The sequence below is a fragment of the Psychromonas sp. psych-6C06 genome, assembly GCF_002835465.1.
In the GTDB taxonomy this organism is placed as follows: Bacteria; Pseudomonadota; Gammaproteobacteria; order Enterobacterales; family Psychromonadaceae; genus Psychromonas.
Map to the genome: position 1 here is coordinate 650,755 of NZ_PIZM01000002.1, position 184,500 is coordinate 835,254.

Consider the following 184,500-nt stretch of genomic DNA (forward strand, 5'->3'; position numbering starts at 1 on the left):
GACGCCATTTTATGGCGATTCCCTTGGTATAAATTGTATCGTTGCTGAATACCATAACGCGGGCTTAAAATTATTTTTTCCTCACCATTCAACGCACCAAGAATTTGATCCGTTTTGGTTAACTTAATGCCAGCTTGCTGCATACGTTTAAAAGTGGGTCGAGTGTAAACTTCGGTGGAAAAAACAGCATCACTGACAACAAATACGTCAAACCCCATTTTTTTCAAACCTAATACTGTTTGCAAGACGCACACATCGGTTTCAGCACCAGCAACGATTATTTGCGTAATACCATTGTCTAATAATTGTTGCATTGCGTTATTAATTGGCGCTTCTTGGGTCGAATTAAAATAAGCCTTATAGAAACGTTGTGTTGTCTCTGATAACTCACTTTCTATTTGCGTAATAAACGGCGAGTGCATTTCAGGAAAACCTTCATAGGTAATGCTCGTTTTCAATCCAGCCTCTTTTGCACCTTGAGCAAGTGTAGCGATGCGAGTAATTTTATTTAAAATATCATGGTCAATATTTTGTGGTGGAACAGGGTATTGTGGATAATAAAGCGTTGGCCAAAAATCTGCAGTGCCAGGTACATAAGCTTGTTGCGCATCAATAATTAATAGCGCGCTATTATCCTTATTAAATAAAACCTGTTTCTCAACTTCGATATGTTGATGCTGCGCATGCACTAACGCATGACTTCCCCACTGCAGATTTTTCTCTTTTTGCCAATGACCGCTACTTGCAGAATGCGATACAAAAGCACCTGCGATCAACAAACCACAAGCTAATTTTTGAGTGTTTTTAATCATTATTTTTCCTTATTTTATTGTTTAGTAAAATCCATTTAATTCACAGCACGTTTTGCGAATTAAAAAATATATTCCAATAAAACAAGGTGTTATTCGTACAACATTATAAAGCTGAACCTTTGTAAACACTATTATTTAAGCTAGCTCACACTTTATTGCCAAGCCTTGCTTTCTAAACTGCGAAGGGGTAAATCCAGTATGTTTTTTAAATGCGCTATTAAAGGTCGATTTACTATTAAAGCCATTTTCTAATGCTATTTCCAAAATGGTGAGGTGTCCGTATTGTTCATCTTTTAACTGTTTTTTAACCGACTTCAAACGATGACCATTCACATAGTCGAAAAAGTTACATTGATAAAACTGATTAATCACCTGACTTACATAATGACTGGGCACATCAATTTTTTCAGAAACTTGAGCCAGTGTTAAACGAGATTGAGAAAAAATTCCCTGGGCCATAATTTGCTCTAATTGCTCTGCAATCTCTGCTAATTGAGGTGAAGCTAATTTTGTCTGAGCATATTTTTCTGGTTTTGCTACGTCCACCGTTTTGTGCATAAAAGGAAGATAACAGAGACTTAGATAGGTCATGAGATTGATCCAAACAACAGTAGGAAGGTAGCTCAACATATACAAAAGGGCAGCAGGTAATGGGATAAAAGCTAAGCCAAATATGACCACAAACCACATGATAATATGCACAATCAGCATCGATAATAGCCAGCTTGAGTGGCTTAATTGAGCACTAGCGGTACACTTTTGTTGCTTATATTTGCTGTGCAGAATTACCGCTAAGGCGCTGATTGAATAAAACAGGGGATGCCATAATGTGAGTGACTGAATAAGCATCACAGGCTCACTAAAAATAGCCCACTGCCCACCTTCTAAATAAGCATTAATAGCAGTTAAGCGCATCTCTGTAGTCAGCATAAATACTTCAGGAATAATCATCATAAAATACAATAAGGCAGGTAAAAAATGCATTAGATGCCAATAACTGAGCTTTTTGTCTGTAAGTAACTGCAAAACCCACAATAACAACAATGGGCCATAAACTATGTCAAATGAGAACCAAAAACCAAACCACTGGCTAATCGGCAGTGCGATTTTAAAATAAAGCAGTAGCTTACTTATAATTTCAAATGAAAAAAGTGCTAGCCATCCAGAAAGCAGGAACTGCTTTTTACGATACATCAAGGTAGAAAAAATAAGAGATTGAAATACCCCAACCGATAACAGGGTATAGACAATCACGTTTAAACTGAGAAATTCATCCATAAATAACATCAGGTAAAAAAATGGTGGCACTATTATTCAGGCAATTAAGCATCGACTCAATGTAATACGATTAAATTTTTGTATAACATTGATTTAAAACAGAAGAGATAGCTTTCAATTGATTATCGACTTTAACCTCATAAATATACGATCTCATTATGCACTTACAATAGCTCGCGATAATGAAGGTGAAACGCATACTAATCACGCACTATAAAGCATAAAAATTTAATACCATAAGTACCTTTTAAACGATTCCACCTCAACCCTATATTGTTATATTATAACATTATAGGTAACATGATCATAAAGTGGTAATGCACAAAAAAGATCGTATCGTTTCTAAGTCATTTCATGACTTTAGATTGTAAAAAAAGATAAAGGTATCACTGTGATAAAAATTAATAATTTATGTTTTTCGTGGGCGAATAAACCCATCATCGATATTCCTGAGCTTCTGATTAATCATGGTGAACACCTGTTTATTGAAGGGCCAAGTGGTTCTGGTAAAAGTACACTATTAAACTTATTGGCCGGTGTATTAATACCACAAGAAGGTGAAATAACTGTTTTAGATCAGCCTCTTAATAAGTTATCAGGCAGTGAAAAAGATAGCTTTAGAGCTAATCATATTGGCTTTATTTTTCAACAGTTTAATTTAATACCTTACCTCAGTGTTATTGATAACATCACCCTGCCCTGCTCATTTTCAAAATCTAGAAAAAACAAAGCGATCACCCGCAGTGGCAATTTAAAAAATGAAGCAATCCGTCTATTAAATGCATTAGGATTGGATGATAAGGAGCTGTTTCAACGTTCAGTCACTGAGTTAAGTGTCGGCCAGCAACAACGAGTGGCAGCAGCAAGAGCCATGTTAGGGTCACCTGATATTATTATTGCTGATGAGCCTACTTCTGCGTTGGACAATGAACATCGACAAGCATTCATTAAAACACTGTTTATTGAATGTGAAAAAGAAAATATTACCCTCATTTTTGTTAGTCATGATAAAAGCCTAAAACAACATTTCAAGCACACGATTAACTTACCTGAAATAAATGCAATCATGATGGAGAACTTGTAATGGCTATTTTATCATTAGCGTTCAAGAGCTTATGGAACCGTAAACTCACATTTTTTATCACGCTTTTCTCGATAGCGATCAGTGTGACATTATTACTCGGCGTTCAGACATTAAAAGATGAAACAAAAACGAGTTTCATGAAAAGTATCTCTGGTACGGATCTCATTATTGGTGCGCGTGGTGCATCATCACAGTTATTATTAAGCTCTGTTTTTCATATAGGTAATACGACCAACACTCTAAAATATAGCTCTTATGAACAGATAGCAAAATTACCTACTGTCGAGTGGGCAGTGCCAATCTCGCTCGGAGACTCGCACAAAGGTTATACAGTAATGGCTACTGATTTAAGCTTTTTTGAACATTATAGTTATGCCAATAAACAAAAGATTGCAATTCAAAAAGGAAAAATATCAACAGATATGTTTGCGGTTGCGATTGGTGCAGATGTTGCGAAAAAGCTCAACTATAAAATTGGTGATAGCATTATCATGACCCATGGAGGAGGTGAAATTCATGGACATGATCATGATGATATCCCCTATTTTATTAGCGCCATTTTAAAGCCAACCTTTACCGCTATTGATCAAACACTGATCATCTCATTAGAAGCAATGGAAGCAATGCATGCCGATGACCATGGGCATATAGGCGCGTTATCGCATGAGACACACGCAAACCATGACGAGCACGAACATCATGAGTCACACGCAAACCATGACGATCATGAACACGAGCACCATGAATCACATGCAAGTCATGACGAACACGAGCATCATGAATCACATGCAAGTCATGACGAACACGAACACGAGCATCATGAATCACACGCAAGTCATGACGAACACGAACACGCGCATCATGAATCACACGCAAGTCATGACGAGCATGAACACGAGCATGAACACGAGCATCATGAATCACACGCAAACCATGACGAGAACGAACATCATGAGTCACACGCAAACCATGACGAGCATGAACATGAGCACCATGAATCACACGCAAGTCATGACGAACACGAACACGAGCATAATGAATCACACGCAAGTCATGACGAGCATGAACACGAGCATCATGAATCACACACAAGCCATGACGAGCACGAACACCATGAAACACATGCAAACCATGACGAGCACAAGCACCATCAAGACACACCAGAACAAAAGATTGCACGTTTACTAAAGTTAAAACCAGACAATATCAATGCGATTTTTGTCGGGCTTACCTCACGCCAATCAGTACTTGGCATGCAACGATATGTAAACACTTTTCAAGCAGAGCCACTATCGGCGATCATGCCAGCAGTTGCACTTCAAGAGTTATGGCAATTCTTTAGCATTGCAGAAACGGCTTTAGATATCGTGACTATTTTTGTTGTTTTAGTTGGATTGCTAGGCATGCTGAGTATTATTTTGATGAGCCTAAATGAACGAAGAAGAGAGATGGCAATTTTACGCTCCGTAGGTGCTCGCCCAGCACATATATTTGCACTAATTATCGGTGAAGCAGGCTTTGTTTGTTTTGCTGGTATTATGCTTGGTATCGCGTTAATGTATTTCTTGCTATTAACGTTGCAAGCACCTTTAGCAACCTATTATGGCTTTTATCTTGATATCAATATGCTGACATCAAGCGATCTCTTTATTTTATTCATTATTCAGGCTAGTGCATTACTCATCGCATTAATTCCTGGTTTATTAATTTACAGGTACTCTTTGTCTGACGGCATGAGTATTAAATTTTAGGAAGTAATATGAAGCCCCTCTTCTTGCTATGCTTGTCACTCTGTTTTGCTTCAACGCTCCAAGCAGCTGAACCGATAAAAATAAGCTGGCAAGATTTGAGGGGGAAAATTGCTCCCTACGAAGATCCTTTTATAGATCTCAGTAACGATCAACTTTATCACCTATCGATTTCAGCACGCATCACTGAGCTACAAAAAAAAGCCCCCGAAAAAGTGACCCCTGAAATGCTTGATGCAGCTGAAAGTGCAAAAGCAGCACTGATCGCAGAAAAGCTAGATATTGATTACCTACTTGCACAACGGCTTATTTTAATGGAAAAACGCCAGCAAGCGGCGGTAGCTACCAATCCGACACTAGCCGATAAACAGATAGAAATGCCCGGTTATATGCTCGCCATTGAATTTGATGGTGAGCTTGTTTCAGAATTTCTTTTAGTGCCCGTTGTTGGCGCTTGCTCACACAAGCCCGTTCCTCCAGCCAATCAAATCGTCTTCGTTAAAACTAAAACTCCCGTTAAAGCTGGCTCACCTTATATGCCAATTGTTGTTACCGGACAATTACGACTTAAGCCACAAGCAAAGGATCTATATTTAGTTGATGGCAGTAAACGCATCGAGATGGCATATAGTATCGAAGATGCAACTATAGAGCCTTTTTAGTCGCGAATAGACTGTCATTGTCTGCACAACATTAAAAATACTCTATTTGCAGCAATTGACTACATCAAGAGCAGAGAATACAAAATCAACAGCCCCTTCTATTGCGCATAAAAATTTACACTATCAAGGTGTAAGTTTTGAAGTTAGTTGTTCTCCCTTAAAAACTCACAACACCGGTAGCGTAAATTTTAACAAGTAAGACGGATCACCTTTTTCATTCTTTTAGTATTATGATTATTCCGCAGTGTAAAACTTATTTTTTATGCCATATTTACTAAGGAAAATAAATTTACTCCCACTGCAGAATTTGTCACCGACAGTAAGGTTGCCTATGGAAGATACTATTCGAAAGATAATTAAAGGGGTTTCAAATACCTTTGGCCATGACTTTCTTGATCAAATCTCATTAATTATGGCGGAGATAGTTGAAGCAGATTATCTTTTTGTTGCACGTCTTGACGAAAAAAATAAAGTATCTCACACCCTCTCTTTAGTTCATCAAGGTGAACACTTACCCAATATTAGCTATGACTTAGCGGGCACGCCTTGCGCAAAAGTTATTGAAGATACAATATGTTGCTATCCACGCGATGTTAGTCAGGTTTTCCCAGATGATCAATTACTCATCGATATGAACATTAAAGCCTACATCGGCACTCCACTCAAAAATGCACAGGGTGGTGTATTTGGGTTGATTGTTGCCCTCTATGAATCACCGATTGATAACCAAAGTGAAACCACCACATTATTTGAGCTGTTTTCTGGGCGTATTGCCGCAGAGGTCGTTAGAATGGAGTTTGAGCACCAACTGCGTAGCCTAAATGAACGACTTGAGCTTAAAGTCAAAAAGCGCACCAAATCACTCGAAGATACCTTAAGTCGATTGGAGCATGCCAAAACCAAATTAGTTGAATCTGAAAAAATGGCAGCCTTAGGAAACTTAGTTGCCGGTGTTGCTCATGAGGTTAATACCCCACTAGGCATTGCCATCACATCACATTCGATCATAGAAGATCAACATAAGAAGCTCAGTAAAAAAATAGAACAAAACAGCCTTACTGTTTCTGATATGCAATCTTATTTAAAAGATGTTCATAGTTCGCTTGATTTACAATTTCATAATCTTGAACGCGCACGACACCTACTCGATAACTTTAAACGTACCGCCACCGATCAACACATTGTCGAGTGTGAACAGATCAACCTTAAACAATATTATCAACGAGTGGTTGATACCTTACACTCTGTATTAAAAACTAAAAACGTAGATGTTGCTTTAACGATACCTGACGCGCTCACTGTCAATACATTACCGGGGATCCATGCTCAAATTATTACTAACCTAATTAACAACAGCCTAATGCATGGATTTAGTAATAAGAACAACAATAAAATAACGCTGATTATTAGCCAAAAGGAAAATGATCTTTATGAGGTTAACTATCAGGATAATGGGCTAGGAGTGAGTAAAGAAAAACATAAAAAGATATTCGAGCCTTTCTACACTACAGCAAGAAAGTCGGGAGGAAGTGGCCTAGGACTATCGATTGTTTATAACCTTATTACGCATAAACTAAACGGTAATATAAACGTCATTGATTGCGAAAAAGGATTTCATCTCCATTGGACTTTTAGACCTCAAAAAGGACTTTGACCCTCCTTTCATGATGAATACTCAAAGATACGCTTATTTTTGAATCGCGTTATCACAGCCATCACGCGATTTATTCTCTTCATTCATTAACAATATCGTCAGATATATTTTGGTTGGTAGCGAAAATATAATTCCACCAGCCACACAAGCAGCACTGATAATAATACCTGTTACCCCTAACTCTTTGATTGAATCACTATAATTGTGCAGATAAAAGCCCAGTGCAAATAGTAACAACCCTAATATAATGGAGCATTTGAGTAATCTGATTTGTGTTGCTGGACGCATAACCACTCCATATAAAAAATTAACGTATTTAATACCAAATCCACTAAATAACTGATCAATCTGACTGGTTAAAAGAAGCTATTTCAGCGTTAAAAATTTCGTAAAGGGAACAACCATTTGCATCAATTTTCGCCTTGAACTAACTCCTTTTTCCTGCGTAAAATTTGATCACTATATTAGCGGAATTGGTATAAGTATAGAATGACTTTCACAGCTTAATGTAAATAAGAAAACGCTCAGGCACTGTTGTTCTTTGCACTTTAAGTTGTCTTCAAAATAGTGCAAAATAAAATAAAGATCTCTTCCATTTTATTGGTCAACACCGCTTATCTCAAAGTTAACACTTTCGTAAAAGACACCTTATCTTCAGAAGCTAGAGTTAGGCAGTGCAAGAAAAGTTATCTCTTCTTGCGTTGATTGACGACCTAATATTTTATTTCGATGCGGATAACGACCAAACCTATCGATAATCGCTTTATGTTTATGCTCAAAGTCTAGGTTATTTTCATTACCAACATCCTCAAACAACTTAACCGCTTCACGATGAATAAGCTCAGATTCACTGTGCATAAACGGCATATAGATAAAAATACGTTGTTTAGCAGGCAATGCTTTATCAAAACCTTTTGCAATCGCAAACTGAGCCAAGGCTAACGCCATCGGGTCGCAGGAAAATGAATCGGCCTGATCACGATAAATATTACGCGAGAACTGATCTAATATAATGATCTCTGCCAAACTACCTAACGCCGTTGTACGCCAATCAGAAAGCTCCCCCGCCTTAGCTTTCTGATGTAGTTTTCCAAAACGTGTTTTGATCATAGCGTCAAGTAGCTCATCCTTTTGCCACCATTGCATAGGTTTAAGTTCAATAAACCAAAAGTCGATAATTTCTTCGTACATATTTATTTCCCTAGGCGTAGCTATCTACATTAACTATTTTTGTTCCAATTATATTCCATCTGCTTAGCTGTTTGTTCAGCGAGAGCCATCGAGCTCAAATCAGATAACAAATGTAAACTCATGTCGATACCTGCCGATATTCCGCCCGAAGTAATATATTTCCCATCACACACCCAGCGTTTATTTTCACGTACTTTTAGCTGAGGATAACCTGATCTTAAATCAGCGATATCTTCCCAATGTGTAGTAACAGAAACACCATCAAGCAACCCTGCTTCGGCCAATAAAAATGCACCGGTACATACCGAGACGGTTTTTGTCGTTGTTGCACTGCAATTAGCAATCCATTTAATGACATTGGCCTTTTTAACTTCTTCCGTATGCACACCACCAACAACAATTAATAGATCTAACAAAGGATGATTATCAAAACAATAATCGGGTGTCACCCAAAAGCCACCACGTGCTTTAACGGGCTGATCAGACTCAGCAATTAAAGCAATGCTCCAATCATTACTAGCTAACCGCTTGGCAGTACTTAGCACTTCAAAAGGACCTGAAAAATCAAGCACCTCGGCATTTTCATAAATATAGATACCAATATTCATTGTAGCTCCCCCGTTATTTATCTTTTTTCTGATGGCGTTAGCCTAAAAAAGCAAAACCTAACCCAACCGCGGCCATCGCTAAACCTAACTGCACACCAACACTAATAGTCGCCAGTACAAACCCAGTTACCGTATTGGTTTTAAATAAAACAGAAAAGAAAAACCCTGTTATTAGCAAAGCGACAACACTTGGGAAAAAACCTTCTCCAATAAATGCAGTTGCTAAGACATTGGCAACGATTGATAACAACACTCCAATAAAACAAACGCCTAATGTTGCTCCCTCTATCTTTAATATATTTGCCCCAACTTTAACTGGCACGACGGTGAACAGAAACAGCAAGCTAATAGCGATTAACACTTCCATATAATTACCCTATAAAGTTATATTTATTTACAGCGCTAAGGAGAGCTTTAAATAAGGCACTTCTGACTTATAAAAACGCTCACTACATTGTTGCATACCAAAGCGCGCATAGAACCCTAAAGCAGACTCTCTCGCATCACACCAGAAAGTGCTTGTATCGGTAGTTTTTAAAAAATCGATAATAAATGCCAATATTTTCGATCCGATCCCTTGATGCTGAAAATGGGGATCAGTTGCAAATTTTCTTAATCGCGCACACTTATCATGCAAATAAACCGAGGCAACACAGATCAATTTATCATCGATAAAAGCACCAAAATGAAGGCCTAATTCATCATCGTCTATTTTACAAAACTCAAGAGGTTTATTCGGCCATAACACTTGATGGCGAAGTGGCATCGTCTCTTGCCAAGTAATTGTTTTAATATCCATAATCCAATAATACCTCCTCCTTGAAGGCTAATAATTACAGTAGAAATACTTAATCGCATTATGTCCACTTTTATTACTGTAAAAGCCTTTTAAATAACAAATCATAAATAATGGGTGAAAAAACAGCTAAAGCAAAAACAATAATCACACCATAACTCAATAGCCCATTAGCCAACGAACTCTCTTTAGATAATGTTTTTTCTTTCGCTAGCGTGAAGTCAAAGTCAGAAAGTATCAGTGGTGTCCCTTGATGCACTAAACAATCGCGGGCCCCAGCACCAAGCGCCAACTCTTCAAACGCCCTTTGTTCAACCTGAGTGATTCCCCCCTCTAATTTTTCCATTGGGTGGATAATGATTAATGGTGATGCCGTTGCAAATCTCCCTTTAGTAGATTTATCAATGGCATATTTTAAGAGTTGTTCTGCCACAGGAAAGTCAGCGATCAATATTCGAGGGTGCTCAAAAGGCCTCAACAATTTAATGTTCTGGGCTGAGGTAAGGCGATTAACCTGCCCCCCGATACAAGCAATTACCTCATGCCCTTTTACATTAGTCCTGTATGCGATTAAAGCAGGCTCATCAAATATTGTACCGCGCGATTGATGCGTTATTATTATGCGTTTCTGCCATATTTGAACATACAGAACATTTTCCTTGAATAGCTTATTGAACACCCTTCTCACCTTTTATTACGCGATTTTTTTACTACTATTATCCAATGAATCACAGTTTACTAATGAGCTAATAACATTCATCGCCCACTCATTTTTATCCTGTGAATTAGGCAAGTCTTTAATATCACCATCCCAGACAGGACACATTGCGAAACATCGTTCAGCTAAGGTGATATTGATATAATTAACCAGGCTACTCTTATTTACCGCTTCAAAACTAAATTCATTCACATTACAACGCACCTCCCCCTGCAGGGTGCCTAATACCAACTCATCTTTTTCTCTGTATAAACCGCCGAGATTTTCTGATACAAACTTAAATTTCTCAGCCGTTTCAGGGCTTTCAACTTCAGCATACAAGACCATCGAGTTAATTACTTTAGATCCAGAAAATTGTGTCCATTTATAAGCACAAGCCACATTCAGATCACCAAATTGCCAAAAAAGAAATACACCAACAGTTGCGATGCCTAAGCCAATTTTCCAATCCCAAAAAGCAACAATCAACGCCAAAGGTAACATCAGCATGCCACTCATCTGACCTAGTGCAACGAGCATCATTAGTATGCGTCGATCTTTTTTATAATATTCTGAAATTTTACTACTATTCATTCAATCTCCTTATTCCAATATAGTTTTTGATGTGATTTAAATTTGGATTTGGAAGATGACTTTATGCAGCGTAAATACTGTCATTATCCAACCCAGGATTCCCCTTAAAAAATCAAATACTTAATCATTTTTAGACAAAGCGATTAACTCTCATATTTGGTGCTTTAAAAACAAAAAGTATCCCATTCGCAATCAATACATTACTCGAAACTATCTAAATCAATTTTATGCTCCCGAAGCACCTCACTGGCTTGCAGTTTTTTCTGTCCTGCAGCAACCGCCATCACTTTGGCAATCACTTCTGATATCTCACCTTTACTAATCCCCACTTTCTTCGCTTGACGTAAATAATAATGAGTACAAGGTTTGCAGTTCATCGCAATGGCAGCAGCTAACCCCACCAGCACCTCTGTTTTAGCATTCAGAAACTCATTCTCATGCGTTGAGGTATAGAACGCGTCATATTTCTCTTGTTGCTTTGAAGTAAGCATTACTCTTTCCTTGTTATTAATCGCTAATGTCTGCATTGATAAAGGCCCATGCGCATTAAGTCTTAAATAACAGAGCAATAAAAGCACGGCAACCATTTAATCAAAAATAAAGCCACAATACATCAAACCACTTACAATCGAAAGATTAGCTTAATTAACGAGAGGTAATTAAATGGATAATTTAAGGGGCTAGAGTCTGTTGATATTTCGAGTTTATTTTTACAACAATTTTGGGGCTATTTGCAGCGATTGACGGCATCAATAGCAAGCAATACAAAATAAAGAGCCATTTTGCTGTTTAAATAAGGCAGAGCCTATGCAGTGCGGCTACTCCACATAAATAGGCGAAAACCGAGTAAAAATAGTCAACGAATGTTGCCCTGCGGGTTCAATACAACACTCTTTTTCCTTGCTCTATTTGACTATATCAAACAGTACGCAATACAAAACGAAAAGACGTTTTGCTATCCATTAGACGAAACTCGCTTAGAATGAGTAAGCTACATTCCGTCTACCTTGCTCAAAATACGTTGTGTTGAACAAAGTTTAAACGGCAAAGTTCCCCCCCTAGGGAGGTTACAATAAACAACATCGGAAAACGGTGAATTTCATACAGCTAATTATTTGTTTAAAAAATAACAGCCAAGCTCTAACAAAATTTAAAAGAGAGGTAAGTCTTAACATTTATCGCAAACAAGCAATATAAATAGTCTATTTTTTAGGCTATACATTTAATTTGATAGGTCACATAATGAAGCTAATTTGGACTTTAACTCTTTTTATTTTTTCGTCGGTTATTTTCGCAAAAGATATTGTATTAAGTACCCATAATCTTTATCCCTATGGAAGTTATCCAGATGATCAGCCTATTAAAAAATCTGCATCTAAGAACTTTACAGGTATTGCAGTCGATCGCGTACGCTGTGCGTTTTCACACATGAATGAATCCCTACACATTTTAGTCGTTCCATGGACTCGGGCACAATATTTAGCAGAAGGTGATGCTGTAGACGGTTTTTTTGCCGGTTCTCAAAATAGTTATCGTGATGCTTACGCTAAAAAAAGCGATATTATTGCAGAGCAAAAGTGGAAATGGTATTGGCTTAAAAACAATCCGCAAAACCCTCAGGATATGTCTCAACTGGCACGAATAGGTAGCTTTAGAGGCTCTAATATGTCGAAATGGTTAGAAGCCAACAAGTACCCTATTTATAGTCGCCCGAAAACCACTGAACAACTTCTTTTACAGTTAAAAAGTCAACGTATCGATCTCTTTATTGCCAATAACCTCGTCGCCGAGAAATTACTAAAAAAATATAATATGTCCGAGCAAGTAGACTCTGCGATTATTAAGGATAAACCCTTACATTTATATATTACAAACCGCTCATTAATTGATAACCCGACCTTACTTAAACGCTTTAATAAGGGTTTAGCATTGTGTTATCAAGAGCAAGGGTAGTTACTTATAGTGCTGGCGTGCAAGAAAATGCACGGGTTAAATGGGCTGATGGCACTAATACCCTTAGATTCATCGAAGAAAGACAAAGCCCAATGTAAAAAACAGGACATGAACCATAAGTGCATATAAAGGTATCGTTGAGTACCAAACGAAAAGAATAATGAGGGATTTTTAGGCGTAGATAAGGCTTGAGGTAATACGCTAACTGCTTGATTAATTTATATAACTCCTAATACAACAAAGCCCCGAATCTATTATTACAAGACATCGATGCTTTATCATTTGTATGGTACCGCTGGACGGACTTGAACCGTCACTTCTTTCGAAATCGGATTTTGATTCCTGATATGTACTAGCTCAGACTTGATCTATCACTCCCCAAATTGTATGTTCACACATCGCTTTGGGGCACAAACCTAGCTAGGAATTATTGTTGTTTTCTCTGAATCAGTAGTAAAATTACTTTGTCATAACACAATTACAAATCATGTTTTAAATATCCCCCCCCTCTTAACTATCACTTAATTGGGGGGGGGGGATAATTTTTAACGAAGGTAATAAATAGGAACTCTTTCGTTTTTAGATTAATTTATTTCAAATAACTTATAAATTCTCTTCTGCAAATGAAGCTAAGCGACTTCTTACAACACCATTAAGGTAAACATTTGCACTGCCTTCAAAAGCCTTAAAACGCTCGACAATATAAGTTAAACCTGAGGTGACAGGAGTTAAGTAATTACTGTCTATTTGCGCTAAATTGCCAGAACATACAATTTTAGTTCCCTCCCCACATCGAGTAATGATCGTTTTTAGCTGTGATGCTGTTAAATTCTGGCACTCATCTAACAATACAAATGAGTTTTGGATGCTACGTCCACGCATAAAATTAACCGATTTAAATTGAATGTTGGCTTTTTCCATAATGTAATCCAATGATCCATTCGGACACTCATCATTTTTATGCAAGACTTCCAATGTATCGGTAATCGCCGCCAACCAAGGCATCATCTTATCTTCTTCAGTGCCTGGTAAAAAACCAATTGATTCAGCGATTTCAGGCGTATTTCTAGTAACAATCACTTTGTCATAAATACCCTGTTCAATCACTAACTCAAGCGCAGTCGCCATGGCCAATAACGTTTTCCCACATCCAGCAGGCCCGGTCAGAATAACTAATTCAATGTCGGGATCAAGCAGTGCATCAATTGCCATCGCTTGGTAAATGTTCTTAGGTTGTACTCCCCAAGCACTGCAAGACATTAATTTATCTCGCCCTAAATCCTGTAACCGAAGTACTCCGGCTTGTTCTGAGATGACTTTAGCCGCAAACTGCTTAGTCTCATCCAAGATATATTCATTACAATAAGTCCCTTCAATTAAGTTTGCATCCAAGTGATGAAAGGTATCTCGACCTTGAGTATCACTTTCACAATCTTCTACTTGGTCCCAAAAACTCCCATTTAAACAGCGAAAACCTTTCGACAATAGTTGAATGTCGTCGATAAGCTGGTCTTTGCGGTAATCTTCGACATAATGCAGACCAGCCCCTTTAGCTTTCAAACGCATATTGATGTCTTTTGTCACCAGTATTACTTGTGTGCGCTCTTTAACTTGTTGTAAATATAAAGCCGAATTAATAATGCGATTATCCGGCTCGTCTTCGGTAAAAAACTCTTGGCTTATCGGCTGATGATGATCAGTAAAAATAGCAATTCGGCCAGACTTCTCAGTATTATCTGTATATAAAGGAACTCCTTGCGAAATAGCCTCTGGAGAAGCATCTTTGAAAATATCTTCTAGAGAACGAATCACAATTCGAGCATCTCGACTGACTTCTTTTTGCCTGTCTTTGATACGGTCTAACTCTTCTAAAACTGTCATTGGAATAACCACGTTATGCTCTTTAAAGGCGTAAATGGCGAGAGGATCATGTAGCAATATATTTGTATCTAGAATAAAAAACTTACGATCTTCATTTCCCATCAGGAGACTCCTTATCCGCTATTTGTACAAGTGATCCAACTTATTCAGTTGAATTGATTAACTTCTACAGTAGCGATCCAGCAATGACAGTTTTATGACAAAAGTAAAAACAATACGCTTAATCAACAAAATAGAGAGAGGCCCCATAGTTACTTTAAATAAACTACCGTCAAATGTTTATTCCATCGGAAAAATTTAGGACCAATAATTTAGGTGAACTTTTAATTATTGGGTTGATAATTAATAATTGTTTGGTGCTTTCTTCTGTATAAAAAGAAATAAGGTTATCTGTTAATTTTTGATATGGTTTTACAATACTCCCCTCTTTACCACTTTTGGTTTTGATGGTTTGCATATTATATAAATCTACATCGCGCATTAACGATTCCATTGAATACCCTATCTGTTAAGTTTGCTTTATTCTCAGTGCAAAGGTGACTATACCTTTGTGTCATTGTTATCGACTTATGCCCTAATACTTCTGCTATTTCAAGCAAGCTAGCGCAGGTATGGCGTAAGTCATGAAACCTGAAATCACGAATGATTGCTTCATTTAAAGCCCCACTGCCAGTGAATATCAAAATTCTTAAAATATCTTTTCTGGTCATTGGGATGTGGAAAAACGAAGCCACCAATTTTCGTATATTTAATTAATTCAGTAACAACATCACTGGTAAGAGTTAATATACGTTGCTCACCATTCTTGGTTTTAGGGAGATATGCAGTTTTTGTTTTAAAATTAATATCCCCCCATGTAAGTGAAGTTATTTCAGTACGCCTTGCACCTGTAGTCACAACCATCAAAACTAATAAATACAATTGTTCCCAATTGGATTTCTTTACTGCTTGAAATAAACGATGTAACTCCTCACTGCTCAAAAAACGAGTGTGAGCATTATTTTCTGTATATTGCTTGATGCCTTTGACAGGATTGTAATCAACGTCGAATTCATGAAGTAAGAAGCTATATAGGGAGCCAATTGATGATTTATAGCGGTTTAAGGTCGCAGGGGCTTTATCCAACGATAACAACTTCAGTTCAGCTTTAATTTGCTGACGAGTTACTTTGCCGACGGGTTTATCTGCAAAGACAGACACCCAATGTAACAATCGCTGTTGCTTACTTGGATCTTTACCAACACCTTGATCTAAAAACTGCTTTGCAGCATCAGAAAAAGCTAAGGAAGTTAACGTATGATTAGTTAAAGAATGCGCAAAATCATTATCCACCAGCAGTAAAGCTCGGAATTTTTCAGCTTCTTTTTTTATTTTGAAAGATTTAGATATTCGATTGCCATCGCGCATGAATTCAACACGATAAGTAGTAGTTTTTTGCCCTTTCGTACTTGTAGAGTTTCCATTTTATTTCCTTTACGCCAAATTACGCCAAATTACGCCAAAAACGTAACCGAGTATCAGGAAAACAAAACCAGACTGACTTTTTCTTTCTCTTAACTAGTTGACTAAACTATATAAAATATTTGGTACCGCTGGACAAACTTGAACCATCACTTCTTTCGGATATTTTGAGGTATAGAGATTTTGAGCGGTGTTAGAAAGACAAAAGGCCTAAGTCATTCCTGACTTAGCCCTATCAAATTTGGTACCGCTGGACGGACTTGAACCGTCACTTCTTTCGCATATTTTGAGGTATAGAGATTTTGAGTGGTGTTAGAAAGCAAAAAGGCCTAAGTCATTTCTGACTTAGGCCTTTTAAATTTGGTACCGCTGGACAGACTTGAACCGTCACTTCTTTCGCATATTTTGAGGTATAGAGATTTTGAGCGGTGTTAGAAAGACAAAAGGGCTAAGTCATTCCTGACTTAGCCCTATCAAATTTGGTACCGCTGGACGGACTTGAACCGTCACTTCTTTCGCATATTTTGAGGTATAGCGATTTTGAGCGGTGTTAGAAAGACAAAAGGGCTAAGTCATTCCTGACTTAGCCCTATCAAATTTGGTACCGCTGGACGGACTTGAACCGTCACTTCTTTCGCATATTTTGAGGTATAGAGATTTTGAGTGGTGTTAGAAAGCAAAAAGGCCTAAGTCATTTCTGACTTAGGCCTTTTAAATTTGGTACCGCTGGACGGACTTGAACCGTCACTTCTTTCGAAATCGGATTTTGAATCCGACGTGTCTACCAATTCCACCACAGCGGCATTAGATAGGCTAAAGTAACTAGCTTCTCATTAAGTGGCGTTGATTATACTCATCAAAGAATTACAAACAAGTATTTTTAAGCTCACCATCACTAAATGCTCAAAAAGTCAGCGCTAGGCCTAGTTATAATTTTGCTACAAAATGCTACACTGCGATCTTCTATTTTCAAAGGAACCATCATGGCTAAGCGTAATCAGAAAAAAGTATCAAAACTTACTATTCAAGAGCAATATCAAAGTTGTCCTCGTGCGAACCTATTTAAACGATTAGGTGCCTATATCTATGATTTATTTGCATTAGCAGCGGTACTGATGTTCTCTGTTATTTTTGCACTATTAGTGGTAATTATATTTAATAATATGGGCTTAATTAATCTTGATGCCTATAAAGATATTGCAGACTATTTATCACAGAGTTCCGCATTTGCAGTGTATTTAGCAATGGTGATTATTGGTTTTTATGCATATTTTTGGACCAAAGGTGGACAAACTATTGGTATGAAAGCATGGCGTTTACGAGTTCAAAATAGTGATGGTAGTAACATCAGTTTTACGCAAGCGTTAATTCGACTAGCGACTTCCGCTTTTGGATTAGGGAATATTATGGCTCTTTTAAAAAACCGCAATGCATTTCAAGATTTATGGGCCGAGTGCGAAGTGATTGTGCTAACCAAAGAGCTAAGCTCATGGAAAGGGTTTAAAGGTATGGGATTTATGGACGAAGATAAGAAATAATTAAGGGTTATGAAGGCAGGAAAGCTTGAAAGTAAGAATGAATGCCTGAGGCTGAAGGCTGAAGGCTGAATCTCATTCAAGCGTTCCAGCCTTATGGCTTCAAGCTTTTTTATTAGCTTTGTTTTTTCAGCAGATACATAGCAACCAACAGCACCAGTAGACTCGGTAACAGAGCACCTAATGCAGGTGGCAACCCAAAGACTAGGCTCGCTGGGCCAAACAGTTCACCTGAAACGTGGAAAGTAAAGCCACTGGCTATACCAAATATTAAACGCGTCCCCATGGTCACCGTACGTAACCCGCCAAAAATAAATGACACCGATAGCAGCATCATCACTACGATCGTGAAAGGTAGTACCGCTTTACGCCAAAAAGTAAGCCAGTAACGGTTGGCATCTTGCTCATTAGTCTCAAGGTAGGTGATATAATTATATACATCACGCATCGACATTTTATCTGGGTCGCTAAGCACCACTTCAAGTTTTTTAGGCGTTAACTCCGTTTTCCAGATGTATTCATTTTGTACAGAAACAGACGTTTTTTCTTCACTAAACTCGGTACTACTAATATTGGTTAGTAACCATGAGTTTTCTTGATAAACCGCTTTTCTTGCTAATAGCGCTCGCTCAAGTTGCATCTGCTTATCAAAGAAGTACAACTGCACATCAAACAGCTGCGCCTGACTATTCATCCGTCCGATACTGACAAAAGCATCACCATCTTTAACCCAAACACCGTATTTATTGCTGACTTTTTGCTGACCACTTCTTGCTTGGTCACGCATCGAGTAGGCTTCTTTATCAGTCACTGGGGCTACAAACTCTCCTAAGACCATTACTGCTAGCACCATCGGAATTGCGGTTTTTAATACCGCACCAGCAATACGCAATTTAGATAAACCAGCGGCCTGCATTACCACTAACTCACTACTGCTCGCTAAACTTCCTAAACCAATAAGTGCACCAATAAGCGCTGCCATCGGAAAAAAGACAGCAATTTCAACGGGCATTTTAAGTAACACAAAATATCCTGCGCTCCATACATCATAGGTTCCCTGTCCGACATTCTTCATCTGCTCTACAAATTTAATAATGCTACTTAAGCCGATCAACACAAACAGGCTTAAAAATGTAGATGCAAAAATTGTTTTACCAATATAACGATCGATAATTCCCATCATATTATGCGCTAACCTTTAACTTATTCTTGATTTTTTTTGCCCCAGAAAATTTACCCAGCGCCTGCATATGAAGCACTATACCCGCGCCTAAGAAGATAAATAACACCCCCCAAATCGACGTTGCAGGCAATGAGCCATCTTCTATTAAACTTCGCGAGGTACTCAACAATAAAAAGAAGGTTAAATATAACGCCAGTGCCGGTAACAACTTAGCATAACGACCTTGTCGTGGGTTTACTTTTGCCATTGGGACCGCCATAAAGGTAATCATTAATATTGATATCGGAATTGCAAAGCGCCAATGAAGCTCAGCTTGATAATTCGGGTTATCCACTGCAAAAAGTTGTTCTGTCGATAATGCTTCAACGCCACGCTTTTTTTCTGTTACTTCACGATTAGCAATATGCACCTCAAAACGATCAAATTCACTATTGTCGAAGTTTGGTTGGCCGATAATACCAGCATAGCGTTGTCCATCCATTAGAGTTAACCAAGTACCGTCCTGTTTATTTTCTACGACCCCTTGTAAAGAGGTCAATACAGAAGGGGCTCTTCCCTCCTCTTTAGGCCAATGTGCGGCAAACACCCGCTCTAATTTTTGCCCTTGCATAAATTTTTCAACGTATACCACGCCCCCTTTGTCTGATGTTGTATGAAAGCGCCCTTCAATTAAAGTTGCGGCGCCAGCATCAGATTCCGCCTCTTCAATAACGCTAACCATTTTATCTTCCGCCATCGGCGCAAGATATAAACTATTAAAAGCAGCAAAAGCAAAAGTAAAAAGAGATAACAACAGTGTCGCTTTTAAAACATTATTCGGACTGTAGCCACACGAGGTCATTGCGACCATTTCACTCTCGCCATGTAATCGACCATGCGCGAAAAGGACCGCCAAGTAGAAACTGATTGGCAACATTAACGTGCCTAACGTTGGTAAATTAAGGTACAGCAGTGTTAAAACAAGATCAGGGGGAATAACACCGTTAATCGCTTTGGCGAGAATGGCAATAAATTTTTGGCTTACAAAAATAAGCAACAGAACAAATAGAATACCCACTTGGCTTTTAAATGTTTCTAGCATGAGGTAACGAAGAAGTATCACCCTGTTCTCCTGTCTGAAATTAGCGTTATTAAGGATTGTCTTCAAAACTACTTGCGATTTTGCTTTAAAATAGCCAGTCATTTAAGGCTTTTTGGAAACAATTTATCGCAAGTTATTTTGTAACGATTCCTAAAAGGGTGGATTAAGCAAGTAATTACGGTAAAATTGCTGTTTTGAGAGTTTTGAATCCACAAACATCTATAATAACTGCATTTTTGTAAAAAGAGCATTGTTAATATAAATAAAATCACTGCATTAAGGGTATATATGGAATTTCTTGTAAAAAGTGGTAGTCCTGAAAAACAGCGCAGTGCGTGTATCGTAGTTGGCGTTTTTGAGCCACGTCGCTTATCAAATTCAGCGGAAGTACTAGATGAAATCAGTGAAGGTTATTTAACCGCACTGCTCCGCCGTGGTGACATAGAAGGTAAAGTTGGTCAGGTGTTGTTTTTACATCATGTGCCTAACGTGCCAAGCGAACGCGTTTTATTAGTCGGTTGCGGTAAAGAGCGTGATTTAACAGAAACTCAATACAAGCAAATTATTGCTAAAACCATCGCGACATTAAACGATACAGGTTCACTAGAGGCGATTTGCTTCTTGTCTGAATTGCATATCAAAGGCCGCGACAGTTACTGGGCAGTTCGCCAAGCAGTTGAAGCCGCGCAGGATTCTTTATATAGCTTTAATCAATTCAAAACAACTAAAGACAATGCACGTCGTCCGCTACGTAAACTCACCTTTAATGTGCCAAGCCGTAAAGAGCTACCGCGTGCAGAGCTTGCACTGCAACATGGTATCGCTATCGCATCGGGCGCAAAAATATGTAAAGACTTAGCCAATATGCCACCGAATATCTGTACGCCACTGTATTTAGCAGAGCAAGCACAGGCGCTAGCAGAGCAGTTCGACAAAGTTGAAACTGAAATCGTTGATACTGCGCAGATGACCGAGCTTAACATGGACAGCTACCTCGCTGTTGCGCGTGGCTCTGATAACCCTGCTTATATGTCTATCATGCGTTATAACGGCGCAGAAACAGATCAAAAACCGATTGTATTAATTGGTAAAGGTCTCACCTTTGACTCAGGTGGTATCTCATTAAAACCAGGTGCAGGCATGGATGAGATGAAATACGACATGGGCGGGGCAGCATCTGTTTATGGCACCATGAAGGCACTGGCAAAATTAGATCTGCCGATTAATGTTATCGGTATTTTAGCGGGTGCAGAAAATATGCCAGCAGCCAACGCTTATCGCCCTGGTGATATTTTAACGACCATGTCAGGGCAAACAGTAGAAGTGTTAAACACCGATGCTGAAGGGCGCCTAGTGTTATGTGATGTCCTCACTTACGCAGAGCGCTTTGAACCAGAATGTGTGATTGATGTGGCGACGCTAACTGGCGCTTGCATCATGGCATTAGGTCATAATATCAGTGCGATGTTAAGCCCGCACAAAGGACTTGCACACGAACTATTAAACGCAGCATCACAATCAAATGATAAAGCGTGGCAACTGCCAATGGATGACGAGTTCCAAAAACAACTCGATAGTCCCTTTGCCGATATGGCAAATATTGGTGGGCGCCCAGCAGGCACGATCACAGCAGCTTGTTTCCTTTCTCGTTTTACCAAAAAGTATAACTGGGCACATTTAGATGTGGCAGGAACAGCATGGCGACCAGCCGGTGCTAACAAAGGTGCAACAGGGCGTCCTGTACCGCTACTAACGCAATTTTTAATTAATCGTAGCGATAACGAACATAACGAAGCATGAGCCAAGTTACCTTTTATATTCTCAATGAAACCAGCAATGAGCCAGTCCCTGCACAAATTTCGCAGGCTTGCTCTTTGGCGGCATTTTATTATCAGCAGAATAGAAAAGTGTTTATCTATACCGATAATCAACAAGATGCATTCATGGTAGATGAGTACCTATGGCAATTTGATGGCGACAGTTTCGTGCCACATAACTTACTCGGCGAAGGCCCTAAATTTGGTACTCCCGTCGAGATAAGCTGGATGCCTCCCACACATCCGCGCCCGATACTCATTAATTTAAGTTTACAGTTACCTGATTTTTCTAGTAATTTTCAACAAATTATTGATTTTGTCCCCCATGATGAACAATTAAAAACAGCAGCCCGTTTACGCTATAGCGCCTATAAAAAATTAGGCCATACGCTTTCGACAGAGACGCTTTTAAGCGACACGACTGAAAATTCAAATTCAAACAACCAAACAGAAGATAAGTAATGGAAAAGACATATAACCCAAGTGCCATCGAGCAAAAAAACTACCAAACGTGGGAAGAGAAAGGTTACTTCAAGCCTCACGGTGATACGGATAAAGAAAGCTACTGCATCATGATCCCACCGCCAAACGTCACGGGTAGCTTGCACATGGGTCATGCTTTCCAAGATACCATCATGGATACGTTAATTCGTTACCAACGTATGCAGGGCAAAAATACGCTATGGCAAATGGGTACTGACCACGCAGGTATCGCAACACAGATGGTGGTTGAACGTAAACTGTTTGCTGAAACGGGGCAAACACGTAAAGAATTAGGCCGTGAAACTTTCATTGACAAAATTTGGGATTGGAAAGCAGAATCAGGCGGTAACATCTCTAAACAGATGCGTCGTTTAGGTACATCTGTTGACTGGGAGCGTGAGCGCTTCACCATGGATGATGGGCTATCGGAAGCGGTTAAGAAAGTATTCGTTGATTTATACAACGATGATCTTATCTATCGTGGTAAACGTCTGGTTAACTGGGATCCAAAACTACACACTGCGATTTCAGATTTAGAAGTTGAAAACAAAGATGTTAAAGGTTTCATGTGGCATTTCCGCTACCCACTCGCTGATGGTGCGTTAACCGCAGATGGCAAAGATCACTTAGTGGTTGCAACAACTCGTCCTGAAACAATGTTAGGTGATACCGCGGTTGCAGTTAATCCAGAAGATCCACGTTACAAAGACCTGATCGGCAAAAAGATCCTGTTACCTTTTGTTGGCCGTGAAATTCCAATTGTGGGTGATGAACATGCCGATATGGAAAAAGGCACTGGTTGTGTAAAAATCACACCTGCCCATGACTTTAACGATTACGAAGTCGGTAAACGTAATAACCTACCAATGATCAATGTATTAACTTTTGATGCGTGTATCCGCACAGAGTCTGAAGTGTTTAATAGCAACGGTGAAAAGAGTGACGATTACGCAACTGATTTACCCGAGATGTTCCAAGGTTTAACACGTGAAGATGCGCGTAAACTGGTGGTTGCTGAGCTTGAAAAATTAGACTTATTAGATGAAATTAAACCCCACGACTTAACCGTACCTTACGGCGACCGTGGTGGCGTTGTTATCGAACCAATGCTAACTGACCAATGGTATGTACGTGTTGCACCATTAGCTAAAACAGCAACAGAAGCGGTGGCGAATGGCGATATTAAATTTGTGCCACAGCAGTACGAAAACATGTACAACTCGTGGATGAACGATGTACAGGACTGGTGTATTTCACGTCAACTTTGGTGGGGTCACCGTATTCCAGCTTGGTACGATGAATCGGGCAAAGTTTACGTTGGTCACGATGAAGCATTAGTACGTAAAGAAAATAACCTTGATGACTCGGTGGTATTAACGCAGGACGATGACGTATTAGATACTTGGTTTTCGTCAGGTTTATGGACATTCTCTACATTAGGTTGGCCACAACAGACATTAGATCTTAAAACTTTCCACTCTACAGATGTGTTGGTAACCGGTTTTGATATTATCTTCTTCTGGGTTGCACGTATGATCATGATGACCATGCACTTCATGAAAGATGAAAATGGCAAACCACAGGTTCCCTTTAAAACCGTGTATGTGACCGGCCTAATCCGCGATGAAAATGGCGATAAGATGTCCAAGTCTAAGGGTAACGTATTAGATCCGTTAGATATGATCGACGGTATCGACTTAGAAAGCCTTGTGACAAAACGTTGTGGCAATATGATGCAACCACAACTTGCTAAGAAGATTGAAAAACAAACGCGTAAAGCCTTTGAAGGTGGCATTGAAGCACATGGTACTGATGCGCTACGTTTCACACTGGCTGCGATGGCCTCAACAGGTCGTGATATCAACTGGGATATGAACCGTTTAGAGGGTTACCGTAACTTCTGTAACAAGATTTGGAACGCTAGCCGTTACGTATTAATGAGCTGTGAAGAAAACCCATCTGGTTTTGGCGCAGATGCTGGTAACGACATGCAACTTAGCCTTGCAGATCGTTGGATCCAAGGTCAATTACAAAATACCATTGCTGAGTATACGCATGCGCTAGATACTTTCCGTTTCGATTTAGCGGCTAACATTTTGTACGAGTTCACATGGAGTCAATTCTGTGGTTGGTACTTAGAGTTAACTAAGCCGGTATTATTTAAAGGCAGTGAAGCAGAACAACGTGGCACTCGTAATACACTGGTAACAGTACTTGAAACACTGTTACGTTTAGCGCATCCAATTATGCCATTCATGACCGAAGAGATCTGGCAACGTGTTAAAGTGGTAACCGGACTCGGTGGTGAAAGCATCATGCTTGAGTCATTCCCAATAGTGAATGAAGCGCTTAACGATCAACAAGCCGTACAAGATCTTGAGTGGGTTAAGCAGGTGATCGTTGCGATTCGTAACATCCGTGGTGAGATGGATATTAGCCCTAAAACTCCGCTTAACCTATTAGCTAAAAACGCATCTGCAGAGGATCAACGTCGTTTCTCTGAAAACGAAGGTTTCTTAGCCGCACTGGCTAAATTAGACTCAGTTACAATTGTTGCAACGGGTGAAGAAACACCGGTTTCTGCCACCGCATTTGTGGGTGAACTTGAGCTGTTGATTCCGATGGCAGGCTTAATTGATGTTGAAGCTGAGTTAGCACGTTTAGCAAAACAACTAGAAAAAGCGGATAAAGAGCTAGGTAAAATATCTGGTAAATTAAGTAACGAACGTTTTGTTAGTAATGCACCTGAAGCGGTCATCGCTAAAGAGCGTGCCAAGCAAGATGAGTTGCAAACAACCTGTGACAAACTAAATGAACAAATAGCGACGATTAAAGCACTTTAATCCCACTACTATTCATTAAAAAGGGATAATCGCTTTGCGGTTATCCCTTTTTTTCAGGTTGAATAATACCAAATCCACTAAATAACTGATCAATCTTACTGGTTAAAAGAAGCTATTTCAGCGTTAAAAATTTCGCAAATAGAACAACTATTTACATCAATTTTCGCCTTGAACTAACTCCTTTTTCCTGCGTAATATTTGATCACTATATTAGCGGAATAGTATAAGGTTAAAAAGTATTAGGCGAGCTTAAAATAGTTTCAAAAAACGCACGTTCAAATTGATATTTTGAAGCATTTTCATCGCGAGGCAAGGCTGACTTGAGATGCTCTAAAGGCTTATTGTAACCATTAAGAATGAGTACAAATAAGCGATCTCCAAATGGTGTTTTTACCACGCCTAATAAATTAGCAACCCCCTTCACGGATCCTGTTTTAGCAAACACTTTGCCTTTAAACTGTTTACCTCGTAAAGCACGGTGATATTGTAATGTGCCATCAACACCTGCAATAGAAAAACTCGATAATAAATTTAGCTGAGCATCATTTTTATAGACAAACTGCAACACGGCCATAAACAGCTCAGCACTCATCAGATTATGCCGAGACAGCCCAGATCCATCTGCTAAGTAAGCATTTTCCAAATCAACTCCTTGCTCAAGCAGAATCGCTTTTAGCGCTTTACCACCGTTCCTAAAGTTACCCGGACGCTGAAAGTAACTTGCACCTAAAGTTTTAAACAAACTGTCTGCAATCAGGTTATCAGACTCTTTCATCATTATGCTCAATAGCTCATCCAAATTGGGCGATTCATAACGCGCTAATACTTTTTTATCCTTGCCTTGATAAGCGTGGCTTTCCAAACGCACATCCCCGGTTAATTTAATATCGAGATCATCCAACTCTTCAAGAATGATTTGTGAGGAATACGCGAAAGGATCATTAACCGCAAAGGCGAGGCCAAAGGCCCGTTTACGTGGCACCATACATCCCAAAAGGTGGTATCTATTTTGACTATTTCGAGTGACTTCGAGATCACAAAACTGTGTTTCACGTTGCTCTTTTGTCACAACGTTCACATCAGCGGTGATAGAAACAGGCTCATATTTAGGAATATACAGTGTCGCTTTTTTTGCTTTATTACTACTTAAGCTAAGGTTACCCAACACACAATTTTTATTTACAACAATAGCGTGTGAAGGTGCGGTATAACATACACCTAAATCGTTCCAAGGTTGGCCATTACTCCATTGGTAACCATTGAAGTGGGCATCATTAAGAATAAAATCGCCCTGGATCTGCTTCACCCCTTTTTTCTTGAGAGCGCGCAACATTTGTCGAATATCATCACGTGTTAATGTTGGGTCACCAACAAAACTCAAACGTAGATCTCCTTTATAACGCTTATGTTGTATTTTTTTATCATCCCCCGTTAGTTCAGTCTGGTAGCGAAATTCACTACCAAGATGTAATTTAGCCGCCGTCGCGGTTAACAGTTTTTGCATACTCGCAGGCGTTCGTAAAGTTTCTTGCTCATAAGTCGCTAAACGCGTTTGCTTATTTGCATCAACCACCAAATATGAAAGCTGTGTTCCTTTGGGTAACAGTGAATGTAAAGCCCCCCACTCATTGGCCATCACAGCATAAGAAGAACATAAGGTTACAAAAAGAATGAGATAACGGCACAACATTAGCGAGCTTCCAAAAGTCAAAGAAGATTTATGATAACTTAATTTATGCTTATCAAGATAGTTTGTTAGTCGCTAATTTGAAAGAGAATAATATACTTACCTGACGCCTAAGTAAGGCAATTATAAAAGATCAATCTACCTCAAAATACAATCGTATAGCCATACGATTTAGTGCTCTGGCCTTTGCATCTTTTAGCTTCATCGGTATATAATTCACCACCTTCACAGGCTAACTATGAGTCTAAAAAAATGAATAACCCGCTATATCAACAGAATATTATCTCTATCGCCGATTTAACCCGTAGCGACCTAGAGCTTATCTTAGAAACCGCACACTCTTTAAAACAAAATCCACAACCCGAATTACTAAAAAACAAGGTCGTTGCCAGTTGTTTTTTTGAAGCATCAACACGTACCCGTCTCTCCTTTGAGACTGCAGTACAGCGTTTAGGTGGTAGTGTGATTGGGTTTGATAGTGGCGGCAATACCTCATTAGCTCAAAAAGGGGAAACGCTTGCTGACTCGGTGAAGGTTATTAGTTCTTATGCTGATGCTTTTTTTATGCGTCACCCACAGGAAGGCGCAGCCCGACTAGCCTCTGAGTTTACCGAAATCCCTGTCATTAATGGTGGTGATGGTGCAAATCAACACCCGACGCAAACACTATTAGATCTGTTTACTATTTATGAAACACAGGGCACTTTAGATAACCTTAATATCGCCTTTGTTGGCGACCTTAAATATGGGCGCACTGTGCATTCATTAGCGCAGGCGCTTTCGTTATTTAACTGTAAACTGTTTTTTATCGCACCAGATGCATTGGCGATGCCCGATTATATTCTTGAAGAGTTAAACGATAAAAGCATCGGTTACTCAGTACACGGAAGTATTGAAGAGGTACTCGACTGTTTAGATATTTTATACATGACACGAGTTCAAAAAGAGCGCTTCGATGAAAATGAATATCAACATTTAAAATCCGCATTTCTCTTAGACGCCTCCATGTTAGACAGTGTGCGCGACAACTTGAAAGTGTTACATCCACTACCACGAGTTGATGAAATTGCTAAAGATGTCGATGACACACCTTATGCTTATTATTTCGAGCAAGCACAAAATGGTGTTTATGCTCGCCAAGCACTATTAGCACTGTTATTAACTAACCATTTTCAAGCGAAGGTATAGATAATGAGCAACGAAAAGTTACAGGTTGAAGCGATCCAAGAAGGCTCAGTGATAGATCATATTCCTGCGCACCAAGGGATAAAAATATTAAAGTTCTTTAAACTGGCACAGGCCAACGAAAAGATCACCGTCGGTTTAAATTTACACAAAAAAAATGGCCAACGAAAAGATCTGATTAAAGTGGAAAACACTTTCATCACTGATGAGCAAGCGAATCAACTTGCACTGTTTGCCCCCGATGCCACGATTAACCAGATTAAAGCGTTTAAAGTGGTTAATAAGTTTAAAGTGCAGCTACCCGAAGCATTTGTTGGTGTTTTAGCCTGCCCAAACAGTAATTGCATCAGCCATAACGAGCCAGTAAAAACACAATTTTATGTCAATAAACGCAGCGAACTAAAATTGAAGTGCCATTATTGTGAGAAAGCTTTCGATCGTTCGTTTTTTAATGAGTTATATTAGCTTTTCATTGAAATTGAATTGTAAATGAATGTGTTACGTTTATACTCAAGTCATTACTCAAAAATACAGGTGGGCTACTCATGAATTATAATACCTCTTTACTTTGCGACATTTACGCTGAAACAATCGATGTAGTTGAGCCTCTATTAACTAACTTTGGTGGGCGTAGCTCTTTCGCTGGCGAAGTTGTCACAATAAAATGCTTCGAATCTGTTGGTCTAATTTACAAAACTCTTGAAGAAAATGGTGCAGGCAAGGTTTTGCTGATTGATGGTGGTGGCTCTTTGCGTCGCGCATTAATCAATGCCAACATTGCAGAGTTTGCAGTAGAAAATAGCTGGGAAGGGATTGTTGTCAACGGTTGCGTACGTGAAGTAGATGCCCTTGAAGAGTTGGATATTGGTATTCAAGCAATCACAGCTATTCCTGTTGGCGCTGAAGATAACGAGATTGGTGAAGTAAATGTTCCCGTTAATTTTGCCGGCGTTAGCTTTTTACCAGAAGATATTCTATATGCTGATAGCACAGGTATTATTATCTCACCTGAGCCACTCGAGTTAGATGACTTAGAAGACGATCTTGAAGATGATTTAGATTAATACTTTAATAAAGTTTTAAAATAATCTCGTACATTAAAAAGGGCCAATAAATGGATTGTTTATTGGCCCTTTTGCTATTAATACCAAACGAAGTAAGTAAATAGCGGAACTATTTTACTGGTAAAAAATGATCTCTTAGTTGAAAGTTTCGTAAATAGAACAAACAATTACGTCAAGTTTCGCCTTGAGCTAAGTGACCTTTCCTGGAAAAATTTAGCTCACCTACCTAATTCAATGGATATAACGAGATACGGTTCTTTTAAAGTGTCTCTTCCGCTTCTTCTATTTTTCCTACCAATGCGCTTAAACGAGACTGCCATTGCTGATGCTCTTCAGTTAGCTTGCTATTTGCTGATTGTAACGCTTCTGCTTTCTCTGCTAACGCTACCTTATCTGTTTTTAGCTCTTCAACTTCCATCTGTAACAACGAGATTGTGTCTACCGCATTTTGAATTTTACTTTCTAATTTTTCTAATAAGTCTAATGTCATGAATTTCCCCTGAAGAATTTGCTATCAATCCAGTGAGAATAAGCATTCCGAAGCGCTTATTCAACCATTGTTTTTTGATTTAGGAAAATAAAAGGCAATATGCTACGCTGAATGTTTATAATTTTTTGAAATGGAACGATTACAGTGATTAAACTCGGCAAATACCAACACTACAAAGGTAGTTTTTATCAGGTTGAAGGCATGGCGACTCATAGCGAGACTGAAGAGAAACTCGTCGTTTATCGTCCCTTATACGGTGAGCAAGCATTATGGGTAAGGCCACTTGATATGTTTATTGAAACAATTGACGTAGACGGAGTCCTTAAACCCCGTTTCGTATGGGTAGAGTAACCCCTTAAATACATTGCTCCATTGATAGAGAAGGCATATCGCAAGAAGGCCTTCCTACTACTTTAGCAGGAACACCTGCAACGGTTGTGTGTGCTGGTACTGACTCTAGTACTACACTACCGGCACCAATTTTGGCACCACAGCCTATTTCGATGTTCCCTAGCACTTTAGCACCGGCGCCTATCATAACCCCTTGCCTAATTTTAGGGTGGCGATCACCACAGTCCTTACCCGTTCCACCCAGCGTCACTCCTTGCAGTAACGAAACGTTGTCTTCAATAACAGCGGTCTCTCCTACGACAACTCCAGTGGCATGATCAAACATTATGCCTTTTCCGATTTTAGCTGCCGGATGCACATCAACACCAAACAATTCTGAGCTACGATTTTGTAAATACAACGCTAACGGCACACGTTTTTGATTCCATAACCAATGCGCAACGCGATATATTTGAATGGCATGAAAGCCTTTTAAATATAATAAAGGGATAGAGAAATCCTCAACAGCGGGGTCTCTATCTTGCACAGCAATAATATCAACCATGGCGGCATTAAGGATTTCTGGCGACTTAATAAATGCTTCTTCAATCACTTCACGAACTAGAATAGCAGGCATCGTATGATTATCTAAACGATTGGCAAGTTGATAACTAAGTGCTGATTTAAAATCTTGATGATTTAAAATAGTGGAGTGAAAAAAGCTTGCTAATATAGGTTCATTGGCCGAACTGGACCATGCTTCTTCACGAATTTTTTTCCATAGTTGTTGTTGCTCAATTTGCATGACTAGTCATCCTTTGCACTATTCTCTGGCTTATTGTCAAAAGTAAATCGTTGTTGGTCAACATTGACCACTGAAAGTGGATCCAAGTGAATTAAAATATCCGCATGCGGAAAATGTTTCTCTAATTCAGCTTCTAAAGTGTCAGCTTTTTCATGTGCTTCAAATAAGCTTTGGTCGTCATCCAGCTCTAAATGTAACTGGATAAATTTAGTATTACCAGACTGACGCGTACGCAGATCATGAACACCTCGTACATCTTTGATTTTGTAGGCCGCTTTTATAATCAACTCTTGATCTGATTTTGGTAGCTGCTTATCCATTAACGCATCAATCGATTGCGCCCCAATTTCCCAAGCACCATGTAAGATATAAAAACTCACCATTATTGCAAATAAGCCATCGGCCCAATGCCAACCTAATCCAGCAAGAATAAGCGCCAGTAATACAGCACCATTCATGAAAATATCGGTACGATAATGTAATGAATCGGCTTTAATTGCCATACTACCGGTTCGTTTTACGATATAAGTTTGAAAACTAACAAGTGCAATCGTAACTAATACTGAGAATAGCATCACACCAATACCGATATTTGATGCACTGATTTGGTTACCATTGAGCAATGAAGAAACACCGTTTAACATCAGTAAGATAGACGACCCAGAAATAAAGGCTGCTTGTGCTAACCCGGCTAAACTCTCCGCTTTACCATGCCCAAAACGGTGTTCTTCGTCAGCGGGCTGGAGTGCAATTTTAATGGCAAAGAGATTGATAATAGAGGTTGTAACATCCATTAAGGAGTCTGTAAGGGCGGCCAAGATACTTGATGAACCGGTAGCGAACCAAGCCAACAACTTTACGATAATTAATAACGAAGCAGCAACAATAGCGGCACGCCCAGCAAGATTTACTAAGCGAGCGTACTCTTCTTTACTTATAGGTTTTTGCAAGAAAACACCTTCAAAATATTATGTTACGAAGGTGTTATTATACACAACCGTTAGTCATTATCCTGTTATTCGCTATCTTTATTATTTTTATCCAACTTGCTCTGTTTAGGGGCTTTTTTCTGTTGTACGTTTTTTCTACTTTTACTCTGGTGGTGTTGCTCAAACAACTTATCCATTTCATCCTGTTGAGAAGGCGTTAATGCCTGATAGATTTGATGCTCCATCTGCAACATTGTTAATTTTCTTTCACGTTGTTGAGACTGCTTCCTATCGATCAACGCTTGCGCTTGGTTTGTATCAAACTTTTCTGTTTTAAGTATTGCCATTTTACCATGGTGGTATGCCCCCCTATCGCCTTTATTTTTCTTTTCAGAACGATATGACTTCATAATCACTTTTATTTCGGATTTCTGCTCCGTACTTAAATCGATCTGTTTTAAAACCTGTTTAAAATAATTTTTATGGTGATTATTGCCTCTATCTTCTTTTGCATAAGCGATTGAAAACGATAACGGTAATGCCACGGCTACAATAATAATCTGTCTGAATAAACACTTCATTTTTGACTCCTGGTTATTCACGTTTTATCAAGGTTAAAGACCCTGAATTATCTTGATTATAGATAGCGTTATGTAAATAAGTGTAAATCTGGTTACAATAACCATAAAAAAAGTGTTTAATATACACATCAACTAAAGATACATAACACCTCTTTAACTACGAATGGATTTGGATTAGAGATGAATTTAATTTTATTTTAACCTCTCCTAAGTACCTTATTACTTATGCAGAGGCATGACAAATAAGGCCAAACCATGAAAAATCTTCTATTAATTGATGACGATAAAGAGCTAGTGTCACTACTTGCTGAATTTTTATCACTTGAAAACTATACTATTGATACGGCATTCGATGGAGAAAGTGGCTTACAAAAAGCTTTAACCGGTAATTATGACCTGTTACTACTAGATGTAATGATGCCACGCTTAAATGGCTTTGAGGTGCTTAAGTTATTACGCCAAAAAAACGATATGCCCGTACTTATGTTAACCGCGAAAGGTGATGAAATTGACAAAGTGCTTGGTCTAGAGATGGGCGCTGATGATTACCTCGCTAAACCTTTTAGTGAACGCGAACTACTCGCACGTATCCGTGCTATTTTACGTCGCACTCAACATAAAAACGCAGATACCCCTTCTAAATTATCACATTTAGATATCGAACTTTTTCCCGCACAGCAACAAGCGATATGCCAAGACTTTACGATTGAGTTAACAGGCACCGAATTATTGCTATTAGAAAAATTTCTTGCACACCCAGGAGAGCTATTTTCAAAAGCAGAGCTTAGCGAAGAAGTATTAGGTAAAAAACTGCAACCCTTCGACCGAAGCATTGATATGCACCTGAGTAATATCCGCCGTAAATTACCAACACGTATTGATGGTCAAACACGCGTTAAAAACTTCAGAGGTCGTGGTTATATGTGGGTAGATGGTGAAAGAACGCAATCAGAAGCGAGCTAAACTTTCTCTATGGCACTATGATCGATACTTATAAAACTTCAAGGCCACAGGGACTTGAGGTAGTATCCATATAAGTATCGACATTCTATAGGGAGAATTATGTGCAGTGGAAATCAGCAAACTCTATCTTTGTAAAAATATTCACTGCATTTTGGTTGTTAATCGCCTTACTTATCTCTGCGCTTATCCTTCTACCTAAGCTTGATGGAAGACAACTACAACCGATAAAAAGCAGTGATGCTAGAGTTATCGAACAGCAAAAAGCCCTTTTAATTGAGCTAATCGACAAAAACCCGCTACTTTCACCTCGCTCCATTTTGCACTTACTGCCTAAAAATAGCGAAAAAAGAATCTATTTAACTGAGCCCTCAGGCCGTTTAATCAATGCCAGCGCACCGCGTAAAATGCTTCAATTTATGCTCGACAGTGATTCGCCAAATAAAACGTCAAAAAAGATAAACACTTACCGCACCTATTTTGGCCCAAGCTTAATACAGCATAATCAACATGAATTTTTTATTTATGTTTCGATCCCTAATCAAAAAAAATCGCTTGAATTAATTGAGTGGTTGCTTGATAACCCTTTATTACTTTTATTGACGGCACTTCTTGTAAGCACACCTATTTGCGCTTTTTTTGCCTGGCACCTAACCATTCCATTACGTCAGCTAAGGGACTTATCAACCAAAGTTGCACAGGGTGACTTAGAGACTCCTTTTCCTATCATAAAAAATAGTGATGAAATTGCGATGTTAGGTAAGTCTATACAACTGATGGTGCGTTCATTGAAAAACATGCTCAATAATCAACAACGTTTGTTAAGCGATATTTCTCATGAATTGAGATCTCCTTTAACACGACTGAGTTTAGCCGCCTCGATCACCAAAAAGCATAGCGGTGAGACTAAAGAGTTACAGCGTATTAATTTAGAAGTTGAGCGTATGGAAAAAATGATTGCTGAAATGCTTAACCTTTCACAAATACAATTGCATCAAGCTAAAAAGGAGCAATTGGCATTACATGAGTTTTTGGAAGATCTGTTTTTAGATGCGCAATTTGAAGCCAGCCAATATAACAAATCATTCACTTACCCCACGCTAAGTCAGGTTAACATTAATATTTATCCGGAACTGGCTTATCGTGCGATTGAGAACATCATCCGTAATGCAATTAAATATGCACATAAATACATTTCGGTTACTATCAATATCGAAGCAGATAACATCATCCTCACAATCAGTAACGATGGCCCACTCATTCCAAGTAATGAGCTATACAACATATTTAGCCCTTTTTATCGCTTAAATTTATCACGAGATCGTGAAACAGGAGGAGCGGGCCTTGGATTAAGTATTGCTGAAAATGCGATGTTAAAGCATGGTGGTAAAGTTTGGGCAGATAACCTTGGCAATCAGGTATCGATGCATTTACAATTCCCTCGATTTAATTAATTTATAAGCAGAGAAACCATGATTGAAATAGCATTGTATGAACCTGAAATCCCTCAAAACACAGGCGCTATCATTCGTCTATGCGCTAATACGGGCTGTGCATTGCACTTAATAGAACCATTAGGGTTTGATTTTAATGAAAAAAGAGTAAGACGTGCAGGTTTGGATTACCACGAGATTGCAAATATCCAACACCACAAAAACTATCAAGCTTTCCTAGAAGCCGTCAAAGGAAAACGTATTTTTGCCTGTACAACTAAAACAACTACTTTCCATAGCAATGCGAACTTTGAAGGCGACGATGTTTTATTGTTTGGCCCAGAAACTCGAGGCTTACCTGCTGAAATACTTGACGCTCTTCCTGTACAACAAAAATTACGTATACCAATGCAGCCAGAAAGTCGCTCTATGAATCTTTCTAATGCTGTTTCTGTCTTTGTTTATGAAGCATGGCGTCAACTTGATTACTCGGGTGCTATCTAATTGTGAAAAATAAGCGATGGAGCTATTTTACAGATTAAATTACTTAGCTCCTCGTAACAATTTCCGCAAATAAAATAATACCAATTCCGCTAATATAGTGATCAAATATTAAGCAGGAAAAAGGAGTTAGTTCAAGGCGAAAATTGATGCAAATGGTTGTTTCCTTTTACGAAACTCTTAACGCTGAAATAGCTTCTTTTAACCAGTAAGATTGATCAGTTATTTAGTGGATTTGGTATAATCAACACAAAATTAAAGCATTATTCTTCGGCAATTACTTTGTTTCTTCCTGATGATTTAGCACGATACATTGCGCTGTCAGCACGCACCAAACAATCTTCAGCAGTTTCTGCATGTTTGTACTCTGCGACCCCAAAACTTGCTGTTTTCTTCCCTACACTTAAAAAAATGGTGTTGTCAACTTCGTATCTTAATTTCTGCGCTAACACCACAGCCTCCTGCAGACTGGTGTTCGGGCAGACAATCAAAAACTCTTCACCTCCCCAACGACCTAAGAGATCACTTTCCCTAATATTTTCTTGTAGTAATAGCGCAAATTGTTGTAACAATTTATCGCCAACAAGGTGGCCATGTTTGTCATTGACCTGTTTAAAAAGATCAATGTCGATCATGATCAAACTAAAAGTGCTCTTATAGCGCTGACTTTGCATCACTTTTTGTAAAATTATTTTATCTAATGAGAGACGGTTATGGGTATCGGTTAATTTATCTGTCTGAGAAAGCGCAGTTAACGCCATTGCTTGTTTCTTAAGAATACGATTACGATAAATAAAAAAGATGACCATAAAAATAACAATAAGACCAAATAAGCGCACATTTTCAGGTGAATAACGATCAATATATTTATGTTTTATCCATTTTGATAATATTTCATGTCGCTCTTGTTGAGTTTCATGGAGCTTAACCTTATTAATGATCTCCCACAAAATTGGCTTATCTCGATTAACAAACAGCGTTAGCTCCATATCTAAATCGGTCACACCAACGACCCTTAGCTCATATAAACCTAACTCTGCCATTTGATAACTCGCAACGGCCATGCTCATCAAAACGATGTCGAACTGCTCTTCGACGACCCCTATTAAGCCATCATCGATTTGATTTACTTCTATAAACTTTATATTGGGATAGGCTTGCTTAAGGCGGTCGCTGTAACCTGAATCACTTAATATGGCAACATTCATACCTTCTGTCGTTTCAAGATCTGGGATATAATGCATACTCTTGCTGGCAATCATTACAATTGGGTTTTTAATAGTACTGAAAGTAGGACGGTAGTTTTTTTCTAGCATAGGGTTAGATGCACTCGCTGATATAATATCAACCTGTTTATCTTTTGAATATTGTATTGTGTGATGCCAAGAAAGAGTTTCCGTTACATTAAAAGTTAAGCCAGACTTTTCTGAAATTAAGTTTAATACCTCGGCCACAATACCCACATACTGTTTTTCTTTATTAAAGCCTTCAAAGGGAAACCAATCACTGTCTCCAATCACACTGACCACTTTATTTTCTTTTATCCACACCTGCTCTTGTGCAGTGAGCACTAGTTTATTTTTTTCACTATTGGCAATATTATTCTCTTGATACACTACCTGTTGTGCCTGCACGGATGAAATCAACAATAGTAGTATTGTTACTTTCACCTTTAAAAAATAATGCATTATGACTCCTTGTCTTGCACCTTTAATAACTCAACTAACAATTGGACAGTTCTATTTCCACGAAACTCATTAACATCTAAACGATAGACACAGAACACTTTTTTTACCATTGGGTTTGGCCACGCTTTCAGATCAACATTAAAAGCAATCGCATCTACTGACTTACCCTCTGATGACAATACCATTTTCAGGTGTTTTTCTCCCACGAGGCGTTGCTGAAGCACAGTAAACTCGCCATCAAATAATGGTGCAGGAAAAGCTTGCCCCCAAGGGCCAGCCTCTCTTAACTCCTGTGCCTGCTCAATATTAATTTGTTGGGCACTCAGTTGGCCATCAGACAGTAACACATTCGTTAAAATAGCTTCATCAATTTGCTCTGCAAGTATCGTAATCAAGTTTTCACGAAACAAATTAAAGTCAGACGCTTTAATAGATAGGCCAGCAGCCATTGCATGGCCACCGAACTTTAAGATCACATTAGGGATCCTTTTATCAACGAGGTCAAGTATATCGCGAATATGGATACCGGGAATTGAACGTGCGGAAGCTTTAATCTCCCCCTCATTACCTTTAGCAAAAACAAAGGTTGGACGGTAATAACGCTCTTTTATGCGCGATGCTACTAGCCCAATCACACCTTGATGCCATTGTGGGTCAAATAAACAGATAGCGTGGGGAATGTTGCTTTCATCTAGCTCAAGCCCTGCTAATGTCGCTAACGCTTCCTGTTGCATACCTTGCTCTATCTCTCGACGAGATTGATTCAGTGCATCGAGTTCATTGGCCATTATATTGGCCTGCATGGGGTCATCACACAATAAAAGTTCAACACCATAACTCATCTCATCTAATCGTCCGGCAGCATTAAGGCGAGGCCCTAACGAAAATCCTAAATCACTGGCAACGAGTTGTGCTTGGTTGCGCTTAGCGACACTGATTAAAGCACTAATACCCGGGCGACATATGCCTGCACGGATACGCGCCAAGCCTTGTTGTACGAGGGTTCTATTATTGGCATCTAATTGCACCACATCAGCAACAGTACCAAGCGCGACAATATCTAACAAACAGGCAAGGTTAGGCGCACCTTGCTGTGTAAAATAACCTTTTTCAGAAAGATAAGCACGTAGCGCCAACATCAGATAAAAAGCAACGCCAACTCCGGCTAAGTGTTTACTCGGGAAATCACAGCCTACTTGGTTAGGATTAACAATTGCATCTGCATCAGGAAGAGTTTCGCCAGGAAGGTGATGATCAGTGACTAATACTTGCATACCGAGTTGTTTAGCATGTGCGACACCACTGTTGCTAGAAATCCCGTTATCAACGGTCATTATAATTTCAGCACCTTTAGCACGAGCTAAATCAACTGTTTCGGGGGTTAACCCATAACCATAATCAAAGCGATTAGGAACGATATAATCAACAGCAATGAATCCAAGTGCTTTAAATGCGAGCATGCTGAGCGCAGTACTTGTTGCGCCATCGGCATCAAAGTCACCGACCACAACTATTTTTTTATGCGAGAGAAGTGCATCATAGAGTAGTGCACAAGCAGCATCTATCCCTTTTAATTGTTTAGCAGATAAAAGCGTCTTGGTGCTGTTATCTAATTCATGATCGCTGCAAATGCCACGATTAGCATACAACTGTTTCAGAAGAGGAGAACAAGGGAAATTTAAAAAGCTCGCATCAACATGCGTTCTCTTTTTTACTGCAATAGAAGACATAAAAAAACTGTACTCATAATTAGGAATGAGTACAGTTTATAGGAAAAAGGCAGATATTTCTTTAGCCTTTATTTTGCTCAAGAACTTTAATAAGACGTTGTGCAGGTAAGTAACCAGGTTGTAATGAACCGTCTTCAAGTACAAGTGCAGGTGTACCTGTTACACCAAAGAACTGACCAAGGTCATATTGTTCTTTCACTGTGTTAACACAGTTTTTTGAAGGTACTGATTTACGGGCTTTAGCATCATCCATCGCTAGTTTAGGATCATCAGCACACCAGATAGAAACCATAGTGCTGTACGTTGCAGAACTTAACCCACCACGCGGAAACGCTAAATAACGAATAGTAATACCCGCATTATTGTAATCTTCCATCTCTGCATGCAGTTTTTGGCAGTATCCACAGCTTGTATCAGTAAACACCGTAATGACGTGTTTCTCATCTTTAGCTTTGTAGACCAACATGTCTTTTTCAAATGCTTTCAGTTTACCCTGGCGTACTGCTGTTAAACTTTTCTCAGTGATATTTTCCATCTGATTATCTAGGTCATAGATACTACCGTGTACTAAAAACTTAGCATCATCGCTTACATAATAAACACCACGATCGGTTAATACTTCATATAAACCTGGAACAGCAGAAGGACTAATAGAATTGATAAATAGCTCTAATTTAGTCAGCTTACTGGTGATTTCGGCTACTGCCACTTTATCCACAGCAGCCATCGAGAAAGAACTGAAAGCGACTAGGGCTAATGCACCAATAAAACGTTTTTTTAAAAAAGAAAATTGCATAATCAAACCTATTTCAAGTAGTAAAGTGACTTGATTATGCCTTAATTTGTCATAGATACAAAATTTAGCAGAAATGTAATTTTATTTTTGTGGCAGACAAGCCCCTTCTGACTAGACAAATAAATAAAATTGAACTACTCGAAAAAGTTTAGCGACACATTAACATTAATTTATTTATGGTTATTAGTAATAAATGCAAACTCATCGTTACGTTGCTTTTACTTCTGCTTTTGCATTACCAATGCCAAAATGCTCGAGCACATTAAGCATGATCACAATATACGCAATAGCCATCGAAATGAGTATAATTCGGTTAAAAAGGATATCGTTAAAACTTGCCCCCGCAGCCATACTACTATTAAACACCACCAACATTGCGATAAGTGCAGAGCTGTAATACTTAGCAGTACTTTTTGTCGAGAAAATATTACGCGCAAAAAATAAGGTAGTGGCGAGTAACAATAAAAGAAAAAAATGATACTGTGGAACAGCAACCATCAACCAATAAAAGACAGCAGCATAAGCTCCACCAAGCAAAGTTGATATCATTGAATTTTTACCAGCCCCTAGGCCTGCACTTAGTTCAGGCTTGAGAATGAACATTGCAGAAAAAACCATTACCAATAAATAATCAATCAATCCAAAGGTAATGAAAATCGTTGCAACGGGCAAAGTGACTAAAGCACTTTTTAATGCGGCTTGGGCGGCGTTTGGGACATATTTTTTTTGAAATCCAGGAGGGGTTGGAAAAGCGGTAAATTTAGGATCTGGAAACACAAAATGTACCAACCAAATAATTGCAATAGTAAGCCAACTTGAATAAATAAACCCAGCTGCAAAACCAAATGCAAGCCCTGTGTTAGCTTGTGCGATCATAGGGAGAATTAAGACAGCAATTAAGCTCATTAACGTTAACCAAAAAGAGCCACCTCGGTTAAGGTAATAATAGATATGAAATAACACCAGCCCTAGGGCTAAAATATAAGCACTCGGATATTGTAAAAAGAAAATAGAAAAAAGAAGACCTAACGCAAATGCTTTTAGCGTATTGAGCATATTTTGTAAGCTTGCCTTTACACTCGGCTTAGGCAAAGGCAACGCTAACAGTACACAGGAAAAAATAGGCAATAAAAATGAAAGAGGCCAATCAACCCCATAAGCAAGGGCACAGGAAAATGTCACCCCAAATGCAAAGCGCATTTGACGCATACGCGTTACATCTTCTTTGAGACTATTCCAAAAACCTCCCCTAGCTAACTTAGTAGACATAAGATAACCAGCTAAGTACCCTGATCCAGATTTTCCCCATTGTGTTTACAAACCAGCCATCTCCAGTATAAATTTGTACATCCGCCTGCGCACCGGCTCTTAAACTGCCTTTTGGTAAGCTATTAATATCATCAAAAGAAACCATTACAGGAAAACGTTGCGCATCGCGCAACCAACCCGTTGAGCCATCAACTGTACTTAATCCGCCAATCGCATCTGGGGTAGATGCATTAACAGCAAAACCAATACTACTTATTTTACCATTAAAAATAGTACCAGGTTGCACATCAAGTGAAATCTCAACAGGATTACCTATTTGTAAATTAGCTAAGTTATTTTCACGGAGGTTAACCTGTATCCAAATATTGCCAAATTCAACGAAGGTCATAATTGGTTGTCCGGCGTTAGCGTAAAAGCCTTCATCAACCTGCAAGTTAGTTATACCGCCAAATGAAGGAGCGAAAACAGTAGTACGACTTAAATCTAACTGTGCCTGTTTGAGTTTTGCCATCGCACTACGAATACGCGGATTACTGTCCCCTTCTGCACCTAATGCTTGTTTGGCTTTATCTAAATTTGCTACAGCACTTCGAACCTGTGCTTTGCCTTGTTTAATCGCAGCTCGGGCTTTATCCCCTTCAGATTTTGAAAAGACTTGCTTTCTTTCCAATTCAAACACACGTGCACTTTGTGCCTGAATATGTTCAAGGTTTGTTTCAGCAACAACGAGTTGAGCCTGCGCTGTCACCACAGTTGCCACACCAGCCCCGATCTCTTGTCCAGCGAGCTCCAGTGATGACTCAGCAGTTTCGACGGCTAATTCATAATCACTTGAATCAATGCGAAACAAAACATCCCCACCATTAACGATCTGATCTTTTTCAACATTGACATTAACAATGCGGCCGGATACTTGCGGAACAACGGGGATCACATAACTCTGAATACGAGCCTGATCTGACCAAGGAGCATGTCTATCAGCGATGACATACCACACAAAAACAAAAGCCACTACAAGCAATACAATAACGGTAATGCGACGTACCGGATCTTGGGGTGATACAATAACGTCTTCTACAGGCGCTTTATCTGCTACTTTTTTGGCATCTTCAGACATCTTTTTTCTCTTCAATAGCTAATGTTTCTTCATTTATGTTTAACCATTTCATAAATAACTCATACCCTAAAGCAAGAATGATCGCACCGACAAATAACCCGATAATACCAGACATCATCATGCCACCAATTGCGCCAAGAAGAATCACGATCATTGGTGTTTCCATACCACGACCTAAAAATAACGGCTTCAAAAAACCATCACTTGCACTAACAATCAGAGAGTAAATCATAAAGATAACTGCTGGTGTTGTTTCTGCGACAGAAAATACATAAGAGATCACAAACCCAAGTACCAAAATAGGTGGTAACTGAGCGATTGCAAACACAAGAATCACTATGGACCATAATCCCCAAGCAGGTACATCCATCACATACATCCCGAGAGCGGCTAAGGTTGCTTGAATTAACGCGACACCTAATACTCCCTGAGCGACACTGCGAATCGTATCACGTGCTAATTCGATATATTCTTTGCCTGTGACAGGATTGGTTAAGCGAGCAAATATTTTGACTAACACCCCTTGAATACTTTCGGCACTGGCAACAAAAACAGCAGAAATAATAATAGATAGCACAAATTGCAATACCGTCCCACCGATACCGGCGAGAGCAGACACGGCACCGCCAAGGAAGCTTTTTAGCAACTCTAAGTGTTTATTTAATGTGTCCTCTAAATTCTTAGAAGCGCCACTCCAGAATGCATAAGCTTTTTCACCAATCACAGGCCATTCGGCAACATTTTTGTTCGGCTCAGGAATATTGAGCGCCCCGCTTTGATATTGCTCATTAAGGGTGACCGATGTATTAATTAATGAATTTGAAATCATAACAGTAGGCGTAATTAATGCGGAGATAGCGACGATTGCATAAAGCGTAGCTGCGATTTTAGTCCTGCCTCCGAGCATATTCTTAAAACGCGTAAACAACGGATAGATAGCGACAGCAATAATGGCGCCCCATAAAGAAGCCAAAGCAAAAGGGGCTAATATTTTGGCACAAAAGTAGATAACGACGGCAACTAAGCTGACTCGAATAGCAGCTTCGATTGTATTCTTGGTAAAATGGTTACTTTCCATTGTAATGTCCATATAGTGTTTAATAGATGTTATTCTAACGATTGATTTACTGAATTGTCATGGACATTCTCATGTTCAATTAAAAAAGTGGGCTTGATAATGCTTTTTAAATGATTTTATAAAGTTATCAGCTTTATAAATGAGAATTAATCACTTAAAAAGGTTACTGAAATAGATTAAAACAGTAAAATAATACCTCATAGCGCTAATCAGGATAAAAAATGCACCTTCTACAACATCGTAAACATGTTACTGAAAAAGACAATTTTTCTTATCTTCTTTTCAGCTTATTTTTTCTCTTACTTTCCAGTGCAATGGTTGACCAATTTTTTTCATCCTCTCTCATTGGGCAATCTTTAGTGATGGCTTTTACTGTCATCAGTATGTCGATTGGGGTATGGAGCTTACGCTCTAGTCGCTATGCATTTAATACTGCATTAGGGTTAGTTGCCGCAACCGCTTTAATTAGCGTCGTAGTCATTGGGCTAGACCGAGCTGACTTAGCCTTTATTCACCTACTGATCATGCTTTACTTTTTTATAATGACACTGCGACTGGCAGCCCAACAAGCGTTGTTTTCAGGCCAAGTAACCATCAACAGCATCGTGGGCTCTATCTGTATATTCTTATTATTAGGTTTAATTTGGGTAATGCTATACCTGTTGCTGATTGAGTTTACGACTCCCTCATTTGTTGGACTTGAGACTGGACCTTGGCAACAAAACTTTCCCGACCTTATCTACTTTAGTTTTGTAACATTAACCACTCTCGGTTTTGGTGATCTACTTCCTGTTGGCCCGCTTGCTCGATTTTTAGTTTATGTCGAAGCTATTGTCGGCGTCTTTTATATGGCAATTGTCGTTTCAAGTTTAGTGAGCGCAGGGATGAATAATAAGCAGGAAAAACACCATTAATCATGTTTTATGAAGGCAGTGAAAAACGTTTAGAGATCACCACAACATTAAACCTCCTTAATTTTGAACCTAGCTTTTGGCATTCATTAGTTGAGCAAGCGGGAGCCTATATTATTTCCGAAATTAAAAATGAGCAGTTAACTGCCTTTTTACTTTCAGAGTCGAGTTTATTCGTGTGGAAGCATAAACTGTTGTTGATCACCTGTGGCGAAACACATTTACTACAAGCAGCTCTTTTTTTTCAAAAAAAGGTCGCACGTAAAGATATTACTTCGTTACTTTTCCAACGACATCAAGGCACCTACCCGGAACGCCAGAAAAGCAGTTTTCAACAAGATAGTTTAAAGTTACAACAACACCTTAATGGTGACAGTCGCCATTGGCGAGAAAACTATTGTGGCGATATTTTCCTATTTGGTAACAATCAGCATCATATAGCAACTAAAAATATACTCATGTTGCATCAGCTTACAGGGGATTTTTTTGAGCAATTACGGAGTGGGAAAATTACAAAAGAAAAAATTATTGAACAGCTAAAGCTTAATGAATATTTTAGTGAGTTTAATGTTGATCATTACTGCTTTGAACCCAAAGGCTATTCACTAAATGCGATATCAGGAGAAGATTATTTTACGTTGCATATCACACCAGAAAAGCTCAGCAGTTATATCAGCTTTGAATCGAGTTTAAGCACTGCAAAAACAAGTGCTTTTCATCGATTACTGCTATCACTATGTCAACCTAAACGCAGTTATTTAATGACCTTCACTCCTACAAAGGAGTCGCTTTCTATCCAAACGCATGCGCTCAATAGTAAAGCAACCCAAACAATAACAAGCTCTTAATGGCTAAGGCTTTAATATAAATACGGTACTAACGCGATCATTCAAAGTAATGTTTTTAGGCTTCACCGAAATGGCATCACTTTCTATTGCAAGAGAGCGCATATAAACAGGTTGAACATCGTTACTCTGATAGTTAATAGAATAGACTTTACCCAAGTCAGCCTCATAAAGTTGCGCCATATCTTCGGCTTTTTGCTTGCTGTCCAATACCGCCATTTGGCGCACTTTTTGTTGCCATTGCGACGGATTTTGTAGGCCATACTGCAACGGTGAAATAGACTCTACCTGTGCAGTCAGTAACACATCTAAAAATTGGTTAACTTTACTAATATCAGTTAAACGATAACTTAACTCATGCGTGACTCGGACACCTAGCAAGTTTCGTTTCTTATTAGTGTAATCATATTCAGGGCGACTTGCTTGACTAACACTTTTAATCAAATCACTACTAAATCCCGCATTTTTTAAACGACTTATTACTGTCGCTACTTGTGCATCGACCTGTTTCTTGGCTACTTCTCCTTGATGGTTCAAGGCATTTGGTTGAAAGTTAATAATCACTTGATCAGCATCGACAGCTAATGAAGCCGAACCAGTGACTGAAATATAGGGTTCATCTGGAAATGAGTCCGCCAAGCTGGCAAATGAAAGACACGATAACAACAGTAATAATGAATAACGCATAGATGCTCCTTTAAAAATTATAATCAGATTAATCCAGCTAATACGAGGTTCAAATATTACCGAGAAAAAGGAGTGAGTTCGAGGCGAAAAATGGTGTAAATAATTATTTTTTTACGACACTTTCAACGCGGAAAACGCTTCTTTGGACAAATAATATTGATCAGTGATTTAATGGATTAGGTATCAATTTATATGAATAGGTATTGCTAATGCTAGGACAACATTTATTAGCTTGAGTTCATAAGCTCAGTTCTGGATAAGCAGAGAGACAATATCGCTAATTTCGCTTTTTCAATCCCAATAGGCGACTATTGCTTAATCAAAGGTTATACCATTCCGCTGAACTATCTTGCTGGTTAAAACCATTTAACTCAAGGCAAAAAAAAGCCAGCAATTAAGCTGGCTTTATAAATACTATAAACTTAACCCAAGGTTAAATTATAGTACGTCGATTGCGTTAAGGTCAGCAAATGCTTTTTCTAAACGTGCAACCATTGATTCTTGACCTGCGCGTAACCAAACACGTGGATCGTAGTATTTCTTGTTTGGTGCATCTTCACCCGTTGGGTTACCGATTTGACCTTGTAAGAAATCACGGTTAGCAGCTTCATAGCCACGGATACCGTCCCAACAAGCCCACTGTGTATCTGTATCGATGTTCATTTTGATAACACCGTAACCGATAGACTCTTGGATTTCTGCTTCAGTTGAACCAGAACCACCGTGGAATACAAAGCTTAGTTCGTCAGCTGCAACATTGTGCTTTTCAGCAACGTATGCTTGAGAATCACGTAGAATAGTTGGCGTTAGTTTAACGTTACCTGGCTTGTATACACCGTGTACGTTACCAAAAGAAGCAGCAATAGTGAAACGTGGGCTGATTTTAGAAAGCTCAACGTATGCGTAATCAACTTCAGATGGTTGAGTGTAAAGTAAAGACTCATCCATATCAGAGTTATCAACACCGTCTTCTTCACCACCAGTACAACCTAGTTCGATTTCAAGCGTCATGCCCATTTTAGACATACGCGCTAGGTATTTAGCACAAGTTTCGATGTTTTCTTCTAGTGGCTCTTCAGAAAGATCAATCATGTGAGAAGAGAATAATGGTGCGCCAGTTTCTGCAAAGTGTGCTTCAGAAGCGTCTAGTAGTCCGTCGATCCATGGAAGTAGTTTCTTAGCAGCGTGGTCAGTATGAAGAATAACTGGAACACCGTAAGCGGCTGCCATTGCATGAACGTGTTTTGCACCTGAAACTGCACCAAGAATAGCTGCTTCTTGACCTTCAAGTTTAAGACCTTTACCTGCGTTGAATGCTGCACCGCCGTTAGAAAACTGAATAACAACAGGCGCTTTAACTTTAGCTGCTGCTTCAAGTACTGCGTTGATTGAATCAGAACCAACAACGTTTACCGCTGGTAGTGCAAATTTGTGCTCTTTTGCAATTGCAAATACTTTTTGAACATCATCACCAGTGATAACACCAGGTTTTACAACGTCTAAAATCTTAGTCATGAGATATATCCTATCTATTTTAGTTAAATTAAATCTGTTTAATTTCGCGCCGTATTCTACACAACAATGTGCGAAAGATCACGCGAAAAATAGTTAAAAAAAAGCGAGATATTATCTCGCTTTAATGGTTTTACTAATCGTTTGCACGGGCTTCTAACATTGCCACTGCAGGTAATTTTTTACCTTCAACAAATTCTAAGAAAGCACCACCACCTGTTGAGATATAAGAAACATCTGCTTCAATATCAAATTTAGCGATTGCAGCTAATGTATCGCCACCACCTGCAACAGAGAAGCCTTCAGAGTCTGCAATTGCTTTAGAGATACCAGCAGTACCTGCTTCGAAGTTTTTGAATTCAAATACGCCAACAGGGCCATTCCAAAGGATTGTTTTTGCATCTTTTAAGATTGCGGCTAACTGAGCTGTTGAATCAGGACCTAAATCGAAGATCATGTCGTCATCTTGAACATCAGCAACATTTTTGATTTCAGCTTCTGCGTTTTCATCAAATGCTTTTGCACATGCAACATCAGTTGCTACTGGAATTGCACACTCTTCCATTAGTTTCTTAGCCGTATCAACTAAGTCAGCTTCGTATAGAGATTTACCAACGTTATGGCCTTGTGCAGCGATGAACGTATTAGCAATACCACCACCAACAACAAGTTGATCAGCAACTTTAGAAAGAGACTCTAAAACCGTTAGCTTAGTCGATACTTTAGAACCACCAACAATTGCAACTAATGGGCGAGCAGGGTTATCCATCGCTTTGCCTAATGCTTCAAGTTCAGCAGCAAGTAGCGGGCCAGCACATGCAACAGGCGCATAAACACCCGCGCCGTTTGTAGAAGATTGTGCACGGTGAGCCGTACCAAATGCATCCATTACGTAAACGTCACATAAAGCAGCTAGTTGCTTAGATAGTGTCTCGTCATTTTTCTTTTCGCCTTTATTAAAACGAACGTTCTCAAGCACAACAACTTCACCTTCAGCTACTTCAAGGCCGTTTAAGTAATCAGTTGCTAAACGTACAGGCACGTCTAATGCTTCATTTAAGTAATCAACAACAGGTTGTAGAGAGAATGCTGCATTTTCTTCAGCAGAAGCACCTTCAGTTGGACGACCTAGGTGAGAAGTGATCATTAACTTAGCACCTTTTTCTAATGCTAATTTAATCGTTGGAATAGAAGCACGGATACGCGCATCAGAAGTTACTTTACCATCTTTAATTGGCACGTTTAAATCTTGACGGATAAATACGCGTTTGCCGGCTAAGTCTAAATCAACCATTTTCTTTACTGACATGATGTGTCCTTATTTAAATTTAAAACTAAAATTCTGATTTACGCCCGCTTCAATGCTGGGCTTTATATGAACGCTGTAATTGCAACATTTCCGCGTTGCATTTTTGTTTCAGCGTGCATTATAGACGAAAGTTTTTGTTACATCGATCACAATGGGTGCTAATTTACCTTTTTAATAGGGGGGAGGGGTTTGATTTATATCATTTTCTGTAACTTTTTTTCAAAATGAGTAAATTTACGACATATTTTGTTGATCTAAAATCAACAAAAATAAACCCTTTTTATATTTAATAGTACTTTTTTTAAACAGTTTGACGATAAAGTAATAAACCTGACTATTTTTAAATCAAAAAGAGAGAAATATAGCCTAAATGTGAATGTTAACGCATTATTATACTGACCTTTTTTGACAACTATTCTACGCTTATTAGACATTTAGGTTACGGTTTGAAATATCTACAGATTATATGACGCTATCGCATAAAAAAACTTCTCTATTTTTCTATATTATCGCTTTAGGTGGTTTTCTTATTCTGCTTATATCTGGCTACCTAAAGTTCACTGAATTAGAGTACAAATTACAAGCTGAGCAACGTTACGTTACCAAACTATTTGAATCTCATGTCTCATCAGCACTGTTTCAATTTGAATCAATGCTCGACCTTATTAGTTATGAATCAACGCTACAGCATAATTTGAATGTCGAAGTGATTGATAACATTCTATCAAGAACGCCGTTATTAATTGGCTTTGCACTTTTTAATCCTGATGGTGAAGTACGGTCAATTAGTAGTAGCTTGCAAAACGTTCGCTTACCTAACCTGCTCACAGATGAAAAAACAAAAAAATGGTTTAAACATGCACTAACACAAGATCAGATGACTATTGGCAACCCTTATATTTTGCAACCGCTTAATAAATGGGTGGTCCCAATTAGAAAACGTGTCGTGGATAAACAAGGGAATGTCGTTGCGGTTATTACATCAGGCTTAGACCTACAAACGTTATCACAACAATGGAATGATGGAAGCGATGGGCGACGAGTGTTTCAGGCGACGCTTGATAATGACTATTATCGAATATTACGCACCAATGTGGCACTAAATAAATATGAATCAACCTATTCAAGCCCAATTTCTTCTGACGTGATCCGTTTAATTGAAGAGCAACTTGCAGAGCAGAAAATATCTTTGCAGTCACTTCGAGATTCAGGTCAATCGGTACAACTAAAGCCCTCCTCTCAACAAAGTGAATATTTTACGATACTTTATAATCCTAAACATCAAATCTGGATAAACGCATCAGAATCAAGCTTTTCTTTGCAAAAGAAATTGATACCTCCCTTGCTCGCTTATAGCACTTTTTATCTACTTTTTTTAGTGGCTTCTTTCTTTATTTTCCGTTGGGTTGCACGTCTGGAAAAAAGTAAACTTGCAGAGCTGACTTATCGTGCTGAACGCGATCTGTTAACCGGCCTATATAACCGCACCATTTTAAAAAGCAAAAAGCTAAAGTTTCATCGGAGTAATATCCCTTTTTCTTTGCTCTATATTGATCTCGATAACTTCAAGACTATCAATGATAGCTACGGTTATAGCTACGGTGATGGTATTTTAATTGAAGTAAGCAAACGCCTAACAAGCTCACTAGAGCGAGTAGAAGGGACGGCAATCCGCTTAAGCGCTGATGAGTTTATTGTACTTATTGCGAGCATAGATAAAGATATCGTTGAAGAGTTTTGTCGTGAGTTATTAAGCTGCATAAATACCCCTTATATCGTTAACAATAATGACTTCAAAATAAGTGCATCAATCGGCATTGCGCAAAGCCCGAACAATGCAACCGAGATTGAGACATTAATCAGTTATGCCAATAACAGCATGCTAATCGCTAAAAAGTCGAAAAATAATTTCATCTTTTTCTCTGAGCAGATTCACCGACAACTGATTAAAAATATTGAGATCGAGCAAGCATTAAAATCTGCCGTAGATAAGAATGAAATAAGCCTCGTTTATCAGCCACAAATGAACAATAAAGGTGAATTATGTGGCGTTGAAGCCTTAGTACGTTGGAACAATGAGGGGTTAGGCTTCATTCCTCCCGATCAGTTCATTCCGATCGCAGAGGAGACAGGCATAATGCCAGCTTTAGGCGCTTATATCATGAATCAAGCGATGTTAGAAATCTCAGCCTTACAATACAAAAAAAGAAAATCATTTCAGCTATCAATCAACGTATCTGCTCGACAGTTTGTACAGCTTAACTTTTTTGAAAGTTTAATTAATTGCTTGGCACTCCATAAATCGCCGTACATGAAAATCACCATTGAGATTACGGAAAGCTTGTTCATCGAAAATATTGAACGTTTATTGCCTATTTTCAAAAAAATGAAAGAGGAAAATATCTCTCTTTCTTTAGATGACTTTGGCACAGGCTACTCTTCATTAAGTATGCTACGGAATGTCCCTATCGATGAACTTAAAATAGACAAAAGTTTTGTCGATGACATTGCTCATGATAAAAATGATAGGGCGATGGTGGCAAGTATCATTACCATGGGAAAAAATTTAGGCATGTCAGTCTTAGCTGAAGGTGTTGAAAATAAGCAACAATTGGCTATTTTACAAACTGCAGGGTGTGACATCTACCAAGGATATTATTTCTCTAAACCGTTAAACTTAATCGACTTGGAAAGTTTGATTGATACTCTTTAAATGGATTTAAGGTTATTACCCTGTACTCATGCGCACCCTAAATAAAAATATTTGGGCTCTTTTTTATCTCATACTTATTATAGCCACCGTGCTATTGTGTACGGCTGTTTATAATAAACATAATGAGATATTAAATGAGACTAAAGGCGATCAGCTTTACCTCAGCAATGTGTTCTATAACCACCTAGATTCTCTGTTTACACAACAGGAAGTAATTCAAAACTTAATCGCGAGTAAATACGTCAAATTGAGTAATTTTGATAGTCATATTCTTGATGTTGCTCTGGAACAGAATATCTACTCTGCAGGAATATGGATTTTCTCTAAACAGGGAGATCTACTTGTCACCAGTTCTAATTTATCCGAACACCCCATAACCAACCTGCTTAGCCACAGCAACACTACCTCTTGGTTCACAGAAACACTCAACAGCTCTCAAATGGTCCTCGGTCGCCCCTATTTTTTAGCGAGTTTACAACGTTGGATCTTACCGTTACGTAAAAAAATAGTCGACAATAAAGGCAACACCATTGCGGTTATCTCTACGGGCCTAGATTTGGCCGTCTTACAAAGTGAATGGCGAGAAAAAAATCCACACAATATTGAGGCAACATTAAGTAACGGCAATTATCGAATATTACGTAACAATTTATCAGTTAATCAATTTGAACAGTTTTATAATAACAGTGCCCCGCAAAATAACCTGATAAAAAAACATTACCTCAGTCAACCAAGCCAAACACTTTTTCAACAAAATGCGAGTAAGAAGACACCACAAAAACAGTTATATACCTTAGCCTATAACAAAAATTATCGTTTTTGGGTTTATGCTTCAATCCCTTATCAACAGGTTACTGCTCGCCTTTACTCACACTCTTTTTTCTATACTATTTTTTATCTCTTGCTAATCAGCAGTGGTTTTATGCTGTTTAGATGGATAGTAAAGGTAGAAAATTCAAAAATTGATGAGCTTACCTATAAAACAGAGCATGATGCATTAACCGGACTTCCAAACCGCACCATTTTAAAGCGTCACTTTAAAACTTTACAAACACCTAATGAAACTCCTTTTGCATTGCTGTACATCGATCTGGATAACTTTAAGCATATCAATGACACTTTTGGTCATAGTTATGGCGACACTATTTTAATTGAGGCAAGTAAGCGAATAACAAAAAGCCTTGCGCTTCATAGTGGCATGGTTGCACGCTACAGTAGTGATGAGTTCGTGGTTTTTTTAGAAACAGCTAATCGAGAGGTGATAAGTAACTATGCCAAGCATTTATTAAAAAGTATCTCCCTGCCTTACTTAATCGGTCAAAATGCTTTTCGCATTAGCTCTTCGATTGGTATTGCACGCTTTCCGGAGGATGCTTCACATATTGAAACGCTATTAAGCTATGCCGATAACAGTATGACCGTTGCCAAAAAGAAGCGGAATCAGTATCTATTTTTCTCTAAACAAGTGCATCATCAGCTAATGCGTAATATTGAAATAGAACAAGCACTCCATCATGCTATTGAGAACGATGAAATAAGCTTGGTATATCAGCCACAAATCGATCGCAATGATAAGCTTTTTGGCGTAGAAGCATTGGTTCGTTGGCACAGTGCTAAACTCGGTGTTATTCCGCCAGACCAATTTATCCCCATTGCTGAAGATACAGGTTTAATGCCTAAACTCGGTTTATATATCATGCATAAAGCGATGCTTGAGATAAACAATTTGCAGCGACAAAACAACCTTAACTTTAAATTAGCTATCAATGTTTCGGTGCGTCAGTTTATTCAGATAGATTTTATCGAAAAACTGATGGATGCCTGTAAAAGCTTTACCAGTGGACAATTAGATATCACTATTGAGATAACAGAAAGCTTGTTTATTGAAAGTATTGACAGTTTATTGCCACTATTTTACAAGATGAAAGGGAATCATATTAGCCTCTCTTTAGATGATTTTGGGACAGGCTACTCTTCTTTAAGTCTGTTGCGCAAAATCCCCATTGATGAACTAAAAATAGATAAAAGCTTTGTCGATAATATTGCCTTTGACAAACATGATCGTGCGATGGTCAATAGCATTATTAGCATGGGTAAAAACTTAGGTATGCAAGTACTGGCAGAGGGTGTTGAGAGCAAGCAACAGGCGGATATTTTATCGCAAGCAGGTTGCGATATTTATCAAGGATATTACTTCTCTCAGCCCCTCACGCTCACCGATCTGATCAGCTTTGCTAAACAGCACTGACCGCCTTTCCAAGGTCAATAAAGTCTTTAATATAAAGCACCTCTTGATCCTGCTTTTTAACCGTCACATACAATGTTTTAAACAACCCAGCCTTGCCCAATCGTAATTTACTAACCTGATACTGGGTTGCATAGCTGTCCGCAAGCCACTCAGGAAGGACAGACACTCCACGTTGATGGGCAACCATCTGCAACATAATTGCCACAGACTCTATCTGTTTATGCATTTTCGGCTCTATTTTTTCGGGTAGTAAAAACTGCTCAAAAATATCCAGGCGCTGCTTTTCAATTGGAAAAGTAAAAAGCGTTTGATCTGCTAACTGTTTAGCAGACACATTTTTTTGTGAAGCGAGTGGATGGTCATTCGCCACCAGCAACACTTGCTCATATTCAAATAACGCCACATTTAATAACGAGTCATGCTCAGTAATATCAGGAGTGATGAGCAGATCAACATGGTGGTGCAAAACCCCCTCTAAACCAGAGAATTGAAATTGACGAATAATATCAACATCAATATTTGGCTGTGATGTTAAAAATTTAGCGACCACTGAGGTTAACCACTCATGACAAGGAAAACATTCCACACCAATACGCAATAACCCCTGTTGTCCCTCCCCCATCGCTTTCAAAGATTGCTCTGTTTGTAACAGAGTCGGCATCACCTGCAGTGCGGTTTTTAATAATAACTCTCCCGCGGGCGTTAAGCGCAAGCGACGCCCACAGCGTTGCCAAAGCTTAACATTGAGTTTTTTTTCAAGATGACGAATCTGATGTGACAAGGCAGACTGCGTTAAAAAAAGCGCGTCAGCAGCTTGAGTTAATGTCCCCTTTTCATTCAGGGCAATCATTATTTTAAGGTGTAATGGCTCTATCACCATGAGAATCCTTCATGAATTTACGGAGAAACATCATTATTCCTCATAATGAATTGTAAATATAATCATCGCTCACTTCAACTAACAGATGAGATATTAGCAATGGCAAAATTACATCACCTTGGATTCCCCCGCATTGGCAATAAACGTCAACTGAAGTTTGCATTAGAGAAATTTTGGGCAGGCGACATTACCGAACAAGCACTACAACAAACAGCAACGCAGTTGCGCGCAGATAACTGGCACTCTCAGCAAAAACTGGGGTTTGACTTTCATACAGTGGGTGATTTTTCTTTTTATGATCAAGTTTTAGATACCAGCTTACTATTGGGCAATTTGCCACAGCGAGCACTGCAGACTGACAACCAACTAGATAACTATTTTCGTGTCGCACGTGGCCGTTCTCAAAAACAGCCTTGCTGCTCTGCAACACACACAAACAATGGTGAAACCGAAGCCGGCGAAATGACTAAGTGGTTTAATACCAACTATCACTACATCGTGCCAGAGTTTGATAGGCAAACCCGCTTTACCCTTAACCCTGATAACCTATTAACACAAATTAAAGAGTTACAACGCATCAACAGCCAAGTAAAACCCGTGATCATAGGTCCAGTTACCTACCTTTGGTTAGGCAAAGAAAAAGACAACAGCGATAAACTGTCATTACTGCCAGAGCTATTAAAAACATACCAACAACTACTGCAATTATTAGCAGAAAATAACATCGAATGGGTGCAAATAGACGAACCTATTTTGGCGCTTGAGATCGATATAAATTGGCAAAATGCGCTTCAAACTACATACCAAACATTAAGTGATTCACCTATTAAATTGCTCCTAATAACTTACTTTGGCGAGTTAAAAGATAACCTTGATCTCGCCTGTAATTTACCGGTTGCAGGGTTACATATTGATGCGGTTAATGGTCTTCATGAAGTAGCGCAAGTTGCTCAACAACTTAGTACAGATAAAGTATTATCATTGGGTGTTATTAATGGTTGCAATATTTGGAAAACAGATTTAAATAAAACACTATCATGGTTACAGCCACTGCATACAAAACGCCAAGATAACCTATGGTTAGCACCAAGCTCATCATTACTGCATGTACCTGTTGACTTAAATAGTGAGCATAAATTAGACCATGAAGTAAAAAATTGGCTTGCTTTTGCCACACAAAAACTAGAAGAGTTAAGCCTTTTAGGCAGAGCGCTAAACGACAGTGTCGAGTCTGTATTCGAACAATTTACAGAAAACAAACTAGCTATAGAATCACGTAGTCGCAGTAATCGAATTCACAACCCTTCAGTACAACAAGCGGTCACAAATATCAGTGCCGATTTAGGTAACCGTAAACAAGGGTTTGATGCACGTAAAGTGGTACAAAATAACTACCTCAAGCTACCAAGTTATCCAACCACGACCATCGGCTCATTTCCACAGACCAATGAGATCCGCGCTACGCGCAAAGCAAAACGTCTTGGTCAAATTGGTGAGCAGGAATACCAACAAGAGATGCGTAAATCGATTCAATTTTGTATCGAGCAACAACAGAAAATTGGCCTTGATGTATTAGTGCATGGTGAAGCTGAACGTAATGACATGGTTGAATACTTTGGCGAGTTATTAGAAGGTTTTGTATTTACTCAATTTGCTTGGGTACAATCATACGGCTCTCGCTGTGTAAAACCTCCGGTATTATTTGGTGATGTTTCTCGCTCAAAAGCGATGACCGTGGAATGGGCACAATACGCTCAATCATTAACAGATAAAAAGGTAAAAGGGATGCTGACTGGTCCAGTAACCATTTTAAACTGGTCTTTTGTGCGTGATGATCAACCACTTAAAACAACTTGCCAGCAAATAGCGCTAGCTATCCGTGAAGAAGTATTAGACCTTGAAAAAGCTGGTATCGATATTATTCAAATTGATGAAGCAGCCCTACGTGAAAAGCTACCATTACACCGCTCTAAATGGTCTGAATATTTAGCATGGGCAATTGAAGCATTTCGCATTACCGCTAACGGGGTGGAGGATCAAACACAGATCCATACACACATGTGTTACTCAGAGTTTAACGATATTATTGAATCGATTGCCTCAATGGATGCCGATGTTATCACCATTGAAACCTCACGTTCAGATATGCAACTATTAGATGTATTTGAAGCATTTAATTACCCAAATGCAATTGGGCCAGGTGTTTATGATATTCATTCACCAAATACACCAAATATCGATCAGATGGTTGCGCTGATGCACAAAGCATCAACACGTATTCCAAGTGAGCATCTATGGGTTAATCCTGATTGTGGATTGAAAACAAGAAAATGGAATGAAGTTGAGCCTGCACTTATCAATATGGTAAAAGCGGCACAACAACTACGTAGCCAATAATCGTAGTTACGATTATTATCATGCACTCAATGAGTAACCGATAGCCATCGATTGCTTATATTGGCCATCAGCTTTGGGTGCATAATAGCTAACTGGCTTTTGAGAAATTAGAGCAACCCCAACAGACTGCTGATCAGCAATGTATAAGGAGTTGCCTTTTCGCTTTTTGGCCATCGACTTCGCATGGCTAGCAAGAATAGAGACATCATGATAAGACTTGCAAGCAGGGGGAGGTAATGGCACACAGCCAATAGATAAACTTAGCATGGGATAAAACTGTTTTTTCCCGAAACGATCTGCGGCAGAGATTCCTCCCATCATTTGATCTTCTGGTAAATATCGATGCCTAACCCATTCACTAAACTCACTTAATATCTTCCGGCATTGTTTTTCCCAATCTCGGTTTTCAGTTATAACAATGAAATCATCACCGCCAATATGACCAATGAAATCCTGATTATCATTTATCACATCGCGCAAAATATCAGCTAATCCAGTAATAATTTGATCGCCTTTTTCATAACCATAATAATCGTTATAAGGCTTGAAGTTATCTAAATCTATATAAGCCACAACAAAAGGAGATTGTTGATTGATAAACTGCTCTAGTTTTTTATTGATAGGGACATTACCCGGCAAAAGCGTCAATGGATTCGCATGACGCGCATTACTTATTTGCATATTCGAGATCACTTTTATCAGCGCCATAATTGATCCAATGCCAGCATAGTAACCTTCTTCGGTAATGATAAACTCTAATGCCTTTTGCGCCTCTGACTGAGCATTAATCGCATCTGTCACCAGCTCAATAGGCAGCTCGCTTTCTAACATAAGTACGTTTTTATCCACGAGAGAGTGAATACTTTTTTTACCAGAAAGTTCACGCCCAAATTTAGAAAAAAGTAATTGTGTTAGACAGTTTCGCCTGATTAATCCCACTGGCTTTTGCTTTCCTGACGCGCTTAACTCAATAACAGGAATGCTTTCCCAATCTGGATTTTCATTAAATAAGGTTGCACAGTACTCAACCGTGGTTAACTCGCTAATCGCAGGTATATGGTGTAATAACTCAGCGATGATAGGCGATTGAGTATCTAAAGTTTGTGTGATCGGCTTTTTAAGAGGCAATGAAAATAATGCTTGCGATACTTTTCTTAAAGGTAATGGCGAAGGCTTAGCGATGTAAAAGCCTTGGCAAAAAGGTAACGCTATTTTTTCAATAAAGCGAAATTCTTCTGCTGTCTCGACCCCTTCTGCAACGACTTTGCAACCTAACTCTGCAGCGATATTTTTGATCGAAATAACAAACTGTTGCTTTACCTTATCGCTACCAATTCCATCCATAAAATGACGGTCAATTTTTACATAATCGGGGCGAAGTTCATTCCACATTCGAAGTCCTGAATATCCAGATCCAAGATCATCCATCGCAATTTCAAACCCCATCTCTTTATAATGCTGTAGCGCTTCACGAACCATCTGATAATTTTCAAGGGGACTATGTTCCGTTAATTCAATTACGACACGATCGGCAGATAACCCTGCTTTTTCAAGCATTTTAAGGGTTTGTCCGGCACGAAAATCGGGCTGAAAAAGCGTATCTGGACTGGCATTTAAAAACAGCTTTCCTGCTAACTTTAATCGTTGAAACTGCTGAATAGAAAGCGCACGACAGAGTAGCTCTAGTTCCACTAAACGCCCTTGTTTAGAGGCTTCATTAAAAAGATGAATTGGGGAATGAAAGTAACTGTTAATCGGGCCTCTAATTAATGCTTCATAGGCAAAAATTTCGCCACTTGCATTAGCTACAATAGGCTGAAAGTAAACAGTTAAATTTTTTTCTTGGATAATTGAATCAAGGGTAATTGAGGCGATAGTAGCGGTCATTTTTATTTCTTATTGTTAATTATTATTCCCCAACAATAAGAAAATTAGATGACCGTTTTATGACAGGAACAACGATTAACCGCGACTCTTTTTTACATCCACATGGACCAATAACTTTTGCCCCGGTTTAATATATTTGTGTTTTTGTAAGCGGTTCCAACGTACTAAATCAGCCGTTTTAACATTGAACTTTTGCGCAATCAGGCCTAAGGAATCTCCTGAGCGTACTTTGTAAGTAACACTTCGTGTTTGAGTAAGGCGCGACTGGCTTTTAGGCGCTTTCCAAATCGTCAGTTGTTGACCCAAGCGGAGTGTTTTCTTAGTACTCATCTGGTTCCACTTTGCGATATCTTTAGCGGTAACTTTATATAACCGACTGATATCCCAAAGCGTGTCTCCTTCAACGATGGTATGCGTTACTTTACGTTTACCTTTACTATTTTCGGATTCAAAGCGCTTAGCCTGAGCATATAAGCTATCTTGTTGTGATGCGCTTGCAACAGGAATGAGCAATGGTTGACCAATCTTAATAAAAGAACCGTTAATATCATTAATTTGCCTTAAAACCGCTGTAGTGGTTCCATTTTTCTGTGCAATAACACTAAGGCTATCTCCGGCACGCACTTTATAACGCGCCCAACGCACGCGTTCATTATTTTCAGTGGCTGCTAATTTGTCATTAAACTGCTCAGCAATTAACGTCGGAATTAATAATTTATGTGGGCCATCTGGCGAAGTCGCCCAATGGTTAAAAGCAGGGTTAAGTAATTGAATCTCAGCAACGGTTAGTTCCGCTAACTCAGCAGCATAGGCTAAGTCTAACTGTGATTTAGTATCAACATAAGTTAATACTTGTTGATTTTCGATATGCGGTAATTCAACACCATACTTTTTATGGTTACGAAGTATATCCACCAGCGCCAATAATTTAGGCACGTATTCTTGTGTTTCACGAGGCAGCGGCAAGCTCCAGTAATCAACAGGCTTATTTGCTTTTTTATTGCGTTGTACAGCACGTTTTACACGCCCTTCTCCTGAGTTATAGGCTGCAAACGCGTATAACCAGTCATCCCCTAAATAGCGGTGTAATATCTCCATATATTTAAGAGCCGCTTGTGTAGAGGCATAAACATCTCGACGCCCGTCGTACCACCAATCTTGTTGCAAGCCGAAGCGCTCCCCAGTCACCGGCATAAACTGCCATAAACCTGATGCGCTAGCAGGAGAGTAAGCAAAGGGATCAAAGGTGCTTTCCACAACAGGCAGCAATGCAAGCTCTAAAGGTAAGTTTTTTTCTTCTATCTGTTCAACGATGAGAAACAGAAACGGTTCGGCACGTTTCGAGACCTTTTTAAGATAAGTAGGGTGACGAAGATAATAATCTCGCTGTTTTGCAATGCGACTATTTTCAGGAACTTCAAACTCAAACCCCTCTGCTAATTTTAACCAAATATTCTCATATTGCTTTTCAGTTTCGACTTCAGGCTTATCAACAACTGGTGGCTTCGCTTTAACTAGATTAGCAAGCCCTTCTTCATCTTCATCAACATCTACCTCTGTAATTGGTATAGGGGTACTTTCTTCTTCCACAGGTTCAATAGGTGGTGTTGTTTGACAAGCACTGAGCAAAAATAGCAATAAAAATGAGAATAATAGCTTCATAAAATACACTCTAAAAAATAGGGTGCAAATTCTAACAAAAATTAATAATAATTTCTGTTTTAAAAGTTATCTTTGTGGGTTCGCAGCGCAGTAAATGTATCTAACCCAGATTGTAATGGTTTAGCTAATTGATTTTGAAGATGATTAATTAATTCATCTTGATCACAACGAAAGAAAGGGTTGATCTGTTTTTCAACACCGATACTAGTCGGAATGGAAGCTAAACCTTGTTGACGTTTTTTCGCAACCGCTTTCATATAGGTAATTAACGCATTGTTTTTAGGCTCGATTGCGAGAGCAAAGGTTAAATTACTGATAGTGTATTCGTGTGCACAGTAAACCTTTGTATCATTATCAAGCTCACGTAAACGACAAAGCGCGTCAAACATTTGTGTATGTGTTCCTTCAAAAACCCGGCCACAGCCACCTGAAAACAAAGTATCGCCACAAAACAACAATTCATTATTATAAAAGGCAATATGATCAAGTGTATGTCCAGGCACTTCCATCACCTGAAGTACAAAACGATCTTCAAAACAGTGGATACTTTGCCCTTCAACGACTTGAGTCGATTCAGGAAAAAGCTTGTTTTTACTAAAAACATTAATATCTTCGCCTAGGGCTGACAGCAATTGAGCAACCCCATCAATATGATCATAATGCTTATGTGTAATTAAAATAGCATCTAAAATTAGGTTTTGAGATTCTATCATCTCTAATACAGGAGTCGCATCACCGGGATCGACCACAATACAATGCTGGCTTTGACTATCTTTAATAAGCCAAATATAGTTATCACTAAATGATGGGATCGTTAATACATTAACCATAATAATTCTCTGAGTAAGTGAACATACTTATGATACTTAAAATGCAACATAGGTATAAATATGAAGATAGCTAAAACGTCACGAATTTTAACGCCTATCGAATCATGGGCGCAACTGCCACATGGGCAATGCTTGTTAAAAGAGACACAATGTCGGCTTGATCATACCATCACTCGATGTTTTGGTTACCATCTATTGAAGCTAGGCCAATTAAGTAGTCAATTAAGCACAGCTAAATCGCCCATCATTCATCAGATTAATTGCGCGCCAAGTGGCGAGGATATCGGCCTGATTGCAGACTTACATCTATTACCAGTGCAAGACTCCTCAATTGACCTTTGTATTCTAGCCCATGAGCTCGATTTTTCGAGCGACCCACACCAGCTTTTACGGGAAATAGACCGTGTGCTAACGCTGGACGGAACACTGATAATCAGTGGTTACAACCCTATTAGTCTATTTGGTTTACGATCATTAATGAACCCTAAAAATCCACAGACAGCACGTTTATTTTTACCTAACCGCGTATTAGACTGGTTACACTTACTGGGCTTTGAGATACAGCAGAAACAACACTTTGATTTTCTGTCCTGCAAACTTCACAGCAAGTTTTCAAATTGCGTTGAAAGCATTGGCGAACGCTACCTACCTTATTTCTGTAGTACCTATTTCATTGTTGCTAAAAAACAAAGCATTCCAATGACCCCCATTAAATCGCCCTTTAAATTCAGCAAACCTATTGTCAATCAACAACCGATTGCTACGCGACATCATAAGCAATAAAGTTAACCATCGTAACCGACATCTTCCTGTGTCGGTTTTGACTCTGCTGCTTCACGCGCCAAATCATCACAACGTTCATTTTCAGGGTGCCCTGAGTGTCCTTTTACCCAGTGCCAAGTAACAACATGCTTTTCTTGAGCCGCATCTAACGCTTTCCAAAGGTCAACGTTTTTAACTGGTGCTTTCGCTGCTGTTTTCCAACCGCGCTTTTTCCAATTATGAATCCATTGTGTGATTCCTTGACGTACATATTGGCTATCGGTGGTCAAATCAACTGCACAGGGCTCAGTTAATTGTTCTAACCCTTTAATACAGGCAAGCATCTCCATACGATTATTTGTCGTGCGTTTATATCCCTCAGCTAACTCTTTACGATGTTTATTAAAAATCAGTACAGCACCGTAACCACCGGGTCCAGGGTTACCTAAGCATGATCCATCGGTATAAATTTCTATTTTTTTCATTGTTGCCTCATAACCTTGTTCACATTTTGCTAAACTGAATTTTTATAGACTATAAATAGAGACAATGATGAACACAAGCAAAGAGATAAGACAGGTCGTTTTAGATACAGAAACAACGGGGATGAATAAAGATGGCACCGTTTATCTGGGCCACCGTATTATTGAAATTGGCTGTGTCGAAGTCATCAACCGTCGCTTAACAGGTCGCCATTACCATGTTTATATCAATCCTGGGCAATTAGTTGACCCAGAAGCAATGGCTGTTCATGGTATTACCGATGAATTTTTGCAAGATAAACCTACCTTTGAACAAGTAGCTGATGAGTTTATTGAGTTTATCCGGGGCGCAGATTTAGTTATCCATAACGCCCCCTTTGATGTCGGCTTTATGGATCAAGAGTTCCGTTTTTTAAATAAAAAGACTCAGCCCACTGAAGAAATCTCTACAGTGACCGATACATTAGAGATGGCAAAAAAGATGTTTCCCGGTAAAAGAAACAATCTTGATGCATTATCGGATCGTTTTGGCATCAATACACAACATCGAGTTTTACATGGCGCATTACTTGATGCTGAAATTTTAGCCGATGTTTACCTGTTAATGAGTGGCGGGCAAGCTAAACTTAATTTGACAAATAATGAAACGGGAGAAGTCCCAACCGGAAAACAGGCACGAACGTCATCAACACCATTAACGATTATCCGCGCGTCAGAGGCGGAACAAATTGCACATACAGAGCGCTTAAAACTAATCAAGGATAACCTGTGGCAATCTTCATAAAACATTTAACCATTTTACTTTGCTTACTTTTTTCATTTTCGAGTATTGCGCATACTATTTATGCCCCAAACGATATCCCTTTACTCGATAACCGTTTTCGAATTGACCCTGAAGCAGAGCAAGTTACTTTTATTTTTAATCATCGCAAGGGTTATCAACGTGTTGTATTAGTGCAACCAGATGGCAGTAAGTTATATCAACAACGCCACCCTGAAAGTGTGGCATGGGTTAGTAGCCCTACGCAAGACATAGTAACGGTGCAAAAGCCGATGGCAGGCCCCTGGCAAGCAATCGCAGAGCTAGACGGTGATAATCGCATTAAAATAATTAGTAAAGTAACACTGAATATTAACCGTTTACCATTAAAGCTTTATGCAAAAGAATATATTACCACCCACGCCACGTTATATAGCGATGGCGAGATCATGACCAACCCCTCCTATATAGAGGACACCAAATTATCAGTTTCATTATTAGGTGGTGCTAATAAAAAAATGGCACTGTATCAAGATGATGGCAAACATTATGATGAACTTTCCTTTGATGGAAAGCTAACCGCGCGCCTTTATGTTGACCTGCTGCCTGGTCGATACTTATTGCAAATAAGTACAAAAAATGACGTTTTCATCCGCAATGTAAATAAAGATGCTGTTGTTTTTATCTCTCCTATTGATGCAGAGGTTAAAGCCATCGAGACAGGCAGTGATGAAGCTCGGATCACGATTAATATTGACAGTGAAGAATTAGATCCCAGTTCGGTTAGCATTGACGGTGTCTTTAAGGATTCCGAGGATAAAGTCGTTTCACAGGTTATAATGCACAACCTTGATAATGAAGATACCACTCAGCCAATGTCTGCTGTTTATAAACTTTCACATAATATATACACCTTTTCCGGAAAAGCTTATGCAACAACACGCGACGGCAGAGAGATAGAGTTACAGCTAGCTGATCGAATATTCGAGCTAATTCCTCCATTTGTTGTTCCAGAGCTCGAAATTAGCGAAGCCATAAGTACTGCGCTGAATACAGACGAGAGCATAACTGATGAAACAGAAGATGGGTCCGTAATGGACAGCCTATGGCTATGGCTAACGATTGGCATAACACTATTATTAATTATTGTAATCGCCGTTATTTTTGCGATAAAACGTAAAAAGAAAAACCAACAAAATGAAGATGCGTTAGCTGAAGAACTAAAATTAGATGAATTACAACCAATGCCCATTGATATTAAGGATGGTAAATAAGCAGGAGTTGAGCGCAAAATAAGCACTTACTAAAGTTAAGCAATAATAATGCTGTTTTTTTGTTTTTCAGTGTTGACTACGCAAGGGCAACTACGTATTATCAGCGCCTCAACAGAGACACGCTAAAACGTGTTGTTGATTTAACTGAACACAGTTAATTTAAGCCTAGGCTTAAGATAATTGGAGTGGTAGTTCAGTTGGTTAGAATACCGGCCTGTCACGCCGGGGGTCGCGGGTTCGAGTCCCGTCCACTCCGCCACTATCTTTGATAGTTGTCGAGTAGATTCTGTTAAATCAAGTGTTGAATGTTTATATACAGCTGGAGTGGTAGTTCAGTTGGTTAGAATACCGGCCTGTCACGCCGGGGGTCGCGGGTTCGAGTCCCGTCCACTCCGCCAACATATAAACGAATGGTTCTTCAAACCAACATTATTAATGTAAATTGAAAGTTCTGAATACAGTACTCGTAATGGAGTGGTAGTTCAGTTGGTTAGAATACCGGCCTGTCACGCCGGGGGTCGCGGGTTCGAGTCCCGTCCACTCCGCCAACGTACTGTACAAAGACAAACTGTTACACACTCCGTGGAGTGGTAGTTCAGTTGGTTAGAATACCGGCCTGTCACGCCGGGGGTCGCGGGTTCGAGTCCCGTCCACTCCGCCAACAGTGTGAAATAGTAAAGAAAATAACCACTTAATTGTGGTTTTTCTATTTTTAAAGCCTAGTAAAACCCTCCTTTATTCAAAATAACTCAATAACACTTTTAGCAGTTCAGTTGGTTGACTCTTGTTTAAAATAAAGCGCCCAGTCACACCAAGTATCACAGATTCAAGTCTAGCCCACTCCGCCAACAGTGTGAAATAGTAAAGAAAACAACCACTTAATTGTGGTTTTTCTGTTTTTAAAGCCTAGTAAAATCCTCCTTTATTCAAAATAACTCAATAACACTTATAGCAGTTCAGTTGGTTAACTCTTGTTTAAAATAAAGCGCCCAGTCACACCAAGTATCACAGATTCGAGCCTCACAACTCCGCTAACAGTGTGAAATAGTAAAGAAAACAACCGCTTAATTGTGGTTTTTCTGTTTTTAAAGCCCAAGAAGCCTCCACCTTAAAAAGCTATTAATCTTTCATTATCTTTAATCTTCTCTGTGTAGTGCGAAGCACCTCTATGAATTCTGTGGTGAACGAACTTTTGAATTTTTCCCTCTGTAGTTACGAAGCACTTCTGTGAATTCTGTCGTAAAATAATTTTTGAATCTTTCTCGGAGTAGTATTGAGGTCAAGCAAGGAAGGCATTACAGCGATTGACGATTGAAAAACTGACAGTTACAAACTGCCAGTAACTTATATTAACAATCTAAGAAAAGTCTAAATCATCAAAGCTTACTTTAGGCTCTAAGGTTAAACCTCCGCCCTCTTTTTTGGCACTTTGTTCTGCTTGCTCTGCAATCCCCCCCTTATCCAATTTAAATTTCAATGCAAGATTGGTTGGTGAGTCAGAGTTTTTAGTTGCTTCTTCTTCCGAAATTCTCCCCTCTTTTACTAAATCAAAAAGAGCACAATCAAAGGTTTGCATACCGAGTGACTTCGACTTTTCCATGACATCCTTAAGCAAACCAAACTCGCCTTTTTTAATCATATCGCGAATGGTGAGGGTTCCCATCATTACCTCAATTGCAGCGCAACGTTTACCATCGATAGTAGGAATTAAACGTTGTGAAATAAACGATTTAAGGTTATTTCCTAGGTCATTAAGTAATTGCGGACGACGCTCTTCAGGGAAAAAGTTAATAATACGATCTAAAGCCTGATTAGCATTGTTTGCATGCAGTGTTGAAATAGCTAAATGCCCTGTTTCTGCAAATGCTAAAGCGTGCTCCATCGTTTCACGATCGCGTATTTCACCGATTAGGATAACATCTGGCGCTTGTCTAAGTGTATTTTTCAATGCCGCATGGAAACTTCGAGTATCAACCCCGACCTCACGTTGATTAATAATACTCTTCTTGTGTTTATGTACAAATTCAACCGGATCTTCAATGGTGATAATGTGCCCAGATGAGTTTTCATTACGATGGTCAATTAAAGCCGCAAGTGAGGTTGATTTACCAGAGCCCGTCGCTCCAATGAACAAGACTAAACCGCGTTTTGTCATGATCACTTCTTTCAAAATCTCAGGCAAACGTAAATCTGCAAACTTAGGAATTTCTACTTTGATATTACGTGCAACTATCGAAACTTCGTTGCGTTGCTTAAAAATATTTACCCTAAAACGCCCCACGTTTGAAATAGAGATAGCAAGGTTCATCTCTAACTCTTGTTCAAATGCTACTTTTTGTTCGCTATCCATAATGGCATCAGCAATAGCGGCGACTTCGCCAGGCTTAAATAATTCACTGTTTAATGTTTTTAAGCTACCTTGAAATTTGGCTGAAGGTGGAGCTCCCGTTGCTAAATAAAGATCTGAGCCATCTTTGCTAGACAATATGTTTAGCATTTGTTCGAATTCCATTAATACCTCCTCAAGTTTAAATTAACCTCAGTATGACACTAACATAGGAAGCTAACCCAGTGATTTTAATTACTTTAGTGAAGTGATGTAGAAATTTAATATCATCACCTTGAATTATTTTATTCACTCGTGATCACTCGCTACTTTACGTATTAACTGATCATAATAGTCTTTACCTTCTTGCATCTGTTTTCGTGTCGGTTCACTCAATAGCGGGTTTTCAAGCTCAATAATAATTCTATTGTCCATATTTAAATACTGTAAGGTTTCGCCAAATTTAGCGCTAAACATCGCCTCGTACTCACCATTTTTCTGCAAAATATCTAACCCTTTGGCAAGCCGTTCAGCAAGTTTAGGCTTAGCTAAATTAACAAAATAATATAAGGGTAATGGGTAATAAATAATAAGATGATTTTCAATTACTAATCCTTTATAGCCGTGTGTATAAAATTCTTGTACGACTTCATTTGCACCACGTGAAAAACAATCAAACCTTTTTGATGCTAAGAGATCAAATAGCAGGCTATATTTATTTGCTTTCCATAATGTAAGGCCATTAGCTTCCATAATTTTTGTGTCTGGCCAATTTTGGTGTTGTCCTATTATGACATTATGAGTAATGAGGGATTCTAAACTATTTAACTTCTCAAACTGAGCCTGCTTTTCTGGCTGAATAAGACAGATTCGATAGCTCAGCAGTGATCCAGTGACTGGAATACGGATAGGGATGGCAATTTTTTCACGCTTTTCATTAGGGGCGAAAACAGCAATATCAACACGATTAATTTGCATCTGTTTTATTACTCTTCCCTGCTCCATCGCTTCTGATGGAAGAATATGATACTTCCCATATTCATCTTCAGTAACCTCTAATGCTCGCTTTAATAGCTCTGGCACCATTGAATTAGGGTGGGTTAACAATTGATCCCAAACAACGATTGATTGAGATAGGGCAAAGCGTGAAAAGAGGATCAGAAGTAACATAAAAATATTTCTTATTGTACACATTTTACACTCCAATTATTCCACATTTATACATTATGGACCCGCACTGAGTTTTCTACATAATGAGCAGTTTATTTAACAAAAAATAAATAACTCAAAGTTAACCCCATCACAAAAACAATATAGAGATGAATTTTCACAACATTCATCACAAAAAATCATCACAAAAACATGACAGAAGCCTCGTTAACTGACTAACAATTAAACGAAATTAACATAGTATTAACATCGTCTTTTCAGATATGGACAAAATATAAGTAAAAACTGATACATAACTGATTAAAAAGGAAACAAGATGAGTTTTGAAAATGTAGATAAAGCAAAGGAATATTGGAACGAGAATTTAAAACTCGTTATATCCCTATTAAGTATTTGGGCATTAGTTTCGTTCGGATGTGGCATCTTATTTGTTGATGCCTTAAACGAAATTCACTTTATGGGTTTTAAACTAGGTTTCTGGTTTGCTCAACAAGGTTCAATGTATGTATTTCTAGCGCTTATTTTTGTGTACGTAAAAAAATCAAACAAACTTGATGAAAAATACGGCGTTGAAGAATAATAGGGAGTAATAAAAATGGATGTTCAATTGTTAACTTATTTGGTTGTCGGAATGACCTTTGCTTTATATATAGGTATTGCAATCAAGACTCGTGCAGGATCAACGAAGGAGTTTTACGTCGCCGGTGGTGGTGTTCCTCCTGTATTAAATGGGATGGCAACCGCCGCTGATTGGATGTCAGCAGCCTCCTTTATATCACTCGCTGGGATCGTTTCCTTTGTCGGTTATGATGGTAGTGTATATCTAATGGGCTGGACTGGTGGATATGTACTACTTGCCCTCTTAATGGTTCCATACCTACGTAAATTTGGTAAGTTTACCGTACCAGACTTCATAGGTGATCGTTACTATTCACAAGCTGCGCGAACCGTAGCCGTTATTTGTGCCATCTTTATCAGCTTTACTTATATTGCAGGCCAAATGCGTGGCGTAGGAGTTGTATTCTCTCGCTTCCTAGAAGTAGAAATTAATACCGGCGTTTACATTGGTATGTGTGTGGTATTTTTCTATGCTGTTTTAGGAGGCATGAAAGGGATCACATATACTCAAGTCGCACAATACTGTGTCATGATTTTTGCATTCATGGTGCCAGCAATTTTCCTTTCTGTGATGATGACAGGGCATATATTCCCGCAAATGGGTTTTGGTGCTGAAGTGCTAGACGCGACAGGAAATAGCTCCGGTGTATATCTATTAGATAAACTCGATGGCCTTTCTACTGAACTCGGTTTTGCTCAATATACAGAAGGCTCTAAGAGCATGATTGATGTGTTCTTTATCTGTGGGGCGTTAATGTTTGGTACCGCAGGTCTACCCCACGTTATTGTTCGCTTTTTTACTGTACCACGCGTAAAAGATGCACGTAGCTCTGCAGGTTGGACATTACTATTTATTGCCATCATGTACACCACAATTCCAGCACTTGCCGCTTTCTCTCGTGTAAATATGATTGAAACTGTTAATGGTACTGACGGTAAAGGTGTTCCCCACGAACAAGCTCCTAACTGGGTACAAAACTGGGAAAAAACGGGCCTAGTTAAATGGGAAGATAAAAACAATGACGGTAAAATGATGTACGCTAAGGGTGCTGAAAATGAGATGAAAATTGACCGAGATATCATTGTATTAGCAACACCTGAAATGGCAAATTTACCTGCATGGGTGATCGCGCTTATGGCGGCAGGTGGCTTAGCAGCCGCTTTATCAACATCAGCAGGTTTATTATTAGTTATATCCACTTCAGTATCACACGACCTCTTGAAGAAGAATCTTATGCCCAATATCTCTGACAAAAAAGAGTTAATGTATGCGCGTATTGCTTCTGGTGCAGGGGTATTGATGGCTGGTTACTTTGGTATTAACCCCCCAGGATTTGTCGCCGCCGTGGTCGCCATTGCCTTTGGTTTAGCTGCCTCTTCATTATTCCCAGCTATTACAATGGGTATTTTCTCTAGAAAAATGAATAAAGAAGGTGCAATAGCCGGCATGCTTGCAGGTTTGTTATTTACAACAGTTTATATTGTTTATTTCAAATTTATAAACCCTGCTGGCAATATTCCTGAAAACTGGTTATTTGGTATTTCTCCAGAAGGTATTGGTTTAATGGGAATGGTAGTTAACTTTATTGTTGCAATCATTGTTTGTAAGGTTACTGCGACCATACCACAATCGGTTGTTGATATGGTTGAGTCCATCCGCTTCCCTAAAGGAGCTGGTGGAGCACAAGATCATTAATAACTATTAACTGTCATAGTGAGTTTCCTCTATTTTACGAGGAAACTCACTTTACGCTTAACCTTAGAGGCCACTCTTTAATGGATAGCACTGAACTAAAACCCATCAGCAACTTCATCAAAACACTTCCTCCCTTTGACCAGCTCTCTGATCAGCTTATTGAGCAATGCTGTCAATCCCTTACTGTTATCTACTATGGTAAAAATGAATTACTGGTTCACGTAGATACCAATGAGCCACAGCTTTATATCGTGCGTAGTGGCGCATTTGAAGTAACAACAGAAAAGGGAGATCTTATCGACAGGATTAGTGATGGGCAATATTTTGGTTTTAGTGGCATGCTATCGGGTGAAAAAGTAGTCAACAAGGTACATATTTTAGAAGATGGATTAATATACCAACTGCCCTTAAATAGCTTTAATAAACTACGTGCAGCGAGTCAAAGTTTCGACCGATTTTTCAATCAAGCCTTTGCAAAACGTTTACGTAGCCAAGGAGAATTAAAAAGTAATAAAATCAACACAAGCCGTATCAGCTCACTAATTTCAGAAAATATGATCAGCCTAAACAGCAATGCGACTATTCGCCAAGCGGCCGAGTTAATGTCAGAAAAACGCGTTTCATCCCTCATTATTATAGATAATCAACAACTTGTAGGTATATTAACCGATCGTGATCTACGTAATCGTGTACTTGCTAAGGGACTAACAGGCGAGATACAGATTAAAGAGATCATGACCGCTTCACCAATTACCGCCAATAAAAACGCACTTATTTTTGAAGCGATGTTACTAATGAGTGAAAAAAATATTCACCATCTTCCCATTGTTGAACATGATCAGCCCATCGCAATGTTGACTAGTACCGATATTATGCGTAGTCAAAGCTCACAACCATTGTTATTAATTGGGCAAATAGATCGACAAAATAGTATTGAAAATTTAGTCGCTGTTAGTAAACAACTGCCTTTATTATTGCAAAACCTAATAAGTAGTGATGCAAAAGCACAAGAGATTGGACGCATTCTAACTTTAGCCACCGATGCACTTACTAGACGCTTACTTTTACTCGCAGAGCAACAACTCGGTAAAGCACCAATGAAATTTTGTTGGTTAGCTTTTGGCTCTCAAGCAAGGCAAGATCAAGCAGCAGGTGCAGACCAAGACAACGCCTTATTGCTTGAAAAAGAAACCGATGTAGATAGTGAACAATATTTCCAGAAGCTGGCAAATATCGTCTGCCATGGGCTTGATCAATGTGGCTTTCCCTATTGCCCTGGCGATATTATGGCTAAAAACCCTAAGTGGCAATGCTCGCTAACACAGTGGCAGAAACAGTTTAATGAATGGATCAATACCCCTCAACCACGTGCACTTCTCAATGCGACAATATTTTTTGATATGCGCTGTATTTATGGTGATGATTTTTTATTCAATACACTACAAAGTAGCGTGTTAGCTCAGACAAAGAATAATGATATTTTTCTTGCTGCATTAACCCATAATGCAACGCAGCAACTCCCCCCTCTTGGCTTTTTTAAAAACTTTGTTATTGAACGTGATGGGAGCGAAGTTAAAGGCATAGATTTAAAACATAAAGGGTTGGCGCTAATTAACGATATTGCCAGAGTTCATGCTTTAGCCAACGGAATAAAAGCGGTGAATACAAGAGAGCGCTTAAATCAACTACTTCGTTTAAGGGGAATTAATCCGCAAGATATTTATAACTTATTAGATGCAGCAGAGTTTATTGCCCATAAGAGATTAGTAAATCAAGGTCAGCAATATGAACAAGGTACTCCTCTTTCAAACTATCTTCTCCCAAACACCCTAACATCATTAGCTCGACATCATTTAAAAGATGCTTTTAAAGTTGTTCACGATAGTCAAACAGGCATCAAACTGAAATTTTTAAGGCAATATTAATGTTGCGAAATTGGTTCATTAAAGCTTACCTACATTACAAAACTCGTGCTTGTGAAGATGCGCAAATTCGCACTTATCATAAAGCCCTCCTTCCCCTGCTTAATTTAAATCTAAAAACAGCACCACTGCTGGCATTAGATTTAGAGATGACAGGCATTAATCCTAAAGTAGATCAAATCATCAGTATTGGCCTTATCCCCATAATAAATGGTCAAATTACGCTTAATCAAGGCAAACATAAACTTATAAAGATAGAAGGAAGCGTAGGTCAAAGTGCCACGATACATGGCTTAGTCGATGCCGATTTAAAACAAGCTATCACGATAGAAGAGGCAATGAAGTGGTTGCTTAAAGAGATTACAGGTTATGTGTTAGTTGCTCATCACGCACCGTTAGATATGCGCTTTATTGAACAAGCATTGCTTAAACAAAGTGAACCATCAAACAAAAAAAAATGCCGACTATATGCAATCGACACATTACATATAGAACACCGCCGATTATTGCGTAAACAAACGACAATCAAAGAGGGCGAACTAAGACTAGCAAACTGCCGAAGTCGTTACAATTTACCCAATTATGATGCTCATAACGCACTCGTCGATGCCCTTTCCTGTGCGGAGCTGTTAATGGCACAAACGAATCGAATGGGAGGGGCCGAGACGATAAAAGTCTCTGAGTTGATACGTTAGTGGCTTAGGTTCTCTTCTGCAAACCACACAACAAAAAAATTAATCAGAACCAAACAGATCGCGCGTATAAACTTTATCTGCGACATCGAGTAACTCAGGAGCCATTCGATTTGAAACAATCACATCAGCTTCCGCTTTGAAGGCCTCTAAATCCTTAATCACACGCGAATGGAAAAATTCATCTTCATTAAAGACCGGCTCAAAAATAATCACTTCAATACCTTTCGCCTTAATACGCTTCATAATACCTTGAATACTCGAAGCCCTAAAGTTATCGGATCCAGATTTCATAATTAAACGGTAGATACCTACTTTTTTAGGATTACGCTTCAAGATTGAATCGGCAATAAAATCTTTACGTGTACTGTTCGCATCAACAATCGCACCAATAATACTATTAGGTACATCTTGGTAATTAGCACGAAGTTGTTTGGTATCTTTAGGTAAACAATATCCACCGTAACCAAATGAGGGGTTGTTATAATGATTGCCAATACGCGGATCTAATCCCACCCCTTCAATGATCTGTTTAGCATCTAAACCGTGGGATTCAGCATAAGAATCTAACTCATTAAAATAAGCAACGCGCATTGCGAGGTAGGTATTAGAAAAAAGCTTTACCGCTTCAGCTTCGGTAGAATTAGTGAATAAAATATCGATACTTTCTTTCAAGGCACCTTCAGCTAATAAGTTAGCAAAGACAGTCGCACGTTCACTTTGTTCGCCAACAATTATACGAGAGGGATGTAAATTATCGTATAAAGCACGCCCTTCACGCAAAAACTCAGGAGAGAAAATAATTTTTTCGCAAGCAAATTTTTCACAAGCCATTTTTGTATAACCAACCGGTACCGTAGACTTTATTACCATCACTGCATTAGGATTGAGCGCAATTACATCTTGAATTACAGCCTCAACAGAATCGGTATTAAAATAGTTAGTGTTTACATCATAATCAGTAGGTGTAGCGATAATTACATAATCTGCACCTTCATAAGCTAAACTTTTATCCATTGTTGCAAAAAGATTTAATGTTTTATTCGCTAAAAAGTCTTCGATTTCACTATCAACAATAGGGGATTTTTTATTATTTATTAAATCGACCTTCTCTGGAATTAGATCAATGGCGACTACTTGATTGTTTTGTGCAAGTAATACCGCATTTGAAAGGCCTACATAGCCGGTTCCTGCAATCGCTATTTTCATAAAATTTTATCACTCTTATATTTAATATTATTCTTTGCTTTCCATACCAGATCACCAATCTCATCTGTTGGATTAAAACCAGCTGGCACAGAGAGTAAGATCTCACGAATCTTTTCATGATCAAAACAGTCACAAGCTACATCTAAACGATCTAAAATCAACTTATATTCAGAATAGGGTAAGAAACTCTCATTAGCGCACATAATACGCTCATGCTCGCTTCCCATGACATTGTCACCGATGAGCAATTCTTCAAAGAGTTTTTCTCCAGGCCTTAAGCCAGTATATTTTATCTCGATATCACCATAGGGGTTTTCTGCTGATTTTACCTCTAGCCCCGAGAGTTTAATCAAATTAACCGCTAAATCTACAATACGTACCGGCTCGCCCATGTCCAACACAAATACATCACCACCTTTACCCATTGCACCAGCTTGGATAACGAGACCAGCAGCTTCAGGAATGGTCATAAAGTAACGAATAATATCAGGGTGAGTGATCGTCACATGATCACCTTCTGAAATTTGACGCTTAAACAGGGGAATAACAGATCCAGAAGAGCCTAATACATTACCAAAACGCACCATACAAAAACGTGTATTGTGATCTTCAGCGGCAAGCGACTGCAGTGATAGCTCAGCCATGCGCTTAGTCGTTCCCATTACATTTGTAGGGCGAACAGCTTTATCTGTTGAAATAAGCACAAATGATTCCACTTGTGCTTCGATGGCAGCCAATGCTGTAAAATAAGTACCAAAAACATTATTACGCACCCCTTCAACAACGTTATATTCCACTAACGGAACATGTTTGTAGGCAGCTGCATGGTAAAGCGTCTGAACCTTAAAGCTTTTTAAGATAGCAGAAAGACGATTTTGTCTCTGCACAGAGCCTAATAATGGCACTATCTCTACATCGAGTTGTTGTAAGCTATCAATGCCACTAAGCTCTTTTTCTATTTGATAAAGTGCGTATTCTGATAATTCAAATAAAATAAGTGTTTTTGGCTGCTGCAAAAGAATCTGCCTACATAACTCTGAGCCAATAGATCCACCAGCACCAGTCACCATAACAACTTTATTTTTTATATTAGCGCCCAACAATTCAGGTTTAGCAGGTATAGCATCTCGCCCTAATAAATCTTCAATAGGTACATCACGAAGTTGATCTATCGTTGCAGTACCGTTTAATAACTCCTCAAAACGGGGAATCGATAATACTTCAACGGGTAATTCAACTAAAGAGTCAATAATACTTTTGCGTGCTCCTCTTTGGACACTTGGCATAGCTAATAATATCTTTCCCACCCTTTTATGCTTAATTAATGATTCAAGGTCATTATTAGCATAAACGGTTAAACCATTAACCACTGTTTTAAGCAGTTTCTTCTCGTCATCGACAAATGCAACAGGATGCAATTCATCACCTTGTCGCAACAAGTTAAGTAATTGACGCCCTGAATCTCCAGCACCATAAATAACAACTCTTTCTTTCTTACGGCTTTTTTGTTTAGAAACTGAAACTCTAACTAATAAGCGCGCTCCTCCACTTAATAGCAGCAAGAAAGTACAATAAATAATAGGAATAGAGCGTGGAATAAACAGATCAGTGAAATATCCCAGCATCACTAGAAAAACTGAAGAAGCTAAGCAACTTAATACAATGGTAAATAGAGCGTGAACACTTAGGTAGCGCAATACCGCACGATAAAGTCCTACGCGAGCAAAAAGAAACAGTGTGCTTAAAGCAAGGAGCAACAATGCATGGGTATATTCTGGCTCTTTTAAAAGGGTTAAATCGCCTAAACGTGTATAAAATGCCCCAATAAAAGCGAGCGAAATAAATAAAAAATCGGCAGTAATACTGATTAAACGTTTGTATAAGCGTGAAATAGAAAAAAAGTAATTCATTTAAAATTTAATCCAGAAAATTTAAAAAGCCTTGCTAATTTGCAAGGCCTTTAGAATATCATAAAAGTCATTCAGAAAGTTGTTTAACCAACACGATCACCAGATCCACTGCCCGTTGCAGTTTGTACAATATAAGTAAAATAGTTTTTTAAGGTCAACGTTTCGATCATTTTCTGGTCGGTTTCCGCTAACAACTTTGGCGTGGACATATCAATGGTATTCACTTGAGCAAGCCCAGTAATACCTGGCAACACATCATAAACACATCGACTGTCACGCTCGTTAATTAACTCTTCTTGGTTAAATAAATTTGGGCGAGGCCCTACAAAACTCATTTCACCTTTTAACACGTTGATTAACTGTGGTAATTCATCAATTTTAGTTTTACGTAAAATCCCACCTAGTTTAGTAATAGAAGCAGTACTTGCTAAATGACTCGCGACTGATTTTGTATCAACCGACATGGTGCGAAATTTAATAAGATTAAATGGCTTCTTATTTTTGCCAACTCTTTGTTGAATAAAAACGGGAGAGCCAGTATCAAAGTAACCAAAAATAGTCACGATTAATAAGATTGGAAAGGTAACGATAAGGCCGAAAAAGGCCATTAAAAAATCTAAAACTCTAATTATAAAGTGGTTCATAAATATCTTACTGCTTATTTGTTGTTAAACAACTAAATGTATCTGCCATAGTAAATGGTGGTTTCCAGCCTAAAAGCTCTCTAGCTTTACTGGAATCGACCTGCAGGTCTCCAGTTAATTGTTCAATCTGCTCTTTTTTGCCTGAAACTTTGCCCAATAAAGAAAAAACAAAACTCGGAACAGGAAGCTGAATCAAAGGTTTTTCTAAACCTTTAGCAATACCATTAGTAAACTCTTTGATAGAAACATCCACACCATCTGAAATACAGAATATCTCATTTTTAGCTTTCGGGTGTTCAATACACACTGAAATAAAGTCTGCTAAATTATCGACCGAGATAAAACTACGCTTATTATCACACAAAGCAAAAGGTAACATTGGCACTTTGTTAACTAAGTTAACTAATTTACGAAAATTCCCTGGCGCGTTTTTTCCATAGACAAGGACAGGCCGAATCACAACAACTTCCATGTTACTTTTAGATGCTATATCTAACAGTCTTTGCTCTGCAATATATTTTGATTTGGCATAACTAGACTGAGGAGCCGGTATAGAATCTTCAGAAAAAACTTCATTTCCTATAGTTTTATTACCAATAACACCTATTGAACTAACAAATATGAAACGTTTTACTCCCCCTCTCTCTGCCTCACTTGCCAAATGAATAGTTCCATTCGTATTTACATCGGCATACTTACTATCTGTATAAGAGTTAGAGTGAGCTAAGCCAGCTAAATGAATGACAACATCCACATCGTTAAATGCCCCAGACCAGTCTGTATTATCATTAACTGAATTAATATGGAAAGTATCTAATGAATTACGTCCATTCATTGCTCTTAGAACCTTCCTAAATTTTTTATCAGGATACCTGTTTAATAGAGCTGTTCCTATAAAACCCGAGGCACCTGTAATTAATATTTTCATTTATATTTATACCAAACTACATTAACAAAATATTTAATACTAAGGCACAGACTTTTAAACACGCCAATACCTTCTTCATTTCGGTAAATGTTCCAAAAGAAAGAGACTAACTTACTTTTATTAGAAGAGACAGAACCATCTAGCCTTCTATAAGAACAAAGCTTTTCATCCAGAGCATATATATACTGGCATTTTTTAATTAATTTTAGCCAAAGTGCAAAATCTTCATGACCACAAATAGGAAATTTTTGCTGACCTAATAACTCCTTTGTTACCATAGCAGTTAAGCATCCAACAGAGTTATTAGTTAGCAACTGACTGTAGTTTACAATTGCTGGAGGAGAGTATGAGGAAACTATAACCCCGTCATCATTAATAATATTATATGCAGTACACGAAAACATAATATCATTATCACTCATAAATTTGACTTGCTTGCTTAACTTATCCTTTTCCCACAGATCATCGGCATCTAAGAATGCTATATACTCCCCATTGGCTAAACTTAGAGCTACATTCCTCGGAAGTGCGGGGCTACCGGAGTTTGTATCTAAAGTTATACAGCTAATCCTTGGGTCATTAAACGTTTGAATAGTTTCAACGGTGTTATCAGTTGAGTGATCATCTACAATTATTAACTCCCAACTTGGATAACTTTGAATTAGAACGGATCTAATTGAATCAGATATACTCAAACTAGCATTGTAAGAAGGCATGATAATAGAAATTAGCTTCATAAAATATCCAATAAATTGCGAAATAAATGCTTCATACTACCAATATAACTTGGCTAGGCCATATAAACAGCACTAGTTTTACCGGCAAAATAGCTGTTCGACGAGCAATAACAGTAACCTAAAAAGTTACCACCTAAACACTCATTAACGACACGTACATTGGCCAATTAGCGACTATAAAAAAATCAATATTAACGAATCAACAACCTTAATGCATATTCAATTTGTTTAGAAAAAGGCAACTTATATATAATACCTTTCAGCACAGTCGTGAATATTAATAAGCGGTTATATTTATTAAAATACTCTAGCTGAATAGACTTTAGTTCTGTTATCCACACTGCTTGCCCATCTTTATTATTACTTATTCCCCCTTGCATAAAGTTTGATATATCTATATCAAAGCATTGAATACTTTCCTTTTTAACATATAAGTTACAGAAAAAATCGTAGTCTGCCAAAATCTTATATTTTTTAGAGTATAAGTTTCTTTTATGGTAACTTGTAGAAATAAAAGTAGATTGATGAGGGTAAGCTGGCCTATTTGCAATCTCTGACGTATGTGTAAGTTTTCTAACTCTTACCTTATTTGAGTTTATATCAGAAGATAGCAATGAGAATACGTTTGCCACAGCAGATAATTGAATTCTCGACAAGTCAGTCCCGGCGGAGTCTAAAAAAACATCACTTGAGTTCAAAAATAAAATATAATCTGAGCTTACGGAGGTCAAATTGATCCCTTTATTCATTGCATCGTATATTCCTTCATCAGATTCGCTAATACAGGTTATTGATGGCATTTCCAAGTTTTCAACAATACCTTCTAAAAACTGTTTTGTACCATCCGTTGAGCCACCATCGACAATAATATACTCAAGTTTACCAGTGTACTTTTTTGAAAAGTTAACAACGCTTTGGTATGTTTTTTTTATACCAATAAGATCATTGTAGGCAACGGTTATAATAGATAAGTACATTTTAATATTCCATTAATAATGGCAACCAAACGGAAGCACCAGGGCAACCATGATAGACAGTTTTAGTTCAATTTGAATATGATTTTAAAATTTTTTTTCTGTATATCTATTGAAATAAAATTTAAAAGAAAAAACAACATCAGCATATAATACTGAAAAGTAAATATGTAAGGCTGAAAAGCTGAAAAATAAAGAGCGAAGACATATAACTTAATAACCAACAATGTATTTTTTTTTAAAATAATCAGCAGTAATCCAATATGCAGAAAAACTGAAAAGAGAAATGTCACTGTTCCGAACGGTACGCCTAACGCAGGGAAAAAAAAGCTTAAGGACGTACCAAAAGCATTAAATGGGCCTGCTCCATTAAGGTATATTTCATTATTTCTTAAATACTCCGCAACCATTGTCTCGGGAGAACCATTCCCTAACACATTATATATCAAGCTCTCTACACCAGTAAACGGCCCCAAAGCGACGGGAAAATCTAAGTAGTGTGATATTAATGGAATTTGAATAACATGATAATTCAGTACCTGTTCCCACAAATAAACTATCGAATCAAGTAGCTCGACACCAAGCCTATTCGCGATAAGAAAGAATGAAAAAAACAGCAACAACATTATAACTAATATATTTTTATTTAATATTTTATTAGCTATAATATTATTTAGGATTAAGATAACAACAAATTGATAGATAGCAAACCGCCCACCAACAAGCACATTTGATATTAAAAATGCACATAACAATATTTTTTGCTGTTTCTCCTCTTTAGTTGTAATAATCATTAATACTAGCGATAGAGGAACAATAACCTTAGAAAAAAACGCTCCCAAATATGAAAAGCCAAAATAAACTGTGTTTACACCCTCAGCACTAAAATATTGAGCCCTAACTTTACCTAATTGAAAATCATACTTATAAGCAAGGATAAACTTCCCAACTATTACTACTAAGTAACATAAAATAACAAACCAATAAGTAGATTTCCCATACAAATTACCATAACCTGTATTTTCTACTTTACTGCTATGTGGGACAAAAACAAAAAAAAGAAAGAGTGATACAGCTATGGTAAAAAAGCTAATAACAAGCTCGCTATCTGCACCATGTAATACCCCGCCATAACTTATGAAAAACCATGGGAAAGATACTAATAATGACAGAAGAACACTACCGCTAAGCTTTATATTATTACATCGATATATCTTCATATGCTTTCGTATAAGTTAATGTATTTTCTTGCCACTACAGAACTATCAAATGATTTTAAAACCTTATTCCGAGCATTAATGCAAAGTTCATCATACTCATCATGTTCAAGCACCCACTCTATTCCTTTTGCTAAATCTGCGCTATCAAAAGGCTGAGCCAAATAGCCATTATTCTTATGTTCAATTAAATCTGCATTGCCACCAATATCAAAGGCAACAACAGGGGTTGAACAAGCTAGACTTTCCATTATTGCATTTGATAAATTCTCTTGTAGTGAGGGCACGACCATGACATCAACAGCACTGTACAAAGTAACCAAACTTACATCATCATGCAAATGCCCTAAGTAGTGTGTTTTAAATCCAAAATTTTGAGATTTTTTAGGTTCGCTACTGCCAAAAACAACAAGCTCGATATTTTGATTCGTTAACTTGTTTAAAGCCTCACTTAATTCTTTAAAACCTTTGTTTATATCGCCTGTAGCATTATTCGCGCCAAATAAAACTAAATATCCATTCGCTGGTAAAGACCAAAGCTCTCTTGCTTTATTTTTATCAAAAGGTTTAAAAGTCTCGGTGTTAATCGGGTTTGGTAAATTAATATGCTTGTAGTCTTTCAAAAGAGAGCTATTTTTCGAGCACTCGTTTAACCAACTGCTTAAACCTACAATAGTCATATTTGATATATTTGAAAAAGCTCTTTTTTTCCTATTCCAAACTTTTCGACTTAAATCATTTTCTTTATTACTTTTGAGAATCGGGCAATTACCACAATTGGTCTTATATCTTTTACAATTCCACATTATATGACAGCCACCAGTAAATGCCCAGTTGTCATGTAAAGACCAAATAATTGGAGCTTTTATTTTGGCTAAATCTTCAACTCTAATCATCCCCCCGGCAATCCAATGGAGATGAACAACATCAGGGTTCATATTATTTATTTCATCAACAATCCCACTAAAACCAAGCGCAGATGGGCTGAAGAGGGTCTTTACCCTATTTTTATAAAAAAGAACTGGTATTCCATCTATTGTTGGACGGATTTTAGCAATACCTTTATTAATTTTTCCGGGCTTAGCAACTACAGTCCAATCATCACTACTTTTATCTTGTACCAGCATTTGACTATCTACATTTTCAGATAATAGCGATTGATGTAAGCGATAGGCGGCTCGAGCAGCACCGCCTTGGATATCAGATGTATTCACAATTAAAACTTTCATGCTATCAAATTCCGACTTAAAACTACACGACTTAATTTGTTTATCACGCGGATAATAAATGGCTTTTTCAGCCCCCGATAAAAACTCTTGATTAGAGTAACTGCCAATTCATTTTCTTCAATTTCAACTGGAAAATGAAAATCATTTGTTTTATTAAGAGGCAAACTATACGACTCGCTCTTACCGCAATGCACACCACTACCATCCAACCCGATATTATCAACAAATGTCTGTGTAGGATTCAAGCAAAAGCCATTATTTTTAAAAATAGTTGCATACCAATAAATCGCCCATGTATCAATTTTCTTATTTTTATTAGCCACGACTTGTGCCCAAAAATTTTCTGCACCATCAAGGTTAAATGACCTTCTGTCGGTTCGACTAAAATCACTGATAGCTTGCTCTGTATTCTTTTCAAAGCTACTCCAGCGATCAGACCAAGTAGCCCATCCCCAGCAATTCATGGTTCTCCATAAAAAAACATCTGCTAAACCTTTTTTTTCTATTGGATAATTCCATCCGCTAATATGCCAAACATCTTTTTGGTCAGAATAGAAATCTAATGCTGAATTCATAAACTTCAAGAAATAAGGACTGGTAACTAGATCATCTTCAAGAACAATTATTTTTCCATATACAGCTATTATTTCTGATACACCACCAATTATCGAGTTTGCTAAACCAATGTTTTTCTCTTTTTTTATAATTGTTACTTTTTTAAACCCTGAAACATTGGATATTAATTCATGAACCATATTAACTTGAGCATATGCGCTTTCATTTTTAGGGGCATCTGCATAGATAAATAATTCACTATCAGGCGCGAGGCTATTTTTCTGTAAAGCTTGTAATGTTTTTTGTGTATGTTCAGGGCGGTTGTAAACAAATAAAACTATGGGTGCCAAGTTATTCAAAATTTGAATCCTATATTTCTAAAAGGGAGTAACAGTGCATTACTTTGCAGTATGAATGTCACGCGTGATTTTTTATTTACAATGTTAAATAAGTATGAGGCAACAAGTTGCGCAACTAAAGTTGCCATCGCAGCGCCGTATATACCGTATTCTGGAATTAAAAGGATATTCAGTAACACATTCAGAGCGGCACCAGCTAAAGTTCGGTAGAATGAATATATTTGTAGCCCTTCAGCAATAAACCACTTGCTACTTGATACACCTAAAAAAACAAAAACTGCAGACCAAATATGGATCATCAATACACCGCCCGCTTCAATAAATTCTATTCCATAAAGTAGACGAATAATCCAATCGCTTAAAAATGTCATTGGGATTGCTATAAAAACAGCTATCCATGCCATTAAATCATAAAGTTTTTGCATGCGAGAATAATATAACTCCTTTGATACTTTTTTAGCATTAAGAATCGCTGGAAATAATGATGAGGATATAATCATTGGAATAAAATACCAAACTTCACTTAATCTAACTGCAGCAGCATATTGACCAACATCTGCACTACCCAGCATATTCTTGATCATTATTTGATCTACCTTCATATACATGGAAATAACTAATCCACTTAAAATCAGAGGCCAGCTATCTTTCAGTAAAGATTTCGCACAGTTTTTATCAATAGACCATGTGAAGATAGATAATTTATTTTGTAAGTAAAAATAGAGAAAACCACTTGCCAGAACGAAGCTATCGAAAATAATTACGTAAGCGAATGCAATTAACGGAGCGTTATTTACAATTAATATAACTTTAAATAATGAGGACAATAAAAGAGAAAAAACATTGCTATATACAACGTATTTACTTTGCACTACACTTTGAAAATAAAAATCAATAACGTTAAAACTTTGGAATACAGTGGCTGATGCTATTATAAAAATTAGTAAGTTAGTTTGGTACTCATCTGACTGAAAAAAAATAGAAAAAGCTAACAACGAGAGAACTAAAATAGCACCTACCAACTTAAGTATAAATGCAGTTCCTAAAAGTTTGTCTCTCTGACTTTTATCTTTCACCAACTCCCTTATAACAATACCATCAAGCCCTAACGTCGCGAATGCAGTAAAAAGAGCAACAAAACTTTGCGCATAACTGAATAGCCCAAATTGCTCAGGGCCTAAATATCGAGCAACCCAAATACCAACGAAAAGCCCGAGGGTCATCCTTAATATTTTCTCACCAAGTAGCCATGAAGTATTTTTTAAATACTTCATTACGCCTTGGTTACTTTTTAGATTGATTAGTTTTTTTACAACATTCACTTGAACAGAATCAACCTCGGAACTTATCTTGGTTATCAACAAACCATTGATAAGACATACCTAAACCATCTTCTAACGAAACAGAATATTTCCATCCAAGCGATTCCACTCTATTAACATTCATCAATTTACGAGGAGCACCATCAGGTTTAGATTCATCAAATTTAATTTCCCCTTCAAAGCCAACTACTTTCGCAACTGTTTCGACTAACTCTTTAATAGTGCAATCTACGCCTGTACCTACATTGATATGACTTAACATCGGTTGAGTATTTGCCTCATAAGTCGATTGTTCTAAATTCATTACATGGATAGAAGCAGCAGCCATATCATCGACATATAAAAACTCACGCTTAGGTTTACCGCTCCCCCATGCCATCACTTCTTTGTCGTTATTTAATTTAGCTTCGTGGAAACGACGCAACAATGCAGGTATAACATGGCTATTTTCAGGATGAAAATTATCATGAGCACCATAAAGGTTGGTTGGCATAACACTTCGATAATCTCGACTGTACTGACGGTTATAACTTTCACACAATTTAATGCCCGCTATTTTAGCAATGGCATAAGGCTCATTAGTTTCTTCTAGAGTACCCGTTAATAGTGCCGATTCCATCATTGGTTGACTAGCTAATTTCGGATAGATACATGAAGAGCCCAAAAATAATAGTTGTTGAACATCTGCTAAGTGTGCACTGTGAATAATATTGCACTGAATCATCAGATTTTCATAAATAAAATCAGCAGGGTAAGTATTGTTTGCCACTATCCCGCCAACCTTAGCAGCAGCTAAATAAACTTGCTCAATTCCTTCGCTCTCAAAAAAATCACACACAGCTTTTTGATTGGTTAAATCTAACTCGCAACGCTTACGTGTAATGATATTAGTATAACCATTGGCTTTAAGTTGGCGAACAATTGCAGCCCCCACCATGCCACGATGCCCTGCCACAAAAACCTTTGCATTTAACGCAGACATTTTATTATCCTTGATTTTCAATTGAGATTGCAACATCATGTCCGTGTGCTTTAAGTAATGCATGTTGCTTAGCTTTACTTAAATCATTTTTAACCATTTCTGAACACATCTCTTCAACGGTTATCTGTGGAACCCAGCCTAACTTTTCTTTTGCTTTTGTAGGGTCTCCAAGCAATGTCTCAACTTCAGCAGGTCGGAAATATCTAGGATCAACCTTAACAATCACATCTCCAACTTTAATTGCAGGAGCATTATCACCAATAACTGCAGTAACAGTAGCAATTTCGTTAATGCCCTCGCCAGAGAATACTAACTCAATGCCAGCTTCTTTAGCAGAAAGTGTTACAAACTCACGAACACTAATTTGCTTGCCAGTTGCAATTACAAAGTCATCTGCTTTGTCTTGTTGTAACATCATCCACTGCATACGAACATAGTCTTTTGCATGACCCCAGTCGCGTAATGCATCCATATTACCCAGGTATAAACACTTTTCTAACCCTTGAGAGATATTAGCAATAGCGCGTGTGATTTTACGGGTCACAAAGGTTTCACCACGGCGTGGTGATTCATGGTTAAATAAGATTCCGTTACAAGCGTACATGCCGTAAGATTCTCGGTAGTTAACTACAATCCAGTAGGCATACATTTTAGCGACAGCATAAGGTGAACGCGGGTGAAATGGTGTTGTTTCTTTTTGCGGGATCTCTTGCACTTCACCGTAAAGCTCAGAAGTAGAAGCTTGGTAGAATTTTGTTTTCTTTTCTAAACCTAAAAAGCGGATTGCCTCTAACAGACGTAACGTGCCCATTGCATCTACATCTGCTGTATATTCAGGGCATTCAAAAGAAACCGCTACGTGAGATTGCGCACCTAGGTTGTAAACTTCATCTGGTTGCACATCTTTAATAATGCGCGTTAAATTAGATGAATCGGTTAAGTCACCGTAGTGTAAGAAAAAATTTTGATTTTTTTCGTGGTTATCTTGATAGATATGGTCAACACGTTCAGTGTTTAAAGAAGATGCGCGGCGCTTGATACCATGAACTTCATAACCTTTTTCTAGTAGTAATTCAGCAAGGTATGAGCCATCTTGACCTGTAACACCTGTTATTAACGCAACTTTTTTATTTGACATGAGCTTTCCTAATAAATTTATTTTATTGAAACTTTCTCTTAACGAATTATATTAATACAACTAATATTTAGAGCTGAACCTGAAAGTCCAATTAGTTAATTGGTTAATTGGTTAATTAAATTTTTGTATATTTTGCAGTGCTTTCAAAACAATCTCATATGCTTGAGCATAGGTACAAGCTTCAGCATAACAACGTAACTCTGGCGCATTGCCAGATGGCCGAAGGTGAATAACGCTATTATCTGCTAATGTAACTCTTAAACCATCAGTTTGATCAACATTTTTAATCTCTAAATTTTCAAAGCCTAATTGTAACATTAATTTTGCAGGTTCCTGCTGTCCTTGAGCAATAATTGCTTGGCTTTTTTCTGTTGCAAAATTTTGGATACGGTCACTATGCGTAAAGCGCTGTGGTAAAGTATTTACTAACCTTGAAATAACGCCATCACCTGCGGCAACCAGTAACATAATAGCAGGAAGAATAGCATCGCGAGTCGGCAACCTTTTTAATGACTTACCACCCAAGTGCACATCACTACCGAGTATGAAGCCACCATTTGCCTCAAAGCCAGCTACTGAACTAAATTTTTTAGCTAAAGTAGCAAATTCAGCAATGACATAAGGTGAGCCAATTTTTGTTCTTTCAACATGCTTGAATTTCTGGCTTAATTCTACTGCTGTATTAGTACTAACAGGTACTGTTAATGCTTCTATATTTAATGCTTCGGCAGCTAACAAACCGAGAATATCTCCTCGCAACCAGTTTCCATTTTCATCCGATACTAATGGGCGGTCACCATCCCCATCTGTTGAGAATACTAAATCTAGGTTATGTTCTTTAGACCAATTTATTGCTTTTAGAGTATCTTCTTTTGAAACCGCTTCTGTATCAATAGGCACGAATTTATCGCTACGCTCTAGCGCAATTACTTCAGCACCTAGCGCTTCAAAGATTCGGCAATATAGATCGCGACCTGCACTAGAGTGTTCGTAAATACCGATACGTTTACCAGTTAACCAAGGCGAGTCAAACAGAGACGTGTAACGGTTAATATATTCTTCTGCGGCATAATTATTCGTAATTAGCTCAGGCAATTTATCTAATGCTATAAATTCAACCAGTGCATTAATAATCACTTGCTCATCAGCTTTGCTAATTTCACCATCTGGGCGGTAAAATTTAAGACCATTTCGATCAAAAGGAATATGACTGCCAGTTACCATGATGGCTGGCATAGCATATTCTTGAGCAACGTATGCCAAGGCAGGTGTTGGAACTACGCCGTAGTATACTGTTTCGATATCCAATTGTTTTAGTGCTTCAACACATGCTTGTGCCATGGCATAACTACTAGGACGGTTATCAATAGCGATAGCTACAGTTTCAAAATTGAAATTGTTTTTCATGCCAGCAATAAAAGCAACAGCAAACGCGGCACATACATCGGGACTGAACTCAGTGACTAAACCACGAGCACCACTTGTGCCAAATGCAACACCGCTTTCAGCAATGACTTTTGAACTTATTAAAGTTGAATTATTTAGCATTTTATTACCTTAGGCTCGTCCATAACGGTCTTCAAATCGAACTATATCGTCTTCACCTAGGTAACTACCTGTTTGAATTTCGATCATTTCCAGCGGAATCTTGCCTGGGTTTTCTAAGGCATGTATTGTTCCAAGAGGGATATAGGTTGATTCATTTTCTGTAACTAAAATAGTTTTGTCACCGTTAAGTACACTTGCGGTGCCAGAAACAACAATCCAATGCTCTGAGCGATGGTGATGTTTTTGAATTGATAGCTTTTCACCCGGTTTTACGGTAATGCGTTTAACTTGATCACGTTTACCCGTGTCAATTGAGTCGTATTTACCCCATGGTCGATAAACTTCGCGATGTAATTTCGCTTCAGTTCGCTCAGATGCATTTAAATGATTAACAACTCTTTTTACATCTTGAACCTTATCTTTATGCGCGACTAAAATGGCATCTTTAGTCTCGATAATGACTAGGTTATCAACACCGACCGTTGATACTAATTTGTTTTCTGCATAAATATAATTATTCGTAGAATCAACAGTGATCACATCACCATTAATTGCGTTTTTATTTTCATCTTTTACTGATACATCCCACAATGCAGAGAATGAACCAACATCACTCCAACCTGCATCCATCGGCACAACGACAACATCATCGCTTTTCTCCATTACCGCATAGTCAACAGAGTCATTTGGACAAGTTTCAAAGATAGCTTTATCGACACGTACAAACTCTTGGTCTTTTGATGGCGCTGCAATCGCGCGTTTACAGACATCTAACATCTCTGGTGCGAATTTTTCTAATTCTTCAAGGTAACGACTTGCTTTCAACAGGAACATACCACTGTTCCAATAGTACCCCCCCTCAGCTATGTAAGTTTCTGCTGTCATTAAATTTGGTTTTTCTACAAACTCGCTCACCGAGTAAGCATTACCATTTTGTTCACCAGATTTAATATATCCATAACCTGTTTCTGGTGCTGTAGGTACGATGCCAAATGTTACCAGCTGCCCACTTTGTGCAAATGGCAATGCATTTTGAACTGATTCTTGAAATGCACTTGTATTCTCAATAATATGATCAGCAGCAAGCACTAATAATATAGGATCTTCGCCCTCGGATACATTGTTAACTACTTGAAGCGCAGCAAGTGCGATAGCAGGTGCGGTATTTCTGCCAACCGGTTCAAGAATGATCCCCCCATGTTCATATCCGGCCAAACGCATTTGTTCAGCAGCAATAAAACGATGTTCTTCATTACAGATTAAAACCGGCGCAGTATGCTCAATATCAGCTAAACGAGCAACGGTTTGTTGCAACATTGATTGCTCACCGGTGACTGTTAAAAATTGCTTTGGATAAAGCTCACGTGAAAGTGGCCATAATCGACTACCGGTGCCGCCTGCCATAATAACGGGTAAAATCATATTGAATCCCTAATCTATTTTAAAAATTTACGACGAAGAACTGTCTGTTTAGCATACGGCTCAAAATACCAACGCGTATGCTTATGTACTTGCGGATGTTCAAGTAGTTGCTCTACACCAAACCAGTTGTAGTCATTATGTTGCTTCGTTGGTAATGCTAATAATTCGTCATCAATCGTCAAACGATAGCCAAGCGCTACGTAGTGTGTGCTGAAATCTTCACCTGTTAGATTATTTGTATAAAAATGGTCAAATGGACCGATTAGTTGCGCATCTAATATTGTAAACTCAGTGCCTAACTCATTTAAGGTTAAGCGTTTAAAAGCCTCAGCCATCGATTCATCTTTAAGAATGCGCCCACCAGGTACAAACCAATAACCTTGTGCAGGACGATTGTTGCGTTTACCTAGAAGTACCTCCCCCTTTTGGTTATAAACAACTAGATCTATCGATACGAGAGGGGTATTTTTTATGATAGATTTAAAGGTATCTAGTGGTAACATTGGGTGCACTCTCTTAAACGTTATATTAAATAAAAATGTGTGGTTATTCGTTTTTCTAGTTAGCTCAGCAAAGTCAGCAACACATATTTATTTTATTTTGAGACAACAGTTTTATCATCATTGTAAAGCCTAAGTATTAACTCACTTATTTAAAGCCCCTAAAAATATTTTAAATTCAACCACGCTACCGCCACTTGGTTTTATAAAAGCCAGTATCTAATTTCATAATTTTGAGCGCGTAATTTATCGTACTTTGACTAAAATTACCATGCTGACAGACTCTCTTTATATTTTATTTGCTTAAGATGAGTGGCGAGACTTTATTAACGATATCAGTAATAGTAATCACCATTAACCAAGTCCCAATACAATAACCCTTATATTTATCTGAATTTATAGAAACAACTAGTGAGTTTTTGGACTATCCCGTAACATATTGCATTGAAAATATATAGCTAGCAGACGATTAATGAGCAAACAATAGTTTATTGTGTATTATAAAAGTCGGGAAGAGGAACGTGCTTTTCAGCATTTACACAATCAGGGGATCACCTCTTTTTCCCAAAAATCAAAAAAAGAAGCTATTACGAGGAAAGAAAGTATTAGCTACAGAGGCTTTATTTCCTAGTTATCTATTTGTTCACCTTGAGCAAGATAATTGTAATTTTAATAGCTTACGCTCTACGCGTGGCGTGAATAGTTTTATCCGTTTTGGAGGGCAGATGGCAAAGCATCCGATGCGCTTGTTTCTGAATTATAGCAGATTTGCCATCGTCTGAATGAATTTGAGGCTGATACTAAATCGTTATTTGAAAAAGGCGATCAAGTCGAGATAACAGAAGGTGCATTTCAAGGCGCAAAAGGAATATTCACTTGCGAAAATGGATTATAGAGCTCAATGCTGTTACTCAACATACTTAACCAAGAGAAAAAATATCTTTTACTAATAAAACAATTAAAAAAATTAGAGGTCACCATGGTACTTCATCAATTCCAAAACCTACGTATTGCGCAAGCTTTCTCGGACTATTTATCACAGTTGCAAATATCTAATAGTATCGAACATGATAGTTTTCACTACCACGTAGTGTTAAATGACCTTACTCAAGTTGAGAGAGCGCAAGCCGAATTAGCGCTTTTTTTAGAAAACCCTAATCAAGAAAAATACTTGTCTGCTAGCTGGGAAACGGGAAATACTGACACTCCTCGCTCTGAACTTGCTTACGCAAACTCACACTTAGTGAGAAACTTTATTGACCATGCTGGTTGGCTAACGCTGTCTGTTTTTCTGTTTTGTGTGGTTATTTATGCGCTAAATACGCTTGGTATGTTCCAGCCGATGCAATCGGGATTGGCATTTTTTACTTATCAACCCTTTGATTATTCAGAAAGTTGGCGCTTTATTACCCCTGCTTTTTTACATTTTAGCGCACTACATATCGTCTTTAATTTACTTTGGTGGTGGCAACTTGCTGGTGTGGTTGAGAAGCAACAAGGTAAACAGCGCCTATTATTGCTTTTCCTGTTTAGCGCTATCGCCTCAAATCTTGCGCAATATTTTTTAGTCGGCCCCTATTTTGGTGGGCTAAGTGGTGTTGTTTATGGTTTGGTGGGTTACTGCTGGTTATTTGGCATGCTTAATAAAAACAGTATTGTAAATCTTCCCAACTCATATTTCGCATTTTTACTGGGCTGGTTAGCATTAGGATTTATCGATGTTTTACCAATGAATGTGGCCAACTATGCCCACTTAGTTGGATTGTTAGCAGGTTTATTGTTGGCTTTTGTGGTTTCTAAATTAAAATTATAATCTATTTATATACGGCCAAATTCCAGGCCGTATATAAACCCTAAAAGAGAAAATTACTGATATAAGTACTTGGTAAAGAGCACATCTTCTAATGGTTTTTTGCCAGTCTCGGTGTACAGCAATTGATTAACCTCTTCTAAGCAACGAGCACGTATCCCTTCTCGTTCGGTAATCGACTTTACCATTGCCTCATTTTGTTGGCCAAAAATAGCAATAATCTTATCTCTGATGAGAGGCTCATGCTCATCAATTAATGCGTAATTACTTTTTGATTTAACCATTAGCTCTACTGTTACTCGAACAAAACCGATACGTTTACCCGGTTTTATATAGTTGGTGATAATGTCTGGTTCGAGTGAGAAGTATTGATAATCATTTTGTACCGCCTCCCCCTCACCTGTAGCTTCTTCATCAGCTAATACAAATGATGAGTTGAACAACAAACAAAGCACACATAACAGCGCTCTTTTCCACATGGTCTTTTCCTTTAACTAATGTAATGGTGATACAATAGCAAACAATTACTTTTTTTTCCTGTTTGTAAAGGTTTTCATGCGTAATAACATTCTTCCCTTAGGTGCGTTAACACATTGGTTTTCCGAAACTAAACCGCCACACTGTGCAGATAATATTGCAACTTGGCTCTATGATCACAACTCACTGACCCAAAAACTAGAAACCCATTTTAAGAGCTTTTCAGTAGAGATAAAGCAACAGCTAAATGTAACACCAAATAAGTACTTATCTCCTCTTTTTAAACAGGAGGAAAAAATATTAGTACGCGAGGTTTTTTTACATTGTAATAATAAGCCCGTGGTACTCGCGCAGACAGAGATCCCTTTTTCTACACTCACCGAGCAACAGTTGGCATTAGCCGAGATTGGAGAGCAGTCACTGGGAACAATATTGTTTCAAGATCCAAGTATGCTTCGAGGACAAATTGAGGTTACAGAATTTGAAAAAGGCTCTTTTTTCCATCAATTAGTTAGCGATTTAGGTCAACCTGCAAATCATTCTTTATGGGCAAGGCGATCACTTTTCTATCTGCAAAATAAACCGCTATTAGTGAGTGAGCTTTTTTTACCGGCCTCTGGTATTTACAATGAATAAAAATAAATTAGTCGCCTATGCACAGTTAATGCGTATCGATAAACCTATTGGTACCTTATTACTTTTATGGCCAACTTTATGGGCATTATGGGTAGCAGCCAAAGGTATGCCCGATTTAAGTGTGCTAATTGTATTTATTGCCGGGGTTTTTATCATGCGAAGTGCCGGCTGTGTGATCAACGATTTTGCAGATAGGAAGGTAGATGGGTCTGTGACGCGCACTCAACACCGACCATTGCCTTCAGGCCGAGCAACCAGTCGCGAGGCTATCATCTTATTTGTTCTATTAGGGCTCAGCGCTTTGCTACTGGTATTAACGCAAAATTGGCTAACTATACAGCTCTCTGCAGTAGGGTTATTACTGGCCTTTTCATACCCGTTTATGAAACGTTTTACCCATTTACCGCAACTCGTTTTAGGAATGGCTTTTAGCTGGGCTATCCCAATGGCCTATGCAGCTCAATCTGGAGAGTTAGCACTAATTGTATGGTTACTGTTTATTATCAACCTACTTTGGACTGTTGCCTATGACACCATGTATGCAATGGTTGATCGTGATGATGATTTAAAAATAGGCATTAAATCGACCGCAATTTTATTTGGTAAAAATGACAAGTTGATCATTGGTTTATTGCAAATAACAACATTGCTATTACTGCTCTGGCTAGGGTTATCTGAGCAACTTGGGGTTTTCTATTATATTGGTTTATTGATCACCTTAGTGCTGTTTATTAAACAACAGATAGCGATTAAAGATCGTGACAAGCAAGCCTGTTTCAAGGCTTTTTTAGATAATAACCATGTTGGTTTTGTTATCTTTATGTCGTTATTTTTAAGTTATTTGTGAAGTAAAAAAATCACTCATGTAGTCGCTTTGAGTAATAACTGCGCGTAAACACCGTCATCCTCGAAGTGGGTGAGGATCTGCTTAGCTAATAGCTACGCACTGGGATTCCCGATAAAACAATTCGGGAATGACGTTTTATGTCAGGGTAATAGCCACACGCAAATATCGTCATCCTCGAAGTGGGTTATCGAGGATCTGTTTAGCAAATAGCTACGTACAAAGATTCCCGATAAAACAATTCGGGAATGACGTTTTATGTCAGGGTAATAGCCACACGCAAATATCGTCATCCTCGAAGTGGGTTATCGAGGATCTAATTACGCAAATAGCTACGCACTGGGATTCCCGATAAAACAATTCGGGAATGACGTTTTATGTCAGGGTAATAGCCACACGCAAATATCGTCATCCTCGAAGTGGGTTATCGAGGATCTAATTAGGCAAATAGCTACGCACTGGGATTCCCGATAAAACAATTCGGGAATGACAGTTATGAATAGGATAATTACTATACGCAAATATCGTCATCCTCGAAGTGGGTTATCGAGGATCTAATTACGCAAATAGCTACGCACTGGGATTCCCGATAAAACAATTCGGGAATGACAGTTATGAATAGGGGTAATAGCCACACGCAAATACCGTCATCCTCGAAGTAGGTTATCGAGGATCTGTTTAGCAAATAGCTACGTACAAAGATTCCCGATAAAACAACTCGGGAATGACGGCTATGAATAGGGGTAATAGCCACAAGCAAATATCGTCATCCTCGAAGTGAGTTATCGAGGATCTACTTGGGCTAATAGCTACGCACTGAGATTCCCGATAAAACAGCTCAGGAATGACTTTTTATGAGATAACAGCACCTCGAAATTATCGATAAAGCAATTGGGGATGACGGAATGACGTATAAAGGCTCTTTCGCAATTCAATAAATTATAGAGGATAGATCTTTCCATTCTGGATTTTGTTTATTTATTAAGTTTATTTTCCAAGCCCTATTCCAATGTTTTAACTGCTTTTCTCTGGTGATCGCATCGTACATAGTTTCGTGCATCTCGAAATAGATTAGATTTTTTAAGTAATATTTTTCGCTAAAACCTTTAGTAGTTCCAGCTTTATGTTGCGCAATACGTTGTCTTAAGTTGCTTGTCACACCAATGTACAACACTCCCTCTTTTTTGTTTGATAACATATATGTACATGGTTGTTTTTCTACCATCTACATCTCCTAGGCGCCATAAGTTCAGTTGATTAAGTTTAGCTGGTAAAACACTTTTAGCTTGAAGTAGTTTGTTAGCACACAGATTCCCGATAAAACAATTCGGGAATGACGTTATGATGTGGGGGGGAATAGTAGCACTTAAACACCGTCATCCTCGAAGTGGGTTATCGAGGATCTACTTGGGCTAATAGCTACGTACAAAGATTCCCGATAAAACAATTCGGGAATGACGTTATGATATGGGGGGGAATAGCAGCACGTAAATATCGTCATCCTCGAAGTGGGTTATCGAGGATCTACTTGGGCTAATAGCTATGCACAAAGATTCCCGATAAAAAAACTCGGGAATCAGGCTCTGTGCGCTAGCGACACACAGAGATTCCTAACCAAACAACTCGGAAATGACGCTCTGCTAGGGGGTAAATAACGACCCTAACAACCTGGGCCACACTCCATACATTGATTTATCATAGCTGTACCTAATTTCAGTTTGGCATTCAGATCGCGCAATGCAGTGCGGACACCTTCTTCGATAACAGGATGATAAAACGGCATATCGAGCATTTGTGAAATGGTCATACGGTTTTGGTGTGCCCAAGCTAATAAGTGCGCTAAATGCTCAGCTTGTGGCCCTATCATTTCAGCGCCTAATAACCGCCCAGTACCATGTTCAGCATAAATATGTAGTAACCCTTTATTTTTCAACATAACGCGGCTACGTCCTTGATCTTCAAAGGAAACAGTGCCCGTTTCGAAACAACCGCACTCCCCTAGTTTTTCAATGACCTGTTTACGACTCAAACCAACCATTGCTAGTTGTGGGTCAGTAAATACGGCAGCAATTGAGCTACGGCGTAGACCTGCACGAATATTGGGGTATACACCTGCATTGCTTCCCGCTATTTTTCCTTGGTCTGCAGCTTCATGTAAGAGAGGAATTTGATTGCTCGCATCACCTGCTATAAATATATTTTCGACTGATGTCTGCATAGTAAATGGGTCTGCAATAGGAACACCGCGATCATCAGTTTCAAGGTTGATAGCATCTAAACCTAAGTTATCAACATTCGGACGACGCCCTGTCGCCGCTAATACATATTCAACGCATTTAATTTGCTCAACACCTTGCTTGTCGATATATGTTATTTGTACTTGCCCGTCTTTTTGAATCATCTCTTTTACGTTGGCGTCAGCATCTAAATAGAATTCATCAGAGAAGGCTTTTTGAGCATAGGCCATCACGTCAGGATCAGTAAATGGACCAACCTGTCCTCCCATCCCGAACATTAAGACTTCGACACCTAAACGATGTAATGACTGCCCTAACTCTAATCCAATAACACCGGGACCAAATACTGCAATAGACTTCGGAAGATCAGTCCAATTAAAAACATCATCATTAATAATTAAGTTATCGCCAAGGTCATTCCAAACGGCTGGGTAACTAGGTCTCGACCCCGTTGCAATAACAATTCGTTTTGCATTCACTAAGGTATGATCATCTATTTGTAATTGAGTTTGAGTAACAAAAGTAGCTTTACCGATAAGCTTATCTTTTTCGTTAATACCGTCTACAGCCTCAACAACAAAGCCTACAAAACGATCGCGTTCATCGCGAATTCGTTGCATTACTTTTTTGCCGTCAATACGTACATCGCCATCAACAAACACACCGAAGGGTGCTGTATGTTGTGCACTATGAGCACTTTCTGCGGCAGCAATTAGTAACTTACTTGGCATACACCCAACACGCGCACAAGTCGTACCAAATACCCCACCTTCAATAAGTACAACCGATTCAGTATGCTCTTTGGCAGCACGATATGACGCTAAACCCGCAGTACCACCACCGATAACAGCTACATCAACATTTATTTCTTTCATTACTTTTCCTTACAAATCATCAGCTCTGATTAAAAAACTTAAAAATAAAGTGTAATTAATTAGATTTTGGCTATAAAAAAGCGCGTCTTTCAAGAAAGACACGCTTAAGCATGAATACGAGAGAAATTAACCTTTTACATATGCGATAACTGCGTCACTATCGCCGATATGTTTACCATCAACGAACAATTGTGGCACAGTCGTTTGTCCTGAAATTGCACGTAAACTTACTGATGTTGCATCTGTACCCAATACAATTTCTTCAAACGCAATATCATTTTCTTTAAGCGCTTGTTTAGCTTTTGCACAGAAAGGGCATCCCGGCTTAGTAAATAAAGAAACCGCTGCAGGCGCTTTTGCCGTTGGATTAATATAGTTAAGCATTGTATCAGCATCTGACACTTCAAACGGGTCGCCCGGCTGGTTTGGCTCTATAAACATTTTTTCAATCACGCCATCTTTAACTAGCATGCTGTAACGCCATGTACGCTTGCCAAAGCCAAGATCAGCTTTGTCTACTAACATTCCCATGCCTTCTGTGAACTCACCATTACCGTCTGGTACTACAGTGATTTTTTCAGCTTCTTGGTCAGCAAGCCATGCATTCATAACAAATGTGTCATTAACCGACAAACAAACAATCTCATCAACGCCATTCTTTTTCAATACACCAGCTAATTCATTGTAACGTGGTAAATGAGTTGAAGAGCAAGTTGGTGTAAACGCACCTGGTAATGCAAATACAACCACTGTTTTCCCTTTAAATAGTTCATCTGTTGTTACATTAACCCATTCATCTCCTTGACGAGTTGGAAAAGTAACTGTTGGGATGTTTTGACCTTCGATATTATTTAGCATGTTGTACTCCAATATTAAGATTAAAGTTAATAAGTGTAGATATTTTTTTAAAACAATCTCTGTTTCGATAGAAAGATTATCAAACAAAAAGTTAAATAGGTAAAGACGTTTAAATTTATCAACTCAATAGCTAAAAGCTATTGCAATACTGATTTTATTTCTAGTCATCACTCTTCAGCCAAAACTACCACAAAATAGGTAGTTTTAATTTGATCATAGATAAAAGTTAAATGCTCTTTTGTAGATACCTTTTAATCAAACAATGCTTTTAAGCTAGCTACCCCTTTGTCCGCCAATGCTTTTTTCTGTTCAACAGTTTTTTTACGCGCGCCACTATCCCATTCCAAATCATCTTGCGGTAATTCAAGCAAAAAGCGGCTTGGTGTAGGATTAATCGTTTCACCATATTGATTACGCTCCTTCGCTAAAATAAAAGTAAGCTCCTTTTGTGCGCGCGTAATGCCAACATAAGCCAATCTCCGTTCCTCTTCAACATTATCTTCATCAATACTGACTTGATGCGGTAAAATTCCCTCTTCCATCCCCACTAAATATACATAGGGGAACTCCAACCCTTTTGAAGCATGTAAAGTCATTAACTGCACCTGATCTAACTCTTCATCTTCTTCGTTCCGCGATAACATATCGCGCAGTGTTAATCGCGCGACGACCTGCTCTAATGTCATCGGCTCATCAAGTGAGTCTCCCTTAAGCATTTCTGTTACCCATTTAAATAACATCGACACATTTTTCATCTGCATTTCAGCGGCTTTAGGGCTAGGGCTACTTTCATACAGCCAATCTTCATAACCAATATCGCGGATCATATCGCGAACCACATCCACAGGCTCTTCACGCTTTAAGCGATCATTTAACTCGACAAGCCAACGCGTAAAGGATTGTACTGACTGCAACCCCTTACCATTTAGTGTCTGCTCTAAACCCAGTTCAAAGCTGGCTGCAAACATGCTGATATGACGCAGGTTTGCATAACTGCCCAGTTTTTCTCGGCTAACAGCACCAATGCCACGAGGAGGCTTATTAACAACGCGAATAAAGGCATTTTCATCATCATGATTCACCAATAGCTTTAGGTAAGCCATGATATCTTTGACCTCTGCACGGGCGAAAAAGGAGGTACCACCGCTAATTTTATAGGGGATGCGATTTTCCATCATCACTTTTTCTAATAGGCGACTTTGATGATTACCACGATATAACACTGCATAATCTTTAAAAGCACAACCATTCATGAACTTATGCCCAGAAATCTCCATGACCACACGTTCCGCTTCCTGTTGTTCATTCTTTGCCGTTAAAACTTTTAAAGGTTCGCCATAGGCAAGCTCGCTAAATAGACGCTTATCGAACTCATGCGGATTATTGGCAATCAATACGTTTGCTGATTTTAAAATTCGTTGGCTAGAGCGGTAGTTTTGCTCTAACTTAATCACTTTTAGTTGCGGGAAATCGTGTTGTAACATACTGAGGTTTTCTGGGCGTGCACCACGCCAAGAGTAGATTGACTGATCATCATCCCCTACGACAGTAAAGCGAGCGCGTTCGCCAACTAACGCTTTGATCAACTCATATTGGCTGGTATTGGTATCTTGGTATTCATCTACCAATAAGTAACGAATTTTATTTTGCCACCGTAATCTCACTTCCTCTTTATGGGAAAGCAATAAAGTCGGTAGCACAATCAAATCATCAAAATCCAAGGCGTTATAAGCCTTTAGCTGTCGTTGGTATAAATCGTAACTATGGGCGAAAATAATATCTCGCTCGCCCTTGGCTTGCTTGATCGCCTGTGGAGGGAGAATTAAAGCATTTTTCCAATTGGAAATTTGCGTCATTAACGCTTTAAGTAGGTCGGTATCTTCTTTTAATTGTTTTTCTGTTAGCTCTTTTAATAACGCGAGACTGTCTTGATCATCAAATAGTGTAAACCCTGCTTTCATTCCTAAGGTCTTCACTTCCCGTTTGATAATATCCAAACCTAATGAGTGGAATGTCGAGACCATTAATCCACGCGCTTCTTTTCTTCCTAGTGTTTGACTGACTCGCTCCTTCATCTCCCTAGCCGCTTTATTGGTAAAGGTTACCGCAGCAATGTTTTTTGCTAAGTAATCACAGTTTTGCACAAGGTGCGCAATTTTATTAGTGATAACACGCGTTTTACCACTGCCAGCTCCTGCTAATACTAAACAGGGACCAGAGATCATATTTACAGCAGCATCTTGCCCAGGATTGAGTTTCATTGTATTTCCAAAAAAGGGAGTGTGAACAGAGAATATTAAAACAAAAATGCTTAGGGCAGAAGCGCTAACTTCAAAACAAGTTCACTACAGAGATACAGTAAAAACAGAGTGAACCCAGTGCAAAACAGTTCACCGATAAAAAGCGAAAAACAGCTCACCACAGAGTCACAGAGAAAAAGAGAGAAAAACCTAGTTCAAAACAATCCGCAACGAAGAGGCTGGGAAAAAGGAAAGAGAGGAAATCTAGTTCAAAGCAATCTACAACGAAGAGATAGGGGCAAGGAAAGAGAGGAAGCCTAGTTCAAAACAATCTACAGCGAAGAGACAGGGGAAAGGGAAGGTAAGTGATAAATAGTATTTTCAAGGGGGGGATATCTGCAACAAAAACGCGAGATGGACAAAAGCCCTATCTCGCGTTTCAAATTAAATGTGCAGGCAAACATGCAGCACTTTTTATCTATTTAGTGAGTAAACAGATCGGCATTCCACCATAGGTGAGCCAAAATACTTGCAGCATAGCCTAATGCTATAACTGGCATCCACTTAAGGTGCGCACCAAAGGTATAAATACCACGTGCTTGGCCCATTAAAGCGACACCAGCAGCTGAGCCGATAGACAGCATACTACCACCGACACCAGCCGTTAATGTTACCAATAACCACTGACCTTCACTCATTGCAGGCTCCATGCTTAATACCGCGAACATAACCGGAATGTTATCCACGATAGCAGATAAAATACCTACCAGTACGTTTGCCCAAGTAATAAATGCGGGATCAGCATACATGGCATGTGACACCATACCTAGGTAACCAATGAAACCAAGACCACCGACACAAACTACAACGCCGTAGAAGAATAACAGTGTATCCCACTCTGCTTTCGCTACTTTACCGAAAATATCGAAGGGAGCGCCATTACCTAAATTACGTAAACGTTCATGTTCTTTAACATCTTTAGTTCTAGCGATCGCTTTATCATAACGTTTTTTATGCGTTTTACGCAGGTAGAATGCAAAGAACTGTAATAAACCAAGACCTGTCATCATACCTAATACTGGAGGCATTCCTAAGAAAGAGTGTCCCATTACAGCAAAGAAAATAGTCACTAAAAATAGGCCAACAATGCGTAAAGCACCCGGCTTCATGATCACAACTTCACCATCGCCCTTAGCAACTTCACTCGAGATAAAGAAATTCATAATAATGGCTGGCACTAAATAGTTTACCGCAGATGGAACGATTAGCTGGAAGAAATCAGCAAAAGGCACCATTCCTTTTTGCCAAACCATTAACGTTGTAATATCACCGAATGGACTAAATGCACCACCTGCATTGGCAGCAACAACAATGTTGATACAAGCAATCGCTATGAATTTATGATTGCTTCCGCCTACTTTCATGACGATTGCACACATTAGTAGTGCCGTTGTTAAGTTATCAGCGATAGGTGAGATAAAGAAGGCTAATATACCCGTTAGCCAAAAAATGTTACGCAACGTAAAGCCTTTATTTACCATCCAAGCACGCAAAGAATCAAATAACTGTCGCTCTTCCATTGCATTAATATATGTCATTGCTACTAATAGGAAGAAAAATAGCTCCGCATACTCTAATAAATTATGGCGGAAGGCAACCTCTGCTTCATGGCTCATACCATTCTGAGTGTAATAGAAACCTATCATTGCCCAGATAATACCGGCAGCCACCAAGACTGGCTTAGATTTACGTAAATGAATCACGTCTTCTAGCATTACTAAACAATATGCGATACCAAAAACAAGCAAAGCGGCATAGCCAATACCATGAGAAGTCAAATCCATTGCCCCTCCGTTACTTGCAAGTAACGTTGGCGAGAAAAAAACAGCAATAAGTGTTAAGAGCACACCTAAGGGTTTATAATTTTGTAACATTTTGTTCTTCCTTAAAGAAAATGAGTAATGTGAGTAAAATAGGTTAATAAATTTTGCGCGATTTTAGCATACAGGTATAACGAAAAACAGCAGGAAAAGAGGGGGAATAGATAAACTTAAAGGAGACTTGATTAAGGGCAGAAAATACAGCAACTTTATAATATAAAAATATTAGAGTTTATAAAGTTGCATTAATTTTTGGGGTTACTTCAGCAATAGAAAGAACAAAAGAAAACCACTTTAATTAGTGAAAAGCGCATTTAAATATCGCCCAGGAATCATCGTTTCTAATGTGGGTTTGTCATCATTACTTGATTGTAAAAGAAAAAGCACACCATCTTGCTGACCATTGATCAATAAGTCCGTTGCAATAGGAAAAGATAGGCTTTGTTTCATTAGGCAACTATCTTCAGCACAACTTTTACTGGAAGATACAGTATTCACTTCTATTAAAGTATCGTTAATGGTGACTAAATCGTAATGGCTCAGTGACTGTTGTGCATCAGTTTTAGGGGCATTATATTCAATTTCAAAATTCACTGTTGATGCTACCGAGCTATCATTGCCGACATTTGCAACGACATCTAGAGCAGACACACTTAGCGCTAGATTATTCTCTAACAGATCAATAGGGACGATCTGTTTACCAACAATCTGTGTATTCATATCAGAGCTATTTTTTTGTATAACAACGTCATCAACATAATTAGTTGAAACGTAATTTGATGAACAGCCAGCTAACAAAACAACTGAGCCTAACATTGAGAGAGCTTTAAACATGATAATTCCATTTAGAAAGTAAAAGATAACTAAGAGATTAGCTATAAATAAATGATAAAGCCATTTCAATACAGAGAAATGGCTTATAGTATGAAGTAATTAACGCTATGACAAAGAGTTAATAGATTCGTAAATGGGAGGGTTTACTGCGCCAATATCCAAGTTAATAATTCAGCTTTCTGATCTGTGCTCGCCTTCTCATACCAATATTCAAGCATTGGAAGAATTTTGCCTTCACCATTTAACTCAGAAGTGATCATTTTTCTGTTTTTAAACGCCCAATTAGTAAATTGTTCTTTTTCTGCAACCGATGCTTTAGCAAATAGATCTTGGCTCATTTTAACTGGCGAAACAGCCACTTTAGCTACGTCTTGTTTTGTTGTTGTAGTGGCAACAGCTGCAACAGCTATTTCTGCACCATTACTTAATTCATTTTGTGCTTTTAATTCTGCTGCGTAATCTCGCGTAATACCGACTCCACGCTCTAAAATTGACTGCTCGATTTGAAATTGTTCGCCATCTTTTGTAGCAACTAGCACAGGGTTTTTATCGAAACCTTTTATCTCTTCACGGCGAATGAAAGTTCTTGTTGGTGAAAGAACTAAATCTGCATCATTTGCATTAAAAGTAACGATGACAGGTTCTGATTTAAATTTTTCTTTTTCACCCTGCTTAATAATCAGTTTAGAAACACGAACTACAATCTGCTGTTGCCCATTTTCAAGGGTGAATTCGTTATCTCCAAATATGGTAAAGCCTACATTTTTGTTATTTATAACTAATGCTTCTAAATCTTGATGTAGTGAAACTTTAACACTTGCTTGGACCGAAAATGTGCAAACAGTTAATATTGATACAAGTAATTTATTCTTCCAGCCCATAATTTCCTCTCAAAAAAAAAGCACCTAAATTAGGTGCTTAATAAGTTTACATATTCTAATTTGTGATTAGAAGTAGTATTCAGCACCTAACAGGAAGTTAGTAGCTTTAGTACCGCCATTATTCATGTCGTAGTTACGAACATCGAAGTATAGGTAAGTACTTGGTAATAGGTAACCTAGACGACCAGTAATAGCTTGGTCACCGTCATCAGTACCGTTATCAGATTCGAATGTAGCCGCGTAACCTGCTTTAAGTACTACTTTACCGCCAAATACGTATTGTGCAGTTGTAGATACAGCGCCTTGTGAGTTATCGCCTTTATCCATTTGCTTGTATGCAGCAGTGAATGTGAATGCATCAACGTATACACCAGCACCTACGATTGCGTAGTTGTTGCCGTCAATTTTTGAAATAGGTTGGTTAGCACCACCAGCAGCATTCCATACAGTCCATGCTGGGTTTACTTTGATTAGACCAGTGTCTGAATCAACAACGTACTTTTCTGGCTCTTCAACTGCAGCACCATCGTAATCGCCTTGACCGTAGTAACCAGCGTGTAGGTTAAGCATTGGAATTGGAGAGTAAGATACAGCAGCACTGTATACTACTTGATCAACACTTTTTTCCATGTTGCTTAAAGTAGCAGAAACGTTAACACCGCCCCAGCTTGCTGAATCAAAACGTAATGTGTTATCAGCACGATCTTGGTAACCAGCACCGATATCGTTGTTCCAATCGAAAACGTTACCTAGACCTGGGTTAGAGTGTGGCCAATCTACTAAGTTGTAAGCAGCTACTAGCTGACGACCAAATTTGATTGAACCAACACCGTCAAAATCAAGACCGATGTAAGTATCACGAGCACCTAGCTGACCTGATTTAGCGCCATTGTCAGCGTTACCGCCTTCAATTTGCCATACGAAGTTTGGAGCGAAGTTTTCAAATTCAACAACACCACGGAAACCTACACGAGATTCCATAACAGCAGATAGAGTTGCATCATCGCCGTCAAAGTTAGTTTGATGTAAAAAACCAGCAGCTTGACCGTAGATTTGGAATGCATCACCAGCTAGTTGAACTGCAGCGTTAGCGCCCATAGTTGCAGTTGCAAGAGCAGCTGCTACAAGAGTTTTTTTAAACATAATAATATTCCTTTAAATAAACATAATTGTTTATTGGCTTCCATAATCCATAAATCCATGTCCATGAAGCCAAATTTTATTGTTATAACCTTTTTAATTTTTCATTCGCACATCATGTACAAGTGAAAAAATTTAACTAAGAAGCGAACCATTTCTTCTTAGCTTCGACAGACCAAGTAATCAATCTCAACCTGTCTGTTGAAACTGATACTACCTTCGTGGTGCAAATTATCAAATGAATTTAGCATCTGACAGCTCAAACAAAGAGATCGATCACAATATATTATCAAATGATTTTTTTAACCTTTAAAAACAAAGACTTGCAAATATACAGTGTGTTTTTACGAGATTTTAAGTGCTTGAGATCAAATTTATAGGAACTTTTGTGAACTAGATCGCTCAAAATCAAATGTGTCAATGACATAAACTTTATTTTTGAAGTGAATTAATATTTTTAACCACTTTGTTAAAAATATTTACAGCTAAACTGACACTTCATATCAAACGATAATATTGGTTTCAGTTTAGCTTTATAAGTTATTTCATATACTGCATAGCCCAAACTCTAAATGATTTTTGTTCACTCATAGTTGCTTCTTGATACCAATAATAAAGTCTATCTAGCTCTTTACTACCCTCAATCACAGGCAACTCTGCTTTGCTACTTTTAATCGCCCATGTAGAAAATGCAATTTGCTCTTCACTACTAAGTTTATTAAACCAATACTGACTCATCTCGACCGCTTTATTCATTTCTTCTGTCACTATTACAGCTTCATCAGTCGTAACTTTTTCGGTTTTATTTTCAATTTCAAAGCGTTTAAATAGCCCTTCTATATAGTTGGCAGGAATTTTGAAAATAAAGTCAGTGCTCGTTTCTTCTTTATTGATAGCAAATATTAAACCTTCATTACGCGCAGCATTTAAAAGTTCAGTTTCGATTTCAATTACTAAATATTGCGTGACAGAGCATTGATCATCACACTGCCTAACAGTTTCTTTACGCTGTTTAGTCTTGTGGTTATCACCATCAACTCTAGAAAATTGATAGCGTTGATAGTTTTCTAGAAATTGAAGATTAAGAAACAATCTTGATGTTTGATCTTCCCCAACTTTTAAAAATAGGGTTACATCAACATTCATGACTAATAATCCATTTTTTTCAGTCAGGTTGATTGGACGAATTTTTTCACCGACAATCTCGGTAAAGTTATAACCTTTACTCAATTTTGCAGTTGATGCGAACTGTTCGCTACTTACACCCTCAGGGTTTGTAGCGCAGGCTGATAAAAACAGCGTAGCGCTTAAGAACATTATTTTTTTGAGCATCTTTAGATCTCCTTTTTGTTCAACTAAAAAAAACGCCAGCATAAGCTGGCGTCCTATAAAAAACAAATACAATCTACTGTTTAGAAACCGTATTCAAGACCAACACGTAATACTAAATCAGTATCCGCATCAGGGCCATTAACCGATGTTAGCGTTCGGCCCGCAACACGTGCATAAGGTACAAAACCATTGATGACACCCATCACTTGGAAAGATACAACGCTATCAGCATCATCTTGAGTCTGACCGTTTACTTCTGAATCCAACGTTGCAGAGTAACCAGCTTTCAAGCCAAGTGGTCCATTCCAGTATTGCGCGATTAATGAGTAAGATCCTTGTGACGCATCACCATCATGGAATTTCCAATCAGCACCGATGAAACGATCTTTAGCATCAGCGTGCTTGTATGCACCTGCGATGCTAAAACCGCCAGGAAGACCCGCTTCAAAACCTAAGAAGTAAGTGCTTACATCACCACCTTCGTAGTAAGTTTTAGTTGCGTCGTCAGTGTACCCACCCTTGAAGTTTTTGTTACCCTCGTATGCAGCCATCAAGGTTACTGTGCTAATGGTGTATTTAGCATTAGCACCAACAAAATAAGAGCCTTCTTTTGATGAATCACCGCGACCTGTCGATGCAGCAAAATTAAAGCCAGACCATGTAGGAGAGTCATAACGAATTTGATCAGAGTGACGATCGTTGTAGCCTTTTACGCTACCGCCCCAGTCAAAAACGATACCTAAACCGGGGTTAGAGAATGGCCAATCAATAAGTTCATACATTGGCGTTAATACACGACCAAAACGTACTTTACCCCAATCACCGCCTAAACCAACGAAAGTATCACGTACACCCAAAGAACCTGATGCGCCAGGGCCAGTATTGCCGAAGTTACCAACATAGCCAGATTCTACCTGTATAAATACATGTAGATCGTCTGTCATATTTTTACCTGCACGGAAACCAACACGTGATTCATTTTCAAGCTCATAACCGGTACTAGCATCACGGTTATCAGTTACGTTATAACTTACTGCAGAGATAGCAGCCACACCGTAAACGGTCATTGGCACTTCATCATTTACGCCAATTTCGTAAGCGGATGCTGAAAATGCTGCAGTCGTTAGTGCCGCAGCAACAAGTGTTTTCTTAAACATATTTTATTCCTTAAATATTTATGTAATTAACTAGGTTCTTATTCGTCCTTAAATTCCATGTCTTAAATTGCGTTTATCTCCATATAGATAAAATGACATAAAACCAAAATCTATTTAGTTAAGCTTTTGAGTACCATTCAAATCGCCACTAAAAAACAGAACAACCCTTCTGTGGGACGGGATATTACGCCCGTTGTTTACCAATTCAACAAAAGTTCCATGTGACATGGTTGTTTGGTGAGCAGTATCACAATAGCGTAGTGAAAAGGTGATCTAACCATTAAAAATGATAGGCAAATAAAGGATGGTCACTGTTAAATCAACAGGTTATATTTTGTGCACTTAATTGATTTATATTAAGTTTTTGTAGGGCGCCTCCGTTAAGAGTAATTTCAGAAATACTTGCGTAATTCACGCTTAAATCATAGGTATTTTGAAATGCCTTATTGAGGTAAAAACAAAGAATGCTTCTGATCACTCCGGCATGCGTAACTAAAATAATTTGTTCGTCTTTTTTTACAGATTCAATTAACTTAAACCAAGCACGCATCACTCTGATATTAAAAGAGTTTGGTGTTTCACCATTTGGGAATTGAAAGTGCAAGCGGTTTTCATTCCACTCCTCTATTTTAGTGCGTGGAATGCAATCCCAACTTTTCCCTTCCCAATCGCCAAAATCTATCTCTTTAAAATCATTATTGTAGATAACGTTATTTGCAACATGTTCATTTGCCAGCTCTTGGGCTAACCTTGCACAACGCAATAAAGGGCTACTGTAAATCGCATCAATTTGCTTATCATTAAAATAACGTGTTAAGTGCGCGGACTGACTGGCATAATTAGTAGCCACATCGCAATCTAATTGGCCATAGCAAATGCCGGAAGGGATGAGAGGTTGAGTATGTCGAATAAAGTGTATGGTGACCTTATGATTCATGAAATAAATACCGTACTTAAAAGCAATAAAATAGATATTTCAGCTAATTGTTGCGTAAAACCTAAACAATCGCCGGTGTACCCTTTTAGGTTTTTAATAAAAAGAGCCCGCAGTAAAAGAGTGATAATTAAAGCAACAAATAACACTAATACAGCAACATATAAACTTATTAAAAATAATGGTAACAATGCGCATATCGAAGCAAACATAAAATAATGAGTCGTTAGTTTATTTGCCAATGACTGTACTTTCCCTGTTTCCTGCAAACGCACATAATCTGAATATTGCATAATGCACAACGCGCTATACCGACTCAATGTCGAAGAGATTAGTAGACTCATGAATAAGTGATATGAAGATACCCCCGCTATGTCTCCCAATAAGATAAATTTGAATAAAAATAGTACAACTAAACCTATGCCAGCATAACTACCAATAGCGCTATCTTTCATGATTTTTAAACGTTGTGTCGCATTATACCCACCACCGAACCCATCACAGCAATCGGCAAAACCATCCTCATGTAATGCACCAGTTATTAATAATGCGGCACTCATCATCATCAACACACTAATCGGCTCAGAAAAGAGTAACTGACAAAGATAAAAAACAATTGCCATCACGATCGATATAAGCAAACCAATAATAGGTAAGTAAGCATTCGCTTTATGAAACTGTTGCTTATCAAATTCAAGTGAAGCTGGAGTAGGAACTCGAGTAAAATAGGAAAGCGCATACAAAAATAACGTACATTGATCCTGTATTTTTTGTATTACATATTTCACGTTGAATCCCTGTAAATTATTCACTTTCCGATACACCTGCATCGGCAAATGATGCCATCTCATTAAAAAATGTAACCGCAGAGACAATTAACGGGTACGCAACAGCCACACCAGAGCCTTCCCCCAAACGCATACCTAAATTGAGCAATGGTTGCACATCTAATTCAGTTAATAGCTTCAGGTGTGCTTGTTCGTTTGATTGATGACAAAACTGAGTGTACTCGATAAAGTTTTCGTTCATTCTGCTAGCCACAAGTGCGGCCACTGAGCAGATAAAACCATCAACTAACACAAGCATTGATAATTCAGCGGCTTTTAACATCGCTCCAACCATCATTGCAATCTCAAACCCGCCCACCTTTTGTAATACACTTAATGCAGGTGCGCCCTGTAATTGATGTAAGGCAATCGCTTGATCAATGACATTAGCCTTATGGTGAACTCCACTATCATCCAAACCAGTTCCTTTACCAGCACAATCTTTACCCGATAATGCCAAAAGTGAAGCCATGATAGTGGCCGCAGAAGTCGTATTTGCAATCCCCATTTCACCGAATCCGATCACGTTACAGCCAGCATTAAATTTAGCCTGTACAACTTGCGCACCTTGACTTAATGCTAGTTTGCATTGTTCGTTACTCATCGCCTCCTCTAATAAAAAGTTTTGAGTTCCTTTTGCAATTGGCCTGTTAATAAAGTTAGGGTGCTCGATACCTGAAAAATCACTGCATACACCTGCATTAATAATATTTAAATCTAAATGATGTTGACGAGAAAAACAGTTAATAGCGGCCCCTCCCGCTAGAAAATTTAAAACCATCTGTTCGGTGACGGCTTTAGGAAATAAGCTTACGCCCTCATCCGCAATGCCATGGTCAGCCGCGAATATCAAAACAGATGGCGCTTTTAAAGTTGGCGATAAACTATGTTGGATATGTGCAATTTTAGACGCGACATTTTCCAAATCGCCCAAGCTACCTTGAGGTTTTGTTTTTAAGTCAATGACTTGTTTAACTTTTTCAGTAAAGCTTGGAGATGATTGTTGAGCTAATGAATGAATAGTGAACACGGTAAATCCTTTTTAAGTTATCGACTGGCAAGAACGCGAAAAGCGACTAAAATTCAGACTATTGTTAAAAGTTACAAAACTAAGACGTGAAATTAATCACAAAGTACAACAAAACAAACCAAAGATTACTATAACAAATTGAAAATACGACCATAATAATTGGTTCGTTTACTTATATGCGATGATATCTCTTAGGCAAACTGTTTCTTATATTTTATGCCTATTTTTTCGAGCCTTAAATAATATTTTCGAGATAGATTTATGAATGATAATGATCTTCTTTTTATAGAAGATGATGTAACCTCAATTGATGACCCTCTGTCATTACACTTATCTCCTTGGAAGGTGCTAATTGTCGATGATGATGAAGAGGTTCATGCAGTAACTAAATTAGTCCTTTCAAACTTCGAGTGGGACGACACCCCCCTTCACTTTCTCAGTGCATACTCTGCTTATGAAGCTGAGCAACTTTTCTTAGAGCATGATGATATTGCAGTTGCATTAATTGATGTAGTGATGGAAACAGATGATGCGGGCCTTCGTTTAATCGAGACAATCCGTAATGAATTTAATAATAAATCAACACGAATAGTACTTCGTACAGGTCAACCGGGACAGGCACCAGAACGAAAAATAATCCGTGAATATGAAATTTCAGATTATAAAAACAAAACAGAGCTAAGTGGTATTAAGTTAGATACTTTAATGTGTACAACCTTACGCTCATACCAAAATATCGTCAGCTTGAAGAAAAATAAAAAGGGACTTGAGCTGGTTGTTGAATCCTCTGGTGCGCTTTTTGATGCCCAGACCTATGAGTCTCTCGTAGATGAGACCATCAATTATCTTACTCGACTTGTTATTCAATGCACTCAAACCCCAGCCTATGGTTTATCAGCACTAGGATTTTACTGTGATCCAGATGTATTTCATTTATTAGAAGCACGCGGTGACTTTGCTTACCTGACCGAACGTAGCGACGTAGAAAAACTACCTGATCACGTATCCATCATGTTATCTCAAAGTATTGCTGCTCACGAAAACATATACCAAACAAACTGCTTTGTCTTAAACATGCAAAGCACGTCAGCTAAAACCGTTATGTTTTACTTTGAAGGGTTTTCCCCACTTTCTGATCAAGATATTGCATTAATTGACCTCTTTGCAAGCAACACTAAAATATCATTTGATAATGAAGAATTACGTCATGAGCTTGATGAAGGGCAGCGCGAAATTGTTTATCTACTTGGCGAAGCAATTGAGCATAAATCCAAAGAAACGGGGAATCATATACGACGCGTAGCTGAGATTACTCGAATTCTAGCGCTTGAATTAGGCTATAGCGTGGCCGAATCAGAAAAAATAAAATCAGCTTCTCCGCTGCATGATCTCGGAAAAATAGGTATTCCAGATCATATTTTACACAAACCAGGTTCCTTTACACCAGAAGAGTGGAAAGTCATGCAGTCTCACGTCGAGATAGGATATGAGCTAGTCCGTTATTCAAACCAAGATATTCTAAAATATGCAGCGTTGATCAGTTACCAACATCACGAAAAATGGGATGGAACAGGTTACCCTAATGGCTTAAAAGGTGAAGAGATAGATCTCGTGGGTCGCATTGCCTCTCTCGCAGATGTTTTTGATGCACTCGCACACGATCGTTGCTATAAAAAAGCGTGGCCGATGGATAAAGTATTGCAGTTTATTGATGACCAAGAAGGGTTACATTTTGACCCAATGGTAGTAGCGGCCTTTCGTAAGCATAAAAATCAAATTATAGAGGTCAATGAACGTTATAAAGATGTTTTTAAATAACTTCACATTAAAAATCCCGATTCTTTCGGGATTTGTTTTATAATGCCCCCTATTTTTACCGAACCTCTTATATTATTGGAAAAACCGATGTCTTTTGATGCGCTTGAACTTGATCAACACCTTCTAAATGCCCTTGCTAAAATGGGGCATACTCGCCCAACAAGTATTCAAACGCTGGCTATTCCTGTCGCAATGGATGAACAAGATATAATGGCCAGTGCACCAACAGGAACAGGTAAAACCTTAGCGTTCCTGTTACCTGCAGTTCAGCGGCTCATTGACTTTCCTCGTCGTAAAAGAGGCTCTGCACGCATTCTGGTCTTGACCCCAACTCGTGAACTTGCTGTACAGATTAGTGAAGTGGCACAAAAACTTACAGAGAATACAGACCTTGTAGTGGGTAATATCATTGGAGGTATCTCCTATGAAGCTCAGGAGGAGGTAATTATGGAAAACGTTGATATCGTGATTGCTACACCTGGTCGTTTAATGGAATATATCGAAGCAGAAGCGTTCGACTGCCGTGAAGTTGAAACGTTAGTGCTTGATGAAGCCGACCGTATGCTTGATATGGGCTTTATCGATACGATGGATAGAATTGCCGGTGAAACACGCTGGCGTAAGCATACTTCTCTCTTTTCTGCGACATTAGAAGGTAAAGGGTTACGTGAATTCTCTCGCGATATTTTAACAAACCCTGCACAGTTAACCGCAGAGGTATCTCGTCGAGAAAGTGGCAAGATAAATCAATGGGTTCACCTTGCAGATAACGCAGAGCACAAATTAAAACTGTTAGCGGCTATTTTACAGCAAGAGCCTGCACATGATCAGGCACAAAAAATGATTGTGTTTGTGAAAACACGCGATCGTTTAACAGAACTGGTTGCGCAGCTCGACGAGCTAAAAATTCCATGTAACTATCTGCGTGGGGAAATGGATCAAGAAAAGCGTAATGAATCGCTACGACAGTTCAAAGAAGGTAACGTTAATATTCTTATTGCGACCGATGTTGCAGCTCGTGGTATCGATGTTCCTGATATTACTCATGTTATCAATTATGATATGCCACGTAGCGCAGATATCTATGTGCACCGTATTGGGCGTACTGCCCGCGGTGGTAAAAAAGGCACCGCGATTTCGCTTATTGAAGCGCATGACGTTGATATTTTAGCGAAGGTGGAGCGTTACACAGATCAAGTATTAAAACGTCGCATCATCAAATCACTTCGCCCAGAAAACAAAGAAGCGAAGGTAACACTGCGCAAATCTAAAAAGCCTGTCACCAAAAAAGGCAAGGCACGTGAAAAAGAGCTAAAAGAACAGAAAAAAGAGAAACGCCAGAAGAAAAAAGAGGAGATGGGTAAGCAACGTCACCGCACTAAAAAATCCAAAGGTAAACCAAGCTGGGCAGGTAAAGGCACTAAAGAAGGCTAAATAAGCTAAAAGGCTGGAAGGTGATAAGGCTAAAATGCGACAAGCACTCTAGCCTTCAAGCCCTCAAGCGATATTTCTATTTTTCATCTCGATAAAAAACTAAGTCTGTTGGCGTTGAATCCGCGGCCACGAAATAATACCCATCGACGGTAAAGGCCTTTAATTTTTCAATATCAGTGATCTGATTTTCTAAAATATAACGCGCCATCAGGCCACGTGCTTTTTTAGCATAAAAACTAATCACCTTATATTGACCATTTTTTTGATCTTTAAAGATCGGAGTAATGATCTTTCCGTTGAGCGCTTTTTTCTTTACCGCTTTAAAATATTCATTAGATGCAAGGTTCACTAATATCTGATCATCTTGTGCATTTAACGCTTCGTTTACTGAATCGGTAACGATTGAGCCCCAAAATTGATAAAGGTTAGCACCGCGCAGGTTATTCAGCTTAGTACCCATCTCTAATCGGTATGCGAGCATTAAATCTAATGGCTTTAATAACCCATATAACCCCGAAAGAATGCGTAAATGTTGCTGTGCATAGGTAACAGCTTCAGCAGAAAGTGTCTGCGCTTCTAACCCAGTATAAACATCACCTTTAAAGGCAAATAGTGCCTGTTTAGCGGTATCAGTTGTTAACGGCAACTTCCAATCAGCAAAGCGCGCTACATTCAACCCTGCAATTTTATCACTCACTTTCATCAATGAAGCGATATCTTGCATAGACAATTGTTGGCAACGTTTAATCAATAACTCACTTTCAGACAGTAACGTCGGCTGTGAGTATTCTTCTGTTGGTGATGGCGTTTCAAAATCAAGGGTCTTAGCTGGAGAAAGTACGATAAGCATATCTATTCCTAAAACAAAAACGCCCTAACAAGAAGGGCGTGTTGAAAATGTAAACCTGAGAACAGGTTAATAATCAAGCGTGATATCATCAAGCATATGAGTACCAAAGGATTTTCGTCCTTCAGTAGAGTCTAGTTTAATCATCAAGCGGACATCATTCGCTGAGTCTGCATGCGCCAAGGCTTCAGTATAACCAATCACCCCCTGCTCATAAAGATTAAATAATGCTTGATCAAAGGTTTGCATGCCATGCTCACTCGAACTCTTCATTATATCTTTAAGATGATGTAGTTCGCCTTTGCGAATCGCTTCAGCCATTGTTGGTGTATTATATAAAATCTCAAAAGCAGCCCGTCGAGACTTCCCATCGGAAGTTGGGATTAGCTGCTGTGCAACAATCGCCCTTAAGTTGACAGAGAGATCAAACAAGAATTGACGGTGCCTCTCTTTAGGCACTAAATGTAAAATTCGCTCTAAAGCCTGATTAGCATTGTTAGAGTGTAATGTTGCCATACAAAGGTGCCCGGTTTCTGCAAAGATAATGGCAAATTCCATCGTTTCACGGGTACGAATCTCACCAATTAGAATGACATCCGGAGCTTGGCGTAAAGAGTTTTTAAGGGCTTCTTCAAAAGATTCTGTATCAATACCAACTTCACGTTGTGTGACTACTGATTTACCATGTTCATGGACAAATTCAATTGGATCTTCGATGGTCAAAATATGCCCTGATGAGTTTTGATTACGGTAACCAATCATAGCCGCTTGCGTCGTGGATTTACCCGAGCCAGTTGCACCAACAAAAAGAATTAAACCACGATTTGCCATGCATGTTTCTTTAAGTTGCACCGGCAGATGTAGCTCTTCAAAGCTAGGTATAACGCCTTCGATACGACGGATAACCATGCCCGGTTGCTCTTTCTGCATAAATGCACTGACACGGAAACGCCCAGCCGAGTCGCTATTAACCGCATAGTTTGCTTCTTTAGTATGTTCAAAATCGATAAAGCGTTTCTCACCCATGATCTCTTTCATCAATGAAAATACGTCATTTTGAGTAAGGCTATTTTTAGTCAGTGACTCCAAACGCCCATTTAATTTAAGCGTCGCTGGTAAACCGACTGAGATATAAATATCTGATGCTTTGAGCTCCTCAGCCTTTACCAGTAATTTTTGCAACATAATAACTTAACTCCCTGATTATTTGACTGATATTAGAATGTTTTTGGATCCGCAGCTTTTTGAGCTGCATCGGCATGTGAAACCTCACCTTTACTCACCAGATTACGTAAACATTGATCCAAGGTTTGCATCCCATGTACCATTCCCGTTTGAATTACAGAATACATTTGTGCAACTTTATCTTCACGTACCAAGTTTCGAATTGCAGGAATACCAATCATAATTTCATGGGCAGCGACTCGTCCACCGCCGTTCTTTTTCAGTAGTGTTTGTGACACTACTGCGCGTAAGGACTCCGATAACATAGAGCGTACCATGCTTTTTTCTTCAGCTGGAAATACATCAATAACACGGTCAATGGTTTTAGCAGCAGAGGTCGTATGCAAAGTACCAAAAACTAAGTGACCTGTTTCTGCAGCCGTTAAGGCCAGTCGAATAGTTTCTAAATCACGTAACTCCCCTACTAGAATGACATCGGGATCTTCACGCAACGCACTGCGCAGTGCAGCATCAAAGCTCAATGTGTCTTTAAATACTTCACGTTGGTTAATCAGCGATTTTTTAGTTTCGTGTACAAACTCGATAGGATCTTCAATGGTCAGAATATGCTCATGACGACTGTCATTAATATAATCAATCATGGCGGCTAAGGTTGTCGATTTACCCGAGCCAGTGGGCCCCGTTACGAGTACAAGACCACGCGGATATTCTGAGATTTTTTTAAAAATATCCGGCGCGTTTAGGTCATCTAACGTTAATACTTTACTTGGAATGGTACGAAATACTGCGCCAGCTCCTCGTTTTTGATTAAATGCATTAACACGAAAACGCGCTAAATCAGGAATTTCAAAGGAGAAATCGGTTTCTAGTTGCTCCTCAAAATCCTTACGTTGCTTATCATTCATGATGTCATAAATTAAGCTATGCACCTCTTTATGCTCTAATGCAGGCACATTTACCTTACGCACCTCACCATCGACTCGAATCATTGGTGGAACACCTGCAGAAAGGTGTAGATCTGATGCATTATGCTTTACACTAAAAGCTAATAATTCCGTGATATCCATAACTTAAAATCCTATAAAATGACTAATATTCAAAAACAAATAAATAACGTTACTCAAAAAATAGCCTATGCAGCCACGCAAGTACAACGTAATGCGCATGAAATCCAGCTATTAGCAGTGAGTAAAACCAAACCTGTTAGTTTGATTAAAGAAGCATATCTTGCTGGTCTTCGCCATTTTGGTGAAAACTATGTACAAGAAAGCGTTGAAAAGATTCAACAAATTAAGCTAGATAACGATTTTAACGAGCCAACTTACTGGTATTTCATCGGCCCATTACAATCCAATAAAACCCGCGCTGTAGCAGAAAATTTTGATTGGGTGCAAAGCGTTGAACGCCTTAAAATTGCACAACGTTTAAATGACCAACGTCCAAATCATCTTCAACAACTTAATATTTGTTTACAGGTCAATATTAGCGGAGAAGCGAGTAAGTCTGGTACTACTTTATCGCAAGTTATTGAACTTGCTTCACAAGTTAGTGATCTACCTCGCTTAAAACTGCGTGGCATTATGGCCATCCCAGAAAAAACTGAAAATATTGAACGACTTGAAAAACAGTTTAATGAACTCCATAACATTTATAATAAACTACAAACCTTATACCCAGAAGTTGATACACTATCGATGGGAATGAGTGGAGATCTACAAAGCGCCATTAAATGTGGCAGCACCATGGTACGGATCGGTACCGATATTTTTGGTGCTCGAGATTAGAATTAACTTAGGGAAAAAACATGTTACATAAAAAAATTACTTTTATCGGTGCGGGCAATATGGCCTCAAGCATTATCAGTGGTCTAGTGAAAGATGGTTACCCAAGCGATTCGATTTGTGCCAGTGAGCCAAATGTGGAATCGACCGATAGATTAGTGCAAAAATTCTCTATTAAAGGCAGCCAAGATAACACTGCATCAGCAAATTGGGCCGAGGTAATTGTCCTTTCAGTGAAACCACAAATCATGGCGACTGTTTGCCAAGCGTTAGTCGATGCCGGTGTGGATTTCAGTAATAAGCTAGTTATCTCTATCGCGGCCGGTATTTCGGTAAAACGACTACAATCAATACTTGGCGCAGAAACAGCCGTCATTAGAACAATGCCAAATACACCTTCACTTTTACAAAAAGGAATGGCAGGGCTATTTGCCTCTCCTCAAGTTGATACTGCAAACAAAATCTTCGCGGCACAACTGATGCAAGCGGTAGGTGAGATGATTTGGGTAGAAGAAGAGTCAATGATTGATGCGGTAACAGCAGCTTCTGGCTCAGCGCCCGCATACTTTTTCTTATTCATGGAAGCGATGCAAGCAAAAGCAAAACAGATGGGCTTTAATGATGAACAAGCGAAGCAACTTGTTTTACAAACTGCATTGGGCAGTGTTGAAATGGTCGCGCAAAATCCAGATATGAGTATCGCTACATTACGTGAAAATGTTACATCCAAAGGTGGTACTACAGCAGCCGCACTGAATACATTTAATGAACTAGGATTAACAGAAACAGTGGCTAAAGCGATGCAAGCGGCAGCTGATCGTGGTGCTGAAATGGAATCTTTATTTTAAACGAGGTAAAACCAAAATATGAACGCATTTAACTTTTTAGTCAATACGCTATTTGATCTCTATATCATGGTGATTTTATTACGCGTTTGGTTGCAAGTCGCACGAGCAGATTTTTATAATCCATTCAGCCAATTTATTGTGAAAGCAACACAGCCTGTTGTTGCACCACTTCGCCGAATGATTCCAAGTATGGGTGGTTGGGATACAGCCACTATCCTATTTGCCTATGTGGTTGCCTGCCTAAAGATTGTCACTTTAAGCTTAATGGTAAATGCGTCATTTAATCTCACTATGATAGCGGTCTCTGGACTTGTTATCCTGTTAACTGCTGTATTTAAAATTATCTTCTGGGTACTTGTTTTACGTGCAATTTTGAGCTGGGTGAGTCGTGGAAATAATCCAATTGAAGCTGTAATGCATCAACTAAGTGAGCCTTTACTTGCTCCTGTTCGTCGTTTTATTCCTCCCATTGGTGGCTTAGATCTATCCATGGTGGTGGTATTACTCGGATTGCAATTTGTAGAGATATTAGTGAATGATCTTCTTAGCAAATTATTTTAAATAAAAAGTGGATAAACCATACTTAAAACAAGACGTACAGGATCTCCTGTTGCGTCTTGTTTTACAACCTAAAGCCAGTCGCGACGCCTTTGTGGGCTTGCTCGGTGATGAGCTAAAGGTGGCAATAACTGCGCCTCCCATTGATGGCCAAGCCAACAAGCACCTGATTAAATTTCTCAGTAAACAGTTTAAAGTCCCCAAAAGTGCAGTGATTGTTGAGAAAGGACAACTTAATCGTCATAAATTGGTACGCATTAAAAACCCACAAAAAATTCCTAACGACATTTAAGGATTTACTATGTTTAAACTACTCTTCGTGGCACTTTTCACCTTAATCAGTTTGCCAACCATGGCAGAGCAAAAACAAGATTTTGGTAATTTAGAAGTGCATTATATTGCACTGCCTTCTACCTTTATCGAGCCCTATATTGCTTCACAATACAACTTAAAGCGCAGTAAATATACTGGGCTTGTAAATATCTCGGTATTAGATAAGAATCAGCAATCTATGCCTATTGAAGCTGACCTTGTTGGAAGTGGCCGTAACCTGATTGGCCAGACAGAACAGCTACAATTTAAAAAGATAAAAGAGGGAAAATCTATCTATTACATCGCAACTTACCCTTTTACCAATGAAGAGATTGTCAAATTTGATGTGCAAATTAAAGCACAAGACAAAACACACCGTCTTAAATTCCAGCATAAGTTTTATGTCGAATAAACAAACAATTAGGCTTTAAGCTTTCCTGCTTTCGGCTTTTTTAGGAGTAACAAAATGAACAAACAATGGGTATTAGCCACTGGCAATAAAGGTAAAGTAAAAGAGATGAGTGAGCTATTAAATAGCTTCTCTATCGAAGTATTGCCACAAAGTCATTTTGATGTCAGCGAAGTGCCAGAGACCGGCACTACCTTTGTTGAAAATGCAATTATTAAAGCGCGCCACGCGGCAAAAGTAACCGGCTTACCAGCAATTGCCGATGACTCAGGATTAGAAGTTGATTTTTTGAGTGGCCAGCCAGGGATATACTCTGCACGCTTTGCGGGCGAAGACGCGACCGATCAAGATAATATCGACCTTTTATTGAGTAAACTTGAAGGCGTAGGTGAAGCACAGCGTAGCGCACGCTTTCAATGTGTCTTAGTTTATATGCGCCACGAACTAGATCCAACTCCAATCATTTGCCAAGGAACATGGGAAGGTGTGATAACTAATGAACAAAATGGTGAAAATGGCTTTGGTTACGACCCCGTATTTTGGGTTGATTCCGAGCAATGTTCATCAGCACAGCTGAGTAAGCAACGTAAAGGTGAATTAAGCCATCGTGGCAAAGCACTTGCTCTATTGGTTGAGCAATTAAAAGTACAATTAGGCTGATAATCGATGTTACAACTACCACCACTAAGCCTCTATATTCATATCCCATGGTGTATTGAGAAATGTCCCTATTGTGATTTTAATTCGCATAAATTACGTGGAGAGATTCCTGAGCAAGCCTATCTTGAAGCATTGCTTGAAGATCTTAACACCGACTTGGTTTATGCTCAGGGACGTGAAATAGACACTATTTTCATTGGTGGTGGTACACCGAGCTTGATTTCGGCAAAGGGTATCGGCTGGCTATTGACTGAAATAGAAAATAAAATCCCTTTTAAAGCGAACATTGAAATCACGCTTGAGGCAAACCCAGGCGCAATTGAAAACAGCAAAATAGCTGCATTTTATCAAGCTGGTATTAGCCGTTTCTCTTTTGGAGTGCAAAGTTTTCAGCAGGAAAAGCTAACTAAATTAGGGCGTATTCATGGTGTTGATGAAGCTAAATCAGCGGCCCAGCAAGCCCAACAAAGTGGCGTGAGCACCTTTAATTTAGACCTTATGCATGGCTTACCTAACCAAAGTCTTGAAGATGCCATGTTTGACCTACAAACAGCCATTGATTTAAACCCTACCCACCTTTCTTGGTATCAGTTAACCATTGAGCCTAATACACAATATTTTTCACACCCACCTAAACTTCCTGAAGATGAACTTTTATGGCAGATTCAAGAAGCCGGTGTCGCGCTATTAGCCAGTCATGGTTATCAACAATATGAGATATCGGGCTACAGCAAAACGGGGTTTGAGTGTCAACATAACCTTAACTACTGGTCGTTTTCTGATTATATCGGCATCGGCTGTGGTGCACATGGAAAATTAACGCTACCGCTTGAAAACAAAATTGTTCGCACTACTAAAGTGAAGCATCCAAAAGGTTATTTAGACCCTTCACGCCCCTTCTTAGATGACTTACAACCGGTTGCCCAGGATGATCTCGCCTTTGAGTATATGATGAATCGTCTACGTTTATTCGCGCCTATTCCATTTGCTGAGTTTGAGCAATATACAGGGTTAAGCACCGACTCAATTGCAACGCCAATTCAACAAGCTATCGATAAAAAACTGTTGCTTAAAAACAATGATCATTGGCTAATGACAGAACTTGGTCATCGCTATCTCAATGAACTATTACAACTATTCATGGATTAACTCATTAAACGCTATAACGCCTCCATTAACCAGCATTGAGGTTAAATAGCAAACGAGCACGTAAGCCAGGTGAATTATCACTTAGGCTTATCTGCCCGTTATGTATATTCATCACGGCATGAACCAGTGCCAATCCTAAACCAAAACCATGCACAGAACGACTCGGATCTAAACGTACCAACTGATCTAAAGCGCGCTCTCGATCTTCTGTTTTAATACCTTTGCCATTATCGGCAATGACCACACCAAAACAATCAATAATCACCTCAATAACACCTTGCTCCGGTGTATATTTTATCGCGTTATCCATGAGGTTAAATACCGCCCTAAACAGTAAACTCGGATTACCTTGTAAAACACAGGGCATATCGACCGTTAGATAGATTTTTTGCTGTTTTTCAAGTGCTAAAGGCTCTGTAAAATCTAAAACGTCATTAACTATCTTACGCAAATCACAGGATTTTTTTTCTATCGGCACTCGCCCGGTTTCAAGGTTATACAGCTCCATCATGCCACTAAAAGTATCAATTAAAAGGGAAAAATCATGCTGAATCGCAACCAAATGTTGCTCATTTTTTTCCAAAAACTGCCCGCTATCTAATAGATCTTCAATGCGCAATTTAATTCGCCCCATTGGGGTTCGTAAATCATGTGCAATATCCACTGTTAACGACTTTAATTTTGCTTCACTGCTCTCCAGTTTATCGAGCATGTTATTAAGATGATTGGCGAGCGTGTCGAACTCATCACGACGATCATTAACCTCTAAACGCACTCCTCGTTCACCATGCCTGACACGGTTCATTGTTGCATTCACTAAACTTAAACGATTTAAAATATGCATCGCAATCCAAGTTGCCATAACAAACAAGGTTAAAAAAGGGATAACAATACCTCCCCAGAATGAAAAACCAAGTTTACTTTTAAATTGCTGATAATGCGCTTTATCAATACCAACGACTAACTCCCTTCCGTCGGCAAGCATCACTTTTGTTGCACGCATCGTTGGATAGTCTTGTATCGCAGGTTGGCCTTTCAGCTGAGAAATAACCGGATAATCTTGATTGTTTTCAGCGCTATTTTCAGCATTAAAATGGTAGAGATAGCGTTTTCCTTGGCTAACATTAGGTAAGCTTAAATACTTATTTTGTGCGTCATGCTCAAGTCGCTGAGATTCACTAATTAGCCATTGATCAAGATTATCGTTATAAAGTGAAACGGATCGCTCATAGAGCAAAAACATTAATAACCCCATCATGAAGAAAGTAATGATGGCAGATGAAACTAACCATTTTAATATTGAAGAATTTGAAAGATCTTTATGGCTGTCGAATAACATAACCTGCTCCACGCACCGTTTCTATCGGTGAGTTGTGCCCCGGTACTTCTAATTTTTTGCGCAGTTTAGCGATATGCACATCAATAACATTGGTTTTAGGATCAAAATGATAATCCCAAACCGCTTCGAATAGACGCATGCGTGATACCACCTCATCAACATGCTGCATTAAGTAACTGAGCAAAATAAACTCTTTATTTTGCAGAAGAATCGGTTGCTCATGGTAGGTGACTTTTTGAGATAACAAGTTCAAGACTAACCCACCAATCTCAATCTTATTACTTGTTTCAAGCGGGCTCTGGCGACGTAAAATAACATTAACTCTGGCTAGAAGTTCAGTCAATGCAAACGGTTTAGTAAGGTAATCATCTCCGCCAGCAGTTAAGCCTTCAACGCGCTGCTCAACACTATCAAGTGCACTAAGAATCAATACTGGCGTGTGGATCTCAGTGGCACGCATGGCAGCGAGTACTTTGAGACCATCTAAACTCGGTAGCATTCTATCTAAAATGACCAGCTGATATTCACAACTAATCACCATCATTAGCCCCTCCTTACCATCACTGGCGCTGTCAACAACAAAGCCTTGTTGCGCTAATGCTTTAACCACAAACTCACGTGTTGTTTGATCATCTTCAACGACTAATATCTTCATTGCTCGCCCTACCGCTTAAACTCAGAGTCTATCGTAACAAAAAAGGCGACCCGAAGGTCACCTTTAATAGCATGCTAAATACTCATTACGAATATTTAACTTAGGGTCTGTTGATCTTTCGAGTTTATTTTTGCAACAATTTGTTGGCTATTTATACAAGGCTGAGCATATGCCGTGTGGTTATTCCACATCAATAGGCGAAAACGCAGTAGAAATGGTCAACAAATGTTGCCCTTAGGGTTCAACACAACACGCTTTGCCCTGTGTTAGACGAAATTCGCTTAGAATGACTAAGCCACATTCCGTCTGCCTTGCTCAAAACGCGTTGTGTTGAACAAAATTTAAACGGCAAAGATCAACAGACCCTAGGAGAGTCGTTTATTTTTTCAAAATAATTTTCATTGCATCGGCGACTTTATCAACTTTACCAAGACCAATGATAACCTGTAACCCTGTTTTACCCATTGGTACAACAGCGACGGCACCTAAGGCTTTTAGAGCAGCTTGATCAGCGACAGCAGAGTCTTTTACCGTTAAGCGTAAACGGGTAATACAGTTATCAACTTCAACAATATTGTCACTACCACCCAGCTCTTTAATGTATGCCTTCGCAAGTTCAGGCATATCGGTATCATCGCCCTCTTCGTCTGCATTCATATCTTCACCACGACCAGGCGTTTTAAGGTTGAATTTTTGAATAATAAAGCGGAATAGGAAGTAGTAGATAACGAAGAACACAATGCCCTGTGCAATCAACATATACCATTTAGTCGCTAATGGGTTTTGGCTTGATAAAACAAAATCAACAAAACCAGCAGAGAAACCAAAGCCTGCCATCCATTCCATGCTCGCTGCGATGTACAGTGAAATACCGGTTAATACCGCATGCACAACATACAATGCAGGCGCTAAGAACATAAAGCTAAACTCAAGTGGCTCTGTAATACCGGTGAAGAATGAAGCCATTGCAGCAGCAATCATGATAGAGAAAACTTTATCTTTATTACGTGCTTCGGCACAGTGATACATTGCAAGTGCAGCACCCGGTAAACCAAACATCATAATAGGGAAGAAACCAGCTTGATACATACCTGTTTTGCCGATAACAGCTGTCCCGTTAGCGATAGATTGTGCGCCACCTAAGAAGTTTGGAATATCGTTAATACCGACGACATCAAACCAAAAAACGGGGTATAGTGCGTGATGCATTCCTACCATTAACATCAAACGGTTAAAGAAACCAAACAGACCCGCACCAATTGCATCCAGTGATTGTAAGTACTGACCAAAAACACTTAACCCTTCAAAAATCATTGGCCAAACATAGAGGAAAACAAAGGCTAATAACATACCTGCGATTGACGTTAAAATTGGCACCAAACGTTTACCACTGAAGAAAGCAAGTGCTTTCGGTAACTCTACTGATGAGAATTTATTGTAGATTTCAGCCGAGATAATACCCACTAAAATACCAATAAACTGATTATTAATACGTCCAAAAGCAGCAGGAACTTCACTAATATCAACCCCCTCTAACTGTGCAACAGCGGCGGGTGAAAGTAGCGTAGTTAAAACCATAAAGGCAACAAAACCAGACAAGGCTGCATTACCACTTTTATCTTTACTCAATCCAAATGCAACACCGATGGCAAATAGCAGTGCCATATTATCAATAATTGCAGCACCCGATTTAATCAAAAAGGCAGCAAGAATACTCTCACTTCCCCATCCCACGGGGTCAATCCAATAGCCAATACCCATTAAAATAGCAGCAGCTGGCAATGTTGCCACAGGCACCATCAAGGCTTTACCTACTTTTTGCATGTAACCTAATACACTCATAACGTTTCCTTTAAGTTATTAAAATAAATATCAAGAAGTAGTATATGGGAAGGAGGATTAAAGGAAGCTTGTGCCAACATTAACTATTGTTAATGTTGGCACAAGTGAAAATAATTTACGCGAAACTACTGAGGAAAAGTGGGATCATCACCGCATTAACCAAGTCAATGAAGAACGCACAGACCAGTGGCACAATAATAAATGCTTGCTTGGAGTAACCATATTTTTGTGAAACCGCTGACATATTTGCCATCGCCGTTGGTGTCGACCCGAGCGATATACCGCCAAAACCGGCACAGACTACAGCAGCATTATAATTTTTGCCCATAGCAGGAAAAACAATATATAGGTTAACCAGGATCGCAATAATAAACTGCGCGGCTAAAATAGCAAAAATAGGCCCAGCTAAATCAACCAACGTCCATAACTGCATACTCATTAATGACATCGCAAGGAAAGTACCTAATGAAATATCGGCAATTAATGTAATCGCAGGGCTACCCGTTGGCCAATGTGTTCCGGTAATAAGACGTTTCTTTTTAGGGATTAAATTGGTGATCACGATACCTGCAAAGAGACAAGTTACAAATAACGGCAACTGTAAGCCCATCTCTGCAATCACTTCATTTAGAATAAAACCAAAAATAGCACAGATATGAATCGCAAATACCGCATCTAAAAACTCAAAACTATTAATTCCTTTGACGGCCATTTTCTCTTTTTTACTGCAAACGGCTTGCACTTCTTCAACTGGTTTTAAGTCATTACGGGTAATTAAATATTTAGCGATTGGCCCCCCCATTAAACTGGCTAGAATTAAGCCAAAGGTGGCACTTGCAATACCAATTTCCATCGCACTGCTAACGCCGTAGTCTTCACCAATGCGAGGAGCCCAAGCAATCGCAGTACCATGGCCACCAATCAGTGATACGCTTCCGCCCAGTAAACCAACGGCAGGATCTTGGCCAAATAACTGTGCAACAGTAATACCGGTAAAATTTTGTAACACCATATACCCAATAGTGATGATCAAAAGTATGACTAACGGTTTACCGCCATTTAATAAGTCTTTCAAGCTGGCATTAATACCAATCGTGGTAAAGAAATAAACCAATAAAACATCTCGCGCCATTAAATCGAACTTTATCTCTACATCCGTCAAAACAAAGAGTAACGTAATTAAAAGCGAGAAAAGAATCCCCCCTGTTACCGGCTCAGGAATACTAAACTCCTGCAACAACTTAGAACGTTCGTTAAGACGTCGTCCGACAAACAACACAATAATGCCGATGGTAACAGTAAAAAATGAGCTTAGGCTTAATACGCCATCCACTATCGATAATGTATCGTTCATTGAAGATCCTTATCCTTGATAAAGTTTAATGGGTAAAATTTGTATTAGCTTTCTTTAAATGTCACGCTGTAACTGCCTAACCCTTGGTAAGAGATCTCAGTTAACTGGTTAAAATCGACTTCTACGATACCGTTATAAGAACCTGTTATAAAAGCTTCTCCCGCTTTGAAGCTGACACCACGTTTGCTCATAAAGTTAATCATCCATTGCACTGGTTTATAAGGCAATTCATTGGGATGTGAACCTTGCATCTCTTGTTTAGCTGAGTGCTGATCAAAGGTAATGTTAATTTTACTTGCTGAGTAGGTCTTACTTTTATCTATTTCAGGCCCTAAGAAAAGTCCTTGGTTAAGCATGCCATCTGCTAATTTTTCAAAGAATGACGCGTCTGGATGTTCTCGGTAGCGTTCTTGCATAAGCTCTAAAGCCATATGACAACTTTTAATTGAAGCATCTACTTCTGCTTCGCTATAACCCTCTGCACGAGCAGGTAGATCTTTACCTAACACAAAAGCGATTTCAGGCTCTACACGCGCCTTACCGCCGTCCTTAAACAGTGCACATTGTTCACCCGTTTGTAGCGTATTAGCAAAGATAGGTGCGGCAATAATATTACCGTTATCAAGTGGTAATAAACATTTCCAGCCAGCGACCTCTTCACCATGAAGTGCAATCATCTCTTCTTGAATTTGAAATGCTTGTTCGCAATTTTTAGGGCTTATCTCTGCTGGCAACGGTGTAATCACTGCACCTGCCTGACGGTTTTTAAGTAGTTGTTGCGCTGCTTGTTGGTTGTTATTCATTGTTTTCTCATTATAAAAGAGGACTAAATAAGTATGCCGAGCTTTCTAACAGCTTCTTATAATAACTGCGTTGATTCCATTCACTCAACACGATTTGTTGTGACTCTAACAGGTAATGCATCTGTGTGGTTAACAGCTCTCCTGCAAATTCACTGTTATCAATTAACATGGTCATTTCAAAATTTAACCAGAAACTACGTCTATCTAAGTTGACGGTGCCAATCAGCGCAATTTTTTCATCAATAACAATACTTTTAGTATGCAGTAAACCGCCGTAAAATTTATGTATTTTTACTCCTGCATTCAGTAATTCTTCAAAAAATGCACGAGATGCATATTTAACCATTTTTGAATCATTTTTAGCGGGAAGGATAATTTTTACATCGACACCGCGAAGAGCGGCTACCTGTAAAGCAGCCAATAAGCTATCATCGGGCACAAAGTAAGGAGTGGTCAAAACAAGGCTATATTTAGCACCATAAATAGCTGATATCAGAACCTGATGGATACTAGCAATACCAAACCCCGGCCCAGAAGGAATAAGCAGGGAGTTATGCTCTCCCTCAACAGGAAAACGCGTTGCATCTGCTTTTGGAAGCATAATGTTTTGATTCGTTTCAAGGTACCAATCCCAAAGAAATAAGCCCTGCATCTGTTGAATAATGGGCCCTTTACAACGCACCATAACATCGACCCATTCACCAACATCTTGATCTTTTTTGAAGTATGCAGGATCAACTAGGTTCATACTACCAGTATAAGCAAGGCTGTCATCGATACAGACTAATTTTCGATGTAATCTTAAATCTTGCCTTTGAAAAAGTGAACGAAAAACACCAACAGGAAGTGCTTCAACGACTTCAACGCCAGCATTAATAAGTTGCTTTGGGGTTTTACCTTTAAAAAAATCATGACTGCCTACTGAATCAAATAGCAGCTTACACTCTACCCCACGTTTAGCCGCATCCATTAAAGCCACTAATAAAGGATCAACCAATCCACCTTCATTACAGATATAAAACATTAAATAACAACGCGTTTGTGCCGTTTTTATCTGCTCTGTGATCTCTCTTAAAATGTGATCTGTCGAATCAAGTATATGGTGGTCATTACCTTGCATCATTGGCACACCACTATAGCCTTCAACAAAGCGTTGCATTGACTCTACCGCAGCTGAGTTTTGTGTTTTAGGTAAGCGGTTTTCTTGCACTTCTTCGTTTAACCAATGCGTAAAATTAATGGCTGCTTTTTCACTGCGTACTTGCCTTTTTTTACCCAGATGGAGTTCACCAAAAATAAAGTAGCTAATAATACCAAGCAACGGGATTGCATAAATAAGAAATAACCATGCGAGCGAAACACCGATTGGTTTTCGCTTGAGGATCACCCGTAAAGAGGTGCCTAATAGTAAGGTAAAGTAAAAAGTGGCAGAGAGTGCTACATAGATAGCATTCTCAAGCCATTCTTTATCAAAGGAAAAAACATCCATTTATTTACCTCAATAAAAAAGAGGTAAAAATAACAGTTATTTTTTCTTATGACAACGCAAATAAAATGTCGCCTCACTGACTTTCATAGGGTGACTTTGGTAATCCTGTGTTGCAGAAATTTGATGCTCATGCAAAAAGGCTTCTTGCTCACTGTTATTAATAATTTCCCCTACTACATCAACACCCAGCTCACGCGCTAAAACTAATACCGACTTGATCATCGCCTGACCTACTAAGCGGCCCGGAATATGTTGGATATAGTTCCCTGCAATTTTAAATTTTTCAATGTTAAGAGGCTCAATAAAGTGGAATACAGGAATATCAGCGCCAAAGCCATCTACTGTAATCGCAATACCCAATTTCCTAATATTAAGTAAGTTTTCATGGACAATGTAATTACTGCCAGCAAAGGTCGATTCATTTACTTCAAATTCAAGATCTTTAACATCGCACTGCGTATCTTTAATAATGGTTTGTATATCGCCAATAAGACTGATTTGCTCCAATTGACTGAGCGATAGTTTGACAGCAATGCGCCCAAAAAAGATATTTGATGCTTTCCAGCTGACCGTTTGTAATGCAGCTTTTTTGAGCATGGTCAGGCCGATATCAATCAGTAAACCACTCTCTTCTGCGATACTTAAAAAACGATCCGGTGCCAACTGCCCATTTGTCGGATGATTCCAACGTAATAAACTTTCCATCCCGACAATCAATTTTTTATTTAAATCGTACTGGGGCTGATAATAAAGCTCAAACTGATCCTCTGTTAATGCGATTTTTAATTCAGTTTCTAGTTGCATCTGATTTGATGAGTGTTTCGTTAACTGGTCAGTGTAAAAATGATAAGAACTACGCTTATCAACTTTTGCACGTAACATCGCTTTTTCTGCACTTTGTAATAAACCATCCACATCGATGCCATCATCAGGGCATAAACTGATGCCAATTGTTGCGCTCAACGAGGCTTTGGTATTACCAATAGTAAATTGGCTATTAAACTGCTCGACCACTTTTTGAGCAACTAGTGCGGCATCATGTTCATTTTTCAGACCATCAACTAGAATAACAAACTCATCATCACCAAAACGGGCAACGGTATCTTTCTCAAAGACACAGTTTTTTAATCGAGTGGCAATCTCTTGTAATACTTTATCACCCGCATTATGGCCATATTGTTCATTCACCAATTTAAAGCCATTAATATCGATCAAGATGACCGCCATCGCCACTTCATTAAAGTTAGCACGGTTAATAGCATCCTCTAACTTGGTAAACAGAGCAATACGATTGGATAATCCAGTTAATGGATCATGTTTGGAGAGGAACTGAATTTTACTTTCGATATTTTTATTTTGGCTCAAATCAGTAAAGGAGTAAATGCGATTGCTAACCCCTTCTTCAAGCTCGACGACATAGATATCTAACCAAGCAAAATGAACTTCTCCCTGTTTGTTACAGTAAGTAATATCACCTTTCCAAACACCTTCTTTCTCTAGCTTTTCGTCAATGCCTTGCAGGAAAAGAGTATCGCTGTCCTTTGGTGCAAGCATATGGATCATATTATCTAAAAGCTCAGCTTTGCTATACCCAAGTAACTCACAAACCGCATGGTTAACCGATACCATTTTGGCATTATGATCTGTCACGATAATATTATCTTGGCTATTTTCAAAAACAGCATTTGCTACTTTCAACCGCTTTTGCAGGCGATGATGAGCGGTAATATCTCGTCCAATACCGATCAACCCCTGAACACTTCCAGAAGCGTCAAGCAACGGTACTTTGCGCATCTCAATAAAGTGGCGCTCACCATCAACGTAGGTTAAATACTCTTCACCTGAATAAATCTCATTGTTTTTCATCACATCTTGATCTTGCTGTTGGCACATTAGCGCCTGCTCTAGCTCAAAAAACTGTTCATCGGTTTTACCTAGAATTTTCTTTTCTGGTTGCCCGATAAATTTTTCAAACTGTTTATTACAGCCAAGAAAACGACTTTGTAAATCTTTAAAGAAGATTAAATCTGGTGAAATATCAGCGGTTGCACGCAACATAATGCGTTCTTTTTCGATACTTCGACGCGCATCATTAAGCTCTGAGACATCAAACACTAGTCCGATCTGAATATCAGTTGAAGCGATTAATTCTTTGCGGAATACCACTTCATGAGTGCGCCCATCAGTATCATGCAACTCACATTCATAGAGGTGGACTTGATGATCATCAAACATTTTTTTATCTACAACTTCTAAGCCCTGTTGCAGTGAAATAGGTAATAACTCAGATACATTTTTTCCAATTACTTCATCTTGAGTTAATCCAATATTGCTCGCAAACGAATGATTACAAACAAGAATTTCACCTTCTTTATTTTTATAATAGATTGGTATCGATATACAGTTGAGTGCTTTTTTAACATCTCCACTGATTAAATCTTGCTCATAAGGCACTGCTGGCTTGATATTATTAACAGGCTGCGTGTTGAGATAAGTCGCATTAAGTTGTGGAAACAGATCTTGAATACGATCAGAAATAAGCTTAGGTACATGTTGCTCAGTGATGAAGTAATGATAATTTCTTTCTGATAAAAGCGCTAATATCTCATTACTACTTAGCATATGCTTTGTATTATAAGAAACCTGTTGATTTCCATCCGTTAGCGATGTTAGTAACGCTTCAACTAATTCTATATTTCGACCAATATATAAAACATTTTTAACGAGCATAGACAAATAAGTCACCTTTTAATTATCTTAAATTCACAACATGTTTGAAATCAACAGCTTAAGGTAGATAACTAAGTGTAGAACAACAACAAAAAAGGGGATCAAACGATCCCCTCTTTTTATTCTTTTTTATAATTAACCTAACTGTTTACGTACATTTCTGAACATACGCATCCATGGGCTATCTTCTTTCCACTCATCTGGGTGCCATGAGTTAGCTACCGTTCTAAATACTCGTTCTGGGTGTGGCATCATGATAGTGACACGCCCATCTTGAGAAGTTAAACCAGTAATACCATTTGGCGAACCATTCGGGTTAGCAGGGTAAGCTTGGGTATTGTTACCGTAGTTATCAATAAAGCGAAGTGCGATGTTACCGCTTGCTTCAATTGCAGCTAAATGCTCAGCATCTTTTACTTCAACACGGCCTTCACCATGAGAAACTGCAATTGGCATATGTGAACCGGCCATATCATTTAAGAACAGTGAGTTATTCTTTTGTACTTCAACCAAACTGAAACGTGCTTCAAAACGCTCAGAGTTATTACGTACAAAACGAGGCCATAAATCAGTGCCTGGAATTAACTCATGTAGGTTTGATAGCATCTGACAGCCGTTACAGACACCTAATGCAAAAGAGTTTTCACGCTCAAAGAATGTTTGGAACTGAGCACGCGCCTGTTCATTAAACAGAATCGATTTCGCCCAACCTTCACCAGCACCTAATACATCCCCGTAAGAGAAACCACCACAAGCAACTAAACCTGCAAACTCTTTCAGCTCAACGCTTCCTGAAAGAATGTCACTCATGTGTACGTCAATGGCAGAGAAACCAGCACGATTAAAGGCAGCCGCCATCTCTTGTTGCGAGTTTACGCCTTGTTCACGGATAATTGCCATACGTGGTAATACACCCGTTGCAATGTAAGGAGCAGCAACATCTTCATTGATATCGAAGGTTAATTTAGTGCTAAGACCCGGGTCTTTATCATCAAGTTTTAGGTCAAACTCTTGTTGAGCACACTCTGAATTATCACGCAGTGATTGCATTTTCAGCGTTGTTTCAGCCCAAATACCACGGAACTCAGCACGCTTAGCAGCTAATACATCTTTACCATCGCGGGTAAATTCGATCAGATCGTTGTCGTTTAATGAACCAATCACTAATGAGTTAGATGTTAAGCCGTGACCCGCTAATACATTAAGTACCGCTTCTTTATCTTCACGTTTCACCTGAATCACAGCACCTAGCTCTTCCGAGTATAACGCGGCAAAGTCATTGCTATCTAATTGATCTAGTTTAACCGTCACACCACAGTGACCAGCAAAAGCCATCTCTGTAATCGTTGAGAAAAGACCACCATCACTTCTATCGTGATAAGCTAATAATTTCTGTTCGCTTACAAGCGTCTGCATCGCATTGAAGAAACCTTTTAATAACTCTGGGTTATCAAGATCCGGTGTTTTATCACCTAACTGTTTATAAACCTGTGCAAGTGAAGAGCCACCTAAACGGTTTTTACCATTACCAAGGTCAACGAGGATAAGGTCGGTATCACCTTTGTCTGTACGAAGTTGTGGCGTTACCGTATTACGGATATCGCGCACTGCACCAAAGGCGGTAATGATTAAAGACAATGGCGAGATAACCTCTTTATCTGCACCCGCTTCATCTTGCCAACGTGTTTTCATCGACATTGAATCTTTACCCACTGGGATAGTGAGCTCTAATTCAGGACATAACTCTTCACCAACCGCTTTTACTGCTTCATATAAACCAGCATCTTCACCTGGGTGACCAGTTGCAGACATCCAGTTAGCAGAAAGTTTAATACGTTTGAAATCACCAATGTCAGAACAAGCAATGTTAGTGATTGATTCAGCTACTGCTAAACGAGCAGAAGCACCAAAGTTAAGCAGTGCAACTGGCGTACGCTCACCCAGCGCCATCGACTCACCAAAGTAAGTGTCGTAACTTGCAGCTGTTACCGCACAATCGGCAACCGGTACTTGCCAAGGGCCAACCATTTGATCACGTGCCACTAAACCCGTTACCGTACGATCACCAATTGTGATAAGGAATGTTTTTTCAGCGATTGAAGGAAGACGTAATAAACGTTCAGCCGCATCTTTAATGCTTGCACCAGAAAGATCTAAAGCTTGTCCTTGCGCTGTTTGTGTTTTCACATCACGGTGCATTTTAGGTGCTTTACCTAATAATACTTCTAATGGCATATCGATTGGTTTGTTATCAAACTCCGGATCGTTGAGTGTTAAATGTAACTCTTCCGTCGCTTCACCGATAACCGCATATAACGCACGTTCACGTTTACAAATCGCTTCAAATGTCGCTAAATTTTCCGGCTTAACTGCCATAACGTAACGTTCTTGAGATTCATTACACCAAATTTCGTGTGGTGCCATGCTCTTCTCATCGTTTGGAATGGCACGTAGGTCGAAGATACCACCACGACCGCCATCATCCACTAGCTCAGGCATTGCATTTGATAAACCACCCGCGCCCACATCATGAATAAACTGGATTGGGTTATCTTCACCCATCTGCCAACAACGATCGATGACTTCCTGACAACGACGTTCCATCTCTGGATTTTCACGTTGTACCGAGGCAAAATCTAAATCTTCTGTTGATGCGCCAGAGTCCATTGAAGAAGCAGCACCGCCACCTAAACCAATGTTCATTGCAGGCCCACCTAACACGATTAGTTTAGCGCCAACGGGAATATCTTTTTTCTGTACATGCTCACGGCGAATATTACCCAGTCCACCAGCTAACATGATTGGTTTGTGGTAACCACGAATTTCACTGCCGTTATGGCTATCTACTTGCTCTTCGTAAGTTCGGAAGTAACCAAGAATATTTGGACGACCAAATTCATTATTAAAGGCTGCGCCACCAAGTGGTGCTTCTAGCATAATATCTAACGCAGAAACGATACGGTTTGGTTTACCAAAGTCAGTTTCCCATGGTTGCTCAAAGCTTGGAATGCGTAGGTTAGAAACAGAAAAGCCAACTAAGCCCGCTTTTGGTTTAGAACCAATACCCGTTGCGCCTTCATCACGAATTTCACCACCTGAACCCGTTGATGCGCCCGGGAATGGAGAGATAGCCGTTGGATGGTTGTGTGTTTCCACTTTCATCAAAATATCGATATCTTCGTGGTGGTAACCAAATTCACGATCATCAACGCTTGGGAAAAAACGACCTGCCTTATTACCTTCCATTACCGCTGCGTTATCTTTATAAGCGGACAATACGTGGTCAGGATGTAATTCATGGGTATTACGGATCATTTTGAACAGTGATTTAGGCTGTTTCTGGCCATCGATTGTCCAATCAGCATTGAATATTTTGTGACGACAATGCTCTGAGTTTGCCTGTGCAAACATCATTAGTTCGATATCGTTAGGGTTACGCCCTAACTTAATAAAGTTTTCAACCAAATAATCAATTTCATCATCAGCAAGCGCTAAACCTAAGCTTACATTAGCAGCTTCAAGTGCAGCGCGACCTTCACCGATAACATCAACACTGCTCATTTTGCCAGGCGTTCCCTGTACAAAAAGCTTTTGTGCGTCATCTAATGAGTCAAATACCACTTCCATCATGCGGTCATGTAATAAGCCCGCAAGTTGCTTGTTTTGCGCAACAGATAACTCAGCAGACGTTTCGATGTAATAAGCAATACCACGCTCTAAACGTTTAACTTTTGTTAAACCACAGTTTTTCGCGATATCTGTTGCTTTTGAAGACCAAGGAGAGATAGTGCCTGGGCGTGGGGTTACAAACAGTAACGTGCCAACTGGATCGTGCTCAGCAATTTTTGGTCCATATGTCAGTAGTTTTTGTAAAACAACTAACTCTTGCTGATCTAAAGATTCCGTTAAATCAGCAGCATGCATAAACTCTGCATAAATTTGCGTAACAGGTAGATTCAATGCTTCACAGTTTTTTAAAAGCTGGTTAACACGAAATGTAGATAGGGCTGGTGCCCCACGCAAAATTTCCATAGGTTATTTCTCTCGTTAGATAAATAAAATGATCTTGGGTTTAGGTTCGCTATTATAAGCAAAAAGCGTTTTTTATTAAACAGAAACCCTCTATAGTCACAGTTTATTTCTCGCTCCTGTACTAGTTTTGTTTAAAAAACAAACAAAATAGTGTTAAAGTTTAGATCCGGACCTTGCTATGCCCATAAAATTATTCTTTTCAATGAAGTTACTCTTAATTAGCTTTGCTCTTTTATTCGTAGCGGGCTGCAATCCGTTTGTACAAACCAGTAGCTTAGAAAAAATTCAAAAACGTGGTGATATCATCATGGGAACAATCAATAGCTCACTGACTTACAGCTATGATGGCGATAATTATAGCGGCTTAGATTATGAACTAGCTGTACAATTTGCCGCCTACCTGAATGTAAAATTAACCATTAAAGAATACCCTTCTCTCAACGAGCTCTTTCTCGCGTTAGATAACCAAGAAGTCGATTTCTTGGGGGCAGGATTAACACTTACCCCTAAGCGCGCAGAAAAATACCGTAGTTCGCCTCCTTATTACTACGTTTCTCAAAAGGTGGTTTATCGCAAAGGAACTTACCGCCCACGTCGAATTGGCGATGTAAACAAAGATATTGCCGTCTTAAAAGACAGTAGCCATGCAGAGACACTCAGCGCTTTAATGGAAGAGGAACCGAACATTGAAGTGTTAACTTTTGACAATGAAGATCAAGAAACGTTATTACGCAAAGTCGCTGAAAAAGAAGTCACTTTTGCCATTGTCGATAGCTCAACATTAGCTCAAAAACAGCGCTACTACCCTGTATTAGCAGAAGCTTTTACTATCTCAGAAAAACAACCTGTTGCTTGGCTTATCAAACGTAATATCGACGATAGCCTTTACTCTGGCATGATCGAATTTATTGGCAATAAATATAATGATCAAACCATTGCAGGTCTTGAAGAGAAGTATTTTGGCCATGTTGAACATTTCGATTATGTCGATACACGTATCTTCTTAAAACGCATTAAAAGCAAACTTCCTAAGTATGAAATGCTGTTTAAAAAATATGCTAATGCAGAGGTAGACTGGCAACTACTCGCGGCCGTAAGTTATCAAGAGTCACATTGGAACCCCTATGCGAAATCGCCAACAGGCGTGCGAGGAATGATGATGCTAACCTTAGACACGGCGGACTATATCGGCATTAAAAACCGTTTAGATGCCGAGCAAAGTATTCAAGGCGGTGCAAAATATTTATCACAGCTAATAAAACGTTTGCCTGACAGTATTAATGATGATGAAAAAGTATGGTTCGCTTTAGCCAGTTATAATATTGGTTACGGGCATTTGATGGATGCAAGACGCATTACCACCATGAAAAAACAAAACCCTAATTCATGGACCGACGTAAAAGATAATTTACCCCTTTTACATCAAAAGAAATGGTATAGCAAAACGCGCTATGGTTATGCACGAGGCAGTGAAGCGCAACATTACGTTAATAATATTCGCCAATATTTATTAACGCTAAATTGGTTTATTTCAGAACGCGATAAAGCATTGCGCATTGAGCAGGAAAAACAAGCAGAACTAGACCGATTGGCTGCCATAGAAGCAGCTAGTCACGCGGTCGTTGAAGAAGCGAATAAAGATAAAAAGGAGACTCAAAGTCAAGCTTTAGCAACACAGCCCTCTGAATAAGCACAGGATATGCGCATCTATTTAAATGATGCGCTCAAACAGATTATCATTTAACACGAGAAGCGTTATAGCTTGATACCGTAGCCGATTGAGTGTTCAAATTCACAAATCGCAGTAAACCCTAGTTTTTCATAAAATGAAATCGCACTTGCATTACTTCTAGATACCTCAAGGTGCACTCCAGATATCTGCAATGCCTTCAAATGCTTAAGAAAGGTGGTTATTAACTTCCGTCCAATGCCATGCCCTTGCGTCGCAGGAAGTAAATTAATATGCAGATGTGCAGGGTAATCTACATACTCAACGCGTGGTTGATAGCCAATATGAATGAGTCGTTTTAATCGAGCGTCATAACTTAAATCCGAGGTTTCAGGCGAAATATATTGCAACCTTAGATCAGGAAACCAACTTTTTTCGCACTTCAGTGCAAACGAAGAGGATGATTTGCAACCGATGATATAGCCACATAGTGCTTGGTTATGGACAACAACAAAACAGATCTCTGGCTCAAAATTAACATAAGGAGCCATATAATAGTGGCCAAGCAATTTAGTATCTTCAACCAGATCGGTTGCATCTTTTCCTGAATCTCCGGTTTGTAAACATATCCTGTAAAGTGCATCTAAATCATCAGGATGGTAAGGGCGAATCTCAAATGACATAATAATTCCGTAGTTAATTTAAGAAAGAACAAGCTCAATTCTGAATAGACAAAATTTATGTAATAACCTAATACACTATGCTGGTTCACCAGAGTTAAGTAACACTAAACACACTATATGAAGTGATTTGGAGATATATAAGCATTTTTGAATAGAGTTGAGTGCAATTATAATAAACCTAATTACATTTATAATCACTGACAAAGAATACAGCGAACGCTAAAAAGAGATTAAAAAAACGCAAAAACTATCAATTCAATACAAATAAACGATTTAACCTATCGAACATTAAGTAGTATTGTTTCCTTACTAACAATCGAAAGGAAAACATTATGACTCAATTAAATATCGATAGCATAATTCACAAGCAACCTATTAACGTTCAATGCCAAACTCCATTAACTAAGATCATTGATACATTAATCCAAAGTCAGCAGGCCCAAGTTCCAGTAGTAAATGCAGATAACAAGTTGTTAGGTATGGTGTCTTTAGTTGACTGTCAAAAAGCCTTATTAGTCGGTGCTTATCATTGTGATAAACCAGTTCGAGTCAACGATATTATGGCAAAACAATTTACAGCTCTTACCGAAGATGAATCTTTATCAGAAGTAGCGATTAAAACGCAGGCATCACCTGAAGATATTTTTCCAGTGCTTAAGGGGGAAAAATTAGTGGGTATCCTAAAGCGTGTTGATCTTCTGGTACACTTACACAACAACCTTGCGCAGTGCTCACATTCCAACTAAAGCCTTTACATATAATGGCTAAAACGGAGCGCTCCAACTCATTATTTTTACAGGATCGCAATGAATATTCTTCTAGCAATGTTAGCCGCTTTTTTATGGGGGACCACTTATGCTGTGACTCAATATACACTAGCAGGGTGGCCACCACTATTACTTGGTGCATTACGTGCATTGCCAGCGGGCTTACTATTATTAGCGATTAAACCAACCATACCCGCGCGACAACATTGGCCTATTTTAATTCGCTTAGGTGTTATTAATATCGCACTCTTTTTTAGTTTATTATTTGTCATGGCACAAACGCTCCCCTCAGCTATATCTGGTGTTGGCATGGTTTCACTCCCCGTTTTTGCCATGTTTTTTTACTGGGTGGTACACAAACAAAAGCCCACTTCAATACAGTTATTTTCCGGCGCAATTTTAGTGGTGCTTGCTTGGTTACTGTTTGACCCATTCAATTTGACACTTAACCCAGTCGGTTTACTTGCGATGTTTGCCGCAATTAACTGTATCGTTATTGGAAGCAATATCACTAAAACACTAGGTAATCGCATCGCTTGGTGGCCGGTATTATGCTGGCAATTGATTATTGGTGGTGTAGCACTCACCTTGGTGGCATCGATTCAGGCAGCATGGTCACCAAATCAATATATAGTGGCGTTACAAAACGTTACGACTTTAAATGCGATTGGCTTAACTTGGTTAATCGTATTAAACACCATGCTTGCTTACACTCTTTATGTATGGCTATTGAGTCGAATGAGTGTAGTAGAGTTTACGTTTGCAGGAATTAGCAATCCAATTGCAGGTATTTTAACCGGATTAATTTTAGTCGGTGATAATTTTAGCTATACCCAATATCTACTGATGGCGTTAATGATTGCAACTTCATTGATCTCCCCTCTTGTGGTGTTCTACCAGAAACGTAACATTTAAAAACAGAATTAAAGCAACACTGAGTTTCCTATCTATTTTCTTCTATACTTATCATTTTAATATCCAAGTGATGGGCCTTTATGAAAACCTGTGTTGTTATTTTTTTAGTTCTCTTAGCAAACGCTACAACTGCATCAGAACCATTAAAGATAGGAATTACCGAAAACCTACTCAATAAATATAATACTTACTTAGCGGGTCGCTCTGTATACGAGATAAAAGAGTATGATGGTAATGGAGCGAGAAGAAGTGTTATCGAAGTGGTTTTATTACTACAAGCCCTAAAGGCAGGTGGCCTTAATGATCCCGTCGAATGGGTCCTGCAACCAAATTATGCGCGCATCAAACGCTCTCTGCAAAATGGCACTATCACCCTTTCAGCTTCCAGTTTATGGAACTACGATATTGAAGAACTCAGACAATATTGCGTTGCAAGCGACGCAATTGTAGCTGAGGGTGAATATCAAGCAGGATTATTTAAGCTTTCTACAAACCCTCTGACTATCAGTAACATAAACGATCTCCCCTCATTAACCGCTATTTCTGTAGCGGCATGGATACCTGATTGGAATACACTTGCCAGCCTTCCACTTAAAAAAGTGATTGATGCGAATAAGTGGGATACGATGATCAAACTCTTAATCGCAGAGCGAGGGGATTTTATTTTATCGAGTTTCAAGCCCACTGAAGATATGGGCTTTACTGAAGGCGGTTATCGATTCGTCCCAATTAAAAATATAAAAGTCAGCTTATTAGGTAGTCGACACTTTGTTATTTCAGCACAAGATACCCATCACCACGAAGTTTTGACGACATTAAATAACGGTATTAAAAAACTAAGAGCCGAAGGGGTAATCAACAAAGCTTTCACACAAGCAGGTTTTTATAACGCGAATGTAAAAGGATGGCAGGATTTAACGCAATAACCTTAACCACCATATAGAAAAACCAGGTATGAATTGCATACCTGACTCCCCCTATTCAGTTTGCGAATAACAAATACAAACACCAATATATTGGCACCTTCACCTAGAATACCAAACAAAATAAATAACAGGTCTATTTTACAGGTTAAAATAATACCAATTCCACTAATATAGTGTTCAAATTTTACGTAGGAAAAAGGAGGTAGCACAAGGCGAGAGTTACAGTAAATAGTTGTTCTATTTGCAAAAAATTTAACGCAAAGATAGCTTCTTTTAACCAGTAGAAATGATCAGTTATTTAATGGATTTGGTATAACTTATCGTTGCGTTGAAATTGTCGAAAATGGAACAAACCTTTATGTAAAATTTCGCCTGTTTTAATCCACTTTCAGGTAAAAGAATTAAATAACATACTTAATTCAATTGGTATAAACATTTTTCAATGTGTCATTATTCTGCCTGATTAACTAAAAAAGCATTACAATATAACCAATTATGGTCACCCCATAATATCAATACTGATGTCAGCAAGGAGATTTTATGAACCCTGTAAAAAAACGTTTACTTATTCCGGGAATATTAGCTGGGGTTATTATATTAGTGCTTGCTATCCTCTTAAAATCTTCTCCAGAAGTACAACCTAATTTTGATAAAGCACGCTTGGTAGAAGTGCAATCATTGGTGCTAACCGAGAGCGCGCCAGAGGTGATAGCTTATGGGAGAGTTGCCCCTAAGCATAGTTGGCAAGCTATTGCAGAAGTCAGTGGTAAAGTAATCTATCGTCATCCAGATTTAGAAAGCGGCCGCCTATTAACGGCAGGTACGTTAGTATTACAAATTGATCCGCTTGAATATCAGCTAAAACATGCACAAGCATTGGCAAATGTGAATATTGCTAATGCACAATTAATGCAAATAGAACAACAACAAAAGAACCTAACTGATAGCCTCAATATTGAGAAACAAAAACTATCGCTGGTTAATCAAGAGTATCAACGTAAATTAGAGCTTCAGAAAAAAAACCTCATCTCCAATTCTGAGGTCGAATCACAAAATCAAACCTTATTAGGGCAAACTAAATTAGTTCAGGATTTAAGTAGTTCACTAAAGCTACTACCCGACGATAAAAAAGTTGCACAAGCACAACTTAATATAAACCAAGCCTTACTTGAAGATGCACAAAGACAACTCAAGAACACCAACATTGTATTACCCTTTGATGCACGTATTGCTGCCGTCGATATTGAGCAAGCACAAGCGGTCACGATTGGTAACACCATGTTTGAAGCACAACAGTTAGGCACGGTAGAAATCAAAGCAGAGCTGTCATTAAAAGATGCCGAATCACTGATGCTTAGTGTACAACAAGATAAAACGAGCAATGGCGACTTCCCCAATATTGAAAAACTAAAGCTAAATGCCAATATCGAACTGCAGATGGGGAATAGATTAAACCAATGGCCCGCAACACTGACCCGTATCGCTGATAATATCAGCCCTGAACAAGCAACGATTGGTTTTTATCTTGAAGTAAAACAAAATATTAAAGCGCTAGATTTAACCGACAAACCACCACTAACGAAAGGCATGTTTGTTACCGCGCGTTTACAAGGTTTTCAATCACAGCAATTTATTATTCCCGAAAAAGCACTTCATGGCGATCAGATCTACATTATGGACTCAGATAACAATCTCAGTATTCGTAAAGTAAATATTCACTTTCGAAGTAAACATGGCGTTGCTATTAGTGGTGACTTTAAAGCTCAGGAAAGACTTATTCTCAATGATATCATCCCCGCAATCCCTGGAATGGCCTTAAAAACACAGGGCTCGGCTGAGGAGAGTGCTAACAAAGAGCAACCTAAACATGGGGATAAGAAATAATGATCAACCTTTTTACCCGCCATCCAACGGTTGCCAACCTATTAATGCTTTGTTTTTTTGTTTTAGGTGTCAGTAACTTAAGTAACATCAAACGTGAAACCTTTCCGGAATTTTCCCCTCCCTACATCATAGCCAACGTTGTATATCCGGGCGCTTCTCCTGCTGAAGTAGAGGAAAGCTTATGCCTGCGCATGGAAGATGCGGTTGATGGGCTAAGTAACATAGAGGAAACCAAATGTGATGCGCAGGAGGGGTTTGCATCACTTACTGTTAAAATGGATGATAAAGCAGATATTGGCCGTTCATTAGTAGATATTCAGACTGAAATTAACGCCATTAAAGACTTTCCCACCCAAATAGAACCGCCAACAGTAAAAGAACTAGATTGGTCTGAGCCCGTTGTTGATATTGCAATTTCTGCACAAGCAAGTTGGCCCCACCTTAAAGATTACGCTGAAAAATTAAAACGCAGTTTAAAGATTGATTATGATGTTAGCTTGGTGACCGTCGCAGGTTTTTCTGATCATCAGTTACGTGTTGAGCTTAATCAACAGGATATGCGCCATCTAGGGTTAACCGTTACACAGATTGCCGACAAAATCGGAAGGCAAAATGTAAAGATGCCAGCTGGCAGCATCGAGCTTAGCGATAAGAACCTGTTGATTCGTTTTGATGAACGTAAAGTAACTGCGCAAGCATTAGGGACAACTATTGTTGCTTCACTTCCTGATGGAGGTGTAGTGCGCTTAAATGATGTTGCAACCATTACCGATCGTTTTGAATTAGACGAAGCAAAGATCCTTTTTAATGGCAAACCTGCTGCCATGTTAAAAATTCAAAAAAATAAAGCTGATGATGCATTACGTATTAAAGAGAGAGTCAATGCATTTGTTGAACACCAACAAAATATTGCACCAGCAGGCGTCACCTTAACAATGACTAATGATATGTCATCATTGCTGAAAGATCGCCTTAGCATGCTACTTAAAAATGGCTGGCAGGGGATCATCTTAGTATTCCTCTCCATGTGGCTCTTCTTTTCATTACGTTACTCACTATGGGTATCTGCAGGGTTACCCGTAGCCTTTTTAGGCGGGTTATTCTTAATGAGTCTTTTTGGCGTCTCTATCAATATTATGACCCTTGTCGGTTTATTGATGGCGATTGGCATTATGATGGACGATGCCATTGTAATTGCCGAATCGGTGGCAGCTCATATAGAAAAAAAACTGCCAGTACATGAAGCGGTCACCAAAGGAGTTAAAAAAGTCGCTCCCGGGGTTCTCTCCTCATTTTTAACCACCGTTTTCATTTTTGGGAGCCTGCTATGGTTAGATGGGCAGATGGGTAAAGTACTATCGGTTGTGCCCTTGGTTTTAATCATGGTATTAAGTGTTAGCCTGATTGAAGCTTTTTTAATATTGCCAAGTCACCTCTACCACTCATTATCTAAGCCAGAAAAAAAAGACAGTACCTTAACGTTTAAACGCACCTTCTTAAATAAATTCGAACACTTTAGAAACACGACTTTAGTAAAAGCAGTCACTTTCGTCGTGAAGTGGCGCTATGCGAGTATTGGCGGAACCATTGGTCTTTTATTTGTTTCTTTTGCATTAGTTGCAGGTGGCGGGTTAAAATTTTTACCCTTTCCAGAGCTTGATGGCGATATTGTCGAAGCACGTATTATTCTTCCACCAGGATCTACCTTAAAACAAACAGAGCAGGTAGCAAACCATATCATTCGTAGTGCGGAAGCCGTTGGCCAACAATTAACAGATAAACACCAAGAGCCAAGTCACCTTATTCGTGATATTACCGCACAATATAATTTTAATGCAGATGCAGGTGAAAGTGGTCCGCATGTTGCGACTGTTAGGCTAGATCTTCTCTCTGCCGAGATAAGAACAACATTCATCGCAGAGATTCTCGACGCATGGCGTATTGAAACGGGTAGCTTAAGCACACCACTATCGTTAGTCTTTAAGCAACCGGCGATGGGGCCTGCTGGACGAGATATTGAAGTGCGCTTAAAGCATGATGACTTAAATTTACTGAAAAAAGCTTCAGTCGAATTACAAACCTACCTCAGTCAATTTCAGGGAGTGAATGGGATTTTAGATGATATGCGCCCAGGTAAAGAGGAAGTCGTCATCAAACTAAAACCGGGTGCAGAAAGTTATGGCGTTGATGGACAAACCATTGCCAGCCAATTACGAGCGGCCTATTACGGGCAAACAGCAGATGAAATTCAAGTTGGCCCTGAAAACATTGAGATCCAAGTACAACTCAATAAAATACAGGCCGGTAGTTTACAATCATTAGCCAATTTCCCGATCATTTTAGATAAAGAGACACAGATACCGCTGAGCGCTATTGCAACCTTAAGTAGTGCGCGTTCTTTTGTACGTATTCAGCGCATTGACGCACAACGAACCGTGACAGTGATGGCCGATGTAGATAGCCACAAAGCAAACGGTTCGGAGATCATCGCGAATATGCGTACTCATTTTCTTCCGCAACTAATCGCAGAATTTCCAGGGTTAAGGGTTGATTTTGAAGGGGCAGCTAAAGAGTCCGCAAAAACGTCTAGCTCATTAATGACAGGATTTACCATCGGTCTGTTTGGCTTATTTGCTATTTTGAGTTTTCAATTTAGAAGCTACCTAGAACCCTTTGTGGTAATGCTAGCTATTCCATTAGCGCTCATTGGCGTGTTCTGGGGACATTTATTAACTGGACACAATCTATCAATGCCATCAATCCTTGGTTTTGTGTCATTGGCCGGCATTGTGGTCAACGATTCAATATTACTAGTGCAATATATTCGCCATCATATTGATGAAGGTGAGAGTGTCCATGAGTCAGTTATCAAAGCCAGTAGAGATCGTTTCCGCGCCGTATTTTTAACATCACTCACTACGGCTGCGGGATTATTACCCTTATTGCTTGAAACCAGCTTGCAAGCTCAGGTAGTACAACCAATTGTTATTTCTATTGTATTTGGTATTTTCAGCTCAACCTTGTTGGTCCTATTTATTATTCCAAGTGCATACGCAATTTTGGCAGATTTTAACTTAGTGCATCAACATAAGGCACTAGATGAGCATTAGTTAATATCGTAATAAAGCTCACATTCACCGCGAGAGTTCGATACAAATAGAGGTCTCGCGATGTATGTTTATACTAATCGAATTAAGTATTTTATCTAAGTTTTATGTAGAAGAAGTGGCTTAGCTCAAAAAAAGTTTACGTAACTATCTGTTATATTTATAAAAAAACTAGAAATAGGTAACTTGCTTTAACCAGTAAAATCAATTCACTATTTACTTTGCTTGGTATTAGAAGCCTTTTAAAATAAAAATAACAACAACCTATCAATTCGTAATATTTCACTCTTTAGACTATTTTTAATATGACTTAATGAGTGAGGGTATCTATGAGCATTTCTAAATGGGCTGAAGAATATTGTATTCAATCCACTGACTTAATGTTACTTTTCGAAGCAGAGCAAGCCTACTTTTGTGAAAGCCCTGCACTGACTAAATTGCTTTCTCATTACGATACTGACATTCGTACCTTTTTTAACGGTTTAACAACAACACAATATCAATCCCCTGATTTTTCCCCCTTTTCTTTATATCTAGACAAAGTCGTATACATTGATAATTTATATTGTTATCAATTAAGCCAGCTCAAAAACGATGAAAATAATTGGCAAAAATTTGCAGATACACTGTCACATTTACACAATGCAATTATGCGAATTAGCCAAGCAAAAACTTTAGATGAGCTTTACCAACAAGCCATTTTAGAGGCACAACAACACCTTTATATTGATCGACTTGCCATTTTACTGCTCGATACAGAAAATAACGAGATGGTGGGTACTTGGGGCACCGATGAAAATGGCAATATCAAAAATGAGAAGCAATTTAGAGGCCCGATTCCAGACTCTCCATGGGTAGAGTTGACCTTAGCTTCCCGCGAAAATGTACAAATTTGGAATGATGTAGATCTACTGTATTACAACAAAGTCATTGGCAAAGGCTGGAATGCAATGGCAGCTATTTGGGATGGCGAAACACCAATAGGTTGGATAGCCTGTGATAATTTAATTAAAAAGCGTCCGATGCAACCCTGGTTAAAGGAGATAATCGGACAATTTGGGCAGGCATTAGGTCATACTATAGTCAGATTTAATCATTTAAAAAAACTGAGTGAAATCAACAACAATCTAGAATCCATAGTTGAAGAGCGATCAACACAACTAAAAGAAAAAGTTAATTTACTTGAAAAAACACAACAGGAGTTGGTGGAGTCTGAAAAATTAGCTTCACTTGGCGCATTGGTTGCAGGTGTTGCCCATGAGGTTAATACCCCAATCGGAATTGGCATTACCGCCTCCTCTCACCTCGTGCTTAAAACACAAGAAATAGAACACCACTATCATAATAAAAGTATGAAAAAATCACAGCTAGAAAGCTATTTTCAGACAGCAACCGAAAGCGCAGAAATTATACAAGATAACCTCACTCGTGCAGGCGATTTAATTAAAAGCTTTAAGCAACTAGCCGTTGACCAATCTATTGATACCTCTTCAGAGGTTAACCTAAAAGAGATCGTTGATAATATTAAGAAGAGCTTTCAACACCAACTTAAGAATCGTCCAATCACTTTTATAAATCATGTCAGTAGCGATCTATTTTTTTACATTTGCCCAGGAAAGTTAAATCAAATTATCACTAACCTAGTGAACAACTCACTAATACATGCATTTGAAGTAGAGGCTAGCGGGAATATAGAAGTAAATGCACGGATTAACAACGACTCCTTACATATTTGTTATTTTGATACTGGTCGTGGTGTAAATAAAGATAATTTAGCCAAGCTATTTGAACCCTTTTATACGACTAAAAGAGGCAAAGGAGGAACAGGCTTAGGGCTAAATATTATTTATAACATGATCAAGAAATTAGGCGGTCAGATTGAGACATCATCTATCCAACCATCGGGATTAAAATTTGATATTACGTTACCTACTCAGGAGAACCTATGAACGATAGCGATCTATTTGAAGATGACTTTTTTGCAGAAGAGGATCAACAGTCGACTGAAGTATTATCACCTTGGAATATTTTAATCGTCGATGATGACGAAGAGATTCATCGTGTCACTCAGATGGCATTATCAAGTTTTTCTTTTGAAAATAGACCGCTACACTTTATTAGTGCGATGTCTGCACAGCAAGGAAAAGAGGCTTTCTTAAATAACAGCGACATTGCAATGGTATTACTCGATGTAGTGATGGAAACTGATCATGCAGGTTTAGAGCTAGCGAAATGGATTCGAGAAGAGCATACTAATTTAAATGTACGCATCGTTTTAAGAACCGGACAGCCGGGACAAGCCCCTGAACAGTCTGTTATTCGCGACTACGATATTAACGACTACAAGGCTAAAACAGAGTTAACCACCCAAAAGTTGTACACGGCAACTTTAACCGCACTTCGTGCTTACCAACACATTATGATTTTAGATCGCAGTAAACAGGGTATGGAACATGTTATCCAAGCGACTAAAAAAGTAATGGATAAAATGGGCTTCATCGCCTTCACTAAAGCGGCCCTAGAGCAAATTATTACCTTAATGAAAGTTAACGATAGCATGTTAGTTAACCTCAATAGTCACGCCATCGAGTTTGTTCCTCAGCAGAGTAAAATTCAAACAATTTGTGGTACAGGCATCTATGAAAATGTATCTGAGCAATGCTCTCATCTCGACCAACTGCCTTTTCAGACCTTATTAAATCAAGCGCTAAAAGAGGGAAAGTCAGTGTTTACAGCAGATGAACTGCTGATCTACTGCAAAAGCGAATCACATGCAGTGATGTTCTATATCTCAACTGAACACCCTCTTAGTCAATTAGATAAACACTTATTGGAAGTATTTGCTGAAAACCTCATTGTCGGTTTAAAAAATATTGAACTACACGAATTGATGAAACATTCGCAGCGCGAAGTTATCTATCGCTTAACTGAAGTAGTCGAAAGTCGCTCCAATGAAACGGGATATCACGTTAAACGTGTTGCTAAATATTGTCAGCTATTAGCTTCGTTATATGGTTTGAAAGAGGAGGAGTGTGAAACACTCTATTTTGCTTCTCCCTTACACGACATCGGTAAAGTAGGCATTCCAGATCGAATTCTCAATAAACCTGCGCGCCTTGATGCTGACGAGTGGAAAGTAATGCAAACGCATGCTCAATTAGGCGAACAAATGCTTAATGGCTCAGGACTAGAACTACTTGATGCTGGTGCTATTATCGCTGGGACACATCATGAACGCTGGGATGGAATGGGCTACCCTAAGGGTTTATCTGGGACTGACATTCCAATCTATGGACGAATTTGTTCATTGGCAGATATCTTTGACGCACTTTGCTCAACACGTGCTTACAAAAAACCTTGGCCTATTGAAGAGGTTTTAAGCTATATTAAAGCGGAGTCTGGAAAATTTTTTGAACCGCGATTAGTCGAATTATTTTTGGCTAATATCGATCAGTTTTTAATGATTAAAGATGCGTTAAAAGATCCACATTAAAGCGCTACATTAATTGCTCACACAACTCTGATAAAGTGCGAGCCATTGCTGATAAGTAAAAAATGAATACGCAGGAACACCGCAATAGCTTATTTCATCGTCGCAATATTTACGATCTATCGCGCTTAATTGTTGACTTACACACTCATTATTAATCCGATGATTAAGCTTATAGGCCACTATATTTTGTCGCTCAAGTGAAGAAAGTGGCAAATATTCAGTGGTCCGTGAACTACAGGCGATAAGCGATAAACCAACAGCTAAAATGAGCAGTGATTTAATCTTTCTTTTCAATGGTCACCTGAATATTTTTACTATTACCAGCAAACCATTTTTGTACGTATAAGCTTCCTACAATCGGTGCTTGTCCTTCCTCTGGTACCTCTTTATAGCGCACGCTATTTTTGGTTTCTTTCTCTATTTCAAAATTAACTATTTTGCTACTCATGTTGACTCCTGAGCTAATAATGCTTTTTTAGCTGCTTTTTTCTCTCTACGACGACGCTTAAAAAAGTCACTAATTTTAGTCGCACAGAGTGCTTCATCGACCCCTGCTGTGACCTCTATTTGGTGATTTAATTGCGTGTTTTGTACTAAGTTAAACACCGACCCAGCAGCACCGGTTTTATAATCGCCAGCCCCATAAACAAGACGCTTAATGCGCGCATGCACTAATGCACCCGCGCACATTGGGCAAGGCTCAAGGGTAACATAAAGAGTACAGTCAATAAGGCGATAATTTTCGACCACTTTACCTGCAGCGCGAATAGCCATGATTTCAGCATGTGCACATGCATCGTGATTAACAATAGAAAGGTTCCACCCCTCGGCAACGATTTGATCATCTTTCACTAAAACCGCTCCAACAGGGATCTCGTTATTCTGCTCAGCTTTATCAGCAAGCGATAACGCATAACGCATCCATTTTTGGTCAATTTGTTGCTGGGTTGATGCTTCTGCTAGCGACGCTTTATCTTCTATCACTACATTACCAGCGAGTAATAAAGCTCATTTAGCTCAAAGCCATAGACTAAATAAACCCAACCCGCGATAGCTAAGTAAGGACCAAAAGGCATAGGGCGACTCTGTTTATCCTTTGAAGCGGCAATAACAGCGATACCAATAATTGCCCCCGCAAAAGAGGAAAGCAAAATAATCATTGGCAATGCTTGCCAACCAAACCAAGCACCTAAGGCAGCCAGTAATTTAAAATCACCGTACCCCATTCCCTCTTTACCGGTCAGCAGTTTAAACGCCCAGTAAATAGACCAAAGGCTCATATAACCAAACACAGCACCTAAGACTGCATCGGTTAACCCAGTAAAAGTACCTGATATATTGATAATCAAACCAAACCATAATAGCGGTAAAGTCAGCTGATCAGGCAATAACATCGTATCGAAATCGATGAAGGTTAAACTAATCAAAACCCAAGTAAACAGCAACGCAAATAACAATGGCCAACCAAAGGGAATAACCATTGCGACAGCCAGTGACATAAACCCAGTAAGCAATTCAATCGTTGGGTAACGTTTACTGATTTTACAGCCACAGTGCTTACAACAGCCCTTTTGCACTAACCAACTAATCAGCGGGATATTTTCACTAGAGCCGATCAGGTGATTACATTGAGGGCAACGCGAGCGAGGCAATACAAGGTTAAAGACCTCTTCATCGGCTTTAATATTAGCTTCAGGAAAGCACTCTGCACACTCAGCCTTCCATGCACGTTCCATCATTACAGGTAAGCGGTAGATAACAACATTTAAGAATGATCCTACCAGCACTCCCAATATGATCACCGAAGCATAAAGTAGTGCAGGCACCTGTTCCATCAACATCATAAAATCATTCATTAAATTTAATTACCTTACGCTTCAACAGGTGGACAGATTTCATCATCTGCAAAAAAATAAGCAATTTCACGTGATGCCGATTCAGGGCTATCTGATCCGTGTACAGCATTAAAACGCATCGACGTTGCAAAATCAGCACGAATTGTACCTGGTGCAGCTTGCGCGGGATCTGTTTTACCAATCACTTCGCGGTAATGCGTTATCGCATTTTCACCTTGTAATACTTGCACTGTTATCGGCCCTGAAGTCATAAATTCAACTAATGGCTCAAAAAACTCTTTGCCTTCATGCTCTGCATAAAACCCTTCTGCTTGTGCTTTACTCATATGTACCATTTTGATGGCAACAGGAGTTAATCCAGCTTGTTCAAAACGGCCTAAAATAGTACCAATTAATTGTTTACGCACTGCGTCTGGTTTAATAATCGAAAGTGTTCTTTGTAATGGCATAATAAATACTTTAAAAATGTGAATTGAAAGCGCAATATAACCAGTAAACTCAGACTCTTCAACCGGAATATAGGCATATGAAACGGCAGCTCACACTTCCTTTAATAAGAATGATAGTCAAACCGTTATGCCTCGTGACACTGTCATTTTTCGCTGTCGTAAACACTGCAGTGGCAATATTTCCAGAGGCTTCTTCACAACTAACGTTATTCGATCAAGATTCATTAAGCTATCAAGCGACCTGCCCTAACTTGTATGTACAACCAACACCTAATACGGCGCTAACAGCTCCATTTCAACTACTTAACTGGAATATTTATAAACAACAACGTCAAAATTGGCGCACTAGTTTAAGGGAGTGGGCAATAAGTGCAGATATTATTACCCTTCAAGAAGCAAAACTATCAACTAATTTACGGAATTTTAGTGCACAAAATAACCTCTACTTTTTGCACAACTATGCCTTTAAATACCGAGGAATGATTTATGGTGTTAATACTCTGAGTAAAGTGAAGCCACAATCATTCTGTGGCTCTTTAGAAAATGAACCGTGGATCATTATCCCTAAAGCAGGGTTGGCAAGTACATACATACTCAATAACTATGATTTACCTTTACTCGTCATTAATCTACACGGTGTTAACTTTACTTTTACTGCACAGCCACTAAAAGAGCAATTGTCCCCCTACTTAGCTTTAATAAAACAGCACAAAGGACCCATTATTTTTAGTGGTGATTTTAATACATGGAGTGATGCGCGTTTAGAACGCGTAGAGCAAGCTTTGATAACATTAGGGTTTTCTGAAGCGCAATTTAATGAAGATGAGCGCTTAACCGCATTTGGCTTACCACTGGATCATATATATTTTCGCGGTTTAAAAGTGATTGAAGCAAAAAGTATAGCGACAGATTCTTCAGACCATAGCCCACAATTAGTAACATTTGATCTATTATGATTGCTTTTTAAAATATAAATAATGTATTTAAATGGGGGATGATTGAAGTAAGTAAGAATGGAGCGGCACAAGAGGTTCGAACTCTTGACCCCAACCTTGGCAAGGTTGTGCTCTACCACTGAGCTAGTGCCGCATATATTCTTTAAGTATCAAGAGGAAACTCTTGACTCCAACTATTCTTGTCAAAGGTTCTTAACAAACAGCGCTAGTGCCGTATATATTTTTTACTACTAAGACAACGTAAATTTTAGTAAGAATGGAGCGGCACAAGAGGTTCGAACTCTTGACCCCAACCTTGGCAAGGTTGTGCTCTACCACTGAGCTAGTGCCGCATATATTCTTTAAACATCAAAAGAAAACTCTTGACTACAGCTATTCTTGTCAAAGGTTCTTAACAAACAGCGCTAGTGCCGGGTATATTCTTTAATGCTTATATTGTCTTGATATGAATAAAATGGAGCGGCACAAGAGGTTCGAACTCTTGACCCCAACCTTGGCAAGGTTGTGCTCTACCACTGAGCTAGTGCCGCATATAATGTTATTCATTACTTAGCTAAACATCTAATTGATGCCCGCTTTGTATGGGGTGGGATTATAGAGAGGAGGCAAATGAATGCAAGCTTTTTTTGTGGTTTTTAGTCAATCCAAAGCTTGCTTGCTGAGTTTTTGTGCAAATAAAAGTGAGTTTGAAAAATTAATCCTAAAATTTAAAAAAGTGCTCACGGTAGTGTTTCAGCTCAGAAATAGACTCTTGAATGTCCATCATTGCCATATGTGTCCCTTGTTTTTTATGGCTAGCGGTCATTTCTGGCGCCCAACGTCTCCCTAACTCTTTAATCGTGCTGACATCGATACTACGGTAATGGAAATGGGCTTCTAGCGATTTCATATAACGCACTAAAAAGCGGCGATCTTGGCCAATACTGTTACCGCATAACGGTGAAGCGCCCGCTTCTGTCCATTTTTTTAGAAAATCTAAAGTTTGCTGTTCAGCTTGTGCACAACTAATATTGCTATTAATAACACGTTCAGTTAATCCTGATTCGCCATGATGCTTAACACACCATTCATCCATGGCATCCATCTTTTCTTTACTTTCATGAATCACGATTTCAGGCCCTTCAGCAATCACATTAAGATCGCTATCTGTTACCACAGTGGCAATTTCTATAATGGTATCAGTCTCTGGATCAAGACCCGTCATCTCTAAATCGATCCATATTAAGTTATTATTCATGCTTATTGTGATCCTTTTCTCTACGAGAGAGCGCTCTTTTGCTAAATCATTTACAAAATATAGTATGATACTGCATTAATACAATATGTGATAGTTAAGTAATCGTTAAGGAAGCCTGTGGCTAAGAAGCAAAAACTCAGCAAAAATCAAGTACGTCGTGTTCAAAGTAATCATAATAAACGATTGAAAAAAAATGAGAACAAACAATGGGATGAATCTGAACTTGGTGCACAACTTGAAGGCGTCGTAATCAGCCGCTTTGGACAACATGCCGATATTGAAGACGAAAACGGTAACGTTGAACGCTGTAACTTACGTCGCGCAGTTAAATCCTTAGTTACCGGTGATAAAGTAGTATGGCGAGCAGGTAACGAATCGCATCAAGGTATCAGTGGTGTCGTGGAGGCTGTTCACCCACGCAAAACAGTACTGACACGGCCCGACTATTACGACGGTATCAAACCAATTGCGGCGAACATCGACCACATTATAATAGTTAGCTCAATTGCACCTGAGTTTTCACGCAATATTATTGATCGTTATTTAGTCGCCTGTGAAGATATCGGCATTACCCCCATTATTGTTCTTAATAAAAGCGACCTACTTGACGATAGCTCACGTGAACTAATTGATAATGAACTACAAAGTTATCGCGATATCGGTTATAACGTACTTTATAGTTCAATGCATGGTGATGGGCTTGATAGCCTTAAATCAGTAATGAAAGACAAAGTTAATATTTTTGTTGGCCAATCAGGTGTTGGTAAAACATCCCTTTTAAATATGTTATTACCCGAAGTTGAAGCGATAACGGGCGAAATATCAGAAGGCTCTGGTTTAGGCAAACACACAACAACGACGGCACGCTTATATCACTTTCCTGATGGTGGTGATCTCATTGATAGCCCAGGAATTCGTGAATTTTCGTTATGGCACTTGGCACCTGAACGTATCGCCAGTGGATTTATTGAGTTTAGAGAACACTTAGGCGGTTGTCGCTTTCGCGATTGTAAACATAAAATTGACCCAGGTTGCGCATTAGTGGCAGCTGTAGAAGCGGGTAAAATAGATGAAGCACGTTATCACAGCTTTATACGCATTTTAGAAACCATGGATGATGCTAAAAATGCTCGTCACCGTGATCCAAATACACACTAGAGATAGAGAATAACATGATCGATCAATTTAAAATTATTGGACAATACATTTTACCTAAACACCTTTTGTCGCGTTTAACAGGGAAATTAGCTGCAGCCAAAGCAGGTAAACTCACCACTTTTTTAATTAAGCAATTTATTGCTAAATACAAAATTAATATGAGTGAAGCCAAACATCCAGAGCCAGAGTACTTTGAAACCTTTAATGATTTTTTCACGCGTGAACTTAAGCAAGATGCACGTACTATTATTGAAGGTGACAGTAACCTTGCTACACCTGTAGATGGCAAAGTAAGCCAACAGGGAGATATTAAAGAGGGGCGTATTTTCCAAGCAAAAGGACACGACTTTAGTTTGCGCGAGTTATTAGGTGGGCGTGATGATATTGCAGCACCTTTTGATGAAGGGATCTTCTCAACCGTTTATTTAGCACCGAAAGACTATCACCGCATCCATATGCCTATTACCGGTAAATTAGAGCAGATGATCTTTATTCCAGGTGATCTTTTTTCTGTAAATCCATTAACCGCAGAAAATGTGCCTAACCTCTTTGCGCGCAATGAACGTGCTGTTGCCATTTTCTCAACAGCTGTCGGCCCAATGGCAATGGTTTTAGTGGGGGCAACTATCGTCGCGAGTATTGAAACTGTCTGGGCTGGTACATTAAAGGGCAAAGATATTCAATATTGGGATTATAAAGACCAAGATATAACCCTTGAAAAAGGCGCAGAGATGGGGCGCTTTAAACTTGGCAGTACTATCGTGGCTTTATTTCCTAAGGGCAGTATCGACTTTGCAACAGAACTCGAAGCAGGTTCGGTAACACGTTTAGGTGAGCTATTTGCTACTGTAAAATAAAGTAATGAAATAAAAATAACACTCATCGATATCCAGAGGGGAATTCAACGCCCCCTCTTTTAACTCTCTATCGCTAAACACAAAGAGTATTAGCCACCCTATGACACAACCATTATCTGCAGCACAATATTTAAAAAAGATTCTTTTAGCGCCTGTTTACGAAGCGGCTATCGAAACGCCTTTACAGCCAATGAATAAACTTTCTCAACGCTTGAATAATCACATACTCTTAAAACGTGAAGACAGGCAGCCAGTTCACTCTTTTAAATTACGTGGTGCTTATAATAAATTAGCCAACCTTTCTGATGCACAAAAACAGTGCGGTGTCATTGCAGCCTCGGCAGGTAATCATGCACAAGGTGTAGCGATGTCAGCCCAAAAAATGGGAATTAAAGCAACTATCGTGATGCCTAAAACCACACCAGATATCAAAGTCAGCTCCGTACGCGCCTTTGGTGCAAGCGTGGTGTTACACGGCGATAGCTTTGATGCTGCCAGTCAACATAGCCAACACCTTGCCCAACTGCACAATTACACCCCCATGCATCCTTTTGACGACAGTGATGTAATCGCTGGCCAAGGTACTATAGGCAAAGAGTTAATACAGCAAAATGCCCACCTTGATAAAATTTTTGTTCCTGTCGGTGGCGGTGGTTTAGCGGCCGGAATTGCTGTTTACATTAAACAACTCCTTCCACACATCAAAATAATTGCCGTTGAGCCCGAAGACGCGGCTTGCTTAAAAGTCGCACTCGACCATGGTGGCCCGATCACCTTAAGCCGTGTTGGTCTTTTTGCAGATGGCGTCGCGGTAAAAACCATCGGTACTGAAACCTTCCGTTTATGTCAGCAATATATAGATGAAGTGATCACCGTCAGTAGCGATGAAATATGTGCAGCCGTAAAAGATATTTTTGAAGATACTCGCGCAATTGCAGAGCCCGCTGGCGCACTTTCTATTGCAGGATTAAAAAAATACAGTCAACAACATCAACTTGAAGGTGAACAACTCGGTGCCATTTTAAGCGGTGCAAACGTTAACTTTCATGGTTTGCGTTATGTTTCAGAACGCTGCGAATTAGGTGAGCAGAAAGAAAGTATTATTGCTGTGACAATTCCCGAAAAACAGGGAGCCTTCTTAGATTTCTGTAATGAACTAGATAGCCGTGCGATCACTGAATTTAACTACCGCTTTAATTCACGTAAAGAAGCCAATATATTTGTCGGCATTCGCACACCAGAAGGAGCTTCAGAGCTATTAGAACTAACCGATAAACTTATTGAAAAAGGTTATGCCGTTGCCGACTTGAGCCATGATGAAGTGGCAAAATTACATTTACGCTACATGGTTGGTGGCGCGCCTGTTGAACACCTGAAAGAGCGCTTGTATAGTTTTGAATTTCCAGAGCATCCCAACGCCCTACTTAAATTTTTGAATATGCTTGGCACTCATGCCAATATTACCCTCTTTCATTATCGTAATCATGGCGCGGCTTACGGGCAGGTATTAGCAGGGTTTGAGATTGAAAATAATGATGTTACCGCATTCACCGAATACTTAAACGCACTCGGTTATAACTATAAAGATGAAACTGATAACCAAGCATACCGCTTCTTCTTATCAAATAAGTAATAGGAATAAAGTCACCGATGATCCCGAGTAAACGCATAAACCGTCTTTTTAGACGTTTTGCACGCCGCATGAGTTGGCCTGCAATGTTCACTTTAGTAGTCGCACAAGCACTGATCACCTATCTACTGTTTTATCTAGCGGGCGAACATGAGTTAGTAAGCCACCCATTGCAGTTTATCTATTACAATATGGTGGTCGTCTCAACAGTTGGTTTTGGTGATTTTAGCCCCGTTACCCACGCAGGAAGATTAATTGTTTCCTTTTGGCAGATCCCATCTGGCTTAATTATCTTTGCCTCTTTTATTGGTAAAGTAACCCAACTCTTTATAAACATAGCGAGAAGAAATATGAACGGCACCAATGACTTTTACCATTACGATGATCACATCTTGCTATTATGCTGGGATGACCATTCAACAAGACAAATAGTGAAGCTCATTCTTGGTGATAAAAAACGTCAGAAACGACAAATTTTACTCTGTGTTACTGATGATATTAAAAATCCTTTTCCAGATAATATGGATGTTTCCTTTGCAAGGTTACGCACTTTTTCCGATAAAAAGGAATTAGACAGGGTAGCAATCAGTAAGGCTAAAAGGATTATTGTCGATGGGAAATCAGATGATGAGACGCTTTCAATTGCACTCAGCATTGCCACCTTTGCCGCGAAAGATGCCAATATTTCTGCGCATTTCTTTGATAAAACCAAAGCGCAATTGCTTAAAATGCACTGCCCACATATCGAGTGTAGCATCGATAACAGTGCCAAAATGATGGTACGTAGCATGCAAGATCCAGGTTCAAGTCAAGTTACTGAACAGCTTTTATCTACTTTAAGTGGAGCAACGCTGTACTGCTTACAACTCCCTGAACTTGATAAAGAGCTCACCTTTGGAACCCTCTTTAATAACCTAAAAGAAAATTATCAAATGACATTAATCGGGCTTAGTTACTTTAAAAATGGCGATGATATGCAACTTAACCCTGCTTTGGATCTGCCTATAAAAAATGGATGTTATCTTCATTATATCGCCCATGAACGTATTGATGCCGAAGCTATTAGCTGGCAGAGCATTTAGCCGTAGACAATGGAATTAAGTATGCGTTCTACATTTTGCGCAGTAAAAGTGACTTAACTTAAGGTCAAATTAGACGTCAATACTTGTTTCCTTTTCGAAAACCTCAACGAAGCGATACAATACCGTTATTTCCGCGAATTTCGGCGTTAAACCATCTACCAATAACCAGTTATTACGACGATAATTTGCCTTGAACTACGCAAAACTAACGGCACTGTTTTATAAAAGTAGCAACATCATGATTTTAAAAGCCATCACGCTTCGATTTACCAGAATTGAGTTAAAATAAGCTACTGATTTATTATCAATAATATCTATTTTTGTTTTTTTAGTTAGAATTAAAACTAATTTAACATTCCTGCAACGTGAGTATTTATGGCTAATACATTTTATCTGCTACTCCTACTATTATTTTCTTCTTCAAGCTTCGCATTGCTCGATCTTAATATGAGTCGTCAAAAAAGCTTAACCCCAGCAGCAACAACACTACATCAAGCGGTAAGCGAACTCCCTGAGCTACATTTTTTAGATCAGCAGCAGCAAAAAGCAGTTGATAACTTATTGGTGCGTGTATTAGATGAACAGGCTAAACAAATTAATTATTTTAAAACCGAGTTGATTGCATACAAAGCCTCACCAGACTCAGCACAAGCATGGAAAAATGCCCAAAGAGGATATTACTCTACCTTAAGCCTTAGTCATGATAAGCAAAAATTATTGTCATTGAGTAGCCCGCCAATTAGAGACTTGGTTACCGGGTTTGGCCCTGAGGGGGTAAGACAATTTAAATCTGAACTTTATCTGACAAGACTAAATGTAGAGTTTTATTTACACCAAGAGATACGCGCCTTTAAACGTTTTGTAGAAGATATTTTTATCTCACCTATCCCCGTACTTGTGGTTATTTTTAAAGTATTCATGCTTCAAGTTATTATGTTTTGGTGGTTACGAAATAGTAATCGTTTTATTACGCTATTGCGCGATAAGATAAGTAAAAATGGACGGTCTACCAACCTCTGGTTACATTTGCTTTGGTATGTCGCTCGTGCACATCGTGCCATTGCATGGCTCATCAGCATCACTTTATCACTGCGTATCATTGCTCAACTCCCTAGCTTGCAACATCTGGTGTTCTTAGAGATCTTTACTTGGTGGATTTTAGGTGGAGCCATCGCGGTAAGTTTTATTCTAGAGTTTGCTTATCAGCACAGTCGCCGATTAAGCAAAGCAATAATCACATTGCGACTTTCTACTATCCGTTTATATGTATGGGGATTTATTAGTACAGGGCTTATTTCGCAAATTTCAGAGATGACGCTAGGTAAAGGGACAATCTATGCGTGGATATCCTCATTAATTTTCTTTTTCTACTTGCTCTTGACTCTCTATTCGCTTCATAAATGGAAAGCCTTTATTTTTGAACGTTTAGCGACAAAAAAAGAGCAACCAGCCTTAGTAAAGTGGGCAAATGATAACAAGCAACGCTGGATATTTGCCAGTTTAAGTACCGCGATAGCCGCTAGTTGGCTTATTTTACGCACTCTACAACATTATCTGATTGATCTCTTATCGCACTCACAATTGTTTAGCCATGCTCTTGCTTACCTTTTCCGTATTGAAGTTGCTAAGCAAAGCGAAAATGAAAGTGAGCAACTGCACCTCGAAGCCATTCGAGGGGAAGAGACTTTTAGTTATGTACGTCCCGGTAGTGCAGACAGTTTGCTAATCCCTGAATATGCTCAACAAAGTTATGATGCATTAGCCACCTATCTACTTAGTGACAAGCCTGCGGTTTGTGTCTTATCGGGAGAAAGAGGTGTGGGAACAACGACATTATTACGGCGTTTCTTACATGATGTAGATGATGCACAAGCGATTTATGTCAGTTGTCCACATGAGGGCTTTGATGCTCTAATGGCATTGATTTGTGAGCAATTAGGCCTGCCCGATTCCGGTGAGGCATTGTTGTTAACCCATCTTCGTAGCACCTCTAAATGTTATCTATTTGCCTTCGATAACGTGCAACGCTTAGTTAAACCGCAGGTCGGTGGTTTAGCACCTTTAATGCGGTTAACGAATTTATTACGTCAATCTAAAAATAGCCATCGCGCTTTATTAGCCATTGAAAAGTCTAGTTGGCGCTTTGTTGACAGGGCTAGAGGCGAGCGTTTGTTATTTGATTTAGTTGAGTTTTTACCTCGTTGGAAGGAAAGTGAAATAAGCCAGTTATTGGCTAGTCGCATTACAGATAATGGACAATATGCCCTCTCTTTTGATGGCCTCGCACTACCAAGGCAATGGGAAAAAGATGAATTAAGCGAAGATCAACGTGCCTGCCATGGTTTTTATCGTATTCTTTGGGACTACTCCGATGGTAACCCAACGGTCGCCTTACGCTTTTTTAGGCGCTCATTGTTTAAAAACAGTGAAACCAATACCGTTCAGGTACGTCTCTTTCAAATACCTTCTTCAGAAGGATTAGAAAAAATGCCGAAACCTATGCTGGCCGTTTTACGCTCTATTGTGCAACTAGAAGTGGCTTCTCCTGAAGAGTTAACTGATTGTACACGCTTGAGTATTAATGAGGTGATCAGTACATTGCGCTATTTTCAAAGCCGTGGCTATATTGAGTGGTCGGGTGAAAAATTACGAGTTTCCGATTTATGGTTCCGTAACATAACAAACATCTTACATCGTCAACATTTACTGGTGAAATAACATGCTACGTCATCTATCAATAATACTTTTTATAATCGCTTCTCAAAGCGTTTCGGCAACTGAATTAGATACAGCCCCCCTTGATAACCTACAAGACTTTGCCAGCTTAATTCGTTGGAGTGGCGTTTTCGCATCACTGATTATTATCGCTTGTGCATGGTTACTATTGCGTTTTATCGATTCCTTAGTCTCCAACATTGGCGATCAATTTGTGCAACGCCGAATGCTCTTACAAAAGCTACAATCGTTTTTTCAATTCTTCGTTTATATGTCTACTGCCGTGAGTGTCTTTATGTTGAGCTTTCGTGTTGATGAGCGAATTCTTGCTTTAATCGGCGGTACGATTGCGGTATCAGTTGGCTTTGCTTTGAAAGATCTGACCGCTTCTTTTGTCGCCGGATTAACCATCATGATTGATCGTCCTTTTCAAGTTGGAGATCGCGTTACTTTTGAGGGGCATTACGGTGACATTGTCGCAATCGGACTGCGATCTGTACGCATGAATACTTTAAATGACGATATTATTACCATACCAAATAACAAGTTTTTGAATGAGGTGGTAAGTAGCGGTAACTACGGTGCACTCGATATGCAGGTAGTGATCCCTTTCCATGTAGGCCTTGATCAGGACATCACATTAGCACGTGAACTAATTCAAGAGTGCGCTTCTTCAAGCCGATATATTCACTTACCAAAACCAGTCGTTGTTTTAGTGCAACAAACGATCACAGATAACTACTTAGCGATAAAACTGACTTGTAAAGTGTACGTGGTAGACACTAAATATGAAAAACTATTTGAAAGTGATATCACCCTACGTGTTATGAGTGAATTTAGAAAACATAATATTTTGCCACCAGCGATTGCGGTAAAAACAGCTTAATCATAAACATTATGATGAAATTGATTTTTTATTAACTTGTACCAATTTATCAAGCTTAAGCAAATTAATTCAAGGTATTGTATAGCGAATCAATACCTTACTTGTCAGCAAGTGAAACTATTTCATAAGGGGTATAAAATAACTTCATCGGGATTGATTGACAGCGCGCCTTAAATTCCTATAATCGCCCTCTTTATGTGTATTAGCGTTTAGTAATACTTAAATGGGAAGCATGAGTAAGCATGCACTGCCCCCGCAACTGTGAGCCTTTTAAATATTTAAAGGCAAGTCAGATACCAGCATAAAAACGTCACTTCCAGTTCACGGGTTGGTTTTCTGGAGCGTAAATAACTTTTTATGCATTACTCATTTGTATATGGCTAAAAATGTTGTCCCCATGCTTGTGGCGAACAAGAGGAAGTTTTCTCTCTGTTGCTGTCATAGCCTTAAAAGAAAACTTCCAAAATATTTTTATTAAAAGGAAGTTCCATGTTTACCCATCGCTACACACCTATCGCACTCACATTATTTAGCTTATTCAGTGTTCAAGCATTGGCTGAAGAAAGCCTTCAAACCGATGACAGAATGAATGTGTTAATCAGCAAAGGTTATAGTACTCCGGCTGCAACCACTCAAAATTACAGTGGTGATACCGTAATTAATATTGTGCCAACCAGTAACGATATTAATAAACCACTAGACCAATTAATTGCCGAAAACTCACCGGGTTTTGTGCATACTAATTCAGGGACTTCAAAGCATAATTCAAACAACTACCATCGCGGTCTTTCTGATAAATATACCTTGTACCTATTAAATGGCGTAGCCTTCCCAACCTCTACACTGGGCAGTCAAAACCTACCCGACATTCCGATCGAATCGATTGCACTTATTGAGGTGATCCGTGGTGCACAAGCATCGCTATATGGCTCAAACTCACTCACTGGTGTGGTTAATATCATCACCAAGACAGGAGATGAACGTGATGCACAAATTAATATTAGCGGTGGCTCACACAACACAGGACGACTAGGTGGGGTTTATGCTGATAATTTTGGAAAATTTCATTTTATGACATCATTGGAAGTCGATAAATCAGACGGTTATGAGTTTATCGAAGCCTCGGATGAAGATTTTGGTTATCAAACTTACTCAATGAACACTTATTTGGCCTATGTTAATGAGCATAATCGATTCTCTTTAGCGCTGATTAATGGCACATCTGATCTTGAAATATATGAGTCTTACCCGAGCGCAGGGAAAGCAGAAACCTCGCAAGATTCGCTACAGTTAACTGGTAAATATATTCAGCGAATTAACCGCAATATCTCTTCTGAGTTAACACTTTCAGGCGCGAAAATTGATCTCAATGCGGGCCATCATAACTCTACAGATGTTGATAACTATGCAACTGATGAAGGGCTTGCACAATTGCATTTCAACAGCCAGTGGGAACAGGTCGCACTGAATTTTGGTGGTGAGTTTATTCATTCAAAATATAACTCAAATGAAAATAGCGAATCACGAGATCAAACAGCTGTCTACCTCGCGTTTAGTGCAGATGCCACTGATTACCTGAACTTCTCAGGCGGTTTACGTAACGATCACTATTCTGACTTCGGTGATGCTCTTACCTACTCAGCTGGCGTTGCATTATTTGACTTCGCGAATTTAAGCTATAAAACCTCTTTTACCGCTCCTTCATACAACGATCTTTACTGGCCAAACAGCGGTAATCCAGAATTAGAGCCGGAAGAGGGTGAAATGTTAGAGCTGGCATTGACTCATAACGTCAATACCGAAAGCGCGCATATTCCGTTAAAGTTGAACCTATACACAGGCTCCTTAGACAATAAAATTGAATGGGCTCCTATTTCAGAAGGTTCTTGGAATTGGTCACCCTTTAATATCGGTAAAGTGGATATCAAAGGAATCGAAGCGTATGCCCAATATAATGCACAGCAATTCATTTTTGATATTGCAGGATCATATACAGAAAGTATTGATAAAAGCACCAATGAGCAGTTAAAGAATGTGCCAGAATGGTCAGGCTCATCAAGCATTCAATATAACGCACCATTAGGCATTACACCTAAATTAAGTTACTCATATATTGGTAAACGTACTGGCTCTTATGGTGATTTAGATGAGGCTCATCTACTTGATTTTGCCATTAGTTATCAGGTCATCAAGCATATCAATCTTGGTTTTAGTATCAATAACCTAACCGATAATGATCAGACATTATATAGCGGGTATAATGCAGATGGTAGAACATTCCAGTTCACAATTGGTGCAAACCTGTAAGCGAAAGTTAGGCCAGCTGTATTAATAATGCGCTATGGCTAAAACATAAATTCGTACAAAAAAGGAGGGTAAATGAACAATTTCAAACTACTGTTATTTACCCTTTTTTTATTGCTATTAATCACCTTTGTACAAATCAAAACAGATCTTTTTGTCCTTTTTGAAGAGGGGACAGGTAACTTTACCACGCAAATAAATGGAGAGAATTACCCTAAGACACTCACTGATGTCACCGGCATTAGCTATCAGTTGACACAACCACCACAGCGAATTCTATCAGCAACATTAGTAACGGATCACATCCTTGCTGACCTTATCGATCCTGCACGTTTAGTCGCAGTCAGTAGTTATGTGGATTATCCAAGTCTCTCCAACATCGTTGGTTTTTACGATAAAAGCATTAGTCGCACCCAAGGTGAAATCGAATCGATGCTAGCATTGCAGCCCGACCTTGTCTTTGTTGCATCCTATAGCAACCCAGAAACCGTGCGTTACTTATTACGCAGTGGCATCGCCATCGTTCGCCTTAGCGAATTTAAAAGCTTTAACGATATTTTTAATAATATAAATATCGTTGCCTCCGTAACCGATACACAACAACAAGCTCAAGATGTCATTAAGCAGATACAAAACCGACTACAACATATTCAAAAACAGGTAGCAGATAAGCCCAAGCCACGGGTTTTATATTACGACATGAATGGCTATAGCGTCGGCGGGGATTCATTGATGGATGAAGCTATCACAATTTCCGGTGGGCTCAACGTTACCGCAGGTGTGCTACCCGATGGTGAAAATAGAATTAGTGAAGAACTTGCCATCTCATTGCAACCCGATGTCATTGTGATGAATCAATGGGTATTTAACCAAAATGAAGGGCAAGCATCTCCTGCTGAAATTTTAATGGCTAAAACGGCTTGGCAAAATGTCCCCGCCATTAAACATAATCGCGTATATGCAGTGCCCGGTACTTGGCTACGCAGCGTATCACAACACAGAATAAAAGGGGTAGAGGCAATTTCAAAATTACTGCATCCTGATATCACCCTGGCTCAAGAGAGTAAAAATGACTTATAAGTACATTACTATTCCCGTTATCTTTTCCCTATTAACTGCACTGTTTTTTGCATTATTAATTGGCGCGCTATTAAAAGGGCCAACCGATATTTCAGTGGCACAAATTGGCGATATTCTTAGTGAACGATTATTAGGAACCAGCAATCCGAACATCGTCGATTGGCAACGTAATATTATTATCGATATCCGCTTACCACGCGCCTTAATTGCTCTATTTGCAGGCGCTAGCTTGGCATTATGTGGTTTAGTGATGCAGGGTATGTTTCGTAACCCGCTTGCGTCCCCTTCCGTGCTTGGCGTTTCATCTGGCGCTTCATTAGGTGCAGTGATTGCTATTTATTTAGGGGCATCACTGTTTTCTGCTTGGGCAATTCCATTGTTTGCCTTTATTGGCGCAGGCATTTCTCTCAGTGTGGTATATCGCATTGCTTCCTCACGCGGGCAAACCAGTATCAGCACATTATTGCTTTCAGGTGTCGCAATCAGTGCATTGAATGTTGCAGCGATTTCATTACTACTTGCCCTATCATTAAGTAATTGGGATGTCGCGCGAATGATCATTTACTGGACCATGGGCGGACTTGATGGGCGAACTTGGGATCATGTATTGATCATATTACCAATTGTAGTCAGTGGTTTTATCGCTTTGCTATTTTACAGCAAACAGTTAGATCTATTGTTACTCGGTGAACATCATGCATTATCTGTCGGTGTTGATGTGCGAAGAACGCGTCGTAATTTACTCCTTATTAGCACAGCAATGGTTGGGGCATCGGTCTCTGTAGTGGGAGGAATCGGCTTCATTGGACTAGTGGTGCCACATATATTACGCCTAATATTAGGCCCTTCGCATCGTTACCTTTTACCCGCAAGTTTGTTAGGTGGTGCGATTGCACTATTAAGCGCAGATCTTTTCCTGAACACCGTCTTTAGTGAACAGGCGATTCCTTTAGGGGTAGTTACCGCTGCTCTCGGTGCTCCTTTCTTTCTTTTTCTACTTATCAAGCAACGTGTTACTACGGGGAACTTATAATGACGTCACCATTAAGCTGTGAACAACTACAGTTCTCATTTAATAAAAAGCCGATGATCAGTGAGATAAACCTTTCCTTCGCAAAGGGAGAATTTGTTGGGCTAATTGGTGCGAATGGCGCAGGAAAAAGTACCCTATTACAGTTGCTGTTAGGGCTGTTAAAAGCACAGTCTGGTAATATATTACTTTTTGGTAAAAACATTCAGCAGATAAAACGACGCGAAATAGCTAAACAACTCGCTTTTGTGCCACAGGCGATTGAGCTCCCCTATGCCTTCAGTGCACAACAATTGGTCGCCATGGGCAGAAACCCTTATTTAGGCGCTTTTGAACTAGAAAGTGAAGAAGATAAACAACTGATTGAAAAGGCAATGCAACAAACAGATATTAGCCATCTTAGTGATCGCTTAGTGAATACACTTTCAGGGGGTGAAAAACAACGCGTCATTATTGCACGTGCTTTAGCACAACAATCACCGACAATTTTACTCGATGAGCCGATTGCCAGTTTGGATATTTGCCATCAATTAGAAACACTGCAACTAATTCATTCATTGACCCGTGCAGGCAAAACAGCGATCACTGCATTACATGATTTGAATCTAGCTGCGCGCTATTGCGACCGGTTAATATTGATTGGAAAACGTGAAGACGGCATGACAACCATTATTAGTGATGGTACTCCAGAGCAAGTGTTAACCGTACAAAATCTCAAACAGCATTTTTCTATTCATGCAGATATCACAATGCAAAATGACAAAGTGCAGCTAAATAGTATTTCGCCATTGAAAACCATACCACCCCAATTATGTATGTGATCTAAGTATTGTGCAGGAAAATGACTTAACTCAATGCGAAATTTGATGTAAAAGATTGCACTCTCAAGGAAAACATTAACGAGGAGCTAAGCGATTTATTTCGTTTAGGATCACAACTGAGGTGTAAAAGGCGCAGCTAAAATAAACTCTTGTAACATGCCCTCTGCAACTTGAATATCATGACCGCGAGTTAGTACCGATACCCCGACACCTACTTTTGCACCTGTTTTAGCTCCATCACTGCCATTAATCAAACCACCAACTAAAGCGGACCGAGCAGTTTTTCCAGCGGTAGATTTAATCTCATTCTCTCCTGTACCAATAATGCTTTGTGTTTTTAGCGGGTACATTACATCATTAATGGTGATCTCGTTAAGTTCAAATTTTAATAACGCAGTGCCTGCAACACGTCCAGCCCTTTTCACATCAGTTAACACGCCATAAACATCACTACCTTTAGGGGCAACAATAATGTTTCCAACCATTAAATTACTCTCGAGTTTGGCGGTAAAACGCTGCCCAGCTTTATTTTGACGGCTATTAAAACCTTCACTTATTTTCACCATAAATGCGGAACCAGCAGGCACTGTTGCAATGCCTTGTTCGCTGGACTGTTTCTCAGTTCGAGAAACTGAAGCCTGTCTTTCAGTAACAGCATCGGATAGAACAATGCGACTCACTTGTGCAATCGGTAGATTCATCTCTATGCCATTCATCTCTAAAATCACTTTTTCTGCATCCTGACTTTTAATTTCCCCATCAAAAGTACGCCCATCTTTCAGCGTTACCGTATCAGCAAAAGTCTGTCCCATTGCGCATAAGACAAGCATTATTGAGAAAACTTGTTTAACCATAAATTTCATCATGACTCCCATCACATTGCCCCTTAAAGGGTGATTGATGGGCCAGTATAGGGGGCTTTAGAAAAAAAAAGATAGCTATAGTAAATATAACCTTCTGTATAACCACTACTATTTTCAACACGTTATGTATTAGCTAAATTTATATCGTTTAAGCTCAAGGGGGAGCAGGTTAGATGGAATAAAAACCAATAAACTTCTATTATCAGTATATACAAAGTTCATCGGGCCTAAAAAATGTTCAGAATAATCAACCTATTACTACTTATCTTGCTATCAAATTTATCAATCGCAATGGCGACAGAAAACCAGCCAGCAACACTTGTTGATATCAATATTGGTATTGAAATGCAGAAGTTTGAGCAATCAGCACAGAATATAGAACACTCTATTACGCTGGCCTCACAGGCGTTACAAGAGATGGCTAAAAACCCCAATTTAAATGAAGCGCAACAGGATAAAATAATCGCTAGCTTTGAAAGAATGGATGCACTCGCAAACCGTTTTCAAACGAGTATTGAAACAATTCCCAGCACCATAAAACAATCCACACCTCCAGTTACAGGGGCAATTAATAACCTTTTTTCCAATATTCAATTAACGATTATTATCGCCTTAGTCGCACTACTATTGTTAATTCTCGGCGCTTTAGTTGTTGTCTACTACTGGGTATTAAAGCCAAGCACGGCGATGCTATTACAGACCACAGAGAAAATAGATAGTATCGCCGCAGCATTACAAACTACTGCCCTCATTGTTGAAAAAAATGCAGATCAACAACTAGAGATTTTAAATCACACATCACGTAAGCCATAATCAATACTGCTTTAATAGGAGTACACCGCACTTCTCACATCATTTTTTGATTGCCTAACCATTAAACGGTAAAATGTCGCAATGATAATTTTAAGGGATTTAAAAGAATGGCAGTGGAAGTAACCGTAATCAAAAGTACCGCCGTTGATCCCACTCTTTTGCAACAGGTTGCTGGCACTATGCCAGAATGGTTTCAGCAAGGTGGTATGGTAATGTGGTTGTTATTACTCACCTCATTTGTGGTAACCATTATTACCCTTGAGCGCGCTTCTGCTTGGGTAACTTACCTGCTAAAAAAAGAACATTTTTTAATTAATGACTGTTTTGCAGCCCTAAATAAAAATGAAAAAGAACAGGCTCTCCTTTGCTGTCAGAACTTAGATACTCCAGCACTTAACATGTTAAAGCATGGTATTAACAGCCTACCATTCTCACCGAAAGAGCGAATGCAATCTTACGCTAAGCATCAGGTAAACGTCATGGCACAAGGACAACCTCTTCTTCGAAGTGCTGTAATTATTGCCTTAATACTCGGCCTGTTAGGCACCATCTTAGGCTTGGTTGACTCACTAAATAGTCTTAGCTTTCAGCAGGAAACCTCATTAGCTGCTATCTCAGGTGCTGTTGCTCATGCATTAATTGCAAGCGCATCAGGTCTCTGTGTCGCATTATTTGCCTTTATTCCTTACAAAACCTTCCAGACTCAAAGTAATAAGCTCAACGATCATCTACAAAAAATAAGCGGTGACTTTGACTATATTTGCCAGCAGAAATCACTAGTCACAAACCAAATAAGTGAAATTATGGCATTGCAGGAAAAACGTCTTAGCGAAGCAATTAGCACAACAGAAACTGTCGCAGAGCAGAGCGAGATGCCTTATCATTATGAGTTTAAAGAGGGGTCCGATGAGGTAAATGTGAGCTTGCATGAAGAGATGCAAGACTTGCAAAAGACATCACAATCTTCACTTATTGACATGTACAAAGAGGAGTTAAGTGCTTCTCCACGGAAAAGAAAGAAAGGCGTAAATGGCCCCTCTTCATTATTTGAAATGTATAAAAGTGCCGTCAATGAAGATCAAGAACTATACGGAGTGAACGAAGTTGAGTTGCAGGAGCAACAGGAAACGGCACACTTAAAAAAAGTGGAAAACGAGTAATGTCATTACAAACATGGTCACAAGGTAAAAAGAAATAATGCGTTATCTGCCCTTTATTATTATCAGCGTCATTCTCTATGCACTATTTTTTTACCATAATCAGCAGCCTGAGCTACTGGCAACAAAAAATGTTGCGCCGGAAGAAAAAATCAGTGAGAAAGTCATTCCTCTCGACTTTAAGGAGACGACGCCCTCAAAAATACCAAGCACTCAGCTAGCACCTCAAGAAACTATTTCACAGGCACCACAAAGCGCGAGCATAACAACAAGTATCGGTGCGACTCCCACTCCGAGCATCGCGCCAGTTACTATCGAAAAAACTCAAAGCATAGCGATAGAGAATGGCAATGCAACAAAGCAACAACAAGCTAAGCAGCAGCTTTACACTTTACTTAAAGCGACTGAGGCGAGTGAAGTAGCTCTATTAAAAGGCGAGTACTATGAACAGTATTTTTATCTAGATCTGCCTGCTCCTCCTATTCCAAGCCCGCAAGTTAAAAAAGGTAAAATACAACCTAAGAAAGCACCAGAAAAAGAACTCGCTAAGAAGCCGGTACAAGATACGCAACCTTCTGTAACCAGCGAGCTACTCAGTCAAAAATCAAATACAAATATTGCGAATGAAGAGCCAGTAAAAAAAGACAAGGTCAAGCGTAGCTTTAAAAAACAGGTCAAACCTGTCGTTGCTACACATACAACAGGCCTACAAGAAGCGATCGCTGTATCAGGGAATAAACCTCTCTATCCGACAGAAGCTAAAAAGGCTAAACTACAGGGAACCGCCACGGCGACATTTGTTGTAAACATGCGCGGGAAAACGAAACAATCTAAAATAACCCATTCAAGCGGCCATCAAATACTCGATAATGCGTTACTTGAATTTATTGATAAAGAGCGCTTTATGCCTGCACTTGACGGCATCGAAAAAGTGACCAGCGAACAGCAACTTTCCTTCAAGTATGAACTCAAGTAATTAAAGTGTTATCCACCACTATGCTAATCATAATGATAATAAAATAGGTAATGGGATCAGGTAGATGAGTAAAATAAAACTTTCAACAGACCGCTTAACTATCGGGTTATATATTCAGCTTCCCTGCGCTTGGGGTGGGCACCCTTTTCTTTTCAACAGTTTCAAAATTCAAGACCAACAGCAAATAGACGTATTACAGTCCTTAAGCTTTAATCACATCATCTATTTCCCAGAAAAAAGCGCATCAGTACCACTACCTGCGAATACTGAAAAAAAGAGTCATGACATAGAGCCTAAAGATGAAGATGATTATTTAGATGCTTTGTGGCAAGAAAAGCAACGTCGAGTAGAAGAGCAGAAAGCCTATCTTCGTAACCTGAGAAAAAGTGAAAATCAGTTTAAACAATCACTTTCAGTGGTACGTGCAATAAACCTCAAATTAGATAACCAAGCGACACAAGCATTAAGTGATGCCACCGACCTCATCAGTAATATTACTGAAAAATTAAATGGCTGTAATAGCACCGTATTACATCTAATGGAGGAGGGACAAGAGAACGACAAATACCATAGTCATGTTTTCCATGTTGCTATTTTGTCAATGATTCTAGGTAAAGCACTAGCGTTATCTGAGCAAGAACTTATCTACCTCGGCCTAGGTGCGCTGTTTCACGATTTAGGGAAACTAAAAATTCCTAAGCAGATTTTATATAACCGTCCGGAAGTGAGCTCTGTAGAAAATAATTATTATAAAATGCATGTGCGTTACGCAATGGATAAAATTAACAATATTCCTGACTTTCCAAATACGGTGACGGAGATAGTTAGCCAGCATCATGAATTTTTAGATGGTAGTGGTTATCCACAAAAGCTCAAAGGCGATCAGATTAATCTATTGACACAAATTGTCAGTATCGCCAATGAATATGACAATATGTGTAATCCTACCGATAAGCACCCAGTACGAACACCCTATCACGCATTGTCACACTTATATAAGAATAGAGGTTCACAACTTAATAAAGAGATATTGGGGCTATTAGTGAAGGAGCTAGGCATATATCCTCCGGGGTGTATCGTGCAACTATGCAATGAAAAATACGCATTGGTACTTAGTGTTAGTAAGGAAAATATTCTACAGCCTAATGTTATGATCTACGATCCTTCGATTCCCAAAAATGATGCTGCAATTATCTCATTAAGCGAAAAAGAGCTAAAAATAGAAAAAGTAATCATTCCTAGCAGGCTACCAGAGAATATTCGGGAATACCTAAACCCACGAGCAAGGGTAAATTATTACTTCGAACATAATGATGTAAGCTAAGTAACCTATTTTATTACACCGTTAACTTTCAGGTCCTCTAGCTGGCAAACTTTCCAGCTCTTCAGCCTCCAAGCTTCCAACTTTCTAGCCCTTAAGCCTTCAAGCTTTCTAGCCTTCCAGCCCTCAAGCTTTCTAGCCCTCAAGCTTTCCAGCGCTCGAAAGCAGGTATTTTTAGTACATAGAATTTATTACGCAGATTACTCAGCAGCAACGATTTCTAAGTTAATACCAAATCCACTAAATAACTGATCAATCTTACTGGTTAAAAGAAGCTATTTCAGCGTTAAAAATTTCGTAAAGGGAATAACCATTTGCATCAATTTTCGCCTTGAACTAACTCCTTTTTCCTGCGTAATATTTGATCACTATATTAGCGGAATTGGTATAACAACAACTGAAACTTCAGAGCCAGTGTTTGTAGAAAGGGAAACTGCAATCGCTGTTTCTTAAATTTCAGGTAAAAAAATACCCGCTCGAAAGCAGGTATTTTAGTACTTAGAGTTTATTGCGCAGATTACTCAGCAGCAACGATTTCTAAGTTAACAACAACTGAAACTTCAGAGTGAACAGAAACTGCAATCTCGTAAGTACCAGTGTTACGTAAAGCGCCTTCAGGAAGACGAACTTCACTTTTAACTACAGCTACACCAGCAGCAGTGATTGCATCAGCAATATCACGCGTACCGATTGAACCGAATAGTTTACCTTCATCACCAGATTTAGATTCGATAGTTACCGCTTCTAAAGCTTCAAGTGAAGCGCCACGCTCTTGTGCAGCAGCAAGGTTTGCAGCTTGCTTAGCTTCTAATTCAGCACGACGTGCTTCAAAAGCTTCTAAGTTTGCTTTGTTTGCTGGTACAGCTTTTTGCTGTGGGAAAAGGAAGTTACGTGCGTAACCTGCTTTAACATTCACTTTATCGCCAAGTTTACCAAGGTTAGCAACTGTATCTTGTAGGATAATTTCCATAATATATAGCTCCTATTTACTTGTGTAAATCTGTGTATGGGATAAGTGACAAGTAACGTGCACGTTTGATAGCGCGCGCTAGTTGACGTTGGTATTTTGCACTTGTGCCAGTAATACGGCTTGGTACGATTTTACCACTTTCTGTGATGTAATTTTTTAACGTAGCTACGTCTTTGTAATCAATTTCGCTAACACCTTCAGCAGTGAAGCGACAGAATTTACGACGGCGGAAGTAACGAGCCATGGTATTTCCTCAAATTTGTTCTATGTACTGAGCGTGCAACACTAATTTGCCAACTTTATTGGCGCTTTGTTGATAAGTGATAAAACCACTTACCCTAAGTTGCATACCTTTCGATAATTTATTTTTTAACTGAGTGGCGAGTGTTCCACTTATTGCAACTGGCATATAACAATATGCGTTGCGTGGTAGCTCAACCTCTTTCTGCACTGAGCGATGTTCGATTGTAAAGTTACAATGTTCAACACCACTTGGACTAACTTTGAATGTTGGCTTTTCAGTTACAACACCCGATAGGCGCAAAAAGTTTTCAGTCACTAAGTTTCTTATGCTTCAGCAGTTTCTTCTGCAGCAAACTCTGGGCGTGGAGCACGAGGAGCACGCTCTTCTTTTGCTTTAGCCACAACAGATGCTTCAGTAACAGCAGCTTTAGTACGCATGATCATGTTACGGATCACTGCATCGTTGAAACGGAAAGCTGTTTCCAATTCATCGATTACTGTTTGCTCTGCTTCAATGTTCATAAGAACATAGTGCGCTTTGTGAAGTTTGTTAATTGGGTAAGCCAGTTGACGACGGCCCCAATCTTCAAGACGGTGAATCGTACCACCAGCTTCTGTGATAGATGCTGTGTAACGCTCAACCATACCATTTACTTGTTCACTCTGATCAGGGTGAACCATAACTACGATTTCATAATGACGCATATAAAAATCGCTCCTTACGGGTTAGTAGCTTCTTGACTTGGCTCAGCCGGACCAAATAGAAGCAAGGAACAAAAAGAGTGGCTGAATTAAGGCGACAAAGTGTACAGTTTGATGTGACATAACGCAAGATAAGTTTGCATTTCGATTTCAGTGATTGCATCTATGACCTAACTATCTAAAATAGCCTCTTTTGTGGCGCAATAAACGAGTATAATTTGGCAAATTCAGGGTGGTTTTATATCTTAATAGTAAATATCGCGGTTCTTTCTGCGAATGTTTGGCTATTTACCGATAAAACACAGCCAGAGCTCGCTACCGAGTCTTCTTCAACAAATACACAGGTTACCGTGTCTCCACAACCAACACATATTCCGACACTATTTAATATCGTGCTCAGAGAAGAAAATGTACTCTCTTCAATGGATAACTTTCACTTTCCATTTAGAGAGCCTCTGCCATCACGGGAAGAGAGCCTGCAATCACAACTAATATACACTCAACAGCAAGTTGAAAATAGAAACAGTGCGATAAAAAAAGAGCAACAAAAAAATAGTCGACAATCACAACAATTAGCATCGCTTAAACAAAAGAATGCGGACTTAAAGCAAGCCCTATTAATTGTTGATAAAGAACTGCTCGCACAAGAGACGAGGTTGCAGCAACAAAGACAAAAAATAGAAACGCTACAGAAAACAGAAAAAGTATTACCCTTGTTTCAAAGCGATATTCAATTAGTCAAAAAATCAATCGATAAACAACCTGATTTGATTAAGAAAAAAGCGCCAATAACAGAAAGACATACAGAACATTTAATAGAACAACAAACCGATATAATAGTGACAGAAACAGATAACTTTTCTGGTTCTGTTGAGTTTGGTTTCGCCTACGAGCAGGATAATCAGGTCACTCGTTCACTCAATGGTCGCCTAATCCTCGATTACGATGAGCCGGAAAAATACAATATCAATAGTGATTTAGACTTCGAATTCGAAAATGAAGATGGCGAGAAGAGCACCGATAAGTACCGTTGGCAATTACAGTCAGATTATAATTTAAGCCCGGTAAACTTAGTCTTTGCTCGTAGTGACATTAGCCGAAGTCAATTTTCAAGCTATGAGCGTGAAGATATATTTACAGCAGGGTATGGGCGTATATTCTTTGATACTGAACGCCATAAATTCAATGTTGAAATTGGTCCGGGTTATCGTTTCGCAAAACCAAACTATGGAGAAGATGCCGTTTCTGTTGATGAATTTATCGTGCGAACACGATTAAACTATGAGCGAGTGCTCAGTGATAGTTTACAAGTTTCAATGGACACCACATTAGAAACAGGTCGTGAAAATAGTGTCTACAACCTTAATTTAAAAGCACAAAATCGCATCTACCAAGAACTCTATTTAATTTTTAGCTTTGATTTCAAATATAACCAAAATGTGCCTATTGATACTGTTAACGAAGAGATATCAAGCGGGTTAAGCTTGCTATATGCGTTTTAATTAACCCATTCTTTTCTATTTACCTTCAATTCAGGTTAATGAAACCGTTATAGTGTTTTGACTCAGAGAGTAATGATGATGGATTATTGAGATACAGTGCAGTGAGTTTTATGTAATTTAGGTGAATGAGTGTAGCAATAACTTGTAATTTAACATAGAAGCCCGCGAAAATAGCATTGTTGTATCGCTTTGCTTATTCAGACCGAGGCTATTTACACCTTCTTCGTATCGGTCTTATTTTACGCATGTGACCATGTCTACATATTTACACATACTTTATTTTCAATATGATTTAAATCAAACAATAGCAAATAAAAAAACCACTCCCCCTCTCCCACCCTCTATTATTTGTTGTCATTCTTTTGATACCATGTCGTTTTTTATAAGGAAATCACAGTGAAAAAATCAAAAATAGTACTCGCGCTTGCGCTCGCATACTCTTTATCCGCTTGTGGCGGAGGTGGGAGTGATAGCTCTACTACACCAACCACGCCAACTACACCAGAAGCAACAGCCTCCCCTAGCCCAGAAATATTACCCGTAGCAAACACAAATTATTCTGTCACAGCAATTGATGGATATCTCAAGGGCGCTTTAGTTTGCTTAGACATTAACAGTAACGGTAAATGTGATGACGATGAACCTAGTGATAATGCAGGCAATGAACAAGGGCAATATAACCTAGCTATTCCAGATGGGCTGTTAGTCGCTGACTATAAGGTATTAGTTGAGGTCATCGAAGGGCTTACCGTTGATATGGATACACCATTAGTTGATGGTAAACGCGCAGCAGAAACTAAACCTTATAGTATGACAGCACCTGCAGGTAAAAGCATCATCACCCCAATGACTACTATTGTTAATATGATGATGATTCAAGATGAAAACTTAACCCCAGAAACAGCAGCGACTAAAGTCGTTAATGATTTTAATTTACCGAGTGATACAGACCTTGATGTGCTGTTAGGTGATTATATTAAAAAGGTAGAAGATACCGCTGATGAAGACACGGCTGATATCACTAACGACATTTTAATTAGACATCTATCCACTAAATTGGTTGATCAAGGTGCAATGCCAACTGGAGCCGTCAGCACTTCTAAAGTTGATGATAATGCAAATACCCAATTGGACGCGATTACAGATGCAGTCACCGATTTAAATATTGTACTTGAACAAATAAAAAGAGAAGCGTTAGCACTTGATGAGTTACGCCGAAAAGTTGCTCTTGAAGCTAAGTTACAAGCTGAAAGTGAAGCTAAATTGCAGGCTGAGCTTGACGCAAAAGTGGCTAAAGAAGCAGCTGCAATACTGCAAGCAGAAGCGGAAGCTCAAGCAGCAAAAGACGATGCAACTGAAGCCGATAAACTTGCTGCAAGCGAAGCCAAAGCAGAAGCAGACAGGTTAGCAGCAGAGCTTGCCAAGGCGGAGTCTGAAAAAATACTCGCTGAAGCTCAATTAGTGCTAGCTGCGGCAGAGAAATTAGCAGCGGATGCAGAAAAAGCAGCAGCAGAACAACTGGCCGCATACAAGCTAGCTTTTCAAAAAGAACAACGAGAAGCAACAGAAGCGGAAGAAAAAGCAATTGCAGATGCACAAGCTGCACAAGCAGCCACAGAAGCAGCGGAAGCTGCAAGACTGGCGGCAATTGAAACAGCTGATAGTGAAGCACAGGCAGCTGCCGAGCTAGCAAAGGCAAATGCTGAAAAAGCGCTCGCAGATGCAAAACAAACGGAAGCTCAAGCACAATTAGCCAAAGCAAAAGCAGAGGCCGAAGCGGCTCTTGAAGCTGAAGCATTAGCACTCAAAGAAGAACTAGCTACGATTGAAAAAGCGAAAGCAGAGGCAGCAAAACAACTAGAGCAAGAGCGTTTAGAAAGCGAAAGGTTAGAGGCGCTTGCAGCAGCTGAAGCTGCAAAAATTAAAGCCGAAGCTGAAGCCCTTGCTGAACAGGCTCGTCTAGAAGCAGAAGCTGAAGCTGAAACAGCACGACTTGCGGCTATAGCGGCGGCTGAAAAAGCTGCACAAGATTTACTCGACGCTGCTAATGCTGAAGAGGTAGCAGATGCGCAAGCAGCTGCTGAAAAAGCGGAAGCTGATCGCTTAGCCGCGATTCAAGCAGCAGAAGCAGCCCTCCAAGCAGAAAAAGAGGCCTTACTGGCAGCACAAGAAGCAGAAGCACAAGCTAAATTGGCAGCAGAAGAAGCACGTATTGCAGCGGAAGAAGTTGCTAAATTAGCAGCAGAAGAAGCAGCACGTATTGCAAGAGAGAAAGCTGAAGCTGAGCGCATTGAAGCGGAACAGGTGGCAAAAGCAGCAGCAGAGGCAGCAGCAGAAGCGGAGCGTCTTGCTGCCATTAAAGCTGAAGAAGAGCGTTTGGCAGCTGAACAGGCAGAAGCAGCTCGTCTCGCAGCCATTAAAGCTGAAGAGGAACGCCTTGCTGCTATTAAAGCTGAAGAAGAGCGTTTGGAAGCAGAGCGACTTGCGGCACTTGCTGCAGCAGAAGCAGCAAAAGCGGTATTAGAGAGTGGCGTAGTTAATACAAATCAAGATATTACAATCACTCTACCTGAAAATTCACAAACACTTATCCTTGAAAGCGATTTAATCGTTGAAGGCAAATTAACTATTAAATAACTGGACAGTTTAGGAGTTTATATTATGAATAAATTTACACTCACATTAACCGCATTAAGCGTAATGACATCTGTCTACGCATCCGCGGGAGATGCCATTCTTGATGTCCATGGCGATATTAAAGTTAATGGCAAAACCGTTATCACCGCCGAAGGGCAAGTAATTGATACCAGCCTTATCGATTTGACACAATATCGTATTTGGCCTGCGGGATATTACACCTTTACCAATAAAAACGTCAGTGACGATATTGTAAACGTCACCTTTGATGACCATGGCAATGAAACTTCTTTTACAAGAACAAAAGCTGGGGAAATTACCGAACAAGAATCCACCATCTTCAATAATGATGGCTCTTACACAGAGAACCGCGATGATGGAGAACCCCATAGCCATACTTGGCAACATTGGCATGAAGAGATAGAAATGCGCACATCTATGTGTGATATATGGGATCCTGAAACGAATGAACCTACTGGAATGCAAGAGCCCTGCCTTAAGTACGTTCTCATTGTTGATGAAAATGGTGTTCCGATACTCGATGAATGGGGGTATGAGCAATATGGTCATGAATATGATGAAAATGGAGATCCGAAAGTAGAGCAATACGAGCACTATGAAGGTTATCAAATAGATGTAACTCGCACTGAAACCTGCAGTGAAGAACTCACTTTTACACCGATCAATAAAAGTGAATTTACGACTGCAATATTAGGTGTTCCAACTTCTATCGCTTTAAAAGAGCAAGTAACAGGTACTCGCTACTGTGAAACCACCTTCACCTTTCCAAACGGCTTACCAGATAACGTGACAGAGGAGTCAGTTCGAGAGAATAACTTTATTGACGGCGTTAATGATAATGAAGTTAATCATGTCAGTTTTGAAATGGATACTGTGACACCACTAATGCGAACCACTTATCAATTGGGCGCTCAACTATTAACCGATTGTATTGTGCTTCAAGAGCGTGAAAGCAACGATCTTTATAATCAATATGATGATGATAACAATGGCCCAGAAACAAACACTTATTGTGCTGGCATTGGCCTTGTTGAGCATAGAGAGGCGCCTAATTCGGACAATGATTGGCAAGAGGTCATATTGCAACGCACAACATTTAGTGAAGTACAGTAAACAGTAACCAATTTAATCACAAATTGTGAGGATAGATTAATGAATAAGATAACATTAACACTCATTGCGCTTGCTGTTTCCAGTATTGTGCATGCAGAAACAACAACCATTACAACCCTTGACGTTAAAGGGGAAATTCAAATTTATGGTAACAAAGTCATTGATAGCCAAGGCACCACCGCCACTGCTAACAGTGATATTATCGATCTCGAAGCATATGACATCGATGACACTCGCATTAATAGCTATCAATATTTCGAGGGTTATAAAGATGGACAGTACTACACCATGACGTTTGGCTATGATGAATACGATAAATTTACCAGTGAAGTTAATACAATTGATGGTAAAGAAACATGGAAAGGAGAGTGGTATAACCGAACAGCTTCTGGTTTTACTTCGAAAATGACATCTACAAGTGGTGATTCCTACTTCAAATCAGAATGTATCACCGTCAGTGATTATACAACAGAGGTTAGCTCATGGCCTAGCATGACTAAGTTAGGAGAAAAGCTATCCAGTGTTGAACGCTTAGCTTTCGATCGAACAAGAACATGTACCGAAACAGACCTAATGAGTGATGCAGAGCCTGCCGTAAATATTGAAGAATACACAGACCAAGAGCTACTAGAAGTCACCCATCGCACAGTGCTGTTAAAAACCAGCTATGATCAAAATGGTTATGTGTCGGATGATTGTATTGTGGTATTAAGGGAGACCATGTGGGGCGAGCAAGTACGCACTTATTGTCGAGATTTAGGTTTAGTAGAGCTGAAAATGCGTAACAACGGCCTTTTATATCAACGAGTCAATGCGCTTTCTTCGCCTAACCTAGAGGGAAAACAATAATGAAAAAACTTATCTTAACAATGACAGCACTATCGGTAATGAGCGTCACTCACGCTGCTACTTTAGATGTAAAAGGCGAAATAAAAATTGATGGTAAAGTCGTATTTGATCAGCAAGGAAAACTCGTAAGCCCAAATCTGATTGATATTAACGCTTATATCAAATCACCAAAAGGGATTGCAATATTAACAGCTACCAACATTGAAGGACAAGAGCATACCATTGTGCTCACTGATGACGGTATGAAAAACAGTAGTGAGTTTGATTACAATAATGGTGAGTTAGAATGGGCCGGAGAATGGTTTGATGGAGAGCTTAATAGAATCCAAAATAGCTGGGATAAATGCTCTCCAACTAGAACTACAGAGGCGCTACAAAATATACCTTACCCTTCATTAAAAATAGGTAATACAGGTTCAAACTTTGCAAAATATAAAGTGTACGCTAAAAATAGTTGCGAAACAGACGCAGACAAAAATGAAACAGTGCAAGACATTGAGTCAATATCGTTACTCGCTAAACTAAACTATCAACAAGGACAGTTTAACTTTGATGATTGTATTTTAGTTGAGCAAACACGCTCATGGGGACGCGTCGACTTGAAAACCTTTTGTTTAGGACAGGGGCTGGTCGAATACAAAACTGATTATCGCAATAATGAAAAATCAGCATCTCGTGAATATAAGTTAACCAGTATTGAGATGTTACCTGATGATTATACCTGGGAGCATAAGATACTAACCCTTAATACAGAGGAAGAGATAAACTCAGGCAATGCTAAACTTGAAGCGCTATTAAGCGGGAAAACGCTTTACGTAATAGATACCGATAACGAAAGTGGCACGCGATCAGTTGAGAGTATTTCTTTTAATATCAATGGCTCTGTAACGGATACAGTTGAGACAGGTAGTTGGAAAGTAGAAAATGGACTGTTACTCACTTCATGGCCCCCATCTCCAGAAGATGTTGAGCAAGAAGCTGATAATGTTAAAGACAGGCTAACCGAGGTAACCAATGATTACATCGTATTAGAAGAAATAACAATGTCCCAAGAAGAGACTGATGGGCCGTTCAGAGTATACTTTGAGCAGTCCAAAGCGGAAGCTTATATGGCAACACTGCCAACTCCAGAAACGCCTGTAATAGAAATGCCTTATTAACAGTTAAACGTAAATAATAAAAAAACCTCGCTATTTTGAATAGCGAGGTTTTTTGTCTTTTACCATATGTAAAACTTGTTTAACGACGCTGGCGCACCACCTCATACAAACAGATGCCCGTTGCTACAGAGACGTTTAAACTTGATACTGCACCTGCCATTGGCAGTTTAATTAACTCATCACAATGCTCGCGCGTTAAGCGGCGTAGGCCTTTACCTTCAGCGCCCATTGCAATGGCAATGCCACCAGCAAACTTGCAATCGTAAACCTCTTGTTCTGCTTCACCAGCCGTGCCGTATAACCAAATACCTTTGTCCTGCAGATCACGCATACAACGCGCTAGATTGGTAACGTGAATCAATGGCACAGACTCTGCCGCACCACAGGCAACTTTTCGAACGACAGGCGTAAAGCTTGCAGAGTTGTCTTTTGGAATAATCACTGCATGTACCCCAGCAGCATCGGCACTACGCAAGCATGCACCTAAATTATGCGGATCAGTGACGCCATCTAAAATCAGTAAAAAAGGAGGCTCGTTTAGTTCATTTAGAATCGGCTCTAGATCATTATCCGTTAACACTTTAGCCGCTTTAATACGTGCGATAACACCTTGGTGCTGTTCATCTTTAGACTTTTCATCTAATGATTTGCGTTGCATCTGTTGCACTGAAATACCCCACTCTTGGGCTTTTGTCGTAATGTCAGTCAAGCGCTGATCGTCACGGCCTTTAAGCGTGTAAATCTCAATCACACGTTCAGGTTGCTTCTCTAACAGGGCATCAACCGCGTGCATGCCATAAATTAATTCACTTTTACTCATCTTACTTATCTCTTTATTAATGAGGTGGCGTTGCTTTTCCACCTACTACTATTCATTATGCTTTAGTATTACTTGCTTTGGCTTTAGCGCGTGCAGCGCGACCAGGGCGTTTCTTTTTAGACGTTGTTTTTTTCTTTTTCGAAGAAACGGTGTTCTTTTCACCCTGCGCTACTTTCTGTTTTGGCTTTTTCTTTTTTTTATTGGCAGCTTTACGTTGTGCCAATAATTGCGCTTCGGTCTCTTTGTCTATCTCTTTAATCAGCGGTTGCTCATTATGCTTGTTGCTGTTATCACGATTTTTGTTTTTTTCTTTGTTACGTGCGCGTTTATCAATAGGGCGATCTTTACTTGGTTTGTCACCTTTTTTAAGGCCACGTTTACGTTGCCCCGCCAATGCTTCATCAGCCAGTTCAAAATCGATCTTCTTATCATCTAAGTTAACCGATAAAACTTTTACCTCTAACACATCACCAATGCGATAAGTTCGACCAGTGCGCTCCCCTTTCAAAGTTTGCTTACCTGCATCAAAAATATAATAATCGCTGATCAACCCAGTGACATGCACTAGCCCGTCGATATGAATATCATTTAAACGCACAAAGAAACCAAAATTAGTCACGGCGGCAATAGTACCAACCATCACATCACCGATATGATCTTGCATATATTCGCATTTTAAAGCATCAGCAACATCACGGGTGGCATCATCTGCGCGACGCTCGGTCATCGAGCAATGCTCACCCAGTTCGCCCATTTCAGCATGCTGATAATGGTAGCCACCAGTTTCTGTCCATTTAGACTTTAACTGGCCTTTTTCTTGATGTTGAATAAGGTACTTAATTGCACGGTGCAAAATTAAGTCGGGGTAACGACGAATTGGCGAGGTAAAGTGAGAGTATTCACCTAACGCAAGGCCAAAGTGTCCTAAGTTTTCATCTTGGTAAACCGCTTGTTTCATTGAGCGAAGTAGCATGGTTTGTAATAACTCGCTATCTTCACGCCCTGCAAACACTTCTGCTAAATCGGCGTAATCTCGTGGCGCAGGTTTATCCCCACCACCTAAACTCAAGCCTAATTCACCTAAGAATGAACGGAAGTTAGTGAGTTTTTCTTCGCTTGGCGTTTCATGCACACGGAATAAAGCAGCCGCTTGTGCATTCTCTATTAAACGCGCCGAGGCCACGTTTGCCGCGATCATACACTCTTCGATGATCTTGTGTGCATCATTACGCACTAATGGCTCAATCGATTCAATTTTACGATTTTCATCAAAGATGAAGCGTGTTTCTAAGGTTTCAAACTCCATTCCACCACGTATTTTACGTGCTTTTTTGAAGGCTTTATAAAGGTTTTCCAGCTCTTCTAAATGTGGCACTAACGGCTTGTATTGCTCACGTAAAGGCGCATCGCCCTCAAGTATTTTTGCAACTTTGGTATAGGTGAAACGCGCATGAGAATTCATCACCGCTTCATAAAACTTATAATCTTTGAGATGACCGTCTTTACCAATCACCATTTCACTGACCATACACAGGCGATTTACCTGAGGATTCAGTGAACAAAGGCCGTTTGATAACACCTCGGGTAACATCGGAATCACTTGATCAGGAAAGTACACCGAGTTGCCTCGGTTGATCGCTTCTTTATCTAAGATGGTTCCATTACGCACATAATAACTCACATCGGCAATCGCAACCCACAAACGCCAACCGCCCTCAGGCTCTTTTTGACAGAACACCGCATCATCAAAGTCACGTGCATCTTCACCATCAATGGTAACCAGCGGTAAGTCGCGCAGATCAACACGGCCTTCAATCGCGTGATCAGGGACAAACTCACCAAATACTTTTAGCTCTTTATCGAGTCCTTTAGGCCACTCATGGGGAATATCGTGAGTACGTAGCGCAATTTCAACCTCCATACCGGGCTGCATATCTTGCCCAAGTACTTCGGTAATTTTTCCTAGTGCACTAAAACGCGCTTTGGGACGATTTATAATTTCAACAACCACTATTTGCCCATGACGCGCACCACAGTTGTTTTCTTTATTAATCATTATCTGCTGATTAATACGAGAATCATCGGGGATCACCATCGCGATGCCATCTTCGACAAAGTAACGCCCCACTATCGTGCCAGTACGCGCTTCTAATAGACGTACAAAGCGTGCTTCTGTTCTACCTCGCGAATCCACTTTAACCGGTTGCGCTAATATCTCATCACCATGGAAAAGAAAACGCATTTGATGTGCTGGTAAAAAAAGATCTTGCTCTTGATCTGCACTTTTCAAAAAACCAAAACCATCTTTATGGCCAATTACTTTACCTTTTACTAAATCCAGTTTGTCAGGTAGCGCATAAGTGGCATTTCGACACCAGACTAATTGTCCATCACGCTCCATCGCTTTTAAGCGACGACGAAGCCCTTCCGCCTCCTCTTCACTACTTAGTGAAAATGCTTTAAAAATAGCATCACGGGTGATTGGCTTGGCTTGTTTTTCCATAAACTCTAAAATGAATTCACGGCTAGGAACGGGGTGTTCGTAAGTTTGAGATTCTCGGTCGAGATGCGGGTCTTGTGTCATAATGAAGGCTCTTAATAATGTAAGTAATTAAAGTATATCTGAAAATGTGAAAAGCATCCTATTTATAATGAATTGTACGCATTTTAAAATAGCCATTACACAACAAAAATAGTTTAGCTATTATCTAAAATTGTTTGAACAATAAGCAATTAAGCAATAATTTTGCTAAATTGCCAAAAAAGAGTAGACACAAATTCAAAGCTTGAGTAATATTCGCGCCACGCTAAAGACGTGAGCACCCGTAGCTCAGCTGGATAGAGCGTTGCCCTCCGGAGGCAAAGGCCACAGGTTCGACTCCTGTCGGGTGCGCCAATACTTCGGTAGATAACGAACCAGTTCTTTAGTTTATAGTGGCGGATGTAGCTCAGTTGGTAGAGCCCCGGATTGTGATTCCGGTTGTCGCGGGTTCAATCCCCGTCATTCGCCCCATCTTTCTTAGATGTAAAACTCGTTTCGGTGATTAGCGCAGCTTGGTAGCGCACCTGGTTTGGGACCAGGGGGTCAGAGGTTCGAATCCTCTATCACCGACCACATTTAGAAAAGCCCGTAACATGTAAAAGTGCTACGGGCTTTTTGTATTTTAAGGCTATAGAAATAACCTCTGGGGCTACTTAAACATTCGAATCCCCTATCACCGACCACATTTAGAAAAGCCCGTAACATGTAAAAGTGCTACGGGCTTTTTGTATTTTAAGGCTATATGGATAGGATGAGCAAGCGTCTCAATTCCTGCCACACAGTGGACTCCCATTCACTCCCCTTCTCT

Annotated in this window: 159 protein-coding genes, 11 tRNA genes and 1 riboswitch (1 of these 171 only partly in view); of the genes, 76 read left to right on the plus strand and 94 right to left on the minus strand. The window is 39.1% G+C overall.

Features of this window, described 5'->3' with window-relative positions:
• Both CW745_RS06095 and CW745_RS06100 read right to left on the minus strand, forming a co-directional pair.
• Positions 1-812: the 5' portion of an isochorismatase family protein gene (locus CW745_RS06095; protein WP_101107677.1), read on the minus strand. The gene continues 559 nt to the left of window position 1, outside the view; only the first 812 of its 1,371 coding nucleotides appear in the window; it begins with the start codon at positions 810-812; its stop codon lies beyond the left edge, outside the window.
• A 135-nt stretch (positions 813-947) separates the two neighbouring features.
• Entirely contained in the window at positions 948-2,090 is a 1,143-nt protein-coding gene (locus CW745_RS06100) for an AraC family transcriptional regulator (RefSeq protein WP_193755543.1), read from the minus strand.
• A 391-nt stretch (positions 2,091-2,481) separates the two neighbouring features.
• On the opposite strand from CW745_RS06100, the gene CW745_RS06105 reads away from it, so the two are divergent.
• From CW745_RS06105 to CW745_RS06120, 4 genes are all read left to right on the plus strand, one after another.
• Positions 2,482-3,174, plus strand: a complete 693-nt coding sequence (locus tag CW745_RS06105; RefSeq protein ID WP_101107681.1) for an ABC transporter ATP-binding protein — start codon at positions 2,482-2,484, stop codon at positions 3,172-3,174.
• Entirely contained in the window at positions 3,174-4,925 is a 1,752-nt protein-coding gene (locus tag CW745_RS06110) for an ABC transporter permease (protein ID WP_101107683.1), read from the plus strand. The genes CW745_RS06105 and CW745_RS06110 overlap by 1 nt, the downstream gene beginning before the upstream one ends.
• Positions 4,926-4,933: 8 nt before the next feature.
• Complete coding sequence (locus tag CW745_RS06115; protein WP_101107685.1) at positions 4,934-5,584, plus strand: DUF3299 domain-containing protein; 651 nt, start codon at positions 4,934-4,936, stop codon at positions 5,582-5,584.
• A gap of 331 nt (positions 5,585-5,915) precedes the next feature.
• Entirely contained in the window at positions 5,916-7,238 is a 1,323-nt protein-coding gene (locus tag CW745_RS06120; protein WP_193755544.1) for an ATP-binding protein, read from the plus strand.
• A 33-nt stretch (positions 7,239-7,271) separates the two neighbouring features.
• On the opposite strand, the gene CW745_RS06125 is transcribed toward CW745_RS06120, so the two are convergent.
• The 8 genes from CW745_RS06125 to CW745_RS06160 form a co-directional block, all read right to left on the minus strand.
• Positions 7,272-7,526, minus strand: coding sequence for a hypothetical protein (locus CW745_RS06125; protein WP_101107689.1), 255 nt, complete (start codon positions 7,524-7,526; stop codon positions 7,272-7,274).
• Positions 7,527-7,892: 366 nt separating this feature from the next.
• Positions 7,893-8,429 (minus strand): DUF924 family protein, encoded by a 537-nt coding sequence (locus CW745_RS06130; protein ID WP_101107691.1) that lies wholly within the window; start codon positions 8,427-8,429, stop codon positions 7,893-7,895.
• A 29-nt stretch (positions 8,430-8,458) separates the two neighbouring features.
• Positions 8,459-9,037 (minus strand): DJ-1/PfpI family protein, encoded by a 579-nt coding sequence (locus tag CW745_RS06135; protein WP_101107693.1) that lies wholly within the window; start codon positions 9,035-9,037, stop codon positions 8,459-8,461.
• A 37-nt stretch (positions 9,038-9,074) separates the two neighbouring features.
• Positions 9,075-9,404: a hypothetical protein gene (locus CW745_RS06140; RefSeq protein WP_101107695.1), complete on the minus strand. Its 330-nt coding sequence runs from the start codon at positions 9,402-9,404 to the stop codon at positions 9,075-9,077.
• 27 nt (positions 9,405-9,431) lie between these two features.
• Positions 9,432-9,836, minus strand: coding sequence for a GNAT family N-acetyltransferase (locus CW745_RS06145; protein WP_101107697.1), 405 nt, complete (start codon positions 9,834-9,836; stop codon positions 9,432-9,434).
• Positions 9,837-9,909: 73 nt separating this feature from the next.
• A complete protein-coding gene (locus CW745_RS06150; protein WP_193755545.1) occupies positions 9,910-10,512 on the minus strand; it encodes a rod shape-determining protein in 603 nt (200 codons plus the stop codon).
• Positions 10,513-10,527: 15 nt separating this feature from the next.
• The gene (locus CW745_RS06155) at positions 10,528-11,124 is read right to left on the minus strand and encodes a hypothetical protein (RefSeq protein WP_101107700.1); all 597 of its coding nucleotides are present in this window, start codon (positions 11,122-11,124) and stop codon (positions 10,528-10,530) included.
• A 200-nt stretch (positions 11,125-11,324) separates the two neighbouring features.
• Entirely contained in the window at positions 11,325-11,615 is a 291-nt protein-coding gene (locus CW745_RS06160) for a carboxymuconolactone decarboxylase family protein (protein WP_101107702.1), read from the minus strand.
• 751 nt (positions 11,616-12,366) lie between these two features.
• On the opposite strand from CW745_RS06160, the gene CW745_RS06165 reads away from it, so the two are divergent.
• Positions 12,367-13,077, plus strand: a complete 711-nt coding sequence (locus tag CW745_RS06165; protein ID WP_101107704.1) for a transporter substrate-binding domain-containing protein — start codon at positions 12,367-12,369, stop codon at positions 13,075-13,077.
• Between the two features lie 603 nt (positions 13,078-13,680).
• Here the strand turns inward: CW745_RS06165 and CW745_RS06170 are convergent.
• The 4 genes from CW745_RS06170 to CW745_RS06185 form a co-directional block, all read right to left on the minus strand.
• Entirely contained in the window at positions 13,681-15,060 is a 1,380-nt protein-coding gene (locus CW745_RS06170) for a PhoH family protein (RefSeq protein ID WP_101107706.1), read from the minus strand.
• A gap of 169 nt (positions 15,061-15,229) precedes the next feature.
• Positions 15,230-15,439: a hypothetical protein gene (locus CW745_RS06175; protein ID WP_101107708.1), complete on the minus strand. Its 210-nt coding sequence runs from the start codon at positions 15,437-15,439 to the stop codon at positions 15,230-15,232.
• Positions 15,440-15,609: 170 nt separating this feature from the next.
• Entirely contained in the window at positions 15,610-16,365 is a 756-nt protein-coding gene (locus tag CW745_RS06180) for a site-specific integrase (RefSeq protein ID WP_202973160.1), read from the minus strand.
• A gap of 772 nt (positions 16,366-17,137) precedes the next feature.
• Positions 17,138-17,222, minus strand: a tRNA-Leu gene (locus CW745_RS06185).
• Between the two features lie 180 nt (positions 17,223-17,402).
• Here CW745_RS06185 and CW745_RS06190 point away from each other — a divergent pair.
• Entirely contained in the window at positions 17,403-17,957 is a 555-nt protein-coding gene (locus CW745_RS06190; protein WP_101107710.1) for an RDD family protein, read from the plus strand.
• A gap of 112 nt (positions 17,958-18,069) precedes the next feature.
• Here the strand turns inward: CW745_RS06190 and lptG are convergent, their stop codons facing one another.
• A complete protein-coding gene (gene lptG, locus CW745_RS06195; protein WP_101107712.1) occupies positions 18,070-19,137 on the minus strand; it encodes an LPS export ABC transporter permease LptG in 1,068 nt (355 codons plus the stop codon).
• Position 19,138: 1 nt separating this feature from the next.
• Positions 19,139-20,239 carry an LPS export ABC transporter permease LptF gene (lptF, locus tag CW745_RS06200; protein ID WP_101107714.1) on the minus strand — a complete coding sequence of 367 codons (1,101 nt, stop codon included), beginning with the start codon at positions 20,237-20,239 and terminating at the stop codon, positions 19,139-19,141.
• Between the two features lie 267 nt (positions 20,240-20,506).
• Here lptF and pepA point away from each other — a divergent pair, with 267 nt between their 5' ends.
• The 3 genes from pepA to CW745_RS06215 are packed head-to-tail and all read left to right on the plus strand — an operon-like array spanning position 20,507 to position 25,361.
• Positions 20,507-22,018 (plus strand): leucyl aminopeptidase, encoded by a 1,512-nt coding sequence (gene pepA, locus CW745_RS06205; RefSeq protein ID WP_101107715.1) that lies wholly within the window; start codon positions 20,507-20,509, stop codon positions 22,016-22,018.
• Positions 22,015-22,497: a DNA polymerase III subunit chi gene (locus tag CW745_RS06210; RefSeq protein ID WP_101107717.1), complete on the plus strand. Its 483-nt coding sequence runs from the start codon at positions 22,015-22,017 to the stop codon at positions 22,495-22,497. Before pepA ends, CW745_RS06210 begins: the two co-directional genes overlap by 4 nt.
• Positions 22,497-25,361, plus strand: a complete 2,865-nt coding sequence (locus CW745_RS06215) for a valine--tRNA ligase (protein WP_101107719.1) — start codon at positions 22,497-22,499, stop codon at positions 25,359-25,361. Before CW745_RS06210 ends, CW745_RS06215 begins: the two co-directional genes overlap by 1 nt.
• 229 nt (positions 25,362-25,590) lie before the next feature.
• Here CW745_RS06215 and dacB read toward each other — a convergent pair whose 3' ends face one another.
• Positions 25,591-27,051 carry a D-alanyl-D-alanine carboxypeptidase/D-alanyl-D-alanine-endopeptidase gene (dacB, locus tag CW745_RS06220; protein WP_101107721.1) on the minus strand — a complete coding sequence of 487 codons (1,461 nt, stop codon included), beginning with the start codon at positions 27,049-27,051 and terminating at the stop codon, positions 25,591-25,593.
• A 249-nt stretch (positions 27,052-27,300) separates the two neighbouring features.
• Here dacB and pyrB point away from each other — a divergent pair, with 249 nt between their 5' ends.
• The 3 genes from pyrB to rraA all read left to right on the plus strand — a co-directional run bounded on the left by pyrB (position 27,301) and on the right by rraA (position 29,297).
• Complete coding sequence (pyrB, locus tag CW745_RS06225) at positions 27,301-28,236, plus strand: aspartate carbamoyltransferase (protein ID WP_101107722.1); 936 nt, start codon at positions 27,301-27,303, stop codon at positions 28,234-28,236.
• 3 nt (positions 28,237-28,239) lie between these two features.
• A complete protein-coding gene (pyrI, locus tag CW745_RS06230) occupies positions 28,240-28,698 on the plus strand; it encodes an aspartate carbamoyltransferase regulatory subunit (RefSeq protein ID WP_202973161.1) in 459 nt (152 codons plus the stop codon).
• 80 nt (positions 28,699-28,778) lie between these two features.
• A complete protein-coding gene (gene rraA, locus CW745_RS06235) occupies positions 28,779-29,297 on the plus strand; it encodes a ribonuclease E activity regulator RraA (RefSeq protein WP_101107726.1) in 519 nt (172 codons plus the stop codon).
• Positions 29,298-29,556: 259 nt separating this feature from the next.
• On the opposite strand, the gene CW745_RS06240 is transcribed toward rraA, so the two are convergent.
• Positions 29,557-29,787 carry a cell division protein ZapB gene (locus CW745_RS06240; protein ID WP_101107728.1) on the minus strand — a complete coding sequence of 77 codons (231 nt, stop codon included), beginning with the start codon at positions 29,785-29,787 and terminating at the stop codon, positions 29,557-29,559.
• Between the two features lie 147 nt (positions 29,788-29,934).
• Here CW745_RS06240 and CW745_RS06245 point away from each other — a divergent pair, with 147 nt between their 5' ends.
• Positions 29,935-30,138 (plus strand): DUF1653 domain-containing protein, encoded by a 204-nt coding sequence (locus CW745_RS06245; RefSeq protein ID WP_274521233.1) that lies wholly within the window; start codon positions 29,935-29,937, stop codon positions 30,136-30,138.
• Between the two features lie 4 nt (positions 30,139-30,142).
• Here CW745_RS06245 and cysE read toward each other — a convergent pair whose 3' ends face one another.
• The 3 genes from cysE to CW745_RS06260 form a co-directional block, all read right to left on the minus strand.
• Positions 30,143-30,922, minus strand: a complete 780-nt coding sequence (cysE, locus tag CW745_RS06250; RefSeq protein ID WP_101107732.1) for a serine O-acetyltransferase — start codon at positions 30,920-30,922, stop codon at positions 30,143-30,145.
• Positions 30,923-30,924: 2 nt separating this feature from the next.
• Positions 30,925-31,872: a cation diffusion facilitator family transporter gene (locus tag CW745_RS06255; protein WP_101107734.1), complete on the minus strand. Its 948-nt coding sequence runs from the start codon at positions 31,870-31,872 to the stop codon at positions 30,925-30,927.
• A 65-nt stretch (positions 31,873-31,937) separates the two neighbouring features.
• On the minus strand, positions 31,938-32,432 hold the full coding sequence (locus tag CW745_RS06260; RefSeq protein WP_101107735.1) for a Spy/CpxP family protein refolding chaperone: 495 nt from the start codon (positions 32,430-32,432) through the stop codon (positions 31,938-31,940).
• A 255-nt stretch (positions 32,433-32,687) separates the two neighbouring features.
• On the opposite strand from CW745_RS06260, the gene CW745_RS06265 reads away from it, so the two are divergent.
• From CW745_RS06265 to trmL, 3 genes are all read left to right on the plus strand, one after another.
• Positions 32,688-33,395: a response regulator gene (locus CW745_RS06265; RefSeq protein WP_101107737.1), complete on the plus strand. Its 708-nt coding sequence runs from the start codon at positions 32,688-32,690 to the stop codon at positions 33,393-33,395.
• A 101-nt stretch (positions 33,396-33,496) separates the two neighbouring features.
• Positions 33,497-34,846, plus strand: coding sequence for an ATP-binding protein (locus CW745_RS06270; RefSeq protein WP_101107739.1), 1,350 nt, complete (start codon positions 33,497-33,499; stop codon positions 34,844-34,846).
• 18 nt (positions 34,847-34,864) lie between these two features.
• On the plus strand, positions 34,865-35,329 hold the full coding sequence (trmL, locus tag CW745_RS06275; protein ID WP_101107741.1) for a tRNA (uridine(34)/cytosine(34)/5-carboxymethylaminomethyluridine(34)-2'-O)-methyltransferase TrmL: 465 nt from the start codon (positions 34,865-34,867) through the stop codon (positions 35,327-35,329).
• Positions 35,330-35,589: 260 nt separating this feature from the next.
• On the opposite strand, the gene CW745_RS06280 is transcribed toward trmL, so the two are convergent.
• The 6 genes from CW745_RS06280 to CW745_RS06305 form a co-directional block, all read right to left on the minus strand.
• Positions 35,590-37,014 carry a diguanylate cyclase gene (locus CW745_RS06280; RefSeq protein ID WP_101107742.1) on the minus strand — a complete coding sequence of 475 codons (1,425 nt, stop codon included), beginning with the start codon at positions 37,012-37,014 and terminating at the stop codon, positions 35,590-35,592.
• The gene (gene recJ / locus CW745_RS06285) at positions 37,014-38,744 is read right to left on the minus strand and encodes a single-stranded-DNA-specific exonuclease RecJ (RefSeq protein WP_101107744.1); all 1,731 of its coding nucleotides are present in this window, start codon (positions 38,742-38,744) and stop codon (positions 37,014-37,016) included. The genes CW745_RS06280 and recJ overlap by 1 nt, the downstream gene beginning before the upstream one ends.
• A gap of 61 nt (positions 38,745-38,805) precedes the next feature.
• Positions 38,806-39,540, minus strand: a complete 735-nt coding sequence (gene dsbC / locus CW745_RS06290) for a bifunctional protein-disulfide isomerase/oxidoreductase DsbC (RefSeq protein WP_101107746.1) — start codon at positions 39,538-39,540, stop codon at positions 38,806-38,808.
• A gap of 207 nt (positions 39,541-39,747) precedes the next feature.
• On the minus strand, positions 39,748-40,809 hold the full coding sequence (locus CW745_RS06295) for a DUF2955 domain-containing protein (protein WP_238596710.1): 1,062 nt from the start codon (positions 40,807-40,809) through the stop codon (positions 39,748-39,750).
• Positions 40,799-41,926: an HlyD family secretion protein gene (locus tag CW745_RS06300; protein ID WP_101107748.1), complete on the minus strand. Its 1,128-nt coding sequence runs from the start codon at positions 41,924-41,926 to the stop codon at positions 40,799-40,801. Before CW745_RS06300 ends, CW745_RS06295 begins: the two co-directional genes overlap by 11 nt.
• On the minus strand, positions 41,919-43,004 hold the full coding sequence (locus tag CW745_RS06305; protein ID WP_193755546.1) for an AI-2E family transporter: 1,086 nt from the start codon (positions 43,002-43,004) through the stop codon (positions 41,919-41,921). The genes CW745_RS06300 and CW745_RS06305 overlap by 8 nt, the downstream gene beginning before the upstream one ends.
• Positions 43,005-43,225: 221 nt before the next feature.
• On the opposite strand from CW745_RS06305, the gene CW745_RS06310 reads away from it, so the two are divergent.
• On the plus strand, positions 43,226-43,918 hold the full coding sequence (locus CW745_RS06310; protein WP_101107751.1) for a potassium channel family protein: 693 nt from the start codon (positions 43,226-43,228) through the stop codon (positions 43,916-43,918).
• 2 nt (positions 43,919-43,920) lie between these two features.
• Positions 43,921-44,763: an S-adenosylmethionine decarboxylase gene (locus CW745_RS06315; protein ID WP_101107753.1), complete on the plus strand. Its 843-nt coding sequence runs from the start codon at positions 43,921-43,923 to the stop codon at positions 44,761-44,763.
• Positions 44,764-44,766: 3 nt separating this feature from the next.
• Here CW745_RS06315 and CW745_RS06320 read toward each other — a convergent pair whose 3' ends face one another.
• The 3 genes from CW745_RS06320 to CW745_RS06330 form a co-directional block, all read right to left on the minus strand.
• Complete coding sequence (locus CW745_RS06320) at positions 44,767-45,447, minus strand: SIMPL domain-containing protein (RefSeq protein ID WP_101107754.1); 681 nt, start codon at positions 45,445-45,447, stop codon at positions 44,767-44,769.
• A gap of 438 nt (positions 45,448-45,885) precedes the next feature.
• The gene (fbaA, locus tag CW745_RS06325; protein ID WP_101107756.1) at positions 45,886-46,962 is read right to left on the minus strand and encodes a class II fructose-bisphosphate aldolase; all 1,077 of its coding nucleotides are present in this window, start codon (positions 46,960-46,962) and stop codon (positions 45,886-45,888) included.
• Positions 46,963-47,095: 133 nt separating this feature from the next.
• Positions 47,096-48,268 (minus strand): phosphoglycerate kinase, encoded by a 1,173-nt coding sequence (locus CW745_RS06330; protein WP_101107758.1) that lies wholly within the window; start codon positions 48,266-48,268, stop codon positions 47,096-47,098.
• A 466-nt stretch (positions 48,269-48,734) separates the two neighbouring features.
• On the opposite strand from CW745_RS06330, the gene CW745_RS06335 reads away from it, so the two are divergent.
• On the plus strand, positions 48,735-50,981 hold the full coding sequence (locus CW745_RS06335) for an EAL domain-containing protein (protein WP_101107760.1): 2,247 nt from the start codon (positions 48,735-48,737) through the stop codon (positions 50,979-50,981).
• 28 nt (positions 50,982-51,009) lie between these two features.
• Entirely contained in the window at positions 51,010-53,229 is a 2,220-nt protein-coding gene (locus CW745_RS06340; protein WP_101107761.1) for an EAL domain-containing protein, read from the plus strand.
• On the opposite strand, the gene CW745_RS06345 is transcribed toward CW745_RS06340, so the two are convergent.
• Positions 53,216-54,109, minus strand: coding sequence for a LysR family transcriptional regulator (locus CW745_RS06345; RefSeq protein ID WP_238596712.1), 894 nt, complete (start codon positions 54,107-54,109; stop codon positions 53,216-53,218). The two genes, CW745_RS06340 and CW745_RS06345, sit on opposite strands and share 14 nt — an antisense overlap.
• 99 nt (positions 54,110-54,208) lie before the next feature.
• On the opposite strand from CW745_RS06345, the gene metE reads away from it, so the two are divergent.
• On the plus strand, positions 54,209-56,506 hold the full coding sequence (gene metE, locus CW745_RS06350) for a 5-methyltetrahydropteroyltriglutamate--homocysteine S-methyltransferase (RefSeq protein WP_101107933.1): 2,298 nt from the start codon (positions 54,209-54,211) through the stop codon (positions 56,504-56,506).
• Positions 56,507-56,524: 18 nt separating this feature from the next.
• On the opposite strand, the gene CW745_RS06355 is transcribed toward metE, so the two are convergent.
• The 3 genes from CW745_RS06355 to gloB form a co-directional block, all read right to left on the minus strand.
• A complete protein-coding gene (locus CW745_RS06355) occupies positions 56,525-58,393 on the minus strand; it encodes a bifunctional diguanylate cyclase/phosphodiesterase (protein WP_101107763.1) in 1,869 nt (622 codons plus the stop codon).
• A 75-nt stretch (positions 58,394-58,468) separates the two neighbouring features.
• Complete coding sequence (locus CW745_RS06360) at positions 58,469-60,055, minus strand: LysM peptidoglycan-binding domain-containing protein (protein ID WP_101107765.1); 1,587 nt, start codon at positions 60,053-60,055, stop codon at positions 58,469-58,471.
• 59 nt (positions 60,056-60,114) lie between these two features.
• The gene (gene gloB, locus CW745_RS06365) at positions 60,115-60,885 is read right to left on the minus strand and encodes a hydroxyacylglutathione hydrolase (protein ID WP_101107767.1); all 771 of its coding nucleotides are present in this window, start codon (positions 60,883-60,885) and stop codon (positions 60,115-60,117) included.
• Between the two features lie 60 nt (positions 60,886-60,945).
• On the opposite strand from gloB, the gene CW745_RS06370 reads away from it, so the two are divergent.
• The gene (locus CW745_RS06370) at positions 60,946-61,668 is read left to right on the plus strand and encodes a methyltransferase domain-containing protein (protein ID WP_101107769.1); all 723 of its coding nucleotides are present in this window, start codon (positions 60,946-60,948) and stop codon (positions 61,666-61,668) included.
• A gap of 2 nt (positions 61,669-61,670) precedes the next feature.
• Here CW745_RS06370 and rnhA read toward each other — a convergent pair whose 3' ends face one another.
• Positions 61,671-62,132 (minus strand): ribonuclease HI, encoded by a 462-nt coding sequence (rnhA, locus tag CW745_RS06375; protein ID WP_101107771.1) that lies wholly within the window; start codon positions 62,130-62,132, stop codon positions 61,671-61,673.
• A gap of 67 nt (positions 62,133-62,199) precedes the next feature.
• Between rnhA and dnaQ the strand changes: the two genes are divergently transcribed.
• The 6 genes from dnaQ (at position 62,200) to CW745_RS06405 (ending at position 64,824) form a co-directional block, all read left to right on the plus strand.
• Entirely contained in the window at positions 62,200-62,913 is a 714-nt protein-coding gene (gene dnaQ, locus CW745_RS06380; RefSeq protein ID WP_101107773.1) for a DNA polymerase III subunit epsilon, read from the plus strand.
• Complete coding sequence (locus CW745_RS06385) at positions 62,898-64,163, plus strand: hypothetical protein (RefSeq protein WP_101107775.1); 1,266 nt, start codon at positions 62,898-62,900, stop codon at positions 64,161-64,163. The genes dnaQ and CW745_RS06385 overlap by 16 nt, the downstream gene beginning before the upstream one ends.
• A gap of 182 nt (positions 64,164-64,345) precedes the next feature.
• Positions 64,346-64,422: transfer RNA gene (locus tag CW745_RS06390), tRNA-Asp, on the plus strand.
• A gap of 62 nt (positions 64,423-64,484) precedes the next feature.
• Positions 64,485-64,561, plus strand: a tRNA-Asp gene (locus tag CW745_RS06395).
• A gap of 73 nt (positions 64,562-64,634) precedes the next feature.
• Positions 64,635-64,711: transfer RNA gene (locus CW745_RS06400), tRNA-Asp, on the plus strand.
• Between the two features lie 36 nt (positions 64,712-64,747).
• Positions 64,748-64,824, plus strand: a tRNA-Asp gene (locus CW745_RS06405).
• Positions 64,825-65,520: 696 nt separating this feature from the next.
• Here the strand turns inward: CW745_RS06405 and CW745_RS06410 are convergent.
• The gene (locus CW745_RS06410; RefSeq protein ID WP_101107776.1) at positions 65,521-66,675 is read right to left on the minus strand and encodes a PilT/PilU family type 4a pilus ATPase; all 1,155 of its coding nucleotides are present in this window, start codon (positions 66,673-66,675) and stop codon (positions 65,521-65,523) included.
• 123 nt (positions 66,676-66,798) lie between these two features.
• Positions 66,799-67,659 carry a hypothetical protein gene (locus tag CW745_RS06415; RefSeq protein ID WP_101107777.1) on the minus strand — a complete coding sequence of 287 codons (861 nt, stop codon included), beginning with the start codon at positions 67,657-67,659 and terminating at the stop codon, positions 66,799-66,801.
• Between the two features lie 316 nt (positions 67,660-67,975).
• Between CW745_RS06415 and CW745_RS06420 the strand changes: the two genes are divergently transcribed.
• The 4 genes from CW745_RS06420 to CW745_RS06435 all read left to right on the plus strand — a co-directional run bounded on the left by CW745_RS06420 (position 67,976) and on the right by CW745_RS06435 (position 72,590).
• Positions 67,976-68,239, plus strand: coding sequence for a DUF4212 domain-containing protein (locus CW745_RS06420; RefSeq protein ID WP_101107779.1), 264 nt, complete (start codon positions 67,976-67,978; stop codon positions 68,237-68,239).
• Between the two features lie 15 nt (positions 68,240-68,254).
• Positions 68,255-69,973 carry a sodium:solute symporter family protein gene (locus tag CW745_RS06425; protein ID WP_101107781.1) on the plus strand — a complete coding sequence of 573 codons (1,719 nt, stop codon included), beginning with the start codon at positions 68,255-68,257 and terminating at the stop codon, positions 69,971-69,973.
• A gap of 80 nt (positions 69,974-70,053) precedes the next feature.
• Complete coding sequence (locus CW745_RS06430) at positions 70,054-71,898, plus strand: DUF294 nucleotidyltransferase-like domain-containing protein (RefSeq protein ID WP_101107783.1); 1,845 nt, start codon at positions 70,054-70,056, stop codon at positions 71,896-71,898.
• Positions 71,898-72,590: an exonuclease domain-containing protein gene (locus tag CW745_RS06435; protein ID WP_101107784.1), complete on the plus strand. Its 693-nt coding sequence runs from the start codon at positions 71,898-71,900 to the stop codon at positions 72,588-72,590. Before CW745_RS06430 ends, CW745_RS06435 begins: the two co-directional genes overlap by 1 nt.
• Positions 72,591-72,629: 39 nt before the next feature.
• Here the strand turns inward: CW745_RS06435 and CW745_RS06440 are convergent, their stop codons facing one another.
• The 15 genes from CW745_RS06440 to CW745_RS06510 all read right to left on the minus strand — a co-directional run bounded on the left by CW745_RS06440 (position 72,630) and on the right by CW745_RS06510 (position 89,264).
• Positions 72,630-73,796 (minus strand): nucleotide sugar dehydrogenase, encoded by a 1,167-nt coding sequence (locus CW745_RS06440; RefSeq protein WP_101107786.1) that lies wholly within the window; start codon positions 73,794-73,796, stop codon positions 72,630-72,632.
• Complete coding sequence (locus CW745_RS06445; protein WP_101107788.1) at positions 73,793-75,706, minus strand: nucleoside-diphosphate sugar epimerase/dehydratase; 1,914 nt, start codon at positions 75,704-75,706, stop codon at positions 73,793-73,795. The genes CW745_RS06440 and CW745_RS06445 overlap by 4 nt, the downstream gene beginning before the upstream one ends.
• An 83-nt stretch (positions 75,707-75,789) precedes the next feature.
• The gene (locus tag CW745_RS06450; protein ID WP_238596714.1) at positions 75,790-76,350 is read right to left on the minus strand and encodes a sugar transferase; all 561 of its coding nucleotides are present in this window, start codon (positions 76,348-76,350) and stop codon (positions 75,790-75,792) included.
• 7 nt (positions 76,351-76,357) lie between these two features.
• Positions 76,358-77,278, minus strand: a complete 921-nt coding sequence (locus CW745_RS06455; protein ID WP_101107790.1) for an NAD-dependent epimerase/dehydratase family protein — start codon at positions 77,276-77,278, stop codon at positions 76,358-76,360.
• Complete coding sequence (locus CW745_RS06460) at positions 77,275-78,015, minus strand: glycosyltransferase family 2 protein (RefSeq protein WP_101107792.1); 741 nt, start codon at positions 78,013-78,015, stop codon at positions 77,275-77,277. Before CW745_RS06460 ends, CW745_RS06455 begins: the two co-directional genes overlap by 4 nt.
• Positions 78,016-78,206: 191 nt before the next feature.
• Positions 78,207-78,992, minus strand: coding sequence for a glycosyltransferase (locus tag CW745_RS06465; protein WP_101107794.1), 786 nt, complete (start codon positions 78,990-78,992; stop codon positions 78,207-78,209).
• 62 nt (positions 78,993-79,054) lie between these two features.
• Positions 79,055-80,209, minus strand: coding sequence for a hypothetical protein (locus CW745_RS06470; protein WP_101107795.1), 1,155 nt, complete (start codon positions 80,207-80,209; stop codon positions 79,055-79,057).
• Entirely contained in the window at positions 80,206-81,435 is a 1,230-nt protein-coding gene (locus tag CW745_RS06475) for a glycosyltransferase family 4 protein (RefSeq protein WP_101107797.1), read from the minus strand. Before CW745_RS06475 ends, CW745_RS06470 begins: the two co-directional genes overlap by 4 nt.
• Positions 81,432-82,349, minus strand: coding sequence for a glycosyltransferase (locus CW745_RS06480; RefSeq protein ID WP_101107799.1), 918 nt, complete (start codon positions 82,347-82,349; stop codon positions 81,432-81,434). Before CW745_RS06480 ends, CW745_RS06475 begins: the two co-directional genes overlap by 4 nt.
• The gene (locus tag CW745_RS06485) at positions 82,346-83,671 is read right to left on the minus strand and encodes a flippase (RefSeq protein ID WP_238596717.1); all 1,326 of its coding nucleotides are present in this window, start codon (positions 83,669-83,671) and stop codon (positions 82,346-82,348) included. The genes CW745_RS06480 and CW745_RS06485 overlap by 4 nt, the downstream gene beginning before the upstream one ends.
• 10 nt (positions 83,672-83,681) lie before the next feature.
• The gene (locus CW745_RS06490; protein ID WP_101107803.1) at positions 83,682-84,653 is read right to left on the minus strand and encodes a GDP-L-fucose synthase; all 972 of its coding nucleotides are present in this window, start codon (positions 84,651-84,653) and stop codon (positions 83,682-83,684) included.
• Between the two features lie 4 nt (positions 84,654-84,657).
• Positions 84,658-85,791, minus strand: coding sequence for a GDP-mannose 4,6-dehydratase (gene gmd, locus CW745_RS06495; RefSeq protein ID WP_101107805.1), 1,134 nt, complete (start codon positions 85,789-85,791; stop codon positions 84,658-84,660).
• Positions 85,792-85,902: 111 nt separating this feature from the next.
• The gene (locus CW745_RS06500; protein WP_101107807.1) at positions 85,903-87,339 is read right to left on the minus strand and encodes a phosphomannomutase; all 1,437 of its coding nucleotides are present in this window, start codon (positions 87,337-87,339) and stop codon (positions 85,903-85,905) included.
• Positions 87,340-87,348: 9 nt separating this feature from the next.
• Positions 87,349-88,761, minus strand: coding sequence for a mannose-1-phosphate guanylyltransferase/mannose-6-phosphate isomerase (locus CW745_RS06505; protein ID WP_101107809.1), 1,413 nt, complete (start codon positions 88,759-88,761; stop codon positions 87,349-87,351).
• A 14-nt stretch (positions 88,762-88,775) separates the two neighbouring features.
• Positions 88,776-89,264 (minus strand): GDP-mannose mannosyl hydrolase, encoded by a 489-nt coding sequence (locus tag CW745_RS06510; protein WP_101107811.1) that lies wholly within the window; start codon positions 89,262-89,264, stop codon positions 88,776-88,778.
• A gap of 898 nt (positions 89,265-90,162) precedes the next feature.
• On the opposite strand from CW745_RS06510, the gene glpG reads away from it, so the two are divergent.
• Positions 90,163-91,074: a rhomboid family intramembrane serine protease GlpG gene (gene glpG, locus CW745_RS06520; RefSeq protein WP_238596720.1), complete on the plus strand. Its 912-nt coding sequence runs from the start codon at positions 90,163-90,165 to the stop codon at positions 91,072-91,074.
• A gap of 53 nt (positions 91,075-91,127) precedes the next feature.
• Here the strand turns inward: glpG and CW745_RS06525 are convergent, their stop codons facing one another.
• Positions 91,128-91,550 (minus strand): flagellar basal body-associated protein FliL, encoded by a 423-nt coding sequence (locus CW745_RS06525; protein WP_101107815.1) that lies wholly within the window; start codon positions 91,548-91,550, stop codon positions 91,128-91,130.
• 76 nt (positions 91,551-91,626) lie between these two features.
• Here CW745_RS06525 and CW745_RS06530 point away from each other — a divergent pair, with 76 nt between their 5' ends.
• Positions 91,627-92,184, plus strand: coding sequence for a chorismate lyase (locus CW745_RS06530; protein ID WP_101107817.1), 558 nt, complete (start codon positions 91,627-91,629; stop codon positions 92,182-92,184).
• Positions 92,177-93,031 (plus strand): 4-hydroxybenzoate octaprenyltransferase, encoded by an 855-nt coding sequence (gene ubiA / locus CW745_RS06535; RefSeq protein ID WP_101107819.1) that lies wholly within the window; start codon positions 92,177-92,179, stop codon positions 93,029-93,031. The genes CW745_RS06530 and ubiA overlap by 8 nt, the downstream gene beginning before the upstream one ends.
• Positions 93,032-93,959: 928 nt before the next feature.
• Here the strand turns inward: ubiA and CW745_RS06540 are convergent.
• The 4 genes from CW745_RS06540 to rep form a co-directional block, all read right to left on the minus strand.
• Positions 93,960-94,253 (minus strand): GIY-YIG nuclease family protein, encoded by a 294-nt coding sequence (locus CW745_RS06540; protein ID WP_101107821.1) that lies wholly within the window; start codon positions 94,251-94,253, stop codon positions 93,960-93,962.
• Positions 94,254-94,688: 435 nt separating this feature from the next.
• Positions 94,689-96,140, minus strand: coding sequence for a dihydrolipoyl dehydrogenase (locus CW745_RS06545; protein WP_101107823.1), 1,452 nt, complete (start codon positions 96,138-96,140; stop codon positions 94,689-94,691).
• A 126-nt stretch (positions 96,141-96,266) separates the two neighbouring features.
• The gene (locus tag CW745_RS06550) at positions 96,267-96,998 is read right to left on the minus strand and encodes a glutathione peroxidase (RefSeq protein ID WP_101107825.1); all 732 of its coding nucleotides are present in this window, start codon (positions 96,996-96,998) and stop codon (positions 96,267-96,269) included.
• 251 nt (positions 96,999-97,249) lie between these two features.
• On the minus strand, positions 97,250-99,259 hold the full coding sequence (gene rep, locus CW745_RS06555; RefSeq protein ID WP_101107826.1) for a DNA helicase Rep: 2,010 nt from the start codon (positions 99,257-99,259) through the stop codon (positions 97,250-97,252).
• A 344-nt stretch (positions 99,260-99,603) separates the two neighbouring features.
• Here rep and CW745_RS16660 point away from each other — a divergent pair, with 344 nt between their 5' ends.
• Positions 99,604-99,753, plus strand: coding sequence for a hypothetical protein (locus tag CW745_RS16660; protein ID WP_193755548.1), 150 nt, complete (start codon positions 99,604-99,606; stop codon positions 99,751-99,753).
• On the opposite strand, the gene nhaD is transcribed toward CW745_RS16660, so the two are convergent.
• The 9 genes from nhaD to cobT form a co-directional block, all read right to left on the minus strand.
• Positions 99,721-101,172, minus strand: coding sequence for a sodium:proton antiporter NhaD (gene nhaD, locus CW745_RS06565; protein WP_101107830.1), 1,452 nt, complete (start codon positions 101,170-101,172; stop codon positions 99,721-99,723). The two genes, CW745_RS16660 and nhaD, sit on opposite strands and share 33 nt — an antisense overlap.
• Before the next feature lie 240 nt (positions 101,173-101,412).
• A complete protein-coding gene (locus CW745_RS06570) occupies positions 101,413-101,952 on the minus strand; it encodes a hypothetical protein (RefSeq protein WP_101107831.1) in 540 nt (179 codons plus the stop codon).
• A 143-nt stretch (positions 101,953-102,095) separates the two neighbouring features.
• On the minus strand, positions 102,096-102,833 hold the full coding sequence (locus CW745_RS06575) for a DUF2057 family protein (protein WP_101107833.1): 738 nt from the start codon (positions 102,831-102,833) through the stop codon (positions 102,096-102,098).
• A 66-nt stretch (positions 102,834-102,899) separates the two neighbouring features.
• The gene (locus CW745_RS06580; RefSeq protein WP_101107835.1) at positions 102,900-103,976 is read right to left on the minus strand and encodes a porin; all 1,077 of its coding nucleotides are present in this window, start codon (positions 103,974-103,976) and stop codon (positions 102,900-102,902) included.
• 537 nt (positions 103,977-104,513) lie between these two features.
• Positions 104,514-105,305 carry a hypothetical protein gene (locus CW745_RS06585; RefSeq protein ID WP_153069743.1) on the minus strand — a complete coding sequence of 264 codons (792 nt, stop codon included), beginning with the start codon at positions 105,303-105,305 and terminating at the stop codon, positions 104,514-104,516.
• A gap of 80 nt (positions 105,306-105,385) precedes the next feature.
• Positions 105,386-106,462: a porin gene (locus tag CW745_RS06590; RefSeq protein ID WP_101107838.1), complete on the minus strand. Its 1,077-nt coding sequence runs from the start codon at positions 106,460-106,462 to the stop codon at positions 105,386-105,388.
• Positions 106,463-106,781: 319 nt separating this feature from the next.
• A complete protein-coding gene (gene cobC, locus CW745_RS06595) occupies positions 106,782-107,399 on the minus strand; it encodes an alpha-ribazole phosphatase (protein WP_101107840.1) in 618 nt (205 codons plus the stop codon).
• Entirely contained in the window at positions 107,396-108,184 is a 789-nt protein-coding gene (gene cobS / locus CW745_RS06600; RefSeq protein WP_193755549.1) for an adenosylcobinamide-GDP ribazoletransferase, read from the minus strand. Before cobS ends, cobC begins: the two co-directional genes overlap by 4 nt.
• Before the next feature lie 16 nt (positions 108,185-108,200).
• Positions 108,201-109,253, minus strand: a complete 1,053-nt coding sequence (cobT, locus tag CW745_RS06605; RefSeq protein WP_202973162.1) for a nicotinate-nucleotide--dimethylbenzimidazole phosphoribosyltransferase — start codon at positions 109,251-109,253, stop codon at positions 108,201-108,203.
• A gap of 261 nt (positions 109,254-109,514) precedes the next feature.
• Here cobT and CW745_RS06610 point away from each other — a divergent pair, with 261 nt between their 5' ends.
• Positions 109,515-111,071, plus strand: coding sequence for a response regulator (locus CW745_RS06610; protein WP_101107843.1), 1,557 nt, complete (start codon positions 109,515-109,517; stop codon positions 111,069-111,071).
• An 87-nt stretch (positions 111,072-111,158) separates the two neighbouring features.
• Positions 111,159-112,505, plus strand: coding sequence for an ATP-dependent RNA helicase SrmB (gene srmB / locus CW745_RS06615; RefSeq protein ID WP_101107845.1), 1,347 nt, complete (start codon positions 111,159-111,161; stop codon positions 112,503-112,505).
• A 76-nt stretch (positions 112,506-112,581) separates the two neighbouring features.
• Here the strand turns inward: srmB and yaaA are convergent, their stop codons facing one another.
• The 3 genes from yaaA to CW745_RS06630 all read right to left on the minus strand — a co-directional run bounded on the left by yaaA (position 112,582) and on the right by CW745_RS06630 (position 115,604).
• Positions 112,582-113,355 carry a peroxide stress protein YaaA gene (gene yaaA, locus CW745_RS06620; protein ID WP_101107847.1) on the minus strand — a complete coding sequence of 258 codons (774 nt, stop codon included), beginning with the start codon at positions 113,353-113,355 and terminating at the stop codon, positions 112,582-112,584.
• Between the two features lie 66 nt (positions 113,356-113,421).
• Positions 113,422-114,537: a PilT/PilU family type 4a pilus ATPase gene (locus CW745_RS06625; protein ID WP_101107849.1), complete on the minus strand. Its 1,116-nt coding sequence runs from the start codon at positions 114,535-114,537 to the stop codon at positions 113,422-113,424.
• Between the two features lie 32 nt (positions 114,538-114,569).
• A complete protein-coding gene (locus tag CW745_RS06630; protein WP_101107851.1) occupies positions 114,570-115,604 on the minus strand; it encodes a type IV pilus twitching motility protein PilT in 1,035 nt (344 codons plus the stop codon).
• Between the two features lie 18 nt (positions 115,605-115,622).
• Here CW745_RS06630 and CW745_RS06635 point away from each other — a divergent pair, with 18 nt between their 5' ends.
• Genes CW745_RS06635 through hemW form a run of 7 tightly spaced genes read left to right on the plus strand, consistent with a single transcriptional unit; the run spans position 115,623 to position 120,254 of the window.
• Positions 115,623-116,321 carry a YggS family pyridoxal phosphate-dependent enzyme gene (locus tag CW745_RS06635; protein ID WP_101107853.1) on the plus strand — a complete coding sequence of 233 codons (699 nt, stop codon included), beginning with the start codon at positions 115,623-115,625 and terminating at the stop codon, positions 116,319-116,321.
• 20 nt (positions 116,322-116,341) lie between these two features.
• Positions 116,342-117,166 (plus strand): pyrroline-5-carboxylate reductase, encoded by an 825-nt coding sequence (proC, locus tag CW745_RS06640; protein ID WP_101107855.1) that lies wholly within the window; start codon positions 116,342-116,344, stop codon positions 117,164-117,166.
• 18 nt (positions 117,167-117,184) lie between these two features.
• On the plus strand, positions 117,185-117,727 hold the full coding sequence (locus CW745_RS06645) for a YggT family protein (protein WP_101107857.1): 543 nt from the start codon (positions 117,185-117,187) through the stop codon (positions 117,725-117,727).
• Positions 117,728-117,734: 7 nt separating this feature from the next.
• Positions 117,735-118,016: a DUF167 family protein YggU gene (gene yggU, locus CW745_RS06650; RefSeq protein ID WP_101107859.1), complete on the plus strand. Its 282-nt coding sequence runs from the start codon at positions 117,735-117,737 to the stop codon at positions 118,014-118,016.
• A gap of 9 nt (positions 118,017-118,025) precedes the next feature.
• On the plus strand, positions 118,026-118,448 hold the full coding sequence (locus CW745_RS06655) for a DUF4426 domain-containing protein (protein ID WP_101107861.1): 423 nt from the start codon (positions 118,026-118,028) through the stop codon (positions 118,446-118,448).
• Positions 118,449-118,502: 54 nt separating this feature from the next.
• Positions 118,503-119,105 (plus strand): XTP/dITP diphosphatase, encoded by a 603-nt coding sequence (locus CW745_RS06660; protein ID WP_101107862.1) that lies wholly within the window; start codon positions 118,503-118,505, stop codon positions 119,103-119,105.
• A gap of 6 nt (positions 119,106-119,111) precedes the next feature.
• Positions 119,112-120,254, plus strand: coding sequence for a radical SAM family heme chaperone HemW (gene hemW / locus CW745_RS06665; RefSeq protein WP_101107864.1), 1,143 nt, complete (start codon positions 119,112-119,114; stop codon positions 120,252-120,254).
• 25 nt (positions 120,255-120,279) lie between these two features.
• On the opposite strand, the gene CW745_RS06670 is transcribed toward hemW, so the two are convergent.
• The 8 genes from CW745_RS06670 to purL all read right to left on the minus strand — a co-directional run bounded on the left by CW745_RS06670 (position 120,280) and on the right by purL (position 134,498).
• Complete coding sequence (locus CW745_RS06670; protein ID WP_101107865.1) at positions 120,280-121,593, minus strand: HAMP domain-containing sensor histidine kinase; 1,314 nt, start codon at positions 121,591-121,593, stop codon at positions 120,280-120,282.
• Positions 121,574-122,248: a response regulator transcription factor gene (locus CW745_RS06675; RefSeq protein ID WP_101107866.1), complete on the minus strand. Its 675-nt coding sequence runs from the start codon at positions 122,246-122,248 to the stop codon at positions 121,574-121,576. Before CW745_RS06675 ends, CW745_RS06670 begins: the two co-directional genes overlap by 20 nt.
• 378 nt (positions 122,249-122,626) lie before the next feature.
• The gene (nagE, locus tag CW745_RS06680) at positions 122,627-124,090 is read right to left on the minus strand and encodes an N-acetylglucosamine-specific PTS transporter subunit IIBC (RefSeq protein WP_101107867.1); all 1,464 of its coding nucleotides are present in this window, start codon (positions 124,088-124,090) and stop codon (positions 122,627-122,629) included.
• Positions 124,091-124,205: 115 nt separating this feature from the next.
• The gene (gene gltS / locus CW745_RS06685) at positions 124,206-125,444 is read right to left on the minus strand and encodes a sodium/glutamate symporter (RefSeq protein ID WP_101107868.1); all 1,239 of its coding nucleotides are present in this window, start codon (positions 125,442-125,444) and stop codon (positions 124,206-124,208) included.
• Positions 125,445-125,488: 44 nt separating this feature from the next.
• Positions 125,489-126,247 (minus strand): hydratase, encoded by a 759-nt coding sequence (locus CW745_RS06690; RefSeq protein ID WP_101107869.1) that lies wholly within the window; start codon positions 126,245-126,247, stop codon positions 125,489-125,491.
• 10 nt (positions 126,248-126,257) lie between these two features.
• A complete protein-coding gene (gene cls / locus CW745_RS06695; RefSeq protein ID WP_101107870.1) occupies positions 126,258-127,736 on the minus strand; it encodes a cardiolipin synthase in 1,479 nt (492 codons plus the stop codon).
• A 36-nt stretch (positions 127,737-127,772) separates the two neighbouring features.
• Positions 127,773-130,466 carry an EAL domain-containing protein gene (locus CW745_RS06700; protein WP_238596732.1) on the minus strand — a complete coding sequence of 898 codons (2,694 nt, stop codon included), beginning with the start codon at positions 130,464-130,466 and terminating at the stop codon, positions 127,773-127,775.
• Positions 130,467-130,601: 135 nt separating this feature from the next.
• Positions 130,602-134,498 (minus strand): phosphoribosylformylglycinamidine synthase, encoded by a 3,897-nt coding sequence (gene purL, locus CW745_RS06705; protein WP_101107872.1) that lies wholly within the window; start codon positions 134,496-134,498, stop codon positions 130,602-130,604.
• 178 nt (positions 134,499-134,676) lie between these two features.
• Here purL and mltF point away from each other — a divergent pair, with 178 nt between their 5' ends.
• Positions 134,677-136,188, plus strand: coding sequence for a membrane-bound lytic murein transglycosylase MltF (gene mltF, locus CW745_RS06710; RefSeq protein WP_101107873.1), 1,512 nt, complete (start codon positions 134,677-134,679; stop codon positions 136,186-136,188).
• A 65-nt stretch (positions 136,189-136,253) separates the two neighbouring features.
• On the opposite strand, the gene CW745_RS06715 is transcribed toward mltF, so the two are convergent.
• Positions 136,254-136,850 (minus strand): GNAT family N-acetyltransferase, encoded by a 597-nt coding sequence (locus CW745_RS06715; RefSeq protein WP_101107874.1) that lies wholly within the window; start codon positions 136,848-136,850, stop codon positions 136,254-136,256.
• A gap of 332 nt (positions 136,851-137,182) precedes the next feature.
• Here CW745_RS06715 and CW745_RS06720 point away from each other — a divergent pair, with 332 nt between their 5' ends.
• The 7 genes from CW745_RS06720 to CW745_RS06750 all read left to right on the plus strand — a co-directional run bounded on the left by CW745_RS06720 (position 137,183) and on the right by CW745_RS06750 (position 147,942).
• The gene (locus CW745_RS06720; protein ID WP_101107875.1) at positions 137,183-137,596 is read left to right on the plus strand and encodes a CBS domain-containing protein; all 414 of its coding nucleotides are present in this window, start codon (positions 137,183-137,185) and stop codon (positions 137,594-137,596) included.
• A gap of 60 nt (positions 137,597-137,656) precedes the next feature.
• Positions 137,657-138,532, plus strand: coding sequence for an EamA family transporter (locus CW745_RS06725; RefSeq protein ID WP_101107876.1), 876 nt, complete (start codon positions 137,657-137,659; stop codon positions 138,530-138,532).
• Between the two features lie 80 nt (positions 138,533-138,612).
• A complete protein-coding gene (locus CW745_RS06730; protein WP_101107877.1) occupies positions 138,613-139,458 on the plus strand; it encodes a hypothetical protein in 846 nt (281 codons plus the stop codon).
• A gap of 540 nt (positions 139,459-139,998) precedes the next feature.
• Positions 139,999-141,342, plus strand: coding sequence for an HlyD family secretion protein (locus tag CW745_RS06735; RefSeq protein WP_101107878.1), 1,344 nt, complete (start codon positions 139,999-140,001; stop codon positions 141,340-141,342).
• Positions 141,342-144,452 carry an efflux RND transporter permease subunit gene (locus CW745_RS06740; protein WP_101107879.1) on the plus strand — a complete coding sequence of 1,037 codons (3,111 nt, stop codon included), beginning with the start codon at positions 141,342-141,344 and terminating at the stop codon, positions 144,450-144,452. Before CW745_RS06735 ends, CW745_RS06740 begins: the two co-directional genes overlap by 1 nt.
• Positions 144,453-144,778: 326 nt before the next feature.
• Positions 144,779-146,398, plus strand: coding sequence for a HAMP domain-containing sensor histidine kinase (locus CW745_RS16770; RefSeq protein WP_202973163.1), 1,620 nt, complete (start codon positions 144,779-144,781; stop codon positions 146,396-146,398).
• The gene (locus CW745_RS06750) at positions 146,395-147,942 is read left to right on the plus strand and encodes an HD domain-containing phosphohydrolase (RefSeq protein WP_101107880.1); all 1,548 of its coding nucleotides are present in this window, start codon (positions 146,395-146,397) and stop codon (positions 147,940-147,942) included. The genes CW745_RS16770 and CW745_RS06750 overlap by 4 nt, the downstream gene beginning before the upstream one ends.
• Before the next feature lie 9 nt (positions 147,943-147,951).
• On the opposite strand, the gene CW745_RS16600 is transcribed toward CW745_RS06750, so the two are convergent.
• Genes CW745_RS16600 through ndk form a run of 5 tightly spaced genes read right to left on the minus strand, consistent with a single transcriptional unit; the run spans position 147,952 to position 150,247 of the window.
• Positions 147,952-148,236 (minus strand): hypothetical protein, encoded by a 285-nt coding sequence (locus tag CW745_RS16600; protein WP_153069744.1) that lies wholly within the window; start codon positions 148,234-148,236, stop codon positions 147,952-147,954.
• Entirely contained in the window at positions 148,220-148,390 is a 171-nt protein-coding gene (locus CW745_RS16665) for a hypothetical protein (protein ID WP_193755550.1), read from the minus strand. Before CW745_RS16665 ends, CW745_RS16600 begins: the two co-directional genes overlap by 17 nt.
• The gene (gene tadA, locus CW745_RS06755; protein ID WP_101107881.1) at positions 148,387-148,926 is read right to left on the minus strand and encodes a tRNA adenosine(34) deaminase TadA; all 540 of its coding nucleotides are present in this window, start codon (positions 148,924-148,926) and stop codon (positions 148,387-148,389) included. The genes CW745_RS16665 and tadA overlap by 4 nt, the downstream gene beginning before the upstream one ends.
• Entirely contained in the window at positions 148,926-149,798 is an 873-nt protein-coding gene (locus CW745_RS06760; RefSeq protein ID WP_101107882.1) for an A24 family peptidase, read from the minus strand. Before CW745_RS06760 ends, tadA begins: the two co-directional genes overlap by 1 nt.
• Positions 149,799-149,812: 14 nt before the next feature.
• Positions 149,813-150,247: a nucleoside-diphosphate kinase gene (gene ndk, locus CW745_RS06765; RefSeq protein WP_101107883.1), complete on the minus strand. Its 435-nt coding sequence runs from the start codon at positions 150,245-150,247 to the stop codon at positions 149,813-149,815.
• Between the two features lie 77 nt (positions 150,248-150,324).
• Here ndk and CW745_RS06770 point away from each other — a divergent pair, with 77 nt between their 5' ends.
• On the plus strand, positions 150,325-151,203 hold the full coding sequence (locus CW745_RS06770; protein ID WP_238596722.1) for an endonuclease/exonuclease/phosphatase family protein: 879 nt from the start codon (positions 150,325-150,327) through the stop codon (positions 151,201-151,203).
• Positions 151,204-151,261: 58 nt separating this feature from the next.
• On the opposite strand, the gene CW745_RS06775 is transcribed toward CW745_RS06770, so the two are convergent.
• From CW745_RS06775 to orn, 4 genes are all read right to left on the minus strand, one after another.
• Positions 151,262-151,336, minus strand: a tRNA-Gly gene (locus CW745_RS06775).
• A 124-nt stretch (positions 151,337-151,460) separates the two neighbouring features.
• A tRNA-Gly gene (locus CW745_RS06780) sits at positions 151,461-151,535 on the minus strand.
• 123 nt (positions 151,536-151,658) lie between these two features.
• Positions 151,659-151,733 (minus strand) — tRNA-Gly (locus CW745_RS06785).
• Between the two features lie 170 nt (positions 151,734-151,903).
• Entirely contained in the window at positions 151,904-152,440 is a 537-nt protein-coding gene (orn, locus tag CW745_RS06790) for an oligoribonuclease (protein WP_193755551.1), read from the minus strand.
• A 117-nt stretch (positions 152,441-152,557) separates the two neighbouring features.
• On the opposite strand from orn, the gene rsgA reads away from it, so the two are divergent.
• The 10 genes from rsgA to CW745_RS06840 all read left to right on the plus strand — a co-directional run bounded on the left by rsgA (position 152,558) and on the right by CW745_RS06840 (position 166,003).
• Positions 152,558-153,598 (plus strand): small ribosomal subunit biogenesis GTPase RsgA, encoded by a 1,041-nt coding sequence (rsgA, locus tag CW745_RS06795; protein WP_101107886.1) that lies wholly within the window; start codon positions 152,558-152,560, stop codon positions 153,596-153,598.
• 14 nt (positions 153,599-153,612) lie between these two features.
• Positions 153,613-154,455: an archaetidylserine decarboxylase gene (gene asd / locus CW745_RS06800; protein ID WP_101107887.1), complete on the plus strand. Its 843-nt coding sequence runs from the start codon at positions 153,613-153,615 to the stop codon at positions 154,453-154,455.
• 100 nt (positions 154,456-154,555) lie between these two features.
• The gene (gene ilvA, locus CW745_RS06805) at positions 154,556-156,088 is read left to right on the plus strand and encodes a threonine ammonia-lyase, biosynthetic (protein ID WP_101107888.1); all 1,533 of its coding nucleotides are present in this window, start codon (positions 154,556-154,558) and stop codon (positions 156,086-156,088) included.
• A 17-nt stretch (positions 156,089-156,105) separates the two neighbouring features.
• Complete coding sequence (locus CW745_RS06810) at positions 156,106-157,167, plus strand: potassium channel family protein (protein ID WP_101107889.1); 1,062 nt, start codon at positions 156,106-156,108, stop codon at positions 157,165-157,167.
• 375 nt (positions 157,168-157,542) lie between these two features.
• Entirely contained in the window at positions 157,543-159,885 is a 2,343-nt protein-coding gene (locus CW745_RS06815) for an ATP-binding protein (RefSeq protein WP_101107890.1), read from the plus strand.
• 1 nt (position 159,886) lies between these two features.
• The gene (locus CW745_RS06820) at positions 159,887-160,768 is read left to right on the plus strand and encodes a mechanosensitive ion channel domain-containing protein (RefSeq protein WP_101107891.1); all 882 of its coding nucleotides are present in this window, start codon (positions 159,887-159,889) and stop codon (positions 160,766-160,768) included.
• A 178-nt stretch (positions 160,769-160,946) separates the two neighbouring features.
• Positions 160,947-161,088: riboswitch (cobalamin riboswitch) on the plus strand.
• Positions 161,089-161,257: 169 nt separating this feature from the next.
• Entirely contained in the window at positions 161,258-163,075 is a 1,818-nt protein-coding gene (locus CW745_RS06825) for a TonB-dependent receptor (RefSeq protein ID WP_101107892.1), read from the plus strand.
• A gap of 72 nt (positions 163,076-163,147) precedes the next feature.
• Positions 163,148-164,152: an ABC transporter substrate-binding protein gene (locus CW745_RS06830; protein ID WP_101107893.1), complete on the plus strand. Its 1,005-nt coding sequence runs from the start codon at positions 163,148-163,150 to the stop codon at positions 164,150-164,152.
• Entirely contained in the window at positions 164,142-165,185 is a 1,044-nt protein-coding gene (locus CW745_RS06835) for an iron ABC transporter permease (protein WP_101107894.1), read from the plus strand. Before CW745_RS06830 ends, CW745_RS06835 begins: the two co-directional genes overlap by 11 nt.
• Positions 165,185-166,003, plus strand: coding sequence for an ABC transporter ATP-binding protein (locus CW745_RS06840; protein ID WP_101107895.1), 819 nt, complete (start codon positions 165,185-165,187; stop codon positions 166,001-166,003). Before CW745_RS06835 ends, CW745_RS06840 begins: the two co-directional genes overlap by 1 nt.
• Before the next feature lie 110 nt (positions 166,004-166,113).
• Here the strand turns inward: CW745_RS06840 and CW745_RS06845 are convergent, their stop codons facing one another.
• Positions 166,114-166,857, minus strand: coding sequence for a hypothetical protein (locus CW745_RS06845; RefSeq protein WP_193755552.1), 744 nt, complete (start codon positions 166,855-166,857; stop codon positions 166,114-166,116).
• Between the two features lie 243 nt (positions 166,858-167,100).
• On the opposite strand from CW745_RS06845, the gene CW745_RS06850 reads away from it, so the two are divergent.
• The 4 genes from CW745_RS06850 (at position 167,101) to CW745_RS06865 (ending at position 171,136) form a co-directional block, all read left to right on the plus strand.
• Positions 167,101-167,679 carry a hypothetical protein gene (locus tag CW745_RS06850; protein ID WP_101107897.1) on the plus strand — a complete coding sequence of 193 codons (579 nt, stop codon included), beginning with the start codon at positions 167,101-167,103 and terminating at the stop codon, positions 167,677-167,679.
• A gap of 107 nt (positions 167,680-167,786) precedes the next feature.
• Entirely contained in the window at positions 167,787-168,839 is a 1,053-nt protein-coding gene (locus CW745_RS06855) for a MotA/TolQ/ExbB proton channel family protein (protein WP_101107898.1), read from the plus strand.
• A 37-nt stretch (positions 168,840-168,876) separates the two neighbouring features.
• On the plus strand, positions 168,877-169,812 hold the full coding sequence (locus tag CW745_RS06860; RefSeq protein ID WP_101107899.1) for an energy transducer TonB: 936 nt from the start codon (positions 168,877-168,879) through the stop codon (positions 169,810-169,812).
• Positions 169,813-169,876: 64 nt separating this feature from the next.
• Entirely contained in the window at positions 169,877-171,136 is a 1,260-nt protein-coding gene (locus CW745_RS06865; RefSeq protein WP_101107900.1) for an HD domain-containing phosphohydrolase, read from the plus strand.
• A gap of 514 nt (positions 171,137-171,650) precedes the next feature.
• Here the strand turns inward: CW745_RS06865 and rplI are convergent.
• Genes rplI through rpsF form a run of 4 tightly spaced genes read right to left on the minus strand, consistent with a single transcriptional unit; the run spans position 171,651 to position 173,051 of the window.
• Positions 171,651-172,103 (minus strand): 50S ribosomal protein L9, encoded by a 453-nt coding sequence (gene rplI / locus CW745_RS06870; RefSeq protein ID WP_101107901.1) that lies wholly within the window; start codon positions 172,101-172,103, stop codon positions 171,651-171,653.
• 16 nt (positions 172,104-172,119) lie between these two features.
• A complete protein-coding gene (gene rpsR / locus CW745_RS06875; protein WP_101107902.1) occupies positions 172,120-172,347 on the minus strand; it encodes a 30S ribosomal protein S18 in 228 nt (75 codons plus the stop codon).
• Positions 172,348-172,356: 9 nt separating this feature from the next.
• Positions 172,357-172,662 carry a primosomal replication protein N gene (gene priB, locus CW745_RS06880; RefSeq protein ID WP_101107903.1) on the minus strand — a complete coding sequence of 102 codons (306 nt, stop codon included), beginning with the start codon at positions 172,660-172,662 and terminating at the stop codon, positions 172,357-172,359.
• 8 nt (positions 172,663-172,670) lie between these two features.
• Complete coding sequence (gene rpsF / locus CW745_RS06885; protein WP_101107904.1) at positions 172,671-173,051, minus strand: 30S ribosomal protein S6; 381 nt, start codon at positions 173,049-173,051, stop codon at positions 172,671-172,673.
• A 215-nt stretch (positions 173,052-173,266) separates the two neighbouring features.
• On the opposite strand from rpsF, the gene CW745_RS06890 reads away from it, so the two are divergent.
• The 5 genes from CW745_RS06890 to CW745_RS06910 all read left to right on the plus strand — a co-directional run bounded on the left by CW745_RS06890 (position 173,267) and on the right by CW745_RS06910 (position 180,330).
• Positions 173,267-174,550 (plus strand): DUF481 domain-containing protein, encoded by a 1,284-nt coding sequence (locus CW745_RS06890; protein ID WP_101107905.1) that lies wholly within the window; start codon positions 173,267-173,269, stop codon positions 174,548-174,550.
• Between the two features lie 396 nt (positions 174,551-174,946).
• Positions 174,947-177,187, plus strand: a complete 2,241-nt coding sequence (locus CW745_RS06895) for a hypothetical protein (protein WP_101107906.1) — start codon at positions 174,947-174,949, stop codon at positions 177,185-177,187.
• 24 nt (positions 177,188-177,211) lie between these two features.
• The gene (locus CW745_RS06900; protein WP_101107907.1) at positions 177,212-178,321 is read left to right on the plus strand and encodes a hypothetical protein; all 1,110 of its coding nucleotides are present in this window, start codon (positions 177,212-177,214) and stop codon (positions 178,319-178,321) included.
• 39 nt (positions 178,322-178,360) lie between these two features.
• The gene (locus CW745_RS06905; RefSeq protein WP_101107908.1) at positions 178,361-179,170 is read left to right on the plus strand and encodes a hypothetical protein; all 810 of its coding nucleotides are present in this window, start codon (positions 178,361-178,363) and stop codon (positions 179,168-179,170) included.
• Positions 179,170-180,330, plus strand: a complete 1,161-nt coding sequence (locus CW745_RS06910; RefSeq protein WP_101107909.1) for a hypothetical protein — start codon at positions 179,170-179,172, stop codon at positions 180,328-180,330. The genes CW745_RS06905 and CW745_RS06910 overlap by 1 nt, the downstream gene beginning before the upstream one ends.
• A gap of 79 nt (positions 180,331-180,409) precedes the next feature.
• On the opposite strand, the gene rlmB is transcribed toward CW745_RS06910, so the two are convergent.
• Both rlmB and rnr read right to left on the minus strand, forming a co-directional pair.
• Positions 180,410-181,150, minus strand: a complete 741-nt coding sequence (rlmB, locus tag CW745_RS06915; RefSeq protein ID WP_101107910.1) for a 23S rRNA (guanosine(2251)-2'-O)-methyltransferase RlmB — start codon at positions 181,148-181,150, stop codon at positions 180,410-180,412.
• Positions 181,151-181,205: 55 nt separating this feature from the next.
• On the minus strand, positions 181,206-183,734 hold the full coding sequence (gene rnr, locus CW745_RS06920; protein ID WP_101107911.1) for a ribonuclease R: 2,529 nt from the start codon (positions 183,732-183,734) through the stop codon (positions 181,206-181,208).
• Between the two features lie 235 nt (positions 183,735-183,969).
• Between rnr and CW745_RS06925 the strand changes: the two genes are divergently transcribed.
• From CW745_RS06925 to CW745_RS06935, 3 genes are all read left to right on the plus strand, one after another.
• Positions 183,970-184,046, plus strand: a tRNA-Arg gene (locus CW745_RS06925).
• A gap of 41 nt (positions 184,047-184,087) precedes the next feature.
• Positions 184,088-184,163: transfer RNA gene (locus tag CW745_RS06930), tRNA-His, on the plus strand.
• Positions 184,164-184,188: 25 nt separating this feature from the next.
• Positions 184,189-184,265, plus strand: a tRNA-Pro gene (locus CW745_RS06935).
• Positions 184,266-184,500: the final 235 nt, after the last annotated feature.

What these genes read in the sequence shown, in the direction of transcription:
- CW745_RS06100 (WP_193755543.1), bottom strand. Translation starts at nt 2,090, where the DNA reads ATGGATGAATTTCTCAGTTTAAACGTGATTGTCTATACCCTGTTATCG.
- CW745_RS06110 (WP_101107683.1), top strand. Translation starts at nt 3,174, where the DNA reads ATGGCTATTTTATCATTAGCGTTCAAGAGCTTATGGAACCGTAAACTC.
- CW745_RS06115 (WP_101107685.1), top strand. Translation starts at nt 4,934, where the DNA reads ATGAAGCCCCTCTTCTTGCTATGCTTGTCACTCTGTTTTGCTTCAACG.
- CW745_RS06120 (WP_193755544.1), top strand. Translation starts at nt 5,916, where the DNA reads ATGGAAGATACTATTCGAAAGATAATTAAAGGGGTTTCAAATACCTTT.
- CW745_RS06125 (WP_101107689.1), bottom strand. Translation starts at nt 7,526, where the DNA reads ATGCGTCCAGCAACACAAATCAGATTACTCAAATGCTCCATTATATTA.
- CW745_RS06130 (WP_101107691.1), bottom strand. Translation starts at nt 8,429, where the DNA reads ATGTACGAAGAAATTATCGACTTTTGGTTTATTGAACTTAAACCTATG.
- CW745_RS06135 (WP_101107693.1), bottom strand. Translation starts at nt 9,037, where the DNA reads ATGAATATTGGTATCTATATTTATGAAAATGCCGAGGTGCTTGATTTT.
- CW745_RS06140 (WP_101107695.1), bottom strand. Translation starts at nt 9,404, where the DNA reads ATGGAAGTGTTAATCGCTATTAGCTTGCTGTTTCTGTTCACCGTCGTG.
- CW745_RS06145 (WP_101107697.1), bottom strand. Translation starts at nt 9,836, where the DNA reads ATGGATATTAAAACAATTACTTGGCAAGAGACGATGCCACTTCGCCAT.
- CW745_RS06155 (WP_101107700.1), bottom strand. Translation starts at nt 11,124, where the DNA reads ATGAATAGTAGTAAAATTTCAGAATATTATAAAAAAGATCGACGCATA.
- CW745_RS06160 (WP_101107702.1), bottom strand. Translation starts at nt 11,615, where the DNA reads ATGCTTACTTCAAAGCAACAAGAGAAATATGACGCGTTCTATACCTCA.
- CW745_RS06165 (WP_101107704.1), top strand. Translation starts at nt 12,367, where the DNA reads ATGAAGCTAATTTGGACTTTAACTCTTTTTATTTTTTCGTCGGTTATT.
- CW745_RS06170 (WP_101107706.1), bottom strand. Translation starts at nt 15,060, where the DNA reads ATGGGAAATGAAGATCGTAAGTTTTTTATTCTAGATACAAATATATTG.
- CW745_RS06175 (WP_101107708.1), bottom strand. Translation starts at nt 15,439, where the DNA reads ATGCGCGATGTAGATTTATATAATATGCAAACCATCAAAACCAAAAGT.
- CW745_RS06180 (WP_202973160.1), bottom strand. Translation starts at nt 16,365, where the DNA reads ATGCGCGATGGCAATCGAATATCTAAATCTTTCAAAATAAAAAAAGAA.
- CW745_RS06190 (WP_101107710.1), top strand. Translation starts at nt 17,403, where the DNA reads ATGGCTAAGCGTAATCAGAAAAAAGTATCAAAACTTACTATTCAAGAG.
- lptG (WP_101107712.1), bottom strand. Translation starts at nt 19,137, where the DNA reads ATGATGGGAATTATCGATCGTTATATTGGTAAAACAATTTTTGCATCT.
- pepA (WP_101107715.1), top strand. Translation starts at nt 20,507, where the DNA reads ATGGAATTTCTTGTAAAAAGTGGTAGTCCTGAAAAACAGCGCAGTGCG.
- CW745_RS06210 (WP_101107717.1), top strand. Translation starts at nt 22,015, where the DNA reads ATGAGCCAAGTTACCTTTTATATTCTCAATGAAACCAGCAATGAGCCA.
- CW745_RS06215 (WP_101107719.1), top strand. Translation starts at nt 22,497, where the DNA reads ATGGAAAAGACATATAACCCAAGTGCCATCGAGCAAAAAAACTACCAA.
- dacB (WP_101107721.1), bottom strand. Translation starts at nt 27,051, where the DNA reads ATGTTGTGCCGTTATCTCATTCTTTTTGTAACCTTATGTTCTTCTTAT.
- pyrB (WP_101107722.1), top strand. Translation starts at nt 27,301, where the DNA reads ATGAATAACCCGCTATATCAACAGAATATTATCTCTATCGCCGATTTA.
- pyrI (WP_202973161.1), top strand. Translation starts at nt 28,240, where the DNA reads ATGAGCAACGAAAAGTTACAGGTTGAAGCGATCCAAGAAGGCTCAGTG.
- rraA (WP_101107726.1), top strand. Translation starts at nt 28,779, where the DNA reads ATGAATTATAATACCTCTTTACTTTGCGACATTTACGCTGAAACAATC.
- CW745_RS06240 (WP_101107728.1), bottom strand. Translation starts at nt 29,787, where the DNA reads ATGACATTAGACTTATTAGAAAAATTAGAAAGTAAAATTCAAAATGCG.
- cysE (WP_101107732.1), bottom strand. Translation starts at nt 30,922, where the DNA reads ATGCAAATTGAGCAACAACAACTATGGAAAAAAATTCGTGAAGAAGCA.
- CW745_RS06260 (WP_101107735.1), bottom strand. Translation starts at nt 32,432, where the DNA reads ATGAAGTGTTTATTCAGACAGATTATTATTGTAGCCGTGGCATTACCG.
- CW745_RS06265 (WP_101107737.1), top strand. Translation starts at nt 32,688, where the DNA reads ATGAAAAATCTTCTATTAATTGATGACGATAAAGAGCTAGTGTCACTA.
- trmL (WP_101107741.1), top strand. Translation starts at nt 34,865, where the DNA reads ATGATTGAAATAGCATTGTATGAACCTGAAATCCCTCAAAACACAGGC.
- CW745_RS06280 (WP_101107742.1), bottom strand. Translation starts at nt 37,014, where the DNA reads ATGCATTATTTTTTAAAGGTGAAAGTAACAATACTACTATTGTTGATT.
- recJ (WP_101107744.1), bottom strand. Translation starts at nt 38,744, where the DNA reads ATGTCTTCTATTGCAGTAAAAAAGAGAACGCATGTTGATGCGAGCTTT.
- dsbC (WP_101107746.1), bottom strand. Translation starts at nt 39,540, where the DNA reads ATGCAATTTTCTTTTTTAAAAAAACGTTTTATTGGTGCATTAGCCCTA.
- CW745_RS06295 (WP_238596710.1), bottom strand. Translation starts at nt 40,809, where the DNA reads ATGTCTACTAAGTTAGCTAGGGGAGGTTTTTGGAATAGTCTCAAAGAA.
- CW745_RS06300 (WP_101107748.1), bottom strand. Translation starts at nt 41,926, where the DNA reads ATGTCTGAAGATGCCAAAAAAGTAGCAGATAAAGCGCCTGTAGAAGAC.
- CW745_RS06305 (WP_193755546.1), bottom strand. Translation starts at nt 43,004, where the DNA reads ATGGAAAGTAACCATTTTACCAAGAATACAATCGAAGCTGCTATTCGA.
- CW745_RS06310 (WP_101107751.1), top strand. Translation starts at nt 43,226, where the DNA reads ATGCACCTTCTACAACATCGTAAACATGTTACTGAAAAAGACAATTTT.
- CW745_RS06315 (WP_101107753.1), top strand. Translation starts at nt 43,921, where the DNA reads ATGTTTTATGAAGGCAGTGAAAAACGTTTAGAGATCACCACAACATTA.
- CW745_RS06320 (WP_101107754.1), bottom strand. Translation starts at nt 45,447, where the DNA reads ATGCGTTATTCATTATTACTGTTGTTATCGTGTCTTTCATTTGCCAGC.
- fbaA (WP_101107756.1), bottom strand. Translation starts at nt 46,962, where the DNA reads ATGACTAAGATTTTAGACGTTGTAAAACCTGGTGTTATCACTGGTGAT.
- CW745_RS06330 (WP_101107758.1), bottom strand. Translation starts at nt 48,268, where the DNA reads ATGTCAGTAAAGAAAATGGTTGATTTAGACTTAGCCGGCAAACGCGTA.
- CW745_RS06335 (WP_101107760.1), top strand. Translation starts at nt 48,735, where the DNA reads ATGACGCTATCGCATAAAAAAACTTCTCTATTTTTCTATATTATCGCT.
- CW745_RS06340 (WP_101107761.1), top strand. Translation starts at nt 51,010, where the DNA reads ATGCGCACCCTAAATAAAAATATTTGGGCTCTTTTTTATCTCATACTT.
- CW745_RS06345 (WP_238596712.1), bottom strand. Translation starts at nt 54,109, where the DNA reads ATGGTGATAGAGCCATTACACCTTAAAATAATGATTGCCCTGAATGAA.
- metE (WP_101107933.1), top strand. Translation starts at nt 54,209, where the DNA reads ATGGCAAAATTACATCACCTTGGATTCCCCCGCATTGGCAATAAACGT.
- CW745_RS06355 (WP_101107763.1), bottom strand. Translation starts at nt 58,393, where the DNA reads ATGACCGCTACTATCGCCTCAATTACCCTTGATTCAATTATCCAAGAA.
- CW745_RS06360 (WP_101107765.1), bottom strand. Translation starts at nt 60,055, where the DNA reads ATGAAGCTATTATTCTCATTTTTATTGCTATTTTTGCTCAGTGCTTGT.
- gloB (WP_101107767.1), bottom strand. Translation starts at nt 60,885, where the DNA reads ATGGTTAATGTATTAACGATCCCATCATTTAGTGATAACTATATTTGG.
- CW745_RS06370 (WP_101107769.1), top strand. Translation starts at nt 60,946, where the DNA reads ATGAAGATAGCTAAAACGTCACGAATTTTAACGCCTATCGAATCATGG.
- rnhA (WP_101107771.1), bottom strand. Translation starts at nt 62,132, where the DNA reads ATGAAAAAAATAGAAATTTATACCGATGGATCATGCTTAGGTAACCCT.
- dnaQ (WP_101107773.1), top strand. Translation starts at nt 62,200, where the DNA reads ATGAACACAAGCAAAGAGATAAGACAGGTCGTTTTAGATACAGAAACA.
- CW745_RS06410 (WP_101107776.1), bottom strand. Translation starts at nt 66,675, where the DNA reads ATGGAATTCGAACAAATGCTAAACATATTGTCTAGCAAAGATGGCTCA.
- CW745_RS06415 (WP_101107777.1), bottom strand. Translation starts at nt 67,659, where the DNA reads ATGTTACTTCTGATCCTCTTTTCACGCTTTGCCCTATCTCAATCAATC.
- CW745_RS06420 (WP_101107779.1), top strand. Translation starts at nt 67,976, where the DNA reads ATGAGTTTTGAAAATGTAGATAAAGCAAAGGAATATTGGAACGAGAAT.
- CW745_RS06425 (WP_101107781.1), top strand. Translation starts at nt 68,255, where the DNA reads ATGGATGTTCAATTGTTAACTTATTTGGTTGTCGGAATGACCTTTGCT.
- CW745_RS06430 (WP_101107783.1), top strand. Translation starts at nt 70,054, where the DNA reads ATGGATAGCACTGAACTAAAACCCATCAGCAACTTCATCAAAACACTT.
- CW745_RS06435 (WP_101107784.1), top strand. Translation starts at nt 71,898, where the DNA reads ATGTTGCGAAATTGGTTCATTAAAGCTTACCTACATTACAAAACTCGT.
- CW745_RS06440 (WP_101107786.1), bottom strand. Translation starts at nt 73,796, where the DNA reads ATGAAAATAGCGATTGCAGGAACCGGCTATGTAGGCCTTTCAAATGCG.
- CW745_RS06445 (WP_101107788.1), bottom strand. Translation starts at nt 75,706, where the DNA reads ATGAATTACTTTTTTTCTATTTCACGCTTATACAAACGTTTAATCAGT.
- CW745_RS06450 (WP_238596714.1), bottom strand. Translation starts at nt 76,350, where the DNA reads ATGAACCACTTTATAATTAGAGTTTTAGATTTTTTAATGGCCTTTTTC.
- CW745_RS06455 (WP_101107790.1), bottom strand. Translation starts at nt 77,278, where the DNA reads ATGAAAATATTAATTACAGGTGCCTCGGGTTTTATAGGAACAGCTCTA.
- CW745_RS06460 (WP_101107792.1), bottom strand. Translation starts at nt 78,015, where the DNA reads ATGAAGCTAATTTCTATTATCATGCCTTCTTACAATGCTAGTTTGAGT.
- CW745_RS06465 (WP_101107794.1), bottom strand. Translation starts at nt 78,992, where the DNA reads ATGTACTTATCTATTATAACCGTTGCCTACAATGATCTTATTGGTATA.
- CW745_RS06470 (WP_101107795.1), bottom strand. Translation starts at nt 80,209, where the DNA reads ATGAAGATATATCGATGTAATAATATAAAGCTTAGCGGTAGTGTTCTT.
- CW745_RS06475 (WP_101107797.1), bottom strand. Translation starts at nt 81,435, where the DNA reads ATGAAAGTTTTAATTGTGAATACATCTGATATCCAAGGCGGTGCTGCT.
- CW745_RS06490 (WP_101107803.1), bottom strand. Translation starts at nt 84,653, where the DNA reads ATGTCTGCGTTAAATGCAAAGGTTTTTGTGGCAGGGCATCGTGGCATG.
- gmd (WP_101107805.1), bottom strand. Translation starts at nt 85,791, where the DNA reads ATGTCAAATAAAAAAGTTGCGTTAATAACAGGTGTTACAGGTCAAGAT.
- CW745_RS06500 (WP_101107807.1), bottom strand. Translation starts at nt 87,339, where the DNA reads ATGCTAAATAATTCAACTTTAATAAGTTCAAAAGTCATTGCTGAAAGC.
- CW745_RS06505 (WP_101107809.1), bottom strand. Translation starts at nt 88,761, where the DNA reads ATGATTTTACCCGTTATTATGGCAGGCGGCACCGGTAGTCGATTATGG.
- CW745_RS06510 (WP_101107811.1), bottom strand. Translation starts at nt 89,264, where the DNA reads ATGTTACCACTAGATACCTTTAAATCTATCATAAAAAATACCCCTCTC.
- glpG (WP_238596720.1), top strand. Translation starts at nt 90,163, where the DNA reads ATGCTGTTACTCAACATACTTAACCAAGAGAAAAAATATCTTTTACTA.
- CW745_RS06525 (WP_101107815.1), bottom strand. Translation starts at nt 91,550, where the DNA reads ATGTGGAAAAGAGCGCTGTTATGTGTGCTTTGTTTGTTGTTCAACTCA.
- CW745_RS06530 (WP_101107817.1), top strand. Translation starts at nt 91,627, where the DNA reads ATGCGTAATAACATTCTTCCCTTAGGTGCGTTAACACATTGGTTTTCC.
- ubiA (WP_101107819.1), top strand. Translation starts at nt 92,177, where the DNA reads ATGAATAAAAATAAATTAGTCGCCTATGCACAGTTAATGCGTATCGAT.
- CW745_RS06540 (WP_101107821.1), bottom strand. Translation starts at nt 94,253, where the DNA reads ATGGTAGAAAAACAACCATGTACATATATGTTATCAAACAAAAAAGAG.
- CW745_RS06545 (WP_101107823.1), bottom strand. Translation starts at nt 96,140, where the DNA reads ATGAAAGAAATAAATGTTGATGTAGCTGTTATCGGTGGTGGTACTGCG.
- CW745_RS06550 (WP_101107825.1), bottom strand. Translation starts at nt 96,998, where the DNA reads ATGCTAAATAATATCGAAGGTCAAAACATCCCAACAGTTACTTTTCCA.
- rep (WP_101107826.1), bottom strand. Translation starts at nt 99,259, where the DNA reads ATGAAACTCAATCCTGGGCAAGATGCTGCTGTAAATATGATCTCTGGT.
- nhaD (WP_101107830.1), bottom strand. Translation starts at nt 101,172, where the DNA reads ATGTTACAAAATTATAAACCCTTAGGTGTGCTCTTAACACTTATTGCT.
- CW745_RS06570 (WP_101107831.1), bottom strand. Translation starts at nt 101,952, where the DNA reads ATGTTTAAAGCTCTCTCAATGTTAGGCTCAGTTGTTTTGTTAGCTGGC.
- CW745_RS06575 (WP_101107833.1), bottom strand. Translation starts at nt 102,833, where the DNA reads ATGGGCTGGAAGAATAAATTACTTGTATCAATATTAACTGTTTGCACA.
- CW745_RS06580 (WP_101107835.1), bottom strand. Translation starts at nt 103,976, where the DNA reads ATGTTTAAAAAAACTCTTGTAGCAGCTGCTCTTGCAACTGCAACTATG.
- CW745_RS06585 (WP_153069743.1), bottom strand. Translation starts at nt 105,305, where the DNA reads ATGCTCAAAAAAATAATGTTCTTAAGCGCTACGCTGTTTTTATCAGCC.
- CW745_RS06590 (WP_101107838.1), bottom strand. Translation starts at nt 106,462, where the DNA reads ATGTTTAAGAAAACACTTGTTGCTGCGGCACTAACGACTGCAGCATTT.
- cobC (WP_101107840.1), bottom strand. Translation starts at nt 107,399, where the DNA reads ATGAATCATAAGGTCACCATACACTTTATTCGACATACTCAACCTCTC.
- CW745_RS06610 (WP_101107843.1), top strand. Translation starts at nt 109,515, where the DNA reads ATGAATGATAATGATCTTCTTTTTATAGAAGATGATGTAACCTCAATT.
- srmB (WP_101107845.1), top strand. Translation starts at nt 111,159, where the DNA reads ATGTCTTTTGATGCGCTTGAACTTGATCAACACCTTCTAAATGCCCTT.
- yaaA (WP_101107847.1), bottom strand. Translation starts at nt 113,355, where the DNA reads ATGCTTATCGTACTTTCTCCAGCTAAGACCCTTGATTTTGAAACGCCA.
- CW745_RS06625 (WP_101107849.1), bottom strand. Translation starts at nt 114,537, where the DNA reads ATGTTGCAAAAATTACTGGTAAAGGCTGAGGAGCTCAAAGCATCAGAT.
- CW745_RS06630 (WP_101107851.1), bottom strand. Translation starts at nt 115,604, where the DNA reads ATGGATATCACGGAATTATTAGCTTTTAGTGTAAAGCATAATGCATCA.
- CW745_RS06635 (WP_101107853.1), top strand. Translation starts at nt 115,623, where the DNA reads ATGACTAATATTCAAAAACAAATAAATAACGTTACTCAAAAAATAGCC.
- proC (WP_101107855.1), top strand. Translation starts at nt 116,342, where the DNA reads ATGTTACATAAAAAAATTACTTTTATCGGTGCGGGCAATATGGCCTCA.
- CW745_RS06645 (WP_101107857.1), top strand. Translation starts at nt 117,185, where the DNA reads ATGAACGCATTTAACTTTTTAGTCAATACGCTATTTGATCTCTATATC.
- CW745_RS06655 (WP_101107861.1), top strand. Translation starts at nt 118,026, where the DNA reads ATGTTTAAACTACTCTTCGTGGCACTTTTCACCTTAATCAGTTTGCCA.
- CW745_RS06660 (WP_101107862.1), top strand. Translation starts at nt 118,503, where the DNA reads ATGAACAAACAATGGGTATTAGCCACTGGCAATAAAGGTAAAGTAAAA.
- hemW (WP_101107864.1), top strand. Translation starts at nt 119,112, where the DNA reads ATGTTACAACTACCACCACTAAGCCTCTATATTCATATCCCATGGTGT.
- CW745_RS06670 (WP_101107865.1), bottom strand. Translation starts at nt 121,593, where the DNA reads ATGTTATTCGACAGCCATAAAGATCTTTCAAATTCTTCAATATTAAAA.
- CW745_RS06675 (WP_101107866.1), bottom strand. Translation starts at nt 122,248, where the DNA reads ATGAAGATATTAGTCGTTGAAGATGATCAAACAACACGTGAGTTTGTG.
- nagE (WP_101107867.1), bottom strand. Translation starts at nt 124,090, where the DNA reads ATGAGTGTATTAGGTTACATGCAAAAAGTAGGTAAAGCCTTGATGGTG.
- gltS (WP_101107868.1), bottom strand. Translation starts at nt 125,444, where the DNA reads ATGAACGATACATTATCGATAGTGGATGGCGTATTAAGCCTAAGCTCA.
- CW745_RS06690 (WP_101107869.1), bottom strand. Translation starts at nt 126,247, where the DNA reads ATGAATAACAACCAACAAGCAGCGCAACAACTACTTAAAAACCGTCAG.
- cls (WP_101107870.1), bottom strand. Translation starts at nt 127,736, where the DNA reads ATGGATGTTTTTTCCTTTGATAAAGAATGGCTTGAGAATGCTATCTAT.
- CW745_RS06700 (WP_238596732.1), bottom strand. Translation starts at nt 130,466, where the DNA reads ATGCTCGTTAAAAATGTTTTATATATTGGTCGAAATATAGAATTAGTT.
- purL (WP_101107872.1), bottom strand. Translation starts at nt 134,498, where the DNA reads ATGGAAATTTTGCGTGGGGCACCAGCCCTATCTACATTTCGTGTTAAC.
- mltF (WP_101107873.1), top strand. Translation starts at nt 134,677, where the DNA reads ATGCCCATAAAATTATTCTTTTCAATGAAGTTACTCTTAATTAGCTTT.
- CW745_RS06715 (WP_101107874.1), bottom strand. Translation starts at nt 136,850, where the DNA reads ATGTCATTTGAGATTCGCCCTTACCATCCTGATGATTTAGATGCACTT.
- CW745_RS06720 (WP_101107875.1), top strand. Translation starts at nt 137,183, where the DNA reads ATGACTCAATTAAATATCGATAGCATAATTCACAAGCAACCTATTAAC.
- CW745_RS06725 (WP_101107876.1), top strand. Translation starts at nt 137,657, where the DNA reads ATGAATATTCTTCTAGCAATGTTAGCCGCTTTTTTATGGGGGACCACT.
- CW745_RS06730 (WP_101107877.1), top strand. Translation starts at nt 138,613, where the DNA reads ATGAAAACCTGTGTTGTTATTTTTTTAGTTCTCTTAGCAAACGCTACA.
- CW745_RS06735 (WP_101107878.1), top strand. Translation starts at nt 139,999, where the DNA reads ATGAACCCTGTAAAAAAACGTTTACTTATTCCGGGAATATTAGCTGGG.
- CW745_RS06740 (WP_101107879.1), top strand. Translation starts at nt 141,342, where the DNA reads ATGATCAACCTTTTTACCCGCCATCCAACGGTTGCCAACCTATTAATG.
- CW745_RS16770 (WP_202973163.1), top strand. Translation starts at nt 144,779, where the DNA reads ATGAGCATTTCTAAATGGGCTGAAGAATATTGTATTCAATCCACTGAC.
- CW745_RS06750 (WP_101107880.1), top strand. Translation starts at nt 146,395, where the DNA reads ATGAACGATAGCGATCTATTTGAAGATGACTTTTTTGCAGAAGAGGAT.
- CW745_RS16665 (WP_193755550.1), bottom strand. Translation starts at nt 148,390, where the DNA reads ATGAGTAGCAAAATAGTTAATTTTGAAATAGAGAAAGAAACCAAAAAT.
- CW745_RS06760 (WP_101107882.1), bottom strand. Translation starts at nt 149,798, where the DNA reads ATGAATGATTTTATGATGTTGATGGAACAGGTGCCTGCACTACTTTAT.
- ndk (WP_101107883.1), bottom strand. Translation starts at nt 150,247, where the DNA reads ATGCCATTACAAAGAACACTTTCGATTATTAAACCAGACGCAGTGCGT.
- CW745_RS06770 (WP_238596722.1), top strand. Translation starts at nt 150,325, where the DNA reads ATGAAACGGCAGCTCACACTTCCTTTAATAAGAATGATAGTCAAACCG.
- orn (WP_193755551.1), bottom strand. Translation starts at nt 152,440, where the DNA reads ATGAATAATAACTTAATATGGATCGATTTAGAGATGACGGGTCTTGAT.
- asd (WP_101107887.1), top strand. Translation starts at nt 153,613, where the DNA reads ATGATCGATCAATTTAAAATTATTGGACAATACATTTTACCTAAACAC.
- ilvA (WP_101107888.1), top strand. Translation starts at nt 154,556, where the DNA reads ATGACACAACCATTATCTGCAGCACAATATTTAAAAAAGATTCTTTTA.
- CW745_RS06810 (WP_101107889.1), top strand. Translation starts at nt 156,106, where the DNA reads ATGATCCCGAGTAAACGCATAAACCGTCTTTTTAGACGTTTTGCACGC.
- CW745_RS06815 (WP_101107890.1), top strand. Translation starts at nt 157,543, where the DNA reads ATGGCTAATACATTTTATCTGCTACTCCTACTATTATTTTCTTCTTCA.
- CW745_RS06820 (WP_101107891.1), top strand. Translation starts at nt 159,887, where the DNA reads ATGCTACGTCATCTATCAATAATACTTTTTATAATCGCTTCTCAAAGC.
- CW745_RS06825 (WP_101107892.1), top strand. Translation starts at nt 161,258, where the DNA reads ATGTTTACCCATCGCTACACACCTATCGCACTCACATTATTTAGCTTA.
- CW745_RS06830 (WP_101107893.1), top strand. Translation starts at nt 163,148, where the DNA reads ATGAACAATTTCAAACTACTGTTATTTACCCTTTTTTTATTGCTATTA.
- CW745_RS06835 (WP_101107894.1), top strand. Translation starts at nt 164,142, where the DNA reads ATGACTTATAAGTACATTACTATTCCCGTTATCTTTTCCCTATTAACT.
- CW745_RS06840 (WP_101107895.1), top strand. Translation starts at nt 165,185, where the DNA reads ATGACGTCACCATTAAGCTGTGAACAACTACAGTTCTCATTTAATAAA.
- CW745_RS06845 (WP_193755552.1), bottom strand. Translation starts at nt 166,857, where the DNA reads ATGGTTAAACAAGTTTTCTCAATAATGCTTGTCTTATGCGCAATGGGA.
- CW745_RS06850 (WP_101107897.1), top strand. Translation starts at nt 167,101, where the DNA reads ATGTTCAGAATAATCAACCTATTACTACTTATCTTGCTATCAAATTTA.
- CW745_RS06855 (WP_101107898.1), top strand. Translation starts at nt 167,787, where the DNA reads ATGGCAGTGGAAGTAACCGTAATCAAAAGTACCGCCGTTGATCCCACT.
- CW745_RS06860 (WP_101107899.1), top strand. Translation starts at nt 168,877, where the DNA reads ATGCGTTATCTGCCCTTTATTATTATCAGCGTCATTCTCTATGCACTA.
- CW745_RS06865 (WP_101107900.1), top strand. Translation starts at nt 169,877, where the DNA reads ATGAGTAAAATAAAACTTTCAACAGACCGCTTAACTATCGGGTTATAT.
- rplI (WP_101107901.1), bottom strand. Translation starts at nt 172,103, where the DNA reads ATGGAAATTATCCTACAAGATACAGTTGCTAACCTTGGTAAACTTGGC.
- rpsR (WP_101107902.1), bottom strand. Translation starts at nt 172,347, where the DNA reads ATGGCTCGTTACTTCCGCCGTCGTAAATTCTGTCGCTTCACTGCTGAA.
- rpsF (WP_101107904.1), bottom strand. Translation starts at nt 173,051, where the DNA reads ATGCGTCATTATGAAATCGTAGTTATGGTTCACCCTGATCAGAGTGAA.
- CW745_RS06900 (WP_101107907.1), top strand. Translation starts at nt 177,212, where the DNA reads ATGAATAAATTTACACTCACATTAACCGCATTAAGCGTAATGACATCT.
- CW745_RS06905 (WP_101107908.1), top strand. Translation starts at nt 178,361, where the DNA reads ATGAATAAGATAACATTAACACTCATTGCGCTTGCTGTTTCCAGTATT.
- CW745_RS06910 (WP_101107909.1), top strand. Translation starts at nt 179,170, where the DNA reads ATGAAAAAACTTATCTTAACAATGACAGCACTATCGGTAATGAGCGTC.
- rlmB (WP_101107910.1), bottom strand. Translation starts at nt 181,150, where the DNA reads ATGAGTAAAAGTGAATTAATTTATGGCATGCACGCGGTTGATGCCCTG.
- rnr (WP_101107911.1), bottom strand. Translation starts at nt 183,734, where the DNA reads ATGACACAAGACCCGCATCTCGACCGAGAATCTCAAACTTACGAACAC.